General features: G+C 68.6%; 208 protein-coding genes, 2 tRNA genes, 5 pseudogenes and 1 riboswitch (2 of these 216 running past the window's edge). Of the genes and pseudogenes, 96 read left to right on the top strand and 119 right to left on the bottom strand.

Features of this window, described 5'->3' with window-relative positions:
• From A605_RS05900 to A605_RS05870, 6 genes are all read right to left on the bottom strand, one after another.
• Positions 1-1461 carry the beginning of an AAA domain-containing protein gene (locus A605_RS05900; protein ID WP_081602092.1) on the bottom strand. It extends 3795 nt beyond the left edge of the window, so the window shows 1461 of its 5256 coding nt (coding positions 1-1461); its start codon is at positions 1459-1461; its stop codon lies beyond the left edge, outside the window.
• A 724-nt stretch (positions 1462-2185) separates the two neighbouring features.
• A complete protein-coding gene (locus tag A605_RS05890) occupies positions 2186-2971 on the bottom strand; it encodes an ATP-binding cassette domain-containing protein (protein WP_015400591.1) in 786 nt (261 codons plus the stop codon).
• Positions 2968-4041, bottom strand: coding sequence for an ABC transporter permease (locus A605_RS05885; protein WP_015400590.1), 1074 nt, complete (start codon positions 4039-4041; stop codon positions 2968-2970). The genes A605_RS05890 and A605_RS05885 overlap by 4 nt, the downstream gene beginning before the upstream one ends.
• Complete coding sequence (locus tag A605_RS05880; protein WP_482764166.1) at positions 4038-5021, bottom strand: substrate-binding domain-containing protein; 984 nt, start codon at positions 5019-5021, stop codon at positions 4038-4040. Before A605_RS05880 ends, A605_RS05885 begins: the two co-directional genes overlap by 4 nt.
• Positions 5022-5154: 133 nt before the next feature.
• Entirely contained in the window at positions 5155-5442 is a 288-nt protein-coding gene (locus tag A605_RS05875) for a hypothetical protein (RefSeq protein WP_015400588.1), read from the bottom strand.
• Between the two features lie 163 nt (positions 5443-5605).
• Entirely contained in the window at positions 5606-6598 is a 993-nt protein-coding gene (locus tag A605_RS05870) for an AraC family transcriptional regulator (RefSeq protein ID WP_015400587.1), read from the bottom strand.
• Positions 6599-6766: 168 nt separating this feature from the next.
• Here A605_RS05870 and A605_RS05865 point away from each other — a divergent pair, with 168 nt between their 5' ends.
• Positions 6767-7978 carry a cytochrome P450 gene (locus tag A605_RS05865; protein WP_015400586.1) on the top strand — a complete coding sequence of 404 codons (1212 nt, stop codon included), beginning with the start codon at positions 6767-6769 and terminating at the stop codon, positions 7976-7978.
• A gap of 4 nt (positions 7979-7982) precedes the next feature.
• Positions 7983-9023, top strand: coding sequence for a 2Fe-2S iron-sulfur cluster-binding protein (locus tag A605_RS05860; protein ID WP_015400585.1), 1041 nt, complete (start codon positions 7983-7985; stop codon positions 9021-9023).
• Between the two features lie 352 nt (positions 9024-9375).
• On the opposite strand, the gene A605_RS05855 is transcribed toward A605_RS05860, so the two are convergent.
• The 3 genes from A605_RS05855 to sucC all read right to left on the bottom strand — a co-directional run bounded on the left by A605_RS05855 (position 9376) and on the right by sucC (position 15159).
• Positions 9376-12600 carry an immunoglobulin-like domain-containing protein gene (locus A605_RS05855; protein ID WP_015400584.1) on the bottom strand — a complete coding sequence of 1075 codons (3225 nt, stop codon included), beginning with the start codon at positions 12598-12600 and terminating at the stop codon, positions 9376-9378.
• Positions 12601-13050: 450 nt separating this feature from the next.
• Positions 13051-13932: a succinate--CoA ligase subunit alpha gene (gene sucD, locus A605_RS05850; RefSeq protein WP_015400583.1), complete on the bottom strand. Its 882-nt coding sequence runs from the start codon at positions 13930-13932 to the stop codon at positions 13051-13053.
• Between the two features lie 39 nt (positions 13933-13971).
• Positions 13972-15159, bottom strand: a complete 1188-nt coding sequence (gene sucC, locus A605_RS05845) for an ADP-forming succinate--CoA ligase subunit beta (RefSeq protein ID WP_027004358.1) — start codon at positions 15157-15159, stop codon at positions 13972-13974.
• A gap of 290 nt (positions 15160-15449) precedes the next feature.
• On the opposite strand from sucC, the gene A605_RS05840 reads away from it, so the two are divergent.
• The gene (locus tag A605_RS05840; RefSeq protein WP_015400581.1) at positions 15450-16451 is read left to right on the top strand and encodes a DUF418 domain-containing protein; all 1002 of its coding nucleotides are present in this window, start codon (positions 15450-15452) and stop codon (positions 16449-16451) included.
• A gap of 42 nt (positions 16452-16493) precedes the next feature.
• Here the strand turns inward: A605_RS05840 and A605_RS05835 are convergent, their stop codons facing one another.
• Together A605_RS05835 and A605_RS05830 are read right to left on the bottom strand one after the other, a co-directional pair.
• Positions 16494-17918 (bottom strand): DHA2 family efflux MFS transporter permease subunit, encoded by a 1425-nt coding sequence (locus A605_RS05835; protein WP_015400580.1) that lies wholly within the window; start codon positions 17916-17918, stop codon positions 16494-16496.
• Complete coding sequence (locus A605_RS05830; RefSeq protein ID WP_015400579.1) at positions 17915-19165, bottom strand: MFS transporter; 1251 nt, start codon at positions 19163-19165, stop codon at positions 17915-17917. The genes A605_RS05835 and A605_RS05830 overlap by 4 nt, the downstream gene beginning before the upstream one ends.
• 119 nt (positions 19166-19284) lie before the next feature.
• Here A605_RS05830 and A605_RS05825 point away from each other — a divergent pair, with 119 nt between their 5' ends.
• Positions 19285-19803: a hypothetical protein gene (locus A605_RS05825; RefSeq protein WP_244429011.1), complete on the top strand. Its 519-nt coding sequence runs from the start codon at positions 19285-19287 to the stop codon at positions 19801-19803.
• Here A605_RS05825 and A605_RS05820 read toward each other — a convergent pair.
• Positions 19778-20410 carry a DedA family protein gene (locus A605_RS05820; protein ID WP_015400577.1) on the bottom strand — a complete coding sequence of 211 codons (633 nt, stop codon included), beginning with the start codon at positions 20408-20410 and terminating at the stop codon, positions 19778-19780. The two genes, A605_RS05825 and A605_RS05820, sit on opposite strands and share 26 nt — an antisense overlap.
• A 109-nt stretch (positions 20411-20519) precedes the next feature.
• The gene (locus tag A605_RS05815) at positions 20520-21482 is read right to left on the bottom strand and encodes a TIGR03885 family FMN-dependent LLM class oxidoreductase (RefSeq protein WP_015400576.1); all 963 of its coding nucleotides are present in this window, start codon (positions 21480-21482) and stop codon (positions 20520-20522) included.
• 202 nt (positions 21483-21684) lie between these two features.
• Here A605_RS05815 and A605_RS05810 point away from each other — a divergent pair, with 202 nt between their 5' ends.
• Positions 21685-22473: a ZIP family transporter gene (locus A605_RS05810; RefSeq protein WP_015400575.1), complete on the top strand. Its 789-nt coding sequence runs from the start codon at positions 21685-21687 to the stop codon at positions 22471-22473.
• A gap of 193 nt (positions 22474-22666) precedes the next feature.
• Here A605_RS05810 and A605_RS05805 read toward each other — a convergent pair.
• Together A605_RS05805 and A605_RS05800 are read right to left on the bottom strand one after the other, a co-directional pair.
• Positions 22667-23470: pseudogene (locus A605_RS05805) on the bottom strand (DNA primase); the annotation flags it as partial.
• Between the two features lie 123 nt (positions 23471-23593).
• Positions 23594-25186, bottom strand: coding sequence for a carboxylesterase/lipase family protein (locus A605_RS05800; protein ID WP_034990701.1), 1593 nt, complete (start codon positions 25184-25186; stop codon positions 23594-23596).
• Between the two features lie 19 nt (positions 25187-25205).
• Between A605_RS05800 and A605_RS05795 the strand changes: the two genes are divergently transcribed.
• The 5 genes from A605_RS05795 (at position 25206) to A605_RS05775 (ending at position 36039) form a co-directional block, all read left to right on the top strand.
• Entirely contained in the window at positions 25206-26018 is an 813-nt protein-coding gene (locus tag A605_RS05795; protein ID WP_015400572.1) for a shikimate 5-dehydrogenase, read from the top strand.
• An 817-nt stretch (positions 26019-26835) separates the two neighbouring features.
• Positions 26836-27363, top strand: coding sequence for a hypothetical protein (locus A605_RS15810; protein WP_244429010.1), 528 nt, complete (start codon positions 26836-26838; stop codon positions 27361-27363).
• A gap of 242 nt (positions 27364-27605) precedes the next feature.
• Complete coding sequence (locus tag A605_RS05785) at positions 27606-28379, top strand: hypothetical protein (protein WP_015400570.1); 774 nt, start codon at positions 27606-27608, stop codon at positions 28377-28379.
• A gap of 56 nt (positions 28380-28435) precedes the next feature.
• Positions 28436-32149, top strand: coding sequence for an ABC transporter ATP-binding protein (locus A605_RS05780; RefSeq protein WP_015400569.1), 3714 nt, complete (start codon positions 28436-28438; stop codon positions 32147-32149).
• 125 nt (positions 32150-32274) lie between these two features.
• Entirely contained in the window at positions 32275-36039 is a 3765-nt protein-coding gene (locus A605_RS05775) for a multifunctional oxoglutarate decarboxylase/oxoglutarate dehydrogenase thiamine pyrophosphate-binding subunit/dihydrolipoyllysine-residue succinyltransferase subunit (protein ID WP_015400568.1), read from the top strand.
• A 273-nt stretch (positions 36040-36312) separates the two neighbouring features.
• On the opposite strand, the gene A605_RS05770 is transcribed toward A605_RS05775, so the two are convergent.
• Complete coding sequence (locus tag A605_RS05770; RefSeq protein ID WP_149029389.1) at positions 36313-37026, bottom strand: type 2 periplasmic-binding domain-containing protein; 714 nt, start codon at positions 37024-37026, stop codon at positions 36313-36315.
• Between the two features lie 45 nt (positions 37027-37071).
• Positions 37072-37608, bottom strand: coding sequence for a YflT domain-containing protein (locus A605_RS05765; RefSeq protein ID WP_015400566.1), 537 nt, complete (start codon positions 37606-37608; stop codon positions 37072-37074).
• Between the two features lie 93 nt (positions 37609-37701).
• Between A605_RS05765 and A605_RS05760 the strand changes: the two genes are divergently transcribed.
• From A605_RS05760 to A605_RS05750, 3 genes are read left to right on the top strand one after another with little or no spacing between them, the layout of a single operon-like run.
• A complete protein-coding gene (locus A605_RS05760; protein ID WP_015400565.1) occupies positions 37702-39006 on the top strand; it encodes a magnesium transporter MgtE N-terminal domain-containing protein in 1305 nt (434 codons plus the stop codon).
• A complete protein-coding gene (locus tag A605_RS05755) occupies positions 38999-39586 on the top strand; it encodes a DUF1003 domain-containing protein (protein WP_015400564.1) in 588 nt (195 codons plus the stop codon). The genes A605_RS05760 and A605_RS05755 overlap by 8 nt, the downstream gene beginning before the upstream one ends.
• A gap of 21 nt (positions 39587-39607) precedes the next feature.
• Positions 39608-40741 carry an Mrp/NBP35 family ATP-binding protein gene (locus A605_RS05750; protein ID WP_027004354.1) on the top strand — a complete coding sequence of 378 codons (1134 nt, stop codon included), beginning with the start codon at positions 39608-39610 and terminating at the stop codon, positions 40739-40741.
• A gap of 81 nt (positions 40742-40822) precedes the next feature.
• Here A605_RS05750 and tatB read toward each other — a convergent pair whose 3' ends face one another.
• The 3 genes from tatB to sigE form a co-directional block, all read right to left on the bottom strand.
• Positions 40823-41314: a Sec-independent protein translocase subunit TatB gene (gene tatB / locus A605_RS05745; protein WP_015400562.1), complete on the bottom strand. Its 492-nt coding sequence runs from the start codon at positions 41312-41314 to the stop codon at positions 40823-40825.
• Between the two features lie 110 nt (positions 41315-41424).
• Complete coding sequence (locus tag A605_RS05740; RefSeq protein WP_280109782.1) at positions 41425-41934, bottom strand: anti-sigma factor family protein; 510 nt, start codon at positions 41932-41934, stop codon at positions 41425-41427.
• 53 nt (positions 41935-41987) lie between these two features.
• Positions 41988-42614, bottom strand: coding sequence for an RNA polymerase sigma factor SigE (gene sigE / locus A605_RS05735; RefSeq protein ID WP_015400560.1), 627 nt, complete (start codon positions 42612-42614; stop codon positions 41988-41990).
• A 163-nt stretch (positions 42615-42777) separates the two neighbouring features.
• On the opposite strand from sigE, the gene A605_RS05730 reads away from it, so the two are divergent.
• Positions 42778-43422, top strand: coding sequence for an O-methyltransferase (locus A605_RS05730; protein WP_015400559.1), 645 nt, complete (start codon positions 42778-42780; stop codon positions 43420-43422).
• Between the two features lie 99 nt (positions 43423-43521).
• Here the strand turns inward: A605_RS05730 and glgC are convergent, their stop codons facing one another.
• The gene (gene glgC, locus A605_RS05725) at positions 43522-44739 is read right to left on the bottom strand and encodes a glucose-1-phosphate adenylyltransferase (protein WP_015400558.1); all 1218 of its coding nucleotides are present in this window, start codon (positions 44737-44739) and stop codon (positions 43522-43524) included.
• Between the two features lie 126 nt (positions 44740-44865).
• Here glgC and glgA point away from each other — a divergent pair, with 126 nt between their 5' ends.
• Both glgA and A605_RS05715 read left to right on the top strand, forming a co-directional pair.
• The gene (gene glgA / locus A605_RS05720; protein WP_015400557.1) at positions 44866-46047 is read left to right on the top strand and encodes a glycogen synthase; all 1182 of its coding nucleotides are present in this window, start codon (positions 44866-44868) and stop codon (positions 46045-46047) included.
• A 14-nt stretch (positions 46048-46061) separates the two neighbouring features.
• Positions 46062-47513: a GH32 C-terminal domain-containing protein gene (locus A605_RS05715; RefSeq protein WP_015400556.1), complete on the top strand. Its 1452-nt coding sequence runs from the start codon at positions 46062-46064 to the stop codon at positions 47511-47513.
• Positions 47514-47583: 70 nt separating this feature from the next.
• On the opposite strand, the gene A605_RS05710 is transcribed toward A605_RS05715, so the two are convergent.
• The 7 genes from A605_RS05710 to dapE form a co-directional block, all read right to left on the bottom strand.
• The gene (locus A605_RS05710) at positions 47584-48450 is read right to left on the bottom strand and encodes a methyltransferase domain-containing protein (protein WP_015400555.1); all 867 of its coding nucleotides are present in this window, start codon (positions 48448-48450) and stop codon (positions 47584-47586) included.
• A gap of 45 nt (positions 48451-48495) precedes the next feature.
• Positions 48496-48663: a DUF3117 domain-containing protein gene (locus A605_RS14995; RefSeq protein WP_015400554.1), complete on the bottom strand. Its 168-nt coding sequence runs from the start codon at positions 48661-48663 to the stop codon at positions 48496-48498.
• A gap of 176 nt (positions 48664-48839) precedes the next feature.
• The gene (locus tag A605_RS05705) at positions 48840-49136 is read right to left on the bottom strand and encodes a hypothetical protein (protein WP_015400553.1); all 297 of its coding nucleotides are present in this window, start codon (positions 49134-49136) and stop codon (positions 48840-48842) included.
• Between the two features lie 24 nt (positions 49137-49160).
• Positions 49161-49916 (bottom strand): glucosyl-3-phosphoglycerate synthase, encoded by a 756-nt coding sequence (locus tag A605_RS05700; RefSeq protein ID WP_280109781.1) that lies wholly within the window; start codon positions 49914-49916, stop codon positions 49161-49163.
• On the bottom strand, positions 49913-50758 hold the full coding sequence (gene folP / locus A605_RS05695; RefSeq protein WP_015400551.1) for a dihydropteroate synthase: 846 nt from the start codon (positions 50756-50758) through the stop codon (positions 49913-49915). The genes A605_RS05700 and folP overlap by 4 nt, the downstream gene beginning before the upstream one ends.
• A 10-nt stretch (positions 50759-50768) precedes the next feature.
• Positions 50769-51620 carry an LOG family protein gene (locus A605_RS05690; RefSeq protein ID WP_015400550.1) on the bottom strand — a complete coding sequence of 284 codons (852 nt, stop codon included), beginning with the start codon at positions 51618-51620 and terminating at the stop codon, positions 50769-50771.
• Positions 51621-51675: 55 nt separating this feature from the next.
• Positions 51676-52773 (bottom strand): succinyl-diaminopimelate desuccinylase, encoded by a 1098-nt coding sequence (gene dapE / locus A605_RS05685; protein WP_015400549.1) that lies wholly within the window; start codon positions 52771-52773, stop codon positions 51676-51678.
• Positions 52774-52844: 71 nt separating this feature from the next.
• Here dapE and A605_RS05680 point away from each other — a divergent pair, with 71 nt between their 5' ends.
• The 3 genes from A605_RS05680 (at position 52845) to dapD (ending at position 56257) form a co-directional block, all read left to right on the top strand.
• Positions 52845-53771 carry a DapH/DapD/GlmU-related protein gene (locus tag A605_RS05680; RefSeq protein ID WP_027004351.1) on the top strand — a complete coding sequence of 309 codons (927 nt, stop codon included), beginning with the start codon at positions 52845-52847 and terminating at the stop codon, positions 53769-53771.
• Between the two features lie 117 nt (positions 53772-53888).
• On the top strand, positions 53889-55283 hold the full coding sequence (locus tag A605_RS05675) for an amino acid permease (protein WP_015400547.1): 1395 nt from the start codon (positions 53889-53891) through the stop codon (positions 55281-55283).
• Positions 55280-56257, top strand: a complete 978-nt coding sequence (dapD, locus tag A605_RS05670; RefSeq protein WP_015400546.1) for a 2,3,4,5-tetrahydropyridine-2,6-dicarboxylate N-succinyltransferase — start codon at positions 55280-55282, stop codon at positions 56255-56257. The genes A605_RS05675 and dapD overlap by 4 nt, the downstream gene beginning before the upstream one ends.
• 177 nt (positions 56258-56434) lie before the next feature.
• Here dapD and A605_RS05665 read toward each other — a convergent pair whose 3' ends face one another.
• From A605_RS05665 to A605_RS15265, 11 genes are all read right to left on the bottom strand, one after another.
• The gene (locus tag A605_RS05665) at positions 56435-56911 is read right to left on the bottom strand and encodes a PAS domain-containing protein (RefSeq protein WP_169331441.1); all 477 of its coding nucleotides are present in this window, start codon (positions 56909-56911) and stop codon (positions 56435-56437) included.
• Positions 56912-57068: 157 nt separating this feature from the next.
• Positions 57069-57596 (bottom strand): GtrA family protein, encoded by a 528-nt coding sequence (locus A605_RS05660; RefSeq protein ID WP_244429027.1) that lies wholly within the window; start codon positions 57594-57596, stop codon positions 57069-57071.
• A 93-nt stretch (positions 57597-57689) separates the two neighbouring features.
• On the bottom strand, positions 57690-58487 hold the full coding sequence (locus tag A605_RS05655; protein WP_042440313.1) for a pseudouridine synthase: 798 nt from the start codon (positions 58485-58487) through the stop codon (positions 57690-57692).
• Between the two features lie 68 nt (positions 58488-58555).
• Positions 58556-59662, bottom strand: coding sequence for a succinyldiaminopimelate transaminase (gene dapC, locus A605_RS05650; protein WP_015400542.1), 1107 nt, complete (start codon positions 59660-59662; stop codon positions 58556-58558).
• Between the two features lies 1 nt (position 59663).
• On the bottom strand, positions 59664-59987 hold the full coding sequence (gene fdxA, locus A605_RS05645; protein WP_015400541.1) for a ferredoxin: 324 nt from the start codon (positions 59985-59987) through the stop codon (positions 59664-59666).
• Between the two features lie 68 nt (positions 59988-60055).
• Positions 60056-60457, bottom strand: a complete 402-nt coding sequence (locus A605_RS05640; protein WP_015400540.1) for a hypothetical protein — start codon at positions 60455-60457, stop codon at positions 60056-60058.
• A gap of 5 nt (positions 60458-60462) precedes the next feature.
• Positions 60463-61383, bottom strand: a complete 921-nt coding sequence (mshB, locus tag A605_RS05635) for an N-acetyl-1-D-myo-inositol-2-amino-2-deoxy-alpha-D-glucopyranoside deacetylase (protein WP_015400539.1) — start codon at positions 61381-61383, stop codon at positions 60463-60465.
• Positions 61380-63041: an ABC transporter family substrate-binding protein gene (locus A605_RS05630; protein WP_244429009.1), complete on the bottom strand. Its 1662-nt coding sequence runs from the start codon at positions 63039-63041 to the stop codon at positions 61380-61382. Before A605_RS05630 ends, mshB begins: the two co-directional genes overlap by 4 nt.
• Before the next feature lie 70 nt (positions 63042-63111).
• Positions 63112-64353, bottom strand: a complete 1242-nt coding sequence (locus tag A605_RS05625; RefSeq protein ID WP_015400537.1) for an MFS transporter — start codon at positions 64351-64353, stop codon at positions 63112-63114.
• A 22-nt stretch (positions 64354-64375) separates the two neighbouring features.
• A complete protein-coding gene (gene typA, locus A605_RS05620; RefSeq protein ID WP_015400536.1) occupies positions 64376-66286 on the bottom strand; it encodes a translational GTPase TypA in 1911 nt (636 codons plus the stop codon).
• A gap of 139 nt (positions 66287-66425) precedes the next feature.
• Positions 66426-66782 (bottom strand): hypothetical protein, encoded by a 357-nt coding sequence (locus tag A605_RS15265; protein ID WP_149029388.1) that lies wholly within the window; start codon positions 66780-66782, stop codon positions 66426-66428.
• A gap of 27 nt (positions 66783-66809) precedes the next feature.
• On the opposite strand from A605_RS15265, the gene A605_RS05615 reads away from it, so the two are divergent.
• The 4 genes from A605_RS05615 (at position 66810) to arsC (ending at position 68837) form a co-directional block, all read left to right on the top strand.
• Positions 66810-67019 (top strand): hypothetical protein, encoded by a 210-nt coding sequence (locus tag A605_RS05615; RefSeq protein ID WP_015400535.1) that lies wholly within the window; start codon positions 66810-66812, stop codon positions 67017-67019.
• Between the two features lie 255 nt (positions 67020-67274).
• Positions 67275-67949 (top strand): Rv1157c family protein, encoded by a 675-nt coding sequence (locus A605_RS05610; RefSeq protein WP_015400534.1) that lies wholly within the window; start codon positions 67275-67277, stop codon positions 67947-67949.
• 2 nt (positions 67950-67951) lie between these two features.
• Positions 67952-68488: a ribonuclease FAU-1 family protein gene (locus A605_RS05605; RefSeq protein ID WP_015400533.1), complete on the top strand. Its 537-nt coding sequence runs from the start codon at positions 67952-67954 to the stop codon at positions 68486-68488.
• A 4-nt stretch (positions 68489-68492) separates the two neighbouring features.
• Positions 68493-68837, top strand: coding sequence for an arsenate reductase (glutaredoxin) (gene arsC / locus A605_RS05600; RefSeq protein WP_027004349.1), 345 nt, complete (start codon positions 68493-68495; stop codon positions 68835-68837).
• Positions 68838-68924: 87 nt separating this feature from the next.
• Here arsC and A605_RS14990 read toward each other — a convergent pair.
• Together A605_RS14990 and A605_RS15705 are read right to left on the bottom strand one after the other, a co-directional pair.
• Positions 68925-69281, bottom strand: a pseudogene (locus A605_RS14990) (ATP-binding cassette domain-containing protein); the annotation flags it as partial.
• Between the two features lie 544 nt (positions 69282-69825).
• Positions 69826-70788 carry a glycosyltransferase family 9 protein gene (locus tag A605_RS15705; RefSeq protein ID WP_027004361.1) on the bottom strand — a complete coding sequence of 321 codons (963 nt, stop codon included), beginning with the start codon at positions 70786-70788 and terminating at the stop codon, positions 69826-69828.
• A 57-nt stretch (positions 70789-70845) separates the two neighbouring features.
• On the opposite strand from A605_RS15705, the gene A605_RS15700 reads away from it, so the two are divergent.
• From A605_RS15700 to A605_RS05565, 7 genes and pseudogenes are all read left to right on the top strand, one after another.
• Entirely contained in the window at positions 70846-71370 is a 525-nt protein-coding gene (locus A605_RS15700; RefSeq protein WP_015400530.1) for a D-glycero-alpha-D-manno-heptose-1,7-bisphosphate 7-phosphatase, read from the top strand.
• Positions 71370-72446 carry a glycosyltransferase family 9 protein gene (locus A605_RS05585; RefSeq protein ID WP_015400529.1) on the top strand — a complete coding sequence of 359 codons (1077 nt, stop codon included), beginning with the start codon at positions 71370-71372 and terminating at the stop codon, positions 72444-72446. Before A605_RS15700 ends, A605_RS05585 begins: the two co-directional genes overlap by 1 nt.
• 9 nt (positions 72447-72455) lie before the next feature.
• Complete coding sequence (locus A605_RS05580; RefSeq protein WP_015400528.1) at positions 72456-73463, top strand: glycosyltransferase; 1008 nt, start codon at positions 72456-72458, stop codon at positions 73461-73463.
• Between the two features lie 87 nt (positions 73464-73550).
• Positions 73551-74789 (top strand): annotated as a pseudogene (locus A605_RS16035) (glycosyltransferase); the annotation flags it as partial.
• A 120-nt stretch (positions 74790-74909) separates the two neighbouring features.
• Positions 74910-75584, top strand: coding sequence for a D-sedoheptulose-7-phosphate isomerase (locus A605_RS16030; protein WP_425277965.1), 675 nt, complete (start codon positions 74910-74912; stop codon positions 75582-75584).
• Positions 75581-76942 carry a D-glycero-beta-D-manno-heptose 1-phosphate adenylyltransferase gene (gene rfaE2, locus A605_RS05570; RefSeq protein WP_015400526.1) on the top strand — a complete coding sequence of 454 codons (1362 nt, stop codon included), beginning with the start codon at positions 75581-75583 and terminating at the stop codon, positions 76940-76942. The genes A605_RS16030 and rfaE2 (A605_RS05570) overlap by 4 nt, the downstream gene beginning before the upstream one ends.
• Positions 76943-77000: 58 nt before the next feature.
• Entirely contained in the window at positions 77001-77693 is a 693-nt protein-coding gene (locus A605_RS05565) for an SDR family oxidoreductase (protein WP_015400525.1), read from the top strand.
• A 2-nt stretch (positions 77694-77695) separates the two neighbouring features.
• On the opposite strand, the gene A605_RS05560 is transcribed toward A605_RS05565, so the two are convergent.
• Entirely contained in the window at positions 77696-78829 is a 1134-nt protein-coding gene (locus A605_RS05560; protein WP_027004346.1) for a glycosyltransferase family 9 protein, read from the bottom strand.
• 55 nt (positions 78830-78884) lie between these two features.
• Between A605_RS05560 and A605_RS05555 the strand changes: the two genes are divergently transcribed.
• The 9 genes from A605_RS05555 to A605_RS05520 all read left to right on the top strand — a co-directional run bounded on the left by A605_RS05555 (position 78885) and on the right by A605_RS05520 (position 89975).
• Positions 78885-80294, top strand: a complete 1410-nt coding sequence (locus A605_RS05555; RefSeq protein WP_015400523.1) for an aldehyde dehydrogenase family protein — start codon at positions 78885-78887, stop codon at positions 80292-80294.
• Positions 80291-81880: a D-glycero-beta-D-manno-heptose 1-phosphate adenylyltransferase gene (rfaE2, locus tag A605_RS05550; protein ID WP_015400522.1), complete on the top strand. Its 1590-nt coding sequence runs from the start codon at positions 80291-80293 to the stop codon at positions 81878-81880. Before A605_RS05555 ends, rfaE2 (A605_RS05550) begins: the two co-directional genes overlap by 4 nt.
• Positions 81867-82811 carry a glycosyltransferase family 2 protein gene (locus A605_RS05545; RefSeq protein WP_015400521.1) on the top strand — a complete coding sequence of 315 codons (945 nt, stop codon included), beginning with the start codon at positions 81867-81869 and terminating at the stop codon, positions 82809-82811. The genes rfaE2 (A605_RS05550) and A605_RS05545 overlap by 14 nt, the downstream gene beginning before the upstream one ends.
• Before the next feature lie 11 nt (positions 82812-82822).
• Positions 82823-84478, top strand: coding sequence for an NAD-dependent epimerase/dehydratase family protein (locus A605_RS05540; protein WP_015400520.1), 1656 nt, complete (start codon positions 82823-82825; stop codon positions 84476-84478).
• Between the two features lie 52 nt (positions 84479-84530).
• Positions 84531-84701, top strand: a complete 171-nt coding sequence (locus A605_RS15615; RefSeq protein WP_169331440.1) for a hypothetical protein — start codon at positions 84531-84533, stop codon at positions 84699-84701.
• A gap of 108 nt (positions 84702-84809) precedes the next feature.
• Complete coding sequence (locus tag A605_RS05535) at positions 84810-85322, top strand: CinA family protein (protein WP_015400519.1); 513 nt, start codon at positions 84810-84812, stop codon at positions 85320-85322.
• A gap of 87 nt (positions 85323-85409) precedes the next feature.
• On the top strand, positions 85410-86621 hold the full coding sequence (locus A605_RS05530; protein WP_042440072.1) for a zinc-dependent alcohol dehydrogenase: 1212 nt from the start codon (positions 85410-85412) through the stop codon (positions 86619-86621).
• A complete protein-coding gene (locus A605_RS05525) occupies positions 86621-88129 on the top strand; it encodes an FAD-dependent oxidoreductase (RefSeq protein WP_015400517.1) in 1509 nt (502 codons plus the stop codon). Before A605_RS05530 ends, A605_RS05525 begins: the two co-directional genes overlap by 1 nt.
• A gap of 49 nt (positions 88130-88178) precedes the next feature.
• Positions 88179-89975 carry a thiamine pyrophosphate-requiring protein gene (locus tag A605_RS05520; protein WP_015400516.1) on the top strand — a complete coding sequence of 599 codons (1797 nt, stop codon included), beginning with the start codon at positions 88179-88181 and terminating at the stop codon, positions 89973-89975.
• A 124-nt stretch (positions 89976-90099) separates the two neighbouring features.
• Here A605_RS05520 and A605_RS05515 read toward each other — a convergent pair whose 3' ends face one another.
• From A605_RS05515 to A605_RS05475, 9 genes are all read right to left on the bottom strand, one after another.
• A complete protein-coding gene (locus A605_RS05515; RefSeq protein ID WP_015400515.1) occupies positions 90100-90384 on the bottom strand; it encodes a hypothetical protein in 285 nt (94 codons plus the stop codon).
• 42 nt (positions 90385-90426) lie between these two features.
• Entirely contained in the window at positions 90427-90840 is a 414-nt protein-coding gene (locus A605_RS05510; RefSeq protein ID WP_015400514.1) for a CBS domain-containing protein, read from the bottom strand.
• Positions 90841-91042: 202 nt separating this feature from the next.
• The gene (locus tag A605_RS05505; RefSeq protein WP_015400513.1) at positions 91043-91486 is read right to left on the bottom strand and encodes an NUDIX hydrolase; all 444 of its coding nucleotides are present in this window, start codon (positions 91484-91486) and stop codon (positions 91043-91045) included.
• A gap of 3 nt (positions 91487-91489) precedes the next feature.
• A complete protein-coding gene (locus A605_RS05500) occupies positions 91490-91969 on the bottom strand; it encodes an AAA family ATPase (RefSeq protein WP_149029387.1) in 480 nt (159 codons plus the stop codon).
• The gene (locus A605_RS05495) at positions 91966-92724 is read right to left on the bottom strand and encodes an energy-coupling factor transporter transmembrane component T family protein (protein ID WP_015400511.1); all 759 of its coding nucleotides are present in this window, start codon (positions 92722-92724) and stop codon (positions 91966-91968) included. The genes A605_RS05500 and A605_RS05495 overlap by 4 nt, the downstream gene beginning before the upstream one ends.
• Positions 92721-94049, bottom strand: a complete 1329-nt coding sequence (locus A605_RS05490) for an ABC transporter ATP-binding protein (protein WP_027004344.1) — start codon at positions 94047-94049, stop codon at positions 92721-92723. The genes A605_RS05495 and A605_RS05490 overlap by 4 nt, the downstream gene beginning before the upstream one ends.
• Positions 94046-94669 (bottom strand): ECF transporter S component, encoded by a 624-nt coding sequence (locus tag A605_RS05485; protein ID WP_015400509.1) that lies wholly within the window; start codon positions 94667-94669, stop codon positions 94046-94048. Before A605_RS05485 ends, A605_RS05490 begins: the two co-directional genes overlap by 4 nt.
• A riboswitch (TPP riboswitch) is annotated at positions 94659-94767 on the bottom strand. (Overlaps the previous gene by 11 nt.)
• A 13-nt stretch (positions 94768-94780) precedes the next feature.
• Entirely contained in the window at positions 94781-95125 is a 345-nt protein-coding gene (locus tag A605_RS05480) for a DUF2218 domain-containing protein (protein ID WP_015400508.1), read from the bottom strand.
• 11 nt (positions 95126-95136) lie between these two features.
• Positions 95137-96015, bottom strand: coding sequence for a 2-dehydropantoate 2-reductase (locus A605_RS05475; RefSeq protein ID WP_015400507.1), 879 nt, complete (start codon positions 96013-96015; stop codon positions 95137-95139).
• Between the two features lie 99 nt (positions 96016-96114).
• Between A605_RS05475 and A605_RS05470 the strand changes: the two genes are divergently transcribed.
• Positions 96115-97050: a DUF808 domain-containing protein gene (locus A605_RS05470; RefSeq protein ID WP_015400506.1), complete on the top strand. Its 936-nt coding sequence runs from the start codon at positions 96115-96117 to the stop codon at positions 97048-97050.
• A gap of 111 nt (positions 97051-97161) precedes the next feature.
• Here the strand turns inward: A605_RS05470 and zupT are convergent, their stop codons facing one another.
• Together zupT and A605_RS05460 are read right to left on the bottom strand one after the other, a co-directional pair.
• Positions 97162-97968 carry a zinc transporter ZupT gene (gene zupT / locus A605_RS05465; RefSeq protein ID WP_015400505.1) on the bottom strand — a complete coding sequence of 269 codons (807 nt, stop codon included), beginning with the start codon at positions 97966-97968 and terminating at the stop codon, positions 97162-97164.
• A gap of 11 nt (positions 97969-97979) precedes the next feature.
• Positions 97980-99377, bottom strand: a complete 1398-nt coding sequence (locus A605_RS05460) for a hemolysin family protein (protein ID WP_015400504.1) — start codon at positions 99375-99377, stop codon at positions 97980-97982.
• A gap of 248 nt (positions 99378-99625) precedes the next feature.
• Here A605_RS05460 and A605_RS05455 point away from each other — a divergent pair, with 248 nt between their 5' ends.
• The 3 genes from A605_RS05455 to A605_RS05445 all read left to right on the top strand — a co-directional run bounded on the left by A605_RS05455 (position 99626) and on the right by A605_RS05445 (position 104477).
• The gene (locus A605_RS05455; RefSeq protein ID WP_015400503.1) at positions 99626-100705 is read left to right on the top strand and encodes a lipoate--protein ligase family protein; all 1080 of its coding nucleotides are present in this window, start codon (positions 99626-99628) and stop codon (positions 100703-100705) included.
• A gap of 82 nt (positions 100706-100787) precedes the next feature.
• Positions 100788-103157, top strand: coding sequence for an ATP-binding cassette domain-containing protein (locus A605_RS05450; protein WP_015400502.1), 2370 nt, complete (start codon positions 100788-100790; stop codon positions 103155-103157).
• 63 nt (positions 103158-103220) lie between these two features.
• Positions 103221-104477 carry a hypothetical protein gene (locus tag A605_RS05445; protein ID WP_015400501.1) on the top strand — a complete coding sequence of 419 codons (1257 nt, stop codon included), beginning with the start codon at positions 103221-103223 and terminating at the stop codon, positions 104475-104477.
• Between the two features lie 26 nt (positions 104478-104503).
• Here the strand turns inward: A605_RS05445 and A605_RS05440 are convergent, their stop codons facing one another.
• From A605_RS05440 to A605_RS05405, 8 genes are all read right to left on the bottom strand, one after another.
• Entirely contained in the window at positions 104504-105793 is a 1290-nt protein-coding gene (locus tag A605_RS05440) for a cytochrome P450 (RefSeq protein ID WP_015400500.1), read from the bottom strand.
• Between the two features lie 79 nt (positions 105794-105872).
• Positions 105873-106175 (bottom strand): hypothetical protein, encoded by a 303-nt coding sequence (locus tag A605_RS05435; protein WP_015400499.1) that lies wholly within the window; start codon positions 106173-106175, stop codon positions 105873-105875.
• A gap of 140 nt (positions 106176-106315) precedes the next feature.
• On the bottom strand, positions 106316-107038 hold the full coding sequence (locus tag A605_RS05430) for a PIG-L deacetylase family protein (protein WP_015400498.1): 723 nt from the start codon (positions 107036-107038) through the stop codon (positions 106316-106318).
• A gap of 255 nt (positions 107039-107293) precedes the next feature.
• Positions 107294-109138, bottom strand: coding sequence for a BCCT family transporter (locus tag A605_RS05425; RefSeq protein ID WP_015400497.1), 1845 nt, complete (start codon positions 109136-109138; stop codon positions 107294-107296).
• A 185-nt stretch (positions 109139-109323) separates the two neighbouring features.
• Positions 109324-109887, bottom strand: a complete 564-nt coding sequence (locus tag A605_RS05420; protein ID WP_015400496.1) for a mismatch-specific DNA-glycosylase — start codon at positions 109885-109887, stop codon at positions 109324-109326.
• Positions 109887-111671: a selenocysteine-specific translation elongation factor gene (selB, locus tag A605_RS05415; RefSeq protein ID WP_015400495.1), complete on the bottom strand. Its 1785-nt coding sequence runs from the start codon at positions 111669-111671 to the stop codon at positions 109887-109889. Before selB ends, A605_RS05420 begins: the two co-directional genes overlap by 1 nt.
• Positions 111672-111675: 4 nt before the next feature.
• Entirely contained in the window at positions 111676-113007 is a 1332-nt protein-coding gene (gene selA / locus A605_RS05410) for an L-seryl-tRNA(Sec) selenium transferase (protein WP_015400494.1), read from the bottom strand.
• Positions 113008-113052: 45 nt separating this feature from the next.
• Positions 113053-113147, bottom strand: a tRNA-Sec gene (locus tag A605_RS05405).
• Positions 113148-113219: 72 nt separating this feature from the next.
• Between A605_RS05405 and selD the strand changes: the two genes are divergently transcribed.
• Both selD and A605_RS05395 read left to right on the top strand, forming a co-directional pair.
• Positions 113220-114233 carry a selenide, water dikinase SelD gene (gene selD / locus A605_RS05400; protein ID WP_015400493.1) on the top strand — a complete coding sequence of 338 codons (1014 nt, stop codon included), beginning with the start codon at positions 113220-113222 and terminating at the stop codon, positions 114231-114233.
• Positions 114234-114495: 262 nt separating this feature from the next.
• Entirely contained in the window at positions 114496-114732 is a 237-nt protein-coding gene (locus tag A605_RS05395) for a hypothetical protein (RefSeq protein WP_149029386.1), read from the top strand.
• A 90-nt stretch (positions 114733-114822) separates the two neighbouring features.
• On the opposite strand, the gene nrfD is transcribed toward A605_RS05395, so the two are convergent.
• The 4 genes from nrfD to A605_RS05370 form a co-directional block, all read right to left on the bottom strand.
• The gene (nrfD, locus tag A605_RS05390) at positions 114823-115923 is read right to left on the bottom strand and encodes an NrfD/PsrC family molybdoenzyme membrane anchor subunit (protein WP_015400491.1); all 1101 of its coding nucleotides are present in this window, start codon (positions 115921-115923) and stop codon (positions 114823-114825) included.
• Positions 115920-116945, bottom strand: coding sequence for a 4Fe-4S dicluster domain-containing protein (locus tag A605_RS05385; protein WP_015400490.1), 1026 nt, complete (start codon positions 116943-116945; stop codon positions 115920-115922). The genes nrfD and A605_RS05385 overlap by 4 nt, the downstream gene beginning before the upstream one ends.
• On the bottom strand, positions 116946-120257 hold the full coding sequence (gene fdh, locus A605_RS05380) for a formate dehydrogenase (RefSeq protein WP_244429008.1): 3312 nt from the start codon (positions 120255-120257) through the stop codon (positions 116946-116948).
• 106 nt (positions 120258-120363) lie between these two features.
• Positions 120364-121296: a quinone oxidoreductase family protein gene (locus tag A605_RS05370; RefSeq protein WP_015400487.1), complete on the bottom strand. Its 933-nt coding sequence runs from the start codon at positions 121294-121296 to the stop codon at positions 120364-120366.
• Positions 121297-121517: 221 nt separating this feature from the next.
• Here A605_RS05370 and A605_RS05365 point away from each other — a divergent pair, with 221 nt between their 5' ends.
• The 5 genes from A605_RS05365 (at position 121518) to A605_RS05345 (ending at position 129358) form a co-directional block, all read left to right on the top strand.
• On the top strand, positions 121518-122705 hold the full coding sequence (locus A605_RS05365; protein ID WP_015400486.1) for a baeRF2 domain-containing protein: 1188 nt from the start codon (positions 121518-121520) through the stop codon (positions 122703-122705).
• 147 nt (positions 122706-122852) lie between these two features.
• Positions 122853-123308: a GNAT family N-acetyltransferase gene (locus A605_RS05360; protein WP_015400485.1), complete on the top strand. Its 456-nt coding sequence runs from the start codon at positions 122853-122855 to the stop codon at positions 123306-123308.
• Between the two features lie 640 nt (positions 123309-123948).
• The gene (gene betT, locus A605_RS05355; protein WP_081602088.1) at positions 123949-126165 is read left to right on the top strand and encodes a choline BCCT transporter BetT; all 2217 of its coding nucleotides are present in this window, start codon (positions 123949-123951) and stop codon (positions 126163-126165) included.
• A gap of 12 nt (positions 126166-126177) precedes the next feature.
• The gene (locus A605_RS05350) at positions 126178-127671 is read left to right on the top strand and encodes an aldehyde dehydrogenase family protein (protein ID WP_015400483.1); all 1494 of its coding nucleotides are present in this window, start codon (positions 126178-126180) and stop codon (positions 127669-127671) included.
• Positions 127672-127771: 100 nt separating this feature from the next.
• Positions 127772-129358 carry a GMC family oxidoreductase gene (locus A605_RS05345; RefSeq protein ID WP_015400482.1) on the top strand — a complete coding sequence of 529 codons (1587 nt, stop codon included), beginning with the start codon at positions 127772-127774 and terminating at the stop codon, positions 129356-129358.
• 166 nt (positions 129359-129524) lie between these two features.
• Here the strand turns inward: A605_RS05345 and A605_RS05340 are convergent, their stop codons facing one another.
• The gene (locus tag A605_RS05340; RefSeq protein ID WP_015400481.1) at positions 129525-130079 is read right to left on the bottom strand and encodes an O-acetyl-ADP-ribose deacetylase; all 555 of its coding nucleotides are present in this window, start codon (positions 130077-130079) and stop codon (positions 129525-129527) included.
• Positions 130080-130200: 121 nt separating this feature from the next.
• Between A605_RS05340 and A605_RS05335 the strand changes: the two genes are divergently transcribed.
• The gene (locus tag A605_RS05335) at positions 130201-130794 is read left to right on the top strand and encodes a protein-L-isoaspartate O-methyltransferase family protein (RefSeq protein ID WP_015400480.1); all 594 of its coding nucleotides are present in this window, start codon (positions 130201-130203) and stop codon (positions 130792-130794) included.
• Between the two features lie 22 nt (positions 130795-130816).
• On the opposite strand, the gene A605_RS05330 is transcribed toward A605_RS05335, so the two are convergent.
• Complete coding sequence (locus tag A605_RS05330) at positions 130817-131389, bottom strand: thymidine kinase (RefSeq protein WP_015400479.1); 573 nt, start codon at positions 131387-131389, stop codon at positions 130817-130819.
• Between the two features lie 175 nt (positions 131390-131564).
• Here A605_RS05330 and A605_RS15935 point away from each other — a divergent pair, with 175 nt between their 5' ends.
• Positions 131565-132272 carry a superoxide dismutase family protein gene (locus A605_RS15935; RefSeq protein ID WP_015400478.1) on the top strand — a complete coding sequence of 236 codons (708 nt, stop codon included), beginning with the start codon at positions 131565-131567 and terminating at the stop codon, positions 132270-132272.
• A gap of 87 nt (positions 132273-132359) precedes the next feature.
• Here A605_RS15935 and A605_RS05320 read toward each other — a convergent pair whose 3' ends face one another.
• From A605_RS05320 to A605_RS05305, 4 genes are all read right to left on the bottom strand, one after another.
• Entirely contained in the window at positions 132360-132758 is a 399-nt protein-coding gene (locus A605_RS05320) for a sensory rhodopsin transducer (RefSeq protein ID WP_015400477.1), read from the bottom strand.
• A 5-nt stretch (positions 132759-132763) separates the two neighbouring features.
• Entirely contained in the window at positions 132764-133963 is a 1200-nt protein-coding gene (locus A605_RS05315; protein WP_015400476.1) for a D-arabinono-1,4-lactone oxidase, read from the bottom strand.
• Positions 133964-134090: 127 nt separating this feature from the next.
• Positions 134091-135779, bottom strand: a complete 1689-nt coding sequence (locus A605_RS05310; RefSeq protein ID WP_015400475.1) for a catalase — start codon at positions 135777-135779, stop codon at positions 134091-134093.
• A 130-nt stretch (positions 135780-135909) separates the two neighbouring features.
• Positions 135910-136830, bottom strand: coding sequence for a quinone oxidoreductase family protein (locus A605_RS05305; RefSeq protein WP_027004339.1), 921 nt, complete (start codon positions 136828-136830; stop codon positions 135910-135912).
• Between the two features lie 346 nt (positions 136831-137176).
• Between A605_RS05305 and A605_RS05300 the strand changes: the two genes are divergently transcribed.
• Complete coding sequence (locus A605_RS05300; protein WP_027004338.1) at positions 137177-138100, top strand: NADP-dependent oxidoreductase; 924 nt, start codon at positions 137177-137179, stop codon at positions 138098-138100.
• 35 nt (positions 138101-138135) lie between these two features.
• Positions 138136-138954 carry an SDR family NAD(P)-dependent oxidoreductase gene (locus A605_RS05295; protein ID WP_015400472.1) on the top strand — a complete coding sequence of 273 codons (819 nt, stop codon included), beginning with the start codon at positions 138136-138138 and terminating at the stop codon, positions 138952-138954.
• Positions 138955-138963: 9 nt separating this feature from the next.
• Here A605_RS05295 and A605_RS05290 read toward each other — a convergent pair whose 3' ends face one another.
• Together A605_RS05290 and A605_RS05285 are read right to left on the bottom strand one after the other, a co-directional pair.
• Positions 138964-139404, bottom strand: coding sequence for a methyltransferase family protein (locus A605_RS05290; protein WP_034990691.1), 441 nt, complete (start codon positions 139402-139404; stop codon positions 138964-138966).
• Between the two features lie 21 nt (positions 139405-139425).
• Complete coding sequence (locus tag A605_RS05285) at positions 139426-140484, bottom strand: tellurite resistance/C4-dicarboxylate transporter family protein (RefSeq protein ID WP_015400470.1); 1059 nt, start codon at positions 140482-140484, stop codon at positions 139426-139428.
• 258 nt (positions 140485-140742) lie between these two features.
• Here A605_RS05285 and A605_RS05280 point away from each other — a divergent pair, with 258 nt between their 5' ends.
• From A605_RS05280 to A605_RS05250, 7 genes are all read left to right on the top strand, one after another.
• A complete protein-coding gene (locus A605_RS05280) occupies positions 140743-141486 on the top strand; it encodes a GntR family transcriptional regulator (RefSeq protein ID WP_015400469.1) in 744 nt (247 codons plus the stop codon).
• A 544-nt stretch (positions 141487-142030) separates the two neighbouring features.
• Positions 142031-143005 carry a phosphotriesterase family protein gene (locus tag A605_RS05275; RefSeq protein WP_015400468.1) on the top strand — a complete coding sequence of 325 codons (975 nt, stop codon included), beginning with the start codon at positions 142031-142033 and terminating at the stop codon, positions 143003-143005.
• A gap of 47 nt (positions 143006-143052) precedes the next feature.
• Positions 143053-144006 carry a phosphotriesterase family protein gene (locus A605_RS05270; RefSeq protein ID WP_027004337.1) on the top strand — a complete coding sequence of 318 codons (954 nt, stop codon included), beginning with the start codon at positions 143053-143055 and terminating at the stop codon, positions 144004-144006.
• 78 nt (positions 144007-144084) lie between these two features.
• The gene (locus A605_RS05265; protein ID WP_015400466.1) at positions 144085-145212 is read left to right on the top strand and encodes an FAD-dependent oxidoreductase; all 1128 of its coding nucleotides are present in this window, start codon (positions 144085-144087) and stop codon (positions 145210-145212) included.
• A 105-nt stretch (positions 145213-145317) separates the two neighbouring features.
• Positions 145318-146241 (top strand): alpha/beta hydrolase, encoded by a 924-nt coding sequence (locus tag A605_RS05260; protein WP_015400465.1) that lies wholly within the window; start codon positions 145318-145320, stop codon positions 146239-146241.
• A gap of 166 nt (positions 146242-146407) precedes the next feature.
• Positions 146408-147724: an MFS transporter gene (locus tag A605_RS05255; protein ID WP_042440067.1), complete on the top strand. Its 1317-nt coding sequence runs from the start codon at positions 146408-146410 to the stop codon at positions 147722-147724.
• Positions 147725-147899: 175 nt separating this feature from the next.
• On the top strand, positions 147900-148874 hold the full coding sequence (locus tag A605_RS05250) for a hypothetical protein (RefSeq protein WP_015400463.1): 975 nt from the start codon (positions 147900-147902) through the stop codon (positions 148872-148874).
• Between the two features lie 93 nt (positions 148875-148967).
• Here the strand turns inward: A605_RS05250 and A605_RS05245 are convergent, their stop codons facing one another.
• Positions 148968-149906 carry an MBL fold metallo-hydrolase gene (locus tag A605_RS05245; protein WP_015400462.1) on the bottom strand — a complete coding sequence of 313 codons (939 nt, stop codon included), beginning with the start codon at positions 149904-149906 and terminating at the stop codon, positions 148968-148970.
• A gap of 153 nt (positions 149907-150059) precedes the next feature.
• On the opposite strand from A605_RS05245, the gene A605_RS05240 reads away from it, so the two are divergent.
• On the top strand, positions 150060-151778 hold the full coding sequence (locus tag A605_RS05240; RefSeq protein ID WP_015400461.1) for a CocE/NonD family hydrolase: 1719 nt from the start codon (positions 150060-150062) through the stop codon (positions 151776-151778).
• Between the two features lie 131 nt (positions 151779-151909).
• Positions 151910-152539 (top strand): MBL fold metallo-hydrolase, encoded by a 630-nt coding sequence (locus tag A605_RS05235; protein WP_034990740.1) that lies wholly within the window; start codon positions 151910-151912, stop codon positions 152537-152539.
• 48 nt (positions 152540-152587) lie between these two features.
• Here the strand turns inward: A605_RS05235 and A605_RS05230 are convergent, their stop codons facing one another.
• The gene (locus tag A605_RS05230) at positions 152588-153214 is read right to left on the bottom strand and encodes an SRPBCC family protein (protein WP_015400459.1); all 627 of its coding nucleotides are present in this window, start codon (positions 153212-153214) and stop codon (positions 152588-152590) included.
• 171 nt (positions 153215-153385) lie between these two features.
• Positions 153386-154375 (bottom strand): class 1b ribonucleoside-diphosphate reductase subunit beta, encoded by a 990-nt coding sequence (gene nrdF / locus A605_RS05225; RefSeq protein ID WP_027004336.1) that lies wholly within the window; start codon positions 154373-154375, stop codon positions 153386-153388.
• A 593-nt stretch (positions 154376-154968) separates the two neighbouring features.
• Here nrdF and A605_RS05220 point away from each other — a divergent pair.
• Positions 154969-155871, top strand: coding sequence for a macrolide 2'-phosphotransferase (locus tag A605_RS05220; RefSeq protein WP_015400457.1), 903 nt, complete (start codon positions 154969-154971; stop codon positions 155869-155871).
• A gap of 203 nt (positions 155872-156074) precedes the next feature.
• On the opposite strand, the gene A605_RS05215 is transcribed toward A605_RS05220, so the two are convergent.
• Together A605_RS05215 and A605_RS05210 are read right to left on the bottom strand one after the other, a co-directional pair.
• Positions 156075-156791, bottom strand: a complete 717-nt coding sequence (locus tag A605_RS05215; protein ID WP_015400456.1) for a DUF2238 domain-containing protein — start codon at positions 156789-156791, stop codon at positions 156075-156077.
• The gene (locus A605_RS05210; protein ID WP_027004335.1) at positions 156788-157636 is read right to left on the bottom strand and encodes an endonuclease/exonuclease/phosphatase family protein; all 849 of its coding nucleotides are present in this window, start codon (positions 157634-157636) and stop codon (positions 156788-156790) included. The genes A605_RS05215 and A605_RS05210 overlap by 4 nt, the downstream gene beginning before the upstream one ends.
• 337 nt (positions 157637-157973) lie before the next feature.
• On the opposite strand from A605_RS05210, the gene A605_RS05205 reads away from it, so the two are divergent.
• Both A605_RS05205 and A605_RS05200 read left to right on the top strand, forming a co-directional pair.
• Positions 157974-159335 (top strand): DUF4185 domain-containing protein, encoded by a 1362-nt coding sequence (locus A605_RS05205; protein ID WP_015400454.1) that lies wholly within the window; start codon positions 157974-157976, stop codon positions 159333-159335.
• Between the two features lie 306 nt (positions 159336-159641).
• Positions 159642-160532 carry an alpha/beta fold hydrolase gene (locus A605_RS05200; protein ID WP_015400453.1) on the top strand — a complete coding sequence of 297 codons (891 nt, stop codon included), beginning with the start codon at positions 159642-159644 and terminating at the stop codon, positions 160530-160532.
• A 198-nt stretch (positions 160533-160730) separates the two neighbouring features.
• Here the strand turns inward: A605_RS05200 and A605_RS05195 are convergent, their stop codons facing one another.
• Positions 160731-161447 carry an SCO1664 family protein gene (locus tag A605_RS05195; RefSeq protein WP_015400452.1) on the bottom strand — a complete coding sequence of 239 codons (717 nt, stop codon included), beginning with the start codon at positions 161445-161447 and terminating at the stop codon, positions 160731-160733.
• On the bottom strand, positions 161444-162160 hold the full coding sequence (locus A605_RS05190; protein WP_149029385.1) for a histidine phosphatase family protein: 717 nt from the start codon (positions 162158-162160) through the stop codon (positions 161444-161446). The genes A605_RS05195 and A605_RS05190 overlap by 4 nt, the downstream gene beginning before the upstream one ends.
• A 122-nt stretch (positions 162161-162282) precedes the next feature.
• Between A605_RS05190 and A605_RS05185 the strand changes: the two genes are divergently transcribed.
• The 5 genes from A605_RS05185 to A605_RS05165 all read left to right on the top strand — a co-directional run bounded on the left by A605_RS05185 (position 162283) and on the right by A605_RS05165 (position 168246).
• Entirely contained in the window at positions 162283-163671 is a 1389-nt protein-coding gene (locus A605_RS05185) for a MoxR family ATPase (RefSeq protein ID WP_027004332.1), read from the top strand.
• A gap of 10 nt (positions 163672-163681) precedes the next feature.
• A complete protein-coding gene (locus tag A605_RS05180) occupies positions 163682-165685 on the top strand; it encodes a VWA domain-containing protein (RefSeq protein WP_015400449.1) in 2004 nt (667 codons plus the stop codon).
• A gap of 136 nt (positions 165686-165821) precedes the next feature.
• On the top strand, positions 165822-166586 hold the full coding sequence (locus A605_RS05175) for a pyrimidine reductase family protein (RefSeq protein ID WP_034990687.1): 765 nt from the start codon (positions 165822-165824) through the stop codon (positions 166584-166586).
• Entirely contained in the window at positions 166579-167088 is a 510-nt protein-coding gene (locus A605_RS05170; RefSeq protein ID WP_015400447.1) for a flavin reductase family protein, read from the top strand. Before A605_RS05175 ends, A605_RS05170 begins: the two co-directional genes overlap by 8 nt.
• Before the next feature lie 87 nt (positions 167089-167175).
• Positions 167176-168246: a tocopherol cyclase family protein gene (locus A605_RS05165; RefSeq protein WP_027004331.1), complete on the top strand. Its 1071-nt coding sequence runs from the start codon at positions 167176-167178 to the stop codon at positions 168244-168246.
• On the opposite strand, the gene A605_RS05160 is transcribed toward A605_RS05165, so the two are convergent.
• The 6 genes from A605_RS05160 to ychF all read right to left on the bottom strand — a co-directional run bounded on the left by A605_RS05160 (position 168243) and on the right by ychF (position 173119).
• On the bottom strand, positions 168243-169340 hold the full coding sequence (locus A605_RS05160) for an alkene reductase (RefSeq protein ID WP_015400445.1): 1098 nt from the start codon (positions 169338-169340) through the stop codon (positions 168243-168245). The genes A605_RS05165 and A605_RS05160 overlap by 4 nt on opposite strands.
• 717 nt (positions 169341-170057) lie before the next feature.
• The gene (locus A605_RS05155) at positions 170058-170573 is read right to left on the bottom strand and encodes a 2'-5' RNA ligase family protein (protein WP_015400444.1); all 516 of its coding nucleotides are present in this window, start codon (positions 170571-170573) and stop codon (positions 170058-170060) included.
• A 162-nt stretch (positions 170574-170735) separates the two neighbouring features.
• Positions 170736-171422, bottom strand: coding sequence for a hypothetical protein (locus tag A605_RS05150; protein WP_027004330.1), 687 nt, complete (start codon positions 171420-171422; stop codon positions 170736-170738).
• The gene (locus A605_RS05145; protein WP_015400442.1) at positions 171422-171676 is read right to left on the bottom strand and encodes a HigA family addiction module antitoxin; all 255 of its coding nucleotides are present in this window, start codon (positions 171674-171676) and stop codon (positions 171422-171424) included. The genes A605_RS05150 and A605_RS05145 overlap by 1 nt, the downstream gene beginning before the upstream one ends.
• Positions 171677-171710: 34 nt before the next feature.
• Positions 171711-171992 (bottom strand): type II toxin-antitoxin system RelE/ParE family toxin, encoded by a 282-nt coding sequence (locus tag A605_RS14975; protein ID WP_015400441.1) that lies wholly within the window; start codon positions 171990-171992, stop codon positions 171711-171713.
• A 41-nt stretch (positions 171993-172033) separates the two neighbouring features.
• Positions 172034-173119, bottom strand: a complete 1086-nt coding sequence (gene ychF, locus A605_RS05135; RefSeq protein WP_015400440.1) for a redox-regulated ATPase YchF — start codon at positions 173117-173119, stop codon at positions 172034-172036.
• Positions 173120-173210: 91 nt separating this feature from the next.
• On the opposite strand from ychF, the gene A605_RS05130 reads away from it, so the two are divergent.
• Complete coding sequence (locus A605_RS05130) at positions 173211-174731, top strand: AI-2E family transporter (protein WP_015400439.1); 1521 nt, start codon at positions 173211-173213, stop codon at positions 174729-174731.
• Between the two features lie 97 nt (positions 174732-174828).
• Positions 174829-175617 (top strand): DUF6542 domain-containing protein, encoded by a 789-nt coding sequence (locus A605_RS05125; RefSeq protein WP_015400438.1) that lies wholly within the window; start codon positions 174829-174831, stop codon positions 175615-175617.
• Positions 175618-175864: 247 nt separating this feature from the next.
• On the opposite strand, the gene A605_RS05120 is transcribed toward A605_RS05125, so the two are convergent.
• Positions 175865-176818 (bottom strand): 4-hydroxy-3-methylbut-2-enyl diphosphate reductase, encoded by a 954-nt coding sequence (locus A605_RS05120; protein WP_015400437.1) that lies wholly within the window; start codon positions 176816-176818, stop codon positions 175865-175867.
• An 88-nt stretch (positions 176819-176906) separates the two neighbouring features.
• Between A605_RS05120 and xseA the strand changes: the two genes are divergently transcribed.
• Together xseA and A605_RS05110 are read left to right on the top strand one after the other, a co-directional pair.
• Positions 176907-178148 (top strand): exodeoxyribonuclease VII large subunit, encoded by a 1242-nt coding sequence (gene xseA / locus A605_RS05115; RefSeq protein WP_015400436.1) that lies wholly within the window; start codon positions 176907-176909, stop codon positions 178146-178148.
• A gap of 43 nt (positions 178149-178191) precedes the next feature.
• Positions 178192-178458 (top strand): exodeoxyribonuclease VII small subunit, encoded by a 267-nt coding sequence (locus A605_RS05110; RefSeq protein ID WP_015400435.1) that lies wholly within the window; start codon positions 178192-178194, stop codon positions 178456-178458.
• 20 nt (positions 178459-178478) lie between these two features.
• Here A605_RS05110 and A605_RS05105 read toward each other — a convergent pair whose 3' ends face one another.
• The gene (locus tag A605_RS05105) at positions 178479-178916 is read right to left on the bottom strand and encodes a RidA family protein (protein ID WP_015400434.1); all 438 of its coding nucleotides are present in this window, start codon (positions 178914-178916) and stop codon (positions 178479-178481) included.
• Positions 178917-179295: 379 nt separating this feature from the next.
• Here A605_RS05105 and A605_RS15930 point away from each other — a divergent pair, with 379 nt between their 5' ends.
• Positions 179296-179427, top strand: a complete 132-nt coding sequence (locus A605_RS15930; protein ID WP_280109780.1) for a hypothetical protein — start codon at positions 179296-179298, stop codon at positions 179425-179427.
• Positions 179428-179453: 26 nt separating this feature from the next.
• On the opposite strand, the gene A605_RS05095 is transcribed toward A605_RS15930, so the two are convergent.
• Positions 179454-180029 carry a DUF4245 domain-containing protein gene (locus A605_RS05095; RefSeq protein WP_081602087.1) on the bottom strand — a complete coding sequence of 192 codons (576 nt, stop codon included), beginning with the start codon at positions 180027-180029 and terminating at the stop codon, positions 179454-179456.
• Positions 180030-180253: 224 nt separating this feature from the next.
• On the opposite strand from A605_RS05095, the gene glpX reads away from it, so the two are divergent.
• Positions 180254-181270 (top strand): class II fructose-bisphosphatase, encoded by a 1017-nt coding sequence (glpX, locus tag A605_RS05090; RefSeq protein ID WP_015400431.1) that lies wholly within the window; start codon positions 180254-180256, stop codon positions 181268-181270.
• Between the two features lie 266 nt (positions 181271-181536).
• Positions 181537-182940 (top strand): class II fumarate hydratase, encoded by a 1404-nt coding sequence (locus tag A605_RS05085; RefSeq protein ID WP_015400430.1) that lies wholly within the window; start codon positions 181537-181539, stop codon positions 182938-182940.
• A gap of 98 nt (positions 182941-183038) precedes the next feature.
• On the opposite strand, the gene A605_RS05080 is transcribed toward A605_RS05085, so the two are convergent.
• Together A605_RS05080 and A605_RS05075 are read right to left on the bottom strand one after the other, a co-directional pair.
• Positions 183039-183995, bottom strand: a complete 957-nt coding sequence (locus tag A605_RS05080; RefSeq protein WP_015400429.1) for a hypothetical protein — start codon at positions 183993-183995, stop codon at positions 183039-183041.
• Positions 183996-184015: 20 nt separating this feature from the next.
• The gene (locus A605_RS05075; protein ID WP_015400428.1) at positions 184016-184975 is read right to left on the bottom strand and encodes a hypothetical protein; all 960 of its coding nucleotides are present in this window, start codon (positions 184973-184975) and stop codon (positions 184016-184018) included.
• A gap of 251 nt (positions 184976-185226) precedes the next feature.
• Between A605_RS05075 and A605_RS15690 the strand changes: the two genes are divergently transcribed.
• Positions 185227-185910: a TetR family transcriptional regulator gene (locus A605_RS15690; protein ID WP_015400427.1), complete on the top strand. Its 684-nt coding sequence runs from the start codon at positions 185227-185229 to the stop codon at positions 185908-185910.
• Positions 185904-187496, top strand: coding sequence for an MDR family MFS transporter (locus A605_RS05065; RefSeq protein WP_015400426.1), 1593 nt, complete (start codon positions 185904-185906; stop codon positions 187494-187496). Before A605_RS15690 ends, A605_RS05065 begins: the two co-directional genes overlap by 7 nt.
• A gap of 100 nt (positions 187497-187596) precedes the next feature.
• Here A605_RS05065 and A605_RS05060 read toward each other — a convergent pair whose 3' ends face one another.
• The 5 genes from A605_RS05060 to A605_RS05040 form a co-directional block, all read right to left on the bottom strand.
• Positions 187597-188076 (bottom strand): DUF898 family protein, encoded by a 480-nt coding sequence (locus A605_RS05060; protein WP_015400425.1) that lies wholly within the window; start codon positions 188074-188076, stop codon positions 187597-187599.
• A gap of 246 nt (positions 188077-188322) precedes the next feature.
• A complete protein-coding gene (locus tag A605_RS05055; protein ID WP_027004324.1) occupies positions 188323-188856 on the bottom strand; it encodes a GNAT family N-acetyltransferase in 534 nt (177 codons plus the stop codon).
• A 59-nt stretch (positions 188857-188915) separates the two neighbouring features.
• Positions 188916-190304: an RNA 5'-3' helicase PhoH2 gene (gene phoH2 / locus A605_RS05050; RefSeq protein ID WP_015400423.1), complete on the bottom strand. Its 1389-nt coding sequence runs from the start codon at positions 190302-190304 to the stop codon at positions 188916-188918.
• A 251-nt stretch (positions 190305-190555) separates the two neighbouring features.
• A complete protein-coding gene (locus tag A605_RS05045) occupies positions 190556-191221 on the bottom strand; it encodes an LGFP repeat-containing protein (RefSeq protein ID WP_015400422.1) in 666 nt (221 codons plus the stop codon).
• 95 nt (positions 191222-191316) lie between these two features.
• Positions 191317-192012 (bottom strand): LysR family transcriptional regulator substrate-binding protein, encoded by a 696-nt coding sequence (locus tag A605_RS05040; protein ID WP_015400421.1) that lies wholly within the window; start codon positions 192010-192012, stop codon positions 191317-191319.
• A gap of 63 nt (positions 192013-192075) precedes the next feature.
• On the opposite strand from A605_RS05040, the gene A605_RS05035 reads away from it, so the two are divergent.
• Complete coding sequence (locus A605_RS05035) at positions 192076-192420, top strand: DUF5997 family protein (protein WP_015400420.1); 345 nt, start codon at positions 192076-192078, stop codon at positions 192418-192420.
• A 367-nt stretch (positions 192421-192787) separates the two neighbouring features.
• A complete protein-coding gene (locus A605_RS05025) occupies positions 192788-194239 on the top strand; it encodes an MFS transporter (RefSeq protein ID WP_015400419.1) in 1452 nt (483 codons plus the stop codon).
• Between the two features lie 114 nt (positions 194240-194353).
• Here the strand turns inward: A605_RS05025 and A605_RS05020 are convergent, their stop codons facing one another.
• Positions 194354-195571 (bottom strand): alpha-amylase family protein, encoded by a 1218-nt coding sequence (locus A605_RS05020; protein ID WP_015400418.1) that lies wholly within the window; start codon positions 195569-195571, stop codon positions 194354-194356.
• A 71-nt stretch (positions 195572-195642) separates the two neighbouring features.
• On the opposite strand from A605_RS05020, the gene A605_RS05015 reads away from it, so the two are divergent.
• Positions 195643-196251, top strand: coding sequence for a TetR/AcrR family transcriptional regulator (locus tag A605_RS05015; RefSeq protein ID WP_015400417.1), 609 nt, complete (start codon positions 195643-195645; stop codon positions 196249-196251).
• 92 nt (positions 196252-196343) lie between these two features.
• On the opposite strand, the gene glyA is transcribed toward A605_RS05015, so the two are convergent.
• On the bottom strand, positions 196344-197636 hold the full coding sequence (gene glyA, locus A605_RS05010; protein ID WP_027004321.1) for a serine hydroxymethyltransferase: 1293 nt from the start codon (positions 197634-197636) through the stop codon (positions 196344-196346).
• Between the two features lie 160 nt (positions 197637-197796).
• Here glyA and coaA point away from each other — a divergent pair, with 160 nt between their 5' ends.
• On the top strand, positions 197797-198723 hold the full coding sequence (gene coaA, locus A605_RS05005) for a type I pantothenate kinase (protein ID WP_015400415.1): 927 nt from the start codon (positions 197797-197799) through the stop codon (positions 198721-198723).
• A gap of 37 nt (positions 198724-198760) precedes the next feature.
• Positions 198761-199108 carry an ArsR/SmtB family transcription factor gene (locus tag A605_RS05000; RefSeq protein WP_015400414.1) on the top strand — a complete coding sequence of 116 codons (348 nt, stop codon included), beginning with the start codon at positions 198761-198763 and terminating at the stop codon, positions 199106-199108.
• Between the two features lie 8 nt (positions 199109-199116).
• Here A605_RS05000 and A605_RS04995 read toward each other — a convergent pair whose 3' ends face one another.
• The 5 genes from A605_RS04995 to mca all read right to left on the bottom strand — a co-directional run bounded on the left by A605_RS04995 (position 199117) and on the right by mca (position 203096).
• Positions 199117-199635 (bottom strand): flavodoxin domain-containing protein, encoded by a 519-nt coding sequence (locus tag A605_RS04995; protein ID WP_015400413.1) that lies wholly within the window; start codon positions 199633-199635, stop codon positions 199117-199119.
• A 16-nt stretch (positions 199636-199651) separates the two neighbouring features.
• Complete coding sequence (locus tag A605_RS04990; RefSeq protein ID WP_015400412.1) at positions 199652-200422, bottom strand: isoprenyl transferase; 771 nt, start codon at positions 200420-200422, stop codon at positions 199652-199654.
• 54 nt (positions 200423-200476) lie between these two features.
• Positions 200477-201583 carry a 3-deoxy-7-phosphoheptulonate synthase gene (locus A605_RS04985; protein ID WP_015400411.1) on the bottom strand — a complete coding sequence of 369 codons (1107 nt, stop codon included), beginning with the start codon at positions 201581-201583 and terminating at the stop codon, positions 200477-200479.
• A 288-nt stretch (positions 201584-201871) separates the two neighbouring features.
• Positions 201872-202192 carry a hypothetical protein gene (locus tag A605_RS04980; protein ID WP_015400410.1) on the bottom strand — a complete coding sequence of 107 codons (321 nt, stop codon included), beginning with the start codon at positions 202190-202192 and terminating at the stop codon, positions 201872-201874.
• A gap of 37 nt (positions 202193-202229) precedes the next feature.
• Positions 202230-203096 (bottom strand): mycothiol conjugate amidase Mca, encoded by an 867-nt coding sequence (gene mca / locus A605_RS04975; protein ID WP_015400409.1) that lies wholly within the window; start codon positions 203094-203096, stop codon positions 202230-202232.
• A gap of 147 nt (positions 203097-203243) precedes the next feature.
• Between mca and A605_RS04970 the strand changes: the two genes are divergently transcribed.
• The 3 genes from A605_RS04970 (at position 203244) to A605_RS04960 (ending at position 205055) form a co-directional block, all read left to right on the top strand.
• Positions 203244-203708, top strand: a complete 465-nt coding sequence (locus A605_RS04970; RefSeq protein WP_015400408.1) for a DUF4307 domain-containing protein — start codon at positions 203244-203246, stop codon at positions 203706-203708.
• Between the two features lie 243 nt (positions 203709-203951).
• On the top strand, positions 203952-204476 hold the full coding sequence (greA, locus tag A605_RS04965; protein WP_015400407.1) for a transcription elongation factor GreA: 525 nt from the start codon (positions 203952-203954) through the stop codon (positions 204474-204476).
• An 84-nt stretch (positions 204477-204560) separates the two neighbouring features.
• The gene (locus A605_RS04960; protein ID WP_015400406.1) at positions 204561-205055 is read left to right on the top strand and encodes a hypothetical protein; all 495 of its coding nucleotides are present in this window, start codon (positions 204561-204563) and stop codon (positions 205053-205055) included.
• Positions 205056-205243: 188 nt separating this feature from the next.
• Here A605_RS04960 and A605_RS04955 read toward each other — a convergent pair whose 3' ends face one another.
• Positions 205244-206074 carry a Bax inhibitor-1/YccA family protein gene (locus tag A605_RS04955; protein ID WP_015400405.1) on the bottom strand — a complete coding sequence of 277 codons (831 nt, stop codon included), beginning with the start codon at positions 206072-206074 and terminating at the stop codon, positions 205244-205246.
• A gap of 377 nt (positions 206075-206451) precedes the next feature.
• Here A605_RS04955 and A605_RS04950 point away from each other — a divergent pair.
• A pseudogene (locus A605_RS04950) lies at positions 206452-207854 on the top strand (hemolysin family protein).
• 3 nt (positions 207855-207857) lie between these two features.
• Positions 207858-208916 carry a CNNM domain-containing protein gene (locus tag A605_RS04945; RefSeq protein ID WP_015400404.1) on the top strand — a complete coding sequence of 353 codons (1059 nt, stop codon included), beginning with the start codon at positions 207858-207860 and terminating at the stop codon, positions 208914-208916.
• A 4-nt stretch (positions 208917-208920) separates the two neighbouring features.
• Here the strand turns inward: A605_RS04945 and A605_RS04940 are convergent, their stop codons facing one another.
• From A605_RS04940 to A605_RS15795, 4 genes and pseudogenes are all read right to left on the bottom strand, one after another.
• Positions 208921-210000, bottom strand: coding sequence for an intradiol ring-cleavage dioxygenase (locus tag A605_RS04940; RefSeq protein WP_015400403.1), 1080 nt, complete (start codon positions 209998-210000; stop codon positions 208921-208923).
• A 141-nt stretch (positions 210001-210141) separates the two neighbouring features.
• Positions 210142-211053, bottom strand: a complete 912-nt coding sequence (locus A605_RS04935) for an NADP-dependent oxidoreductase (RefSeq protein ID WP_015400402.1) — start codon at positions 211051-211053, stop codon at positions 210142-210144.
• 419 nt (positions 211054-211472) lie between these two features.
• Positions 211473-211817, bottom strand: a complete 345-nt coding sequence (locus A605_RS04930; RefSeq protein ID WP_015400401.1) for a DUF2599 domain-containing protein — start codon at positions 211815-211817, stop codon at positions 211473-211475.
• A gap of 501 nt (positions 211818-212318) precedes the next feature.
• Positions 212319-212426 (bottom strand): annotated as a pseudogene (locus A605_RS15795) (IS5/IS1182 family transposase); the annotation flags it as partial.
• On the opposite strand from A605_RS15795, the gene A605_RS04925 reads away from it, so the two are divergent.
• A complete protein-coding gene (locus A605_RS04925; RefSeq protein ID WP_015400400.1) occupies positions 212386-212736 on the top strand; it encodes a P-loop NTPase family protein in 351 nt (116 codons plus the stop codon). The pseudogene A605_RS15795 and the gene A605_RS04925 overlap by 41 nt on opposite strands.
• A gap of 358 nt (positions 212737-213094) precedes the next feature.
• Here A605_RS04925 and A605_RS04920 read toward each other — a convergent pair.
• The 7 genes from A605_RS04920 to A605_RS04895 all read right to left on the bottom strand — a co-directional run bounded on the left by A605_RS04920 (position 213095) and on the right by A605_RS04895 (position 218574).
• A tRNA-Leu gene (locus tag A605_RS04920) sits at positions 213095-213171 on the bottom strand.
• 48 nt (positions 213172-213219) lie between these two features.
• Positions 213220-214188: a Ppx/GppA phosphatase family protein gene (locus A605_RS04915; protein ID WP_015400399.1), complete on the bottom strand. Its 969-nt coding sequence runs from the start codon at positions 214186-214188 to the stop codon at positions 213220-213222.
• Positions 214189-214743: a DUF501 domain-containing protein gene (locus A605_RS04910; protein WP_015400398.1), complete on the bottom strand. Its 555-nt coding sequence runs from the start codon at positions 214741-214743 to the stop codon at positions 214189-214191.
• 35 nt (positions 214744-214778) lie between these two features.
• Entirely contained in the window at positions 214779-215342 is a 564-nt protein-coding gene (locus tag A605_RS04905) for a septum formation initiator family protein (protein WP_015400397.1), read from the bottom strand.
• A 167-nt stretch (positions 215343-215509) separates the two neighbouring features.
• Positions 215510-216787, bottom strand: coding sequence for a phosphopyruvate hydratase (eno, locus tag A605_RS04900; RefSeq protein ID WP_015400396.1), 1278 nt, complete (start codon positions 216785-216787; stop codon positions 215510-215512).
• Positions 216788-217119: 332 nt separating this feature from the next.
• The gene (locus tag A605_RS15260) at positions 217120-217299 is read right to left on the bottom strand and encodes a hypothetical protein (RefSeq protein WP_149029383.1); all 180 of its coding nucleotides are present in this window, start codon (positions 217297-217299) and stop codon (positions 217120-217122) included.
• A gap of 486 nt (positions 217300-217785) precedes the next feature.
• A complete protein-coding gene (locus tag A605_RS04895; protein ID WP_027004318.1) occupies positions 217786-218574 on the bottom strand; it encodes a lytic transglycosylase domain-containing protein in 789 nt (262 codons plus the stop codon).
• A gap of 218 nt (positions 218575-218792) precedes the next feature.
• On the opposite strand from A605_RS04895, the gene A605_RS04890 reads away from it, so the two are divergent.
• A complete protein-coding gene (locus A605_RS04890) occupies positions 218793-219194 on the top strand; it encodes a hypothetical protein (RefSeq protein ID WP_015400394.1) in 402 nt (133 codons plus the stop codon).
• Positions 219195-219374: 180 nt separating this feature from the next.
• Here A605_RS04890 and A605_RS04885 read toward each other — a convergent pair whose 3' ends face one another.
• Positions 219375-220022, bottom strand: a complete 648-nt coding sequence (locus tag A605_RS04885; protein WP_015400393.1) for a MazG nucleotide pyrophosphohydrolase domain-containing protein — start codon at positions 220020-220022, stop codon at positions 219375-219377.
• An 80-nt stretch (positions 220023-220102) separates the two neighbouring features.
• Between A605_RS04885 and A605_RS04880 the strand changes: the two genes are divergently transcribed.
• Both A605_RS04880 and nadA read left to right on the top strand, forming a co-directional pair.
• Positions 220103-221608, top strand: a complete 1506-nt coding sequence (locus A605_RS04880; protein WP_027004317.1) for an amino acid permease — start codon at positions 220103-220105, stop codon at positions 221606-221608.
• A gap of 58 nt (positions 221609-221666) precedes the next feature.
• Positions 221667-222710, top strand: coding sequence for a quinolinate synthase NadA (gene nadA, locus A605_RS04875; protein WP_015400391.1), 1044 nt, complete (start codon positions 221667-221669; stop codon positions 222708-222710).
• A gap of 172 nt (positions 222711-222882) precedes the next feature.
• Here nadA and A605_RS04870 read toward each other — a convergent pair whose 3' ends face one another.
• The 3 genes from A605_RS04870 to A605_RS04860 form a co-directional block, all read right to left on the bottom strand.
• Entirely contained in the window at positions 222883-223314 is a 432-nt protein-coding gene (locus A605_RS04870; RefSeq protein WP_015400390.1) for an OsmC family protein, read from the bottom strand.
• Positions 223315-223503: 189 nt separating this feature from the next.
• On the bottom strand, positions 223504-227148 hold the full coding sequence (mfd, locus tag A605_RS04865; protein ID WP_027004315.1) for a transcription-repair coupling factor: 3645 nt from the start codon (positions 227146-227148) through the stop codon (positions 223504-223506).
• 48 nt (positions 227149-227196) lie between these two features.
• Positions 227197-227844: a TetR/AcrR family transcriptional regulator gene (locus A605_RS04860; RefSeq protein WP_034990679.1), complete on the bottom strand. Its 648-nt coding sequence runs from the start codon at positions 227842-227844 to the stop codon at positions 227197-227199.
• Between the two features lie 337 nt (positions 227845-228181).
• On the opposite strand from A605_RS04860, the gene A605_RS04850 reads away from it, so the two are divergent.
• Positions 228182-229447, top strand: coding sequence for an MFS transporter (locus tag A605_RS04850; RefSeq protein ID WP_015400387.1), 1266 nt, complete (start codon positions 228182-228184; stop codon positions 229445-229447).
• A gap of 94 nt (positions 229448-229541) precedes the next feature.
• Positions 229542-230686, top strand: the 5' portion of a protein-coding gene (glmU, locus tag A605_RS04845) for a bifunctional UDP-N-acetylglucosamine diphosphorylase/glucosamine-1-phosphate N-acetyltransferase GlmU (RefSeq protein WP_015400386.1). It continues 328 nt past the right edge of the window; 1145 of the gene's 1473 nt are visible here — the first part of the coding sequence; the start codon lies at positions 229542-229544; its stop codon lies beyond the right edge, outside the window.

Raw genomic sequence — 230686 nt, 5'->3', positions numbered from 1 at the left:
GTAGCCCTCGACCTCGATGGGACTACTTTCGCTCTCCATCCGGTCAGCCCATCTCCGGACCGCCCGGACACGTCTTTCCCCGAGTACGTTGAGTCGATCGTTGAGTTCACCAATTTCCTTGTCAGAAAGCTTGGAATCGAACTCGCTCGACTTCCTCGAGATGGTGTCAATAGCCACACGAAGGTCAGCTATATCTGACTCGCTGGAACCGATGACAGATACAGCCAGCTCCTGTATCTCTTTCGGCATCTTTCCCCGGAGCTCATAGAGGGCCCGGTCAGTTTCGGCAGTAACCAGGACCCGCTTTCCCTGGGCAAGCAGGTGGGACAGCAAAGCCGCCGCCATATGGGTCTTACCTGTTCCAGGAGGCCCTTGGACGATGGTCTGGGAGTGGCTATCCACTCTTTCCAGAACCGCCTTCTGGCGGGTGTTCAACGGAAGGGGGCTGAAAATATCATCGTCATTCTCATAGATCGCGCCCAGCCCGGCAGGTTCCTCTACTGAAGCCTGCTGATTGGGATCAATGAGCGCCGCCATACCATCCGGGATTCGTCCGGTCTCGAGAATCTTCTCGGCGATGGCCGCAAAGCTCATAGCAAGACCAGTTCGCTGCCGGCGTCGGAGAATGATGACGGGAGCCCAAGCCAGGGTCGGGCGACCTGATTCAGCCGGTCGAATGAGGCTTTCCGCATAAACTGCATCAGTGCTGAGACTATTCGCAGTCAGTTTTCCCAGCTCATTGAATGTCGAAGGAAGGAGCACATCACCTTCGAGATTCTCCAATTCTGACTTGACATCAGCAATGAACCTGGAATCGGAGAGGTGTTCCGCAGGAATGATGTCCAGCTCAGCAGACACGATTCCATCATCACAGCTCAGAGTCAGTTTACCGGAGTGTTTGTCCATCTCGATGGAAAGTTTTGTACTGAAGATTGGCCGCTTGATGGTGTCTCCGTCAGGCAATGCCCAGTACAGGCTTCCCAGACCGAGGATCAGTTCATACTCATCAGCCTGCTGATTGGCTTTTGTCTGAACCTCAAACATCTCCTGGTAGAGCTTCTTGAAGCGCTCATTGTCCGCCCACTCATCCCAACGGGACAGCCAATTCTTGTACTCCTTCTGAAGCAGCTCAGCACTCTTCTGCTGATCTTCATCATCGGAAGCAGTCTGGGCGTCCAGCTCCGGACGACGTTGGGGATTGGCGCCATCATTCGAAAGACGTTCTTTCAACCCAGCGCTGGGCTGAGGGAAATCAACGACCTCAGGTCGGGGTAATGCAAGGACGACTGAGTCATCCCCCTGCTCTACAGCACTTTCTTCTACCTCGAGAACCCCGGCAAGGGAGGGGCCAAGACGAAGCGATGAGCCGCCCTCTTTGGCGAAGGAAGTCAGTTCAGACAGCCAGAAATACTTTCCGTCTCTGGAAAAGTCCGAAAGCGTCAGAACCTTCTTTTCCTTCATCTTCTGTACCTCAGACAGGTACTGGAAGAGTCGAGCGGCTTTCTCAGTATTGGGTCGCAACGTATCTATCTCCGAATTGGTCTTACCTGAGGGGACTTTCTCTCCCTTAGGCGTTAATCATGCCTGAGCAAGGATGGCGCGTTCGCAAAGCCCAACCGGGAAGATCCGGCTGTCAATGTTATTCGCAGTGGCCTGCAGCCTCACGTGGTAGCAGTTCTATACTCCTGGTGACCTTCCTTCCCCAGCTTCTCGAAATTCTCCTCCCATTGCTTTCCATCCATGGATCAGCTGCTCAGCCGGGAATGAGCTTCTGGTAGCTGAGAAAGAGGTGTTTATTCGATCCATGAAAGATCATTTTTGGATCATAGTCGGTGGTTTCAGCTCAGTCATATCGTTTCAGCTCAGTCATATCTCAGTCTTTATGACTCGGAGAATCGGTTGAAGATCACTATCAAAGAGGGTAGATCCGTTGCCCCCAAACCTCTGACGCCACCATTCAGGTATAGCCCACCTCAATGGATAGCTCCTCAGAGCTACGCAGGGAACCCTGTGAGATCGTCAACCTGCAGGAGCACCAGCGTGACCCCTCTCGGAAAGTTGCCTGCCGTCCTTCGTTTTCGTCGAAGACCTGCAGCTCCTGAGCGGTGTGGAACCTCGGGCTGGCCCAGGGCCGCTGATGTTCTCCTCCGGGGAAGGATCTGCAGCCGCCCATCCGAGGCAGCTCCTAACCCCTCAACTCATGCCCCAACGAGTCCAGCTCTCCCCCACCAGCCATCTGCAGGGTCAGCTCCTCGAGTGTCACATCGTCGCGCGAAGCATCCAGCACCTGTCGGCCCAAGCTCAGCAGCACGAAATGGTCGCCCACCAGGTAGGCGTGATGCGGGTTGTGAGTGATGAAGATGACTCCAATCCCGCGGTCTCGGGCCGCGGCGATAAAACGCAGCACCATGCCAGACTGCTTCACACCCAGCGCCGCGGTCGGTTCGTCGAGAATCAGCACCTTCGCCCCGAAATAGATCGCCCGCGCGATCGCCACCACCTGGCGCTGACCGCCGGACAGCGAGGCAACGGGCACGTCAACGTCACGCAGCTCGATGCCCATCTCGCGCAACTGTTGGTCGGCGATCTTGCGCATCTCTTCTTCACGCAGTCGGCCGAGGAAGCCCGTGAGCTCCTGGCCGAGGAAGAAGTTACGCCACACGCTCATCTGCCCCACCACCGCCAGGTCCTGGTAGACAGTGGCGATGCCTGCAGCCAGGGCGTCGCGCGGGGAGCCAAACGCCACTTCCTCCCCTGCCACATACATCACGCCGGAGGAGGCCGAATGCAGGCCCGCCAGCACCTTGATCAGCGTGGATTTGCCGGCACCGTTGTCGCCGAGCACGCAGGTGACCTGGCCGGCGTGCACGGTCAGGGACACCGAGTCCAGGGCCCGGTAGGCGCCGTAGTCCTTGGAGATCTCCTCGAGGCGGACCAGTTCGGTGCCGGTCGCATCAAAGTTCCCGCTCATGACCTCTCCTTGGTGAACTTCTCGAAGCGGTTATTGGTCAGGACGGCGAACAGCAGCATGGCACCGAGGAAGAACATGAACCAGTCGGGGTTCCAGCCGGCGTAGACGATGCCCTGGTTGACCATGCCGAAGATCAGCGCGCCGATGGCGGTGCCAATCACCGTGCCGCGGCCACCGGTCATGGAGCAGCCGCCGATCACCGCAGCGATGATGTAGAGAAACTCGTTGCCCACGCCCTGGCCCGCCTGGATGGAGTCGAACATGAACAGGTTGTGCATACCGACGAACCAGGCGGCGAAGCCGACGAACATGAACAGGATGATCTTCACGCGCTTGACGGGCACGCCGACGGCGCGGGAGGCGTCCTCGTCGCCGCCGACGGCGAAGATCCAGTTGCCGAACTTTGTCTTGTAGAGCAGCCAGCTGCCCAAGGCCACGAAGAGGATCCACCAGAAGACGGTGACGCGGACGTCGACGCCGAAGATGGTGACGGTGCTGGCGAACACGGCGCGTGCGGAGGGGAAGCCCTCCATGTCGGAGATGATCGGGGTGGCCACCTGTCCGGTCACCAGCTTGGTCACCGCCAGGTTCAGGCCCTGGAGCATGAGGAAGGCGGCCAGGGTGATCAGGAAGGATGCGATCTTGGTCCGGGTGACCAGGTAGCCGTTGAAGAACCCGATGGCCAGGGAGATCAGCAGCGCCAACCCCGCGCCCACCCAGGAGTTCAGCCACAGGTTGTAGTTGAGCATCGTCGCGGCCAGTGCCGCGGTGGTCACGGCGACACCGGCGGAGAGATCGAACTCGTTGCCGATCATCAGCAGGCCGACGGCCACGGCCATGATCCCGATCGTCGAGCTGGCGTAGAGCACCGTGGCGAAGGCGTCGAAGGAGCGGAAGGCCGGGGCGACGATCATGAACAGGGCGAAGATGATGACCGCGCCCAGCAGGCTGGTCAGTTCGGGTCGCCGGATCAGCGCGGCGAGACCACTTGATGAGGCCTCGTTCTCCCCCGGCGCCTTCCTCGTCGCCTTCGCTGCGGTCGTCCCGGTGGTCTCGGTCGTCGCGGTCATCGCAGGCCCTCCTTCGCGGCCTCGGCGATGGTGTCGATATTCGAGGCGTCGACGAAGCTCGGGCCGGTGTAGACGGGACGCCCGCCACCGACGGTGCTGCCGTTGCGGTGGGCCAGCCAGATGGCATCAATGGCCAGGTAGCCCTGCAGGTAGGGCTGCTGGTCGATCGCCCACTGGATGTCACCGTTGCGGACGGCGTCCACCAGCTGCGCGTTGGTGTCGAAGGTGGCGATCTGTGCCTGCGAACCGGCGCCGTTCACGGAATCCACGGCGGTCAAGGCCACCGGGGTCACCAGGCCCATCACCCAGTCGATGGAGGGGTCCTGGGAAAGCTTGGCCTGCAGGGTCGACTGCACGGAGGTCAGGTCCATGCCGTTGACGTAGATGGTCTCCACCTCGCCGGTGCCACCCATTCCGTCCGCGACCCCGGCGCAGCGGTCCTCCTGGGAGGAGTTGCCCTGCTCGTGGATCACGCACAGCACGTGTGCCGCGCCGTCGGCAGCCAGCCGCTCCCCCGCCCGGGTGCCGGCGACCCGCTCCTCCTGACCGAAGAAGCCGCTCAGGCCGAAGTCCTGGTAGCGCTCCATGCCGGCGTTGAGCCCCACGACGGGGATGTCGGCGTCGACCGCGCGCTGCGCGACCGGCCCCAGGGCGTCGGCGTTGGGCATGGTCACGGCCAGGCCGTCCACGTTCGAGTCGATGGCCGACTGGATCAGATTCGCCTGGTTCGGCACCTCCGGGTCGGCGGAGTAGCGCAGCTCGATGTTGTTCTTCTGCGCGGCGTCCTCGGCACCCTTGCGCACCAGGTCCCAGAAGGTGTCCCCCGGCGCGCCGTGGCTGACCATGGAGACCACCAGCCGCGGGGTGTCGACGGTCCCGCCGCCCTCCGCGCCCGCGGTGGGTCGCGGGGCCCCGCCGGTGGCGGAGCATCCGGTCAACACGAGTGCGGCGCCGAGCGCCGCCGCGGCCACTACCCGCAGCCTGAGAGAGCCCTGGAAGATTTTCACCCTAGTGAGTCAACGCAGGTCAAGGGGTTAAGTCAAACGCTTGGCGGGGTTTCCGGATCGATTCAGAGGGGTTTATCTGCGGCGATGTTCTCCCCCGAAAGTGTGCTCACTCCTCCCCCGCCGGTTGCCCGGGCTCATAGTCCTTGAGGTAGACCCCGATGATCTCCACGGCGGTGATGTCGGCGAGTTCGAGCGCCCGACGCGAGCGATCGGCCAAATCCCGCAGCGTGAGGATGCCGCGGTAGCCCTCATGGTCCAGTGCCCGGGCCTGCCCGACGTCGATGAGCCGCTGTTCCCCGCACCGGCGGATCACGCGGACGATCAGCGCCTCATCGAGTGCCTCGCGCAGCACGGCGAGGTTGTGGCGCTGCCATTGCTCGAGCCCGGTGTCCATGCCCCGGGATGCTAGCCGGCGAGCTGAACTCTGCCGTGATTCCCGCAGCAAAACGACGCCGCTAGGACAACCCGGAGCAAAGCATCGGAACCAGCTTGTTTCAAGGACCTGCAGGATGCTCACCTTCACCAAGCGCGTGCCAGCTCCCAGCACTGTTTTAGAGTTACGGCGCGGGAGGGATGGGCGTGGAATCATAAGCATTTTCTCGTGCGCGACGTGTCACCTCTGACGGCACGCATCCGAACCGCGTCCGAAACTCTTTGGCGAACCGGCTCAGATGGTTGAACCCGCACGCGTAGGCCACCTCATGCACCGGTGTCTCTCCGTCGGATGCGGCGAGCAGTCGATATGCGTGGTCCAGGCGAACACGTAGTAACCACGCCGTCGGTGCTATTCCGACGTAATCCCGGAACGCCTGCTGCAGGCGCCGCCGCCCGACACCGGAGATCGCGGCCATATCGTCCAGGCTCCACCGTCGGCCCGGGTCCCGTTCCACAGCGTCGCGAACGCGGCGGACCATATACGGGCCGGGAGGGGCAATCCCAGCCGCTGGAGCGAGGAAATTCGCCATCGGCGCGGCGACGGATGCCACAAGCGAGTCACGGAATGCAGGCAGGGATGTTGCGGCGGGGTCCGAGATGATGTGCTCGCCCGAGGATCGGATGAAGGTCACCCACGAGCGACCCTCGCCAGAGCGCAGGTCCAACACTGCCGGAGCTGTCTCTTCGAGCGGAGCGGAGACTGTTGTGTCGGCGGCGAGGTGACGGTGGAGCACCTCCCGATCGATCTTAATTCCGAGCACTGTCGCGTCCGCGCCCCAGTGGGTGATGGTGCTGCGTTTCCCGGGGAGGAAGACGGCGGCCTCGCCCGGACCGGCGGTCCACTCACTCCCGTCCCGTTCCCAGGACAGTGTCCCCTCGAGCACAACATTCACCTCGTAGGCGTCCTGCGCGTAGTCGCAGTCGAGGGTGATGTCTGTGCCCCATCGGATCCTCCCGAGGGTGAGTGGCCCGAGGTCTAAAGTGCGCACGACACCGGGGGCGGCAGCACGGTTGAGTCGCTGCAGGTCGTGCGGGAAGTATGCACGCGCCACGGCGGCGTGCATTTCTAGCAGGTCGCGGGAGCACAGGTCCTGGACGGTGCTGGGCTCGGACATCGTTCGCCTCCTGGAGGGTGCCCGCCTGGAGAGGGGCAACAGGATGGTGCACTTTCCGGATAAATAATGCGCATCCCGGATAGGGCAACTGTGACTTGAACCATATTATGCGAGTCGTTAGGACTTGCCACACAGATTGACCGAGAGGATGCAGTCATGACGCTGACCATGCAAGAAACTCCCCAGTGGATCGCCGAGGTCTCCATGGAGGAACTGGAACGCAATCCCTATCCGTTCTACAAGCGTCTGCGGAACGAGGCCCCCCTGGCCTTCGTGCCCGTGCTCGGGGCCTACGTTGCCTCGACTCGCCGCATGTGCGAGGAGATCGCCCACCACCCCATGTTCGGCGGCGTCATCACCAAGGCCGGCGGACGTACCTTCGGGCACCCCGCCGTCATTGGCGTTAACGGGGACATCCACGAAGACCTCCGCTCGATGGTCGACCCGGCCCTGCAGCCATCCGAGGTCGACCGGTGGGTTGAGGACATGGTGCGCCCCATCGCGCAGCGGTATGTGACAGAGATCGAGATGAACGGCTCTGCCGATTTGATGGCCGAGTACTGCGAGAAGGTTTCGGTTCGCGCCGTGGGCAACCTACTGGGACTGGCGTCCGTTGACGAGTCCACCCTGCGGGACTGGTTCCACCGGCTCAGCCGTTCCTTCACCAACGCCGCCCTCAACGAAAATGGTGAGTTCGCCAATCCTCGCGGGTTCGACGACGGCGATGCCGCCAAAGCGGAGATTCGCGCCGTAGTCGACCCGTTGATTGATCAGTGGATCGAGCACCCCGACGACTCGGCGATGTCGCACTGGCTCCACGACGGCATGCCGGAAGGCCAGACGCGCGACCGCGAGTACCTGTACCCGACGCTTTTCGTGTTCCTGCTCGGCGCCCTCCAGGAGCCCGGCCACGCCATGGGCTCTACGCTAGCCGGACTCTTCTCCCGGCCCGAGCAGCTCGAAGCCGTCATCGACGAGCCGGCTCTCCTGCCCCGGGCCATCGCTGAGGGGATGCGCTGGACTTCACCGATCTGGTCCGCCACAGCGCGGATATGCGAAGAGGACATCGAGATCGATGGCGTCCTCATCCCCGCCAATACCCCGGTAATGATGTCCTACGGCTCCGCCAACCACGACACGAACGCCTACAACGCCCCGTCGGAGTACGACCTGCGCCGCCCGCCCCTGCCCCACCTGGCCTTCGGTGCCGGCAACCACGCCTGCGCCGGTATCTACTTCGCAAACCATGTCTGCCGCATCGGGCTTGAGGAGTTGCTGGACACGTTTCCGAACCTTGAGCTGAAGCCAGATTATGAGATCGATTTCTGGGGCTGGGGCTTCCGCGGCCCCACCGAACTGCCCGTCGTGTGGGAGGTCTAAGACCATGGACCAGCACACCGTCACCATCGCCACCGGGGACCAGGTTCCCTGCGCAGAAGACCAGCCTCTGCTGGACGCGGCACTGCGCCGGGGCGTGTGGCTCCCAAACTCCTGCAACCAGGGCACCTGCGGCACGTGCACCGTGCGCGTGGTCGACGGTACCGTCGACCACCGCGACAGCCCCCACGTCACGCTCTCACCCACGGACCGTACCCAGGGCTTGGCCCTGGCCTGCCAGGCCACCCCATGTGGAGACGTCGTCATTGAGCCGGAGCATTCTTCCGGAGGCGCCGGCGCCGTCCATCCGCTCCGCGACCTCGTCGGGACAGTCACCGCCATCGAGGACATCGCCGAAGAGACGCGCAGCGTGGTGCTGCGCCTCGACGAACCACTCGGGTTCACCCCTGGCCAGTACATCGAACTTACTGTCCCGGGCACGGCATCCCAGCGCCACTACTCGATCGCGAACGTTCCCGGCCCGGATGGGACAACTCGCAAGATCGAACTGCATATCAAGCGGCAACCCGATGGCCTCGCCTCCGATCGCTGGGTCTTCGACACCATGTCCATTGGGGAGCGAGTGGAGGTTAGTGGCCCGTTAGGAGACTTCCGGTGCGCCGACCTCGACTCCGACGGCGGCATCATCATGGTTGCCGGTGGCACCGGATTGGCTCCTATCCTGCCCATCCTTCAGACCCTTTTGGACGCCCGGCCGGATCGCGAGGTGCATCTCTACCAGTCGGCACGCACGAAGGAGGAACTCTACGCACGGGAGCTGCTGTCCGAGCTGGAGACACGGCACGCGAACCTCGTCGTGAAGCCGTGTCTGACCCGGCAGACGTGGGGCGGGCGGACAGGGTACGCCTCCGACTTCATCGTTGAGGACTTCGGGACCCTTCGCGGCTGGTCCGGCTACCTGTGCGGCCCACCCGCACTCGTCGAGGCAGGACGACGCGCGTTCAAGCGGCGGCGCATGTCGCCGCGACGGATCCACTGGGAGAAGTACACGTCGGCAGTCACCGGGAGCATAACGGTGCCAACATAACCTTCGAGATTGAGCTACTCGCCCTCCCCGGAAGTCGAAGTCCCCAGCCGTGGAACATGGCTGGGGGTTTCCGCTCAATACTCTCTATTGAGTTGCGTGACCATTAGCTTCGTTTGGCGGCTTCCTACAACTTCGAACGGCGTTCCAGAGAAGACCAGCAACGGAGCAATAATCTTCGGAGAACGACGCACCACAGCTGGACGGATCCGCCGTACATCCTCTACAGGCTGGGACAGCACGGACGTCGGCGTCGGCCAGCGCGCGCCTCCCGCGCCGTCGAAAGCGACGTCGATAAGCAGGAAACCTCCCCTGCCGGAGGGCATTCCGGCGGGGAGGTTCGGAGTCGGGCCGACTACAGGCGGAACAGTCCGGCGATGGCGTCGAAGATGCCGCGCAGGGCACCGCCGAACGCGTCGAAGATGCCGAGGAGGCCGTTCGAGGAACCGGAGCTGCCGGAGGAACCCGCAGCGGAGCCCGAGGAGTCCTCGGAGCTACCGGAGTCGTCCTGCTCCCCCGCCTCGACGACAACCACGCGGTTGGCCACGGCCTGGTTGCCGTTGGCGTCGCTGACCGCGTAGGTGATCGCGTAGCGGCCCGGCGTGGTGGTGTCCACGTTGCCGATGACCTCGATGCTGGAGCTTACGTCGCCGTCCACGTCGTCGGTGGCGGTCACGCCGTCGAGCAGGTCCACCTGCTCACCGGCGCGCACGACCAGGTCCTCCGACGGGACGGAGAGCTCGGGTGCGGTGGTGTCGGTGCCGGCGTCGCGGGCGGTGAACACCGCGAACTGACGGGTGGAACCCGGGGTGACGTCCTCGCCGGTGACGGCGTCGCGGCTGGTGGCGTACCAGGCGTAGACCTCGCCGGACTCCAGGCCGTCCCACTCCACAGTGGCCGGCCAGCCGGAGGCCGCCTGGGCCTCGCCGATGGTCTCGCCGGTGTCGCCGACCAGGGTCAGGCCATCGGTGCTGAAGCTGGTCCTGCGGGTCTCGAACTGGATGGGCAGGCGGGTGTCGTCCTCGGTGCCGTTGTAGCGGCCGCGGGTGTCGTACTCGGAGGCGCCGAAGTTGTCGAGGAACGGCGAGTAGGTGTCGACGATCATCTCGCCGGCGTCCAGGTCGAACTGCAGCAGGCGCAGGAAGGAGGCGCCGAACTGCAGGCCGTCGTCCGGGTTGTAGCCGCCGACCTCGGTCAGACCGAGCTCATCCGCGCTGACCTCGTAGAACTGGTAGTCGGCGAGCAGCTCGACGACGTGGTTGCCCTCCGTGCCAGCGTCGTTGCGGGTGACGATGGAGACGCCGTGCTCGTGGCCGGAGAGAACGAGTGCGACGTTCGGGTTCTTCTCGACGACCTCCTGCAGAACGAGCACGCCGTCGTGGGAGGGGCCGGCACCGCGGCCGTCGGGGCTGTTGCTGGGATCGTTGTAGGCGTGGGTGAGCACGATCGCGTTGCGGTCGGAGTACTGCTTGAGGACGCCGTCGGCCCAGGCGGCCTCCTCCTCGGTGACGTCGTAGCCGAGGCTGACGGCGACGAAGTCCAGGCCGGCGGCGCTGAACAGGTCGTAGTGGTTGTCGTTGTCGCCCGGCTTCCACGGGTGGTGGGAGGCGTTCTGCTCCTGCCAGGCCGCGGTCTCCTCGAGATCCTCGTAGCGCTCGGGGCCGAAGTACTCGTTGTAGAGGTTGTCCGCGCCGTTGTCCTGGCCGGTGACGTTGTCGTGGTTGCCGGGCAGCACGCCGTTGACCACGCCCGCCTCGTCCAGGATCTCCTGGGCCTGGTCCGCGACCTCGAACTCCTCGCGGGCGCGGTCCTCGTGCTCCCAGTCATCATCCTGGTGCCAGTTCTCGATGATGTCGCCGGTGTGCGCGTGGTAGGCGATCTTGCGTTCGTCGGCGTTCTCGGCCACCCACTGGGTGGCGTCCTCGTAGGCCTGGCGCCAGACGGCACGCTCCTCCTCGGTCTCCTGCTCCACGGCACCCTCGGAGATGTACTGGGTGTCGGTGTGGTGGGAGATGGCGAAGTCGTACTCGTCCGGGTCGGCGAAGCCGTCGCGGACCGGCTCGTCCAGGTTGTCGGCGAAGGGGTCGTAGCCGACGACCATGGCGTGGACGACGTCGCCGTCGACGTACTCGCCGCCGACCTCGGCGGCGATGCTGACCTGGCCGTCGGCCACGCCGTTGGTGGAGCCGAGCTCATCCCAGGTGCCCTGGGCGGTGTTCCAGGCGAACAGGCGAGCCGTGCGGGTCGGATCGACGGCGCCGTTCCACACCAGCTGGTGGCCGTTCTCCGCGTTCTCCGGCATCGCGACGTCGAAACGCTGGAAGGGCAGCCGGCCGGTGGAGACGGACTCCACGGAATTTCCGTCGCCCGGCTTGACCTGGTCGGTGATCTCCGCGCCCTCGGAGTGCTCGAAGTCCAGGGTGGTGGGCAGACCATCGAGCACGCCCTGGAAGCCCTCCTGGGCGGTGCTGGTCGCGCCCTCGGTGAAGGTGGTGACCACATCTCCGCCGGAGGGGTTCTCCGCGATGGCGGACAGGGAGACGGTCCCCTCACCCTGCGCGGTGTCGGTGCCGCCGTCGACGGGGATGTCACCGCTGGTGAAGGTGATCTCCTCGGTGAAGTCGTTGCCGAAGACATCCACGGCCTCGAGGGCGATCACGTGCTCGCCCTCGGTCAGCCCGGGGCCGATCAGGTCGCCGGGGGCGATCTCCTCGCCGTCCAGGGTGTAGCGGACCTGCGGGCTGAGCAGGGCCGGGTCGACGAACTCGACCTGGAACTCGGCGGCCTCGGTCAGGCGCGCGCCGGCGGCCGGGGTGGTGGAGGCGATCTCCAGGCGCTGCTCGGACTCGCGGTCGGACTGCTCGTAGAGCGCCGCCGCCTCGGCCGCGTTGATCGGCTCCGAGAAGATCTTGGTGCTCTTGACCGTCGCCTCGGCCATGAACTGCGGGGAGTTGTTGGATCCGCTGTCGGCGCCGAGGGTCAGCGCGGTGGAGTTGGAACCCGGGCGCTGCATCTCACCGGCGGCGGCGGTGGTGTCCACCAGCTCGCCGTTGACGTAGAGCTGGGTCTGCTCCCCGTCCCAGACGCCGACGGCGTGGTACCAGCGGCCCTCCTCGATCTGGGTCCGGGCCTGCTTGTAGCCTCCGCCGACGTGCGTGGTGAAGGTCAGGTCATCGCCGTAGACGACCATGGCGAAGCCGCCGGCCTCCTTGTTCGCGCACAGGGACTTCTCACTGCCGTCGAAGGTGCCGTCGTAGCGGAAGACACACTCCACGGCCAGGCCGTCGGCCAGCTGTGCGTAGTCATCGCCGATCTCGTACATCAGCGCGTCGTCGAAGCCGTCGAACCGCGCGACCCCGCTGTCGATGGCCCCGTCCTCCTCGAGCACGGGGTCGCCGGCGATCTCCGCCGGGATATTCTGCGCGGTGTCGGCGGTGTTGCCGCCGTCGAACCGGACGTCGAGGATGTCCGCCGCCGGTGCCTCCTGGGCGTGCGCCATGCCCACGTTCGCCAGCTGCGCGGTGCCGAGGGCGCCGGCCACCGCGAGGGCGGTCGCCGACCGGGTTACCTTGGATGTCATTGAGTTCTTGTTCCGTTCCATGTTTGATTGTCAACTCCGACCGGATGGGGTCCTACCACCCCATCCGGCACGAGCGCCGGTTTCCCGGGCCCTCGAATAAGGTATGGCTATCCATTTAATTCGGAATCAAGCATGGGAGAACAGTGGGAGAAAGCTGTGTGACATCCGGATGAATTGTGAATATAAGCTGTTTTTTCTTGGTATAGCCTGAAACAACGCTTACATCGGGATGTCCGGCGAGACATCGACCAGTAACGTTCCGCCGCCTCCCGCACCGCCCGTCGGGGCGATGGTCAGTGGAATTGGAGGGCGCGGCGAGCTGCGGTGCCCGCCGTGGCCGCGCCGGGCACCGCTGCCCCGATCATTGCCGGACCCCCGCACCCGGCCACCACGTGTTCATCGCGAATGTTTTCTGCGCATCCGAAACCGGAGGCAGGTGACGCGTGCGATCTACAGGCCCGCGACGACCTCCTTGATGAGGTTCGCCGTCTCGCTCGGGGTGGTGCCGACGCGCACACCGGCGGATTCGAGGGCCTCCTTCTTGGCCTGGGCGGTGCCGACGGAGCCGGTGACGATCGCGCCCGCGTGGCCCATCGTCTTCCCCTCGGGGGCCGTGAAGCCCGCGACGTAACCGACGACCGGCTTCGTGAGGTGCGCCTTGATGAACTCGGCCGCACGTTCCTCGGCGTCGCCGCCGATCTCCCCGATCATGACGATCGCCTCCGTGTCCGGGTCGGCCTCGAACGCTTCGAGCGCGTCGATGTAGGTCGTGCCGATGACGGGGTCGCCGCCGATGCCGATGGCGGTGGAGATACCGACCTCGGACAGCTCGTACATCATCTGGTAGGTCAGCGTCCCCGACTTCGAGATGAGCCCGATGGGACCCGAGCCCGTGATGTTCGCGGGCGTGATGCCCGCCAGCGAGACCTCGGGGGTGATGATGCCGGGGCAGTTCGGGCCGATGATGCGCGTGCCGCCGACCTTCCGGGCGTGCGCCCACGCCTCCGAGGTGTCCTTGACGGGGATGCCCTCGGTGATGACGACGGCGAGCGGAATCCGCGCGTCGACGGCCTCGATGATCGCGGCCTTCGCGAAGGCCGGGGGGACGAAGATGACCGAGACATTGGCGCCCGTCTCCATGGCTTCCGCCACGGTGCCGAAGACGGGTAGCTCGGTGCCGTTCAGCGTGACCGTCTGTCCGGCCTTGCGGGGGTTGGTGCCGCCGACGACATTCGCGCCCGAGGCGAGCATGCGGGTCGCGTGCTCCGAACCCTCTGAGCCCGTGATGCCCTGGACGATGATCCGGGAGTTCTCGTCGAGGAAGATCGACATGGTTTTTCTCCTGTGCTTTCCCTTGTCGTGCGGCGCCGGCTAATGGGCGGCGGCGAGGTCGGTGGTCGCGGCGAGCTCGGTGGCCTTGTCGGCGGCCTCGTCCATGCTGGAGACGACCGTCACGAGCGGGTGGTCATACTCGGCGAGGATGCGGCGCCCCTCGTCGACGTTGTTGCCGTCGATGCGCACGACGAGTGGCTTCGTGGCCGCCTCGTCGAGCGACGTGAGCGCGCCGACGATCCCCTCGGCGACGGCGTCGCACGTCGTGATGCCGCCGAAGACGTTGACGAAGACGCTCCTGACCTGCTCGTCGCCGAGAATGACCTCGAGTCCGGCCGCCATGACCTCGGCCGAGGCACCACCCCCGATGTCCAGGAAGTTGGCGGGCTTCTGTCCGCCGTGACGCTCGCCCGCGTTCGCGACCACGTCGAGCGTCGACATGACCAGCCCCGCCCCGTTGCCGATGATCCCGACCGACCCGTCGAGCTTCACGTAGTTGAGGTCGTTCTTCCTGGCCTTGCGCTCGAGCGGGTCGAGACCACCCGCGGTTTCGGCGAGCTCCTCGCGGTTGTCGTGGCGGAAGTCCGCGTTGTCGTCGAGCGTGATCTTCGCGTCGAGCGCGATGATCTCTCCCTCCCGGGTGAGCACGAGCGGATTCACCTCGACGAGCGTGGCGTCCTCGTCGCGGTAGACCCCATGGATCTTCTGCAGCACCGGGACGATCTTCTCGCCGATCTCGGCCGGGAAGCCCGCGGCGTCGACGATCTCGCGGGCCTTCGCCTCGTCGATGCCCGTGAGCGGGTCGACCTCGACGCGGGCGAGTGCCTCGGGCTTCTCGGCGGCGAGCTGCTCGATCTCCATCCCGCCCTCGACCGAGCACATGGCGAGATACGAGCGGTTCGCGCGGTCGAGCAGCACCGAGAAGTAGTACTCCTGCTCGATGTCCGCGCCCTGCGCGACCATGACCTTCTCGACCGTGTGCCCCTTGATGTCCATGCCGAGAATCGCGTCGGCGGCCTCAGCCGCCTCGTCCGGGGTCCGGGCGATCCTGATGCCGCCGGCCTTGCCGCGGCCACCGGTCTTCACCTGCGCCTTGACGACCGTCACGCCACCGATCCGGTCGGCGGCAGCGCGCGCCTCCTCGGGTGTCGCGGCCACGAGGCCCTGCAGCACCGGAACATCGTGGGCGTCGAACAGGTCGCGCGCCTGGTACTCAAAGAGATCCACGTTGCATCCCATCCGCGGCCCGCTCGGCCGCGTTCGTTTGCTCGATCGAACATGACCTTGTCGCTCACTGCTGTTGTGCAGGCGTTGCGCGTCCCCGGGCGGGGCGTGTGCCTGCGCCGGGGACGCGCGACACCTCCAGAAGTGATGACCATCACTATAACGTGTTCCGGATTGGCCCGCCGGTTTCTGAATGCATCCGGAGGGCACGCGCACATCGAGCGGGTGCCGGGGCGGCGGAACGGCGATCACCGGCCCTACAGATTGATGCCCGGGCGTGGTTGAATCGGCCCATGACGGCTCGCCGGATCGGGGAACTCGACGTCGTGCGGGGATTCGCCCTGTGCGGGATCCACGCCGTGAACGTCTACCAGCTGGTGGTCCTGCCCGAGCTGTATCCGGAGGGCATCGGTTACGGCACGGACGAGCTGCCCGCGCTCATCCGCCACGGATTTCACCAGCGCTTCCTGCCGATCTTCACCCTGTTGTTCGGCGTCTCCTTCGGCATCTTCCTCCTGCGCGCGGGTGACCGGACCCGGCGGCCGCGCCTGGTGCTCGCCCGGCGGCTGGTGACGCTGGCGGCGCTGGGTGCGCTGCACCAGCTCGTCCACCCGGGAGAGGTGCTGCTGGTCTACGCGGTCATGGGGCTGCTCATGCTGCTGCCGGGTTCATTCCTCGGCGGCTCGTGGGCGGTGGCCGTCGGCGCGGTGCTGCTGCTGATCGGCGGTCAGTTCATCCCCGCCTACGGCGTCATGCCCGGCCTGCTGCTGATCGGCTTCGGCCTGGCCGCACTCCGGGTGCCGGAGGGCATGTCCCGGCGTCCCGGACGGGTGGCGCTCGCGTTCATCGTCTCCGCGGTAGCGGCTGGCGGATACCTCCTCGCCGTCGGCAACGGGATACCTGTTCCCTCCCTGTCACTGGGCTGGATCAGCCTCACCGGGCAGCTGGCGGCGCTGTGCAGCGGCCTCGCCTACACCACCGGCCTGGTTCTGCTGCTGCGCACTCCCCTGGCCCCGGTCCTGCACCGTGTTCTCGCGCCGATGGGGCGGATGTCGCTGAGCAACTACCTCGCCGCCACCGCGCTGATTCTGCTGGGCGCCCCTCCGCTGGGAATCGACGGTTTCGACGACGCACCTGCGATCGCCGTCCTCGTGGTCGGCATCATCGCCCTCGAGGCGGTCTGGAGTACGCTCTGGCTGCGCCGGTTCCGCTACGGGCCGGCCGAGTGGGCGTGGCGGTGCGTCACCTGGTGGCAGGTGGTGGACATCCGCCGCGACACGCCCCGCACCGCGTAGGATGCGGGCCCGGCGCGGCGTCGACAAGCGGAGGTGGACCGCCTACCTCCCCGCAGACTCGCCACCGTCGCCACCGTCGCCACGGAACCGCGACACCGCGACCAGCCCGGCCAGCAGGAGCACCACAGGCAGGAGCAGGGCGTTGCCCATCGCGGCGCCGAAGCTGAGCGTGCCTTCGCCCATCTGCATCACCGCGCCGAGCGCCGCGGCGCCGACCACCGCGCCGACCTGGCGGGAGGTGTTGTACACGCCCGAGCCGGCGCCCACGAGCGCGCCCGGCAGATCGCGCATGGAGATCGTCGAGTTCGGCGCCCAGCACATGGAGTTGGCGAAGCCGAGCGCCACCACCGGTAGGAGGATCCACCAGGCGCTGAGTTCCAGGTGCATGAAGACGCCGAACAGCGTCATCGCGGCGATCATGGCGGTGAAGCCGATCCTCGAGATCCGCCCCGGCGGCACGCGGTCGGTGATGCGCCCGACCACGGGAGCCATGAACACCGAGATCACCCCCATGGGCACGAGCATCAGGCCCGCCACCTCGGAGGGCAGGCCCTGACCCACCTGGAGGTAGAGCATGATCGGCAGGTTCACCGAGTACACGGTGAAGCCCAGGGTGAACACCGCGAACGCACCGAGGGCGAAGTTGCGGTGCCCGAACAGCCCGAGCGGGACCAGGGCCTCCGTGCCGCGCCGGCCGGCGGTCCTCTGCAGGCGGATGAACAGCAGGAAGGCCAGCACGCCGACGCCGAGGACGACCCACAGCCACCAGCTCCAGCCGACCTCGGGGCCCTGCTGGAGGGAGAAGACCACCCCGAGCACCGCGATCAGGGAGACCAGGCCACTGAGCAGGTCGATGCGGCTGGTGCCGGTGGGCAGCCGCGGCACATTGCGGGCCACCATCACCAGGGAGAGCACACCGAGCGGGACATAGACGAAAAAGACCCAGCGCCAGCCGACGGTGCCCACGAGCACACCGCCGAGGACGGGGCCGAACAGCCCGGCGGAGCTGGCCACCGCGCTCCACACACCGGTGGCCGCACCACGTCGGTCATGGGCGAAGATGCGGTGGATGATGCTCAGCGGCTGCGGGTTGATCAACGAGCCACCGAGGCCCTGCACGGCGCGCAGGAGAATCAGCCACTCGATCGTCGGCGCGAGTGAACAGGCCAGGGCACCGAGGGTGAAGACCGCCATGCCCACCAGATAGACGTTGCGCTGGCCGAAGCGGTCACCGAGACGCCCGGTGATCAGCAGGGGCACGGCGAAGGTCAGCAGGTAGACGGCGGAGACCCAGACGACCTGGTTGATGCTGGCGTCCAGCTCCTCCGCGATGCGCGGCAGGGACACGGCCACCAGGGACTGGTCGAGCAGGGTGACGAACAGGCCGATGCACAGGGCGGCGAGCGCGCGCCAGGCCTGTTTCTCCGGGATCGGGGCGGCGGTGCGGGAGAAGGTGGTGCCGGTCACTGCCCCACCCGCTCCAGGTCCGTATCGTCCTTCTCCAGGGTCTCCCGGCCGAAGGTCCAGATCGCGGCGGCGGCCAGGCCGATGACGCCGCAGATGAGGAAGCCTGCGCGGAAGCCCATGAGCTCGGCGACGGCGCCGACGATGATGGGGCCGGTGATGGCGCCGAAGTCCTGGGCCATCTGGTAGTTGGCGAGCACCTTGCCGCCGGAGCGGTTGTTGCCGATCACGTCGGCGAGCACCGCCTGCTGGGCGGGGTTGAGCATGCCCGCGCCGGCGCCGGCGATCGCGGAGACGATCAGCAGCGGCCAGAAGCCATCGGCGAAGCCCATGCCGCCGGTGAACACGGCGTTGACGATCAGCCCGGAGATGATCAACGGTTTACGCCCGATCCGGTCGGCCAGCCGACCGGAGAACTGCAGGGCGACGGCGTTGCCGGCGGCGAAGGTGGCCATCGCCAGGCCCGCGGCCGCGCCCCCGTGCTGGAAGACGGCCGCGGCGAACAGCGGCAGGGTGGCCACGCGCACGCCGAAATTGGACCAGCCGTTGGCGAACGCGCCGAACAGGGCGCTGCGGTAGGCCGAGTCCCGGAAGGCCTCCCGGAAGTTCAGGGGCGGCTGGGTGTGGGCGCCGGAGCGGGCGCTGTCGTCCATCTTCGGCATGCGCCACCACACGACGAACGCGGCCAGGGCGACCGCGCCACCGTAGATGACGAAGGGGATGCGCATGCCCAGCATCGACAGGGCCGCGCCGACGACGGGGCCGATGATGTTGCCGATGAGGAAGGCGCTGGCGTAGACGGAGGAGGCCTTGCCCCGGATGCTCGGCGGGGCCATCTTCACGATCAGGCCCATCGCGGAGACGGTGAACATCGTGGAGCCGACGCCGCCGATGCCGCGCAGCAGCAGGATGTGCCAGTACTCCTGGGCGAAGGCGACGAGCGCGGTGGTCACCGCGACGGTGATCAGGCCCGTCAGGTAGACCTTGCGGGAGCCGAGGGCGTCGATGAGCCGGCCGGAGACCGGGGCGAACAGCAGCCGGCTCATGGCGAAGATGGAGACGACCGCGCCGGCGGCGGCCATGGAGACGTCGAAGCTGACGGCGAACTGCGGGATGATGGGGGCGATCAGCCCGTAACCCAGGGCGATGATGAAGGCCGCGGAGACGAGCACCCAGATCTCGACCGGGATCTTCGGTGCCCCGGGACCGGTCCCGGAGGCCGTGTCCTGCGACGTTGCGTTACTGGTCATATCGTTATCAGGTTATCCCTTTTTATTCATATCGGCTATTTTTCAACTGTGCGCGGGTTTGGAACATGTGTTCTACAATTTCGAACATACGTGTCCGCCCCGTTCCTAGTCTTCGGAGCATGAAGATGAACAGAGCCTTTTCCATCCTGCCCGTCCGCCACACCCCGCGCGTCTCCCTCTCCGCGGCTGAGGTGGCCACACATATCCGCGAGCACGAGGCGGAGACCCTCCGGGCAGTGGACTCGGTGATCCACCACCCGCGCTCACTCGCCCGGCCGATGGCCGACTGGCGTCCACCATCAAAGCAGACACCGGCGTTATTCGGCGCCGCCCCTCTCATGCTCACCGTCACCCGCCACCGCGTGGGGCCCCGCACCCGGGCCCGTGTCCGCGGCTTCGGCGAGACCCGCGACCCCGCCTATCTCATCAGCGTGCGGGTCACGGATCCGAGGGGCCGCCGGGTCGAACCCGTCATCGCCGAGGGCTGGATCCGCGCGCTGGTGGACGAGAGCATGGTCGACACCATCCACGAGATCAGCGACGGCCGCACACCGACCTACCTGTGGCTGGTGGACGGGCACTACCGCCCCGTCCACTCCCCCGCCTCACTGTTCAGTGGTTTCGCGCAGGCCGCCTGACCCGGCCCCTGACCTTCTTCACCACCAGCACGGCCACCACGCCGACGATCCAGACCGCCACGATGACGGGCAGGACCGGACCCAAGACATCGAGGATGATGCGCCCGAACAGCGCGCCACCTCCCGTCCACAACAGTGCCCAGATCGAGGCACCGACAACGCTCGCGGTGGCGAACCGCCGGTACGGCACCCGCGCCGCACCGCAGGCCGCCGAGACCAACGTGCGCACCCCCGGCAGCTGACGGGAGAGGACCAGCGGCAGCAGACCCTGGCGCTGAACGGCGTCCATCGCCCGGTCCCACTTGTCGACGCCCACCGGGCGCACGATCCGGGAAGTGCGCAACGACGGTCCGGCGCTACGGCCGATCCACCAGCCGATGTGGTCGCCGACGGACGCCGCGACCGCCACCGCCAGGCAGCCGATGAGCACCCAGCCGAGACCGGCGTCGCTGAGGACCACGGCACCGAGCACGACGAAAGTCTCCCCGGGGATGATGACCCCGAGTCCGAGGGCCGCCTCGGCCAGGGCCGCCAGCGCGATCACCGCGACGACGACGGGCGCGTAGCCGGAGATCGCCTCCACCATGGCCGGGATGTCCAGGTTCATCTCCGCATCCTCCGCCGTTCCCCTCCCGGGATATTTTTCTGACCGTCCGTCAGGTGACCTGTCCAGGGTAGTGGCCGCGGCTTCCCCGCCCAAAAATCCCCGGACGTCGTCAGGCCAGCTGCGGCAGCACCCGCTCACCGAAGACCTCGATGAAACGCCCCTGCTCCTGACCCACGTGGTGCAGGTAGATCTCCTCGAAACCCAGGTCGAGGTACTCCCGCAGCCACTGGGCATGCTGATCCGGATCCGCGGAGATATTCACCGAGCCAGCCAGCTGCTCCCGGTCGACGCCGTCCTCCTCCGCCTTGCGTTCATAGTCCTCCGGTAGGGCGAAGGCTGACAGGGTCAGCGAATCGAAGACATTCGTCCGCCACTGGTCGTGCGCCAGCGCGTAGGCCTCGTCCTCGGTCTCGGCCCAGCTCAGGTGCACCTGCAGCACCGCCTTGCCCGTGCCGCCACCCGCGCGGTAGGCCTCGAGCATCCCGCGCAGATCCTCCAGGGGCTGATTCACCGTGATCAGCCCGTCCACCTGACCGGCGAAACGCCGCGCGGTCTGCGGGGACAGGGCCGGCAGAATCATCTCCGGCCGCCGGGTGGGAACCTCCCAGACCCTGGCCCGGTCGACGGTGATCTCGCCGTGGTGGGTCACCCGCTCGCCGGCATGGAGCCGGCGGATCACGTCCAGGCACTCCCCCAGCCGCCGCTGCCGGCCCTCCTTATCCGGCCAGGGCTCGCCGGTGACGTGCTCGTTGAGCAACTCACCGCTACCCGGCGCGAACCAGAAACGACCGGGAAACATCTCCGCCAGGGTCGCCGAGGCCTGGGCGAGCACCGTCGGGTCGTAGCGGTAACCGGGCACGGTGACCACCCCGAGCGGTAGCGAGGTGCTCGCGAGCGCGGCGCCCAGCCACGACCACGCGTGCCCCGAGTGCCCCTGCCGGTGCGACCACGGTTCGAGGTGGTCCGAGCACATCGCCGCGGTGAAGCCGGCGGCCTCGGCCTGCTGCACGTGGCGCAGCAGGTCCGCGGGTCCTATCTGTTCGTGCGAGGCGTGGAATCCGATTGTCGCCATCAGGCCGCTCCTTCAGTCAATGGTCCGTGTCCCCAGGATGCCTGTATCGGACCCGTCCTACCAGTGCTGCGGTTCGGTACCGTCGCACGTACGGTGATGTGCGTCTCTTTTCCGCGGACGGCGGTCGATCAGAATCTGTCCCCGGCCCCGGCCCGGCAGGAGCAACGCAGCTCGGTGATGACAACTGAAGGAGTTGATCGAAATGACCGTGACGGCGAGCGTGTGGATCGCTCTCGGCCTGGTGGCGGTGCTGGCCGTGCTTCACCTGGCGGCGCCGAGCATCCGCAAACTGCCTCTGGTACCGGAACGCTTCACCGGCTCCTTCGCCGGTGGTCTGGCCGTGAGCTACGTGTTCCTGCACCTGCTGCCCGAGGTCGCGGCCGGCAACGAGGCCGTGGGCGAGGCCCTGTCGGACGTAGTGGAACCGACCCCGCTACTGGAGCTGGGGATCTTCCTGGTCGCGCTGACCGGCTTCACCGTCTTCTACGGCCTGGAACGTCTGGCCACCTACCGCGGCTCCCGGGAGCAGCCCCGGACGACCGCCCCGGGTGACGACGGGAAGCGGGAGGCGGCATGGGTGTACTGGCTGCACCTGGGGTCGTTCCTGATCTACAACATGCTGATCACGTACACCATGTCCCTGCGGGTGCGCACCGGGTTACTGTTCGCGCTGCTGTTCACGGTGGCCATGGGGCTGCACTTCGTGCTCACCGACCGTGGTCTGGCCGAACACTACCCACGCCGGTTTCGTGCACATGGTCGGCTTCTGCTGGCCGGGGCCCTGGTGGTCGGCTGGGCGCTCGGAGCGCTCGCAGCCCCCACCAGCACGCTGCTGGTGGCTCTGCTCACGGCCTTCCTGGGTGGTTCCGTGCTGCTGAACGTGTTCAAGGAAGAGGTTCCCTCGAACCGCTCCTCCAGCTTCGGCTGGTTCCTGACCGGCCTGGTGCTCTACGCACTGTTGCTGGCGGCGGTCACCCACCTCCAGGGGTAGGTGCATCACGCCCCTAGCTGCGGGCGTCGCCCTCGTCGTCGCCGAAGTCGAAGTCGGCGCCGCCGTCATCGCTGGCGTCCTCCTCCTCGTAATTGACCTCCGAGCCGGGCTCGGGACGGTCGTCGAGGACCTCGTCGACCACCTCGAAGACCTCGCGGACGTCATCGTCCCCGTCGTCCCCGTCGCCGAAGTCGTCGTCCTCCTCGTCCTCCTCGTCCTCCTCATCGTCCTCATCGTCGTCGAAGTCGTCCCCGTCATCCTCGCCGTAGAGGTCGTAGACGTCGGGCTCGTCGAACTCCTCGTCGTCGAAGGGGACGAGCTGCTCCTCCCAGTCCTCGGCGTGGTCGGCGGCCAGCGACAGAACGTCGAAGAGCCGGTCGAAGTCGGTGAAAGTGCCCAGGTCGAGGACCTCGTCGGTGGCCAGCTCGGCCTCATTGTGCAGGTCAGAGAACAGCCGCTGGCGGTCCTCGTCGGAGAGCACGGCGTCGGCGTCCGACTCCCACAGCTCGTCGATGGCCTGGTCCACCAGATCCTCGAAGGAGTCGCCGATGGCCACGAACTGGACGACGGCGCTCGGCACGCCGTCCATAACCTCGACGAGGACCTGCAGCTCGGAGCTCTGGCCGACCTCGGCGCGCACCAGGTTCGCGTTGACCGCGTCCTGGTAGAACTCCATGTCGCCGATGCGCTCGTCGGTGCCCTCGAGCAGGTCGCGCAGCACGGTGATCACCTGGTCGGTGGCCACGTGTCCGGCGACGGTGCGCACGGCGTCGTCGACGGAGAACACCACCGACACGAGCACCGCCTCGAAGTTCTCGTCGTCCTCGTCGACGTCCGCGGCGGCGATGTAGACATTGGCGGCGGGCAGCAGCGCGTCGATCTCCACGAACTGGATCTCCAGGTCAGCGGTGATCGGGACGAACATGATGTCGTCGTTCACGCGGGATTCGATCCCGTCGGCGTCAAGTGCAGCGGCAATGTCCTCGAAGAAGCTCATGTCCGTGTTGTCCTTCCAGTCGGAGCTGAAGCGGTGACCGCCAACGGCAATCGCGCCCCAGCCTAGCCCTCCGCGGCCCGGAACGCCGACGCAAACCGGCGGCTCCCCGTCCCCGGTCGACGATCACGGCCCCGCCAGCCGCCCGGTCAGTTCCTGGGAGACCATCAGCCCCAGTTCCTCGAGCAGTTCCGGGCGGCCCGTGCCCCACTCCAGCATGCGGTAGTCCTCCCAGGCCCGGCGCTTGGTCGCCTTCGGGTCGTACTCCACGCGCGACTCGGCGTCGAAGACCATCGTCGCCCGCGGCGGGACGGTGTCACTCGCCGGCTGATAGGCCGGCCACTCCTCACCCGGGTGCCCGTGGCGGATGAAATGGCCCCAGTGGTACTGCATGTACTCGGTCAGCTCCTCCAGGCCCTCCATGCCGCCCCAGCGCGACAGCCCGCGGGTCCGCGAGGAACCGGGATCGCCGAACACCGCCGACAACTCCAGCGAGTGCATCGCCCCGAGCCCCAGCCAGCGCAGGGCCGCCGGGGCGTAGTCGAAGCGGTACATCCAGGTCGGGGCCATGCGCGCGTGGTTGGTCGCCGTACGGCCCGACGGCGCCCAGAAGATGGCGTCGGCCAGCAGCTCGGCGAACTCCGTGCGCTCCGTGGCCCCGCCGTAGGCCTCCAGCACCCGGGGCGCGTGCTCCGGGTCGAAGGCCGACAGCAGCCGCAACGCGGCCCGCGAACGGGCGGAGTTGCGCAGGTAGAAGAACTTCCCGAAGCTCGTCTCATCGGAGTTCGTGCCGATCAGCAACGGCACCTGCGCCTGCTCCCCCTCGGCGAACACCACCAGGGGGTGGTCGGGGATGAGTCCGCCGTCGACGGTCGGGCTGTAGCTCGCGTTCAGGTGGATCAGTTCCCCGCCCCGCCAGATCATCGACTGCCCGGCGCGCACCAGATCCCCGACCGGCGCCTCACGCAGATCCGCCAGGGTGGTCTGCCGCGGCAGGGCCATGCCGTAGACGAGCTCACGGGCCCAGAGGGTGGCCTGGGCGCGGGAGTGGATCATCGAGATCGGCGGCGACTGGGCGATCGCCCGGTGGAACAGACCCTTCGCGGCGGGCACGCTCATCAGCGTGGTCACCGCCGCCCCACCGGCGGACTCGCCCATCAGCGTGACATTGTCCGGATCCCCGCCGAAGCCCGCGATATTGGCCTGCACCCACTGCAGGGCGAGCAGCTGGTCGCGCACCGCCGGGTTGGCCACGCAGTCCTCCCCCAGGCTGCGCAGGTCGAGGTAGCCGAGCACCCCGAGCCGGAAGTTCACGGAGACGTACACCACGTCCATCGAGGTGGCCAGGAAGTAGCCCCGCAGCATCTGCTCGTGCGAGGAACCCATGATGAACGAGCCGCCGTGGAGGTAGACCACGACCGGCAGCTCGTCGTCGGTGTCCGGGCGGACGACGTCCAGGTGCAGGCAGTCCTCGTCGCCGATGATTCGGTCGGTCCAGGAGTACGTGGGCTGCGGGGCGGGCGGGCCGAAGCGGGTGGCGTCGCGCACCCCGCTCCACTTGCGCGCCGGGCGCGGGGCCCGGAAACGTGCGGCCCCGGAGGTGTCCGCGCCGAAGGGCACACCTCTCCATGTCCTGACGCCGAGCTCCTCGTCGACCAGCCCCCGGACAACACCGGAGGCGGTGCGGACCTCCGGTCCCGAGGTGGTTCCCACACTCATATCCTCTACGGTAGTGAGCATGGTTAACCACGTCGACCGCGAAACCACGCTGTGCATCTCGCTGGCCGCCCGGCCCTCGAATCACGGCGTGCGCTTCCATAACTGGCTGTATGCGGAGCTCGGTCTCAACTACATCTACAAGGCAGTCGCCCCCACCGACATCACCGCCGCCGTCGCCGGCATCCGCGGTCTCGACATCCGTGGGGCGGGTGTGTCCATGCCCTACAAGCAGGACGTCATCCCGCTCATCGACAGCCTCGACCCCTCCGCCGAGCGTATCGACGCCGTCAACACGATCGTCAACACCGACGGCGAGCTGACCGGCTACAACACCGACTATGTGGCAGTGGCCTCCCTGCTGCGCACCCACGGTGTGGACCCGTCGTTGCCGGTGGCGCTGCGCGGTTCCGGCGGCATGGCCAACGCGGTCGTCGCGGCGCTGGCCGACCACGGGATGACCGGCACCGTCGTCGCCCGCAACCACCAGACGGGCCCGGCGCTCGCGCAGCGCTACGGCTGGGACTACTCCACCGAGGTGCCCGAGGGCGCGGGCCTGCTCGTCAATGTCACCCCGCTGGGCATGCGCGGTGAGGACGAGGACGTGCAGGTGTTCAGCGACGGGGAGATCGCCGAGGCCGCGATGGTCTTCGATGTCGTGGCCTACCCGGTGCGCACCCCGCTGATCGAGGCCGCCGAGCGGCTGGGCCGGCCGACCATCAACGGCGGCGAGGTGGTGGCCCTGCAGGCCGCCGAGCAGTTCGCCCTCTACACCGGCGTGCGGCCGACCGATGAGCAGGTCATCGCCGCCGAGGAGTTCGCCAACCGGGACTAGGGACGGGTTCACCGGGGGCGAGGTGTATTTTTCTTGGAGCCCTGACCTCCCGAACAGGGAAAATGCACAATAGTCTCCGTCGGGATGTGCGAAAATGCACTTCCGGTGAACCATTCCGGCTCTCCTGGAGTCCAACGTTGTCAGAAAGAGGTCCGACCGGGCCTCCCTGCTGGCGCGACGTACCCAGGAGTGGCCGATGCCGTACCACGGCACTGACAGTGACAATCTGATCCCCCAGCTGTCCGGGCCCATCAACGTCAGGGACGGAACACCGATTCCGCCCAGTGACTTTCCGGCCCCCCAGCGCCTTTCCGCGGTGCTCGACCGCAGTGCCGCGCACCTGCAGATTCCCCGGTCCGATCCGCGGGCGCGCCATCAGCTGAAGGTCTGGTACGAACAGGTCTCGCCCCACCACGTCGTAGCCCGGAAGTTTCTGCGCCCGGAAGGTCTCGCGGTCACCGACTCCCGCCACCACCCCCGCAGGCTGCGGTACCGGGTCAATGCCCGGACGAGAATCGTGGCGCACCTGCGTGAGCATCCGTGGTGGATAGCAGATTCCTGGAGTGCCGCAGCACTGCTCGGAATCGGGGAGTTCTCCGATGGGGCGGACACCTGCATTCTCAGTTCCGGCAACCGTCGGTTGACCACGGATCCGCTTCGACCGACGAGGCACCGCAATGTGACGGACGTTCAGCCGTGGACGCTGTACCTGAATGACGTTCCCCTGCGTGTCACCCCGCCGATGTTCACTCTCGTCCGGTGTCTCCGTTCCACCCTGGATGAAGAGCATGCCTGGCAGGTCCCGACAATCGCGGGAATGGCGGAACCGCTAATCCGTGCGGTGCAGGTCACCGACCGGTTCCGTCGGCTTCTGGGAGTTGAGGAGCTGCATATCCTGCAGGCCGGTCGAGGACTGATCGGGGCACGCAAACTGGCGAGGATCACTTCGCTGTCCAGTCCGGGAATGGATTCCTCCCAGGAGACCCTGTTGAAGTTGATCGCGCAGCAGGCCGCGGCCCGCCACCATGTTGAATTCCTCCCGCAGGTCCCTGTCTACCGCGATGGACTGGTCGGGGAACCCGGCACGAAGGAGAACGGGGCACCTCTGCTGACCGTGCTGGATCTCGCACTGCCCGACTGGAAGATCGCGTTGATGTTCGACGGCGCCCACCACTGGGACAAGCAGCAGCGGGAACGGGACGCGCGGATCAACTTCGAGCTCACTATGGCGGGGTGGCTGGTTCTGCGAATGTCGCACGGGATGCTCGACGACGCCGCCGGGCTCGCCACCAGGATTGCGGACGCCATTCGAGGGCGGTTCAACGGACAGATGGGGGTTGCCTGAGGAAAGGTGCGTTTTCCCACGATTCCCTCAGACGTGAGCAGGGAAGATGCACCTCGGACCGTGAGAAAATACACCTCGCCAAAAACCGGGGACCTTGGGTCCAACAAGACCCTGGGCCCACCCAGAAAATGTCCGCGCGACACGGCTCATCCTCCCCAACCCATGCACTCCTCCTTATGACACGACCTCCCACGCGTCGCTAGGCTGGCGGCCAACCGTCACCGCCCGCCCAAGGAGGAGCCATGGCCGCACGCACCACCCCTCAGCAACCGATCATCGACGGCATCGGTTCGGACCCGAAGGCGGTCGAGGCGAACGCCGGGCGCGCCGGCCGCGCGCTGATGAAGGCCCTCGACCGGGCGGTGTCCATCCAGTCCTCCTCCATTGAGCGGTACGTCAACCGGCTGCGGAGGAAGAACCCGGGTGCCTCCCCGCAGGAGATCCAGCGTCTGCTGGACAAGCGCTTCCTCACCGTGGCCGGCGGGTCCGGTGCCGGCGCGGGTGCCGCGGCCGCCGTCCCGGGCATCGGGTTCTTCACCGGCGCCGCGGCCATCGGCGCGGAGTCCCTGGTCTTCCTGGACGTCGTCGCCGTCTACACCGTGGCCAGCGCCTATCTGCGCGGAGTCGACATCCAGGACCCCGAGCGGCGCCGGGCGCTGATCCTGCTGGTGCTGCTGGGGTCGAAGGGCTCCGCGATCGTCGACACGGTCGTCGGTGACCTGGGTAAGTCGAAGGGTCTGCCGTCGGTGACGACGATGTCGCGGTTCTCCGCCCCGACCCTGGGTACCCTCAACAACCGGCTCCTGCGCACCGCCCTGAAACAGGTGACCAAACGCTTCAGGTGGGCGTGGCTGGGCAAGATCATGCCGCTGGGCATCGGGGCCGTCGCGGGCACGATCGCCAACCGCCGACTGGCCAAGCGCGCCATCACCAACGCCCGCGAATCCCTCGGCGCCCCGCCGGCCACCTTCCCCACGCCGGAGAAGCCGGAGAAGCCGGAGGACGTCAGTGATTAAACTTGCCCTGGTATGACCAGGGCACAACAGAACAGACAGGGTGAGGTGATCAACACGTGAACGCCGGATCCCGGGAACTGTTCGCAGCGCTGAGATCACGGCCGGGCATCACCGCCGCGGCCGTCGTGGCCACCATCGGGGCGGTGTTGTTCGAGGTCGCTATCCCGTTGCTGACGGGATCCGCCCTCGACGTCGCCACCGGCGCGATCGACTCCTCGCCCGCCACCAACCTGGTGCCGTGGGTGGAACCGCTGACCGCCATCATCGTGGTGCTCATCGGCGTGGCGGTCGCCCGCTACGGCTGCCAGTTCGCCCGCCGCTACGCCTCGGGCCGGTTGTCCATCGACACCCAGCACGTGCTGCGCACCCGGATCCTGGACACCCTGCAGCGGCTCGACGGCCCCGGCCAGGACCGCATCGTCACCGGTCAGGTGGTCTCCCGCTCGATCTCGGATCTCAATGCCACACAGGGCCTGGTGGCGATGGGACCGTGGGCGCTGGGCATGGTCATCCAGCTGATCATCACCGTCGGCATCATGCTGAGTGTCTCTCCCCTGCTCACGGTCATCGCGCTGGCGTTTCTGCCGGTGATCGTCACGGTGGCGTTCCTCTCCCGCCGCTCGCTGTATGCGGCGACCTGGGTGGCCCAGCAGTCGACGGCCGACCTGGCCACCCATGTCGAGCAGACCGTCACCGGCGTGCGCGTGGTCAAGGCCTTCGCACAGGAGAACCGGGTGGTCGACCAGCTCGAGTCCCTCGGGCGCACGCTGTACGCGGCGAAGATGCGGGCGGCGCGGATCATGGCGCGCTTCCAGCCGCTGCTGCAGAACCTGCCGCGGCTGGCCCTGGTGATCAACATCCTGCTCGGCGGCTGGCTGGTGCTGCGCGGTGAGATCACCGTCGGCGTGTTCTTCGCCTTCTCCGTCTACCTGACCTCGCTGACACAGATCGTGGGCATGCTCTCCGGGCTGGTGGTCACCCTGCAGATGGGCCTGGCCTCCCTCGACCGCATCGCCGACATCCTCCGCCTGGAACCCGGCCACCACGACCCGGCCGACCCGGAGGACCTGCCCGACGGCCCCCTGGGTCTGCGGCTGGACGACGTCCACTTCGACAACGACGGGCACCGGGTGCTCGACGGCCTGAGCCTGGACGTGGCCCCCGGCGAGATAGTCGCGCTCATCGGCCCGCCCGGTTCGGGCAAGTCCATGGCCGTGCAGCTGGCCGGCGGGTTCTACGTGCCGGATTCGGGACGCTTCCTGCTCACCACCGCCGACGGCCGCGGGGTGGACTACCGCCGGCTGACCGACGCCGCGATCCGCTCCGCGGTGACCTGCGTGTTCGACGAGGCCTTCCTCTACTCCTCGTCCATCCGCGACAACATCACCATGGGCGCGCCCGGCAGTGACGACGACGTCCGCCGTGCCGCCCGGATCGCCCAGGCCGACGGGTTCATCTCCGAGCTGTCCGAGGGCTACGACACGGTCGTCGGTGAGCGCGGCCTGACCCTGTCGGGCGGCCAGCGCCAGCGCATCGCCCTGGCCCGCGCGCTGTTCGCCCGACCGCGCGTGCTCATCCTCGACGACGCGACCTCCGCCATCGACGCCACCACGGAGGCGAGGATTCTCGGTGGCTTGCGCGAGGAACTGACGGACGTCACCGTCATCGCCATCGCCCACCGCCAGTCCACCCTGGATCTGGCGCAGCGCGTGGCCATTCTCGACGCCGGACGGATCACCGTCACCGGCCCCGTGCACGAGGTGCGCGAGGATCCGCGGTTCCAGCGGCTGATGAACCCCGAGCTGAGCCCGGCACCGGTGGCCCGCCGGGAGGTCGCCGAGCCCGACCACGCCACCCTGTGGCCCGCACCGGGCGACGTCGACACCGGCCCGACCGAGCACGTCACCGACCAGTCCGGGGCCGTCGGCGGCCGCGGTGGCGGCGGCATCCGCGGCGCGATCACCGCCACCCCGGAGCTGCTGGAACGGGTGAAAAAGCTCCCGCCCGCCACGGAACAGCCGCGCATCGACACCGACCGGCTGCGCGCCGACCGCGCCGACTTCCGCGTGCGTGACCTGTTCCGGGCCGTGCGCTGGCTGCTGGTGGCCGTCGTCGTGCTGCTGATCGTCGGTGTGGTCACCGACCTGGCCTTTCCCACACTGATGCGCTGGGCGATCGACCTGGGCGTCGCCGAGAACTCCACCGGCACGCTCTGGCGCATCGCCGGACTGGGCGTGCTCGTCGTCGCCGTGTCCTGGGTCGCGGCCGCCTGGCTGGTGGTGCTGACCTCGCGCACGGGTGAGCGCCTGCTGTTCGGCCTGCGGCTGCGCAGTTTCGCGCACCTGCAGCGACTGAGCATGAACTACTACGAGACGAACCTCTCCGGGCGCATCATGACGCGCATGACCACGGACATCGACACCCTGAGCTCCTTCCTGCAGACCGGCCTGGCCCAGGCGATCGTGGCGGTGGGCACGCTGGTGGGCATCCTCGGCATGCTCGTCTACACCGACGCCGGCCTGTCGCTGGTGGCCGTGGCGGCCATTCCGTTGATCGTGGTGGTCACGCTAGTTTTCCGGCGCATCTCCTCCCGGCTGTACACCCAGGCCCGCGAGCAGATCTCCGCGGTCAACGCCGCCTTCCAGGAAAACGTCAACGGCCTGCGCACCGCCCAGATGCACGGGCGCACCCCGCTCGCCCTGCGCGAGTTCGCGGCAGAGTCCGAGCACTACCGCCGCCTGCGGGTCAGGTCCCAGACCGCCGTGGCCGCCTACTTCCCCGGTGTCAACGCCATCTCCCAGGTCACCACCGCGGTGGTCCTCGGCGTCGGCGCGACCCGGGTCGCCGGCGGCGAACTCTCCGCCGGTGTGCTGGTGGCCTTCGTGATGTACCTGGCCCAGCTCTACGGCCCCATCCAGCAGCTCGGGCAGATCTTCGACTCCTGGCAGCAGGCCACCGTGGGCCTGCGCCGCATCACCGACCTGCTGGCCGAGCGCCCCACGGTGGTGGACTCCGGCACGCGCGATGACGCCGCCCGCGCCGCCCGCGGCGAACTCGCCCTCGACGACGTCTCCTTCGCCTACAGCGAAGGCGGGACGGTCGTCGCCAGGCAGCTGGATCTGGACATCGAACCGGGCAGCACGGTCGCGCTCGTCGGACCGACGGGCGCGGGCAAGTCCACGGTGATCAAACTGCTGGCCCGGTTCTACGACCCGGTCGCCGGCACCGTCACCGCCGCCGGGACCGACATCCGCGACTTCCCGCTGCCCGCCTGGCGCCGCGCGGTGGCCCAGGTCCCGCAGGAGGCGCACCTGTTCATCGGCACCGTCGCCGAGAACATCGCCTACGGCCTACCGGAGGCCGACGAACGCGACCTCACCGACGCCGTGCGGCGTATCGGCGCGCTCGACGTCATCGCCGCCATCCCCGGCGGCTTCCGCCAACCGGTCGGCGAACGCGGCCGCGGACTGTCCTCCGGCCAGCGGCAACTCATCGCCCTCGCCCGGGCGGAGCTGCTGCGTCCCGACGTCATGCTCCTCGACGAGGCCACCGCCACCCTCGACCCGGCGACCGAGGCCGCCGTGCTCGACGCCACGGACCGGGTGACCGTGGGGCGCACGTCCGTGATCGTCGCGCACCGCCTGGCGACCGCTGCACGGGCCGACCGCATCGTCGTGGTAGACAAGGGACGTATCATCGAGGACGGATCCCATTCCGATCTGCTGGCCCGCGACGGGGTCTACGCCGCCATGTGGCGGGTGCACCGCTGACGGGGGTGACTACAGGATCACCTGCAGTGAAGGAAGCAGGGCGATGACACGCTACCCTGTACAGGGACGACTAAAGTCGAATAGACGACCCTAAAATGAGCAAGGAAATGAGGCGAGTACCTGCCGTGAGCAGCGCTAGTACTTTCGGCCAGAATCAGTGGCTGGTAGACGAGATGTTCCAGCAGTTCCAGAAGGACCCCCAGTCGGTGGACCGGGAGTGGCGGGACCTCTTCGAGAAGAACGGGGCCCCGGACGTCACGGCTGCTCAACCGACTGCTGCTCCGAGCGGGTCCGCCGCGGGCAAGGGCTCCGAGCCCAAGTCGGTGCCGGACCACGGCCCGATCGGTTCCGCCACCCCGGCGAAGCGCGAGACCGAGGTCACCGTGTCCGCCCAGAAGGCGAAGGCGGAGACCTCCAAGGCCGCCCCCACCCGACCGGGCGGCAGGAAGAAGCAGCAGGTCTCCCCGCTCGACCGCGCCCAGGACAACGAGCAGCCCGAGGCCGGCACCAAGGCGCTCAAGGGCATGTTCAAGGCCATCGCCAAGAACATGGACGCCTCCCTCGAGATCCCGACCGCCACCTCCGTGCGCGACATGCCGGTCAAGCTCATGTTCGAGAACCGCGCGATGATCAACGATCAGCTCAAGCGCACCCGCGGCGGCAAGATCTCCTTCACCCACATCATCGGCTACGCGCTGGTCAAGGCCACCATGGCCCACCCGGACATGAACGTCGCCTACGACGTCGTGGACGGCAAGCCCTCCGTGATCACCCCGGAGCACATCAACCTCGGCCTGGCCATCGACCTGCCGCAGAAGGACGGCTCCCGCGCGCTCGTCGTCGCCGCCATCAAGGAGACCGAGAAGAAGAACTTCAAGGAGTTCGTCGAGGCCTACGAGGACATCGTCGAGCGCTCGCGCGTCGGCAAGCTGACGATGGACGACTACTCCGGTGTCACCATCTCCCTGACCAACCCGGGCGGCATCGGCACCCGCCACTCCATCGCGCGTCTGACCAAGGGCCAGGGCACCATCATCGGTGTCGGCTCCATGGACTACCCGGCCGAGTTCGCCGGCGCCTCCGAGGACCGCCTCGCCGAGCTGGGCGTGGGCAAGCTCGTCACGCTGACCTCCACCTACGACCACCGCGTCATCCAGGGTGCCGAGTCCGGCGAGTTCCTGCGCACCATGTCCCAGCTGCTCGTCGACGACAAGTTCTGGGACCACATCTTCGAGTGCATGGGCGTGCCCTACACCCCGATGCGCTGGGCCCAGGACCTGCCGAACCGCGGCATCGACAAGAACACCCGCGTCATGCAGCTGATCGAGGCCTACCGCTCCCGCGGGCACCTCGTCGCCGACACCAACCCGCTGCGCTGGCACCAGCCCGGCATGCCGGTCCCGGACCACCGCGACCTGGACATCGAGACCCACGGCCTGACCCTGTGGGACCTCGACCGCACCTTCCACGTCGGCGGTTTCGGCGGCAAGGAGACCATGACGCTGCGCGAGGTGCTCTCCCGCCTGCGCGCCGCCTACACCCTCAAGGTCGGCTCCGAGTACACCCACATCCTCGACCGCGACGAGCGCGAGTGGCTGCAGGACCGTCTCGAGGCCGGCATGCCCAAGCCGACCAACGCCGAGCAGAAGTACATCCTGCAGAAGCTCAACGCCGCCGAGGCCTTCGAGACCTTCCTGCAGACCAAGTACGTCGGCCAGAAGCGCTTCTCCCTCGAGGGCGCCGAGGCCCTCATCCCGCTCATGGACGCGGCGATCGACACCGCCGCCGGCCAGGGCCTGGACGAGGTCGTCATCGGCATGCCGCACCGCGGCCGCCTCAACGTGCTCTTCAACATCGTGGGCAAGCCGCTGGCCACGATCTTCAACGAGTTCGAGGGCAACATGGAGCAGGGCCAGATCGGTGGCTCCGGCGACGTGAAGTACCACCTCGGCTCCGAGGGCAACCACATCCAGATGTTCGGCGACGGCGAGATCAAGGTCTCCCTGACCGCCAACCCCTCCCACCTGGAGGCCGTCGACCCGGTCATGGTCGGCATCGCACGCGCGAAGCAGGACATCCTGGACAAGGGCGAGGAAGGCTACACCGTCATGCCGCTCATGCTCCACGGCGACGCCTCCTTCGCCGGCCTCGGCGTGGTCCAGGAGACCATCAACCTGGCCGGCCTGCGCGGCTACACCGTCGGCGGCACCGTCCACATCGTGGTCAACAACCAGATCGGCTTCACCACCACCCCGGACTCCGGCCGCTCCACCCACTACTCCACCGACCTGGCCAAGGGCTTCAACTGCCCGGTCTTCCACGTCAACGGTGACGACCCGGAGGCCGTCGTCTGGGTCGGCCAGCTGGCCACCGAGTACCGCCGCCGCTTCGGCAAGGACGTCTTCATCGACCTCATCTGCTACCGCCGCCGCGGTCACAACGAGGCCGACGACCCGTCGATGACCCAGCCGAAGATGTACGAGCTGATCAACGACCGCCCGACGGTCCGTGCGCAGTACACCGAGGACCTCGTCGGCCGTGGCGACCTCACCCAGGACGACGCCGAGAAGGCCGCCCGCGACTTCCACGACCAGATGGAGTCCGTCTTCAACGAGGTCAAGGAGGCCGAGAAGTCCGGCCCGGAGCAGCAGACCGGCATCACCTCCTCCCAGGCCCTGACCCGCGGCCTCGACACCTCCATCACCCGGGAGGACGTCGTCGAGATCGGACAGGCCTACGCCAACCCGCCGGAGGGCTTCGAGTTCCACCAGCGCGTCAAGCCGGTGGCCAAGAAGCGCGCCCAGGCCGCCCAGGAGGGTGGCATCGACTGGGGCTTCGGTGAGCTCATCGCCTTCGCCTCCCTGGCCAACGAGGGCAAGCTCGTCCGCCTGGCGGGCGAGGATTCCCGCCGCGGCACCTTCACCCAGCGCCACGCCGTGGTCCACGACCCGAACACCGCCGAGGAGTACAACCCGGTCAACGAGCTGGCCCAGGAGAAGGGCAACGGCGGCAAGTTCCTCGTGTACAACTCCGCCCTGACCGAGTTCGCCGGCATGGGCTTCGAGTACGGCTACTCCGTGGGCAACCAGGACGCCGTCGTCGCGTGGGAGGCGCAGTTCGGCGACTTCGCCAACGGCGCGCAGACCATCATCGACGAGTACGTCTCCTCCGGTGAGGCCAAGTGGGGCCAGATGTCCTCGGTCATCCTCCTGCTGCCGCACGGCTACGAGGGCCAGGGCCCGGACCACTCCTCCGCCCGCATCGAGCGCTTCCTGGCGCTGTGCGCCGAGGGCTCCATGACCGTGGCCCAGCCGACCACCCCGGCCAACCACTTCCACCTCCTGCGCCGCCACGCACTGGGCACCATGAAGCGCCCGCTGGTCGTCTTCACCCCGAAGTCGATGCTGCGCCTGAAGGCCGCGGCCTCCCCGGTCGAGGACTTCACCGAGGTCACCTCCTTCCAGTCCGTGATCAACGACCCGCGTCTGGTCGACCGCGACAACAACGCGATCGGCGACACCGACAAGGTCAAGACCATCATGCTGGTCTCCGGCAAGCTCTACTACGAGCTGGAGAAGCGCCGCGAGAAGGACGGCCGCGAGGACGTCGCCATCATCCGCATCGAGATGCTGCACCCGATCCCGTTCAACCGGCTGCGCGAGGCGTTCGAGCACTACCCGAATGCCGAGGAGATCCGCTTCGTCCAGGACGAGCCGGCCAACCAGGGTCCGTGGCCGTTCTACAACGAGCACCTGCGCACCCTCATCCCGGAGATGCCGGAGATGCGCCGCATCTCCCGCCGCGCCCAGTCCTCCACTGCGACGGGTGTGTCGAAGGTCCACCAGCTCGAGCAGGCGCAGCTGCTCGACGAGGCCTTCGCCCAGGACTAGTCGGCCCACGGCTGACCGGCTGACCGGTCACCGGGGTTCGTCCCCTGGCGCCGCCTCGCCCCCGCTCCCGGATTTCCGGGGGCGGGGGCGAGGTGTTTTCTTCCGGTGCTCCCCACGCCAGCCGTTCTACGCAAGGAGTCCGCCGCATTCATCCCCTGCGAGCGGTGTGGACCCCGCGATCACCCACCCCTGCGGGCTACTGATCGCGGGGAACACCGGCCGACGGATCCAGCGGGGACGGCCACGCTCATGATGGCCCAGTCCCGCCCGGCATCAGATCGGCTGGGAGGCCACCCACTCGGCCACGACCTCGGGCACCGAACCACGGCGCTCGGCCTCTTCCGCCATCTCCTGGAGATCGGCGGTGGTGAGCAGACGCCCGGCCTCGGTGATCGCCTTGAGCTCCTCCCGGTCGAAGAGTTCCTTGTGGTAGATCGGGATGATGTTCTGCGGCAGCTCGGGAGTACCGTCGGCCTGGGAGCAGCCCTGCGCCGAGGAGGGATCCGGCACGGCGAGATAGCCGGGCAGCGCGCCGACGAATTCGTCGTAGGTCAGCTGCGAGAAGTCCCCGGCGTTCGGATCGTCCCTGCGGGCGACGTACTCCTCCGAGATCTCCCTCGCCTTCTCGGGGTAGAGCTGGTAGAGCATGTGCCCGGTGCAGCCGACCATGAGGTCCGCCTTGTTCTCGTTCAGCCGGGCCAGTCGGTCGCCGGCCGCCGCGGCGTTCTCCAGGCTCAGGAAGGTCTGTCGTCCCTCGCCGGCGAGCACCTGCTGGTACATCTCACCGAGCACCATCTGCCCGATCGAGCTGGAGTTGACGGAGATGGTCACCGGCTGCTCGCGCAGGGGGCTGTTGTCCCGCTCAGGTTCCAGCCCCGAGCAGGCCGTCAGAGTTCCCAGGGCTGTGAGCGCGGCGCAGCCGACGGCGGCGAGCCGGGGCCCCCGCCGGGGAAAACGCCGGGGCCTGGACAACCGACTACGCGACATGCTGCTCCTCAGGTCAGTGGGGGCGGGGTGCGGACCCCTGGGATTCTACCTCCCCTGCCCCGGTCCCTGGGCCTGCCGCCCGCCGCGGCCGAGACCCATCCGGGCGATGGCGTCCCGGGCCTCCACCGCGTGCTCGGGCTCGCACAGCACGTCGTAGCGGCCGGCGACGATCTCGGTCGAGGAGACGAAGTCCCGCCGCCCCCGGCTGAACGCGTAGGGCACGACGGCGAGCACGATGCCGAAGACCGCGCCCATGAGGATACCCAGCAGCATCGGCGTCCAGAAGCCGAATCCGAGGATGCCCAGCAGCAGGCCGAAGAACACACCCATCCAGGCGCCCGACAGCGCCCCGCCGCCGAGGACCCGCCCCCAGGTCAGTCGGCCGGTCACGCGCTCGACCTCCATCAGATCCACGCCGACGATGGTCAGCTGGCTGACGGGAAACTCCTGATCCGACAACTTGTCGACGACCGCCTGGGCGTCGGCGTAGGAGTTGAAGCTGCCGACGGGCCAGCCGGAGGGACGCTCCCGCAGACTGCGGGACGTGCGGTTGTCCGGGTTCCGGTTCTGTGGGTTGCTCACGGGAAAACTTCCTTTCGGTAATAAACTGCGCTCGTCGGGAGAACGTCCGAGCTGGGGCGAAGGTTCCTCCCACCGCGTCTAGACTGGAACACCATGAGTGGAATAACGCGCGTCTACGCTGGCCGCCTGGCCGGCCTGCAGGTTCGTGGCCCGGACACCGAGCCGATCGGGCGTGTGCGCGACGTCGTCGTGAACATCCGTCCGGAGGGCCAGGCGTCGCGTGCGCTCGGGCTGGTCGTCGAGCTGGTGAACAAACGCCGCATCTTCCTGCCGATGTTGCGCATCGCAGCCATCGAACCCGGTGACATCACGCTGGTCTCCGGGTCGGTGTCCATCCGCGCGTTCCAGGCCCGCACCGGTGAGCTGACCGTCATGGGCGATCTGATCGGCTCGAAGGTCCACACCGACGACCCGGAGCTGGAGCACCTGCACGGCCGGGCCGTCGAGATCGCCGACGTCGAACTCGAGCGCACCCGCACCCGCGACTGGGTGATCGCGCGGGTCGCCGTCTTCGGCGCCCGCCCGAAATTCGGCCGCTCCCCACGGCTGTCCACCGTGCCCTGGAACCACATCCACGGCGTCACCGCGGCGGGCGTCGGCCAGACCGACACCCTGGCCGAGACGATCGCGGCCTTCGACCGGATGCGCCCGGCGGACGTGGCGAACTACCTCCACGACCTGCCGGCCTCGCAGCGTCACCGGCTGGCCAACGAGCTCAACGACGAGCGGCTGGCCGACATCCTCCAGGAGCTGCCGGAGGATCACCAGACGGAGCTGCTGGCGGCCCTCGACATCGAGCGCGCCGCCGTCGTCCTCGAGGAGATGGATCCCGACGACGCCGCCGACATCCTCCAGGAGCTGCCCGACACGACGGCGGAGGTGCTGCTGGAGCTGATGGACCCGGAGGACTCCGCCCCGGTGCGCCGCCTGATGGGCTTCTCCCCCGACACCGTCGGCGCGCTGATGACCCCGGAGCCGCTCATCCTCTCCCCGCAGACGACCGTCGCCGAGGCGCTGGCCCTCGCCCGCGATCCGGACCTGCCGACGTCACTGGCCTCGCTGGTCTTCGTCGTCCGCCCGCCGACGGCCACCCCGACGGGCAAGTACCTCGGCTGCGTGCACCTGCAGAAGCTGCTGCGGGAGCCGCCGTCGACCCTGGTCTCTGGCATCCTCGATCCGGATCTGCCGCCGCTGTACGCCGATGACGACCAGGAGACCGCCGCCCGCTACTTCGCCACCTACAACCTGGTGTGCGGTCCCGTCCTCGACGAGGACAACCACCTGCTGGGCGCGGTGGCCGTCGACGACCTGCTCGACCACATGCTGCCCGAGGACTGGCGCGCCGCCGGACTGCGGCCCGGCAGCCCGCACGCCCGAAAGGAGATGCCGCGTGGCTGAGTACATCCGCTCCGAGCTGGACACGCCCCTGGGCGCACGCCGGAAGAAACTGCTGCGCTTCGACGACGACGCCGTCGGTGCCGCCGCCGAGAAGGTCGCCCGCTTCTTCGGCACCGGCCAGTACCTGATGTGGCAGACGGTCATCGTGATCATCTGGATCTCGCTCAACATCGGCGGTTTCTGGTGGAACTGGGACCCCTACCCCTTCATCCTGCTCAACCTGGCGTTCTCCACGCAGGCCGCCTACGCCGCCCCGCTGATCCTGCTCGCACAGAACCGGCAGGAGGACCGGGACAAGGTGACCATCACCGCCGACCGGCGCCGCTCCGAGCAGACGAAGGCCGACACCGAGTTCCTCGCCCGGGAGCTGGCCGGTGTGCGCCTGGCCGTGGGCGACATGGTCTCCCGCGACTACCTGCGCCACGAACTCGAGGATCTGCGCTCGCTGATGGAGCGCATCGAGGCCAAGCTCGACGACGTCTCGGCGGACGCCATTGACTCGGCGGGGGATCTGTCCGAGCCGATCCAGGGCGACATCGTCGACAACCCGGATGACCCGGGCGAGAATCTTGGACGATAGGTCTCGTACTACTATCGGGAGATGATGTCTGCAATCACCGAATCCGCTGTCCGCAGCGCGCTCTCCCGCGTAGAGGATCCAGAAATCGGCAAGCCCATCACCGAGCTGGGCATGGTCAAATCGGTGGCCATCAACGGCTCGGATGTCGCGGTGGAGGTCTACCTCACCATCGCGGGCTGCCCGATGAAGTCCACCATCCAGAACAACACCCAGGCCGCCCTCGAGGACATCGAGGGCGTCGGCAACGTCACCGTCTCCCTGGACGTGATGAGCGACGAGCAACGCAGGGAGATGCGCAACTCCCTGCGCGGCAACGCCGCCGAGCCGGTGATCCCCTTCGCCCAGCCCGACTCCACCACCCGCGTCTACGCGGTGGCCTCGGGCAAGGGCGGCGTCGGCAAGTCCTCCATGACCGTCAACCTCGCCGTCGAGCTGGCCCGGCAGGGGCTGCGCGTCGGTGTGCTCGACGCCGACATCTACGGCCACTCCGTGCCCGGCCTGCTCGGCTCGGACCAGGCCCCGACGGCCGTCGACGACATGATCATGCCGCCGATCGCCCACGGCGTGAAGCTGATCTCCATCGGCCACTTCGTCGAGGGCAACGCGCCCGTCGTGTGGCGCGGGCCCATGCTCCACCGCGCCATCCAGCAGTTCCTCGCCGACGTCTTCTGGGGCGACCTCGACGTCCTGTTCATGGATCTGCCGCCCGGAACCGGCGACGTGGCCATCTCCGTGGCCCAGCTGGTGCCCAACGCCGAGCTGCTCATCGTGACCACCCCGCAGGCCGCGGCCGCGGAGGTCGCCGAGCGCGCCGGCTCCATCTCCCAGCAGACCCGCCAGCGCGTCGGTGGCGTCATCGAGAACATGTCCGCCATGGTCATGCCCGACGGCACCACCATGGACGTCTTCGGCTCCGGCGGCGGCCAGCACGTCGCCGACCGTCTCACCTCCCTGACGGGCGGCCAGGTCAACCTGCTCGGCCAGGTGCCGCTCGACCCGCAGGTGCGCGTCCACGGCGATGACGGCAACCCCGTCGCGATCTCCGACCCGGACTCCCCGGCCGGCCAGGCCATCCGGGAGATCGCCGACCAGTTGGTCGTGCGCCGCGACTCCCTCGCCGGTAGGCCGCTCGGCCTGGGCGTCACCCGCCGGTAGTCACGGCGGTCCGACACGGAGAAAGGCTCCGATTCCCCCGTGGAATCGGAGCCTTTCCCCATGTCCGGGCGGGCCGGGCGGTCAGGTGATGTCCGCCCAGGAGAAGCCGCCGCCCTCGGCGTAGTTCCCCCTGGGGGTGCCTGGCCCATCGTGCCCTGATCCAGACGGGCCGGAGGGGCCGGGCTGTGCGGGCGGCGCCGGGGTCGGCGGCTGCTGCGCCGGTTGTCCCTGTCGTGGCGGGCGGGAGGCGGCCTGCGGGTCCTCCTCCATCATCTTCTTCGGGTCAAAGGTGTCGAGGTACTCCTCGTCGCCGTCGAACAGGGTCCTCGTCAACGCCGCCCGCGGGCCCATCCGCTGCCACTCGGCGACCTGCTGGAGCGGCCTGCGGAACTCGTCGAACTCCGGGCCCAGTTCACCGTTGAGCTCGGCCTTCGCGTTATTGATCGCGCGGCGGGCGGCGAAGATCGCGGCGCGCACATCCTCAATGAATCCAGGGAGACGCTCTGGGCCGATGATGATCAGGCCGACGACCACCAGGGTGATGATTTCACCCCAACCGATACTCGAAAACACACATCCACCTTAGTCCGCCGCGGCGGCGAGCGCTCAACCAGGCTTCCGTGGGTGAGACGTGGGGCCCCCGAACGCCGCCACCCCGGGCCCCGCGGGCGCGGCCCGCCGGGTCAGTCGCTGCGCTGGGTCTGGTTGCGCTTGACGGCGCGCATCAGCACCTCGAACTTGTCCAGCAGCCCCTCCGGCCGCTGGTAGGGCATGGATTCGGCGTCGGGGCCGGGGTGTATCGGGGTGGTCGCGATACCGGTCAGGCGCGCCAGCAGATCGCTGGGGGCGCGCACCTCGTCGGTGGTGTTGGAGCCGCGCAGCCACTCCGAGGCGCCACGCTGGTGGTGGATCTCCGCGCGGCACTCGGGGCAGTGCACGAGATGTACACGGGCCCGGTGGCACGCGCAGTCGCTGAGCTCACCGTCCACGAACGCCGCCACCGCCTCCGGGGACAGGTGCTCCACGGAGGCGAAATTCTTCTTGCGCGACCGGGGCCGGACCTTCGCCTTGGATCGACCGCTTGCCCGGCTCCCCGCCGGGACAACCTTGGCGGCTGATCGCGCGGCACTGCCGGCCTTGGCCGTCGCCTTCTTCAGTGAGCCGGATCGCTGCCGCGCTCTCGGTTCCATCATCGGGACTTCGGACCTCCTCACCTATTCCCCAGACAGGCTACTCCTTTTCAGGATCAGCGGGTCGGGAGCAGCAGCTTGGCGTCCTCGCTCTCCCGGGCCGCGGCCTCGATGCTGGCGCGCAACTGGGAGCGTCCGCGGTGGATGCGGGAACGGACGGTACCCATCTTCACGCCGAGGGTGTCGGCGATCTCGTCGTAGGTCATGCCGATCACGTCACAGAGGACGACCGCGACGCGGAAATCAGGGCCGAGGGTGTCGAGCGCGTCCTGCAGCGCCGGATCCAGGTTGGCCACGTTGTAGGCCTGTTCCGGGGTCATCTCGGTGCCGGGCACGCGTTCGTAGTCCTCCGGAAGGGCCTCCATGCGGATCTTGTTCCGGTGGCGGACCATGTCCAGGAACAGATTCGTCGTGATGCGGTGCAGCCAACCCTCGAAAGTGCCGGGCTGGTACTTCTTGAGCGAACGGAACACACGCATGAAGGTCTCCTGGGTGAGATCCTCGGCGTCGTGCTGGTTGCCGGAGAGACGGAAAGCGAGACGGTAGACGCTGTCGGCGTGCTCGGCGACGAGCTCCCCCCAGCCCGGCATATCGCCCTGCCCGGCGTCGAACGCGGCGGTGCCGGACAGCTCCTCGTTGTCTTGGGGACCCGGTACGTCGGACGTGCTCTCATCTCTCGTCATGACATGTATTGTGCCGGACCGGACTGAATAACACTACACAGCGATCTGGAAAAACACTGTGAGGACACGGCACTCTGTCCCCACTTCTCCCACCCGTCACAACTTCGCTGGTGGGAGGGAGTGTCCGGCCCCCTCAGCGTTCCGGGGATCTAGACTTGACCGCGTGACTGACACGGCTTTTGATGCACTGCGCTCCTACATCGAGTCCACGACGGAGACGCCCGAGGCCCTCGCCGAGGCGCGTCACGACGCCGCGGAGTTCGGCCTGACCGTCCCCGACGAGGTGACCGGGCAGCTGCTGACGACCCTCGCCGCCTCCACCGCCACGGAGAAATCCGCCGGCGCCGTCGCCGTCACCCCGGCCGCCAGTGTGGTGGGCCTGTACATCCTGCGCGGCCTCGGCGGGCGCGGCGCACTGACATGCATCGACCCGGAGGCCGAGCATCAGAAGCAGGCGCGCAGCATCTTCCGCGCCGCCGGCTACTCCCCCTCCCGCGTGCGGTTCCTGCCCTCACGCCCGCTGGACGTGATGGGACGCCTGGCCACCAACGCCTACCAGCTGGTCTACGCCGAGGTTCCTCCCATGGAGCTGTCGGCCACGATCACCGCCGCCTGGCCCCTGCTGGCCAAGGGCGGGACGCTCGTCCTGGCCGACGCCCTCCTCGACGGCACGCTCGCCGACGAGTCCCGTCGTGACCGCGACACCGCCGCCGCGCGCGAGGCCGACCAGCAGGTCCACGAACTCGAGGACGCGGTCGTCACGCGCCTGCCGCTGGGCGCGGGCCTGACCCTGGTGACCAAGATCTGATTGCCCCCTGCCCCACTGCCCACACACAAGAGGCCGGTCCCGCGACCTCGGTGTCGCGGGACCGGCCTCGGGTGAGCCGGGTGGGCGTCGGTAAGCGCCCTAGACCACCTGGTTCTTGCCGACGACCACGACGCCGCCGGGGCTGATCTTGAAGCGCGCCTCGTCGCGGGCCCGGTCCACGCCGATGATCTCGCCCTCACGGACGTAGGCGTTCTTGTCGAGGATGGCGTGGCGGACGACCGCGCCCTTGCCGATACGCACGCCCGGCATGAGGACGGAGCCCTCGACGGTTGCCCCCTCCGCGACGTGCACATCGCCCGAGAGCACGGAGTTGCGGACGGTACCACCGGAGATGATGGAGCCCGGGGCAACCATGGAGGACTGGGCGATGCCGCCCTGGGTGAACTTCGCCGGCGGGAGGTTCTTGTTGTCGGTGGAGTGGATCGGCCACATCCCGTTGTAGAGGTTGAACACCGGGTGCACCGAGATCAGGTCCATGTGCGCCTCATAGAAGGCGTCGATGGTGCCGACGTCGCGCCAGTAGCCCTTGTCACGCTCGGTGGCGCCCGGAACCTCGTTGGTGGAGAAGTCGTAGACGTGGGCGTCGCCGCGATCCACGAAGTACGGGATGATGTCGCCGCCCATGTCGTGGTCGGAGTCCGGGTTGTTCTCGTCCTCCAGCAGCGCCTGGACGAGTGCCTCGGTGGTGAAGACGTAGTTGCCCATGGACGCGTACGCCACGTCCGGATCGTCCGGGGTGCTCGGCGGGTCGGCCGGCTTCTCCAGGAACTGGGTGATCGTGCCGTCGTCGTCGGACTGGATGCAGCCGAAGGCGGTGGCCTCCTGGCGCGGGACGCGGATGCCCGCGACGGAGCAGGACCTGCCGGAGGCGATGTGCTCCTGGACCATCTGGAACGGGTCCATGCGGTAGACGTGGTCCGCACCGAAGACGATGACGTAGGCCGGCTTCTCGTCGTAGATCAGGTTCAGCGACTGCAGGAGCGCGTCCGCGGAACCGGTGAACCAGCGCTTGCCGCGGCGCTGCTGGGCAGGCACCGAGGCGATGTACTGGCTCGTAGGCCCGGACAGCGACCAGGCCTCGGAGATGTGCCGGTCGAGCGAGTGCGACTTGTACTGCGTCAGCACGGCGATCTTCAGGTAGCCGGCGTTGACCAGGTTCGACAGCACGAAATCGATCAGTCGGTACGCGCCGCCGAAGGGGACGGCGGGCTTCGCCCGGTCCTCGGTCAACGGGAACAGTCGTTTCCCTTCACCGCCGGCGAGAACAATAGCTAAGACATTCGGTTGGGTCCTCACACGCCCCAACATATTGCTTTTGAACGGTTTTCGCTCGAAAAGTGCCCGCTTTGCCCGGGACCCGTCCCGCCCCACTACCCCCGCGGGCCCCTGCACGCGCCGGTCGGCGTCAGTACGCTCAAGGACATGAGAGTCGGAATGATGTCCAGAGAATATCCACCGGAGGTCTACGGCGGCGCCGGTGTCCATGTCACTGAACTGACGCGGTTCATGCGGCAGATCGTCGAGGTCGACGTCCACTGCATGGGCGCCCCGCGCGACATGGAAGGGGTGTTCGTCCACGGGGTCGACCCGGAGCTGGCCGACGCCAACCCCGCGATCAAGACGCTGTCCACCGGTCTGCGGATGGCCTCGGCCGCCACGGATGTCGACGTCGTCCACTCCCACACCTGGTACGCCGGACTCGGCGGGCACCTGGCCGCCCGGCTGCACGGCATCCCGCACGTGGCCACCGCCCATTCCCTGGAGCCGCACCGGCCCTGGAAGCGCGAGCAGCTCGGCGGCGGCTACGACGTCTCCTCCTGGTCGGAGAAGAACACGATGGAGTACGCCGACGCCGTCATCGCGGTCTCCGCCCGGATGAAGGAAGCCATTCTCGACGCCTACCCGCGCATCGAACCGGACCGCGTCCACGTCGTGCTCAACGGCATCGACACCGAACTGTGGCAGCCGCGCCCCACCTTCGACGAGGCCGAGGACGCCGGCGGGTCCGTCCTCAAGGAGCTCGGCGTCGACCCGGCGCGCCCCATCGTCGCCTTCGTCGGCCGCATCACCCACCAGAAGGGCGTGGAACACCTGATCAAGGCGGCCGCGCACTTCGACTCCGACGTCCAGCTCGTGCTGTGCGCCGGTGCCCCGGACACCCCGGAGATCGCCGCGCGGACCACCGCGCTCGTCGAGGAGCTGCAGGCCGGCCGCGACGGCGTCTTCTGGGTGCAGGACATGCTCGACAAGTCGAGGATCCAGGAGATCCTCACGGCCGCGGACGCCTTCGTGTGCCCGTCGATCTACGAGCCGCTCGGCATCGTCAATCTCGAGGCCATGGCCTGCGGCACCGCGGTCGTCGCCTCGGACGTCGGCGGCATCCCGGAGGTCGTCGTCGACGGCACCACCGGCACACTGGTCCACTACGACGAGAACGATCCGGAGAGCTTCGAACGCGGCCTCGCCGAGGGCGTCAATGCCGTGGTCGGGGATTCCGCGAAGGCGAAGGCCTTCGGTGAGGCCGGGCGTGATCGCGCGGTCAGGGAGTTCTCCTGGGCGACGATCGCCCAGCAGACCGTGGACGTCTACCGCTCGTTGATTTAAGAAAGGGTCAGTTAGTGAGCACCAGCTCCCACCGACCAGAACTCCACGTCACCGCCGAGACCGGCGTGCTCGATGCACCTGCCGGCGCACTGCTCGACGGTGACACGTGGCACCTGTTCCATCAGTTCCGCCCCAAGCCCGGCGCCCCCGCGCGCTGGGCGCACACCGTGTCAGAGGAGGGCCCCTTCGACTGGGAGATCTGCGACGACGTGATCTCCCCTGTCGGCGGGGAGACCACCGTCCGCGCGGGCTCGGTCGTGGCGACCGAGGACAGCGTGCACCTGTACTTCACCTCCGTCACCGCGGTCGGCACCTCCATCCAGCTCGCCCGGATGACGGATTTCTCCAGCGGCTGCGAGGTCTCGGACGAGGCCTCGACCCTGGACAGCCGGGTCCTCCGCGTCGGCGACGTCGTCAGTGACCGGGACGGCCTCAGTCGCTTCCGCTCCCCCAGCGTGGTGCCCGACTGGGCCTCGGAGGCCGACCGTGCCGCCGGGCACGACGGCTGGCTGATGCTGGCGGTCTCGGGCCCCGGGGAGTCCCCCGTGCCGGTGATCCTGACCAGTGGTGACGGTATCCAGTGGCATCTCGTCGGCGCGCTCGAGTTCGCGGGCGACCCCGGCCTGGAGTCCGTCTCCGTGATCGTCAGCCCGCGCATCATGCGTCTGCGCGACGAGGTCGACGGCCGCATCTACGACGTCCTGCTGATCACCGTCGAAGACGGCAACGTCGACATCTCCGGCTACCTGGTGGGTACCCTGACCGGTGCCACCTTCGAGGTCAAGACCGGGTTCACCCGCATCGACCACGGACACGACTTCACCCGCCCCCGCAACACCAACTTCACGCCGGGCACGGTCGCGGAGGAGAACCGCTACTCCCAGGCCGTGCTCTTCGGTCTGCTCAACGGGGTGGGCCGGCGGGACGATCCGGCCCACCACCCCTCGTTGACCGAGGAGGGCTGGGCGAACGCGGTGTCGCTGCCGCGCGTGGTCACCCTCCAGGGCGGCCACCTGTTCCAGACCCCGCCGCCGGGGCTCCCGGACGCGGTCACCCACACCTCGGCCGCCCGCTCGTGGACCGGCCTGTGCGAGATCCCCACCGGTTCCTCGCTGACGCTGGAGCTGTTCGACGGCGGCGGGGAGGTCGCGGGCGTCGTCACGCACTCGGGTGAGCACCTGCGGGTGGACCGGTCGATGAACCGCCACCACTCGGGCGACCCGGTCGCCGAGGCCCCCCTGGCCGAGGGCGACTCGGACTCGCTGTCGATCTTCATCGACGGTTCCACCGTCGAGGTCTTCGCCGACGGCGGTGCGGTGGCCATGTCCAGCCGCGTCTACTTCGACGACGGTTGCTCGGGTCTGCGTGTCACGACCGAGGGCGACGCGGAGATCATCCGCTCCTGGGACCGTGGTCCCGTCACCTCCGGCGATCTTCCGGACTACGGGGAGCCGCCGCAGGAGTAGCCGGCACCCGGGACGGCGACGGCCGGCCACCTCCCACGGGGGAAGGTGGCCGGCCGTTGTGCCGCGTGGCTCAGGCGTGCTGCAGGCGGGTGATGCCGGCACGGGCGGTGACGGTCATCGTCTCCGGCAGTGAGGCGATCCGCTCGGCGAGCTCGGGGGCCGGGATATGGCGGGCCGAGGGGCTCATGCCGATCTGCGCGGCGATGGAGTCCCGGTCCAGGTTCATGGCGAACTCGATGTACTCGGACCCGCCCACGGGGCGCAGGTGGCCGGCGGCCTGCTCGATCAGACGGTCGACCTTGCCCTCCTCGACGTCGATGATGCCGAGCGGGTCGCGCAGCTCGGCGAGGTGCCCGCGGTCGGCGGCGAGCACGATGACCTGCCCGCCGGGTTTGAGGACGCGGGCGAACTCGGCCGCGTTGCGCGGGGCGAAGACGACGGTGATGACGTCGACGGAGGCGTCGCGCAGCGGCAGGCGTGCCCAGACGTCGGCGGCGACCGCGCCCACCCGCGGGTGGCACTTGGCCAGGTGCCTGGCGGCATGGACGGACACATCGAGTCCGACTCCGCGGGAGCCGATGACATCATCGAGCGTGTGCGCCAGGTAGTAACCGGTGCCGGCGCCGACCTCCAGGATGACGGGGTGGGCGTCGTCGGGGACCTCGGCGTCGTCGAGCGAGTCGTGCACGCTGCTGGTCACCGCCTCCACGAAGGGGGCGAAATGACCGCGGGACAGGAAGGTCTCGCGGTCATTGATCATGGACATGTCATCGCCCTCGTGGCGCAGGCCTGCGCCACCCGCGAGGGTGACGTAGCCCTGGCGGGCCACGTCATAGCTGTGCCCGGACTCGGAGACCAGGCGTGAAAAATCGTCCGCACCGGACAGCGGGGTGCCGTCGACCGGGTCGGCGAGCACATCGATGATGTCGGAAAGCATGCGCTCCAGCCTACCCGGCGGTTCGGACGATATCTCGGGTGAGGTCTACTCTGCAGCCTCAGTCAACAGCGCACCGAGTTCTGCGGCCTCTTCCTTGCTGAGCTCGACGACGAGACGTCCACCGCCGTCGGAGGGGATCCGCATGACGATCTTCCGGCTCTCCTCGACCGCCTCCATCGGACCATTTCCGGTACGCGGCTTCATAGCTGCCATGAGACTTGGCTCCTTCTCTTCAGTTGGGATACCCGATCGAGTTTACCCTTGATCCGCGGATGTGTGGCGGAACCCATTATCTTCCTGAACCGGGAAACATCTCGCTGAACTGGGGAAACTGGATGTCATCCGGATCGCGGCGACACCTGGGCCGGGGAGGTTCCGACGGGGCGGGCTCAGTCGCGCTGTCCACGGCTGAGCTCGGTGATCCTCCGGTTGGCCTCGTTGACCTGCCAGGCCAGATGCTCGATCACGTCGTCGACCTGCTCGGGGCGGTAGCCGCGGGGGACGAGTTCAAAGCGGATCCCGTCGACCTGCCCGGCGCCGACGCGACGCCGGTTGTCCTCGATGACCGTCTCCGGCTCATCCATCGGCGGCAGCACCTCGCCACGGCCGAAGATCTTCCCCCAGAAGAACGTCCCCAGCACGACCAGGGCCGCGAGCAGGACGATGAGCAGGATCCACGTGAGCAATTCTCGGCCTTTCTGGCTTGACGGTTATGCCGCGATGATAGTGGACAGGGACGGGCGCTGATCCACGGAGCAGCCGGGCACCCCGGCCCGCTGGAGCAGGGTGGCGGCGATGACGTCGGCCATTGACCCCAGCTCGGACAGCGGCCGGTTGCGGTGGTGGCGCTCGCCGAGGTCGACCTGCGCGATCGCCGACGCGCCGTGGGCGGCGGCGACGTCGACGAGCAGCCCCGACTCCACCCCGTAGCCGTGGACGAAGGGGAGCTCGAGCGCCGTGGACCGGCGGATGGCGTATTCCCCGCCCAGTGGCTGGCGGATGTGCGACAGCTCCGGGAAGAGCAGTCGGAGCAGCGGTCTGGCGGTCAGCTCGGTGACCCGCCCGCCGCCGGTGGGCTCGCCCCGGAAGGTGCGCCGGTAGTCGGCCTTGACCAGGTGGACGCTCCGGTCGGCGAAGGGCGCGGCCAGCGCGGCGACCATGCCCGGGTGGGTGACGGCCAGGTCGGCGTCGAGGAAGACCACCACCTCTCCCCTGGCGGCGGCGACCCCGCGCCACAGCGCCTCCCCCTTGCCGTCGACGGGCTCGACGCCGGGTAACACCTCCCGCCAGTTGAGCACGCGGGCGCCGGCGCGGGCGGCGACGTCCGCGGTGGCGTCGGTCGAATCCGAATCGATGACGACCACCTCGAGGGGGCCGTCGGCGAGCGCCGCGGCGACGACGTCGGCGACCGTGTCCGCCTCGTTGAGGGCCGGGATGACCACGGAGACCTTCCCCGGCGCGCTCACGCCAGCCCCCGGACGGTGTTGAGCGGGGCGACCCGGCCGGTGATGGCGGCGGTCATGCGCAGGACGTCGAGGGTCTCGGGGACCTCGTGGACACGGAAGGCGGCCACTCCGCGGGCGGCGGCCCAGGCGGTGGCTGCGAGCGTGCCGACGACGCGTTCGCCGACGGGGCGGTCGAGGGTCTCACCGATGAAGTCCTTGTTGCTCAGGGCCATGAGCACCGGCCAGCCGGTGTCCACCAGTTCGTCGACCCGGCGCAGCAGCTCCAGCCCGTGGAAGGTGTTCTTGCCGAAGTCGTGGGTGGGGTCGATGAGCACGCGCTCGGCCGGTACACCGCAGGCCACGGCCCGTTCGGCCAGGCGGGTGGTCTCGGCGATGACGTCGGCGACGACGTCGTCGAAGTGGACGCGGTGCGGGCGGGTGCGGGGTGCCGCTCCCCCGGTGTGCGAGCAGACGTAGCCCACCCGGTGGGCGCCCGCGACCTCGACGAGTTCCGGATCGTGACCGGCCCAGGTGTCGTTGACCAGGCCGGCCCCGGCGCGGATGGCGGCGTCGGCGACCTCCGCCCGCCAGGTGTCCACGGAGATGGTCACGCCCGGGTGGCGCTCGGCGAGTGCGGCGATGGTGGGCACGACGCGGTCAATCTCCTCCGCCGCGGAGACGTGGGTCCCGGGTCCCGCCTTGACCCCGCCGATGTCGACGATCGTGGCGCCCTGGGCGATGACCTCGTCGCAGCGCTGTATCGCCGCCTCGTCGGCGAAGGTCGCGCCCCGGTCGTAGAAGGAGTCCGGGGTGCGGTTGACGATCGCCATGATCTCGGGGAGCGTCTCGTCCTGGTGGTCCATGCCAGCGAGTCTAGCCGGGCCACCGATCCTGCTCCGCCGCCTCCACTGCCTCGGCGCGCGCCTCGGTGGCGGCGGCCTCCTTGCGTCGGCGGCGCAGGCGTCCGTCCGTCATCTCGTGGTGCGCGGCCACGATGTGCTCGACGGCCTCGTCGACGGAGTCGGTGAGCAGGAACAGATCCATGTCCTCCGGGGAGATCATGCCCTCTTCGACGAGCCGGTCACCGAGCCAGTCGATCAGACCGGACCAGAAGCCGGTGCCGATGAGCACGATCGGGAAGTTGCGGACCTTGCCGGTCTGGACCATGACCAGGACCTCGAAGAGCTCGTCGAGGGTGCCGAAGCCGCCCGGCAGGCAGACGAAGGCCTGCGAGTACTTCAGGAACATGGTCTTGCGGACGAAGAAGTAGCGGAAGTTCAGGCCGAGGTCGACCCACTCGTTGAGCCCCTGCTCGTGCGGTAGCTCGATACCCAGGCCCACCGACAGGCCCTCGGCCTCGTGGGCGCCCTGGTTGGGGGCCTCCATCAGGCCGGGGCCGCCGCCGGTGATCACGGCGTAGTCGGCCTCGACGAGTTTGCGTCCCAGTTCGACGCCGGCCGCGTGGTAGGGGTGGCCCTCCCGGATGCGGGCCGAGCCGAAGACGGTGACGGCCTTGGGCAGGTTGGCCAGGGCGTCGAAACCCGAGACGAACTCCCCCTGAATGCGCAGGATGCGCCACGGGTCGGCGTGCAGCCAGTCGTGGTCCGAGCCCAGCTCGAAGAGTCGCTGATCGTAGGTCGACTCCTGGTCGCCCTGCGGGCGCAGCAGCATCGGGCCGCGCAGCATGCGGCGTTTGTCCGGATCGGGGGTGATATTCGGTGCCATGGTGCAAAACCTATCTGTCGGGTGTCGGCGGCGCTCGGTGTTCTGCCCGGCGGGGTCATCCGGCGGTGAGGTAGGCGCGCAGTTGGTCGGCCACGTCGGTGATCTGGTGCACGGGGCACTGCTCGTCGCGCTTGTGGGCGAAACCCGGGTCGCCGGGGCCGAAGTTGAGGGCCGGAGTTCCCATGGCTGCGAAGCGGGCGACGTCCGTCCACCCGAACTTCGCGCGCGCCTCCCCGCCGACGGTGTCGACGAGTTCGGCGGCCGCGGACCGGGACAGTCCCGGCGGGGCCGCCGGAATCGCGTCATCCACCTCGTGGGTGATGTGCTCCTCCCCGTCGAGGTCCAGCACCTCAAGCAGGTGGTCCATCGCCTCGTCGATGCTGCGATCGGGGGCGAAACGGAAATTGACGAACAGCCACGCCTCGTCCGGGATGGTGTTGGTGGCCACCCCGGCCTCCAGCCGCACGATGTTGAGCCCCTCACGGTAGAGGCAGCCGTCGATGTCCACCTCGCGGGGCCGGTAGTCGGCGATGCGTGAGATCACCGGTGCCAACAGGTGGGCGGCGTTGACGCCGAGCCAGGAGCGGGCCGAGTGCGCCCGGGTGCCGTGGGCGGCCACCCGCAGCCGGATGGAACCCTGGCAGCCGGCCTCGATGACGGCCCCCGACGGCTCGGCGAGAATCGCGAGGTCGCCGGCCAGCCACTCCGGGTAGCCGGTCTCGACGTGGCCGAGACCGTTGAACTCGGAGGAGACCTCCTCCCCCTCGTAGGCGATCACGGTCAGATCCCGGGCTAGCTCGGGCGAGTCGTGCAGCGTGGCGAAGGCGTGGAGAATCACGGCCAGCCCCGACTTCATGTCCACGGTCCCGCAGCCGAAGAGGGTGTCCCGCCCCTCGGCGTCGGTCCCGCGGGTGTGCGGGACGTTGTCGGCGATCGGCACGGTGTCGAGGTGCCCGGCCAGGATGACCCGGGTGTGCAGGCCCCGGTTGGTGCGCGCCAGGACGGTGTTGCCGTGGCGGAGCACCTCGACGTCGCCCAGGCCCCGCAACGCCTCCTCGACGGCGTCGGCGATGGGACCCTCCGCGTGGGAGGGGCTCGGGATGTCGACGAGCGCGGTCGTCAGGTCAACGGGGTCGGAGAAAATATCCAGCATGCTCACTTTTCCCAGCCTACCGACCACGCCTCAGGGTGTGGGCCGGAATGACGGGCCGTAAGCTCGAGGCCATGAAGACTCAGGGAGCACAGGGTGTCGGAATCGCGAACATCTCCATGGACGGGACCGTGTTGGACACCTGGTTCCCCACCCCCGAGCTCGTGGACGGCGATGACCTGGTCCCCGGCACCGAACGCCTCGGCGCGCACGACCTGCCCGACCGCCTGCTCCAGCTGATCAGGCTCGATGAGGACCGGATGGTCGAGCAGGTCGCCGTGCGCACCACGATCGCCGACCTGCAGGCCGCCCCGGTCGACGCCCACGACGTCTACCTGCGCCTGCACCTGCTCTCCCACCGCATCGTCACCCCCCTGTCCCTGAACATGGACGACACGCTGCGCCGCCTGTCCACCGTGGTATGGACCAACAAAGGCCCGTGCACGCCCCACAACTTCGAGTACGTGCGCACCGCCCTGCGCTCGCGCGGGCTCATCCACGTCTACGGCATCGAGAGACTGCCCCGCATGGTCGACTACGTCGTCCCCACCGGCATCAGCATCGCCGAGGCCGAGCGCGTGCGCCTGGGCGCCTACCTCGCGCCGGGCACCTCGGTGCTGCGTGAGGGCTTCGTCTCCTTCAACGCCGGCACCCTGGGCCCCGCCCGGATTGAGGGGCGCCTGGCCTCGTCCACCGTGGTCGGTTCCGGCACCGACGTGGGCCTGTCCGCCACCGTCATGGGCGAGCGCGCCTCCGAGTACAGGCGCCACCCTGTCACCGTCGGGGAGAACTGCGACTTCGGGGTCTCCTCCGGCGCCATCGGGCTGACCATCGGCGACAACTGCTCCATCGGCGCCAACATCGTCCTGCTGCCCGACACCCAGATCTACGACGCCGACACGGGCCGACACATCATGGCCGGCGCACTCTCTGGCCGGTCGAACTGGTCGGTACGTACCGAGATCGGCCACCCCGAACCGGTGCTGCGCCGCCGGGGCTGAGCACCCCACCCCGCGTTTCCCGAGGTCGGTGCCCCAGGCCCGGCCACGGTCCCCGGGGACACGACTCGACCGGGGTCGAGGTGGGAGGGCCGGTGGGTCGGCACTAATGTGAGGCCCATGACAAGACAGGAGATCCGCACGCCCGACGGCACCAAACTGGGCAGCGGACTGAAAACGCGGCATCTGACCATGATGGGCCTCGGCTCCGCCATCGGCGCGGGCCTGTTCCTGGGCACGGGCGTGGGTATCCGAGCCGCGGGCCCCGCCGTCCTGCTCGCCTACCTCGCCGCCGGCGTGATCGTGGTGCTGGTCATGCAGATGCTCGGCGAGATGGCCTCCGCGCGCCCCTCCTCGGGCTCCTTCGCGGCCTACGGCCGGCAGGCCTTCGGGCACTGGGCCGGCTTCACCCTCGGCTGGCTGTACTGGTTCATGCTCGTGATGGTCATGGGTGCGGAGATGACCGGCGCGGCCGCGATCATGGGCTCGTGGTTCGGAATCGAGCCCTGGATCCCGGCGCTGGTGGCCGTGGTGTTCTTCGCCGTCGTCAACTTCGCACGCGTCCGCGGCTTCGGTGAGTTCGAGTTCTGGTTCGCCTTCATCAAGGTCGCCGTGATCATCGGCTTCCTCATCGTCGGCGTGGCGCTGATCTTCGGCCTTCTGCCGGGCAGCAGCTTCGTAGGCACCTCCAACTTCCTCGGCGACGGTTTCATGCCCAACGGCATCGCCGGTGTCGCCGCGGGCCTGCTCGCCGTGGCGTTCGCCTTCGGCGGCATCGAGATTGTCACCATCGCCGCCGCCGAGTCCGAGAACCCGTCCTCGGCGATCGCCACCGCCGTGCGCTCGGTCATCTGGCGCATCCTGCTCTTCTATGTGGGTTCGGTGCTGATCATCACCTTCCTGCTGCCCTACGGGCAGATCGACAACGCCGAGACCGCCGCCGAGTCGCCGTTCACGCTCGTCCTGGCCATGGCGAACGTCCCGGGCGTGGTCGGCTTCATGGAGGTCATCATCGTCCTGGCCCTGCTCTCGGCGTTCAACGCCCAGATCTACGCCACCTCCCGTCTGTGCTTCTCCCTGGCCGGACAGGGCGACGCCCCGAAGATCTTCCGCCGACTCAACAAGGAGAACGTGCCGGTCAACGCGGTCATCCTCTCCATGGTCTTCGCCTTCGTCTCCGTCGGCCTGCAGTACTGGAACCCGGAGGGGCTGCTCGACTTCCTGCTCAACGCCGTCGGTGGCTGCCTCATCGTCATCTGGATCATGACCGTGGCCAGTTATCTCAGGCTCCACCCCCGGCTCGTGGCCAACGGGGAGATCTCCACCGTGCGCATGTGGGGCTGGCCGTGGCTGCCGTGGGTGACCATGGCCGCCCTGTGGGGCCTGGTCGTGCTCATGCTCTTCGACACGGGAGCACGCGGCCAGATCCTCTCGGTGGTGGTCGTCGTCGCGGTCCTGGTGATCCTGTCCTTCTTCACGAAAGCCAACCACCTTCGGGTAACCTCGCGGTCATGACTTCAGCCACAGCCCGCGGTCTCGCCACCGTCACACACGACGGAACCGTTCTCGACGTCTGGTTTCCCTCCCCCTCCCTGAACGAGGGCCCCGCCGAAACCGGCACCACCCGCTTCGAGGGTTCTGATATCCCCCAGCAGTTCCGTTCCCTCGTCGGCCCCGACGAGGACCGCGGGGTGGCACGCGTGGCGGTGCGCACGACGATCGGCTCACTGGACGACGCCCCCGTCGACGCCTACGACGTCTACCTGCGCCTGCACCTGCTCTCCCATCGGCTGGTCAAGCCGCACGGCCTCAACCTCGACGGCATCTTCGGCCTGCTGGCCAACGTCGTGTGGACCAACTACGGCCCGTGCGCCGTCGCCGACTTCCAGATGGTCCGGGGTCGCCTGGCCGGCCACGGCCCGGTGACCGTGGCCTCCGTGGACAAGTTCCCCCGCATGGTCGACTACGTCGTCCCGGCGGGCGTGCGGATCGGCGACGCCGACCGTGTGCGCCTGGGCGCCTACCTCGCCGAGGGCACGACCGTCATGCACGAGGGTTTCGTCAACTTCAACGCCGGCACGTTCGGTTCCTCCATGGTCGAGGGTCGCATCTCCGCGGGTGTGACCGTCGGCGACGGCACCGACATCGGTGGCGGCGCCTCCGTCATGGGCACCCTCTCCGGCGGCGGCAGGGAGGTCATCTCCGTCGGTGAACGCTGCCTGCTCGGCGCGAACTCCGGTGTGGGCATCTCCCTGGGCGACGACTGCGTCGTCGAGGCCGGCCTCTATGTCACCGCCGGCACCAAGGTCACCGTCTTCGACACCGTGGCCGAAGCCGCGGGCGTCCCTTCCGGGGTCTCCGTGAAGGCCTCCGTCCTCTCCGGCGGCAACGGCATCCTCTTCCGCCGCAACTCCGTCTCCGGCGCGGTGGAGGCCACCCCGTGGAGGAACAGTTCCGTGGAGCTCAACGCGCAGCTGCACAGCAACTGAGCCTGACCACCGGGTCCGCCGGGGCGGGTGCCGCCCCCGCTGACGCCCGGCTCACCACCACAGAGTCGAAAACACCACGTCGAAAGGGGATCTGCTTTCGACCTGATTGGTTGAGAGCAGATCCCCTTTCGACGACGTGATCTCGACGGAGCGCCGTGGCCGCGGGCGGCTCCGGGCCTACGACCCGCTCAGCTGAGCCTCGAGTTCGCGCACCCGCTTACGCAGGTCGCGGGTTTCCTCCCACCGCTTGCTGACGTCCCGCATCACCGCGGCGATACCCTCGATCCGGCCCTCGTCGTCCTTGAGCATCGTGATGGAGAATTCCAGCGAGACCCGCGTGCCGTCGGCCCTGATTCCGGGCACGGACAGGGGATCGGCGCCGTACCTGGTTTCACCGCTGTCCATCACCCGCTCCCACCCGGTCCAGTGCGCCCTGCGGTGCTTCTCGGGGATGATCAGGTCCAGCGACTCACCGAGGGCGTCCTCGGGCGAGTGCCCGAAGATGCTCTCCGCCCCCGCGTTCCACAGCCGGATGGTGCCGGTCCGGTCGGCGTAGATCACCGCGTCGAGGGTGTCGGAGACGATTCTCGCCGCCGTCGTGTCGGAGAGCGCCCGGCCGCTCATCGCGTCTGTGCTGTCCTGTCCAGCCGTCATAATCCCGCCTTCGGTCGAAAAGTGTTTCCCCCGTTCATTCATACCCCACCCCCTGCGGGCGGGAGACCGATAAAGCGGATCCGTTCAGGTCCACACGCTCAACACCCCGGAACCGGGTGGTTCCGGGGTGTCGTGCTGTTTCAGTTGGGCGGTACAGCTAGCGGGACGGCTCCCCCAGGGCCACGGGCTCCTTCTCATCGACCACCACGACCTTCGGGCCGCGGAAGACCCAGAGCTTGTTGACCACGAAGTTCACGGGCATGGCCACCAGGATGGAGATCGCCGTGGCCCAGTAGAACTTGGTGCGCAGACCGGTGGAGTCGTCGAAGATCTCGGTCGGCAGCGCGATCGGGGAGGTCGGGTTCATCAGCAGGGTCGCCACGATCTGACTGACGATGAACGCCCCGATGCCGGTGCACAGGAAGGGCACGTAGCCGCGCCACCAGCTGCGCTGCGTGTACCCGCGGAAGGTCCACATCCGGTTGAGCTGGTAGTTCCAGGTGTTGGCCACGAGGAAGGCGATGGCGAGGAAGACGTTGAACCAGCGCAGGTTGTATTCGGTGCCGAGGAGGTTGAGGAAGACGTCGTGCTCGGAGATCCCGGCTGTCCAGCCGGCGATCTTCTTCGACAGGAAACTGACGAACAGGTTGACGATCGTTCCGGAGCCGCCGACGATCCCGAACATCAGGAACTGGCGGAGGAACCCGGCCAGCTGGACCGATCCACCGCTGCGTTCAGAACTCACACGCTCTTCTTTCACTGTGACCATGATGATTAACTACCCCACCCTAGCCGGAAGGTCCCGCCCGCTCCTAAACACCCGGTGTTCCCCGGTGAGGGGATCCGTGAAGGAGACACCCGTCGCGAGCAGGTGCAGAGGGGACGAGAAGTCATACAGCGGCAGACCCCGGTCGACCGGGTAGGTGTCGTCGCCCACGATCGGCGTGCCCAGGTGGTTGAGCACCACCCGCAGCTGGTGGGTGTGCCCCGTCAGCGGAGCGAGCTCGAGCACGTCGTCGCCCACCCGCCGCGCCGCGGTCTCGGTGCGGGTGCCGTGGTCGTCGACAAGCACCTGGCGCCGCCCCGCCTCCTTGCGCATGCGCAGACGCACGAACTCGAAGGAGCGCCCCACCGTCGGCTCCCCCACCACCCGCGCACGGTAGGTCTTGCGCACCGCCCGGTCCTGGAAGAGTTGCTGGTAGGCACCGCGGGTCCCGCGGCGCCGTGAGCAGATCAATACCCCGGCGGTCAACCGGTCGAGTCGGTGCAGCGGGACGATGTCGTCCTCGTCGAACTGCACGCGCAGGCGGGTCTGGACGGTCTCGCGGATGATGCGGCCGTTGGTCGTCGAGGGTAGGAAATGGGGCTTGTCCACGACGATGAGGTCGGCGTCCTCGTGGAGCACCTCGTGGGTGTACGGGATGACAGGTTCCGGCGGCACCACGGGATGGAACCAGGCGGGCACCGGTTTGGCCAGCACCGTGCCGGGAGCGAGCCGCTCCCCGACCGTGAACGGCGAGTCCCCGGCCTCGCCGGCGACGTACCCGGGGAAATCAGGTACCCGCCCGGACAGCATCACCTTCTGCGGGGAGATGCCGTCGCGGGCGGGCAACGGCGGCCGTGACGCGGAAGCCACGCCGCGGCTCAGGCGGACAGCCGTGCCACGGCGGCGTCGACACGTTCGTCGGTGCCGGTCAACGACATGCGGATGTGCTCCTTCCCGCGTGGGCCGTAGAAATCGCCGGGGGCGACGAGGATGCCGCGCTCGGCGAACCAGTCGACGGTCGCACGCCCGTCCTCGCCACGGGTGGCCCACAGGTAGAGGCCGGCCTCGGAGTCGTCGACGGTGAAACCCGCACCGATGAGTGCGGCGAGGAGCTTCGCGCGGCGGACGGCGTAGCGCAGCTTCTGGGCGGTCTCCTGGTCATCGTCCTCGAGGGCGGCGACCATGGCGGCCTGGATCGGCCCCGGCACCATGAGCCCGGCGTGCTTGCGCACCGCCAGCAGCTCGGCGATCAGGGCGTTGTCGCCCGCGAGATAACCGGCCCGGTAGCTGGCCAGGTTGGAGGACTTGGACAGCGAGTGGATGGCGATCAGGCCGGTGTGGTCGCCGTCGCACACCCGCGGATCGAGGATGGAGACCGGCTCCTTGTCGTCCTCCCAGCCCAGGCCGAGGTAGCACTCGTCGGAGACCAGGATGACGCCGCGGTCGCGCGCCCAGCCCACGACCTTGCGCAGGTGCTCGACGCCGAGGACCTTCCCCGTCGGATTCGACGGGGAGTTGATGAACATCAGGTCCGGGGTGGCCGGACCGATCTTCAGCAGCGAGTCGGCGCGCAGCGGCGTGCAGCCGGCGAGCAGCGCGCCCACCTCGTAGGTGGGGTAGGCGACCTCCGGGATGACGACCGTGCCGCCGCGGATGCCCAGCAGAGTGGGCAACCAGGCGATGGCCTCCTTCGTACCGATGACCGGCAGGACGGCCCCGGGTGTCAGTCCGGTCATGCCGTGGCGGCGGCCCAGGGCGTCGGCGATGGCCTCGCGCAGGCGGGGCGTGCCCGTGGTCTGCGGGTAGCCCGGTGCCGCAGCGGCCTCGGCCAGCGCGAGCTGGATGCCCGGGGCCACCGGGTCGACGGGGGTGCCGACGGACAGATCCACGATGCCGTCAGGATGTGCCGCGGCCTTCGCCTTCGCCTCCGAGAGCGTGTCCCAGGGGAAGTCGGGCAGAGCGGCACCGAGGGGCGTACGGGTCATGCTAATCCTGGTTCTGGGGCGGGAGAGCGGAAACGAACGGGTGGTCGAAGTCCTGGGGGCCGAGTTTCGCGGCACCGCCCGGGGAGCCGAGGTCGTCGAAGAAACCGACGTTGGCGTCGTAGTATTCCTGCCACTCGTCCGGGGTGTCGTCCTCGTAGAAGATCGCCTCGACCGGGCAGGCCGGCTCGCAGGCGCCGCAGTCGACGCACTCGTCGGGGTGGATGTAGAGCATGCGCTTGCCCTCGTAGATGCAGTCGACCGGGCACTCCTCCACGCAGGAACGGTCGAGCACGTCAACGCAGGGCTGGGCGATTACATAGGTCATCAGATATCGAATACTCCTGTTTGCACGGAAAACACAGGTGGGCGGCCTGGTCGTGAGTCTCCAGTATGTCACTTCCCGTTGCCCAGAGGCCACACGCCTCCGGTTATCCCGGCCACGAACAACAGCACGGCGCGGATGTTCGAGCCGACGAGCTGGTCACCCGTGACCCCGACGGCGAACGCCAGAATCAGGTAGCCTGCCACCCACACGTAAACGGGGATCGCGGCCACCCACGGGTTCGGGGTCCACAACTTCGCGGTCCTGGTCAGGACCATCGTGAAGAAGAAGGCGAGGACAATCGTGTACGGGAAGGCGATCCGGGTCCCGCCGGGCAGGGTCAGCCAGGTGCCGAGGTAGACGATCTCCAGCAGCACCGACAGCAGTGCACCGAGCGAGAGCCACACCAGACCCGCCACGGCCTCGCCGCGGCTGAAGTCGGTGCGAATAAAACTCCGGGTCTTCTCCCCCACGTCACCTACCCCCGCACGATTCCGTCGAGGACGCCGGTGGCGGTCGGTGGCAGCGGGACCCCGGCCGCGAACTGGAAGTGCTCGCGGCGCAGCAGCGGCTGCGCGATGAGGTTGGACAGCGCCCACACGGCGGGCACGAGATCGGGATCGGACACCGACGCCCGCGCGGCCTCCGGGTTGGTGTCGGTCACGGTGCCGTCGGCGAACCAGATCTGCGTCGCGTGGGCCCGCATCGCCTCCCGCTTGGCGGCGAAGGCGTGGTCGTCCAGGTCGAGAGCGAGATCGGCCCGGTCGACGGAGGCGAGCTCGCCGTCCCCGGCGGGGCGCCAACCGGCGGGAATCGTCCCGATCGCCGCCAGGCCGGCCTCGAGTTCGTCGCGCGGGGTCACCGTCCACAGGATGCGCGGGATGCGGTGTTCCGCGTCGATGCGCTGGGCGGCGGCGTGGGTGATCTCGTGCGCGCGGATGTGGTCGGGGTGGCCGTAGCCGCCGTGGGGATCGTAGGTGATCACCAGGTGCGGGCGCAGCCGGCCGAAGATCCCGGCCAGCTCGTCGACCGCCCGCTCACCCGAGTTGACGAAGGCGCGCGGGTTGGCGTGCGCCGGGGAACCGGCCATGCCGGAGTCGCGGTACCGGCCGGCCCCGCCGAGGTGGATGCCGCGCACGCCGAGGTGGTCGAGCGCGGCGCGCAGCTCGAGGACACGGAAACCGCCGAGCTGGTCGGCCCCGCCGTCAGCGGCGAGACCGGCGTAGGTCTCACCGATGACCTCCCCCTCCTCCCCGAGGGTGCAGGTGATCACGGTGACGTCGGCGCCGCGGGCGGCCAGGTCCGCCAGGACCCCGCCGGTGGTGATCGACTCGTCGTCGGGGTGGGCGTGAACAGCGGCGACGCGGTAGCCGATGAGGTCACGGTCACGGGTGCTCATAGTGTCCTCCAGGTCGCGACCGTCGGGATGCCGGCGGTCCAGTTGTCCAGGTCAGGGTCGGGCCCCACGATACCCTCCCCCAGCACGAGGACCCGCCGGTCCCCCAGCAGCGGGATCACCAGGTGCTCGGCGGCGTTGAGTTCCTCGACGACACCCGCCGCGGTCGCGGGGTCGATGGTCCCGGCGACGATGGCGCGCACCAGTTCGTCGGTCTCCGGGGTGCAGTAGCCGGAGAGGTTGCCCGCCCGCGGCGCCCCGGGGACGGGCGGACACAGGTAGCTGCTGGCCAGGTCAAGGCCCGAGCCATCGGTGTGGTCCCACGCGATCACGGCGTCGACCTCGCCGGCGGGCAGCAGTTCCCCGGTGATCTCCCCCAGGTCCGTGGAGACGATCTCGGCGGCCACGCCCCACTGGGAGAGCAGGTCGACGAGGGAACGGACGGCCGCCGAGGCGGTGACGTCGGTGGGATCCGCCGCCAGGCGCAGCGGCCGGTCGGCGGTCAGTTGCTGCAGCAGCTCGGGCGGCGGAGCGTTCTCCCCGCGCGCGGGCTGGTGCTCGGGTACGGGCAGCTGGGAGCTGCGGCCGGCGGCCAACCGGGCGATCAGCGGGACGTCGATGAGCGAGTGCAGCTCGGCGCGCGCCGCGACGTCGCCGAGCAGCGGGGAGGTCGCCGACAGGGTCAGCTGCAGCTCGCGTGGCTGGTCGACGGTGCGCACCTGCGTGTCGGTCATCAGCGAGTATGCGGCGACGGAGGTCTCCGTCGGGGTGGCGGCGAGGAAATCGATCTGTCCGCTGCGCATCTGGTCGGTGCCCTGCATGTCGTCGCGGATCGCGCGGAAGATCACGCGGTCGGTCTCCGCGGGGTCCTCGCCCCAGAACCGGTCGTTGCGGTTGAGTGCGATGACGCCGCGGGCGCGGTCCACCGTGTGCACCATGTAGCGCCCGCCGGAGGCGGGGATGTCATTGAGCAGGGCTTCGGCGAAGTCCTCGGCGCCCGGCTGGAACAGGTGGCTGGGCAGCAGGTGGGTGAACAGGCTGCGCCACTCGGCCACGGGGCGGGCGAAGTCGACGTCGACGGTGCGTCCCGCGGAGGACACGCGCACGTCGGCGATGGCCTGGTAGCCGGCCGGATCAACGACGCCGGGGGTGTTGACCATGCCCTGCCACAGGTACCGGAAGTCCGAGCCGGTGATCGGGGTGCCGTCCGACCACTGGGCGGACGGGGAGATGACGTAGCGGACGGTCTGGGCGATCTCCGGGCTCGGCGGCTCGACCTCACCGGCGGACTCGAGGACGTCGGTGTCCATCTCCCCGTCCCGGAACGCGCTCGGCAGGACCAGGGAGGCCAGCGCCCGGACGAAGGCGGAGTCGTCGGCGATCAGGTGCGGGTTCATCCCGTTGCGCAGCGGATCGACGCCGATGTTGATCACGGCCTCCGCCCGCGACGGCGGGGTCGTCGTGGTCGGGGTGGTCGCGGTCGTCTCCGCCGGGGGCTGCGTGGCGGTCTCCGTGGTGGGGGTCGCCTCCTCGACCGGCGGGGGCCCGGGATTCGCCGAGCAGGCGGCCAGCGCCGCGCACAGTGCGGTGGCCAGCAGCCCCACGGTGGCGGGCCGGGCGACGGCGGGGTTCTGACGGCTGCGGCGTCCTCGGGTTCTCACACTGTGCAGTTCTACCAGTCCGGTGGCCCGACACTGAGCGCCACTCGCCCGACGGGGCCCGTGGTGGTCCTCACTGCGGATCCTCACCGGGGTCCGGGTGCCGGTCGGGGTCACGCCGTTCCACCACCCGGGCGGGCTCCCGCAGCGCACGTGCGGTGACGACCACCAGCAGACCGACGACGATGAGCAGGCCGAGAGCCCAGCGCAGATTCGTCACCGAGGACACCGCGCCGATGACCGGGCTGGTGGCCAGGAAACCCAGGCGCATCAGCCAGCTGACCACGGTCACCCCGGCACCCTCGCTGAGGCCCGGCAACCGGGCGGCGGCGACGAAGGCACTCGGGACCAGGGTGGCGCAGCCGAAACCGACCAGCGCCAGACCGACGTAGAGCGGGGCCGCCGCGGTCGCGGTGACCACCACGACGCCGCCGAGGGCGATGAACACACCCCCGGAGCGGGCCGCGGCCACCCTCCCGAAGCGCTGGATGAGCCAGTCGCCGCTGAACCGGCCCACCGTCTGGGCGGCGAGCACCACCGTGAAGGCCACCCCGGCGGTGCCCAGGGCCGTGCCCGCCAGCTCCACCGAGGCGATGCCGGCCCAGTTGCTGGCCACGTCCTCGACCACGGTGCCGGAGGTGGCCACCACCGCCACCGGCAGTGCGAGCACCAGCAGCCGACCCGGACCCGGCCCGCGGCGCCGGGTCCCACTGCCGCTGCCGTCACCGTCTGCGCCGGGGTCGGCGTCGGTGCCCTCCCCCACCGGGCCGGTCAACCAGGCCGCGAACACGACGAGTGCGGCGACGGCCAGCGCCACGGCGGACAGGTGGACGCGCACGTCCACCCCGCCGGCCGCGGCCGCGGTGCCCAGTGCTCCGCTGAGCACGGCCCCCAGGCTCCAGAAGGCGTGCATCGAGGACATCACGGAGATGCCCAGGCGGTCCTGGACGCGCACGGCGGCGACGTTCTGCGAGACGTCGATGACCGCGTCCAGCACGCCGACGGCCAGCAGGAGGACCGCCAGCATGAGGCCGGAAACCGACCAGCCGACGACGGCCACGAGGGCGGCGAGGACGGCCGTGCCGGTGACGACGACCATACGGGGGCCGAAACGGTTGACCGCCAGGCTGGGCAGCACCGTGGAGGCCAGCGACCCGGCGGCGAAGCAGGCGACGATGAGACCGAAGACGGCGTCCGACAACCCCCACTGCGCCTTGAAGGTGGGGTACCAGGGCAGGATCGACGAAAACGCAGCCCCGTTGGTCGCGAACATGAGCGCGACGCCAACGGGGCTGCGGAGTCGGGAGACAGCCATGCGGCCAGGCTACCCGCCGGAATTACTGGTTGCGCGCCTTCTCACGGGAACGGGCGCGGCCGCGCTCGGTGGCGTTGAGGACCAGCTTGCGCACGCGCAGCGTCTCCGGGGTGACCTCGACGCACTCGTCCTGGCCACAGAACTCCATGGCCTCGTCCAGGGACAGATTGCGGGCCTTGGCGAGGGTGACGGTGGCGTCCGCGCTGGCGGCACGCATGTTCGTCAGCTTCTTTTCCTTGGTGATGTTGATGTCCATGTCCTCGTCGCGGTTGTTCGCGCCGACGACCATGCCCTCGTAGGCCTCGGTGCCGGGCTCGACGAAGAAGTTGCCGCGGTCGGCGAGCTGGGTGAGGGCGTAGGCGGTGATCTGACCGGAGCGGTCGGCGACGAGCGAACCGGTGGGGCGGCCCTTGATCTCACCGGCCCACGGGCGGTGCTCGATGGCGAAGCTGTTGGCGATGCCGGTGCCGCGGGTCTCCGTCATGAAGGTGGTGCGGAAACCGATCAGACCGCGGGACGGCACGTCGAACTCCATGCGCACCCAGTCGCCGGCACCGGTGTCCATGGCGGTCATCTGGCCCTTGCGGGCGGCCATGAGCTGGGTGACGGCGCCCTGGTACTCGGAGGGGACGTCGATGATCATGTGGTCGTAGGGCTCATGGAGCTTGCCGTCGATGGTCTGGGTGACCACCTGCGGCTTGCCGACGGTCAGCTCGAAGCCCTCGCGGCGCATGGTCTCCACCAGCACGGACAGGGCCATCTCGCCGCGGCCCTGGACCTCCCAGGCATCGGGGCGCTCGGTGGGCAGCACGCGCAGGGAGACGTTGCCGATCAGCTCCTGGTCCAGGCGGGCCTTAACCATACGGGCGGTGAGCTTGTCGCCGCCGCCGCGGCCTGCCAGCGGCGAGGTGTTGACGCCGATGGTCATGGAGATGGCGGGCTCGTCCACGGTGATGCGCGGCAGGGCCACCGGGTTCTCCGGGTCGGCCAGGGTGTCGCCGATCATGATCTCGTCGATGCCGGAGATCGCGGCGATGTCGCCGGCGATGACCTCCTCGGCGGGCTGGCGCGACACACCGACGGTGCGCAGCAGCTCGCCGATCTTGACGGTCTTGGTGTGCTGGTTGCCCTCGTCGTCGTAGTGGATCCAGGCGACCTGCTGGCCCTTCTTCAGGGAACCGGCATGGATGCGGACCAGGCCGATGCGGCCGAGGAAGGACGAGGAGTCCAGGTTGGTCACGTGCGCCTGCAGCGGGGCGTCGATGGTGGCGGACGGCTCCGGCAGGACGTCGTAGAGCACGTCGAACAGCGGCTGGAGATCGTCGTTGGCCGGGACGTTGCCGTTGCCCGGGTTCTCGGTGGAGGCCTTGCCCTCACGGCCGGAGGTGTAGAGCACCGGCAGGTCGAGCAGGGTCTCGGCGGCCTCGGCGGCCTCCGGGTCGTCGAGGGAGGCGGCGAGCTCGAGGAGCAGGTCCTGGGACTCCTCGACGACCTCGTCGATGCGGGCGTCCGCACGGTCGGTCTTGTTGACGCAGATGATCACCGGCATCTTGGCGGCGAGCGCCTTGCTGAGGACGAAGCGGGTCTGCGGCAGCGGGCCCTCGGAGGCGTCGACGAGCAGGACGACGCCGTCGACCATGGACAGGGCACGCTCGACCTCACCACCGAAGTCGGCGTGGCCGGGGGTGTCGATGACGTTGATGATCAGGTCATTGCCGTCCTTGCCGAGGCCCTTGCGCCGGATGGCCGTGTTCTTGGCCAGGATGGTGATGCCCTTCTCCTTCTCCAGGTCACCGGAGTCCATCACCCGGTCGGCGACCTCGCCGTGGTCACCGAAGACGCCGGACTGCTCCAGCATGGCGTTGACGAGGGTGGTCTTGCCGTGGTCGACGTGGGCGACGATGGCAACGTTGCGGAACTCAGGATGGGTCACTAGCGGAGTACTCCTACTGGAAGAAAGGTGCGGCCTTGCCCTGCGGCAACCTGCCGCATCAAGGGCTCTGGCACCGGTGTCGGTGGCCGCGAGGATGAACGGCATACCATGCTACTCCCCACAGGCCTCCGATGCACCTTCAAACTCCACCGCCCGGGGCCCGGGCGCCGGAGCCGGTCACATCCGGCCGAGGGCGGCCCCGGCCCCCACGGGGATGACGCCCTATGAGTACGAGCCCCTCGTCCGGTGCGGCGTCGACGCCGCACTCGTTGGCGGGCGCCCCGGCCGCAGCCGCCGCAGGTCTCCCAGGGGCGTCGCAGATGGCGAAGAACTGCGCGGTGCCGTTGCCCCAGGCGACGGCACCGTCGGGACGCGGATCCATGAGGAAGATCCGGTCCGCGCCCCCACGTAGGCACAGCGGTTCCCAGGCCCGCCACGGATCGGTCGAATTCTGCAGGCCGACCTCGATTCCTCCCGACTGCGGCGGAGCCGCCACCAGAGTCCCGGGCGAAGGACTGGTCCCGTGGGCCCCGAGTCCCTCGCCGTCCGCAACCACATCCATCCGCCCGACCCGGTGGTGGCAGGTGTCGATGAAGGCAACGACGTCGCCGCTGTCGCCGCTGTCGCCGAGTGCCGGGGCGCCGCCGCCCCGGTGTGGACGTTGACGTGGTTGCGGTATCCCGCCAGCCCGGTCACCGTCACGGCCCGCACCACCCCTCCGCGCCCTGCCTGAATGTGATTCAACTCATGACCCGATCCCACGTCCACCGCCGACCGGCCCGTTGATCAGACACCTCGCCCGAGAGCGTTCGGATATTTTCCTGCCGCAATGTAACGTTTCGATTTCGTTCCACGACGAAGGGAATGACGACGTCCACGGGTTGACTGTCGTTTCCAAGTGAATATTGTGGTTCAAGAAACTAGTGTGAATTGTGTTACTGATGTGGCTCCGGAAATCCCTCCGGACCCCGACGTGGGAAGGCCTTCCGTGGTGATCACCCTCCGCCGTGCCGCTGTCGCACTCTGCGCAGCGCTGCTCACCTGCTCCGGGACCACTGCGGTGGCGAACGCGCAGGCCCTGCCGCTGCCGTCCTCCTCCCCGCTCGACGAGCTGGGCAGGCCGACGCAGCAGACCGCTGACCAGGTCCGGGCGTTCGCCGAGCAGCCCTGGCTGCCCGACGAGGTCTCCGGCGCCATCCTGTCGGCACTCGCGTTCTTCGCCGGGGACAACGGAGATGGCGGCCCCCCGCTGCCGGCCGACGCCCCGACCTTCACGCAGTTCTACTGGCCCACCGTCTCCGGCGACTGCATGGGAGAGGGTCTCAACTCCGTTGGATCCGCCCTCGCGGTACCCGGTCCGGCCGAGATCCCCGCCCCCGGCGCGGAGGCCGGTCAGACCACCTTCCTGTTCACCGCCCTGGGCACCTCACCTGCGGTGCAGCAGCAGGGTGGAATGCAGGTCCAGTGGTTCAACTTGAACACTCTGCGATCCGGAACCACGGAGCTGGCCAACCACGGGATCAACCCCGATGGCCCGGCCACGCTCTCCGGCACCGCGGACACGGGTGTCGGCACCGTCATCGCCGTCGTCTCGGGTGACGTCCACACCGAGGACAACACCTGTTCCTTCATTCCCACCGCCGCCATCATCGATGCGAGGTAACAGTGACTGCTGATCTGCACCCGGTCAAGGAGGAGACCTTCAACACCTCCGACCGCATCAACATCGACCCGAAGGGCTTCCTCCGCGAGGTCGACACCTACCAACTCACCGACTTCGGCCTCTACATGGCCCGCGGCGCCAATCACCCGCGCTTCGGCTACCTGGAGTCCTGGCTCCTGCCGGAGCTGGGCCTGCGCGCCAACATCTTCCACTTCCGCAACAGCGTGGACGAGCGGCAGGACTTCTACTTCGACATCGCCGACATCAACGTCGACGGCTGCGTGTGGTCCACCCGTGATCTCTACGTCGATCTGGTCTCCGTCACCGGTGAGCCGATCGACGTCCTCGACATCGACGAGCTCGCCGCCGCCACCTCCGCCGGCCTGATCACCGCCGAGGACGCCGAGCGCGCCATCGACGCCACCCTGGCCGCCGTGGAGGGCATCACCCGCCACGACGACGATCCGATGGAGTGGTTGCGCGCCCTCGGCATCGAACTGACCTGGGCCGACAACGTGGAGCTGGTTCCGGCAGAATAGTGCCATGACCGCAACCATCTACCACAACCCCCGCTGCTCGACCTCCCGCCGGACCCTCGACCGCCTGCGCGCGGCAGGGGTGGAGCCGGAGATCGTGAAGTACCTGGACACTCCCCCGGATGCCGAACAGCTCCGCAGGCTCATCACCGCCGCCGGCCTGTCCGTCCACGACGCCGTGCGCACCAAGGAGCCCGAGTACCGGGAGCTGGGCCTGTCCCCCGACATCCCCGATGAGGAGCTGCTGGCCGCGATGGTCGCCCACCCGCGCCTGATCCAGCGCCCCTTCGTGGTTACCGACAAGGGAGTGCGGATGGCCCGCCCCATCGAGGCCGTCGACGAGATTCTCTGACCGCGCGCCCGTCGACGCCTCAGTGGCCCCGGGCGTCGGCGGGCGGCGTCGCTTTCCCGCCCCCACACCGGGCTTACCCGAGGTCCGCCCCGTGCCGAGCTCGATGCCCAGACCGGGCACCGAGTCAATGAGATTGCGGGTGTACTCCTCGCGCGGGTTGGCGAAGATCTCGTCCGCCGTGCCCTGCTCGACCGCCCGGCCCTGCCGCATCACCACGACGTCATCGGCGGTCTGACGGACCACCGCGAGGTCGTGGGTGATGAACGGATAGGACAGCCCCAGTTCGTCCTGCAGTTCGGCCAGCAGCTCGATGATCTGGTTCTGGACCAGCACATCGAGGGCGGAGACCGCCTCGTCGAGGACGATCACGTCGGGTTCGAGCGCCAGGGCGCGGGCGATCGCGATGCGCTGGCGCTGGCCGCCGGACAGCTCGTTCGGATACCGGCATTCGGAGAAATTCAGGGAGAACAAAGGAGGATTGTTCTCCATTATCCGCCTCGAATTTGCCATGGGAATTGGCGGGAACAAACAGTCGGCCTTAAGGAAAGACGGCCCCCTATATCACATTCCGAGGAGCCCTGCCGAGCTTCCGCGGCAACTGGTCGTCTAGAACTTTAGGGTCATCTACCTCGCCAAATCTGAATCCGGTCTCCGTTCCACTCCACCACGGCCCCGGCAAGGGGTGATCCCCGAGCGGTGAAAAACGACAGGGAACAATGCCACCCCGAGAATCCATAAGAATTCTTTACTGCTTTGTACTGCGCGAATGAAGAAGGTGCTTGAAACCTCCCGGATTTTGGAGTTCCCTCATAGTAACAGGAAGCCGCCATAGCACAGCGGTCCCACTTCCTTTTCATGACCTTCATTTCGAACCACGCAGGTTCCGATGTCAGAGAGCAGGGAGTAGATGCCTACGGAGAACACCGCGACCGCCAAGGGTCCGCAGCAGGGCGCCACGGACGACCGCGCGCCTGCCCGGGAGTCGGGTTCAGCTACCCGGGAGCAGCTGGTCGACCTCGCGGAGCACGTCGTCGACGCCCACGGCCAGCAGGGCCGGATCAGGGTCAGCGGCGAAGGGGTCGCCGCGGCGGACGGCACTGTCGGTGAGCACGCGGTGCGGTCCGGGCGGCGGACCCCAGTTCTCCGGGGCGGCGGGGCCGAAGATGACCACGGAGGGCCGGGCGAAGGCGCTCGCCAGGTGGGCCGCCCCCGTGTCCGCCGAGACCACGAGGTCGGCGCCGGCGATCACCGCGAAGAACTCGGTCAGGCTGAGTTCCCCCGCGAGCACGGCCAGCCGCGCCCCGGACCGCCCGACGGAGGTGTCGACCTGCGTGGCCACCTCTACTGCGCGTTCACGCTCGCGCTGGTCACCGGTGAGCAGGACCCGCAGTCCCCGGCGCAGGAGGTCCTCGACGACGCGGGCGAAGCGCCCGACGGGCCAGTGTCGGCTGGCGTGGGCGGCACCGACGTGGACGACCGCCGAGCCGGCCCCGCCGCCGACGCCCACGACGTCGGTGTCCGGGGGCGGGAGCAGGTAGTCCAGCGGGTCCCCGGGCAGACCGTGGGCGTTGAGCAGGCGACTCCACCGCTCCCGCTCGTGGAGACCGTCGATCCATTCGGGTCCGTCCCAGCCGGGCGCCGCGTGGCCGATCCGGCGGCGGGCTTCCAGCGCCTCCAGTCGGCCGCGGCTCTGGACGCCGTTGCCGTGGAGGTTGACCGCGACGTCGACGGTGCCGGGCGCCAGGGCGAGCGGCTCGTCGAGGCCGCGGGGCGTGGGCAGGATTTCGTCGACCGCGCCGGTGAGTTCGACCAGCGGGCGCAGCCATCCGGCGCAGGCGAGGACGATGCGGTGGTCGGGGAAACCCGCGCGCAGGCCCCGCAGGGCCGGGACCGCGACGAGCAGGTCCCCGATCTTGAGCGCGCGCAATGCCAGTACTGTGGGTCGGTCCACCGCTTCCCTCTGCCTTCCGCCGTTCTGTTCGACCGTGACAATACTCTGGTCGTTGACGTGCCCTACAACGGGGATCCGGAACTCGTCGAGCCGATGCCCGGGGCCGCGGCCGCCCTCGACCTGATCCGCGCCCACGGCATCCCGGTCGGTGTGATCAGCAACCAGTCGGGCGTGGGCCGTGGCCTGATCACCCGGGAGCAGGTCGATGCCGTCAATGCCCGCGTCGCCGAGCTGCTGGGGCCTTTCGACGTCTGGGAGATCTGCCCGCACGTCGCCGCGGACGGCTGCAGCTGCCGCAAGCCGGAGCCGGGCATGCTGCGTTCGGCGGCCCGCCGGCTCGGGCTCGACCCCGGGCAGATGGTGTTCGTCGGCGACATCGGCGCGGACATGGGGGCCGCCCGGGCCGCCGGATGCCGGGGCATCCTGGTGCCCACGGCCATCACCCTCCGCGAGGAGGTCGCCGCCGCCGGGACCGTCGCCGCCGATCTGACCGGGGCCGTGCGCCTCGCACTCGGCCTGGCCGACTCGGACTCCGCCCCGGAACCGGCGCGGGCCACCACCGCGGCGGGAGGTGAGCGGTGATGAAGAAGGTTCTCGTGGCTCGTCTGGACAGTGTCGGTGACGTGCTGGTCACCGGCCCCGCCATCCGTGCGGTGGCCGCCCATCCGGAGGTCGGCGAGGTCACCCTGTTGTGCGGCCCCCAGGGGCGCGCGGCCGCCGAGCTGCTGCCCGGCCCGAGCGAGATCTTCACCTGGGCCAGTCCCTGGACCATCGTGCCCGCCCCGTCGGCGGACGCCGCCCACATCGAGACGTTGCGCGCCTTCGTCGCCGAGCGTGGCTTCGACGAGGCGGTCATCTTCACCTCCTTCCACCAGTCCCCGCTGCCGCTGGCGCTCGTGCTGCGCATGGCCGGGGTGCCGCGGATTTCCGGCGCCTCCGTGGATTTTCCCGGCTCGCTGCTCGACGTGCGGCTCAAACCGGGCGAGGACTTCCCCGAGGACCAACCCGAGGTCGAGCGCGCGCTCGGCATCGCCGAGGCGGCGGGGTACCCACTGCCCGCCGGTGACGACGGCCGCATGCGGGTCGCCGACCCCGCCGGTTCCTTCTTCGGATCCGCCGGGCACACCTTCGCAGAACAGACGGCGCCCTATGTGGTCGTCCATCCCGGCGCGGCCGTGCCCGCCCGGATGTGGCCGGCCGAACGCAGTGCCGCGGCCGTCGAACTGCTCGCCGAGCGCGGCCACACGGTCGTCGTCACGGGTGGCGCGGGCGAAAAGGAGTTGACCGCCTGGGTCGCCGGTGAGTCGGGCATCGACCTGGGCGGGGTGACCGATCTGCGCCAGACCGCCGAGGTGCTCTCCCGGGCGTCAGTCGTCGTCTCCGGCAACACCGGCCCGGCGCACCTGGCCGCGGCCGTCGGCACGCCGGTGGTCAGCCTGTTCTCCCCCGTCGTCCCGCCGATCCGCTGGGCGCCCTACGGAGTGCCGGTGGAGCTGCTCGGCGACCAGACGGCGGCGTGCCGGGGCACCCGGGCACGGGACTGCCCGGTGCCCGGCCACCCCTGCCTGTCCTCGGTCACGGCCGGGGAGGTCGCCGACGCCGTCGAGCGGCTGTGGCCCGATGACCGCCCCCGCCCCCGTCCCACCAACGAGAATTGAGGTTCACCAGTGAAGATTCTGCTCTGGCACGTGCACGGCTCCTGGACCGACGCCTTCGTCCACGGCTCCCACGAGTACCTGCTGCCCGCCCTGCCCGAGGGCGGGGCCTGGGGTCTGGGCCGGGCCGACCGCGACTGGCCGACCTCCGTGCGTGACATCCATCCGGACGCCCTGGCGGACGAGGACATCGACGTCGTGGTGCTCCAGCGCCCCGAGGAGCTCGCGGAGGCCGAGCGGCTGCTCGGCCGCCGCCCCGGCAGGGACATCCCGGCCGTCTACGTCGAGCACAACACCCCGCGCGGCGATGTGCCGAACACGGTCCACCCGCTGGCGGATCAGACGGAGATCCCGATCGCGCACGTCACCCACTTCAACGAGCTGCTGTGGGACAACGGCACCGCCCCGACGGTCGTCGTCGAGCACGGCATCCGCGATCCCGGCCACCGCTACACCGGGGAGCTGGGGAACCTGGCGGTGGTCACCAATGAGCCGGTCCGCCGCTGGCGGGTCACCGGCACCGACCTGCTGCCCGGCTTCGCCCAGGCCGGTCCGGTCGACGTGTTCGGCATGGGCACCGACGGACTGCACGACGCCACCGGGCTGACGCCGGATCAGCTGCGCGTCCACGGCGATCTCAAGCGCGATGAGCTGCACCGCGAGATGGCCCGGCGGCGCGTCTACCTCCACCCCATCCGGTGGACCTCGCTGGGCCTGGCCCTGCTGGAGGCCATGCACCTGGGCATGCCGGTCGTCGCGCTGGCCACCACCGAGGCCATCCGCGCGATTCCGCCGGAGACCGGCGTGATCTCCACACAGGTCACCGAACTCCACGAGGCCGCGGCCCGCCTGCTGGCCGACCCGGCGGAGGCCCGGGCCAAGGGCACCGCCGCCCGCGAGCACGTGCTCGCCCACTACGGGCTCGACCGGTTCCTGCGGGACTGGGACGCACTGCTCGACCAGGTGGCCGACGCTCCCGCCACCACCCCCGTGTCCGTGCCCGCAGGCAGGCGCCTCTGACCTGACACACCCCCTGCCGCCCCAACAGCCCGCGGCGCCGGCCATCCCCACCACCGAGGCCGGCGCCGCCGAAGAAAGAAGGAAACGATGAAGATCTCAATGGTTTCCGAGCACGCCAGCCCGCTGGCGGCGCTCGGTGGTGTGGACGCCGGCGGTCAGAACGTGCACGTCGCCGCCCTGTCCGAGGCGCTGGCCGACCGGGGCCACGACGTCACCGTCTTCACGAGGCGGGACTCGGAGGAGCTCCCCGAGGCCGTCGTCGCCGGCCGCGGGGTCACGGTGGTCAACATCTCCGCCGGGCCCCACGCCCACCTGCCGAAGGATGAGTTCCTGCCCCACATGCCGGAGCTCGGGAGCGGCATCGCCGACTACTGGCGGCGCCATCCGGACGCGATCCCCGACATCGTCCACTCACACTTCTGGATGTCCGGGCTCGCGGCCCGCACCGCCCTCGACACCGCCGGGCTCACCGACACCCCGCTGGTGCACACCTTCCACGCCCTCGGCACGGTCAAGCGCCGCCACCAGGGCGCGGCCGACACCAGCCCCGCCGAGCGCGTCACGCTCGAGCCCCGGGTCGGGCAGACGGCCACCCACGTCATCGCCACCTGCAGCGACGAGGTCCGCGAGCTCGAGGCCATGCAGGTCAACCCCCGCCAGGTCTCCGTCATCCCCTGCGGCGTGGACCTCGACCTCTTCGGCCCGCAGGGCGAGGTGGAGGACACCGGCGGGAAGCGCCGTATCCTCTGCGTCGGCCGGCTGGTCCCCCGCAAGGGCATGGACCTGCTCATCCGGGCGCTGCCGTTGCTGGCCGAGCGCGGCTTCGACGACGTCGAGCTGCACATCATCGGCGGCGGTGGCGAGGTCACCGACCTCGACCACGACCCGGAGGCCCGGCGCCTGCGCGCCATCGCCCGGGAACTGGGGGTGGCGGACCGCGTGGTGCTGCGCGGCCAGGTCCCGCGCCCGGACATGCCCGCCGTGCTGCGCAGCGCCGACCTGGTGGCCTGCACCCCCTGGTACGAACCCTTCGGTATCGTGCCGCTGGAGGCCATGGCCTGCGGCGTGCCGGTGCTCGCCGCGAAGGTCGGCGGGCTGTCCGACACGGTCGTCGACGGGGTGACCGGACTGCACGTCCCCCCGCGCGATCCGGCGGCCGTGGCCGAGGCCGCCGCCGGCCTGCTGGCCGACCCGGCCGCCGCCGCGGAGATGGGCGCGCACGGCCTCCGGCGTGCCCGGGAACGCTACGCCTGGCCCGTCGTCGCCGAGGCCACCGAGGACACCTACCGCCGGCTGCTCGCCCGGCAGGACGCCCCGGCCCCGGCCCCGGGCCTGACGCAGACGACCACCTCCGGGGTCCTCCGGCTGCCGGTCCCCGACCGCACCGCCGACACCTGGGACGGCATCGACGGGAGCGGCTCAGACCGCAATGGCGAGCCCGCCGCGGTGACCACCCTGAGCGACGACGGGATCGGCGCGCACCTCGACGGCGTCGAGACGGCCGTTGCCTCGCTGCGCGCCCAGTCCTGCACGCTCGCGCGCTGGGGACGGGAGCTGGCGACGAAACTCTCCGCCGGGAACCGGCTGCTGACGGCCGGCAACGGTGGCTCGGCCGCGGAGGCCCAGCACCTCAGTTCCGAGCTGGTGGGCCGTTTCCAGGGCGACCGGCCGGCCTTCTCCGCCATCGCGTTGACCACCGACGCCTCGGCGGTCACCGCCATCAGCAACGACTACGGCTACGAGGAGGTCTTCTCCCGCCAGATCGAGGGCCACGCCCGCGCCGGGGACGTCCTGCTCCTGCTGACCACCAGCGGCACCAGCCGCAACCTGCTGCGCGCCGCCGAGACCGCCCGGAAGATGGGCGTGCGCGTGTGGGCGCTGACCGGTCCCGAGCCGAATCCACTGACCGTGCTGTGCGATGACGTCGTCGCCATCGACGCCGACTCGCCGAACGTGCAGGAGGCCCACCTGATGGCCATCCACGGCGTGTGCCGGGCCTTCGACGCCGAGGTCGCGCGTCTGACCACCCGCCGCACCGCGACCACCGCGGTCCCCGCCGCCACCGCGGTCGGTGCCCGCGGCTCCCGTTCCCGTACCCGCGACCGCTACCAGGAGGCATGACCGTGAACATCATTGTCGTCGGTGACGTCCTGCTCGACGTCGACACCGCGGGCGCCGCCCGGAAACTCTCGCCGGACGGGCCGGTGCCGGTCGTCGACGTCGGGGGCGAGTCCCACCGCCCCGGCGGGGCCGGCCTGGCGGCCCTCCTGCTCGCGGACGCCGGACACACCCCCACCCTGGTCACCGTCCTCGGCGAGGACGACCACGCCGCCCGCCTGCGCGAGGGCCTGGCCGGCATCGATCTCGTCGCCGGCCCCTCCGGTCAGCCGACCCCGGTGAAAAAGCGCCTGATCGCCGACGGTCACGTCGTCGCCCGGATGGACCTGAACTGCGCCGTGGAGACCACCCCGCGGTCCACCCCGGACATGCTGGCGGCCATCCGTTCGGCCGACGCCGTGCTGGTCTCCGACTACGGCCGCGGCCTGACCGACGACCCCGCGCTGCGGGAGGCGCTGCACGACGCCGCCACGCGGGTGCCGGTGGTGTGGGACCCGCACCCCAAGGGCGGCGCGCCCGTGGCCGGGGTCGCCGCGGTGACCCCGAACCTCGGGGAGGCGCGCGCCACCGCGGGGATCAGCGGCGAGGACACCCGCGAGGTCTCCCGGGCCGCCCAGCGGATGCTGGAGCTGTGGCCGGTGCGCGCGGCCGTCGTCACGCTCGGGGGCGACGGGGCGGCCGTGTTCGAACGCGGCAATGCCCTGCCCCAGTTCATCCCCGTGGCCGCGGCCACCGGCGGCGACACCTGCGGCGCCGGCGACCGCTTCGCCGGGGCGCTGACCGCACAGCTCGCCCGTTCGACGCCGCTGGCCCGGGCGGTCGAAGCCGCCGTCGACGACGCCGCCGGCTACATCGCCCGTGGCGGGGTCGCCACCCTGGGCCGCCCCGCCGAACGGGAACAGCCCGCCGACGAGCTGGCCGCCCGGCTGGCCGAGGTACGCGCCCGGGGTGGTGTCGTGGTGGCCACCGGCGGCTGCTTCGACCTGCTGCACGCCGGCCACGCCCGCACCCTGGCCGCCGCCCGCGGCCTCGGGGACTTTCTGGTCGTCTGCCTGAACTCCGATGACTCCGTGCGCCGTCTGAAGGGCGAGCACCGGCCGATCATGCAGGAGGGCGACCGGGTCGAGCTGCTCGAGGCACTCGAGTGCGTCGACGCGGTCGTCGTCTTCGACGAGGACACCCCCGAGACCGTACTCTCCGAACTCCGCCCCGACCTGTGGGTGAAGGGAGGTGACTATGACATCGACTCGCTGCCCGAGGCCAGGTTGATCCGGGGCTGGGGTGGACAGGCCGTCACCGTGCCCTACCACCCCGCCCGCTCCACGACCCGGCTCGCCGAGGCACTGCAGGCCGTGGGCTGACTCATCCGACGCCCGCGACCGCACCGAAGAAATCATCCACCGAAAGGACAACACTGACATGCAGCTGAACTCCCGCAAGGTCCTCATCACCGGCGGCGGCTCCGGACTGGGCCTGGCCTGTGCCGACGCCGTCTCCCGCGCCGGCGGCACCCCGATCGTCCTCGACCGGGACATCTCCGACGCCGGTGACCACCGCGCCCACGAGGTCGACGTCACCGACCGGGCCGCGCTCGAGAAGGTGATCACCGAGGTCGCCGAGGACCTGGGCGGCCTGGACGCGATCGTCGCCGCCGCCGGCCTGGACACCCCGGGTGAGCTCGACGAGATCTCCGCGGAGCAGTGGGAGCACGTGCTGGCGGTCAACCTCCTGGGCACGGTCTCCGCGGTGCGCGCGGCCCTGCCGTACCTGAAGCGGTCCCACGGCCGGGTGATCACCGTCTCCTCCACGCTCGCGCTCAAGGGCGCGGGCGGCGCGACGGCCTACAGCGCCTCCAAGTTCGGCGTCCGCGGCTTCAGCCAGGCACTGGCCGCGGAGCTCAAGGGCGAGGTCGGGGTGACCAACCTGATCCCGGGCGGCATGAAGACGAAGTTCTTCGACGGCCGCACCGAGCAGTACATGCCCCAGGACGACTCGCGGCTCAACGAGCCGGCCCGGGTGGCGGAGTCGATCGTCTACGCCCTGACCCAGCCGGAGAACGTGGAGATCCGCGAACTGCTCATCGCCAACGAGCTCGAGGACTCCTGGCCGTGATCCTATTCACCATCCATTAGCGCACGGACATCGGCGTACACCGCGGCGGGCTCAATGCCCGCCAGGAAGGAGGGATCGTGTTCACAGCGTTCCGCCGTCCAGCCCACCTGGGTGACATCGGCCCCGCACTCGGGGCAGTGCGTCACCCAGGACATGTGGGTGCGGTGCAGACCCCGGCCCAGGGGGCCGGCGTTGATCAGGTTGCCCAGCCAGAACAGTCCCACCGTGCGGGTGCCGACCGCCATGGCCAGGTGCCGCGGGCCGGAATCGTTGCCGAGCATCACGTCGCTGAGGGCGAGCACGCCCAGCAGCTCGGGCAGCGAGAGCTTCCCGGTCACGGAGGTGACCGTCGGGGCGGCCTCCGCCCCCTGCTCCCGCAGCCGGCGCCGCGCGACGTCGATGATCTCTTCCGCGGCGTCGGCGTCGCCGTCGTCGCCGACGATGAGCACCTGCCAGCCGTCGGCGGCGGCACCGGCGGCCACCTCACCGAAGTTCTCCGCCGGCCAACGGCGGCGCGGGTCGGTGGCGCCGGGGTGGATCGTCAGCAGTCCACGGGCGCCCGCGTCCCGGTGCCGCTCGGCCGCCTCCCGCTCCCCGTCGGTGACCTCGAGGCGGGCCTCGAGATTCCGGGCGGGCGCGCCGGCCAGGCCCGCGACCTCGAGGCCGCGCATCGCCTCGTTCTGGTAGTAGATGTACGGCAGATTGCGCTCCAGGGCCTCCGCGTCCGGCGTGCGGGTGCCCACCGTGTGACGCGCCCCCAGCTTCAGCAGGAACGGGTTGGAGTAGCGGCCACCACCGTGGATCTGGACCGCCAGGTCGAACTTCCGCTCCCGCATCCGCGCGAAGAAGTCCTCGAGGGCCGCCGGATCCTCAGGGCCGGGGCGCACGCCCTCCGCGAACGGCAGCACCACCACCTCGTCGACGGGACCGGGACGGCCCTCCAGCAGCGCCTTCGCGGCCGGGGTGCCCAGCACCGTCACCGTCGCCTCCGGGTAGGCGGCCGCCAGCGCGGCGATCCCCGGCATCGCGAACATCAGGTCGCCCAGGCCCCCGCCACGGAGCACCGCGATGCTCCTGACCCGGGAGAACCTGGTTCCCGCCTCCCCCACGAACGTTTCGACACTCGTCTCAGCCATTGCACCTTTCCCAGTTCTTCATCGTTTTCCAGTGAGTTTCAATGAGGAGGAAACCATGACCACAGTTGACCAGGCCACAGTCCGCAGGACCGAGCTCAGTGTAGTTGATCCGACCACCGGTGAGCCCGTGGGCACGCTACCCACGGCCGGGGAGAACGAGGTCGTCGACGCCGTGAGCAGGGCACATGCGGCACAGGCGGGCTGGGCGGCCACCCCGGCCGAACAGCGCGGCGCCTACCTCCACGCCATGGCCGACGCCCTCGCCGGGGCGGCCGAGGAACTGGCCGAGCTCAACCGCCGCGAGACCGGCAAGCTGCCGGCGGACTGCCGCGGCGGCATCGAGGCGGGCATCGGCACCCTGCGCCAGTACGCCGAGCTCGGGCCCGTCCACCGCGGGCACAGCCTGCGCGGGAACGACCTCGCCGCCGACTACACCGTCACCCGCCCCCGCGGCGTCGTGGCGGCCCTGACCCCCTGGAACGACCCCGTCGCCGTGGCCATGGGCCTGATCGGCGCGGCACTGGTCACCGGCAACACGGTCGTCCACAAGCCGAGTGAACGCAATCCGCACCTGGGGCTCCGGCTCGGCGAGGTCCTCTCCTCCGCCCTACCCGAGAACGTCCTGGTCACCGTGACCGGGGCCGGCGACGTCGGACGCATGCTCACCGCCGACGAACGTGTCAACGTCTACGCCCACGTCGGCTCCACCGCCACCGGCCGCGACATCGCCCGCGCCGCCACCGGGACCGGGGCCCACGTCATCCGCGAGAACGGCGGCAACGACGCCCTGGTCATCGACGAGACGGTCGACCCGGCGTGGGCCGCCTCCCAGGCCGCGATCGGCTGCTTCGTCAACGCCGGGCAGATCTGCACCTCCGTGGAGCGCGTCTACGTCCACCGCGCCATCGCCGACGAGTTCCTCACCGCGCTCGAGGCCGAGGCCGACGCCTGGACCAACGCCGAAACCCCCCAGCCGGTGGTCGACCGCCCCCACCGCGATCTGGTCCACGGCCAGGTCACCGCCGCCGTCGAGGCCGGTGCGCAGCTGGTCACCGGCGGACAGCTCCCCGACGGCCCCGGCGCGCACTACCCCGCGACCGTGCTGACCTCCTGCACCCCCGACATGGAGATCATGCGTGAGGAGACCTTCGGGCCGGTCGCCCCGGTCCAGGTCGTCGACAGCTTCGACGAGGGACTGGAACGGGCCGCCGATGACCGCTACGGGCTGGCCGCCACGGTGCTCACCACCCGCCTCGACCGGGCGCTGCGCGCGGTGAACGGACTGAAGGTGGGCACCGTCAAGGTCAACAACGTCTTCGGCGGGGCGCCGGGCGGGGCCGCGCAGCCGCACGGGGACTCCGGCGAGGGTTTCGGCTACGGCCCGGAGCTGCTGGACGAGATGACCACCACCTCGGTGGTGCACCTGGAGTTCCCCCAGTCCCCGGACAACGGGGAGCAGCGATGACCATCTCCACGAAGCACACGTCGACGGCGGGCGGCCAGCCGGGCAGCCGGGCGGATGCCCGCCCCGCCGCGGTGCGGGCCACCACCGAACTGAACCCGGACATGCCGCTGCAGCTGGCCGCCCTGGCGCCGACCGTCACCGTCATCGGCGACGTCATCCTGGACACCTGGATCTACGGCACCAGCGAGCGGCTGGCCCGCGAGGCCCCGGCCCCGGTGGTCGACCGCACCCACGAGGTCTTCGCCCCCGGCGGGGCCGCCAACACCGCCATGAATCTCGCCGCCCTCGGCGCGCGCGTACGCATGGTCGGTCTGACCGGCGACGACGACTCCGGGGCCCGGCTGCGCGAACTGCTCACCGAGGCAGGCGTGGACACCGAACTGCTCCTGGCCGATCCGGCGGTGAAGACGACCACGAAATCACGCGTCGTCGTCGACGGGCAGGTTCTGTTCCGGCTGGACACCGCCTGCGGTGAGGCCCCCGACGGCGCCCTGGCCCGCCTGGCCGACGCCGGGTGCGCCGCCGCCACCGACACCGACGCCGTGGTGGTCTGCGACTACGACGGCGCGGTGCACCGCACGGAACTGGCCACCCGGTTGGGCAGCTTGGCCGAGCGGCCGCTGGTGGTCGTCGACGCCCACGATCCACGCCACTGGGCGCCGGCCCGACCCGACCTGGTCACCCCGAACTGCGGGGAGGCCGAGGCGGTGCTGGAGGACCGGCTGGGGGCCGGGAAGGACCGTGTCGACGCCGTGGTCCGCCACCACGTCGATCTGCTGGAGCGCACCGGTGCCGGGCAGGTGGTCGTCACGCTCGACAAGGACGGCACGGCCCTGGTGGATGCCTCGGGCCTGGTGCACCGTACCTGGGCGAATCCGGCGACCGAGAAACAGGCCTCAGGCGCGGGTGACACCTTCGTGGCGGCGTTGACGCTGGCCCGGGCCGCGGACCTGCCGGTGCCCGCGGCGGTGGACCTGGCGCAGGCGGCGGCCGACGTCGTGGTCCACCGGCTCGGCACCTCGCTGTGTTCCACCGGGGATCTGGTACGCCACCTCAGCGACGTCCACGACGCGCTGGTGCCCACCGACGAACTGCTGGCCCGGGTACGCGAGCACCGCGCGGCGGGGCAGCGGATCATCCTGACCAACGGCTGCTTCGACGTGCTCCACCGCGGCCACACCGCCTATCTCAACAAGGCCAAGCAGCTCGGCGACGTGCTCATCGTCGCGGTCAATGACGATGACTCGGTGCGCCGGCTCAAGGGCCCGGACCGCCCGGTCAACCCGCTGTCCGACCGAGCCGGGGTATTGGCCTCGCTGAGCAGCGTGGATTACGTGACCTCCTTTTCCACCGACACCCCGATCCCGCTGATCTCCGAACTCGAGCCGGACATCTACGTCAAGGGCGGGGACTACACCCCGGAGATGCTCGCCGAGACCGCCGTCGTGGAGGCACACGGGGGCCAGGTCCGCATCATGGACTACGTCTCCGACCACTCGACGACCGCGGTGGTCGAGCGGATGCGCCGCCGGACGGCGCTCAACGGGGCGCTCAACGGGGAAGGAGGTGGCGATGCCCGCGCGTAGTTCCGCCCGGTGGGCCGCCCCGGACGGGGGGCACGACACTGAGGTGCCGCTGGAGGTGCTCATCCCCTGCTACGGGCGCACCCCGGAGCTGGCGGTCACCCTCGCCGGACTCGCCGGACAGACCGACGTCGACTTCGGCGTCATCCTGGCCGACCAGTCCGATGAACCGGTCTGGGAGACGCACTCGGTGGCCGCGATGCTCCGGGTGCTGCGGGCCCAGGGACGCCCCGTGCGCTGCGAGCGCAACCTGCCCCGCCGCGGCCTGGCCCAGCAGCGCCACTTCCTGCTCGAGCGCAGCCACGCCCCGCTCGTGCTCTTCCTCGACAGTGACGTCTGGCTCGAGCCGGGCACGCTGACCCGGATGCGCGAGGCGTTGTCCCGCTACGGGGGTGGTTTCATCGGCTCGGCCGTGCAGGGCCTGTCCTACCTGGACGATGAACGCCCGGCGCAGTGGCGCCCCTTCGAACTCTGGGAGGGGCGGATCGAACCGGAGCCCATCCCCGACTCCGGCCCGGCGCACGAGCGGTGGCAGCTGCACAATGCCGCCAACCTCTGCCACATCGCCGACCGGCAGGACTTCGGCGGGGAGGATTTCCTCGTCTACAAGGTCGCCTGGGTGGGCGGCTGCGTGCTCTTCGACCGCGCCCGGCTCATCGAGTGCGGGGGCTTCGACTTCTGGTCTGAGCTGCCCCCGGAGCACGCCGGCGAGGACGTGCTCGCCCAGTGGCGGGTGCTGGAACGCCACGGCGGCGGCGCGGTGCTGCCCTCGGGGGCCGTCCATCTGGAGGCCCCGACCACGGTGACCGACCGGAGCACCGAAGCCACCGAGCTACTTGACGGTAGTTTCGGGGGTGAGACCATCCCCGACCCCGGGTCCCACCCCGGCCGACAGTCCGATCCCCGATCATCCACCCCGACCCACCACCGCTGAAGGAGACCCTCATGCGAGTCGTAGTCATCGGCGCCACCGGAAACGCGGGTACCGCGGTCCTCCGGGCGCTCAAGGACACCCCCGAAGTCACCGAGATCATCGGAGTCGCCCGGCGTCTGCCCGACACCACCGTCGAGCCCTACTCCGGCTGCCGCTGGCGGACAGTCGACATCGCCGCCGCCAGCACCGCCGAGGACGTCGCCACCGAACTGGGTGAGATCTTCCGCGGCGTCGACGCCGTGATCCACCTGGCCTGGCTCATCCAGCCCAACGATGACCGCGAGCTGCTGCGCCGGGTCAACGTCGACGGCACCGAGCGCGTCGCCGCCGCGGTGGCCGCCGCCGGTGTGCCGCATCTCGTCGCCGCCTCGTCGGTCGGTGTCTACTCCCCCGACGAAGCCCGCGGCACCGGCGGCACCCCTCCCCTGCGCGATGAGGACTGGCCCGCCGGGGGCATCGCACCCTCCCACTACAGCATCGACAAGGCGGACCAGGAACGGGTGCTCGACCGGCTGGTCGCCGAGCACCCCGAGATCACGGTCACCCGACTCCGTCCGGCACTGACGTTCCAGGCCGATGCCGCCTCCGCGATCCAGCGCTACTTCCTGGGCACCCAGCTGCCCGTCCAGGCGCTGCGTGCGGGCAAACTGCCGGTCATGCCCGTGCCCAAGGGGCTGGTGGTGCAGGCGGTCCACTCGGACGACGTCGGTCGTGCGTACGCGGCGGCCGTCGTCAAGCAGGCGCCGGGCGCCTTCAACATCTGCGCCGATGACCTGCTCGGCCCGAAGGAACTGGCCGAGGTCGTGGACCACGGCCGGGTCATCGAACTGCCCCCGGCCGTGGTGCGCGCCGGTTTGGTCGCCGCCCACAAGTCCGGAATGGTCCCCGCCGACGAGGGCTGGCTCGACATGGGCATGCAGGTGCCGATGATGGACAACTCCCGGGCGAAACGGGAACTCGACTGGCAGCCCCGGCACACCGCCGCCGAGGCGCTGTCCGAGCTACTCGAGGGACTGATCGAGGGCCGTGGCCGGGCCACGCAGGTGCTGCGGCCCCGGGACCCGCAGGACGCCCCGGTGCCCGGCACCGGTGAGCCCGCCGGCCGCGGCGCCGACACAGGCGGCAGGCGGTCCCCGGACGACGGCCCCGAGGACCTGCCGGAAGAGTTCACCAAGGACCTGCTCAACCTCTACCTCTCGGACCACCTGACCGGCGCGACCGCCGGGGCGAACCGCATCGCCCGGATGGCCAATGATTTCATCGACACCCCGGTCTACGCCGAGCTGTCGACCGTGGCGGCCGAGGTCAGGACGGAACAGGCGTTCCTGAAGCAGCTGATCCACGATCTGGGGATGAAGCAGATGCCCTACCGGCAGGCGGTCGCCTGGGCCGGCGAACGGGTCGGCCGTCTCAAGGGCAACGGCCGGGCGCTCAGCCGCTCGCCGATGACGATGCTGCTGGAGACCGAGCTGATGCGCGGCGCTGTGCAGGGCAAGCTGGGCGGTTGGCAGACCCTCCGCGAGCACGCGGAGGATCTGAATCTGGACCCCGAGGTCTTCGATGGGCTGATCGAGGCCTCGCGGCGACAGATCGCGGCATTCGACGAGATTCATGCGTATGCTCGTATACGAGCGTTCCGTGATGACCGACACATCTTCTGGGATTAGATCACACGGCCCCGTTCACGCAGATAGTTACCGCGATAGAAAGGACAACACCATGGCTGACCAGGACAAGAACGCCGATCCGGAGCGGACCGACGAGGACGCCGCCACCCACTCCGGCAAGGACGCCGAGAAGCACCAGCAGGGCCCGAAGGACAAGCAGGAACTGGCCGACGAGTGGGGCGAGGAGTCCTTCCCGGGCAGCGATGCCCCGGCCAACTACTAGCCCCACCGGCACCGCACCGAAACCGACGCCCTGACCATCCCGGCAATCCGGCGGCGCGGCAGCGCCCGCCGGATCGCCGGGCGACGACCAGAAACGGACGAGACCGACATGCCCCACTCCGACGCCGCCGAGGCGGCCGCAGCCGCCACCGCCGCCGAGATTTCAACGCTGGCGGGCGAACACGGCTTCACGGTGGCGGTCGCGGAGTCACTGACCGGCGGCAAGATCGCCAGCCAGCTGTCCGCGGCACCGGACTCCTCCGAATGGTTCGCCGGGGGCGTCGTCAGTTACGAGACCCGGATCAAGTACGAGGTCCTCGGGGTCCCGGAGGGCCAGCCGGTGATCACCGAGTCGGCGGTGAAGGCGATGGCCGAGGGCGTCGCCGAGCTGATGACCGCCGACGCGGTGATCGCCGCATCCGGCTGCGGCGGTCCCGGTGAACAGGAGGGCAACCCGCCCGGCACGACGTGGCTCGCGGTCCTCGTCCGCGGCGAGATGCGCACTCAGCTGCACCACTTCCCCGGCGACCCGCCCGAGATCCTCGCCCAGACCGAGGACCGAGCCCTGGCGCTCCTGCACACCGGGATGCAGGCCACGGCTGACCCGTCCACCGGGGGCTGAGTTCCCGCCGGCTGTTCCACCACCACAACTTCATAACCGCTGCGCCCCACGCCACCCCGACGACCACCCTGTACAGGAGGGATCGAAGTGAAAGCACTGACCTGGCAAGGAAAGCGAAACGTGAGTGTCGAGACCGTACCTGACCCGGTACTCCGTGAGGACAACGACGCGATCATCGAGGTGACCTCGACGGCGATCTGCGGCTCGGACCTTCACCTCTACGAGGTGCTCGGCCCGTTCATGGACGAAGGTGACATCATCGGCCACGAGCCGATGGGACGCGTCGTCGAGGCCGGTTCGGCCTCCAACCTCTCGGTCGGCGACCGGGTGGTCATCCCGTTCCCCATCGCCTGTGGGTCCTGCTGGATGTGTCGGCGCGGCCTGTACACACAGTGCGAGACCACCCAGGTCAGGGAACACGGCTCCGGAGCCAGCCTGTTCGGCTACTCCCGGCTCTACGGCTCAGTGCCGGGTGGGCAGGCGGAGTACCTGCGGGTCCCGCACGCGAACTTCAACCCGATCAAGGTCGGTGACGAGCTTCCCGACCACCGCTACCTCTTCCTCAGCGACGTGCTGCCCACCGCCTGGCAGGCCGTGAAGTACGCCGACGTCGGCGAAGGCGACACGCTGGCGGTGTTCGGGCTGGGGCCCATCGGCCAGATGTCCGCCCGCATCGGCCGCCACCTGGGTGCGCGGGTGTTCGGCATCGACCCGGTGCCCGAGCGCCGCGCCATGGCCGCCCGCCACGGTGTCGAGGTCTTCGACTTCGGTGAGGACACCAATGACGCCATCCGCGACGCCACCGAGGGCCGCGGTCCCGACGGCGTCGTCGATGCGGTCGGCATGGAGGCCCACGGCTCCCCGGTCGGCAAGGTCGCCCACCAGGCCGTCGGCATGCTTCCCGACGCCGTGGGACGCAAGATGATGAAGACCGCCGGCCTTGACCGCCTGGGCGCCCTGCACTCCTCCATCGACCTGGTCCGCCGCGGCGGCACGCTCTCCCTGTCCGGTGTCTACGGCGGAACGGCCAGCCCGATGCCGATGCTCACACTCTTCGACAAGCAGATTCAGCTGCGTATGGGACAGTGCAACGTCAAGGCCTGGATCGACGACATCCTGCCCCTGGTCGAGGATCCCGCCGACCCCCTCGGCGTCGACGACCTCGTCACCCACCGGGTGCCGCTGAGCGAGGGGCCGGAGGCCTACGAGAAATTCCAGAAGAAGGAGGACGGCTGCATCAAGGTCGTCTTGGACCCGCAGGCGAAGCCGGGAACCCCGGGCGGGGAGAGTGAGAACTGATGAGCACGTCTCTGTGGCATGACCACGCCCCGGACTATCCCACCTCCCCGTTCCCCACCAGCGCACACGTCGACGTCGCGGTCGTCGGCGCCGGGTTCACCGGCCTGATCACCGCGCTGTTGCTCGCCGAGGCCGGCCGCAGCGTCGCCGTGCTTGAGGCCCGCCAGGTGGGTGCGGGCGCCAGCGGGGCCACCACCGCCAAGACCACCCTGCTGCAGGGCACCCGCCTGTCGACGCTGACCAGGACCCACAACAAGGAGCTGGCGGCCGACTACCTGAGTGCCAGCCGGCTCGGCCAGGACTGGCTGCGCGAGTTCTGCCGGGACCATGGTGTGGACACTCACACCACCAGCGCCTTCACCTTCGCCGCCACGGAGAAGGGCGTGCAGCAGGTCGAGGCCGAGCACCGAGCGGCCCACGATCTGGGACTGCCCACCGTTCTCCACGACAACCTGGTCACCCCCTTCCCCGTGCAGGCCGCCGTAGAGTTGCCGGAGCAGCTCCAGCTCAACCCCGCCGACCTGCTTTCCGCGCTGTGCCGGGCGGTCACGGACGCCGGCGCGACCATCACGGAGCAGGCCCGCGTCACCGAGGTCCTGCCCCGCGAGGCCCCGTCCCGGGTGGAGATCAGTACCTCGGCCGGTGATCTGACCGCCGACCGGGTCGTCCTCGCCACGGCCACCCCGATCCTGGACAAACGCACCACCACCATGGAGCTGGTGCCCCAGCGCTCCTACCTGTGCGCCTTCGATCCCGCCCCGAACGCCGCCCTGCCCGACGGGATGTTCATCTCGGTGGAGTCCCCGTCCGTCTCGCTGCGCACCCACACGCTGGGTGAAGAGACGAAGCTCCTGGTCGGTGGGTACGGGCACCGGACGGGTCAATCCCGCAGCACCGTGGAGCGGCTGACGGAGATCGAGAACTGGACCACCGAGCACTTCCCCGGCACGCGCCGCACCCACGGCTGGTCCGCCCAGGACTACCACCCCGTCAGCATGGTGCCCATGGTGGAGACCCTCCACTGGGGCGAGGGACTGGTCCACTTCGCCGGTGGGTACAGCAAGTGGGGCATGACCTCGGCCCCGGCCGCGGCCCACCAGGTGGCCGACCTCGTACTCGAGCGGCCGGGGCGGGTGACCTTCGGGTCCCCCTCCACCCTGGGCACGGCGAAGACCACCGCGCAGATGCAGAGCGGTGCGACAACCTCGCAGGTGAGTAATCTGGTGCAGGCGGTCACGGGGGCAGGCGACGACCGGGGAGACGGCCCGGACGACTCCACCACCGACGACAGCGACGCGAACGTCGGCCGGGAGGGCCTGCGCCCCGTCGGTGAGGCGACCGTCAACGGTCAGGCCTGCCGGGTGAGCCTGACCTGTCCGCACCTGGGTGGAACATTGGCCTGGAACGACGCGGAGGAGTCCTGGGACTGCCCGCTGCACGGCTCCCGATTCACCGCCGACGGCACGCTGCTCGAGGGGCCCGCGGTTGGCGACCTGAAGCGGCTCTGACCCCACCGTGCCCGCTGTGCCCGGCCCCACCCTCATGAAAGGAAGGCACATGTCCGATTCCCCGCAGACCACGACCTCCGATCTGATCGTCGACCGGCTCCGCACCTGGGGAGTGGAGCGGGTCTACGGTTACGCCGGTGACGGCAACAACCCCCTGCTCGGTGCGCTGCGCCGGGCAGGGGGCTCCCCCGAGTTCATCTCCGCGCGCCACGAGGAGGGCGCGGCGTTCATGGCTGTCGGCGAGGCCAAGTACGGCGAGCGCGTCGGCGTGGTCTCATCCACGCAGGGGCCCGGCGCGGTGCACCTGCTCAACGGACTCTACGACGCGAAGCTCGATCATGCGCCGGTCGTGGCCCTGGTGGCCCAGCAGCACCGCTCGGCCCTGGGCTCGGGCCACCAGCAGGAGCTCGATCTGCAGCACCTCTTCGCCGACGTGTCCTCGCCGTTCATCCAGTTCGTGGCCGCCCCGGAGCAGCTGCCCATGGTGCTCGACCGGGCGTTCCGCTCCGCGCTGGCGAACTCGCAGCCGTCTGTGGTCATCCTGCCGCACGATGTGCAGCAGGCCCCGGCGCCCGACCTCGGGCAGAGCCACGGTGAGGTCGTCACCTCCCCGCGTTGGACCACCGGTGAGGTCATCCCGCGCGGGGAGGACCTGGACGCGGCCGCGGAGGTGATCGCCGCGGGCGAGAAGATCGGCATCCTGGCCGGCCGGGGAGTGCGTCACGCGCAGGAGGAGCTCATCGCCCTGGCCGAGCGCCTGGGCGCGGGCGTGACGATGAGTCTGCTGGGCAAGCCCTATGTCGACGAGTCCCACCCGTTGGTGGCGGGCACCATGGGGCACCTGGGCACCACTGCCTCGGCGCACGTGCTCCAGGAGTGCGACACACTGCTGATCATCGGCTCCGACGATCCGTGGACGGAGTTCTACCCCGTCCCGGGCACCGCCCGTGCCATCCAGCTCGACGTCGATCCCGCCATGATCGGCAACCGCTATCCCGTCGAGGTGGGGCTGGTCGGCCATGCGGCCCCGGGTATCCGGGCGCTGCTGGAACGCCTGCCTGAACGCGGGGACACGCCGTGGCGGCGTGAGGTCGAGGAGCAGATCAGGATCTGGCACGAGATCTCCCGCCTGCGCTCGGAGGTTCCGGCGCGGCCGCTCAACCCGGAGCTGGTGGCCCGCGGGCTCTCCGCCCGGGTGCCCGAGGACGCGCAGCTGGCCGTCGACGTCGGCAGCGCCGTCTACCACTACGTGCGCCAGATGTCCCTGCCGACCTCGGTGCCCGCGCATGTGTCGAGCACCCTGGCCTCGATGGGCTGCGCGGTGCCGTACGCCGTGGCCGCCAAGGAGGTGGCGCCCGACCGTCCGATGGTGGTGCTGGCCGGCGACGGCGCCATGGAGATGCTGGGCATCAACGAACTGATCACGGTGGCCGAGCGCTGGCGCGGCTGGGGCAACCCGCGCTTCGTGCTGTTGGTCCTCCACAACCGGGACCTCGCTGAGGTCAGCTGGGAACAGCGCGAGTCCGAGGCAGAGCCGCGTTTCGACGCCTCCCAGGAGGTCCCGCGCTTCGATTTCGCCGCCTACGCCGAACAGCTGGGCCTGCACGGGATGCGGCTGCACGATGCCGCGGCGCTGGACCGGGTGCTCGACGAGGCGTTCACCGTCGAGCGCCCCGTGGTCATCGAGGTGCTCACGGATCCGGATGTGCCGCTGCTGCCGCCGTTCCCGCACGGGAGGCAGATGCTGGAGTCGATGCGCCAGGGCCTGGCCGCCGAGGGTGAGGCCGGGAAGCATGGCCTCCAGCTGCTCAACCACTACGCGGAGATCGAGGAGCAGCGCAGGTAGAGGGGTCCGGGCCGCTCCCTGCTCCTGACCCTGCACGTGGCCGCGGATCAGACCGTCAGACCGAGACCCCGCCCGACCGGTTCCTCCGGTCGGGCGGGGTCTGTGACTGTCACGTGTGGTGTGGTCAGCGCCCGACGATCTTGAAGAACGTGCTCGGCTCGCCGCCGGACTTCTCGTCCTGGTAGAGCAGGGCGAGGCTCTCATTCTCGAATTTCTCGAACCATTCGTCCCAGCTGATGTGGGTGAGTTCGTCCTCCCCGGCCCCACCGGGGAAGTCGAAGCGGAGGATCCCCGCCTCGTCAGCACCGCTTTCGGTACCGGCGACAGTGGCGGGAACGCCGTCGCGCTCCTCCACCCACTTGCGGATGGTGTCGTGGTCGAAAGTCGTCTTGGCCTCGTTCATGTCCATTGTCCCTCTCCTTCTCGTGCGTGTGGTGGCCTGCGGTCGCCGTCAGACGGAGATGATCTCGAGGAGATCACCCACCCGGTCCTCGGGGAGGCTGCGGGCCACGTCGGCCTGGGCGAGCATGCCGACCAGGTCGTGATCGTCGATGACCGGCAGACGGCGGAGCTTGTGTTCCTTCATGGTGCGCAGTGCCTCGTCGACGGAGTCGTCCGCACCGATGGTCACGGGCTTGCCCTCGGCCAGCGAGCCGGCGGTGGCGGTCTTGGGGTCGTGGCCGTCGGCCAGACACTTGACCACGATGTCGCGGTCGGTCAGCATCCCCTTGAGCCGGTTGTCCTCACCGCAGATGGGCAGGGAGCCGACGTCCAGCTCCCGCATCTTCCGGGCGGCGATCTCCAGGGTGTCGTTCTCACCGATGCACTCGGCGCCGGGGGTCATGATCTCGCGTGCGGTCGTCATGTCTGGTCACCTCTCTGCTGTTGCAGGACGCGGCAACCGGCCCGGGGCCGTGGCAGTGGAGTTCTCGTCACGTCCCCGTCCGTCTCGCGTCCGGGAAATCTGTCGATCATCTGCCCACGCACCGCTGTGATCCGGTGCGTGGCCCCAGCCTAGGTACGCCGCCGCAGATAATCGAGGAGAGGTCAATCCCCCACCGGACTCGTTAGACAGTTGTTATATGTCCCGTTGGTCCCCGTCGGTCCCCGTCGTCGCCCCGCTCCAGCGCGGGGAAGACGACGTCCCGGCTCAACGGCGCGAGCACCGGATCCCGGGAATCCGCGGGGAACCAGCGCGCCTCGGCGATCTCCTCCCGCACCGTGGGCAGCGCCTCGAGGGGCTCGGACCAGACGAACACGTCGCACTCGACGCCGAAGCCGGGTTCGTTGGCCGCCGGGGCGGTGAAGCACCCGAGGAAACCCAGCCGCTCCGGGTCCAGTTCCCGGCCGAGCTCCTCGGCGACCTCGCGGACGGCGGCCTGCAGCCCGGTCTCCCCCGGCTCGAGCTTGCCGCCGGGCAGCATGAACGCCTCCGTGCCCGCCTTCCGCACGGACAGCACCCGGCCGGTACGGTCCCGGAGGACGACGGCGGCGATGCGCAGGGTCCCCATCCCTCACCACTCCAGCGCGAAATCGACGGGGAGATGGCCGTGCGCGGCGAAGTGCACGGCCTCCTGCTCGGCCCACATGCCCCACCACGGCGCGTAGCCGGGGTCGCGGGCCAGGGCCCGGGCCCGGCGCTCGTCGGCGGGGGCGTCGAGACGCACGGTGAGCACCTCGCCGAGGGCCCGGGCCGCGGTGACCGACGCCTCCGTGACCGCGCCGACCCCCTCGATCACCACCGATTCCGCGGGGTCGAGCGCCACCCAGTCACCGGGGGCGTCCGCCTCCCAGTCCCAGCGCCGGAAACCCGGGCGCACGGGGTCGAGCACATCCTCGACGACCATCCGGGACGCCGCCGCCAGCCCCGACCAGCCGGGGTAGAAGTCGTCGAGGTGGACCACCGTCAGGCCGACGCGGGCCGCGACCGCCTTGGCGAAGGTCGTCTTGCCGGCCCCGGACGGGCCGTCGACCAGCACCGTCACCCTGTTCACGCGACCCCCAGAAAACGGAAGGAGCCGGTGGCCACGGCGATGGCGATGGCGCTGCCCGACGCCGCCAGGGCGACGGCCATGACGATCCAGTCGATGGCGTGCAGCCGCGACTCCCGCGCCCACGTACGCCGTCCCGCCCGGCCGAATCCGCGGGCCTCCATGGCGGTGGCGAGCTTCGAGCCACGCCGCAGGGCGAGCACCAGCAGCCCGAAGGCCAGCGTGAGCCAGTAGCGGATACGCCCCTGATCGGCGATGCCGCGCGCCCGACGTGCCCGGCGCATGGAGGCCAGGTCGTCGCGGAACAGGGAGACCAGCCGCACGGCGGCGACCGCGCCGATGACGAAGCGCTCGGGCAGCCGGAGCACCTGGGCCAGGCCGTCGCCCAGGTCCGTGGGGTCGATGTCCGCGGTGAGCACCATCACCGGCAGGCCGATGGCGAGCACGCGGACGAAGATGGCAGTGGCCAGGGACAGGGAGTTGTCGGTGACGTGGATGAACAGCAGCTCGAAGTGGGTCTGCCCCTCGGGTCGCCCGTAGAGGGCCATGGGGATCGCCGCCAGGGGTGCGGCGAGCAGCACCGGCCAGCCGCGGCGCAGCAGTCGGGCCCAGCCGACCCCGCACAGGGGCGCGACCAGCAGGGTGAAGGCCAGGGCGACGGTCGCGGAGACCAGGTCGACCGACAGCAGCAGTGGGGTGGTCAGCAGAATCAGCGCCAGGATCCGGGTGACGGGGTTGACGCCGGCGATCAGGTTCACCGGATCTGCACCTCCTGGTCGCCGAGGGCGGCGATGAACGTCTCGTCGTGGGTGATCGAGGCGACCGTGGTGCCGGCGGCGGTCAGCTCGCGCAGCAGGCCGACGAGCTCCGCGAAGGTCTGGTCGTCCTGGCCGAAGGTCGGTTCGTCGAGGATGAGCAGCTGCGGGGCGGAGACCAGCGCGGTGGCCACCGACAGGCGGCGTTTCTCCCCGCCCGAGAGAGTGAAGGGGTTGGCGCCCGCCAGGTGCCGCAGGCGCAGCCGGTCCAGCAGGTGGTCGATGCGGTCCCGATCTCCCCCGCCGACCGCCATCTCCGCGGCGACGGTGCGGGCGACGAACTGGTGCTCGGGGTCCTGGAAGACGAAGCCGATGCGGTCGGCCAGGTCGGCCGAGGACCAGGTGTGGGCGGGACCCGACAGGCCGCGGCACAGGTGCTCGGAGTAACCGAGGACGCCACCCCGGGGCTCGAGCAGACCCGCCAGGGTCAGCGCGAGGGTGGACTTGCCGGAGCCGTTGGGTCCGGTGATCACGGTGGAGGTGCCCTCCGGCAGCGTGAGCGTGCGGGGTGGACCCCACTCGGTGAGCAGCTCGCGGGCGTCGAGAAGCGCGGGAGTGCCGGCCGGAACGCCGACCGCCGGCGGCAGCGCGGGCGGGGTGGGCAGCTCATCGGCGCCGATGTCCGCCAGGCCGTCGGCGGTCAGGTGCAGCAGCCGGTCGACGACCGGCACCCAGTGGTGGGCGCGGTGTTCGGCGATGATCAGCGTCGCTCCGGTCTCGGTGACGGCCTGGTCGACGGCCTCGACGACCTCCCGGCGGCCGGCGGGATCGAGGTTCGCGGTCGGCTCGTCGAGCAGGATGATGTCCGCCCCCATGGCCAGCACCCCGGCCAGGGCCAGGCGCTGCTTCTGCCCGCCGGACAGCTGCCGCGTCGGGTGATCCAGCGGCAGGTCGAGGCCGACCATGGCCAGGGCGGCCGGTACGCGCCGCCAGATCTCCTCGCGCGGGAGGCCGAGGTTCTCGCAGCCGAAGGCGACGTCGTCCCCGATGCCGGAGGCGATGACCTGGGAATCGGGATCCTGGAGGACCATGCCGGCGGTGCCGGTCGCCTCGATCGAACCGCGGGCCTCGCCGTCCTCCTCGTCGCCGAGCAGGCCGGCGACCGCCGCCAGCAGGGTGGACTTGCCCGCCCCGGAGTCGCCGGTGAGCAGGATCCGCTCGCCTGGGGCGACGTCGAGATCCACCCCGGAGAGCGCGAACGTCTTCCGAGAGGCGTGGCGCCAGGAGAAGGCGTGCGCCCGGATCCGGCCGGGCACGGCGCCCGTCATGCCGTGCGGCCGGCGGCGAAACGGTCGAGCGCCCCGGTCCGTGCCAGCGCCTTGACCAGCCAGTGGCCCAGCAGCCCGGCGAGGACGGCTCCGGAGACGAGCAGGCAGGTCAGGTAGATGGAGTTGAAGGTCAGCGACTTGGCGATGTTCGCCGAGGTGAACAGCTCGAGGACGAAGGCGCCGAGGCCGGCGGCGGCACCGGCGGCCATGGCCACGCCCACACCGAAGCGCCGGTAGCCGAAGACGGCGAAGACCAGCTCGGCGCCCACGCCCTGGGCCAGGCCCGAGTAGAGGGTCTCAATCCCCCAGTGGTTGCCCAGGGCGGCGGAGACCAGTGCGGCGATGACCTCGACGAAGACCGCGGCCCCGGGCTTGCGGATGACCAGCCCGCCGATCACGCCACCCAGCAGCCAGACGCCGGCGACCAGGCCGCCGAAGCCCGGGGTCAGGGCGTCGAGGGCGGTGAAGCCGGCGAAGCCGATACCGTTCCACACCCAGAAGATCAGTCCGCAGGCCACGCCGAGGACGGCGGCGATGATGATGTCGATCACCCGCCACGAGGGGCGCTTCCGGCGCCGGTCCGTCGGGCCGGCGGAGGGCAGGGTCGGGCCTGTGCTCATGTTTTCTCCCTAGCGTCGGTACTAACCGAATCAGGTTCGACGGTTCGCCGTGACGGCGTCTCAGCCCGGAATTTCACCGGGCACCCGTGGTGGTGTCGTTGCGCGACTACTCTAGCCCTCGAGATCGGCGGCGGTCCAACGGGTCCCCTCGTCCCCGCCGCGGCGTCGCCAGGCGACCTCGAGCCCGTCGCGGGTGCCGAAGCGCACGAGGTGCACGCCGACGACCCGCTCGAGCCGGTCGAGGGCGTCCTCGTCGCACTCCAGGTGGAGCAGCAGCACCCGGTCCCCGACGACCATGTCCACCTCGCCGATGGCCTCCCCGGCGAAGGTCAGGTGCCCGCGGCCGGACTCGGCGTCCCAACTGGTCTGCAGCTTGGTGGAGAAGTGGGAGGCCAGTTGCTTGCCGTAGCGTCCCGGCCGGTCGGTCTTCACGCGGGCGGTCGAGGAAGCGGTCATGACTGGCTAATCTACCCCAGCGCGCGCAGCAATCCCGAATGCAGGGGCGTATCGACGCCGTGGGCCGCCCCGATCCGGCACACCGCGCCGACCTGCGCGTCCAGCTCGCCGGGATCCCCCGCGGCCAGGTCGCGCTGCATGGAACTGGTGGCCTCGGCGGGCATCCGGTCGGCGAAGGCCATGGTGCGGGCGACCGCGTGGTCGGCCAGCGGCACACCGTCGGCCCGGGCGACGGCGTGGACCTCCCGCATCAGGGCCTCCAGACGGGTGCGTTCGACGGTGCGCAGGTGGCCCAGCGGCCGGCCCGTCCACGCTCCGAGGCCCCCGAAGCAGGTGACGAACATGGCTTTCTCCCAGACCTCGGCCCAGATGTCGGGGTGCACCGTGGCCTCGATGCCGGCCTCGTTGAGGGCGGCGGCCAGCTCGTCGACGGTGGCGTCCGCGCGCCCGTCGAAGGTGCCGAAGGTGTAGGAGATCGGCCCGCCGTGGAACTCGACCCGGCCGGGCCCGGTGTGGTGGAAGAACCCGCGGACCACGCCCGGCAGGGTGCGCCCGCGGCCGACGACCTCGGCGACCCGGGTGGGCACCTCCACCGCGTTCTGGGTGACGGCCACCAGGGCGTGCCCGGGCGCCCCGGACAGCAGCTCCCCCACGTTCGTCCCGCCGGTGGCCTTGACCGTGAGGAAGACGACGTCGCAGTCCCCCACCTCCGCGAGCGAGCCCACCGCGGTGACTTTCAGCGGTGGCTCGTCGTTGAGCCGGAGCCCCTCGGTGATCAGGGCGTCCAGGGTGGCGCCGCGGGCGACGAAGACGACGTCGTGCCCCGCGGCGGCCAGTCGGCCGCCGAACCAGCCGCCGACGGCGCCGGCACCGATGAATGCGATCCTCATGGCGTCCAGTTTAGAACCGGTGCTCCGGCACGCGGGCCATGATCTGGCTAATCTGGCGGTCACCGATGCACGTTCAACCGAATCCGAAAGGTGGCCCCGATGGCCGGTGGACTGGTAGCACTGCTCGATGATGTGGCGTTGATTGCGCGAACCGCGGCCTCCAGCGTGGACGATGTGGCTGCCGCCGCGGGCCGCACCAGTATGAAGGCCGCGGGCGTGGTGGTCGACGACGCCGCCGTCACCCCGCGGTTCGTCTCGGGGGTGACCCCGGCGCGCGAGCTGCCGATGATCTGGCGGATCACCAAGGGATCGCTGATCAACAAGCTCGTCATCATCCTCCCCATCGCCCTGCTGCTGTCGTGGATCGCGCCCTGGGCGCTGACCCCGATCCTCATGGTGGGCGGCACCTACCTGTGCTTCGAGGGCGCGGAGAAGGTCCTCGGCCGGGTGCTCGGCCACGAGAAGAAGGAGAAACCGGCGAAGGACAAGGGCCCCGACGCCGAGGACAACCTGGTCAAGGGGGCGATCACCACGGATCTCATCCTCTCCGCGGAGATCATGGTCATCTCGCTCAACGAGGTCGCCGACGAAACGTTCCTCCTCCGTACCGTCGTGCTCGTCCTCGTGGCTCTCGGCATCACCGCCCTGGTGTACGGCGCGGTGGCGCTGCTGGTGAAGATGGACGACATCGGCCTGGCCCTGGTCGGGCGCGGCGGAGCGGCCGCCGGCTTCGGTCGTGGTCTGGTCGCCGCCATGCCCAAGGTGCTCGCGGCGATCTCGATCGTCGGCACCTTCGCGATGCTCTGGGTCGGCGGCCACATCATCGTCCTCGGGCTCGAGGAGTTCGGTCTCACCTGGCCCTACGACTTCATCCACGGGCTGGAGGTCGGTGCCGGGGGCGGTTTCCTGGGCTGGCTGGTCAACACCTTCTTCTCCCTGATCGTCGGTCTGATCTGGGGTGTGGTCGTCGTCCTCCTCATCGAGGGCATCAAGAAGCTCACCGGCGCCGGCCGCGAAGCGCACTCAGGGCACTGAATCCGATCCGGTGGCGGTGCCGCCGACCGGCACCGCCCCGTGCGGGATACACCGGTGCCGAGGCGTCGAACTCACCGCCGGAGCGGGGCCCACCCCACCCCCGCCACAGCCCTAGATGAACAGCAGCAGGGAGACCGCCATGATCGCCATACCGGCGACGAGCCCGTAGATGGCGGTGTGGTGGCGGCCGGTGGCCACGGCGGTGGGCAGCAGCTCATCCAGGCAGATGAACACCATGATGCCGGCGACCGCGGCGAACGACAGCCCGAGTGTGACCGGCCCCAGGAAGGGCATGAGCAGGGCGAAGCCGACGAGCGCGCCGGCCGGTTCCGCCAGGCCGGAGACCGTGGACCAGGCCAGCGCCTTACGCCGGGAGCCGGTGGCCTGGCGGATGGGCACGGCCACCGCCACCCCCTCGGGGACGTTGTGGATGGCGATCGCGAGCGCGACGGGGATCGCGATGGACGCGTCCTCCAGGCCGGCGATGAAGGTGGCGAAGCCCTCCGGAAAGTTGTGGATGGCGATCGCCCCGGCGGTGAACACGCCCATCTTCATCATGCGCCGGCGTTGCGCGGACAGCTGGGGGTCCGCGCTGATACCCCGCTCGTGCGGGTTGATCGGTTCCGGCACGAGCCGGTCGATGACCGCGATCAGCGCGATACCGGCGAAGAAGGCCCCCACCGCCGCCCACGCGCCGGTGCGCTCCCCCCATGCCGTGCCGAGCTCGTCGAAGGCCTTGGGCAGAATCTCCAGGAAGGACACGTAGAGCATCACACCCGCGGACAGGCCGAGGGCGCCGGCCAGGAACCGGGGTCCCTGGTCCTTCCTGAGCACCGCGATCAAACCGCCGATGCCCGTCGCGAGGCCTGCGAAGAGTGTCAGCCCGAAAGCGAAGAGCACCGTCGACACGTCATACATGACAGCTCAGTCTAGCTACCGGCCGGTTCGCCCCCGGAGCCGGACTCGGGGCCCGTGGTCTCGCCCGGTTCCACCGTCTCCACCTGGGCCTTGCGCAGCTCCACCCGGATGATGCGGTTACCGGAGATCTCGGCGACCTCGAGCTGGTAGCGGATGAGCCCGGGGTTCTCGTCATCCTCGGCGTCGGCGGTGAACGACGCCGGGACGGGCACGGTGTCGCCCTCCCGTCCGAGGCGGCCCAGTTGGGTGATCATCCAACCGGCGACCGTCTCGTAGGGGCCCTCGGGCAGGGTGATGCCGGTGGCGTCGGCGAAGTCCTCCAGGTTCGTCCCGGCGTCGAGCAGCCGCGACTCGTGCAGGGCCATGACGGCGCGGCGTTCCTCGCGGTCGTACTCGTCCCAGATCTCGCCGACGAGCTCCTCGAGCAGGTCCTCGAGGGTGACCATGCCGTCGGTGCCGCCGTACTCGTCGACGACGATCGCGATGTGGTGGCCGGAGGCGCGCATCTGCGACATCGCCTTCGGCAGCTTGGCGGTCCCGGGCAGCTGGAGGATCGGGCGGATGAGCTGGCGGATGCGTATCCCACTGCGGCCGGTCGCCGCGTGTTCGAGGAGGTCGCGGACATGGATGAAGCCGATGACCATGTCGATGGAGTCCTCGTAGACCGGGTAGCGCGAATAGGGCCGGCCGGTGATGTCGGCGGCGACCTCGTCGACGGTCTGCTCTCCGTCGTAGGCGATCATGTCCGAGCGGTGGCGCATGACCTCGCCGACGAGCCGGTCACCGGCCTCGAAGACGTCGGTGACCAGCTCCCGCTCGGAGGGGTCGAAGCCGCCGTGGCTGGTGACGATGTCGCGGACCTCCTCGTTGCTCATCTCCTCGGTCCGGGCGTTCGGGTCGAAGCCGAGCGCGCGCAGAAGCAGGTTCGACGAGGAGTTGACGATCCAGATCACCGGGCGCATCAGGGTGGCGAACACGCCCAACGGCGGGGCGACGATCAGGCTGAAGCTCTCGGCCTTCTGCATCGCCATGCGTTTGGGGACCAGCTCGCCGAGGACCAGTGAGAGGTAGGAGACGATCAGCGTCATGACCACCAGGGCCGTGATCGAGGCGGCGCCCTCGCTGAAGCCCCAGCCCTCCAGGATCGGGGCGATCTGCGGGGCGATGGTGGAGGCGCCGAACGCCGAGGAGAAGAAGCCGGCGAAGGTCACTCCGATCTGCACCGCGGAGAGGAAGAGCCCGGAGTCCCGGGCCAGCGTCGCGACCTTGCGGCCCGCCCCGGTACCACGCTCCATCTTCCGGATCTGCGACTCGCGCAGACTGACCAGGGCCATCTCCGTCGCGGCGAAGACCCCGCCGATGATGACGAAGATGACGACGAGAAGCGCGTTCAACGCGATGCCGCCCATGGTTTAGCCGACCCCGCTTCCGGGTTCCGTGCCGGGCAGGCACCCCTCCGGGCCGCACACGAGCGCCCCGTCGGTGTTGTCCTGCCCCGGCAGACTCACCAGCCCAGTGAAGCTGAAGCCGGGACTCGGGGGTTGGTCGGGATCTCTCTGGTCCATATCACTATTCATACCGATTGACACAACGCCACGGGAACGGTTTTAGTTCCCGGTTCACCTCTCCGCCTCACCCGGCGCGTAGTTTGGGGTCCATGCACCACCACTTCGAGTTCAAGGTCCCCGGCGGCAAGTTGGTCGTCGTGGACGTGACCACCGATCCCGCCGAATCCGCCGCCCCCGCCACCATCTCCTCCGCCCAGGTCTCCGGCGACTTCTTCCTCGAACCCGAGGAGGCCTTCGAGTCCCTCGGCCCGGCCCTGGTGGGCGCGGAGGTCACCGAGAACACGGACTCGCTGCAGCGGCGTCTCGACGCCGCGCTGGCCGGCTTCGGCGGGGAGCTGGCCCTGCACGGTTTCAGCACCCGCGACATCGCGGTGGCCGTCCGCCGCGCGGTGGTCGGCGGCACCGATTTCACGGATCACTCCTGGGAGGTCCTCCACCCCGGTCCCCTGCCCACGCAGGTCAACGTGGCCCTCGACGAGCTGCTGCTCGACCAGGTGGCCGCGGGGCAGCGGGGCCCGACGATGCGGATCTGGGAGTGGGATGACCGGGCCACGGTGATCGGCTCCTATCAGTCGTACGTCAACGAGGTGGAGCCCGCGGGCGTCGAGAAGCACGGGATCACCGTCGTGCGCCGCATCTCCGGCGGCGGGGCGATGTTCATGGAGGGCGGCAACTGCATCACCTACTCCCTCTACGCGCCCGCCTCCCTGGTGGCCGGCTACAGCTACGAGGACTCCTACGCCTACCTGGATCAGTGGGTGCTCGCCGCGCTGGCACGGCACGGCGTCGACGCGTGGTACCAGCCGATCAACGACATCACCTCCACCGGAGGCAAGATCGGCGGGGCCGCGCAGAAGCGACGCAAGGGGGCGGTCCTGCACCACGTCACGATGTCCTACGACATCGACGCCGACAAGATGGCCGAGGTGCTGCGCGTGGGCAAGGTCAAACTCGCCAGCAAGGGGCTGCGCAGCGCGAAGAGGCGCGTGGATCCGCTGCGCCGGCAGACGGGCGCGGAACGTGCGGAGATCATCGACACCCTCGTCGACGAGTTCAGCAACCGTTACGGCGCCCGGCCGGCCGAGCTCCCGCAGGCGGATCTCGACGCCGCGGCCCAGCTCGTGGAGGAGAAGTTCGGCACGGAGGCCTGGACGCACCGGGTGCCGTGACCCTCGGCGCGGGGCCGGAGCGGGCCGGGTCGTCCTAGACTGGTTCTCCCCTACCCTGACAGCCGCATCCTCGGAGACATCCATGGCCGGAACCCCCGTCACCGCTCCCGCCGACACCCACGACGTCATCCGCGTCCTCGGTGCCCGGGAGAACAACCTGCGCGGGATCGACGTCGAGATCCCCAAGCGCCGTCTGACGGTGTTCACCGGTGTCTCCGGCTCCGGCAAGTCGTCGCTGGTCTTCGCCACCATCGCTGCCGAGTCCCAACGGCTGATCAACGAGACCTACCCGTCCTTCGTCCAGGGCTTCATGCCCACGCTGGCCCGTCCGGACGTCGACCGGCTCGAGGGAATCACCACCGCGATCATCGTCGACCAGGAGCCGATGGGAGCGAATTCCCGCTCCACGGTGGGCACCGCCACCGACGCGACCGCCATGCTGCGCATCCTCTTCTCGCGTATCGCCGAGCCGAACGCCGGCGGGCCGGGCGCCTACTCCTTCAACGTCCCCTCGGTCAGCGCGGCCGGGGCCATCACCGTGGAGAAGGGCCGGCAGAAGAAGGTCCGCGCCGACTTCAGGCGCACCGGCGGCATGTGTCCGCGGTGCGACGGCATGGGGCGGGTCTCCGACATCGACCTGGACGAGATCGTCGACGAATCGCTCTCGCTGAACGACGGCGCCATCAGGGCACCCGGCTTCAAGCCCGGCCAGTGGGCCCACCGCATGTACGCCGAGTCCGGCCTCTACCCCGCCGACCAGCCGGTGCAGGACTTCACGGCAAAGCAGCGCGAGGCGTTTCTCTACGCGGAACCGGAGAAACGGAAGATCGCCGAGATGAACATGACCTACGAGGGGCTCATCCCGCGGATCAGAAAGTCCATGCTCACCAAGGACCGGGAGTCGATGCAGCGGCACATCGGCGAATTCGTCGACCGGGCCGTGACCTTCATCGAATGTCCCGGGTGCGGCGGCGCCCGGCTGGCGCAGCACGCGCTGGAGTCGCGGATCCGGGGCAGGAACATCGCCGAGCTGTGCGCCATGGAGATCCGCGACCTGGCCGAGTGGTTCCGCGAGGCCGGTGACCTGGGTGCGCCGTCGGTGGGTCCGCTGCTCCAGGGCATCCGGGAGACCCTCGACAACTTCGTGTCCATCGGGCTGGGGTACCTGACCCTGGACCGCCCGGCCGGCACCCTGTCGGGGGGCGAGGCCCAGCGCACCAGGATGATCCGCCACCTGGGTTCCGCCCTGACGGACGTGACCTACATCTTCGATGAACCCACCGCGGGCCTGCACCCGCACGACATCCGGCGGATGAACACCCTCCTGCTCGAGCTGCGCGACAAGGGCAACACCGTGCTGGTCGTCGAGCACAAGCCCGAGACCATCGCCATCGCCGACCACGTCATCGACCTCGGCCCCGGCGCGGGCACCGACGGCGGCGGGATCTGTTTCACCGGCGACGTCGGGCAGCTGCGGGCCTCGGACACGCTGACCGGCCGCCACCTCGACGACCGCGCCCGTCTCAGGGACGGGACACGCACCCCCACCGGCGCCCTGGAGATCCGCGGGGCGGGCCGCAACAACCTCCGCGACGTCGACGTGGACGTCCCGCTCGGTGTGCTCACCGCCATCACCGGGGTGGCCGGCTCCGGCAAGTCCTCGCTGATCGCCGAGCTACCGTGCTCGGAGACGACCGTGCTGGTCGACCAGTCCCCCATCCGCGGCTCAAGACGCTCCAACCCGGCCACCTACACCGGTGCCCTGGACTCCATCCGCAAGGCCTTCGCGAAGGCCAACGGGGTCAAACCCGCCCTGTTCAGCCCCAACTCCGAGGGCGCGTGCCCGAACTGCAAGGGTGCCGGGGTGGTCTACGTGGACCTGGGCATCATGGCCGGGGTCGACATGCCCTGCGAGGTCTGCGAGGGCAGGCGCTTCGAGGAGAGCGTGCTCGACCACCACTTCGGCGGCCGCAACATCGCGCAGGTGCTGGCCATGCCCGTCGAGGAGGCGGCGGAATTCTTCGCCGGCCCGGACTCCCGGGTGCCGGCCGCGGCGAAGATCTGCACCCGGCTGGCCGACGTCGGCCTGGGCTACCTCGCCCTGGGGCAGCCGCTGACCACCCTGTCCGGCGGTGAGCGCCAGCGGCTCAAGCTCGCCGCCCACCTGGCGGAGAAGGCGGAGATCCTCATTCTCGACGAGCCGACCACCGGCCTGCACCTCGCGGACGTCGAGAAGCTGCTGGGGCTGCTCGACCGGCTCGTCGACGACGGGCGCACCGTGATCACCATCGAACACCATCTGGCCGTGGTCGCCCACGCCGACCACGTCATCGACCTCGGCCCGGGCGCGGGCTCCGAGGGCGGCGAGGTCACCTTCACCGGCACGCCCGTGGAGATGGTCGCCGACGGCACCACCGTGACTGGGCGCTACCTGGCTGAATACGTCTCCTGATCCCCGGCCCGGGTCCCGCCGCGCCGCACGGGGCCGCGCCCGCGGAGTTGTTAGACTTCCGGCATGCCGTTCACTCCCTACGCCCTGCCCGCCCGGGCGGTCGGGACCAGCAACCGGATCGCCGTCGCGGACCCCAACCAGGCCATCCTCTTCTCCCACTTCCACGACCGCGCCATCCACGACGCCGTCGAGGTACCCGTGACCCTGCTGCCCGACCCCCGCGGCGGCGGCTTCAAGGTCAAGTGGGACTTCGGCGTGATCGGCACGCTGCCCGCGGATTTTCGGGAACAGTTCCCGCAGCTGGAGCGCGTGACCGGTTCCCAGCTCACCCCACAGGTCACCGCCGAGGTGCGGGTCGTGCCCAACGCAGGCCTCGGGGTGTCCGTGCTGCTGGTGGACCCGCAGTGGTGCGTCCCGGTCAACGATCCGTTGGACGAACCGTGGACGCTGCTGCCCCCGGGGCGCGCGCTCGAGCTGGATCCGGCGGTCGACGGCGACGTCGGAACGGACGAGCTCGCGGCGCTGGGTACTGTGCAGCTCCTGGTGGAGCTCGTCGAGGTCGACGGCCGCGTCACGGTCCTCCACGACGGCCGCGTGCTCGGCGTGGCCACCCGGTGGGACTCGCTCAAGCTCAGCGACGCGCTCGCGCACTTCGCCGCCCTCGGCCTGCGGGTGATGGCCCGCGCCTTCGTCCGCGACGGCGCCGTGAGCGTCGAATGCGCCCGCACCTCCGACCTGGACGATCGGGATCTGGAACCGGAGATCTCACCCTTGCCGACGCTCGCGGTGCCCGCCGCCGTGGCCGGACCGGAGGGCGCCGGCGTGCCGGACCTCTCGGAGGCCGGGGTGTCCGTCGGCGCCGACGGGAGCTGGTCGGTGCACATGCCCTCGAACTCCTTCGAGGCCGTCACCCCTGCGCGGGCCGAGAGCCACCGGAGGCGCAGCATTGTCTCCCCCACGCAGCGCAGGGATGAGACGGCGGGCAAGGAGCCGGTGACCCCGGAGCAGGCACCGGCCGATGAGGCACCCGCCGACAAGGCCCCGGTGGCCCCGGCCCCCGCCGAGCGGGCCCATGCCACCGAGGTGATCCGCGTGGTGGAGGATGACGACCTGCCGGACGCGGCCGGCCCCGCGAAGGCCGCGGAACCCGTGCAGGGCATCCCCCGCTCGGTGGCGGAGGCGCGCAGGGTCCGCGGCGGCGGCGCGCACCGGGCCGACCGTCAGCGCAGCGACCGGATCCGCTGGTCCGGGCCGTGGTGGATCGTGGTGCTCGCGGTCGTGGTGCTCATCACCCTCGCGCTGATCGTGCTGCTGGGCTGACCCGGCGCCGGGACCGGTGGCTGCGTCTACGAGACGTTGACCCGCACGCCCGTCGAGGGGCGGGTGAGCATCTTCGTCCACGGGAAGGCCACGTCCTCGATCTCCCCCGAGATCGACACCTGCGGCCGGCACAGCGCCACCACTGCAGCGGAGAGCGCCGTCATCGCGATCTTCTCCCCCGGGCAGCGGTGGCCCTCCAGGACATCGCCGCCGCCCTGCGGGATGAACGAGGTGATCTCCTCGGCGTCCTCGACGCCGAGGAAACGCTCCGGCTCGAAGGCGCCGGCGTCCTTCCACTCGGTCGGGGCGGTGTTGGTACCGAGAATGTCGAGGAGCACCCGCTGCCCCTTCTTGATCGGGCATCCCTTGATCTCGGTGTCGGTGGTGGCCAGCGCCGGCAGCATGGGGACGAAGGGGTAGGTGCGGCGGACCTCATGGGCGAAGGCCACCGCCTCCGGAATATCGATGAGGCCGCCCCCGGCCGCCACCGAGGCCGCGCGGATGCGCTCGACCCACTCGGGGTGCTCCACCAGGGCGGCGGCGGCGAAGGCCGCGAAGCGGCCCACGGCCACGGTGGGCCGGGTCAGGTTCTGCAGGTCCACCCCCGCGGTACGGTCGTCGACCAGTTCGCCGTTCTCATCGTGCAGATTCGCCATGCGGGCGAGCACGGAATCCGCGGGAGCCTGAGTCCTGCCGGAGCGGACGTCGCGAATGAGCCGGGTGGCCCAGCGGTCGAGCCGGAAACGGTCCACCCAGGCGATCGCGTTGCGGCTCGGCTGCCCGAAGGCGTCGACCAGCCGGCTCATCCGGCGGGCCTGGGCCTCCATCTCGCGGTCCGACAGCGGCAGCTCCGCCCACCGGAACGCGGCCCGTCCGTAGGCGACGGCGGTGTCGTCGAAGACGTTGCCGGAGCCGGTGGCCCACTTCCCCAGCATCGTCTCGAGCTCCTCTGCCACCAGCTCCTTGAACCGTTCGACGTGCTCGTCGTTGTAGGCCAGGTCGACCAGGACGGTCTTCCGGGTCTCGTGCGCCTTACCGTCGAGGTTGTGGACCGCGCCCGGACCGAAGAGCGGGTTACGGATGAAGATGGGCATCGCGCCGTTGCGTTTCATCCGGTCCCCGTCATAGAACAGGCGCACCCCCTCCTCACCCCGGACCAGGACAGCCGGTCTGCCGAGCATGCGCAACTTCACGGGAGTGTCGGAATCCGGGGCGACTCCCGCCTTGTCGCGGATGCGGGAGGCGAAGAGATAACCGGAGCGCAGGAAGTTGAGTCCCTGCTCGAAACGGACACGGGCGGGGGCGTTCGAGGTCATGAGCGGTACCTTCCACGGGGTCGGTGCGGTCTTGTGCCCCACGGTACGTGAGAATCCGGCGCCCCCGTCGTGGGTCCGGTCAGAAGGTGCAGCGGGGCGAGTACCGCTCCTCCAGGCCGAGCTCCAGCGCGATCGGGCAGTAGATCAGGTACTGCAGCGACATCGCCGACAGCGACGTGCCCAGTGCGCTCGGGGCGGTGACCGGGTTGTCGAAGAGGGAGAAGTAGAAGTCCCACCAGGCGAGTGCCACGGGTTCCGCGGACTGGCGGAACGCGTCGGCGGAGGTGTCCGCCTTCTGGGCGGTGGCGGCCGGGGCGGTGACGAGGGCGATGGCGAGGGCCGCCGCGGCCGCCGGGGAGGCGAACGTCTTCCGGAATGTCATGGCGGGATCCTCTCGGCACGATGACGATATGGCTGTCAGGGTACCGGGGGCGACCATCCCGCGGGCGGTTTCCGGCCCACCGGCTGCATCGCGCACCGCTTCGTGGGGCCCGCGCTCCCCCGATCTCCGGGCAGCCTCCGTCAGTTGGCGTAGACACGGAAGGTGACACCGAAGTCCGCGCCGAGGAGGGCGCCGTCCGCGGCGAGGATCTCCGGGAGGAAGTCCGCCGGGGCCGGGTGGTCCGGCAGATCCGCGAGGTACTCGGTGTGGCACTCGAGGGAGGCGACGGCGGCATCGCGGTCGGCCTGCCCGACGGCGGTGCCGTGGGTGGGTGCGCCGTGGCCGGCCACCAGGATGTGGCCGACGTGCCAGGTCTCCAGTCCCTCCTGCTCGATCTGCTCGCGGAACACCCAGCGGTTGCCGGCGTCACGCACCGCGTCGACGGCGGCGAGACCGGCGGCGCGGTGGTCGGCCTGGTTGAGCCCCCACGGCGCCTCAAGATCGAAATTGGTGGTGATGACGGCGTCGGGACGCAGCCGCCGGATCCGGCGGGCGATGTCGCGCCGCAGGTCGAGACCGTAGACCAGGTGGCCGTCCGGGTGGTTGAGCAGCATCAGGTCGCTGACGCCGACGGCCTCACAGGCGTGGCGCTGTTCTTCGGCTCGCACACGGCCGGCCTCCTCGGGCGGGCGCTGCATACCGGCCTGGCCGTTGGTGAGCAGAAGGTAAGAGACCTCCACTCCGGCATTCGTCCAGTGGTGGACGGCGGCGGACAACCCGTATTCGGCGTCGTCGGGGTGCGCGACCACGACCAGGACGCGTTTCCAGTTGCTCCAGTCCAGCTTCTCTACGCTCGATTCCATGTCCGGGGCCACCTTCCAGTGCGTTGGGGCTGTGTGCCCCCACCCTAGCCAGATCACTCACGGGCGGCGGTCAGACCCAGGCCTCCCGGTCCAGGTCAGTATCCAGCCCATCATCCGATCAGCCTTTCCGGTGGCAACGCGGCGGTCACGCCCCCCTTACCGCCCCACAGAAGAACAACGGCGCGGGCGGCCGACTGCCGGGAAAATCCCCGCAGCCGGCCGCCCGCGCCGTTGCCTTATCAGAGGGCCGCCGGGCTATTCGCCGGTCCTGCCACGAGAGGCGGTGCTGCCCGTGTCCCGGTCATCGTCCCGCTCACCGTCGGGGCGGGCAGCATACGAGCCGCCGGTTCCCTCCGGGTCCTCCGGGTCATCGTGATTCCTCGAGTACTCCTCGAGGACGGCACCGACCACCGCCGGGTTGATCACCGTCTCGTCCCCGTTGTCGTCGGGAATGTGGTGGATCGGGCCGATCGGCTCCGGGGAGGGAGATTCCTCGTTACGTTCCCATTCCTCCGCGGTCTGGGCGGAGTCCCACTGTCGGGTGACGGTGGGCATCGGATCACCGGTATCGTTCTTCAGCGCCACGCCGAGACTGAACATCATGATGAAGCCCATGATGAAGAAGGGCAGCCCGACCACGATGATCGTCTGCTGGAGTGCCGACAGTCCACCCTCACCGGTGGCGGCGAGCAGGACGGCCGCGACCGCACCCATGAGCACCGTCCAGATGAGCTTCTGGTGGGTCGGAGCGAAGGCCGGTTCCCTGCCGGAGGCGATCATGTCCGTGACCATGGCCGCGGAGTCCACGGAGGTGGTGAAGAAGATGATCACGATGACGATCGCCAGTCCCGAGACGAAGGTGGCGGCCGGGTAGTTCGACAGGAACTCGAACAGCGCACCCGGGATGTCGCCCTCGACAGCCACCGCGTTGACGAGCCCGCCATCGCCGTTGCGCTCGATGTTGAAGGCGGAGGTGCCGAAGGAACCGAACCAGATCAGGGAGAAGGTCACCGGCAGGCCCAGCACGCCGACGACGAACTGACGGATGGTGCGACCCCGGCTGATCCGGGCGATGAAGATGCCCACGAAGGGCGACCAGGTGATCGTCCAGGCCCAGTAGAAGACCGTCCAGGTGTTCTGCCAGGTGGCGTTGTCCGGGGAGTTCGGGACCGTGTTGTTCCAGAACGCCAGCTCGGGCAGCCAGCTGAGGTAGGTGCCCACGGACTCGATGGTGCCCTTGAGCACCAGCACGGTCGGGCCCGCCAGAATGACGAAGATCATCAGGCCGATGGCCATCCAGATGTTGATGTTCGACAGGATCTTGATGCCCCGGTCCAGGCCGAGCGCCACCGAGACCGACGCGATGGCGGTGACGACCACGATCACCACCACCTGGACGAGCGGCGAGAACTCGATGCCGAACAGTTCCGCCAACCCGGCGTTGATCTGCAGGGTGCCGAGTCCCACGGATGTCGCGACGCCGAAGACGGTGCCGATCAGGGCGGCGACGTCGATGGTCTTGCCGATGGGTCCGTAGACCTTCGCCCCCAGCAGCGGGGAAAAGATGGAGCTCACGCGCGGCGGCATCTTGCGCTTGTAGATGAAGTAGGCGAAGCACAGCGCGGGCAGCGTGAAGATGGTCCAGGTGTGCAGCCCGAAGTGGTAGTGGGTGATCGCGATGGCCTGCTCCGCGGCCTCGACCGATCCCGGGACGGTATCGCCGATCGGCGGGTTCGCGAAGTGGGAGATCGGCTCCGCCACGCCCCAGAACATCAGGATCGTGCCGATACCGGCGGCAAACAGCATCGCGAACCAGGCCAGCGTGGAGTACTCCGGCCGCTCGTCGTCGGCGCCCAGCCGGACGTGGCCGTACCGGCTCAGGGCGACAAAGACCAGGAAGATCAGGAAGACCGTGACGCCGAGGACGTAGAACCAACCGAGATTGGACAGCACCCAGTCCGAGGCGGTGCCGAAGACGTCGCTGACCCAGTCGCCGAACAGGATGGTGACAGCCACGAAGACCACGACAATGCCGACCGCCGCAAAGTACACCGGAGGGTCGGTTTTCAATCTGAGGGACCTCGCCAAGCGTTCGAGCATGGGGTTCTCCTTCACAAATGAACGAAAAAAGGGTATCCCATTCAACGTAACGCGCCTTCGCCCCGCTGGGGTGACATCGGCTGAACCGTGGGCGGCCGGAGGGGGCGGAAATCCCCGGTGACCTGCCCCTGTCCCGAAGATCACAATTCCCTAACAGGGGAAACCATTTGTCTTGCGCGGGCGTTCTACAGGATCCCGGCAATCCGGGCGATGTCCCTGTAGGCGGCGGCCAGGTCGGGTACCTGCGCGTGCGCGTTCAATCCGCTCGGATTCGGCGCGACGAACAGTTCCACGCCGGGCCACGGCGACTCCTGCCGCCCCACCTTCGCCCTGGGCCGGGAGAACGCCGTGCGGTAGGCGGTGATGCCGAGGATCGCCACCACCTTCGGGGCACGCTCGGCCACGAGCCGGTCCAGTCGCCGCAGACCGGCACGCAGTTCGTCGTCGTCGAGTTCATCGGCCCGGGCGGTCGCCCGCGGGGCGATGTTGGTGATGCCGATGCCGCGGGAGGTCAGCTGCGCCAGATCGGTCTCGGTGAAGCCCTCGGAGGCGTCGATGAGCGTGTCCGTGATGCCCGCGCGGTGCAGCGCCGGATAGAAGCGGTTGCCGCGCTTGGCGAAGTGCGCCCCGGCCGCCGCGCTGGTCAGTCCCGGGTTGATGCCCACGAACAGCAGGTTGAGCGGCTCGGGCAGCAGGTCGGGGACGGTGCACCCACGGAAGGTCTCCAGCTCCTGCCTGGTGTAGCCCACTACTTCCCCACCACGATCCGGTTGCCGGCGTCCACGCGGCGGGTCAGGCCGAGCTCGTCCATGTGCTCGAGCAGCGGGATGGCGATGCGCCGGGAGGTGTCGAGCGCCTTGCGGGCCTGGCTAGTGGTGAAGGGCTGATCCAGCTGACGCAACGTTGCCACCGCCTTGCGCGGGGCGTCGGGAAGCAGCACGACCCCGTCGGCCAGGCGGAGGATGCGACCGGCGCGCTCGGCGGCGGCCAGCTGCTTCGCCCCCAGCTTGAGGTCGGTGAGTTCATTGGCGTCGGGGGCGGCGAAGGGTTCATCGCGCAGCCATCCCTCGATGGTGGCCACGGACTTCTCGGCGGGGCCGAGGTCCACCTTCCGGCCAGGCTGGCGGATGTGGCCGCCCTCCTGCTCGAGCCCGGCGGCGGCGACGACGGCGTCGAGCAGCACGTCGTCGGGCGAGGAGATCAGATCCCGGGCGGCGCCCCGCGACAGGCCCGGCGACAGCGGGTCGAGCTGCTCGACGGCCTCGCGCAGGCGTCCGCGCCAGGTGTCGACGAGTACGGAGTCCACCCACCAGGGGCCGAAGGCGGTGATGCGCGCGGGCGCTTCGGCGGGCAGCTCCAAGCCCATGCGGGTGAGTTCGTCGACGCGGACGAATCCGCGGCGGGTGACCTCGAGAACGGCGTCACCGGCCGGGTTCATGCCCGCGAGCGCCTCGCCGCGTCGGCGGCCGTCGCCACGGCGGGTCAGTTCCGGCGGGTCGACGTCGAGGACCTGCACGCCGGCCAGCACCGAGCGGCTGCCGGAACCGCGCAGGACGAAGCGGTCGCCGAGCTCGAGCGGCAGGCGGCGGTCGAGCGTCAGGCGGGCGTGGTCGTCACTGAAGGGGCGCAGCTGCGCTTCCACCGCGACGGTGCCGGTATGCACGACGATGGTCTGCGGCCCGTCCGACAGCGGCGTACCGGTGGTGCGGCGCACGTCGACGGTGTCGACGACCGACCAGGCACCGGGGCTGACCAGTACGTCGCCGCGGTGGATGTCGTCGGCGGATTCGCCGCGCAGGTTGACGGCCACGCGGTTGACCGGTCCGATCTCCGGGTGGGAGCGGTTCTGGCTGTGCAGCGCGCGGATGGTGACCGGGCGGACGGCCTCGCGGCCGATCAGCTCGAGGCGTCCGCCCTCAACCAGGGTGCCTGCCGCGAGCGTGCCGGTGACGACGGTGCCCGCCCCCTTGATGGTGAAGGAACGGTCGATCCACATCCGCACGCGCTCGTCCGGATCCGGGGCGGGGGCGGAGGCCAGCACGTCGTCGAGGGCGGCACGCAGGTCGTCGATCCCCTCCCCCGTCACGGCGGAGACGGTCACCGCGGGGGCATCGGCCAGCGGGGTGCCGGCCAGCTCGGTGCGGACCTGGGCGAGCACCTCATCGCGGCGAGGCTGGTCCGCCCGGTCGGCGCGGGTGAGCACGACCAGGCCGTGTTCGATGCCGAGGGCGGCGACGGCGTCGCGGTGGTCGGTGGACTGGGCCTGCCAGCCCTCGTCGGCGGCGACGATGAAGCAGACCACCGGGGCCGGGCCGAGGCCGGCGAGCATGTTGCCGAGGAAGCGCTCATGCCCGGGCACGTCGACGAAGGCGACGTGGCGGCCGGAGGGCAACCCCGTCCAGACGAAGCCGAGGTCGATGGTCAGGCCGCGGTCGCGTTCCTCGGCCCAGCGGTCGGGTTCCATACCGGTCAGGGCGCGGACCAGGGTGGATTTTCCGTGGTCGACGTGTCCGGCGGTGGCTACGACGAACAATGCTTCAGTTCCCCTCTTCCAGCGTGGTGAGCTTGGTGAGCGCGGTGGTGACCGCGGCCGTCAGCCGGTCGTCCTCGTGCGGCGGCACGCACCGCAGGTCGATCAGGCACGCGCCCTGGTGGACCCGGGCGAGGACGACGGGCCCGCCGGCGCGCAGCAGCGGGGCCAGGGCCTCGGGCAGTTCGACGGCCAGGCCGGGCAGCGGGTGGCCGGGCGCTCCCCCGCCGCCGACGCGGCCGTCGTGTTCGACGACGCGCCCGCCGGTGGCCTCGGCCAGGGCCCCGGTGCGTCGCCGGATCTGTTCCGTATCGGGATGGAGCGCCTGCTGCACCGGGGTGGGCCCCCCGGCCACGGTGGCCTCGAGGGCGGCCAGGGTGAGCTTGTCGACGCGCAGCGCGCGCGCCAGCGGGTGGCGTTTGAGGCGGGCGATGACCTCCGCGCGGCCGAGCAGGATGCCGGCCTGGGGGCCGCCGAGCAGCTTGTCGCCGCTGGCGATGACCACGTCCGCCCCCGCCCGCAGCGCGGCGTCGATGTCGGGCTCGTCGGGCAGCACGGGGTCCGGGGTGAGCAGGCCGCTGCCGAGGTCGGCGATCAGTGCCAGGTCGTGCTCGTCGGCGATGCGCCGCAGCTCGGGGACGTCGACGGAGGAGGTGAAGCCCTCGACGCGGAAGTTGCTGGGGTGGACCTTGAGCAGGGCGCGGGTGCGGTCGGTGACGGCGTCCACGTAGTCGGCCGGGTGCGTGCGGTTGGTCGCGCCGATCTCGCGGAGGCGGGAACCGGTGGTCTCGATGAGTTCGGGCAGGCGGAAGCCGGCGCCGATCTCGATGAGCTCACCGCGGCTGATGATGATCTCTCCCCCGTCGGCCAGCGCCGTGGTGGCCAGCAGCAGGGCGGCCGCGCCGTTGTTGACCACCAGCGCGTCCTCCGCCGCCGGGCACGCGGCCAGCAGCGCCGCGCGCGCCCCGGCCCCGCGGGTGCGCGAGCGCAGTCCCGTGGCCAGGTCGAGTTCGACGTCGACGTAGCCGGCGGCGGCGGTGAGCGCCTCCCGCGCCGGGGCCGACAGCGGGGCACGACCGAGGTTGGTGTGGACGATGACGCCGGTGGCGTTGAGCACCGGGGTCAGGGTGCTGGTGGCGGTGGCGGCGAGCGTGCCGACGACCGTGTCCGTGACCTCTTCGGGGGAGATCCCACCGCGGCGGGCGTCGTCCTGCGCGCCCCGGATGATCGCCCGGATGCGGGTCTCGCTCAGGCGCGCGCGGGCTGCGGCCACCTCGGGCAGGGCCAGCAACTGATCCGTTCGCGGAATGCGGCGGCGGGGATCGTCACCATTGCCCACTGCACCCTCCTGGCCTGGTATTTCAGCTGCCGTGCGACAGAAGTCTGGCGGAGACGGACGGGAATCGAACCCGCCAGACCGAGCTACTCGGCCTCACCGGTTTTGAAGACCGGGGCGCCCACCAGGACACGTACGCCTCCAAGGGGAAACCCTAGCACCGCATATCCCTGGCGCGTCAGCCGGTTCCGCCCTGAGGGGTTAGGCTCACAGGTATGACTGGTACCGAGCCCTCCCTGACAGCAATCGACGCCATCCAACTAACCGGCTACGCGCACGGCGGCGGCTGCGCGTGCAAGATCCCGCCCGGAGAGCTCGAGGACGCCGTTCGCGGCCTGACGGGGGTCGCCCACCCGGATGTCCTCGTCGGCCTGGATGACGGCGACGATGCCGCGGCGGTGCGCATCGCCGACGGCCTCGCGGTCATCTCCACCGCCGACTTCTTCACGCCCATGGTCAACACCCCCTACGACTGGGGCCGTATTGCCGCCGCCAACGCGCTCTCCGACGTCTACGCGATGGGTGGGCGTCCCGTCACCGCCCTCAACCTCGTCGGCTGGCCGCGGGAGGTGCTGCCGATGGAGATCCTCACCGAGGTGCTGCGCGGTGGCATGGACGTGGCCAACGAGGCCGGTGCCCCGGTGACCGGCGGGCACTCCATCGACTCCCCCGAGCCGACGTACGGCATGGCCGTCACCGGCATCGCCGACCCGGACAAGCTGATGCGCAACGACGCCGCCGAGGCCGGCCTGCCGATCACGCTGACGAAGCCGATCGGTGTGGGCCTGCTCAACAACCGGCACAAGGCCACCGGCGAGATCTTCCAGGCGGCGATCGACAGCATGACCGCCCTCAACCGGGACGCCGCACAGGCCGCGCTGGCGGCGGGTGCGCGGGCCGCCACCGACGTCACCGGCTTCGGCCTGCTCGGCCACCTGTACAAGATGTGCCGGGCCTCCGGCATCGGGGCGGTGGTCGATTCCTCGGCGGTCCCCCACATCGACGGTGCGGACGAGGCCCTGCGCGACGGCTTCATCCCCGGCGGCAGCCGGCGCAACCTGGACTGGGTCCGTCCGAACCTCAGTGTCGGTGAGGGGGTGACCGAGGACGACCTGCTGGTGCTGGCCGACGCCCAGACCTCCGGCGGGCTGCTGGTCATCGGCGAGGTCCCCGGCTACCCCGTCATCGGCGAGACCGTCGCCGGGCAGGGCACCGTGACCGTGAAGTAGGCGCGGCACAGCGGATTCTCCGTGCGACCCCTTCAGACCCGCACAGCACCGGACCCCACCGCCCAATAAGCTCCGGGGCACAACAACTCCCCCACGCTTTGAGTAGATTCCCACTCGTTTGAATCGGGATGACATCACCCGAAGCGTGGGGTGTCCCGCTGCGCCCCTCCCGCCCGGCACGGTCAGTGGAACGGCGGCAGAATCTGGTGTCCCACGAGGTCGTCGAAGAGCTGCAGCAGACGGGTCTCGTGTCCAGGGAGTCGTGGAAACCGGCCTGGCGGATCTTCACGGTGAAGGTGGTGTTGTCCGCCTTGTAGTGGAAGAGGAAGTCACCGACCGGCCAGCCGACGCGCTCATCAAAGGGGGCGCCCACCACACCGTGACGTTCCACGAGGCGCTTCCACATGTCGCGGCGGGTGGTGCGGGCGGGCAGAGCAAGCCCATGGGCGCCAGCCATGACGCCGGCCCCACCTCCCATTATTCTGATTTTTTGCGGTGACCCCTCCCGGTCCCGGACATGACGAAAGGGCGCGTCCCCGGAAGTGGAAGCGCGCTCCGTCGGCAGCCGTTCCCGCGGGAACGGCCCGTCTTACCGGACGGTGGTGATGGAGTCGGCGACCTTGCCCTGCGCCTGCCGCTCCGCCAGGCGGCGCTTCTGCGGCTCGACGGTGTAGCGCGGGTCCTTCGCCGAGTTCAGGCCGGCGTGCAGGACGCCGAATCGCGTCAGCGCGGAACCGGCCAACAGGGCGGCACCGGAGGCGGCGGCGACGATGCGGTTGCGGCCCCCCAGTAGCGCGCCCAGTCCGCCGCCGATGACCAGCTTCTCGCTCAGGCGGAGGAACTTCCCGGGCCTGCCCTGGTGCATCGGCTCATTGGCGACGGGGTCCATCTGCGCGTCCATGGTGCGGGTGGCGACGACATCGCCGACCGCCCCCGCCACCGCGAGGGCGCGGGCCGGACCCGCCTCCTCCACCGGGGTGGTGATCATGGCCAGACCGCCGGAGGCCAGGCTGGCGGAGCTGACGAACACGAACGGCAGGTGGTCCTTCGCCGCGTTCCACGTCGGCACCGCGGTGTCCGACAGCAGTACCGAGGTGTAGACCGCCAGCGGCGCACCGAGGGCACCGGAGGCGAGCCCGGCCGGACCGGACAGCTTGTGCAGGATGTTCCGGGCGAACTTCGGCAGCGGTACCTTCCGGCCGGTCATGTCGTCAAGCTCAGCGACCGCGGCCACCCCCGCGGGCGTGGCGAAGCTGACCAGGATCCAGGAACCCACGCTCATCGGGGAGCTGAGCTTGAAGGTGCGCAGCATGTTGAGGAACCGCTCGGGACGGCCGAGATCCGCGACCAGGGCCAGCGAGCCGAGCGCGGCTCCACCGAGCGCGGCCAGTCGGCCGTTGCGGCGCAGTTTCGTGCGCCCGGTCAGCTGTCCACCCACGCTGAGCAGCGCGGAACCGCCGGCCACGCCCCCCAGGAACAGGTAGATCGCGATGGGGTTCTCCCACGGCGGAGCCTTGACCACCTGGCGGCCGTAGTAGGAGGAGAACTCCGCCTCCGGCACCATCGGCATCGGACGGGAACCGTCTCCGCCCGAGCCGAGCCATGCGTTGCGTTTCTTCTTCTTTCCGCCGTCCCGGCGCTTGCGGGACTTCTCCGGTGGCCGGAGGCTGTCGAAACGGGAGGTCGTCACTTGCGGCCTCCCATCAGGAACGCACCGGCCACGGCCCCCAGCATGCCCAGTGCCGCGACACCGGCCTTCTTCGCCATCTGCGGCAGGTCAGCGGTGGGCACGCGCGGATCCGGCGGAAGACCGTAGACCTCGGGTTCATCGAGCAGCAGGAAGATGGAGCCGGTGCCACCGACGCCGTCCTCGGGGTTCGCGCCGTAGAGGCGCGCCTCGGTCATGCCCTGCGCGTGCAGCTCGGCCACCCGCGCCTGGGCGATCTCGAGCAGCTCGTCGTGCTCGCCGTACTTGATGGAGGTGGTCGGGCAGGCCTGGGCGCACGCCGGGGTCTGGCCGTCCTTGATGCGGTCGTAGCACAGGGTGCACTTCTGGGCGACGCCGACGTTGTGCTTCGTGTCGTCCGCGCCCGGGATGAAGTCCTCCTCCTGCGGGGCCTGGCTGCGGTCCTCCTTCACGCTCACCCCGCCATCGGAGCGGCGCTCGATCACGCCGAAGGGGCAGCCGGCGACACAGGTGCCGCAACCGTTGCAGACGTCGTCCTGGACGACGACGGTGCCGTGCTCGGTGCGGAAGAGCGCACCGGTCGGACAGACGTCCAGGCAACCGGCGTGAGTGCAGTGTTTGCACACGTCCGAGGACATCAGCCAGCGGAAGTCCGGGGTGTCCGGCGGAGTCGTGTCGACGTCGCTGAGATCCTGCTTCTGCTCGGCCGGCGAGCCGATGGACGGCATGCCCAGACCGACCAGCTTGCGGCCGGACTCGCGGGCCTCCTCGAGGCGGTCCTTCCCCTGCTCGACGAAGGCCACGTGCCGCCAGGTGTCGGCACCGAGAGACTCGGTGTTGTCGTAGGACGACTCCGACAGCTTGAAGTCCGAGTCCACCGGGTTCTGGTTCCACTCCTTGCAGGCGACCTCACAGGCCTTGCAGCCGATGCAGATCGAGGTGTCCGTGAAGAAACCCTTGCGCGGCTGTGCCTCGTCCCCGTATTGGATGTGCGTGGGCGTCTCGATCAACGGGTTGATCGTCATCTATTTCTCCTTCCCGTCGTCGTTCCCGGATTCCAATTCGGCCTCCGGATCGGTCACCTTCTCGTTGCTGGTTTCGGTCGTCAGTCCTGCCCGCTCGTGGTACTCGTCAATGAGCTTGAGCAGGTCCTTGCCCCGCGGACGGCGACCCGGCCGGATATCGCAGGCACCGATCTTGGACTCCTGAATCTGGACATTCGGATCCAGCGTCACGCCCAGTAGATCGTTGGCGGAGTCGCCGCTGACCACGGCATTGTCGCCGTTCGCCCAGTGATACGGCAGGCCGATCTGGTGGAAGGTCTTCCCGCCGACCTTCAACGCCTTGACACGTTCAGTGACCAGCACCTTCGCCTCGATGGCGGTACGCGGCGAGATGATCGTGGCCCAGCCGTAGTTCTCCAGACCGCGTTCCTCCGCCAGCTCCGGGGAGATCTCGCAGAACATCTCCGGCTGCAGCTCCGACAGGTACGGCAGCCAGCGGCTCATTCCACCGGCCGTGTGGTGTTCGGTCAGCCGGTAGGTGGTGAAGATGAACGGGTAGACGTCCGTGCCGGCGGCCCCGGCGCTCTGCGCACTGAGATTGTCCTCGCGCGGGAAGATCAGCCGGGCCGGGTTCGCCTGCTGCGCGTACAGCGGGTTGTCGACCGGCGACTCCTGTGGCTCGTAGTGCGTCGGCAACGGACCGTCGATCGTGCCCTTGGGGGCATACAGCCAGCCCTTGCCGTCGGCCTGCATGATGAACGGGTCAATGCCCGAGAGTGCGGCGACACCGGTGGCGTCCCGGTCCGGACGGGAGTCCGGAGCGAGACCGACCGGGAAGTCCGGCACGTCGTCGCCTACCCACTTGCCCTGCTCGGCGTCCCACCAGATGTACTTCTTGCGCTCACTCCACGGCTTGCCCTCAGGATCAGCGGAGGCGCGGTTGTAGAGGATGCGCCGGTTGGCGGGCCAGGCCCAGCCCCACTCGAGTGCGGTCTCGTTCTGCTCGCGCCCCGGCTTGCGCCGGGCGGCCTGGTTGACGCCGTCGGCGTAGACCCCGGTGTAGATCCAGCAGCCGCCCGAGGTTGAGCCGTCGGCCTTCATCTCGGTGAAGGCGGACAGCGGCTGCCCAGCCTTCTCGCCGGTGAGGTGGTGGCCGTTGATCTCGGCCAGCACCGCCTCGGCGTCGGGATCGCCGTGCTCGTCGGTCGGGTAGTCCCAGGTGACCGACTGCAGCGGCAGATCACGCGGATCCGTGGAGTCCGCCACCTTGGCGCGGATACGTTGGCCGAGCTTGTAGAAGAACTCCAGCTCACTCTTGGCGTCTCCCGGCGGATTGACCGCCTTGTGGCGCCACTGCAGCATACGCTGCGTCTGGGTGAAGGTACCCGCCTTCTCCACGTGGGTGGCGGCTGGCATGAAGAACACCTCGGTGTCGATGTCCTCGGTGCGCAGCTCGCCCGTCTCGATCTCGGGACTGTCCTTCCAGAAGGTGGCCGTCTCGATCAGCTGGAAGTCGCGGACGACCAGCCACTTCAGGTGGGACAGACCTTCGCGCTGCATCCGGCCGTGGGCGGAGCCCACCGCCGGGTTCTGGCCGAAGACGAAGTAGCCGTCGACCTTGTCCTCGATCATGGCCATCGTGGTGTGGTACGTGTCGTGGGCGCCGTTGATCTTCGGCAGGAACTTGTAGCCCCAGTCGTTGTCCTCGGTGGCCGCGTCGCCGAACCACGACTTGAGCAGGCTGACGGTGTAGGCGTCCGCATTCGACCAGAAGCCCTTCTGCTCCGGTGAGGCGATGTCGCGGACGTACTCCTCCAGCGTCTGTTCCTCCACGCTCGGCATCGGAAGATAGCCGGGCAGCAGGTTGAACAGCGTCGGGATGTCGGTCGAGCCCTGGATACTGGCGTGTCCGCGCAGCGCCATGATGCCGCTGCCCGGACGGCCGACATTACCCAGCAGAAGCTGGAGAATTGTCGAGGTGCGGATGAACTGCGCGCCCAGGGTGTGCTGGGTCCAGCCGACGGCGTAGGCGAAGCAGGTGGTTCGCTCGCGTCCGGAGTTCTCGGTGATCGTGCGGGCGAGGTACTCGAAGTCCTCCCGCGGGACACCGCAGGCCTCCTCCACCATCTCCGGCGTGTAGCGGGAGTAGTGGCGCTTGAGGATCTGGAAGACGGTGTTCGGATCCTCCAGCGTCTCGTCTGTCTCGAAGCGCCAGGATTCGACCTTGGGGCCACCTGCACCATAGGCGTGGGGCCGGGCCTCCTCCGCCATCTCCGCGCCGTCGTCGTTGCACTCGCCGACGGCCTCCGCCTGATCCCCCCGGGCCTTGTAGGCCCAGGACTCCAGGTCGTACTCCCCGGTCTCCGGGTCATAGCCGGAGAACAGTCCCTCGAGGTCCTCGGTGTCCCGGAATTCATCACGGATGATCGTGGCCGCATTGGTGTACGCGAGCACGTACTCCTTGAACCACAGATCGTTGCTGAGCACGTAGTTGATCAGCGCACCGAGCAGCACGATGTCCGAACCGGCACGCAGGGCGATGTGCCGGTTCGACACGGCCGAGGTACGGGTGTACCGCGGGTCAACGTGGATGACCTTGGCGCCCCGTGCCTTGGCCTCCGTCACCCACTGGAAGCCCACCGGGTGGTTTTCGGCCATGTTGGATCCCTGAATGACGATGCAGTCAGCATTCGCCATATCCTGCAGCGACTGGGTGGCGCCGCCGCGTCCGAACGAGGTTCCCAGACCGGGAACCGTGGCGGAGTGTCATATGCGGGCCTGGTTTTCCAGCTGAATCGCGCCGGCGGCGGTGAACAGCTTCTTGATGAGGTAGTTCTCCTCATTGTCGAGGGTCGCTCCACCGAGGCCTGCGATGCCCATGGTGCGGTTGATCGGACGGCCCTGATCATCGGTGTCCTGCCAGCCGTTGCGACGGGCCTCCATGAACCGGTCGGCGATCATGTCGATGGCGGTGTCGACGTCGAGTCGCTGCCATTCCTTCGCCTTGGGCGCACGGTAGAGCACCTCGGTCTGACGGCTCGAGGAGTTCACGAGCTGCTCACTGGCGGAGCCCTTCGGGCACAGGCGGCCGCGGGAGACCGGTGAATCCGGATCCCCCTCGATCTGGATGACCTTCTCATCCTTGACGAAGACCCGCTGGCCGCAGCCGACGGCGCAGTACGGGCAGACACTTTGGACGACCCGGTCGGCGGTGGTGGTGCGCGCGGTGAGGTCCTTGGACTTTTGGGACTGGACGTTTTCGCCGCGGCCGAATGCATCGCCCGACCGCAGCTGCCGGATTACCGGCCACTCCAGGAGACTTTTTCGCGACATGCCACAACCCTAGCCCTTCTCCCTCTGGGCTGCCATGCATCGCCCTCGAGATGACAAGGTTTCGGTGTCGTTTCGGTGTCCGCCCGGGCAACGGGCGTCAGAAGGCTCAGAAAGTCAGTACAAGACGACCGCGTACCCCGCCCGCCTCCAGGCGCCGGTGCGCCTCCGGAGCCTGTTCCTTCGGCAGCACATCCGCCACGCGGAGGGAGACAATCCCCTGTTCAGCCTGCTCGCGCAGTATGTCCAGCTTCTCCCGCTCGCGGGCGTAGTCCACCACGAGGATGGGGCGGAAGGTGATGCCCCGTTCACCGGGTTCATCGTAGCCGCGGATGGTGATGATCGTCCCGCCGTCGCGGACCGCGGGGGCGAACCGCTCGAGCAGCAGAGCCCCGTCGACGCCCCCGTCGACGCCGTCGGGGTACCGCTCGCGCACCAGATCCGCGAAGCCGTCGCCGCGCCGCAGCACGACGTCGGCCCCGAGCGAGCGCCCGAGCTCTTCGTCCTTCTCGGCCGCATCCGCCACCACGGTCAGACCGTCCGCCTTGGCCAGCTGCACGACGTAACCGCCCATCGCCCCGGCAGCGCCTGTCACGGCGATCACGTCTCCGGCGGACAGCCCGAGGGTGTCGAGCGCGAGCCGGGCGGTGAGCCCGTTCATCGGTAGGGTCGCGGCCTCCACGTGATCCGCTCCGCGCGGGGCGGAGACGACCGAGTCCGCCGGAACCGCGAGCAGCTCGGAGTAGGCGCCGTGAGAACCACTCGGCACGACGACCGCCATCACCGCGTCGCCGACCTCGAGGTCGGTGCGCGTCCCCGAACCGATCTCCCGGACCACCCCGGCGGCGTCCATGCCCGGCACGAAGGGCGGCCGGTGGTTGCCGGCCGCTCGCTGCCCGGCGCGGCCGACGGTGTCGGTCGGGTTCACCGCGGCGGCGTGGGCGCGGATCAGGATCTCTCCCTCGCGCGGCGCGGGGTCCTCCAGATCGACGACCTCGAGGACCTCCGGTCCGCCTGTCCCATGAAATCCAATTGCCTTCATACCCGGCCAACGGGCCAGACCCCGGCGAAAGTTCCCCCGGACTGTGTCAGGGACCACCTTTTCGAGAGGGGCTACCGTCAATGCCAACATCGATCCAGGTCAGAGACCAAAACCTTGTCAGTGCCCACCGATGTGTGCAACATGGGGGTTACAAAAGCGGCGGTCGGGCGACCGTAGCAGAGGCGTTTCGACCCCGCTGAACAACAATCGAGGAGGTCAACGTGAAGCTCCCTTGGCTCAAGTCCGCACTCGAGAACAATGACGGTCCTTTCCTGTCCGTCTATCTCGACACCACCCGAACAGACCCCACCGCCGCTTCAGAGCTTGAAACCCGGTGGCAGCAGTTCCGTTCACAGGTCGCTGAGGAGGGCGCGCCACGGGCAATCCTCGATGAGATCGAGGAGAGCATTCTCCGCCAGCCGTCGATCGGCGGTCGCCACGGTCGGGCGATCCTGGCCACCGACTCCGAGATCGTGCTCGATCGTGTGCTGCCCGTCCCACCGCATCAGGAGCTGGCCCACTGGGGCGACCGGCCGAAGCTGCTGCCCCTGCTGCAGCTGACCCCGTACGCCGTCAGTCAGCTGCTCATCGAGGTCGACCGGGCGGGTGCGGATCTGCACCTGCGCGCCCCCGAGGACCCGAACCTGTCCAAGAGCGCCAATGGTCGGGGTGATGAGCTCACCGTCGACGGCGGTCACGATGAACTGCACAAGACCCGCTCCTCCGGTGCCGACTCCGGCCATTCGGGGCACGGCTGGCGCTCCGACAACTTCGAGGCCCGCGTCGAGGACTCCTGGGAGCGCAACGCCGAGGCCGTGGCCGAGGCCGTGAACAAGTTGGTGGCGGAGCGCAAGCCGCACATGGTGCTGCTCACCGGCGATGTCCGGGCCCAGGGTCTGCTCAAGGCCGAGCTCAAGCGCGAGGTGCTCGACCGGCTGGTCACCCTCTCCGGTGGCACCCGCGGGGTCAGTCTTGAGCGGGACTCCTTCCGCGAGGAACTGGCGAAGGCGACCCAGGAATACATCGACAACAGCCAGCGGGAGCTGGATGAGCGTTTCCAGGAGACCCAGGGCCGCGACATCGGTTCCGTCTCGGGTGGTGCCCGGGTGGCCGAGGTGCTGCAGCGCGGCCAGGTCGACGAGCTGATCTTCATCCCGGGCCAGGAGCCCGAGAACATCGAGGAGCTGCTCTACCAGGCGATCCAGACCGATGCGGGCGTGTACGCGGTGGACGACGAGTTCACCGAGCTGCCCGGCGGGGTCGCCGCGTTCCTGCGTTGGGACGATGACGCCACCCCGTCCAGCCAGGTGCCCAGCATGTCCAATGATCCGCGCCGCGAGCGCGCCGTGGACCCGGATCGCGACGAGGTCTCGCCCCGGCAGGCGGAGGAGGAGAAGCTGAGGAGCTGACACAGCTGATGGACCACTCCCCCAGGGAGTGAATTCCGGAAACGACCCCGGTGGCATCCCGCCGGGGTCGTTTCCCTTTCCACCCGCGGCGGACCGGACAAGTGACGACATCCTGCCGCGGTCACGGTCCTCCGGTAAAATGTGGCCATGATCCGTCAGGCCACGGCGGCCGACGCGAGGACCGTCGGCACGCTGCTCCACCGGTTCAACGCCGAGTTCGGGGTACCCGAACCCGCGGCGGTCGAGTTCGCGCGGCGCTTCGAGACGCTCCTAGCCCGCGACGATGTCATCGTTCTCCTGGCCGGCGGGGAGGAAGCGGTCGGCTTCGCATTCGCGACGCTGCGCCCGACCCCCTACCACGACGGCCCCCTCGCACAGCTCGAGGAGCTCTACGTCGAACCTGCACGCCGCAGTGAGGGCATCGGCGGCCGGATTCTGGACGAGCTGCTCCGGCTCGTGCGGGCCCACGGCTGCGAGGAGATGCACATCGGCGTCGACGCCCCCGACACTGAGGCCCGGCGCTTCTACGAACGGCACGGTTTCACCAACATCGAGCCCGACGGCGGCGGCGCGATGCTGCTGTATCTGCGCGAGTTCGGGTAGGCCCCTTCAGCCCGGCATCGCCAGGCAAAACACGTTGCTCCCGCCATCGTCTGCCGGGACCTCCCTGCATCCCGCCCGTTCACATTGCCTGGCCACCTCTCCTCAGGGGCGCCTGGCACACGCATGCACACCTACCTGCGCAAGCACGGAATCTGGCAGGAGCGCGGGACACGCTCGCGCGCGGTCGCGTTACTGCACCGAAGCCACCCGCTCGTGGAAGTGGCGATGCGCCTGCGCCATCCACAACTTGCCACGTCTCATCGCGCCGGGACACGGAGAAACAGGCGTCGATTGCAGTTCATGAACCACCGCCATCTCATAAAGGTGCGCAGCCACCCCGAGGGCCGGCAATCCCCCTTATCGCGCCGAGGCATTTTCCTCCAGAAAATCATCTGCCACCCGCCCCCTTTAGGGGGTAATTACGGAAATCCCAAGCAAACTACGCCCTTATAAGTCAAATTCCCACGCAGAGCCACATTTTGGGGTGAGAGTCAGAACAGATCGGCCATTGCTCAACGCAATAGCAAATAGTTCTATTTATCCGCCTTACCTACAGTTGTTCGGGTCTGACAATCTTCTGAAAGTCTTCTCACCGCAGGTACATGGGGCGGTGAGCGTGGTATTTCAAGAGGAGGAACTCATGACCACGGTTGATCCCCACCCGCCGAACGACGTCCTCGAAGGTGCTGACGACGGGGTGTCCAATCAAAAACCTTCAATAGAGAGATCACGCTCTCCGGTCAACTGGCCGGTGTTCGTGACCTCAGCGACCCTCATCATCGCCTTCGTCCTGTGGGCGTGGCTCGCCCCCGGGCAGGCTGAGGTAGTGATCTTTGGCGCCATGGACTGGGTCGCCACACATCTTGGCTGGTACTACATTCTCACCGCCGGACTCGTTGTAGTCTTCGTGCTGGTCGTGGCTTTCTCAAGGGTCGGAAACACCAAGATGGGCCCGGACCACTCCACCCCGAAGTTCAATCCCTTCACCTGGGCGGCGATGCTCTTCGCCGCTGGCATCGGCGTTGACCTGATGTTCTTCGGCATCTCCGGTCCGGCCACCAACTACCTCACCCCGCCAGAGGGTGCGCCACTGTCCGAAGATGCCGCACGTATGGCCCCGTTGTGGACGATGTTTCACTACGGCATCCCAGGTTGGGCAATGTATGCGCTGATGGGCATGGCCTTCGGACTGTTCGCCTACCGCTATCACCTGCCGCTGAGCATCCGCTCGGCGCTGGCTCCGGTCTTCGGCCGCCGGATCCACGGTGCGGCGGGGCACGGTGTCGAGATCTTCGCCACCATCGGCACCATCTTCGGCATCGCTGTCTCGTTGGGTATCGGCGTGGTGTTCCTGAACTTCGGTTTGTCCTATCTCTTCGACATCCCCACCACCACTGCCGTCCAGATTGGCTTGATCGCCCTGTCCGTCATCGTCACCATTGTGTCCACTGTGTCCGGTGTGGACCGCGGAATCCGGCGCCTGTCGGAGCTCAACGTCGTTCTGGCCGTTGCGCTGATGCTGTGGGTGCTGTTCACCGGGAAAACCACCGATCTACTCAACGCGCTGGTCCAGAATATCGGTGATTTCTTCAGCCGTTTCCCGTCGATGATGCTGAACACCTTCGCTTATACCGACGGTGCCCCGGGTTACGCGGCGGACCAGTGGTTGGCTGATTGGACCCTGTTCTTCTGGGCGTGGTGGATCGCCTGGGCTCCCTTCGTCGGCCTGTTTCTGGCGCGTATCTCCCGCGGCCGCACTCTGCGGCAGTTCGTCCTCGGTGTGCTTCTGATCCCCTTCGGCTTCATCCTGCTGTGGACCTCCATCTTCGGCAACGCTGCCCTCGGGTTCTTCCGGGACGGGGACCGGGCCTTCCTCGAGATGGCCGTCAATACCCCGGAATCCGGCTTCTTCAACCTGTTGGCACAACACCCGGGCACCACCTTCACGGTCGCCCTGGCAGTGATCACCGGCATGCTCTTCTATGTCACCTCCGCGGACTCCGGGTCCCTCGTGATGGCCAACATGACGTCGAAGCCCTCGGCCACCGACTCTGACGGGGCGCCGTGGCTGCGTATCGTCTGGGCGGTGCTGACCGGTGCGCTGACGCTGGTGATGCTGTTGATCGATGGTGTCTACACGCTGCAGGCGGCCACTGTGCTGATCGGTCTGCCGTTCTCGGTGGTCATCTACCTCCTGATGATCAGTGTTTGGCGGGTGCTGCAGTCCGAGCGGTACGCCCTCGATTCACGACAGGCCTCGCTGGCTGGTGCGCTCTCGGGTCGCATGCGCGACGCCGGTGGCCGCAGCAACTGGCGTCAGCGGCTCCTCCGCCGAATGTCTTTCCCCTCAGCCGGGCAGGTGACCAAATACGTGGAAAACGTGGCCGCCCCAGCGGTCGAGGAAGTCGCCGCAGAACTGGAGACACTCGGCGTCGACGTCTCCTGTCACCGGGGCGAACACCCCGACTATCCGATCCCCTACGTGGATCTGGTGGTCAAGTTCCCGGATCAGGACAACTTCAAGTACCAGGCCTACCCGGTCGCCTGTTCCGTCCCGAGCTTCGCGGTCAACCTCTCTGCGGTCGAAGACGTGTACTTCAAGCTCGAGGTCTTCTCCCTCACGGGTTCCCAGGGCCGCGACATCATGGGCTACTCCAAGGAACAAGTCATCTCCGACATCCTCGACGCCTACGACGCCCACCTGACCTACATGTCCCTGACCGGAGTCCGCGGCACTCCCACCCGGGAGGTTCACGCCGGTGCACCGGAGGAGTGGGTCGACACCGATCAGATCGATCCCGACGCCCCTCCCATGGACTTCGGCACCGCCCCATACCCCAACCCACAGAACCCATAACGGAGGCACAACATGACTGAACAACGCCACGACACCGCCACCCTCTACATTGACGGGAAGTGGGAGTCCTCATCCTCCGGAGAAACCCGCACCGTGATCTGCCCTGCCGACGGTTCCACCGTCGGGGTCGTCTCCGAGGCGGCGACGGCAGACACCGAGGCCGCCATCGCCGCCGCCCGGCGCGCTTTCGATTCCCGCGTGTGGGCTGACCGCCCGGCAGCCGAACGCGGTGATTTCCTGTTCCGGGTCGCGGACGCCCTGACCGAACGCAAAGACGAATTCGCGCGCGCCGAAGCGCTCGACACCGGCAAGCGCCTGGTCGAGGCCGAGGGCGACATGGATGACATCATCTCCTGCTTCCGCTACTTCGGGAAGATCGCCGACCAGCACCCCGGCCGTCTCGTCGACGCAGGGGACGACTCCGTGATCTCCCGCGTCGTCTACGAGCCGATCGGTGTCTGCGGCATGATCACCCCGTGGAACTTCCCGCTGCTTCAGGCAGCATGGAAGATCGCCCCAGCACTGGCCGCCGGAAATTCCTTCGTGATCAAGCCCGCCGAACTCACTCCGCACACGACGATCCTCATCATCGACGTGCTCGACCAGCTAGGTCTGCCAGCGGGCGTCGCCAACCTCGTGCTTGGCGACGGTGGCACCGTGGGCGCCCCCCTGTCCTCCCACCCGGACGTCGACCTGGTCTCCTTCACCGGTGGTCTGGTGACCGGCCGGAAGATCGCCGAATCCGCCTCACGCACCATCAAGAAGGTCGCCCTCGAGCTCGGCGGAAAGAACCCGAACATCGTCTTCGCGGACGCCGATTTCGACGCCGCGCTGGACAACGCTCTGAACGCCGGTTTCCTGGATTCCGGCCTGGTCTGCTCCGCCGGTGCCCGGTTGATCGTCCAGGACACCATCGCGGAGAAGTTCGTCGACGAACTGGTTCGCCGCGCCGAGGGGATCGTCATGGGCGGCCCCTTCGACGAGAAGGCGGAGACCGGACCATTGGTTTCCGCGGAGCACCGGGACAAGGTCACCGACTATGTCAATCGCGGCATCGCGGCCGGGGCCCGGCTGCGCACGGGCGGCCACTGGGGCGGCCCGGAGCACGAGAAGGGCTTCTTCTACGCGCCGACGGTGCTCGACCGGTGCGCCTCAGGAATGGCGGTTGTCGTGGAGGAGGGATTTGGCCCGGTCATCACCGTCGAGACCTTCTCCACCGAGGAGGAGGCTGTCGCGCTCGGCAATGACACGGAATACGGTCTCGCCGGCGCGGTGTGGACCTCGGACGCGGGCATCGCCAACCGGGTCTCGCGCCGCCTGCGCCACGGCACCATCTGGATCAACGACTTCCACCCCTACCTACCGCAGGCCGAGTGGGGCGGTTTCAAGATGTCCGGCGTGGGGCGTGAACTGGGACCGACCGGCCTCGAGGAGTACCGCGAGGCCAAGCATATCTACCAGAACACGGAACCCGCGGTGTCCGGCTGGTTCCCGGAGAAGCACTAGGGGATTCCATCCGCCGTAACAGGGGCAACAACCCCAAGCAAAACCAACGTGCTGTTCCTTACCCGCGGAACGGCACCCACAACTGAAAGGGAAAGACATCTTGACGGTAAAGAACACCGAGCAGAACCCGGAGCAGAGCTACGACTACATCGTCGTCGGCGGCGGATCCTCGGGAGCCGTGGTCGCGGCACGCCTCAGTGAGGACCCGAACGTTTCCGTCGCGCTGGTCGAGGCCGGCCCGACGGACACCGACAAGGACGAGGTGCTGCAGCTCAAGCGTTGGCCGGAACTACTGGAATCGGGATTGGACTGGGATTACCCGATCGAGCCGCAGGAGAACGGAAACTCCTTCATGCGCCACTCCCGGGCCAAAGTGCTCGGAGGTTGTTCCTCGCACAACTCCTGCATCGCCTTCCACCCGCCGGCGGAGGACATGAATCTCTGGGAGGAGCTCGGGGCGGAGGGCTGGAACGCTGAAATCATCCTGCCGCTGATCAAGCGCCTGGAGACCAATGACCGGGCAGGTGAGCACCATGGCCACGACGGTCCGGTCCACCTGATGAGTGTTCCACCGAAGGACCAGCTGGGTGTGGCTCTCCTGGACGCCTGCGAACAGCAGGGTATTCCGCGCACCCCGTTCAACGAGGGGGAGACGGTCGTCAAGGGCGCCGATTTCTTCCAGATCAACTCGAAGGCGGACGGCACCCGGTCGTCCTCCTCAGTGTCCTATCTGCACCCGATTCTGGAGCGGGAGAACCTCGACATCCTCACGGACCGTCAGGTCGCCCGGATCCTGTTCGACGAGGACAAGCGTGCCACCGGCATCGAGTACCTCGACAATCCCTTCGGCCGCACCTCCATGATCAAGGCGAACCGGGAGGTCATCGTCTCCGCGGGGGCGATCGACACCCCGAAGCTGCTAATGCTGTCCGGTATCGGTCCGGCCGAGCACCTCGCGGAGGTCGGTGTCGAAGCCCTCGTCGACTCCCCCGGCGTGGGCTCCCACCTGCAGGACCACCCGGAGGCCGTGATCTCCTGGGAGTCCAAGGTCCCGATGACCCGGGAGGCCACCCAGTGGTGGGAGATCGGCATCTTCTCTCAGGTCGATGAGGACATCGATCTCCCGGATCTGATGATGCACTACGGATCGGTGCCCTTCGACATGCACACCCGTCGTCACGGCTACCCCACCGCCGACGAGAGCTTCGCGCTGACTCCGAACATCACGCATGCGAAGTCCCGCGGCACCGTGCGTCTCCGCTCCTGCGATTTCCGGGACAAGCCGAAGGTCGATCCGCGCTACTTCACCGATTCGGAGGGCTACGACATGCGCATCGCGGTCGAGGGGATAAAGCTCGCCCGTGAGATCGTTGCCCAGCCCGCCATGTCGGAGTACGCCGGGCGGGAGCTCTTCCCCGGCGAGGATGTGCAGTCCGACGCCGACATCGCGGAGTACGTGTCCAAGACCCACAACACCGTCTACCACCCGGCCGGTTCCTGCCGCATGGGCGCCGTGGACGACGAGATGTCTCCGTTGGATCCGCAGCTGCGGGTCAAGGGCGTGCGCGGCCTGCGCGTGGTGGACGCCTCCGCCATGCCGCAGCTGGTGGCGGTCAACCCGAACATCACCTGCATGCTCATGGGTGAGCGCGCCTCCGATCTGATCAAGGCCGATCAGGCGAAGTAGCGTCCGCCGGCCCGTCGGCTCCGAGTGCCTGGTTACCCTGCCCTGGAGCGCGTTATCGATGCGGCCACTGCGAAAGCGGGGCAACGGTAGCCAAGTGCAGCCGCCATCTGAAAGGCGTATGGTCGATGCCCGTGCACCTTTCCCCGTATCTCCTGGTGTCCTCCGCTCACCCGAAGTGGTCCACGGCGGTGCGGAAGGCCGCCTCGGCCTCGTCGCCGAACGGAACGAAAATGACCTGGCGCACCACCCCGCCGACCTCGTCGGTCATGGCCGCGGCGGTGTTCACGGCGATGCGTGCGGCGTCGACCATGGGCCAGCCGTACACACCGGCCGAGATCGCCGGGAACGCGACGGTTGCCACCCCCAGCTCCGCGGCCACCCGCAGCGATTCGCGGTAGCAGGAGGCCAGGATATCCGAACGGTCTTCGCCCTTGGCGTATACGGGACCAACAGTGTGGATCACCCAGCGTGCGGGCAGCTCGCCTGCGGTGGTGGCCACCGCCTGTCCCGCCGGCAGGCCGTCCGGTAGCTTCCCGGCCCGCAAGCGCCGACACTCCGCCAGGATCGCGCGGCCTCCGCGCCGGTGGATCGCCCCGTCGACTCCTCCGCCGCCGAGCAGGTTGGAGTTTGCCGCATTGACGACGGCGTCGACCTCGATGGTCGTGATGTCCCCGGGTTGAATGCGCAGTTCCACGCCCTCAGAGTAGCCACGTCCCCGCATCCCCGGCAACGGGTTTCCGCGGTCGACGGAGCCTTGGAATCGGATGACCGCAGTTGTAGCATGGGTCACATATCAGCTCCTCCTGCCGGCCCAGCTCCGACGAGGCCGGGGAAGGGACGACATGACGCACGGACAACCGGCGGATCGCCTGCGGCTCCGGGCGACGATGCGCGACATCGACCGTACCGGGTTCCTGCCGCCCCGGCAGCGCCCGCACGCGGGACAGGACGTCCCGCTGCCCATCGGCCACGGCCAGACCAACTCCCAGCCGACCACCGTGGCCACCATGCTCGAACTCCTTGAGGTGCGCGCGGGTGACCGCGTCCTCGACATCGGCTGCGGCTCCGGTTGGACCACCGCCCTGCTGTCCCGTCTGGTGGGAGAATCGGGCCAGGTCACCGGCGTGGAACGTATTCCCCAGCTGACCGAGTTCGGCCGGGACAACCTGGCCCGGCTGGAGCTGTCCAACGCGGAGATCCGGCAGGCCGTCCCGGAGGTGTTCGGTCTCCCCGACGACGGCCCCTTCGACCGCATTCTCGTCTCCGCCGAGGCCGATGAGCTCCCCGACGAACTGGTCGACCAGCTCGGTGCGGGCGGCATCCTGGTCATCCCGGTGGCCGGCCTGATGATCAAGGTCCGCCTGAACCACCCCGGAGCGCCGCGGGTGACCTACCACGGCGGTTTCCGCTTCGTCCCGCTGCTGCGCGAACGCTGATGTTCCATGGCCCGGGAAACCGTCAGCCGGTGAAGTGACGGCGGCACCGCGCCTCGTACATCTCCGCCCCACCGACGCGCGCGACGGACGATTCGCGGGCGTCGGCGTGCGCCTCGGGGTGCCGGAGCTGGTGGAAGGCCGCGTCCCGCCCACAGATCTCGCACGCGGCCGTGAGTTTCGTGATCTCCTCCGCGTGCGCCATCAATGTGGCGATCGGCTCGTAGGGTCCACCGTCGAAGGTCATGCACAGCCCCGCGATGTCGACCGGGATCCCCGCGTCCAGGATCCGGTTGAGCACCGGGACGAGTCCGATACCGAAGAACTGGGCCTCGTCGACGGCGACGAGATCCACCGGCCGGGCCAGGGCCAGTCCGGCGACGGCCTCGGCGTCAGTGACCGCGTGGGCGGGAGTGCTCAACCCGGTGTGGGAGGCCACGATCCGTCGTCCGTAACGGTCGTCGAGGGCGTGGGTGACCACGACGACGTCGTCCCCCTGCTGTCTCGCACCCCGGATGCGGTGCAGCAGATCCTCGGTCTTGCCCGCGAACATCGGCCCGGTGATCACCCGCAGCCGACCGGCCTGCCTGTCGTGCATACCCGCACCGTACTACGTCCGGCCGGGTGAAACCGCTGACGCGGCGGTGAATGCTCTGTAGCGTGGAGGGCACACGAGAGCCGAGCAGGTCCGGAAAGATTCCGCCGAGGCACGTCGCTGCACCGCATGGTGGGCTTTCCCGCATTTGCCCGGGTCATCCACGAGAGGAGCCATCATGCGAATCACGCCCCGATCGACCACCACCAGAACCCTGCCCCGTGTCCTCACCGCCGCCGTGGGAGCCGTCGGACTGCTCGCCGTCAGCGCCTGCGCCACCAACGGCGAGGCGCAGGACACCATGGACAACTCCCCCGCCGACCAGACCACCCAGCCCGTCAACACCGCCACGGAGACCGACGGGACCACGACCAGCGCCGCCGCCGCCGACGACGCGGAGCTCACCGCGACCATGAACAACGCCGACGGCTCGGAGCTGGGCACCGCCGAGTTCAACGAGACCGACGGCGCCGTGGAGATCGGCGTCGAGCTCTCCGGGATGGAGCCGGGGTTCTACGGCCTCCACATCCACCAGATCGGCACCTGCGAGCCGGACAGCGCCGCCCCGGACGATCCGGCCGACACCGGTGACTTTATGTCCGCCGGCAGCCACATCGGCTCCGACGAGTCCGAACACCCCAATCACACCGGTGACCTGCCGCAGCTGCTGGTGAAGGAGTCCGGGGACGCGATGATCACCTTCGAGACCGACCGGCTGAGCCTGTCGGACCTGGAGGATGAGGACGGCTCGGCGCTGATGATCCACTCCAACCCCGACAACTACGCGAATATCCCGGAGCGCTACGCCACCGACGGCATCGATGATGAGACGTTGAGCACCGGTGACGCGGGCAGCCGCCTCGCCTGTGGCGTCATCGGCGGTTAATCCCCCCTCCCTCCCCGCACACGCCGAAGACCTCCCGGACGGAACCGGGAGGTCTTCTCGCGTCCCTGGGTGTATCCCCGTGTCCTGTCAATCGAGCGGGGCGGGATTCAGGTGCGAGACCGTCAGCTCCCCGTTGCGGGAGTCCAGATAGTACAGCTGTGCCACCACGGGGACGTCGGGTTCCAGCACCAGCCCCAAGGGGACGTCCAGCGGCACCGCCTCCGGTTCAATCAGGCCGTTGATCCGCTGGTGTTTCACGCGCCGCGGCTCCACCCGGATCTCGTAGGCCCCCACCGGATCGGAGTCCTCGTGGTAGACCATCAGGCTCACGCAGGCGGGGGTGTCCCCGGTGTTGAGCAGGCACAGTGTGTTGCGTGAGGTGAACTCCGGCTCGCGGCCGGTGCTCTGACTGGGGGCGAAACCCGCGGAGAACACCCAGGTGGTGCGTCCCAGGCCGGCGGATGTGTTCTTGCCTGACTGTTTCATCGTTCTCATTCCCCTGTCTCCGCGAACAGCTCGCGCAGGTAGTCGTTCATGAACACTCCCCCGGGATCCATCTCGCGGCGGATCCGCTGGAAGGTTCCCCATTCCAGGTAGAGCTCGGCGCCCTTGAGCGAGTGCTTCTTTCCCCAGTGCGGCCGGCCACCGAAGCGGCGGAACAACGGTTCGAGGTCGTCGAAGTACTGCTGGAACGCCAGCGTGTTGTTCTGCAGCAGAGCGATGGTCATCGTGGGCCGCGTCTGGGCGTTGGACAGCATCGCCCGGTCCGGTGCGATGGTGCGCACCAGCACCCGCCATCCCACGGTGGCGCGATGCCGTGTCTTGACGCGTTCACGCACCTGCCGGAACGCCTCCAACTGCGTGTCCAGCGGGAGCATGTACTCCATTTCCTCGAAGTGCAGGTGCCGGTCGTTGGGGATGATCTCGTACGAGGGGCCCGTCCGGTCCTCCTTGAGCCGCCCCTCGGGTACGAGATCGGGTTCCTCGCCGGGTTTGTTGAGCATGCGCACCTGGGCGAGATCGCTGCGCGGATACCAGTAGAAGTCCACGCTGCGGTTCGTCTCGATCAGCTCGGCGAAGTTCTCCAGCACCCAGTCGATGTGGGTGATCCAGTTCTGCCGGTGCAGTTCGTAGGACTCCTCGAGCCGCAGGGTCAGCGAGGTCAGGATCCCCAGGCTGCCCAGTGAGACCTGGGCGGCGCGCAACAGATCATGCTCCCGGTCTTCCCCGGCGTCCACGCCGAAGGCGACCTCCTCCCCCAGGCCGTTGACCAGTCGGCCACCGATCAGGGTGGAGGAGAGATTGCCCAGGGCGATTCCCGTGCCGTGGGTGGCGGTGCCGATCGCCCCAGCGATGGTCTGGTAGTCCACGTCGCCGAGGTTCTCCATGGCCAGACCGTGCTTCGCCAGTTGTCTACCCAACTGGTGCAGCCCGGTGCCCGGCAGCACGCGCGCCCGGTGTTTTTCCGGGTCGGCGTCCGCCACCCCGTTCATGCTGTCCAGAGACACAAGGGTGTCGCCGGTGTTGAAGACGGGTTGGGAGGAGTGGCCGGATCCGACCGGGCGGAGGGTGCGTGAGGCCTTGCGTGCCCCGGTCACCAGCCGGGTGACCTCCCGGGTGTTCTTCGGCTGCGCGCGGTCCGAGGGCGTGAACCTGATGCTGCCCGACCAGTTGACGAATTCCTCCGCCACTTCTGTCCTCCTGTGTCTTCGTCCGGCGCGCCGAAACGGGTGAAGCGGCGGGACCGGGACCGTGTCCCTCTCCCGCCGCTTCAGCTCATCCGCCGGCCGTCAGTTTCCCTGCCCGCGGAAATGACTGTTATCCCTCGTCGCCACCGGTGCGCGGCAGGTTGCCCAGCGAGCCGTTGAGGACGTCCTCGGCGGTGGCCTGGTGGTTGATCACCGAGCTCGTCTGCTGGCCCCACTGCTTCGGGTCGATGACATCACCGTTGTCGCCGAGGTTCTCGAGCCGCTTGTTCTCGTCGTCGGTGAACGTCTGCCTCGGCAGCGGCTTGAGGTGCTTGACGTCGTCGGCGGTGAGACCGATGATCTCGCCGACGCGCTTGCCGTAGTCGTCGTGGACCATGAAGAAGTGCCAGAGCATGCGCTCCTGGACGTCGCGCTCACAGTCGGAGAGCATGCCACCCAGGACCTTGACCAGCTCGTCGCGCTCCCAGTCCATCATGGTGTTGTAGCGGCCGCGCGCGTGCAGGTAGTCGTTGGTGCGGTCCAGCTCCGCGCGCATCAGCTGCCCGGTGACCTCCGGCGGGTAGTTCGGGGTCTTCTCCGACTCCTGCAGCCCGTTGTGGATACTGGGCTCGTAGTTGACGTGCGGGTTCTGGTCCGGGTGCAGATCCACCCCGTAGGACATCTCGCCGCCGCGCTGGTTGGTGTGCACCCGGCCCTTGACGCCCTTGGGCTGGTTCACCGGCAGCTGCAGGTAGTTGCCGCCGACGCGGTAGCGCTGGGTGTCGGAGTAGCTGAAGGTGCGCCCGACCAGCATCTTGTCGTCGGAGAAGTCCAGGCCGTCGACCAGCACGCCGGTGCCCATGGCGATCTGCTCGTTCTCGTTGTGGAAGTCCTCGACGTTACGGTTGAGCGTCATCACGCCCACGTGGCGCAGCGGGAACTGATCCTCGGGCCAGGTCTTGGTGTCGTCCAGCGGATCCCAGTCCAGCTCCTCGTGGTAGCCGTCCTCCATGATCTGCACGTAGAGGTCCCACTTCGGGTGGTCCCCGCGCTCGATGGCCTCGAAGAGGTCCTTCGATGCCGTACCCAGGTCCTGTCCCTGGACCTTGGCGGCCTCCTCCTCGGTGAGGGAGGCGACGCCCTGGTGCGGGTGGAAGTGGTACTTGACCAGAACGGTCTCACCGTCGGCGTTGACCATCTTGTAGGTGTTGACGCCGAAGCCCTCCATGTGGCGGTAGGTGGCGGGGATACCGCGCGGGGAGAACAGGTGGGTGAGCATGTGCATCGACTCCGGGGACTGGCTCATGAAGTCGAAGATGCGGTTGGGCTCCTGGCGGAAGGTGACCGGATCCGGCTTCAGGGCGTGGATGACGTCCGGGAACTTGATCGCGTCCCGGATGAAGAAGATGGCCAGGTTGTTGCCCACCAGATCCCAGTTGCCGTCCTCGGTGTAGAACTTCACCGCGAAGCCGCGGGGGTCGCGGGCCACTTCCGAGGAGTCGCGGCCGCCGATGACCGTGGAGAAACGGATGGCCAGCTCGGTTTTCTTGCCGGCCTCCTGGAACAGCTTGGCGCGGGTGTACTTCGAGGCCGGCTCGTCGCCGATCTTGCCGGTGGCCTCGAACTCGCCATAGGCCACGAAGCCGCGGGCGTGGACCACACGCTCGGGAATCCGCTCGCGGTCGAAGTGGGAGATCTTCTCCAGGAAGTGGTAGTTCTCCAGGGTCGCCGGTCCGCGGTTGCCGACCGTGCGGGTGTTCTGGTTGTCGGGGACGGGGTGTCCCTGTCGGGTGGTCAGGATCTGGTCATTGTCAGTCATGTCGCTCCTCCGGTTGCGTCATGTCCGCCCTGACGCCAAGTGCCTCGGCCATCAGGCGCAGCTCGTGATTCAGGTCACGGGTTCAGCATAGCTACGTCGGTCTTTTCCTGCAGTGACACGGATGTTCCACTCACAGGTGCGGATTGTCCGAGAGGTCGAGCACCAGCGCACCCCGCACCTCGTCGGCGTCGAGACGACGGTGGGCCTCCGCGACGTCGGCGAGGGGCACCGTTTCCACCGGCAGCTTCAGCCGCCCGGCGGACACCGCGTCGAGCAGCTCCAGCATCTGGGCGGAGCCGAGCTTCACCAGGGGCATGGCGATGCCGTGCGAGTCGCGGGTCTCGGGGACCAGGGTGATGGCCGCCCCGCCGGCGCCCTCCAGGGAGTCGGCGTACTCACCGGTCTCGGGGGTGCCGCGCAGATCGATTGAGGCCGCGACCGGGTCACCCTCGGTCGCGGCCTCGATGCGCCCGGACAAATCGTCGCCCTCGGTGACCGGCACCGCCCCGAGCTCCCTCAGGTACTCCCGGTTCTCCTCGGCGGCGGTGGCGATGACGCGCAGCCCGCGGGTCACGGCCAGCTGGATGAGTGCTGTACCCACTCCCCCGGCAGCACCATGGATCACGATGACATCGTTGGGCTCGAGATCGAAGTCCTGGAGGGCGGACAGCGCCGCCTGCCCCACGGCCGGCAGTCCGGCGGCCAGTTCCCACTCCATGTCCCCGGGCCGGGCGGCGAGCCGGTCGGCGGTGACGTCGACCAGGTCCGCTGCGGCGGCCTCGGCGCCCCAGCCGATGACCTCCTCGCCGACCTCCCAGCCGGCGTCGTTGGATTCCACGACCACCCCGGCGAACGCTCCGCCGAGGGGGACGGGCGCCTCGCCGCCGAGGCTGCCGGTCCGGCGGCGGGCGTCGAGCTGGTTCACGCCGGCCGCCCGCACCGCGACGCGCACGCCGCCCGGCGCGAGATCGGGCATGTCCCGCTCGTCGATCGTGATCACGTCGGGTCCGCCGAACTTCTCGGCCACCACAACTCGGCTTCGCGTTGGCATGTGGGTCCCTCCTCTGGGAAACGGGTGCTCTCGTGCTGAGGGCGGGTGCCGCCGGAGCCGGCCGGAGCACGGGAGTTCCCTCGCCGTCCTCCGGTGGACGGCCACCTGCCCCCGACGTTACCGGGACTTCCGTCCGTCGGCCCGGAAAAATCACTACCCCGCCGCCTGCCGACGCCCGCGTCGCCCGCCCGGGCGGCGGCGGAAGACCTGCCGGGGCCGGTGGCGTACGCCCCATTTCTACCGGTGCCCGCCGGAGGGATGCTCTCCCGCCGCATCATTGCAGCTCAGCCACCTGCTGCAGTGGTCGTCGTGGAAGAAACGCCGAGCCACCCCTACCCTGGCGGACATGCGAGCAATGACCTATTACGAGTACGGCGACAATGACGTTCTGCAGCTGCGGGACATCCCCGACCCGAAGGTGGGCCCGGGCCAGATTCTGGTGCGCGTGACCCGCGCCTCGGTCAATCCGGTGGATTGGAAGGTCATGTCCGGGGCCCTCGATTCCATGCTGGAGGCGCACTTCCCCGTGGTGCCGGGCTGGGACGTCGCCGGTGTCGTCGAGGGGCTCGGCCCGGACACCCCCGAATTCGCCGTGGGCGACCGGGTGGCCGCCTACGCCCGCAAGATGGTCGTCTCCGGCGGCACCTTCGCCGAGTACATCGCCATGCCCGCGGAGTTCGCCGCCCCCATCCCCGAGGGTGTCAGCGATGAACAGGCCGCGGCGCTGCCCCTGACCGGGCTGACTGCCAAGCGGTCGATCGAGGCCCTCCAGGTCACGGACTCCGACATCGTCCTGCTCCACGCGGCATCGGGCGGCGTCGGGTATCTCGCGGCCCAGCAGGCGGTACTCCGCGGCGCCAGGGTGATCGGCACCTGTTCGCCGGACAACTTCGACAAGCTGCGCGCCGTCGGCGCCACGCCGGTCGAGTACGGCGACGGGCTGACCGAACGCCTCCGGGAGGCGGCCCCGGAAGGCATCGACGCCGTGGCCGATTTCGTCGGCGGGGTCCTCGGGACCACGCTCGAGGTGCTGGGCGACGGCGACCGCCACGTCTCGATCGCCGACCCGGAGGTCACCGAACACGGCGGTCGGTGGTTGTGGGTCCGCCCCGACGGTGCCGGGCTCGCCGAGTTGCTGCAGCTGGTGGCGGCGGGCGACCTCACGGTCGACATCGACCGCATCCTGCCGTTGGGCGAGGTGGCCGAGGGCTTCCGCCTCAGCCGGAACGGCGAGGCGAACGGCAAGATCGTCATCGACGTAGAGCGCTGATCCCGACCCCTCCCCGCACCGAGAAGGAGGCCCACATGTCCGGCCCCGACCGCACTGTCCTCATCACCGGCGCCACCGGCGGCCTGGGCCACGGCCTCGCCCGCGCACTGAGCGGGGAACCCGGACGGCTCATCCTGCACGGTCGCAACCCGGACCGGCTCGCCGATCTGCGCTCCGAGCTGGCTGGCGCCACCGCCACCGTCGAAACCGTGACTGCCGACCTGTCGGAGCAGGCGCAGGTCCACGCTCTCGCCACGCAGGTCGCCGACCTCACGGACCACCTGCACGTGCTGGTCAACAATGCGGGTGTCGGCCCCGGCCGCGGCGACCGGCGGGAGCTGTCCCCCGACGGCGTCGAGCTGCGCCTGGCGGTCAACCACCTGGCACCGTTCGCCCTGAGCCTGCTGCTGCTTCCACTGCTGCGGCGCGGCGCCCCGGCGCGCATCGTCAACGTCGCCTCCGCCGCCCAGCAGGAGGTGGAGCTCGAGGATCTCCATCTCCGGCACGGCTACTCCGGCTCGCGGGCCTACGCCCAGAGCAAACTGGCGATGGTCGCCGCCGGCTTTGAGCTCGCCGAACACCTGGACCCGGCGGAGGTCACGGTCAACAGCCTGCACCCGGCCACGCTGATGCCGACGGCGATGGTGCACGAGGGCTGGGGCCACACCATCGACGAGTTGTCCACCGGCATCGCGGCCACCCGCCGCCTGATCGACGCGCCCGAGCTGGCCGGGGTCAGTGGCCGGTACTTCTCCGGGACGCGGGAAGCCCGCGCACTCCCCCAGGCGCAGGATCCGCGGTTCCGGCGCAGGCTGTGGGAGATCAGCTCAGAACTGACCGGCACGCGGCTGTAGCCGCAGGTGCTAGCGCAGCACCCAGCGCGGGATGGCGCGTCGATAAGCGTCGTACTCGCCGCCGAAGGCCCGCTCCAGCGCCGCCTCCTCCGCGGGGATCTGCCAACGGTCGATGGCCAGCACGAACCCCAGCACAGGCAGCAGGCCGGCCGGCGAGCGCCGGTGCACCGCGTGCGCCGCCAGCATCCCGGCCAGCCCGACGTACATCGGATTGCGCGTCCACGCGTTCACGCCGTCAGTGACCAGGGCCTGCGCCCTGTCGACGTCCATCGGGTCGACCGTGGTACCCCGCGAGCGGAAACGCAGCACGGCACCGACGGCCAGACCTGCGGAGGCCACGCCGAGCACCGTGGCCGCGCTCGTCGTCGCCCGCGCAGCGCGGGCACCACGCGTCATCGCCAACTGGGTGAGACCGGCACCGGCGGCCCACACTGCGGGAGGGATCCTCATGGCACCACAGGATACCGGCTCCTACCCCGCCGAGGGCAGCGCCGACACTCCCGCGGGGCGGCGCCGGGCGAAGACGGCGACCAGCATCGCCACGAAGGTCAGCAACCAGGCGCCCACCGCCACCCAGATCCAGCCCCGGCCGATCGCCGCCACCATCGGCAGGTCATCGGCGCGCCCGAGCTGCATGCCGGCCACCGCGTACATCCCGAGCGGGAAGACGATGCTCCACTGCGCGGCCTTGTAGTGCAGCGGAATCCCGTGCACGATGTGGCGCCAGAATCCGACGGCGACCAGCAGGGGAATCAGCGCGGTGGCGAAGCACCACATGATCACGCTGACACCGGAGATCAGCTGCTGGGAGGCCGTCACCATCGGCGAGCTCCCCGGATCGAGCCCCACGATGAGGGATCCGCCGACGATCGTGACGGCCATCGCCCCCATGGTGATCCAGTAGGACTGGTTCATGTCCGCCGGCCCCACGGGCTGACCGGTCAGGCGCACGAGGACCAGCGCCGCGACCGCCAGGTACAGCACGGCCCCGGCCGACCACCCCATGACCGACACAGTGGCCAGTTCATATGTCCACCCGGGGAACACGGGTGAGAGCATGGCCGCCAGGACGGCCACGGACTGGGCGGCCACCACCCACACGAACCACGTGCCGTCGACCACCCGCAGCGGCGGTGGTCCCCCGCCGAGCGCCGCCAGCCACGGCACGACGTACCCGAGGATGACGCCCGCCACGAGACCGATGAGCAGGAGAACCAGCGCCGCACGGTAGGCCCCGTGCTCGGCCAGGGCCACGCCAAGCACGTCGGTCCCGGCCACAAACGTGAAGAACCCGAAGGAACGCGCCGGGTCGCGGAGGTCCCCCACCAGCAGATGACGCCAGCGGAGCAGCCGCACCACGGTCATGACGACGAGCGCGAGGTAGCCGACGCCGGCGACACCGATCAGGACCCAGGATGCGGCGGCCAGGCCGACCAGATCCAGTCCCACCGCCACGATGCCGGCCGCCATGACGAAGGCGAAGGCCGCCGGCGGCAACGTCATGATCAGCTCACGCACGCGGGTGCCCATGAAAGTCCTCCTCGTCTGCTCGGCCGGTGTGCTCCGCGACCGTCACCGGTGGTGAGCACGACACTCCCACGCTACACAGCCCACCCGCCCTCACCCGACGTCCACACACCGGGTCGTCGCGTGGCAGCCCCGTGCGATAATCCGGCCCTACGATCATCCGTCCGACGCGGGCGTTCCGCACCGGACTCCCCGCGGGGTGTGGTTGACTTGCTGAAAACTCACCTCGGGGGACCAACGACGTGGAGGGACCAAACCCAGATGGCAACCAGCGAGCTCGATTCCTCGTCCGGCATCCCCATGTACAAGCAGATCAAGGAGATCCTGCGCACGGAGATCCTGGAGGGGGTGGCGGATCCCGGCACGCCGATGACCGAGGCGCAGCTGCTCGAACGGTTCGGGGTCAGCCGCGCCCCCATCCGGCAGGCTCTGCGGGAACTGACCAACGAGGGCTACGTCTTCCGCAAGCAGGGCAAGGGGACATTCCCCGTGAGCGGGGCGCGGGTGGACCGGCCCGCCGACCTGCGGGTGGGTGGCCTGCACCGCTACCTGTCCGACCGGGGACTGCACCCGACGTCGGCCGTCTCAGCCGTCAGCCGCGTGACACCGCCCGCCCATGTCCAGCGCCACCTGCAGGTGGAGCAGGACGAACAGCTCCTGCACTTCAGCCGGGTGATCTCGGTGGATGATTCCCCGCTGCTCACCGCGGACGTCTATGTCCGCCCGCCGGCCGACTTCCACCCGACGGCCGCGGATCTCGAGGCCTCCGGTTCCGCCTTCGAGCTGATGGAGCAGCAGTACGGCATCCTGCTCGACCGCGCCGAACACGTCACCTGGGCGACGTCGGCCTCGGCCGAGCACGCCGCCATTCTCGGGGTGGCCGAGAACAGCCCCCTGTTGGCGATAGAGACCACCTTCTTCACCACGGGTGGGGTCCCCGCGGGCTGGCGCATCGCCCTGCACCTGGCCGAGGAGTTCAAGTACCGCTTCGTGGAGAACCGCTAGGAACCCCTGTCCGGGCGCCATCCGGGCTCGGCCCCTGCGTCGCGGGCCCTCCCCGACGTACCGGCCGACCGCGCATGTGCGCGACGTCCGTCCTCCGGTAGATTCGACCCCGGATCCCGGATCCATGACCCATCCCACCAGAGGATGCGGCCAGAGCAGGGACAACATTCCCACCGGTGGACGGCTCAGGCCGCGGAACGGGGGACCGGGGATGCGGCGGAAAGCACCTCCCCGGGGCCCCGGAAAATTCGGAACACCCCCGTTCACCGCCCCTTTCAGGGGAAAGATTTCACCCGTTCACCCCGTTCTTGACTTTGGCATGTCAATATGTCAATCTATTCCTAAGAACGTAAGGAAGGTCACATTAAAGGGACAGTGTGCTGCGGCTCGCCTGGCGGACACCGAGCTTTCCGGCCCATTGCTTCTCCTGCGTTTGCTGCCGCCTGCACCGCTTCATCACCGAACCGATCCCGGCCGATGCGGTGCCTGAATATTCACGGCGCGTGATGCCCGGGCGGCATCACGCCAACGAAAGGTAGTGCCAATGACAGACGGAAAGACGGTCAACACGGTCCTCGGCCCCGTCCCCGCGGAAGAACTGGGGGTCGTGGCTGTCCATGAGGCCCTGCTCTCGGTGTTCCCGGGGGCGCAGTACGCACCGGACATCGACTTCGACCGCGCCGAGATCTTCGACATCCTCAAGCGCAAGCTCACCGACTTCAAGGAGCACGGCGGCGGAACCATCGTGGACTCCACCGGCATGTTCCACGGCCGCGACCTGAAACTGTACGAGACCCTCTCCCGCTCCACGGGTGTCAACATCATCGCCTCCACCGGCCAGGGCCCGGAGGAGATGCTCGGCGGTTATTTCCTGACGCCACAGACCAACCCCCCGACGCCGTGGCCGGCCGAGAAGTTCGCCGACCTCTTCGCCAAGGAGGTCACCGAGGGCATGGTCGTTCCCCGCGTCGAGCGCCGCGCCGGCGCCGGCATCGTGACCACCACCGCCACCCGTGAGGGCATGACCGCCACCGACGAGAGCCTCTTCCGGGGCGCGGCCCGCGCCGCCCTCAGCACCGGCGTGCCGGCCTCCATCCGCTTCGGCGCCGACGCCGTGGCCGAACTCGGCATCGTCCTCGACGAGGGACTGCCGGCCGAGCGTGTCCTCGTCAACGGCCTCGACCGTCGCGACGCCGTCGAGGCCGGCGCTCCCCTCGAGATCGCCCGCCGGGGCGCCTACGTCGGGCTCGACCACGTCGGCCTGGACGACGACGCCGACCACCTCACCGACCGCGAGCGCGTTGACCTCGTGCTCGAGCTGGTCAAGGAAGGCTTCGCCGACCGTGTCATCCTCTCCGGCAACGCCATCGGCGTCGCCAAGGGACTGCCGGCCTACGAGCTGCCCTACAGCTACGTCGCCGCGACCTTCATCCCCTTCGCCAAGGAGCAGGGCCTGACCGACGAGGACGCGAAGCGCATCCTCGAGGACAACCCCCGCGACCTGCTGACCGTGCGCTGACACCGCCGCGTTATCCCACAGACCACAGAAAACAAGAGGTGAACAAGTTGTCCAAGGTCAACACCGTGCTGGGCACCATCCCGGTCGAGGAACTCGGCTTCGTCGCCATCCACGAGCACATCGGTTACGGCATGCCCGGCTCCGAGCTGGACACCAAGTGGTGGAAGGCCCCGGAAGTCCGCTACGAGGAGACCGTCCCGAAACTGCGTAAGTTCCACGAGTACGGCGGCGGCACGTTTGTCGACGCCACCGGCATCTGCAACGGCCGGGACATCCCCTACTACCAGTCCCTGTCCGAGAAGACCGGCGTGAACATCATCGCCTGCACCGGCTTCGTCGGCGGTGACACGGCCCTGCCGCACTTCGCGCAGGCCTCCGTCGACTACCTGACCAAGGTCTTCATCCACGAGATCACCGTGGGCATCACCGGCTCAGGCGCCAAGGCCGGCATCATCAAGGTCGGCGTCTCCCGCGGGGGCCGCATGACCGAGCTGGACAAGCGCATCTACCGCGCCGCGGCCCGGGCCGCCGTCGCCACCGGCGTGCCGGTCATGACCCACCTGGCGATCGACGCCGAGCCCGCCATCGCCATCTTCCAGGAGGAGGGACTGGATCTCGACCGCGTGCTCTTCGGCCACGTCGATGACGGCGTCAACCACGCGCAGACCCCGACCGAGCGGATCCTCGAGGTGGGCGGCCGCCTGGGCTTCGACACCTTCGGCTACGAGACCGAACTGCCGGACCCACCGTTCTGGGCCCGCCCCCGCAAGGACCGCATGGACCACTTCCTGCGCACCCTGGCTGCCGGCCACGTCGATAAGGTGCTCGCCTCGGCCGACGCCAACTGCTCCCCGCTCGGCTGGCCCGGAGTCAAGGGCCACACCATCAACTACATTTTCGAGGTCCTCATCCCCGACCTGCAGCGCAACGACATCGACGAGGAGACGATCAACCAGATCTTCGTCGACAACGCCCACGACTTTCTGGCCATGCAGGCCTGATCCTCCCCCGCTCCACCAGCAACTTCCCACCCCACACCCGGCGCGCAGAAGGCGCCGCATCCCGGAAAGAGAAGAACCATGCAGGCTTCCGACATCAAGAACCTGAACATCGCCGTCATCGGCGGCGGCTACGCCGGCGCCACCGCGGGCCTGGCGCTCAGCCAGATCGGCGCCAACGTCAAGGTCTACGAGCAGGCTCCCGCCTCCGGGGAGGTCGGCGCGGGCATCGGCCTGCGCCCGGCGTCGGTCAAGCTCTTCAAGAAGCTCGGTATCTTCGACGCCATCGAGAAGGTCACCTCCCCGTCCGACTACTTCGAGATCCTCGACGCCAAGGGCAACGTGATCACCCGCGAGGAGTGGCCGCACCTGTCCGAGGGCGGCGAGAAGCACAACACCCGCATGATCCACCGTCGCGACTTCATCGACGCACTGGTCAGTCAGCTGCCCGAGGGTGTTCTCCAGCTCGGCCACCGGGCCGAGGAGATCACCGACAACGGTGACTCGGCCACCGTCAGGTTCTCCAACGGCGTCGAGGAGACCTTCGACATCGTCGTCGGCGCCGACGGCATCAAGTCCAAGGTTCGCGGCCTGTGGTCCGATTCCCAGCCGGTCATGCAGCGCGCCCACGCCTACCGCGCCGTCATCGACGGCTCCCTGGGCGAGGGACTGCTCGTCGACGACAACCTGCGCCTCTACCTCGAGGCCGAGACCGGCCGCATGATCTACTTCCTGCCGCTGCGCCACCGCGGTGAGAACGGCCAGATCTCCTTCGACATCACCGTTCCGCACGACGACACCACCTGGAACCCGAACGTGTCGAAGGAGGAGGTGCTCGAGATGCTGAAGAACTTCGACGAGCGTCTGCTCAGGATCGTCGAGAAGCTCGACTGGGACGAGGTCAACCAGCGCGCCGCCGCGGATCTGGACCCGCAGGACAAGTGGAACTCAGACGCGGTCGTCCTGATCGGCGACGCCGCCCACGCCATGCTGCACCACCAGGGCCAGGGTGCGAACTCCGCGGTCATCGACGCCGGTGTGCTGGCCGACTGCCTCGTCGAGGCCGACACCGTGCCCGAGGCGCTGGCCCTCTACACCTCCCAGCGCAAGGAGCCGGTCCAGGAGCTGCAGCGTATCTCCCGCGAGTCCTGGAACGCGGAGTCCGCCGGCAAGACCGCTTTCCCGGAGAAGGAGAAGATCAACTACTGATCCCCGCCCACGACCGCACCACCTGACGGCGCCGGTGCGACAACCATACTGGGGCCAGGTTGCCGCGCCGGCGCCGTCGCCGTACACGAAAGGAATGCATCACCCATGACCCTGCACCCCGAGATCGCCAGGATCGTCGAGCAGATCCCGCCCGCCTCCACCACCCCGCCGAACCCGCAGGCCATGCGCGAGGCCGAGGCCGGCCAGGTCCCGCCGCCCGAGGATCGCCTGCCGCTTCACGACGTCGCGGACACCACGGCGTCGACGCCCGCCGGTGATGTGCCGGTCCGCATCTACACCCCGGTCGAGGCCGATTCCTTCGGCCTGATCGTCTACTTCCACGGCGGCGCGTTCTTCTCCGGCAGCCTGGACACCCACGACCACGTGGCACGTTCACTGGCGAAGGAGACCGGCCACAAGGTCATCTCCGTCGGCTACAGTCTCGCCCCGGAGGCGGCGTTCCCGACCGCGCTCAACGAGTGTCTCGGCGTCGTGAAGTGGGCCGCCGACAGCGGTGACCGGCTGGACTGGGACGGAAGGAACCTGGCCCTGGCCGGCGACAGCTCCGGCGGCAACTTCGTCGCGGCCGTGACCGCCATGGCCCACGACGAGGGCTTCGACCGCATCACCCACCAGGTGCTCTACTACCCGTCCGTGGACCTGGACTTCGACCGGTCGCGTTGGCCGTCGCTGCAGGAGAACGCCGAGGGCTACGGCCTGGAGTACAACGGCCTGGCCCCCTTCAACTCCTTCTACCTGGACAACGGCGCCGATCCGGCCGACCCGCTGGTCTCCCCCATCAAGCGCGAGGACCTCTCCGGCCTGCCGAAGGCCTTGATCGTCACCGCCGGCTACGACCCGCTGCGCGACGAGGGCGAGGCCTACGGTCAGCGTCTGGAGGACGCCGGCGTCGAGGTCACCACCAAGCGTTACGACGCCGCCAACCACGGCTTCGTGGCCAACTTCTCGTGGATACCCGAGTTCTACGAGGTGTTCCACGACACCGCCCGCTTCCTCAACGAGGGCTGACCGCCCCCGCACCACGAGCCGCGCCCGCCCCACGGCGGCCCGGCAGTGAGCACTCCTCCACAGGGGCCCCGCTTCCCCTTTCCCCACCCAGACGACCCCGCAGCATGACCGGGTCGTCCGGAAGCCATCCCATTTCACGGAAGTTCGTGAGCCTTCCCCCTCCCCCATCTACTGCACTGAGTGCCCCACGGAGGACACCACGTCACGTAAGACCCCCTTCTGGACCTACGAGAACAAGCTCGTCACCGTCTTCTTCTTCGCCGTCGGACTCGTCTTCTTCGACCGGCTGGTCATCAACTTCCTCATGCCCTTCATCCAGGCCGATCTCGGTCTGAACAACGCCCAGGTCGGTCAGCTGGCCGCCGCGGCCGCCCTGACCTGGGCCTTGGCGTCGATCGTCGGCGGGCGCATCTCCGACAAGGTCGCCAGCAAGCGGACGTACCTGGTCACCCTGCTGGTCATCTTCTCGGTGGCCTCGTTCATGCAGGGATTCGCCGCTACCTTCGTCCACCTGATCATCCTGCGTCTGATGATGGGGCTGTTCGAGGGCCCGACCATCCCCGTCACCCAGTCGGTGCTGGCCATGGAATCCTCGCCGCACCGCCGCGGCTTCAACCTGGGCTTCACCATGAACACGGCCAACGGCCTGTTCGGCAGCATCCTCGCCCCGCTCGTCATCGTGGCGCTGGCCAATATCTTCGACTGGCGCACGGCGTTCTTCTTCACCATCCTGCCGGGCCTGATCATGGCGTTCGTCATCTGGAAGGTCATGCGGGAGCCGGAGGCCACCTCCGCCGAGGCCGCCCAGTACGGCGGGCCCGCCGAGAAGGGCCAGCTCAAGGAGGTGCTGCGGAACCGGAACGTGCTCCTCTCGGTGATCATGTTCTCCGGCTTCATGGTCTACCTCATCGCCCTCCAGGTCTTCGCCCCGCTGTTCCTCACCAATATCCGCGGCACGTCGGCCAGCTCCATGAGCCTGATCATGTCCGCCTTCGGCCTGGGCACCGCCCTGTGGGGATTTATCGTGCCCCTGATCTCCGACCGGATGGGCCGCAAGCCCACCGCCGTGGTCTTCGGGCTGCTCTCCGCTCTGGCACCGTTGTCCTTCCTCGTGATCGAGAACCCGGTCCTGCTGGGTCTGGCGGTCTTCGTCCTCGCCGCCGGCATGGGCGTGGGCGGCATGGCCATGTCCGTCATCCCCGCCGAGTCGGTGCGCCCGGCCGTCGCCGGCCTGGCCGTCGGACTGCCGGTCGGCCTCGGCGAACTCTTCGGCGGCTTCCTCAACCCGATCGTCACGGGCGCGGTCGCCGACGTCTACGGCCTGTCCAGCGCGCTGCTCATCTCCAGCGGGGGTGCACTGGTGGCCACCTTCTTCGCGCTGTTCCTGAAGGAGACCGCGCCGCGCATCGTCCGTCGTCGCGCGGGGGAGGTCGTGCAGCAGACCCCGGCCCGGGACGGGGAGCCGGACGCCGTGAAGGCCTGAGCCTGCTCCCGGTGAAGCCCCACTCCCGGTTCTCCGGATGGGCGGGGCTTCGCGTTCTGTTATGAATGGGCGGTTTGAGGCTGAAATGGCTCGAAAATGCCCGGTTCCAGCTTCAAACCGCCCCGTTATAACGTCCCCGGATGCAGTGCAGGATCCTGTGTGTGAGAATCCGGGCATGAACCGGGTAGGGGGACCGCTGATTCACACGGCCGGAAAGCCGGCGGCGGAGCAGATGCGGATTATTCGGCGGTATCACCGGGGGCAGCTGTCCAGGCTCGCTCCCGGCGTCTACATCGACGCGGCGGAGCACCGCCGGCTGGACCGCAGTAACGCCCACGTCGCATGGATCACCGCCCAGGCGGTGTCCACCCCCGGCGCGGTCGTCGTCGGCAGGAGCGCCGCACTGCTGTGGGGCCTGCCTCTCGACGTCACGACCACGGATCTCCCGGTGGAACTCGCTGGTCCGCACCGCAGGCGGGGACAGGTCGGCAGGTGGATGGTGCTGCGCACGGTGTCCGGGGAGGGCGGGATCACGGTGCTGCGGACGAGATACGGGCAGGTCCGGGTGACGGAACGGGTGCGCACCTGCCTCGACCTGGCGCGCTGGCACACTCTGGAGGACGCCACTGTGGCGCTGGATCATTGCCTGCACCACGGTTTGTGCGGCCGCGGTGAGCTGGAGGACGGCGTCGGCAAGCTGGTGGGGAGCACGAACGTGTCCGCCGCGCGCCAGGCGGTCCGCTTGGCGACGGCGGCCTCGGAAAGCCCGCGGGAGTCCTCGCTCAAGGTCCGGATGTGGCGGCAGGGGCTGCCGGCGCCGGTGCAGCAGGCGGAGCTGTACAACGAGGCCGGCGATTTCCTGGGCCGGGTGGACTTCTTCTTCCCCGATACCGGCCTGGCCGTCGAGTACGACGGCCAGGGAAAGTTCGAGGGCGAGTTCGGGCTGGACCCGCTGACGGCGATCCGGGATTCGATGCTGCGGCAAGATGAGCTGCTCAACGCCGGTGTGGTGCTGGTTCGGATCGACCGGGACTCCTACCGGGACGGCAGTGGCATGGCGGCGGTGCTGCGACGGCACCACCAGTTGTTGAGGAGCGGCTACCGCCTGCCGCGGAGTCAGTGGACGTCCGCGGGTCCCGCCTGGCGGTGAGACCGGGATGTTGTGGAGGGGCGGTTTCCGGCAGGAGCAGAGCGATAACGGCTCATTTCGGCCTCAAACCGCCCCGCCACAACGGACAGTCCCCTACTTTCCCCCGAACAGCCGCCGGTAGCCGTCCAGGGTGGTGAAGAACGGCGAGGGCTCGAGTGTGGGGTCGCCGGTGTAGCCGAGCTCCTCGGCCACGGCCCGGAACGGCGAGTAGGTGGAATCATCCGTCGCCAGACCGTGCTCGATCGCACGGCGGGCGGCCTCACGCACGCGGGCCTCGATCTCGAGGGATTCGGTGATCGCGCACATGGCGTCCTCGGCGCCCAGCTCCACGGGGTAGGCGACGCCCTCGGAGGTGCGGTACGGGTGGCCCATGTACATGCGGGCCGGCCTGACCTCGTCGCGCAGGTGCTCCAGCGACGCCCGGTAGGCGTCGGGGTCCTCGTAGCCGGGGAAGCCGTTGGCGGCACCGTGGACCTGGACGGCGTCGCCGACGAAGGCGTCGTTCTGCCCGTCGACGACGTAGGCCACCGAGCCCAGGGAGTGGCCCGGCACGTGGTGGACGGTCACCGTCACGCCCCCGCCGAGGTCGAGCTTCTCCCCTCCCCTGACCACGACATCGGCGGACATCTCCCCGGAGATCGCCTTCGACGCCATCTGCGTCTGCTGGGCCTCGGCGTCGGGGTTGTCGATGTAGTTGGCGCGCAGACCCAGGTAGTTGTCCACGTGCGCGCGGCGGGACTGCAGGTACCTCAGATCCTCCTCGTGGATGACCACCTTGGCCCTGCGGCCGGTCAGCTCCCACAGGGCGTGGGCCCCGCCGAGGTGGTCGATGTGGCCGTGGCTGAGGAGGATCCACCTGACGTCCTCGACGCGGCGGCCGAGCTTCTCCAGCTCAGGGATCATCCCCTCGGTGGGGGTGGTGGAGATGCCGGTGTCGACGACCGCGGGTTCCGGGGCGTCGATGAAGAAGGTGTAGAGGCTGAACCGGCCCCAGGGGGCGATCAGCGGGCTGATGGTGGTGGGCTGGGTCATGGGTGCTCTCCTGGGGTCGGAACCTGCGTTAACCGGATCATAGGGCCTTGCGGCTCCCACTTTATTATAATAATATTTCAACTATCACGCTGTGTCGCAACCCACACGCTGACTCCGACGCCCGTTTACCTCATTCCTAGGAGCTGGACACCCATGAGCGACTTCACCACCATCGACGCCGGCGGGCAGCCGATCGCCGTCCGCAAGGACCTGCGGGTCCCCATGCGCGACGGCGTCCACCTGGCCGCCGACGTCTACCACAAGCCGGATGAGATCCCCCGCCCCGCGCTCATCGCCCTGAGCCCCTACGGCAAGGAGCTCCAGGCCTTCTCCCTGAAGATGCCGGGCCAGTACCGCCCCTCGGTCCTGTGGGACGGCTGCATCGAGGCCGGCGACATCGCCCGGGTCGTCTCCGAGGACTACGTCCACGTCATCGGTGACATCCGCGGCTCCGGCCACTCCGAGGGCGAGCACATCGGCAACTACAACGCCGGCGGGGTCTCCCTCGGCGAGGACGCCTACGACTTCATCCAGTGGGTCGCCGAGCAGCCCTGGTGCGACGGCAACGTCGGCATGATCGGCACCTCCTACTTCGGCTCCATGTCCGTGCTCGCGGCCGCGGAGAACCCGCCCGCCCTGAAGGCCATCTTCGTCAACGGCGGCCACTACGACTTCTACGAGACCACCTACCACGGCGGCGTCATGTGGCTGATGCCGCGCGCCGCCCGCGAGGGCCGCGGCGGCGACTCCGGTTGGGCGTTCACCGACCGCGTCAAGTCCCGCATGCTGGAGGAGTTCTCCGCCGAGGAGATCAAGCAGAAGGTGGCCGAGCGCCTGCAGGATCCGGACGTGGCCAACTGGCCGAACATGTTCCACACCCTGCTCTACCCGAAGCACCACGAGGCCTGGTTCGACATCGTCATGAACGACCTCGACGGCGAGTGGTACGAGGAGCGCAACCCGATCACCCTGGCCGAGAACATCACCATCCCGACCTACCTGCAGATCGCCCAGGGCCGCGGCTGGACGATGGACGGCACCATCGAGCTGTTCAACACGGTCCAGGGCCCGAAGAAGCTGGACATCCTGCCCTACCCGCCGATGAACTCGCGGCCCTTCGTAGACGCCCACGACGAGATGTTCCGCTGGTACGACCAGTGGCTCAAGGGCAACGACAACGGCGTGCTGGACGAGCCGGTCCTCAACGTCCACGTCGAGGGCTCCCACGAGCAGGTCACCGGCACCCAGTTCCCGCCGAAGGAGGTCGAGTACCGGCCGCTGTACCTGCGCCCGCGCCACGTCCTCTCGGAGCGTCCGGAGGCCCTCGGCGTCGAGTGGGCCGCCCCGGAGTCCTTCACCCAGCTGCCGATGACGCTGACCAACGACACGGCGATGATCTCCTGGTCCACCGCCCCCTTCACGGAGCCGACCGAGATGATGGGCACCGGTGCCGCCCACATCTTCGCCGCCCTCGACGTCGACGACACCAACTTCATCCTGCGCCTGTGGGACGTCGCCCCGAACGGCAGGCGCCAGCTGATCACCACCGGCTACCTCAAGGCCTCCCAGAACGAGCTGGATGAGGAACTGTCCTCCGAGGGCAACCCGGTCCACCCGCACACCCGCAAGCAGCCGGTCACCCCGGGCGAGATCAACGAGTACATCATCCGCATCTACCCGTTCGCCAACTCCTTCCAGCCGGGCCACAAGCTGGTCGCGGAGCTGTCGAACAACGAACCGATGTCGGACGAGCACAACTCCCTGCTGCCGCCGGACGCCTTCCACCTGCCGGTCGGCCGCAAGACCACGACCACCGTCTACCGCGACGCGCAGCACCGGTCGCGCCTCGTGCTGCCGTACACGGTGAAGTAGAACCCGTCCTGCGCCTCACCCCCGGACCGCCCCGGTGCGGCCGGGGGTTTGGCGTCCGCTTATCGACGCCCCCATGTCCCCCGTGTCCCCAACCCCGTCACGGCGGGCGGAACTTCCCCACAATGGGAGGCATGAAGATCACCCGACACATCCACGCCTGCGTGCGCATCGAACACGAGGGCACCCGCGTCCTCGTGGACCCCGGCTCCTTCGGCGTGCCCGACGACCTCGCGGCTGTCGACGCCGTGCTGGTCACCCACGTCCACCCCGACCACGTCGATCCGGAGGCGCTCGGCGCCGCCCGCCACGACAACCCCGATCTGCGGATCTTCGCCCCCGCGTCCGTCGCCGCGCACCTGGCCGACGACGTCACCGTGGTCACCCACGGCGACACCTTCCGGGTGGGCGCCCTCGACGTCCGGGTCGTCGGCGCCGACCACGCCGTGGTCACCCGCGCCACGCCTGTCGCGGAGAACACCGGCTACCTGTTCAACGGGCAGGTGCTGCACGCGGGCGACGCCTTCCACCCGATCCGGGACGTGGACTGCGTCCTGCTCCCGGTCAACGGACCCTGGGTGAAGATGCTCGACATCGAGGAGTTCCTGTCGCAGTACCCGCCGAAGCGCTTCATCGCCATCCACGACGGGATCGTCAACGACCACGGCCTGGCGATCAACCGCAAGCAGCTGAGCAAGCTCGCCGGGGAGCACGGCAGCGAGTACCTGCCGCTGGCGCCCGGGGAATCCGTGGAGATCGGCTGAAGGTCCCCTCGGCCCCGACAGCGCTCATCGACGCCCGCCCGGACCCCGCTACGCCCCGACCGGAAGCTCCTCCGGTTGCCCGGCCGCGGCGCGTTCGCGGCGGGCCCGCAGGAGACGGCCGCCGATGAGCCCCCCGGAGACCAGGACGAGAACACCTCCGAGCACCTTCGACGACACCGCGGCCCCGGACGCCGGCAGACGGCTGCGGTTGCTTGACCGTTCGCACGCCCTGCGCAGCCCCCGCTGTCCGGCCGCCATCACCGCGTCGTGGGCCCAGGTGGCGACGGGACGCACCGCCCCGATCAGGCGGCGGCGGGTGACCACGCACCACGTGATCGTCAGCCGGGTTCCGTCCGCGTCCTGGTGCGCGGTGAAACTCCCCTCGCCGCGCAGGTCGCCGTCCACCGTGAGCTCGGCCGAGGTGGGCGGTTCGGAGGACAGCAGAGCAATGGCGAAGCGCAGGCGGTACCCCAGCGGGCTCTGCACCATCAGCGACGCCCGGTCCCCGCTCCCGCGCATCCGCGCGGTGCGCATCCCCGGCCACCAGTCCGGCCAGGAGGAGACGTCGGAGAGCACCCGCCAGACCTGTTCCGCCTCCGCGGGCACCCGCCAGGTGGTCTCAAAGTGGAAGGGTGCGGATTCCCCCTGCCGCGCGAGGGTGTGCCGGTGTGCCATGTCGGTTCCTTAGCTTGTCGCCGGGCTCCTGCCGGGTGGGAGGAGACCATGCCGCCAGGATAGGGACGCAGGCACCGGCGCGTGGCACGCCAAACCCCCGCGACCCGGGTCGCGGGGGCTGACCCCCGCCGGAGATCTCCGGGTCAGGGGCGCGAAGGAGGGGCCCGGGGATTAGAAGTCCCAGTCGTCGTCGGTGGTGTCCTCCGCCTTGCCGATCACGTAGGAGGAACCGGAACCCGAGAAGAAGTCGTGGTTCTCATTGGAGGACGGATCCAGCGAGGTGCGCACGCCGGTGTTGAACCGGCAGTCGTCGGCCGGGAAGAGGCCCTCGTAGCCGAGGTTGTTGAGTGCCTTGTTGGCGTTGTAGCGCAGGAAGCCCTTGACGTCCTCGGTCCAGCCGATCGCGTCGTAGACCTCCTCGGTGTACTTGGCCTCGTTCTCGTACAGATCCAGGAGCAGTTCCATGGTGTCCTCCTGGAGCTGCTCGCGCTCGGCCGCGGACAGGGACTCGAGCTGGCGCTGGTACTTGTAGCCGATGTAGTAGCCGTGGATGGCCTCGTCGCGGATGATCAGGCGGATGATGTCCGCGGTGTTGGTCAGCTTGGAGTGCGAGGCCCAGCGCAGCGGGAGGTAGAAGCCGGAGTAGAACAGGAAGGACTCGAGCATCACGGAGGCGATCTTCTTCCGCAGCGGATCCTCACCGTTGTAGAAGTCCAGGATGCGGCGGGCCTTGTACTGCAGGTGGTCGTTCTCGCGCGACCAGCGGAAGGCCTGCTCGATCTCGGGGGTGGACGCCAGGGTCATGAAGATATTCGAGTAGCTCTTGGCGTGGACGGCCTCCATGAACACGATGTTGGAGAGCACCGCCTCCTCGTGCATGGTGGTCGCGTCGGGGATCAGCGAGACCGCGCCGACGGTGCCCTGGAGGGTGTCCAGCATGGTCAGGCCGGTGAACACCCGCATGGTGGCCAGCTTCTCGTCCTCGGACATCGTGTCCCAGGACTTGAGGTCGTTGGACACCGGGATCTTCTCCGGGAGCCAGAAGTTGGACACCAGGCGGTTCCAGATGTCGTGGTCCATCTGGTCGGGGATCTCGTTCCAGTTGATCGAGTCGACCACCTCACCTGAGGTGTACTTGGCGGGGGAAACAACAGGTTGCAACGTGCTCTCCTAGATCAGTCTTCTTCGTGCGTGGCGTCGAATTGGGTTTCGCTCCACGCTTGTTCGACAGCTTTCCGACGCCGCGGTGCTCGCCCGCGCGCCGTCGGCCCGGACCCGGGCCCGGGTCCGTGGTGGTCGTGTCCGGAAGTGCCGCCCGTGTGCGATCCACCATCTGGGGCAGACCACCTCCGCGACGGTCGCGGCGGGGACGGATAGGCACAGTTTACCGATCCCCGGACGGAAGCGGTGGGCGGGTGGCGGACCGGGGCGCCACCGGACTCAGACGCAGGTGGGATGGTCTTTTTGATGCGGAAGTGACCGGGCGGTGACCTCCCCCACAGGCTTCCCACGTCCATGGGGATGCGCCCCGCAACGAAGACCCCCCGACGCCCCCGGCCATCACGCATTCATCACCCGAGGCAGCCCACGTCCGCTCCGGGGAGTTCTCGACGCTGATGACCAGTGTCCACCGGGCTCGTCGAGGGCCGTCCGCGGCTCGCGCTGCACCAGCAGACGTCCCGCCCCCGGGCTTGACCGAGCATTCCCGAATCCGGCATGACGCAGAGGGACCCGCAATCTGCCAGGCTGAGAGCATGACTGACCACGACACGATCACCGCTGACATCCTCGACCTGGCCGCCGGGCACGGCCTGTCCCTCCAGCCTGAATCACTGCGCATCAACGAGATGGGACTCGATTTCCGGGTCGCACTCGCCCGCACGGACACCGGTGAGGACTGGGTGCTGCGCATCCCCCGCCGCCCGGAGGTGATGGACCGCGCCGCGCCGGAGGGAAAGGTCCTGCAGCTGGTCGCGCCTCGTCTCAGCGCCGCCGTGCCGGGCTGGCGGATCCACTCCGCGTCATTGATCGCCTATCCCCTGCTGCCCGGCGAACCCGGACTGGAGCTCGACGAGAATGGCACACCGGTCTGGCAGGTTGACGTGTCCTCCCCGGCGTTCGCGGAGTCACTCGGCGATCTGCTGGCCGAACTGCACGGGACCCCGCTTGACGACGCCGCGGCCACCGGCGTCGAGGTCCACAGCCCCGCGGGGCTCCGTCAGGCCTGGCGGGACGACATCGAACGGGTCGCCCGGGAATTCACCGTGGCCGGACACCTGCTGGACCGGTGGGAGGCCTGGCTGGACGAGGACGGCTACTGGCCGGAGCACACCGTGCTCACCCACGGCGAGATCTACCCCGGCCACACGCTGATCCGGGGCGGCCGCATCAGCGCCGTCCTGGACTGGACCACCGCCTCCGTCGGCGATCCGGCCCGGGATCTCTCCTTCCACCAGGCCACCGCCGCACCCGAGGCGTTCCAGGTGACGGTGGACCGGTACGTGCGGGGTGGTGGCCGGATCTGGCCCCGCCTGGCGGAGCACTGCGCCGAGATGTTCTCGGCCAACGCGGTCGGCTACGGCATCTATGTCCTGGACACGGGCGATGAGACACACCGGGAGGCGGCCGCGGCGCAGCTGAATCCGCCGGAGGAGTGAATGCGAGGGAACAGACGCCTACGCGTTAACTCGACCACGTTTCGTCCTCAGCCAACCCCCTACGGCAACCATCGCCACTGGCCCCGCACACCGCGTGCGGACACTGGCTCGATGGTGATGCGTCAGGTTCACCGTGAATGGACAGCGGTGTTGCCGGGGCCGTCTGGTGTGGCCGCGGTTGAGCGAAACCGCTCCACCCGGCATCAGTCCAGCAGGTCTTTTTCCGGGGACACCCTGCAAACCATGCTTGAGGAGGATCCCGGATCACTGTCACGGTCCGTACTTCGCTGGCGGTTGAGGCGGCTCTTGCCTTCCGACATTGGTGGCGCACTGGCCGAGGTTGGGTGCGCGGTGTGGAGCAGTGGAAGATAGGCGACAGCGAAACCCATGCCCAGTGCCCCCAGTCCGCCCGTTGCCATATCGCTGATCGTGTCCTCATAGGTGACATAGATGTCGGAGGTGATGTAGGCGTAGCCCAACCATTCCACCATTTCCCACAGGGAGCCCAGGGCCAGCCCGAATGTGGTGGTGAGGATGACACCGCCCGGCGATGTGAACCCACTCGTGAACGGGGTGGGCACAATCCGCAGGCGTGCGAGAAACAGGTAACATCCCACCGCCAGAACTCCGACACAGAAGAAATGCACGACCAGATCCCACCAGGTGATTCTCGTGTACAGATCGAGGACGCTACTCCAGGCAGCGACGAGCAGCGTGACCGAGAGCATGATGTCCGGCCATGGCTTGATTCCGATGAAGCGCGGTGCGACAAGTCCGGGCAGGGTGAACGCGATGACTCCGGCGTCCGTCAATTCGAAGAAAACGGCGGCGAGAATAACACTGAGCGCGCCAAGCCCACGGAGGGTGTCGGCCACTACCTCGCTCAGGCCCCGCGGCGGGCGTAGAAAATTATCGATCATTGAGCACCACTGTTCTCGGGCGGAAGCATCACGGCTTGCACCGGCAGGTGATCCGACGCCCATCCTCCGTCGTGACGCTGCGGATTGGTCGCGGCACGGAGCACCCGAAAGGTCGGCGAGGCCAAGATCCAGTCGAGGCGGCGCCCGCCACGGCGGGGCGCCCGGTAATTCGGGAAGGTGCCCCAGGCCTCACTGTCGTGGGCTTCCGCCGTCTCCCACGTGTCCACGAGCTCTCCCTCCGTAAGCAACTCGCGCAGCGGCGCACTGCCCGCACCGTCATTCAGATCACCGGTGACCACGGCAGACAAGCCACTGTCGGACACGACCCGGAGAACCGCCTGCGCGGATCGCACCCGCGAACGCCGGGAGAGGTGATCCAGGTGGGTGTTCACGGTGAGAAAGCGCCGCGAGGTCACACGGTCCCGGAAAATCGCTGACACCATGATGCGGGGGATGATGTTTCCCCAGGAGACCGACCCCGGCCGCTCCGGGGTGTCGGAAAGTGCACTCTGCTTCCAGTCCAGCAGCTCCAGTCTCCGGCTGTCATAGAGGATCGGAGAGGCTTCTCCCCCACCGTTGGCGCTTCGCCCCTGGCCGATGACACGGTAGCCCTGCCCGAGCGAGTCCTGCAGGAAGCTGACCTGATCCGGGAGCGCTTCCTGCGCGCCGAGCACCGTCGGCTGCTCCACCTGCAGCAGTGCCCGCATCCGGGGAGCGCGGCGGTCCCAACGGTCCGCGGGGCGTGGGGTGACGGGCGACAGACGTCGGCGGATATTCCAGCCCATCACCTGGAAAGCGGGCGCCGCCACCGGCCCGATGAGCGGGAGCCGTGGATCAGGATCCACGGGCGACTCGTGCGTGTTGATGCGTCTTACCTCGCTGCAACCATCGGACTACGAGGTCCGAGACGAAAATCGGATACTTTTCAGCGTAGTGAAAACCGCGGTGGGCGGGCGGGGCCGGCGTCTCACGGGTACGGCAACCGGGGTCGGCGACGCATCAGATGGGGCCCACTGAGAGCTCGGCCGTAGTGACGGGAAAACACCGGGTGACCGCTGCCCTTCCGGCACAGAAATATCTCGTATCACAGCGCGCACCACGTTCTGTTGATAATGTTTCCGCTCGGTCCACTGCGGCGAACCCGATACGCCGGTCTCTCCGAAACCCCGAAAAGAACATACTGTGAAGAAGTCCCTTCCCACCATCGCGCTGACCTTGGCCAGCGCCCTCGCCTACGGCCTCATCACGCCTGCGGCAACCGGTGCCGTCGCCTCGGCACAATCCTCCCTGTCATCAGGTTCTTCGCTGTCATCCAGCTCATCCAGCCCCTCCGGTCCCACCACTCCGTGGGCCCCTGACGTTTCCGATGGGCTGGTCGTCAATCTGATCGGCGATCTGCTCGGCCCGGGCATCTCCGACCACGTCGGCGTCATGACCGGAGACCTCGGCACGATGACATCGCTGGGAGACGGCGGGGAATTCGCCATCATCTTCGGGGACTCGTTCCGCGGGGCGAACTTCGGGCAGGGCGAGTGGATGAGTCCGGTCGGTGTCGTCGCCGAACTGGACCAGGATGGACGCATCGTGATCAAACGCCCGCTCAATGAGGGCGAGCGGGTTGAGCAGCTGGTGGACTACACCCACAACAACCGCGGGCTGACTCTCCTGCCCTCGGACATCATCAACCTCGACGGCACCCTGTACATGCAGGCCATGTGGAACGAGGGCGTCGGCAATGTCCTGCGCACGCAGATCTGGGCATCCACTGACCAGGGGGCGACGTGGCAGAGCGTGAGCACCACCCCGGCCAATTATCTGGAAGGCAAGGCCCAACTCATCACCTGGGAACAGGGACCGGACGGCTACGTCTACATGATGTCCTCGTCCTTTCAGCGCCGGGATGATGTCTACCTGGCCCGATTCCTCCCCGGGGACATCGGCGACCGCACAGCATGGCAGCACTACCGCCTGAACGATGACGGCACCGGCACCTGGGGGAAAACCGCCAGCCCGATCCTCGGCGACCAGGTCCGGGCCGGGGAGATGTCCCTGCGTTATATCCAGGGTCATTGGGTGCTCGCCATGTTCAATGCGGAGACCATGGCGATCGAGGTGCGGATCTCCGAGGAGATCGCCCGGGACTGGAATGAGATCACGCCGGCCAATGTCGTCGTCGCCGGCTTCGGCGGCTGGGGCGCCGAACAGAACCCCGGGAACTTCACCCAGCTCTACGGCGGCTACATAACGCCGGGGTCGACCCTCGACAACCTGGATCTGGTCGTCTCCCAGTGGAACACCGGCAACAACAGCCGGTACATGTCCACCCAGTTCAACGTGAAGGGCCTGGACACCTTCTTCGGCATCGACACCGGCTCCCCCAAGGCACGCACCATGGCGCCGCAGGTCGACTCCACTGGCGACCAGCAGGTCATCCAGGTTGAGCAGAAGCCCGTCGACGCCACCGCCCAGGAGCAACTGGCCGCGGAGAAGCTGATGGAGGACGCCACCGAACTGATCATCGTTCCACTCGGCGACGACAGCTAGGGAAAGCACCTGGTGATCGACTGGATCGCCGGGAGCAGTCCGCCCCGTACCACGCCGGTGCCCCAGCGCTGGCGTAGTACGTCGAGGGGATCTGTCAACCGCTGCGGCGCCCGCCGGATCCTCCTCGCATATCCCGGCACCCCACGGCGTGCTTCGTGGTCGGGGTTCCGTGCGGCGTCGTCTTCTTCTCCCTTCCCGACACTCGCGCGCTTCTCGACGTAGACTCGGGCTTCAGCTGATCACAAGGCTCACCCGCGGTGGGCCCGGGGCGAGAGAGTCTTTCCGAACCTTCTGCGAAGGAAAAACATGGCCGATTCAGCATTGCTTGAACCCGGTTGGCGCGAGACCATGCTCACCGCCAACGGCGTGAGACTGCATGTGGTCGAGGCAGGCGAGCCTGACGCTCCTCTCGTCCTCCTGCTGCACGGTTTCCCTGAGTTCTGGTGGGGATGGCGCCGCCAGATCAACGCCTTGGCTGAGGTTGGTTACCACGTCGTGGTGCCGGACCTGCGCGGTTACAACGACAGCGAGGTCCCGCAGGGGGTCGCCGCATACCAGCTCGATATCCTCGCCGACGACGTCGTCGCGCTCGCGGATGCCTACGACGCCGACCGCTTCCACCTTGTCGGTCATGACTGGGGTGGCGTCATCTCCTGGTGGGTCGCGGCGCGCCACCCCGAGCGGCTCAGGCACCTGGTGGTGATGGACGCGCCTCACCCCGGTGTCTGGCTCCGGCAGGTACTCAGGCATCCGTCGCAGGCCCTGCGCAGCACCTATGCCGCCTTCTTCCAGCTGCCGCTGGTACCGGAGGCGGTGCTCGGTTCATTCAACTTCACCGCCCTCCGAGCGATGATGCGAAGGACCGCCCGGGAGGGCACCTTCGACCCCGGGGACCTCGACCGGTACGCCGCGGCATGGTCGCACCCGGGTTCCCTGACGGGCATGCTCAACTATTACCGGGCCCTGGTTCGTCGGGAAGAAGCTCCGCCGGCCCGCATAACGCCCCCCACGCTCATCCTCTGGGGTGAAAACGACGCCGCCCTTGAGCTCCACATCGCCGAACGGGCCCTTGAGTTGTGCGACGACGGTCGTTTAGTGGTCGTCGAGAATGCGTCTCATTGGCTCCACCTCGAACAGCCTCACCGGATCAACGCAGAGTTGGTGGACTTCCTGGGAAAGCCCGGCTTGAGCCGGTGATGTTCCCGGCGAGGGGCCTCGGGCGTCGACGACCCCCGGACGTATCGGGTGGGCGAAGGAAGCTCACCAGGCGAACGTCGCTCCGGCAGTGGTATTCCGTGAGGCCTCGACCCGGCTGAACGATGCCGGCGGTGTGACTCAATGACGGAAACCAGCCGGATAACGACACCGGATGCCTCGTCCGGTGATCCCGCATCCTCAGATCAGCGGCCAGGGATAGTGGTAGTGCGACCTGGGGTGCGGGAAATAGGGCAGGCGCACCAGGCGGGAGGCGCGCCGGCGCAAGGCCTCCACCTCCTCGGCGTCGAGTAGCGCGGCAACGTCGTCAGGCACCTCCCGCATCAGCGGCTCGACCGCGGCAAGCAGCGACCCGTCGATCTCCTCCCCCGCGAAGTCCCAGATGACCGTGCGCAACTTGGGCCCGGCGCTGAAGCACAGTCCGTGGTCGATACCCCAGACATGGTCATCGGCGTCGAGCAGCACGTGTCCTGACTTACGGTCAGTGTTGTTGGTGAGGATGTCGAACACCGCCATGCGCCGGAACTGCTCGTGCAGGTCGGGGCGGGTCTCCAGCAGTGGGAAGTAGTGCATCCCGTCGTTCTCGACGTACCACTGCAATGAGCCGACGCCGAAGGGCCCGTCATACCGGGTCACGGTCGGCGGCACGATGCGCCATCCGAGATATCCGCTCAGGAGGAACGCTGCTTCTTCGCGGGCATGCAATCCCGGCGGGAAGTCGTGGAGCGGCCGTTCCCCCGTCTCCGGCTTGTAGACCGCCCAGCCGTACTCCTCGCCGCAGGTGGCGTCCAGCACGAAGCCGATATTGCTCGACTCCACGAGTTGGGCGACGATGCCCAGCTCCCCGTTCGCCAGCAGGTCGAGCTCCCGGCTGAAAGGCGGCGTCGGGGCTGTCACGGTTGCGCCACTTCCCGGAGGTACTGCAGCGAGCCCGTCCGTGAGTTGGTCAACACCATCCTGGACGAGCCGTCGGGGGCGAACTCCGCAACCGAGATCGAGGCGGGATCGGTACTGATGCGCTGAAACGAGTCGAGTGGTGTGCCGGAAAGGTGCGCGATCACGGTCTTGATCGGGTCAGCGTGGCTGAAGCACGCGACCACCTCCCCCTTGTGCCGGGCGGCGATGTCCCCGAGAGACCCGACCATGCGATCCTGCATCTCGGTGAAGCTCTCACCACCGGGAAAGCGAAACGACGACGGAGTTTTCTGGACGTTCTGCCACTCGGGCAGCTTGCTGAGTTCCGCGAGCTGTGCGCCCGTCCACTCACCGAAGTCACATTCCACGATGCCCTCACAGGTGACCGGGGACAGCCCGAAACGCTCCGCCGTGGGCCGGGAGGTCTCCACGGCACGCTCCATCGGTGACGAATAGATCGCGGCCAGCGGCAGCCCGTCGAGGCGCTCCGCCACCCCGCGCGCCTGCTCCTCCCCGGCCTCGCTCAGGTGAAGGCCGGGAGTGCGGCCGGGCAGCACCTGGCCGGTGGTGGGGGTGACGCCGTGGCGCACCAGGATGATCAGGGTCGAGCGTGCGGGCAGGTCACCCGCCGCGGGAGCTGCCACATTGCCGATTGCGTTTTCGGTGCCGTTCTCAGTGACGTTGTCTGTGCCCATCGTCCGGAGCATACCCACAGCAACCACCTGTTGCCTGGCTCATAGTGTGTTTTCACTCCCGGGCGTTTCCGGGCATGACAAACATGGTCGACCAGTGCGCTTTCAGGGGCTAGCCTGAGGTTGTGAATCCTTCGCCCAATGTGTCCACGATCGGTGAGCTGCGGGCCGCCGGTTACACCCACCGTCCCCTGCGGGCCGAGATCCGCGAGAATCTGCTCGCCATGCTGTCCGCCGGAGAGGACCCCTGGCCGGGTCTCCACGGTCTCCAGCACACCGTGATCCCCCAGGTCGAGCGCGCGCTGATCGCCGGGCACGACATCGTGCTGCTCGGTGAGCGCGGACAGGGAAAGACCCGCCTGCTGCGGGCGATGACCGGTCTGCTCGACGAGTGGATGCCGACCGTCGCGGACTCGGACCTGCGCGAGCACCCCTTCGACCCCATCACCGAGGCGACGCGCCGACGGATCGAGGAGGAGGGCGACGCCCTGCCGGTCACCTGGGTCCACCGTGAGGACCGCTACGCCGAGAAGCTCGCCACGCCGGACACGTCGGTGGCCGACCTCATCGGCGACGTCGATCCCATGAAGGTGGCCGAGGGACGCCGACTGGGCGATCCCGAGACCATCCACTACGGCCTCGTCCCGCGCTCCAACCGCGGCATCGTGGCGATCAACGAGCTGCCCGACCTCGCCGAACGGATCCAGGTCTCCATGCTCAACGTCATGGAGGAGCGCGACGTGCAGATCCGTGGCTACATGCTGCGCCTGCCGCTCGACCTGCTCGTCGTCGCCTCGGCGAACCCCGAGGACTACACGAACCGCGGCCGCATCATCACCCCGCTCAAGGACCGCTTCGGCGCGGAGATCCGCACCCACTACCCCATCGCGCTGGACGACGAGATCGCGGTCATTGAGCAGGAGGCCGACCTGGTCGCCCACGTGCCGCCGGTGCTCATGGAGATCCTGGCCCGCTACACCCGCGCCCTGCGCGAATCCCCGGCGGTCAACCAGCGCGCCGGTGTCTCGGCGCGCTTCGCCATCGCGGGCGCGGAGACCGTCGCGGCCGCGGCCCGGCACCGCGCCACCATCCGGGGCGAGGAGCAGGCGGTCGCGCGGCTGGTCGACCTCGAGGCGGCCGTCGACGTGCTCGGCGGCAAGATCGAGTTCGAGTCCGGTGAGGAGGGCCGCGAGTGGGAGGTGCTGGGATACCTGCTGCGCACCGCCACCGCGGAGGCGGTACGCGCGCACCTGCGCGGCACCGACTTCTCGCCGCTGGTCGAGGCCCTGGACGGCACCACCACCGTCTCCACCGGCGAGCAGGTCACCGCGGCCGAGTTCCTCGCCGGCCTGCCCGATCTCGGTGAGTCCGACCTGTACGACCGGATCGCCGACACGTTCGGCGCCACCGACGAGGGAACGCGCGCCAGCGCGATCGAGCTCGCATTCGAGGCGCTCTACCTCGCCCGGAAGATCGCGAAGGATTCCGGCGAGGGCGAGACCATCTACGGCTGAGGAGGCCGACATGCCACACAGTCCCGGACACCGCCGCTCCCGTTACGGCCGCTACACCGGCGGCCCGGATCCGCTGGCTCCCCCGGTCGACCTGGCGGAGGCACTCGACGCCATCGCCGAGGAGGTCATGGCCGGCTACTCCCCCGAGCAGGCCCTGCGGGAGTACCTGCGCCGCGGCGGACGCGGCCGGGAGGGCTACGACGACCTCGCCCGGCGGGTCGCCGAGCGGCGCCGGGAACTGCTGCAGCGGCACAACCTGGGCGGCACACTGCGCGACATCAAGAAGCTTCTCGACGACGCCGTGCTCGACGAACGCAAGCAGCTCGCGCGCGACGTCACCATGGACGACACCGACCGCGCCTTCCGTGAGATGCAGATGGACAACCTGCCGACCTCCACCGCCGCTGCGGTCAACGAGCTGTCCGGGTATGACTGGCAGTCCACGGACGCGCGGGAGAAATTCGAGCAGATCAAGGACCTGCTGGGGCGCGAGATGCTGGACCAGCAGTTCTCCGGCATGAAGCAGGCCCTCGAGGGCGCCACCGACGAAGACCGCGCGGCGATCAGGGAGATGCTCACCGACCTCAACGAACTGCTCGAGAAGCACCGCCGCGGCGAGGACACCGACGAGGATTTCGCCGAGTTCATGGCCCGGCATGGCGACCAGTTCCCGGAGAACCCCCGGAACATCGATGAGTTGATCGATGCACTGGCGCAGCGTTCCGCCGCCGCGCAGCGGATGTTGAACTCGATGACCGAGGAACAGCGGCGCGAGCTCATGGAACTGTCGGCGCAGGCGTTCGGCTCCCCGGAGCTGATGGATCAGCTGGGCGCGCTCGCCGGCAACCTGCAGGCGATGCGTCCCGACCTCGACTGGTCGGGCTCCGAGGACTTCTCCGGCGAGCAGGGCCTGGGACTCGGCGACGGCACCGGCGCGGTGCAGGACATCGCCGAACTCGACGCGCTGAGTGAGCAGCTCAGCCAGGCCTATTCCGGCGCGCGCCCGTCCGACATCGACCTCGAGGCGATCAACCGCCAGCTCGGCGACGAGGCGTCGGTGTCGGCGGAGACGCTCGCGCAGCTCGAACGCGCCATGCGCGAGAGCGGACTGCTGCGCAACGGCGCGGACGGGTCGCTGCGACTGTCCCCGCAGGCGATGCGACGCCTGGGCAAGACCCTGCTCAACGACGCCGCGAAGAACCTCACCGCCCGCAGCGGGGCCCGTGACGCGCAGCTCGCCGGCGCCTCCGGTGAGCAGACCGGGGCAACGCGTCCGTGGGAGTTCGGTGACACCCAGCCGTGGGACGTGACGAGGACGGTGACGAACGCGCTGCAGCGCACCGCCGCCGAAGGTTCGGACGCCTCCAACCGGCTGCGCATCGAGGTGCGCGACGTCGAGGTCGTCGAGACCGAGGCGCGCACGCAGTCGGCGGTCGCACTGCTCGTCGACACGTCCTTCTCCATGGCCGCCGAGGGGCGCTGGGTGCCGATGAAACGCACCGCGCTGGCCCTCCACCATCTCGTCTCGACACGGTTTAGGGGCGACGAACTCGCGCTGATCAGCTTCGGGCGACTGGCCATGAACATGGGCATCGACGAACTCACGGCGCTGCCGCCGGTGCACGAGCAGGGCACCAACCTCCACCACGGTCTGCTGCTCGCGGAGCGGTTCTTCGCCCGGCACCCGAGCATGGATCCGACACTGCTGATCGTCACCGACGGCGAGCCGACGGCACACCTGGAGGAACAGGGCCACTCCTGGTTCGACTGGCCGACGCACCCCGAGACCCTGCGCCGCACCGTGACCCAGCTGGACCGGGTCACCCGGCGCGGCGCCCGCACGACGTTCTTCCGACTGGGCGACGACCCGGGCCTGAAGAACTTCCTCGATCAGCTCGCGGACCGCGTGGGCGGACGTGTCACCGCCCCGGATCTCGACGACCTGGGGGCCGCCGTCGTCGGCGAGTACCTGCGGTTCCGGGAGTCCGGTTACGGCGAGGTCGACTGGGGATAGTGGTGGCGGATTCAGCGCCGGGTGCCCGAAAAGCCTGTGAAGTGCTCAACGGGTCAAGGTTGGTTGGGTGAGCGCCGTCAACATCAGGTGCCGCTGCTTCCCGGCCGACGCCGCGGCATTTCCGTAGCCTTGGGGCATGAACATCCTCGAGTTCGGTGCAGAGATTTCTGATCCGCTCGCCCCGTACCTGGAAGTCGACCGTTCCCGACCGCGGCATGAGTGCTGGGTGACCGGGCACATGGTCGCCGGGCTCGACGGCACGGCGGCGATAGGTGGCCGGGTCGGTGCCCTGTCCACCCGGCCCGACCAGGCGCTGTTCCGCGCAATGCGCCAGATCGCCGACATCGTGCTGGTGGGTGCGGAAACGGTGCGCCGCGAGGGGTACGGGCGGGTGAGGCTGTCCGAGCAGGCGCAGGCACAGCGACGACGCCTCGGACAGCCACCGAATCCGCCGGTCGCCGTGATCAGCCGGAGCCTGGAACTCGACTGGACGGCGAGCCTGTTCGCTGACGCTCCCGAGGACGCTCCCACCCACGTGATCACCTGCGCGGCGGCGGACCCGGAGCGACTGGCCGAAGCTGAACGATTCGCCACTGTCGTGGTAGCCGGTGACGAGCGCGTTGAGCCGGCGGCGGCACTGCGGGCCCTGGCGGAACTGGGCCACCACGTGGTGCTTTGTGAGGGCGGTCCCACCTGGCTCGGGGAACTCGTCGCAGCAGACCGCCTCGATGAGCTGTGTCTGTCCATGTCACCGCTGATGGGCGGCGACCGGCTACCGGTTGCAGTGACCCCGGAGGGAGCGGGGATCAACCGGTTCGAGTTGAAGGGGATCATGGCCGAGGATGACACCCTCTTTCTCCGCTACGAGGCGGAGGCACGAGGAGGACAGGGAGATGAGTGACGGTGCCTTCAACAGCTTGATGGCCTCTGTCGACTCCCCTCTGGTCGTGGTGACCACCACCGCCGAGGATGAACAGGCCGGGTGTCTGGTCGGTTTTCACTCGCAGTCGGGCATCTCCCCTGAGCACTATTGCCTCTGGCTGTCGAAGGCCAACCACACCTATCGCGTGGGTCTGCGTGCCACGCACTTCGCGGTCCACTTCCTCGCCAGGGAAGACCTCGCGATGGCGGAGCGGTTCGGCACGCTTTCCGGTGAAGACACGGATAAGTTCGCGGGGCTTGACGTCGAGACCGACGAGACCGGCGTGCCGCTGATCAGGGCATGCCCGAATCGGATGGTGCTGGAGCGCATCGCCGTGCTTGACGACGGCAGCGACCACGTCTGCGTCACGACCCGGGTGCTCTCGGCCCAGGCCAGGGGAACTTTCGAGCCCCTGTTGCTCTCCGACGCCGCCCACCTCGACGCCGGCCACGCCAGCGAGGAGCGGGCGATCCAGCCCTGAGGAATTGACCTGCCGTTCTTTTCTGCCTCCAGTCCTGAAGTTCTCGGAACGGAGCCAAGGCGCGACAAACTGTGCTGTACTGGCCCCATGACGTTCCTGAAGCGATACCGATCCACCGGGGCTGACCTCCCGTTCGGCGACCTCCTTCGAGCGCACGACGGAGTCACGATGGAAGGCTACTTCTGGCGTATCACCGACCCTGCGACCGGTCGCGTCATCATCGCGCTCTGCGGCGTCAACGAAGGACCTGACGGATCGTGGGCGACGGTCGGCTACGCGGTCTGGCCCAATGGCTTCATCCGCACGGAAGCCCTCGACGGATCGTGGTCCGACCCGGACGCCCTGGGGGTCGAGGGCGGAACCGAAGGCCGGGCGGGATCGCAGGCCGCGTTCGAGGGAAACAAGCGCCGGCTGCGCGTGGATCTCGGCGTGGATGCCAAGCTCGACGTCCAGTTCCACGATCTGACCCCGTGGCCGCGCCGCTCGCTGGGCGGGTCGAGCATCTTCCAGTCGGTGCCCGCCCTCAACCAGTACTGGCACCCGTGGCTGCTCGGTGGGAAAGCCTCAGGAACCGCGATCGTGGGCGACGAGACCTGGGAGTTCAAGGACGCTCAGGTGTACGCGGAGAAGAACTGGGGCCGCGAGGGCTTCCCCGAAGCATGGTGGTGGGGCCAGGCGCAGGGCTTCGACGAATCCGGGGCCTGCGTCGCGTTTGCTGGCGGGATCGTGACGAATGGCCGGATGCAGGTGGAGGTCACGGGCCTCGTCGTCAAACTTCCCGACGGCCGAGTCATCCGCCTCGGTGATCCGGTCATCAGCCCAGTGCACACCCGCACGAGCGATGAACACTGGCATGTGATGGGCCGCGGTTTCGGGTGGCGGATCGAGATCACGGCCACCGCCCCGCTCGACCAGGCGTTTGTGCTCCCAGTGCCGTTGCCGAGCGAACACCGCAACGTGGCGGGTGACCTGGAACATCTTGCCGGCGGTCTGACTGTGCGTGCGCACCGTTTTGGTCGGCATGTGTGGACGGGCCGCACGTCGCTCGCCGCCCTCGAGAACGGGAGCCTCGACCGGGCCGCCGAAGAGCTGCGCCGACGAGGTCTCGATCCGACGCTGACCTCGGCGCCGCCCGTGCGTACGGAGGAAACGTCCTAGCTGCGCTGGAGCGCGGGGTAGTCCGTGTACCCCTTTTCCTCGCCGACGTAGAAAGTCGCCTGGTTGGGCTCGTTCAACGGGGCGTCCTCACGCCAGCGCTTCACCAGATCCGGGTTGGCCAGCGCCAGGCGGCCAACGGAGACGACGTCCGCGCCGGCCTTGTCCACCAGCTCCTCGGCGGCCTCGCGGTCGACGAAACGGCTGAAGCCGGTGTTCAGAATCACCGGGGCGCCGAGTTCCTCCCGCAGGCGCTGGACCAACTCGCCCTCGGGCTCGTGATGGACGATTTCGACGTGTGCCAGGCCCAGGCCCGCCAGGCCCTGTGCCAACGCCAGGTAGGTGGCGAGGACATCCTCGCGGTCTTCCTCCACAGCGCCCTGGATATTGTGTTCCGGGGACAGACGCAGTCCTGTGTTTTCCGCCCCGATGGCCTCGGCGACCGCGGTGACGACCTCGATGGCGAAGCGGGCGCGGTTCTCCGGGCTGCCGCCGTAGGCGTCGGTACGGGTGTTCGTGGTCGGTGCCAGGAACTCGTGGATCAGGTAGCCGTTGGCGCCGTGGACCTGCACCCCGTCCATGCCCGCGGCCATAGCGTTGCGCGCGCCGGCCACGAACTGCTCGATGACCTCCTGGATTTCCTCCGCGGTCAGGGCATGGGGCACCGGCGCAGCCACCTTGCCGGTGGAAATGCGGATCGGATTCGGGCTGGCGATGGCGCTGGGAGCGACGATGCGTCCCGTGCCGGAGAGTTCCGGGTGGGAGATGCGGCCGCCGTGCATGATCTGCATGACGATACGCCCGCCACGATCATGCACCTCGTCAGTGATTTCCCGCCAGGCGTCGACGTGCTCCTCGGTCTCGATGCCGGGCTGGCGGCCCCAGGTACGGCCCTCCTGAATCGGCCAGGTGCCTTCGGTGATGATCAGCCCGAAGGAGGAACGCTGAGCGTAGTACTCCTTCATCAGATCGTTCGGCGTGCCGTTGGTCTGCGCCCGGATTCGGGTCAGCGGGGCCATGGCCAGACGGTTGCTCAGCCGGAGCTCGCCGAGCTCAGCCGGGGAGAACAACGGGTGTGCGGCATCGTGAGCATTCATGAATTCTGCTTGGGCTCTCTCGTGTTTCTCGGGGATGTTGCAGTCCACTCCCCTGCAACAGTTGCCGGGGGAGATTTCTTCCCATCTGCTCAGATACGTTTCCATCCCACTCGGTCACCAGGCAGCCGATCGTCACGGCAACCGAAAGCACGAGATCATGCATCGTCCGTCCGGGAAGCGACACTAACGTTGTCGATGCTCCAACGAGACAACGTGCGGATTCCTCCGCCGAAATGATGCCCGCGTTGGCGGCGAGCCTTGCAAAGAACCCCGGCCACCAGCGCTTCTCGTCACCCACCAGATGATGGGCGTGGTTGGCTCGTGGAACAAGAGCATTGCTGAAGAACCGGTCCTGGCACTACCGCCAGATGTGAAACTATTGAAGAACCGTCAGAAGGGCCCGGCAAGGCTACACGTTGAACTTGAACTCCACCATGGTGCGTAGCTAACTAACCTCAGCCCCGTCGAGCTAGCTCCCCCGCAAGCAAATGAACTAAAAGTAGCGATCTATCTGAGGATTTTCCAGGACCGGGAGGTGGACGGCCTCACCATTGACCGGCAGCGCGAGGAGCGCCTGAAACGTGGGTCCAGGACGACCATGACGAAAGGGCCATGGAGGGACTCGAGCTCAAGCGCCCCCGCGAGCGCTGCGACATCAACGGAGCAGAAGGCCCGCCGTTCAAGGTCGACAGCCAGGTCCCTCCTTCGGCCTGAGATCTAATCAGCCAAGCCCGCCTCGGCAAGGACATTGAGTTCCCGGGTCCTCGGTCTCCAGAGCGCCGCCCGAACAGTCGTGAGCTCCTTGAGGTGCGGAGAGACCACCTCATCCAGTGCACGGACGTAGTCGGGGACGATCTCACGTGGCAGCCGCAACCCCATCGTTAAGTGAGGAGTCCAGCGGGAGCCACGCCCATCGGGGTTGAGCGCGCTGATCTGACGAGCTGCGATCTCCAGTTCGTCAGAGGTTTCGAGTAACCAGGCGACGGTCTGTTTGCGTTTCGTACCGAAGACGACGGTGCCCACCCTCTGAAAACGGGCAGGGATCACCGGAGGGAGCAATTGGGCGGCACGCTCAATGACGTCCACTGCCATGCTGGGGGAAAACGTGACGGTGATGTGAGGCGTCTGCTGCTGTGCAGGAAATCCCCGTTCCTCGAGGAGCGCGAATATCTCGCACACCTGCTGCTCCTCGTCCTCCGCAAGGTGGAGCAGAATGTTGTCGGGTGATGTCACCGTCTATAACTCCTCATTCTGAGTCAAGCGCGATACCCGCAGGCATAACTCGCCACTTCCGTGACGCTAAACGTTAAACTTGAACTCCACCGCGTTACGTAGTTAGGCAACGTGTGAAAACATCGGCTACAGATACGGATTGTGCGCACTTCTTGACCACACCTAAACAGCGGGAAAATGGTGGGAGCTTATCCACGCAGAAGGCCCTAAATCCATCGAACGCAGCTCTTCCGTGTTCACAGGCAGAGGTTTATCGGGGACCGGGTACTGCCACAGAATCTCTTCTTCCGCTGCCCCCTCAATCTTGAGCACCAGGTTCTCACCGTAAAACCACTGGTCGCTAAGCACATTGACCTCCTGCGCCTCGACATCAGTAACGCGCCACGACCACCGAGAAGGGCCGTCTTCATAACAGTAGCCCAGGAATCCCTCCTGGGCTCCGGCTAGAACGTGAATAACGAAGTGAATGAACGAGCCATCATCCCAGGCAGCCACAACCCGCAACCTCGGGAGCTTTCGGGTTCCGTCTTCGATATAACAGCTCTCATCGCGACGCCAGCCCAGTGCCCGGTCCAGTGCACGCACGAGTTTGCCCATATCCATTCGGGGACCATCCGGAGCAGCCTCCGCCCGCGCCTGTTGGAGTTCCTCCTCAAGCTGCCGCACCGTGATCGCTCCAGCCCGCTCCGAGATCATCTTCGCGCGAGTTCGGGCCCGATCGATTTCATAATCTATATTTGGCAGATCCCCAGCAGAGACCGATCGGCGGCGCACCAGGAGTTCCTGCAACAAGCGGTCGACGTTCGTCGCCTGGGACGTGAGCTTCGCGAGTTCATCAGAGTCACTCATCACGCTGTCTTCAGTGGCTCAATTTCATCAAGCTGGTCGGCAACTTTGTCTTCCGCAACTTCAAGCTCGTATTGCGCTTGGAGATTCAACCAGAACCGGCTGTCCATGCCAAAGTAGCGTCCGAGACGCAGCGCCGTGTCCGCAGTGATGGCACGTTTTCCATGGACGATCTCGTTGATACGACGCGGAGGCACTCCGATCGCGACAGCGAGGCGGTTCTGCGTTATCCCGAAGCCCTTGATGAAGTCCTCCATCAGGATCTCACCGGGGTGGACTGGTGGCCATTTGTCAGTGGTAGTCGACGAGTTCGACATCTTCTACACCTCCGTGATTCCAGATGAAGCAGAGCCGCCACTGATCATTGACGCGGATGCTGAATTGACCTTCGCGATCCCCGTTGAGCGCTTCAAGCCGGTTACCTGGCGGCACACGGAGTGTGTCGAGTGTCGGAGCGGCATCGAGCATCTTCAGCTTCCAGATTGCAGCCTTCTGCACCTTCGGGTCAATCGATGCGACCCGCTCACGACGCCAGAGGCGTTCGGTGTCGCGGTCCGCAAATGATCTGATCACGAACCCAATCTTCGCGCCTATAACGCGTGGCGTCGATAACGTTATACGTTAAACTTGAACTCCACCACGTCGCCGTCGGCCATGACGTAGTCCTTGCCCTCCTGGCGGACCTGGCCCTTGGCGCGGGCTTCGGCCATGGATCCCGCGGCGTCGAGATCGTCGAAGGAGACGATCTCGGCCTTGATGAAGCCGCGCTCGAAGTCGGTGTGGATGACGCCGGCGGCCTGCGGGGCGGTCGCGCCCTGCGGGATGGTCCAGGCACGGGACTCCTTGGGGCCGGCGGTCAGGTAGGTCTGCAGGCCGAGGGTGGCGAAGCCGGCCTTGGCCAGGGAGTGCAGTCCCGGCTCGTTCTGGCCGACGGACTCGAGCAGTTCGGCGGCCTCGTCGTCGTCGAGCTCGAGCAGCTCGGTCTCTGTCTGTGCGTCGAGGAACACGCAGTCGGCCGGGGCCACCAACGCGCGCAGCTCGTCCTTCTTCGCCTCGTCGGTGAGCACCTCCTCGTCGGAGTTGAAGACGTAGAGGAAGGGCTTGGCGGTCATCAGGTGCAGCTCGCGGACCAGGGCGAGGTCGAACTCGCCGTTCTTGGCGGCGGAGAACAGGGTGCGGCCGTCCTCGAGAATCTCCTTGGCCTTCTTGGTTCCCTCGACGGTCTCGGCCAGGGACTTGTCCTTGCGGGCGTCCTTCTCCAGGCGCGGCAGGGCCTTCTCGACGGTCTGCAGGTCGGCGAGGATGAGCTCGAGGTTGATCACCGAGATGTCGGTGCTCGGGTCGACCTTGCCGTCGACGTGGATGACGTTGTCGTCGGAGAATGCGCGTACCACCTGGCAGATGGCGTCGGCCTCGCGGATATTGGAGAGGAAGGCGTTGCCCATTCCCTCGCCCTCGGAGGCGCCCTTGACGATGCCGGCGATGTCGACGAAGGAGACCGTGGCGGGCAGGATCCGCTCGGAGCCGAAGATCTCGGCGAGACGGTTCAGGCGGGCGTCGGGAAGTTCGACGAGACCGACGTTCGGCTCGATGGTCGCGAAGGGGTAGTTCGCGGCCAGTACCTCGTTGCGGGTCAGTGCATTGAACAGGGTGGACTTGCCGACGTTGGGCAGACCGACGATTCCAAGAGTAAGGCTCACGGGCACTCATCCTAGCAACGTGCCGTTTCCTCCGGGCGGGGCGGTCCCCACGGCTACGTCGCTGCTCACGATTCCCGGAAAATCAGGCACTATGGAGGGCGTGAGTGCCACCCCAGAAAACCCGTCCGACGGCGACGGGACCACCCAGACCCCGACGGCCACGGACCCCGATCCGGAGACCATCGAGGCGGCGCGCACCTTCGACGAGCTGAATCCGGAGCCCCGCACCGACCAGGTCGACCGTTCCGTGGTCATCTCGGAGTGGCTGAAGTCCGTGGCGATGTGGTCCCTGCGCCTGTTGATCATCGCCGCCGCCGCGTACGTCGGCTGGTACCTGCTCAGGCAGTTCTCGCAGGGTGTCCTGCCCGTCATCCTCGCCATCATCGTGTGCACGGTGCTGGCCCCGCCGACCACGTGGCTGCGTCGCCGCGGGGTGCCGGGCGCATTGTCGGCGATCATCTCGCTGCTCGGGGCGCTGGCCATCTTCGGCGCACTGCTGTCCTTCATCGCCCCGAGCGTCGCCCAGCAGTCGCAGACCCTGGCGCTGCAGGCCGTCACGGGCGTGCAGCAGCTGCAGCTGTGGCTGGAGGGGCCGCCGCTGAACCTCAACGGCGAGGATCTCGACGAGCTGATCAACGAGGCGGCCGCCTGGCTGCAGGAGCAGGCCGGGGCGATCGCCGGCGGCATCTTCTCCGGCATCGGCACGGCCACCTCGATCATCGTCACGCTCGGTGTCGTGCTGGTGCTGACCTTCTTCTTCCTGAAGGACGGCCACCGCTTCCTGCCGTGGCTGCGGGGAGCCTCGGGGCGGCGCGTCGGCTCCCACATGACCGAGCTGCTGACCCGCGCGTGGAAGACCCTGGGCGGTTTCGTGCGGGCCCAGGCCCTGGTCTCCCTCATCGACGCCGTGTTCATCGGCATCGGCCTCGCCCTGATCGGCGTGCCGATGGCGCTGGCGCTGGCCGTGATCACCTTCATCGCCGGATTCATCCCCTACATCGGCGCGATCGTCGCCGGCGCCCTGTCCGTGCTGGTCGCCCTGGTCTCGCTCGGCTTCACCGAGGCGGTTCTGGTCCTTGTTCTCGTGCTCGCCGTCCAGCAGCTCGAGGGCAACATCCTCTCCCCCTTCCTGCAGTCGCGGGCCCTGAACCTGCACCCGGTCATCGTCCTGGTCTCCGTGACCATCGGCGGTGGCCTCTTCGGCATCATCGGCGCGTTCCTCGCCGTGCCGGTCGCCGCGATGATCGCGGTCGTGTTCCGCTACCTGCAGGACATGACGGCCCTGGAGTCCGGGGAGAAGGTCGTCGATGACATCGCCTTCTCCACCCCCCATGGAACGGTGACGGGACGCTACACCGAGGAGAAGGGCCGGCGGATGCGCGAGCGCATGCGCAACTCCATCATCTTCGTCGACGAGGCGGAGATCGCACCGGAGGACGAGGACGAAGGGGAATCCACCCGCCGCGGAACGACCCCCGGGACCGGCACCGCCGAAGCCGACACGGAGGCGCGCACCCAGCGTCGCCGCCGGTCGGCGTTCTCCCCGCAGGAACTCCGGGGACTGACCAACTCCGCCATCGAGAAGATGTTCATCTTCCTGCGGCGCCGCTGACCGACCGCGCATTCGGAGCATCTCTGGAGCCGCCTCGTCAGTCATGCCTTTACCGGAGGCGGCACCCGCGCGTCTAAGATGGCTCGTTGTGTCACACATGTCCCCGAAGAGCAGGAGTCGGCAGGCGACGGTATTCACCGGCCTGCCGACCTGGTCAGGTATCGCCATCGTCCTGGCGGCCCTGGTCACCGGTCTACTGATCAGCCTGAGCGTGCAGCAGATCGGCCTGCCCTTCCTGGTGTGCTTCATCCTCTCCGGCCTGTTCGTCGCGCTGCTGACCGAACCCAGGGGACTGTTCCTCACGGTGGCGTCGATGCCGGTGCTCTTCGCCGCGATGACGGTGCTCACCGCGTGGTCGGTGGCGCGCTCCACGGCACCGGAGGGCAGCGCGGCCTTCTCGACGACCTCGATCGTCACCGGTGTCTATCCGCTGCTGGAGTTCTTCCCCGTGCTGTTCTCCGTGAGCGCGGGTGCGGGCGCCATCGCCATCCTGCGGCTGTGGCTGCTACGGCGCTCCGGGCGGGCGCGGGACCTGGCGGCCCAGCGGACGCGGCGTCGTGACGCGGAGAACGAGCAGCGCAACCGCGCCACCGTCTCCCGCGCCCGGCGACGGACGAACCAGGTCACCGTCGAGGAGCTGCTGGAGCGCAACCGCCGACGGATGGAGGAACGAGCCGACGGCGCGGCAGACATCCGGGACGATCGTCCCACCCGGCAGATGCGACCGGTCACCGGGCCGTCGGCCTCCCCCGCCCGCCCGCGGCCGGAGACCGAGAGGTCCCCGAAGCCCGCGAAGCGCGAGAAGCCGGCGAAATCGCAGTCCCGAACCCGGCAACAGCGCCCCCGCCGCCGTTCGCTGGATGACGACCTCTACTCCGGCAACTGACTGAACGCGCCCCTGGGTTTTCTCGGGGCGCGTACTGCTGCGTTTGGGGCAGGTTCCCTCCGGCAGAGTCGAAGGGACACAGTCGAAAGGACACAGTCGAAGGGACACAGTCGAAAGGACACAGTCGAAAGGACACAGTCGAAAGGGGATCTGGTTTCGACCTCAAAGGTCGAGACCAGATCCCCTTTCGACGACGTGAATTCGGGGTTCAGCCCCAGAGTTGAGCCCCGGTGTTCAGCACACCGCTCTAGGCGCGTGCCGGGCGCAGGTCGCGCGGCAGGGAGAAGACGATCTTCTCGCTGGCGGTGGTGATCTCGTCGACAGAGCCGAAGCCACGCTCGGCGAGGAACTCCAGCACGTCGCGCACCAGGATCTCCGGGACGGAGGCGCCTGAGGTCACGCCGACGGTGTCCACCCCCTCGAGCCAGGCCTCGTCGATCTGGGAGGCGTAGTCCACCAGGTAGGAGTTGTCGGTGCCGGCCTCCAGCGCCACCTCGACCAGCCGCTTGGAGTTCGAGGAGTTCTGGGAGCCGACCACGATCATCAGCTGGCAACGCTCGGCGATCGCCTTGACGGCGACCTGGCGGTTCTGTGTGGCGTAGCAGATGTCGTCGGACGGCGGATCCTGCAGGTGCGGGAAACGCTGCTTGAGTTTGGTGACGATCTCCATCGTCTCGTCGACGGACAGCGTGGTCTGCGACAGCCAGACCAGCTTCTCGTCGGCCAGGGACTCCGGCAGCTTGTCGACGCCCTCGACGCCGTCGACGAGATGGGTGGCGTTAGGCGCCTCACCCATGGTGCCCTCGACCTCCTCGTGTCCCTCGTGGCCGATGAAGAGGATCTGGAAGCCGTCGCGGTCGAAGCGCAGGGCCTCCTTGTGGACCTTGGTGACCAGCGGGCAGGTGGCGTCCAGGGTCTGCAGGTTCAGCGCCTTCGCCGAGGCGTGCACGGCCGGGGAGACGCCGTGGGCGGAGAACACGACGTGCGCGCCCTCCGGGACCTCGTCGGTCTCCTCGACGAAGACCGCGCCGCGCTCGGCGAGGGTGTCCACCACGTAACGGTTGTGGACGATCTCCTTGCGCACGTACACCGGGGCCCCGTACTTCTCCAGGGCCTTCTCCACGGTCTCCACGGCGCGGTCGACGCCGGCGCAGTAGCCGCGCGGAGCCGCCAGGAGAACCTTCTTCTCAGCAACAGTCATGGAACCCAGCGTATCCAAGGCGGGTCTAAAAGCATAGACTTGGTGCGTCACATTGTCCTCGATAACCAGCGGAGAGGTAGGTCACTCAGTGGCACAACCGGCGAGCACTCCCGAGGCCCCGTGGCCCGTCCGGGAGCTCAACGCGAAAGTCAAGGGGTGGATCCAACGCCTCGGCTGGCTGTGGGTGGAGGGCCAGCTCACCCAGATCAACGCCAAACCCTCCTGGAAGCTGAGCTACCTCACCCTGCGGGACACGGAGACGGAGAAGTCGGTGCAGCTGACCTGCCCCACCAACCTGCTGCAGTCCTCCCCCAGCCCGCTGCGCGACGGCGACCGCGTCGTCGTCCACGGCAAGCCCGCCTTCTACGAGGGCCGCGGCTCCTTCTCCCTGTGGGTCACCGAGATCCGCCATGTGGGTGTCGGTGAGCTGCTCGCCCGCATCGAGATGCTGCGCCAGCAGCTGGCCGCCGAGGGGCTGTTCGCCCCGGCCCGCAAGAAGCCCCTGCCGTACCTGCCCAACCGCGTCGGGCTGATCACCGGCCGCGGCTCCGCGGCCGAGCGCGACGTGCTGTCGGTGGCCCGCGACCGCTGGCCCGCCGTCGACTTCCGGGTGATCAACACCGCTGTGCAGGGCGCGAACGCCGTGCCCGAGGTCGTCGAGGCGCTGCAGACGCTTGACGACGACCCGACGGTCGACGTCATCATCATCGCCCGCGGCGGCGGCTCGGTGGAGGACCTGCTGCCGTTCTCCGAGGAGACGCTGCAGCGCGCCGTGGCCGCGGCACGCACCCCGGTGGTCTCCGCGATCGGGCACGAACCGGACAACCCGGTCCTCGACAACGTCGCCGACCTGCGGGCCGCCACCCCGACCGACGCCGCCAAGCGTGTCGTGCCGGACGTCGCGGAGGAGCGGGCCTTCCTCGGCGAGGCGCGGGGCCGCATGGCCGCCGCCCTGCGTGGCTGGGTGGCCCGCGAGCGGCAGGGACTGGCGTCGATACGCTCGCGTCCGGTGCTCGCTGATCCGATGACGCCCATCACCCGCCGGCGCGAGGAACTCGACCGCGGGCTGGCGCGCATCCGGCGGGACATCCAGTACCTGCTCCAGCAGGAGACCGCCCGGGTGAGTGCGCTGCGCGCCCAGGTCTCCGCACTGGGCCCGTCCGCCACCCTGGCGCGCGGGTACTCGGTGGTGCAGGTCGTCCCGCGCGACGGCTCGGAACCGTCGGTGGTCACCAGCATCGACCACGCCCCGCCCGGCAGCCAGCTGCGCATCCGCGTCGCCGACGGTTCAATCACCGCCGCCGGCATGTCCACGACCCCGGCCGACTAGCGCCGATCCAGAAGCCGATCCAGAACAGGAACTCAGGAGCAACATGAACGACAATGTGGTGGGTGCCGGCCAGGCCGGCGACAACGCTTTCCCGGCGGTGGAGACCCTGTCCTATGAACGGGCCCGCGACGAGCTCGTCGAGATCGTCAAGATCCTCGAGCTCGGGCAGATGAGCCTGGACGAATCGCTGAAGTACTGGGAGCGCGGCGAGGCCCTGGCCCGCCGCTGCGAGGAACACCTGGCCGGCGCGGCGAAGCGCGTCGAGGAGGCACTCGGCAACGGAAACGGCGCCGACGCCGGCGGGGAGTAGTTCTCCGGAGCGGTGACGCCTCAGCGGCCGCCCAGGTAGGCCACGGCCGAGACCTCGACCAGGAACTGCGGCCGCGCCAGGGCGGCGACCCCGACCACGGTGTGGGTCGGCAGGACCGCACCCGTGAAATGCCGGGCGCGTGCCTCGTTGACCACGGGGGCGTCCGTGACGTCGGTGAGGTAGGTCGTGGTGGAGACGATGTCGGCCATGCCTCCCCCGGCCTCCTCCACCACGGCCCTCAGGTTCCGGAAGACCTGCTCGGCCTGGGCCGCGACATCGCCCTCGCCGACGATGCGCGCCTCCGCGTCGAAGGCCACCATTCCGGAGATGTGCAGGCTGTCCCCGGCCCGCACCCCGTAGGAGTAGACGGTGCGGCGGGCAGGTTCGGTCGGCAGCTGTTCCGGCATGACCGCCTTGAGGTGGTGGCCGGTGTTCTCCGCGGAGTTCGTCTGTGACATCGCCGTGGCGCCCTTCCCGTTTCCCGTTGAGCGTGGATTCCCGCTCAGGTTACCGGGCGGACGGTTGTACCGGGGTGGTTTCGGGCGGATTTCCGGCCGGCGTTGCGGCGGGGCGGCCGCAATATTTGACCGCAAAATTCTTGTGGAGGTGCATTGTCCCTGTTCGTTCGTGAAGGACGCGCCAGATTCTGCGGTTTGAAGCCTCCTGCCCCGCCTACAGCCCCACACCCCCGAGCAGTATGCCTCGGCCAAGCAGGTGTTCTGGATCGTGGACAACGGGTGTTCCCACAATGGAACACGGCTGGTGAAACGCAGGGAGCAGTCCTGGCCGACCGCGGCAATGGTCCACATGCCGGTATGTTCCTCACGGTTGGACCAAGTGGAGATCCACCAGTCCATCCTGCTGCACAAGGCGCTCAGCGGCGGTACCTGTCACCATCTCAGCGAGCTCGCCGAAGGCGTGCCCGATTTCCAGGACGCTGCGGCACGACCGCAGAGCCCTTCGGCCTGACCCCGACGAACTAACGCAAATAACCGCTACCCCTCGCTGGGCAGGGGTTCGGTGTTCACGGCGGCGTCGATGATGGTGTGGAACTCCTCGTCGGTGCCGGCACCGCTGAACAGGATCCTCACGTCGCCGAGGTCGGTGATCCACAGATCCCGGACGTCGTTCTCCTCGGAGGAGTAGACCTCCACCTGGTGACCGTCGACGTTCTCGGTGCGCTCCAGCTCGCGGTAGTCGGCGTCGTAGCCACGCACGGCGTCGTCCATCGACTCGCCGGTCTGGGTCATCTGGATATAACCGGTGTCGGCGGTCACCCACCCCACGACCGGGGCCGGGGTGTCATCGATGTGGGTGCGGCGCGCGGAGTTGGGGATCCAGCCCTCGGGGTTCTCCGGCAGGCGGACGGGGAAGTTCATCGCCCGGGCCTCCATGCTCATGAAGGGCACGGGATCGACCTCCTGGACGGGTCCGTTCTCGGGGCGGCCGGGGTTGTAGGTGCACAACCCGGTGAAGGCCACGGACACCAGCATCACCACGACGATGAGGGCCAGGGACCACGTCATGTCCCGGCCATTCTGGAAGATCCTGGGTTTTTCCTCTGCTGCCACGGGCCCAAGTATGGCATGGGTGCCCCCGTTCGACCTACACCGGGGTGAAACGCGATGGATGTGACCTAATCCCCTCTTTCGGGTGAGTTAGCACCGAATATTCACGCCCGAAAGTGCGACAATGAGCGGGTGGCCGGTGGACCACCCCTCCACCGTGCGCGTTGTCGCGGCACGCCACGCACCAAGCCCTGAAGCATCGATCGCCCGCAGGAGGCCGAGAACACATGAATGACATCCACGCCGAGACCCCGGACCGCAACCTCGCGATGGAGCTCGTCCGCGTGACAGAGGCGGCGGCACTCGCCTCGGGCCGCTGGGTCGGCCGCGGCATGAAGAACGAGGGCGACGGGGCCGCTGTGGACGCGATGCGCAAACTCATCAACTCGGTGAACATGAACGGCGTCGTGGTCATCGGCGAGGGTGAGAAGGACGAGGCCCCGATGCTCTACAACGGCGAGGCCGTGGGCACCGGCGACGGCGCCGAGGTCGACATCGCCGTGGACCCGGTCGACGGCACCACCCTGATGGCCGAGGGCCGACCGAACGCCATCTCCGTCATCGCCGCCGCCGAGCGCGGCTCGATGTACGACCCGTCGGCGGTGTTCTACATGAACAAGCTCGTCGTCGGCCCCGAGGCCGCGGGCACCGTGGACATCCAGGCCCCGGTCTCCCACAACATCAACGCCGTGGCCAAGGCCAAGGGCATCGCCCCCGCCGACGTCACGGTCATGGTCCTCGACCGCCCCCGCCACATCGACCTGATCTCCGACATCCGCCGCGCCGGCGCCAAGGTGCGCCTGATCTCCGACGGCGACGTCGCCGGCGCCGTGGCCGCCGCGCAGGACTCCACCATGAACTCCGTGGACATCATGATGGGCATCGGCGGCACCCCAGAGGGCATCATCGCAGCCTGCGCCCTCAAGTGCATGGGCGGCGAGATCCAGGGCATGCTGGCCCCGACCACCGAGGAGGAGGCGGCCCAGGCCGTCGCCGCCGGCCACGACCTCAAGCAGGTGCTGACCACCAGCGACCTGGTCGCCTCCGACAACTGCTACTTCGCAGCCACCGGGGTGACCAACGGTGACATGCTCCGCGGCGTGAGCTACCGCGCCAACGGCGCGACCACCCGCTCCCTGGTCATGCGCTCGAAGTCCGGCACCGTCCGCTACATCGAGTCCCGACACAAGCTGGCCAAGCTGCGCGAGTACTCGGTCATCGACTACTCGGACCTGAAGGGCTAGATCCCCTACTTCCGTGTCCGGTCACGGTGCCCTCCTCCCCACCCTGGGGAGGAGGGCACCGTCGTCTCCCCACCGGTGACCGTCACCACCCGCCGATCCGTGTCGACTCGGAGGGGTTCACGCACATTCGCACGGCGCTTTGGGCCATACTTGAAGGCACAGACTCCACCGTGACGAGGTCGGCACCGCAGCCCGAATCGGGATGTCATCACCCGGTCTCCCACCACGCCGGAGTCGCACAATCCCGAAGCAACGGAAGGTATTTCATGACCGAGCAGGAATTCCGCATCGAACACGACACCATGGGCGAGGTCAAGGTCCCGGCCAAGGCCCTGTGGCGTGCCCAGACCCAGCGTGCCGTGGAGAACTTCCCGATCTCCGGCCGCGGTCTCGAGGAAGCACAGATCCGCGCCATGGGCCTGCTGAAGGCCGCCTGCGCGCAGGTCAACAAGGATTCTGGCGCCCTCGATGCGGAGCAGGCGGACGCCATCATCGCCGCCGCCAAGGAGATCGCGGACGGCAAGCACTACGGGGAATTCCCCATCGACGTGTTCCAGACCGGTTCCGGTACCTCGTCGAACATGAACACCAACGAGGTCATCGCCTCCATCGCTAAGGCCAACGGTGTCGAGGTCCACCCGAACGACCACGTCAACATGGGGCAGTCCTCCAACGACACCTTCCCGACCGCCACCCACGTGGCCACCACCGAGGCCGCGGTGAAGGTGCTGCTTCCGGCCCTGAAGCAGCTGCACACCTCCCTGGACAACAAGGCCAAGGAGTGGAAGTCCGTGGTCAAGTCCGGCCGCACCCACCTGATGGACGCCGTCCCGGTCACCCTCGGCCAGGAATTCTCCGGTTACGCCCGTCAGATCGAGCTCGGCATCGAGCGCGTCGAGGCCACGCTGCCGCGCGTCGGTGAGCTGCCGATCGGCGGCACCGCCGTCGGCACCGGCCTGAACACCCCGGCGGAGTTCGGTGCCAAGGTCACCGAGGAGCTCAAGAAGCTCACCGGTCTTGAGCAGCTGAGCGAGGCGGAGAACCACTTCGAGGCCCAGGCCAACCGCGACGCCCTCGTCGAGGTCTCCGGCGCCCTGCGCACCATCGCCGTCTCCTTCTACAAGGTCGCCAATGACATCCGTCTGATGGGCTCCGGCCCGCTGACCGGCCTCGGCGAGCTGCGCCTGCCCGACCTGCAGCCGGGTTCGTCCATCATGCCGGGCAAGGTCAACCCGGTGTTGTGCGAGACCGCCACCCAGGTCTCCGCCCAGGTCATCGGCAATGACGCCGCGGTGGCCTTCGGCGGCTCCCAGGGCCAGTTCGAGCTCAACGTGTTCATCCCGATGATGGCCCGCAACGTGCTCGAGTCCATCACCCTGCTGGCCAACACCTCCCGGGTCTTCGCCGAGCGTCTGGTCGACGGCCTGGAGCCCAACGCCGAGCACATGAAGCTGCAGGCCGAGTCCTCGCCGTCCATCGTGACCCCGCTGAACTCCGCCATCGGTTACGAGAACGCCGCCAAGGTCGCCAAGACCGCGCTGGCCGAGGGCAAGACCATCCGTCAGACCGTCATCGACATGGGCTTCGTCGACGGCGAGAAGCTGACCGAGGAGGAGCTGGACCGTCGTCTGGATGTCCTCGCAATGGCCAACACCGACCGCGACAAGTAGGCCGCGGCGGTGGGTCGCCGACCCACCCCGCTGTCTCCCACGGCCCCGCCGGAGCACATCCTTGAAAGGAGGTGCCCCGGCGGGGCCGTCGGCGTTGCTCACCCGCCCCGTGCCCGCCGCATCAGCCACTGCCCCGGTGTGATGCGGATGCGTTCATCCTCCCCCAGCCCACTGACCGTCTCCACCGCCCCATCACGCCACAGGTGCAGCAGCGGCGACAACGGCAGCTGTCCGGTCAGCCACCCCTCGTGGGCGGACAGCGCCGCCAGTTCCACCCCGGCGACGAGGTCCTCGCCGGCGGTCACGGGGCGCAGCAGCAGAAGGGTGGCCGTCGGCATCGCGAAGAGCACGCCCTCGGCGTCCGCGGCCTCCGGTAGCCAACGCGCGAGGCACTCTCCGAGCACGAGCGGTGCCGAACCGAGCCAGGGGTTGGGGGAGGCCACCGTCCACAGGTACTCGCCGGGGCGCCGGTGGCCCAGATCGTGGAGATCGACGCGCACCTGGGCGCGGGCCAGCTCGGCGCGCAGATTGCGCGTGCCGACGACCGCGAGGGTATCGACGTCGTCGTGTCCGGCCAGCTCGGCCGGGCCGACGGGCCGGCTGCCGCGTCCGGCCGCCAGCGCCAGGCAGGCGGCGGTGTCGGCGGTGAAGTCGAAGATCCTCGTGCGGGTGAGCAGTTCGCGTCGCCCGGCATCCAGCCCCAGCGTCGGGAGCAGGCGGACCCGCAGGCAGGCGTAGACGTCACCGGTGTCCATCCGTGCGGGGTCGGACCGGGTCATCACGGCTTTGACCAGGGACTCGACGCGGGCGGGCACGGCGTGCGGGGAGTCGTCGGCGGCCAGCGCGGTGATCAGCGGGGCCAGGTCGACGGTGACGGGCCCGGCGTCGGCACGCAGGATGCGCGCGGTGGTGCCCGCGATCTCCAGTCTCCCGCCGCGGGCGGTGACGGTGTCGGCCAGTTCCCGGCGCAGCTGGTCGGCCCGGCGCGCGGACAGCGGCGGGAACCGGCGGTCGGGCCTGCCGCGCGGGTCCGGGGGCCGGTTGAGGAAGCTCATGGCGGAGGCGGACCTTGTGGTCAGCGCTGGCTCATCAGCTCGAGCAGGTAGGGGGTGGGCGAGATCTGCAGCTGGCGGGCCTCCTGGTCGAAGGTCGACAGGGTGCTCACCTCGCCGTCGTGGAACAGGTGCAGCAGCGGGGAGACCGTGTGCGGGCGGCTGATCGCCAGTTGGGCGGCCACCGGCGCCATGCGGCCGAGCCCCTCGAGCAGGTCATCGCCGAGGGTGACCTCGCGGGCGAGCAGGACGTGCCGGGTGGGCATGGCGAACAGGACCCCGAGCGAGCGGTCGAGCCCCGGCGCCCAGGAGGTGAGGACGTCCTCGATGAGAATCGGGGCGGAGGCGATGTAGTAGCTGCCGGACTCGAACGACCAGAAGCGCGCGCCCGGGTGCTCCTCGGAGCCGGGGTGGCGCTGGGCGACCACAGGTGCGCCCAGCAGTTCCTCCCGCAGGTTGGTGCGCGCGGCGCGCACCAGGGTGTCCAGGTCGTCGACGGGCCGCAGCCGCTCGAGCGGCATCGTACGGATGGAGTGCTCCGTGTCCAGGACCAGGGTGACCGCGGTGTCGGCGGTGAAGGCGTGCAGCGACGCCGCGGTGACGATCTCCGACTCCTCCGGTACCAGCCCGGTGGTGGGGGCCACCCGCAGCCGCAGGCCGGCGTACAGCTCGGCGGTGTCGAGGATGTCCGCGCCCCGGTCGTCGAGCATGGCCGCCACGAAGGACCGGGCCATGGTCGCCGCGGCGCGCGGGTGCTGGGAGCGGGCGACGTCGTCGACGAGGTTCTCCAGGTTGAGCGTCACCCTGCCCCGACGCGGGTGCTCGATGATGCCGTGCATCCCGTCGAAGCGGGCCGTCGCCCCCGAGTCGGCGACCGCCTTCCGCAGGGCGGTGCGCAGCTCGTCGGCGCGTCCCCGCGTCATGCCCGGGAAGCTCGGGTCGGGCTCGCCGAGACGCTTTCTGGCTCGCCGACGGAAGAACATGTCCGGCCTCCTCCGTCCTGCTCGGGGTCGTGCGCGTGCCGTGGGGAGAGCTATTCCACAGCAGCGCCTCTGCCTGCGACGGTATCACTGTTGGAAATCACCCGCACCCACCGTCCTCCCAGCTCGGCGGGGTCTTCTCCGGCCGCGCGCCCGTGCCGGCGCGGCGTCCCGGGGGCGGGTACCGCCGAGCGGGGAAGCTTGCACCCGGGGCAAAAGTGCACTCTGTGCAAAATTGTGTAGGATTGCCGGTCATGAACGACTCGACAACTGAATACCCCGAACACCCGGGAGGGTGGCGCGAGATCAAACGGTTGCGCACCCACCGCGACATCGAGGACGCCGCCACGGCGCTCGTCGACGAACGCGGCTTCGACGCCGTGACCGTCGACGACATCTGCGCCCGCGCCGGTATCAGCCGGCGGACCTTCTTCAACTACATGGACTCCAAGGACGAGGCCGTCCTCGGCACCCCTCCTCTGATCCTCGGCGAGCGGGGGCGCGAGACCTTCCTCACGACCCCCTCCGACAACCTGGTGGCCCTGGCCATCGACCTGCTGGTCACCGGCGATGACTCCGACGACGAGGACCCCGAACGCGGCGGCGAGGAATTCGCCGACCGTCTGCGGGAGCGTCGCCGCCGCATCGTCAACGCGGAGCCCGCCCTGGCGGCGCTCTCGCTCAACCGCTTCCGGGAGCAGGCCCGGCAGCTGCACGGTCTCATCGTCGCGCACCTTGAGGCACTGCCCGGGGACCGCAAGCTGCCCGACCGTCCCGTTGAGCTGGAGGCCCGCATCATCAACGGGCTGATCCGCGAGACGGTGTGGGTGCATCTGGCCCACCCCGAACTCTCCCCCACCTCCGAGTCCGACCGCGGCACCCTGCTGCGCGAGGCCGCGGAGACCATCACGAACCTGGCGAAGGAGCTGACATGGTAAGCAACGTCTCCCACAGTCAACAACCGCAGACCCCCACCGACACCGTCAAGGCCAACGAGGGCCGGGTCGGCCTGATCTTCGCCGCGCTGATCATCAGCATGCTGATGAGCTCGCTGGGCCAGATGATCTTCTCCACCGCGCTGCCGACCATCGTCGGTGAGCTCGGCGGCGTCGATCACATGAGCTGGGTGATCTCCGCCTTCCTGGTCACGATGACCATCGCCATGCCGATCTTCGGCAAGGTGGGCGACACCCTCGGACGCAAGTGGCTCTACCTGTTCGCCATCGTGGTGTTCGTCGTGGGCTCCACCCTCGGTGGCGCGGCCCAGTCCATGGAGATGCTCATCCTCGCCCGCGCCATCCAGGGCTTCGGCGGTGGCGGCCTGATGGTCACCAGCCAGGCGATCATCGCCGAGGTCGTGCCGGCCCGCCAGCGCGGCAAGTTCATGGGCATCATGGGCGGCGTCTTCGGCGTCAGCTCCGTTCTCGGCCCCGTCCTGGGCGGCTGGTTCACCGACGGCCCGGGCTGGCGCTGGGGCCTGTGGGTCAACCTCCCGCTCGGTGTCATCGCCTTCCTGGTCTCCCTGTTCGTGCTCAAGCTCGGCACCGGCACCGGCCGGACCGGGGGCAGGCGCTTCGACTGGCTGGGCACCCTGCTCATGGCCGTGACCACCTCCAGTCTCATCCTGCTGACCACCTGGGGCGGCACCCAGTACGCCTGGGGGGATCCGGTCATCCTCTCCCTGGCCGCCGTCGTGGTCGTGGGTGCGGTCGCGTTCGTCCTCGTCGAGCTGCGGACGTCTGATCCGCTCATCCCGATGACGCTGTTCCGCAACCGGAACATGGTTCTGACCACCGCCGCCGGCACCGTCCTGGGCCTGGCGATGGTCGGCGCCCTCGGCTACCTGCCGACCTACCTGCAGATGGTGCACACCCTGACCCCGACCAACGCCGGCCTGATGATGATCCCGATGATGGTGGGCATGATCGGCACCTCCACGATCGTGGGATTCCTCATCTCCAAGTGGGGGCGGTACAAGTACTATCCGCTCGTGGGCATGGCCGTCGTCGCCGTCGCGCTCTTCCTGCTGTCGCGGCTGACCGTGGACACCTCCCTGGTCGTGCTCGGCGCGATACTGTTCATCTTCGGCTTCGGCCTCGGGCTGGTCATGCAGGTGCTCGTCCTCATCGTCCAGAACAGCTTCCCGGTCACCATGGTGGGCACCGCCACCGCCACCAACAACTTCTTCCGCCAGATCGGTTCCTCGCTGGGTGCCTCCCTGGTCGGCTCGCTGTTCATCCACAACATGCAGACCAACCTGGCCGAGCACCTGCCCGGCGCGTTCCGTGCCCTGGGCCCCGAGGGCGCCGGGTGGGCGGAGCAGTTCGGGCAGGCCGGCGAAGCCGCGAACTCCCTGACTCCGGCGGCGGTCGTCCAGCTGCCCGAACCGATCCAGGATGCGGTGCTCCTCAGCTACAACGACGGCCTGACCCCGGTGTTCCTGATGATGGTGCCGCTGGCCGTCCTCGCGTTCCTCCTGCTGCTGCCCGTGCGCGAGGAGAAGCTCAAGGAGACGGTCGAGTAGTCCGGGACTCCTGCCGGAAAACGGGAACCGTCCCTCCCCCGGTCGGCGCTGCGGCGTCGGCGGGGAGGGACGGTTCTGTCGTGTCCGGGGTGGGACGTGGCTACTGGAGGGCCAGCTCGGGCTCGGCGAAGCACTGGTGCTCCACGATCCAGCGGGTCATGCGGGGATACACCCAGAAGTTGTAGATGCCGAGAGTGATGACCGTGAGCAGCCACCACTTGATCCACTGTCCGAACAGGCCCCAGGCGGAGCCGGTGAACCGCAGCCGGTGGCCGAACAGCAGCGTGTGCTTCGTCTGCCAGCGGTAGACCATGACGACGGCCCACGGGAAACAGATGCCGAGGGTGCAGACGGTGACCAGGAGCGCGAGCAGCTGCACGCCGAACCAGCTGGCGGCGCCCCCGTCGAAACGGTACATGGCGGCACCCGGCACGGGGCGCACGACCGGCAGCGCCTGTCCGGGGTGTGCCTGTCCGGGGTGCACCTGCGCGACCGGCGGGACGGGCGTCGCGAAGGGGACCCCGGCCGCGGCGAACGGGGCCGGGTCGGGGTGCGGGGGCTGGTTGACGGGAGTGGACATGACGGTCTCCTGGGGGATACGAAAGGAAGATGGCAACGGGCACCGCCGCGGGATCCGCTGATTCGGACCCCGGCCGGGTGCGGCACCCCAGAAGCTATCGGGGTGGCGCGACACCACCGCCGTCCCTGTCGAACGCGTGTGCTCGCTGCGGCGCGGAACCACCCCTTTCCACCGTCCCGGGAAAGAAAGGAACCCGCCCTCCCCGGAATGCGGGGGTGACGGGTTCAGATGATGGGTGCATGTGTCTCAGTCGTCCCCGTCCGGTTTGGGGAGGAGCTTTTCGTAGATGTCGGTGTCACGCCAGTGGCCGGCCATCTCGCCGTAGGTCATCTTGGCCAGGTGACGCAGGGTGCCCACCTTCTCGAAGCCGCGGGAGATGTGCAGCTTCGCCGAACCTTTGTTCTCGGGGAAGATCCAGGAGTGGATGCCCCACTTGTTCAGGTCCTGGCACACCTCGATGAGCTTGTCGAGCAGCGCTCCGGCCACTCCCCTGCCCTGCGCGGCCGGGTGAATGTAGATCGAGTCCTCGACCACGCCGTGAAAGACCGAGCGGGTGGAAATCGGCGCCGCCGAGACCCACCCGAGCAGTTGCTCCGGATTCTCCTTGTCGACGGCGACGAACACCGTCTCCAGAATCTTCTGGTGGGCGAACTGTTCCCAGGTGGGGGCCTCAGTCTCATAGGTCGCATGTCCGGACTCGAGGCCCATCTCATAGATCGCCCGCACCTGGGGATAATCCTCAGGCCTGATCGGGCGCAGCGTGAAGGTCGCTTCTGCCATATTTCCGATTGTGTCCGCTCCGGAACTGCGCCGCAAACGAGGGGTGGTCGGCGCCGCCGTCACCGGTGGTCCTCCAGCAGATCGGTCACCAGCTCCGCGATCGCGGAACGCTCGGAGCGCTGCAGTGTGATGTGGGCGAACAGCTCGTGGTCCTTGAGCTTCTCGATGACCGCCTGCACGCCGTCGTGGCGTCCGACCCGCAGGTTGTCGCGCTGGGCGATGTCGTGGGTGAGCACGACGCGGGAGCCGCGGCCCAGGCGCGAGAGGACGGTCAGCAGCACGTTGCGTTCCAGGGACTGGGCCTCGTCGACGATGACGAAGGAGTCGTGGAGGCTGCGGCCGCGGATGTGGGTCAGGGGCAGGACCTCGATCAGGTCACGGGCCTGGATCTCCTCCATGACGTTGTCGGAGACCAGCCCGTCGAGGGTGTCGAACACCGCCTGCGCCCAGGGATTCATCTTCTCCGTCTCGGAGCCGGGCAGGTAGCCGAGGTTCTGCCCGCCCACGGCATACAGGGGACGGAAGACGACGATGCGGCGGTGCTCCCGGCGCTCGAGAACTGCCTCCAGTCCCGCGCACAGCGCCAGCGCCGACTTGCCGGTGCCGGCCCGTCCACCGATGGAGACGATGCCCACGCCCGGATCGAGCAGCAGGTCGAGTGCGATGCGCTGCTCGGCGGAGCGGCCCTGCAGCCCGAAGGCCTGCTGGTCACCGCGTACGAGCCGGATCGCGCCGTCGGCCGTGACGCGCCCGAGTGCCGACTGGCTGGCGGTGCTCAGGGTGACGCCGCAGTGCACGGGCAGGTCGGCGGCCTCGACCCCGGTGTCCGTGGCCGCGTCGGCGGGGAGTTCGGTCTCACCGTCGCGGAAGAGGGCGTCGATGACGGAGCTGTCGGTGCGGACGGTGGCCATGCCGGTGTAGCCGGTGAGCACCACATCCTGGGCGTGGTACTCGTCTGCCGCCAGACCGATGGCGCCGGCCTTAACCCGCAACGGCACGTCCTTGGTGACCAGGACTGTGTCGCTGCCCTCGTTGTGCAGGTTGAGGGCGCAGGCCAGGATGCGGTGGTCACCGCCGGTCCCGCGGAAGGCCACCGGCAGCTGGGTCTGGTCCTGGTGGTTGAGTTCGACGCGGAGAGTGCCGCCGTCCACGTTGACCGGCACCGGCTGGTCGAGGCGTTCATAGGTCTGGCGCAGCTCCTCGAGCATCCGCAGGGCCTGGCGGGCGAACCAGCCCAGTTCAGGATGGTGACGCTTGTCCTCGAGCTCGGTGATCACGACGATCGGGAGAACCACTTCGTGTTCCGCGAACTTACGCAGGGCCCACGGGTCCGACAGGAGCACGGAGGTGTCGATGACGTAGGTGCGGGTGGTCACGGCGCTGGGTGTGCGCAGGTCGCGGACGGGAAGGTGGTTGAGTTCGGCGGTGCCGGTGGTCGGGTCGAACATGACGATGACTCCCCTTGCAGAGCCCGCCGGGTACCCGGCGGGCCACTGCGAACGATCAGCGGGTCGGTGTCACGGCCGCCGCGCCGGTACCTGCTGACGACGGTCGTGGCCGGGCGACTGGTCCGGTCCCGAACCGCGGTGCCGCCCGGTTGAACGCAGGCTATCCCCGCCACATGGAAATCTCGTGGTTGCGAGATGAACAGTGCGTTAAGTGCCCTCGACCGGGGTGTCATCGCGGGTTCAGCTTCCGGCTAGTTCTGCTCGATTTCGGAGGTGTACTCGTCTCCCAGTGGCGCGGGGACCCAGGAAATGGTGCCGTTGGTGAACTCCTGGGTCCATCCCTCACCGTCGGGGATGGCCTCCTCGGGTCCGGTCGGCAGGCCGAGGTCGGAGTCCAGGCCGCCCTCGTTCATCCAGGTCTGCGCGATCATGCCGATCAGCGGCTGGGCCCCGGTGTCCGCGGAGTAGGCGAGGTAGCTGTCCTCCTCATAGGAGACCAGGTACCGCCCGTCCGAGCCTTCCTCGACGCCGGTCGGGGTGCCGAAGTCCGCGGAGTGGGTGTTGATCGCCTCTGCCAGGGGCACGGGGACCGCGACGCTCGAACCGTCCACGAGGTCGATCTCCTGGGTGTCCCCCTCCGCTCCCTCCTCGGTTGCCTGGGGGTCCCCGGTGTCCTGGGAACCGCCGGCGCCTTCGTCCTGCACGCCGGCGGTGGTGTCGGTGACGGTGGTGATGTCCCCCGGGTTCGCGGTGTCGGCGCCTTCCGGGGTGGTGTGTGCCGCGCCGGTCTGTTCCGGGGAGTCGTCGCCGAGTCGCGTGTCGTCCTCGACGGAGGCGCAGGCCGCCAGCCCCAGGGTCAGGGACGCGGCGGCGAATCCGGTGAGGAGTCGGCGGGTCATGGTGGTGGTGCGAGGCATGAGCGGTCACCCTTTCAGGCATCGAGGTCTATGTCTCGCCACCATTGTGTGTTGTCTATGTCACGCCGTGCAATCATCGTGGTGGAAACGTGAGCTCATCGTGACTTCTTCCGCCGGGGACCGGACCCGCTGGCCCCGCCCGAACGTCGCTGTCCCGAGCGCTGCCCCTTGTCCACCCGGCGCGCCTGCTTCGCCAGCGCCTTCTCCCGTGCGGTGCGTTTCGGTGCGGCCTGACGGGAGGAGTTGACCGTGCGTCCCTTGGCGATGCCGACGAAGTCCTGGATCGCCTCCGAGTCGCCGTCCCGGTGCCAGACCAGGGCGATCTCGGTGTGGGGCACCCCCGGATCATCCAGTCCGAGGGGTACGGCCTGCTTCTTCGCCAGGACCTTGAGTAGCGGGCGCGGGGCGATCACCACCCCGACGTTGGCGCCGACGACCTGCAGGCCCACGCGGACTTCGGCGACGTCGACGGTGCCGTCGGCGGCGATCCGGTAGTTGACGTGCTCGTCGGCGAGATCCGCCGCGGCGACGTCCTCCCCCAGCTCTGCGAACACGGATTCTCTGGGCACGGCCACCCCGGGGGACTCCCCGTAGAGGCGCACCACGTGGTGGTCGTCGGTGACGCGCGCGTCCGGCAGCCTGGTCAGGGCGAGGTCGGCGCGGCCGTCGAGAAGCTCGGCGAGTGCGTCGTCGGAGTCGATCGTGACCAGCCCGCCGTGGTCGGTGCGTTCACGGAAGCGGTGGAACCACTTTCCCGGCTCAGTGCCGGTGACGAAGCTTAAGGTCAGCATGGGGGTAATGCTACCGTTGAGGGCGTGAATGATGACTCTGTCCGCGTCCCGTCCGGAACCGCCATGAAGCCGCAGACCGCGGCGAAGAAGCTGGGGATCTACCTGCCCGCCACCCCAGAGGATTTCCAGGCCAACGCGGTCACCCATGCGGAGCTGAAGGAACTGCAGAATAACCCGCCGGAGTGGCTGCAGGAGCTGCGCCGCACGGGGCCGCACCCGCGTCCCGTCGTCGCCCAGAAGCTCGGCATCACCATCGCCGCGCTCAAGCGCAACGACATGGACAAGCCGCTGACCACCGCGGAGATCAAGGAGCTGCTGGAGAACCAGCCGGAATGGCTCAGCACCGCCCGTACCGCACTGGCCGAGGGCCGGGCGGAGCGCACCGGTGAGGACAACGCGGAGGACTGACCCCGCCGGCAGGAAAAGTCACCCTCAAGGGCGGCAGACGAACGAAAAAGTTCGCCTGCCGCCCTTCTGTTCACCCGAAAGGGGGCAGCGGCATCACTCCGACCGGGATGCGGGCGACGGTCGGAAACGGCACCCGCGGACCCCTTTCCCGCTCCCGTCCGGGACGGCGTCTTCGCTGGCCAGCGTACTGTCGGCCGCCCGGCAACGAAGAGCCGCGGCGCTTAACAATTTCCCGGACCCCGGACAAGTCCCCCTGGGTACTATTGAGGGTTTCCCCTAGTGCCATGTGGCGCGGAACACTTTTAAATTGCTCTCAACCCTCCGTCACGGAGAGAAACTCTCACAGGACTCGCAAAGGAGCAGACCAGTGAACGCACCACTCACCACCGGGACCCGCAGCGCGGGAGACACCTGGGAATCCCCCAGGCACCGCCTGACCGTCTACCTCATTCTCGCGGTCGTCGGCGTCTCCATCCTCTTCGACGGCTACGACCTCGTCATCTACGGCGCGGTCCTGTCGACCCTCCTCGAGGATCCGAGCCACATCGGCCAACTCTCCCCCGCCGTCGCCGGCACCCTCGGCTCCTACGCCATGATCGGCGTGATGATCGGCGCCCTGACCGCCGGCGCCATCGGTGACCGCCTCGGTCGCCGCAAGCTGATGCTCACCGCCATCATCTGGTTCTCCCTCGGTATGGCCTTGACCGCGATGTCCACCTCGATCGTGATGTTCGGCGCGCTGCGCTTCCTCACCGGTCTGGGTGTCGGAATGATCGTCGCCACCGGCGGTGCCATCATCGCGGAGTTCGCCCCGAAGAACCGCCGCAATCTCTTCAACGCCATCGTCTACTCCGGCGTCCCCGCCGGCGGCGTCATGGCCTCCCTGCTCGCCATCGGGCTCGAGGACCTGATCGGCTGGCGCGGCCTGTTCCTGATCGGCGCCTCCCCGCTGGTCTTCCTGCTGCCGCTCGCCTTCTTCGCCCTGCCGGAGTCCCCGCGCTGGCTCGTCGCCCGCGGCCGTAAGGCCGACGCCCGTGCCCTCTGCGTCAAGCACGGCCTGCCGGAGGATCAGTTCATCGTCGCCGACGTCCCCGCCCCGGCCGCAGCCGATAACGCCGCCAAGGCCGAAAAGGCCGTCGAGAAGACCGGTTTCGCCGGCATCTTCTCCCGCGCCTACCTGCCGGGCACCGTCCTGATCGGTGCCATGTCCTTCATCGGTCTGCTGTCCACCTACGGCCTGAACACCTGGCTGCCGGAGATCATGCAGGCCGCCGGGACCAGTGCCGACAACTCCCTGTACTCCCTGTTCGCCCTGAACGGCGGCGCTGTCATCGGCGGTCTGATCGCCTCCTGGTTCGCCGACAAGATCGGCCCCAAGACCATCATCACCTCCACCTTCGCGCTGGCCGCCGTCTGCCTGTTCGGCCTCCCCTTCATCACCTTCGCGCCGCTGCTGTACATCGCCATCGCCTTCGCCGGCGTCGGCGTCCTGGGCACCCAGGTGCTCACCTACGGCCTGGCCTCCAACTACTACGGCACCTCCTCCCGTGCCGCCGGGGTGTCCTGGGTCGCCGGCTTCGGCCGACTGGGCGGCATCGTCGGCCCGGCCATCGGTGGCCTCATCATCGCCGCCGGCTTCGGAGCCTCCAGCGCCTTCTACCTCTTCGCCGGTGTCGCCGTCATCGGCGCCATCTGCACCGCCCTCATCCCGCGCTCCCCGGCCGACGCCGAGATCGTCGCCGACGCGGAGCCCGCCGGCCGGGAGGTTCCCGGCGACTCCCCTCATGAGCCGGCCCTGAACGCCCCCGCCCCGCGGTAGGAGCCGACAGGCCAGGACAGCCGGCCTCCCCCACCCCTCTCTCGACGGAAGTTGTCCCCCACCCCCGGTCACCCTTCAGGTGGCCGGGGGTTCGTCACGTCCACCAGGTGGGATTCACCAGCTGCGCCGGAAGGTCTCGCCGTCGTCGAAGCGCAGCTCGGCGGTGACCTCCGGCTCCAGGGTCAGCCGCACGTCGAGCCGGTGACCGTCACCGGTGACCGCGTAGGTGAGCTCCGGGTTGGACGTGTCGGTGATCTCCACGCGCGCCCGGGCCAGCCACGGGTGGCGCCGCCGCAGGCCGATGAGCTCCCGGTGCAGGTTGTACATCCACTGCCCGACGGTGGACAGCTGGTCGGGGGTGTCGGGCAGCGCGGGGCGCAGCGGGTCGTCGGCGGCCGCACCCTGCCCCTTGGTGCCGCGGAAGGCCTGCTCGTCGCCGGAGTAGATGCTCGGCAGTCCAGGCAGGGTGAACAGGATCGTGGCGGCCAGGGCCGCGCCGGCGTCGCCGACCCTGCTGGCGATGCGGTCGACGTCGTGGTTGCCCACGAAGGTCTGCATGAGCGCCCGGGCGGAGAACTCGTCGTGGCGCTGCAGGGCGTGCGCCAGCTCCCAGAAGTTGACGTCCCGGATGGAGCTCCAGATCGCCTTCCACAGCTCGTACTGGGTGACGGTGTCCAGCCCACCTTCCTCGATCAGCGCCAGGTAGTCGCCGTGGATGATCTCGCCGAGGAATACCGCGTCCGGGAAGTTCCGGCGCACCCGGCCGGTGACCTCGGCCCAGAACTCCACCGGCACCGCGTAGGCGACGTCGAGCCGCCAACCGGCGATGCCGCGGCCCAGCCAGTGCTCCATCACCTCCACGACGAGGTCGGCCACCGCCGGATCGGAGTGGTCGAGCTCGGCGAGGTCGCCGTGGCCCTCCCAGGGCCGGGGGCGGCCGTCGCCGTCGAGCCGGACCGGGCCCGCGCCCGCTTCCCGCGTCCGCTCCACCAGCGGGTGCCCGACGCCGAGGTGGTTGAACACGCCGTCGAGGATGACCGACAGCCCGCGGGAGTGCGCCTCGGCGATCAGCCGGTCGAAGTCGGCGTCATCGCCCAGCCGCGGGTCGATGCGGAAGTGGTCGAGGGTGTCGTAGCCGTGGGTGGCGGAGTCGAAGATGGGGCCGAGCAGCAGGCCGTCGCAGCCGAGCTCAACCACGTAGTCGAGCCAGGGCGTCAGTCTCCCCAGGCGGTGGCCGTGGGCGTCGGGACGGTCCCGCCAGTCGCGGACGGGTGCGCCGGCGGCTCCGAGCGGGTAGACATGCCACCAGATGGCGTGATCGAGCAGAGGCACAGCTCCTCCTATTGAGCCTAGTTCAATAACTGGTTACTGACTCTAGCTCAATAGCAGGTACCATCGCCACCGTGACCGCCACCCCGCAGCCCCGGCCCCGCCCGCGACGCCAGCGCCTCGGCGTGGAGGAACGCCGCGCCGTCATCCTCGCCGCAGCCCGGGAGCACTTCGCCGACACCCCCTACCCCAAGGCGTCCACGGCGGCGATCGCGGAGGCCTCGGGCAGCTCCACGGCGCTGGTCTTCCACTACTTCGGCAGCAAGGCCGGACTCTACGCCGCCGTCGTCGCCGACGCGCTCGACCGACTGGCGGCCGCGCAACAGGCCGCCGGGGACGCCCTGCCCGCCGGTGTGCCCGTGCGTGATCGGGTGCGCGCACTGCTGCTGGTCCACCTCGACCACCTGGCCGCCGGCAGGACGGTCACCGCCACCCGCGCGGAACCGGCGGAGGCACTGGCGGTGCGCCGGAAGGCCCGCGGTGAGTTCATCGGCCGGCTGCGCGCACTGCTGCGCGTCAGCGGGTGGACCCGCCACGAGTACGCCCTGTGGGGCTATGTCGGCTTTCTCGACCAGGCCTGCGGGCACTGGGTCGAGGCCGGCTGCCCGGAGGATGGACGTCACCCGCTTGTCGACGCCGCGCTCGGTGCGCTCGAGGGCGCGCTCGGCGACTGGCGCGGGTGAGAGCCACCGCGCGCAGACCCCCGAACACACAACGCCCGCGCCTTCCGCAGATCGCGGGAGGCACGGGCGTACAGCAGCCGAAGGAAAAGCTCTTAGCGCAGCTTCCAGTCCTCGAGGCCCTCGTAGAGCGGGTACTGCTCGGTCAGCCTGGTGACACGGGCGCGCAGGGCCTCGACGTCGACGCCCCTGCCCTGGGCCAGGGCGGTGCCGATGATGTCGGCGACCTCGGTGAAGGCCTCGGCGTCGAGACCGCGGGTGGCCAGCGCCGGGGTGCCGATGCGCAGGCCGGAGGAGACTGCCGGCGGACGCGGATCGAACGGCACGGCGTTGCGGTTGACGGTGATACCCACCTCGTGGAGGAGATCCTCCGCCTGCTGGCCGTCCATCTCGGAGTTGCGCAGGTCGGCGAGCACCAGGTGCACGTCGGTGCCGCCGGTGAGCACGTCGACACCCGCGGCCCTGCAGTCCTCACCGGTCAGTCGCTCGGCCAGGATGCGCGCGCCCTCGAGGGTGCGGGCCTGGCGGTCGCGGAACTCCTCGGTGGCGGCGATCTTCAGCGCGACGGCCTTGGCGGCGATGACGTGCATGAGCGGGCCGCCCTGCTGCCCCGGGAACACGGCGGAGTTGAGCTTCTTGGCGTAGTCCTGGCGGGACAGGATCATGCCGGAGCGCGGGCCACCGAGGGTCTTGTGGATGGTGGTGGACACGACGTCGGAGTGCGGCACCGGCGACGGGTGCAGGTCCGCGGCGACCAGGCCGGCGAAGTGCGCCATGTCGGTCCACAGGTAGGCGCCGACCTCGTCGGCGATGGAGCGGAAGGCCTCGAAGTCGATGGTGCGCGGATAGGCGGACCAGCCGGCGATGAGCACCTTCGGGCGCTCGGCCAGGGCCTGCTCGCGGACGCGGTCCATGTCGATGCGCATGGTCTCCGGATCGACCTCGTAGGCGATGACCTCGTAGAGCTTGCCGGAGAAGTTGATCTTCATGCCGTGGGTCAGGTGGCCGCCGTGGGCCAGGGACAGCCCCATGATCTTGTCGCCGGGGCTGGCCAGGGCGTGCAGCACGGCCGCGTTCGCCTGGGCACCGGAGTGCGGCTGGACGTTGGCGAAGTCGGCGCCGAAGAGCTCCTTGGCGCGGTCGCGGGCCAGATCCTCGACGACGTCGGCGTGCTCGCAACCACCGTAGTAACGGCGGCCCGGGTAGCCCTCGGCGTACTTGTTGGTGAAGACCGAGCCCTGCGCCTGCAGCACGGCACGCGGCACGAAGTTCTCGGAGGCGATCATCTCGAGGGTCTCTCGCTGGCGCGCCAGCTCACCGTCGATGGCGCGCGCCACCTCCGGGTCGAGCTGGGCGAGCTCCTGGTATCGGACATCAGCTGCGGTCATGGGCGTTTCGTCCAGCCTTTCGTTGATCGACGCGCCGCCACCCGCCTCATCCTGCGGGTGCGGCATACGGTGCTTGAGCTTACCTTCCCGCCGGTCCCGGTACCCCCTGTTTCCCCACCGCCACCACGGGTGGCCTGCGGGCAGGTGAGACAATGGGTGCATGGCCCGCCCCAAGGACACCAGCCCCTACCTGGATTTCGACCGCGCCTCCTGGCGTGGTCTGCGTAAATCCATGCCCCAGGTCCTCACCGAGAGTGAGCTGGCGCAACTGCGTGGTATCGGCGAGAACATCGACCTTGACGAGGTCGCCGAGGTCTACCTGCCGCTGAGCCGGCTCATCCATCTCCAGGTGAGCGCGCGGCAGAAACTGACCACCGCTACCGAGACCTTCCTGGGCAACAACCCGGGGCACGTGCCGTTCATCATCGGGGTGGCCGGCTCGGTGGCCGTCGGCAAGTCCACCACCGCCCGTCTGCTCCAGGTGCTGCTGCAGCGGTGGGAGTCCCACCCCCGAGTGGGACTGGTGACCACCGATGGTTTCCTCCACCCGGCGGCCGAGCTCAACCGGCGCGGCCTGATGAAGCGCAAGGGGTTCCCGGAGTCCTACGACCAGCGCGCCCTGCTGCGCTTCGTCACCGACGTGAAGTCGGGTCGCCCCGAGGTGGACGCGCCGGTGTACTCCCACACCCGCTACGACCGGGTGCCGGGTCAGGTGCAGACGATCACGCAGCCGGACATCCTCATCCTCGAGGGGCTGAACGTGCTGCAGACCGGGCCGACCCTGATGGTCTCGGACCTGTTCGACTTCTCCGTCTACGTCGACGCCCGCACGGAGGACATCGAGCGGTGGTACATCGACCGTTTCCTGCAACTGCGCTCCACCGCCTTCCGGGAGCCCGGCGCGCACTTCTCGCACTTCGCCGACATGGGTGACACGAAGGCCACCGCCGAGGCCCGGGAGATCTGGCAGTCGATCAACCTGCCGAACCTGGTGGAGAACATCCTGCCGACCCGGGTGCGGGCCTCCCTGGTGCTGACCAAGGGCGCCGACCACCTGGTCGAGCGGGTGCGCATGCGCAAGATCTGACGCCCGGTCCGCACGGGCGTGTGGGAGAATGTCCGCTATGCGTGAACTCGAGCACCCGGCCGTCAGAGAGCTGACCCTGGACGGGGTGCTCTCCGCGTTGGCGGATCCGGTGCGGAGGAGGATCGTCCACAAGCTGGCCCGGCGTTCCGCGTGGGACGGCTGGCGGGAGCTGCCGTGCCTGGCGCTGGATCTGCCCGTGAGCAAGTCCACGGCCACCCACCACTTCCGGGTGCTGCGGGAGGCCGGGCTGATTCAGCAGCGCCGGGAGGGCACCGCGATCCTCAATTCACTGCGCCACCGGGATCTGGAGGACCGGTTCCCGGGTCTGCTGCCCGCGATCATCCGGGCGCATGACCAGGATCCGGACAGTCCGGCCGACGAGTAGGAACCGCGTCAGACCTGCGCCCACTCCACGACGGCGTCGAGCTCCGCCAGGTCCACCCGGTCGGTGTCGCGGTCGAAGGAGTCGATCATGGCCCGGTCGTTGGCGCTGCGGGCGGATTCCGGCTTGGCCTTGAGCGCCTTGATGATGCCCCACATGATCATCCGGTGTCTGCGGTTCATCGTGGAGTACGCGAGGCGCCCCGGCAGGTAGAAGCGGGCCACCTCCGGCCTGTCGGAGAGCATCCCGGCCATCTGGTCCTTCCGGCGGGCCTCATCGATCAGTGTCATTCCCACCGCGCACACGGCCACCGGGCGCGGTCCCAGATCGTGTTTCGCCACGAAGGCGGCGGCCGGGATCGAGGGGCCGTGCACCGGGGAGAGCACGATGAGCGGGCCGGTGCCGGCCGTGAGCTCGGCGGGCGCGGCCTCGGCCAGCTGTTGTGCGGTGGTGCCCAGGCGGCGGGCGAGTTCCTCCGCGTACTGACGGGTGGATCCGTAGGAGGTGTCGTAGAGGACGGTGGCGCTCACGGTTGCGGGGCTCCTTTCATTTTCCGAAGCGGCGGGAGCGCATCGAGTAGTCGCGCAGCGCGCGCAGGAAGTCGATGCGGCGGAAGGCCGGCCAGTAGGTCTCGGTGAACCAGATCTCCGAGTAGGCGGCCTGCCACAGCAGGAAGCCGGACAGGCGCTGCTCGCCGGAGGTGCGGATGACCAGGTCCGGATCCGGCTGGCCGGAGGTGTACAGGTGGGTGGCCAACGAGTCGACGGTGACCTTGTCGGCCAGTTCCCCGGCCGGGGTGCCGGCGGCCACCTCCTCGGCGATCAGTCCCTGCACGGCGTCGACGATCTCCTGGCGCCCGCCGTAGCCGACGGCGATGTTCACGCACACCCCAGTGCGTTCCTCGGTGCCCTCGGCCGCCTCCCGCAGCCGCCGGGAGACGTCGGTCGGCAGCAGGTCCAGGTGCCCTACCAGGCGCACCCGGCAGTCGTGGTCGCCGTGGGCGAGCTCGGCGACGACGTCGACGATGATGTCGAACAGCAGCTGCAGCTCCTCGGGTTCACGGCGCAGGTTCTCCGTCGACAGCAGGTAGACGGTGACGACCTCGACCTCGGTCTCCTCGCACCAGCGGACCATCTCACCGATCTTCTTCGCGCCCGCCCGGTGTCCGTGGCTAATGTCGGTGAAACCGGCCTCCCGCGCCCACCGTCGGTTGCCGTCCGCCATGATGGCGATGTGCTTCGGCTGCCGCGCGCCCTTCAGCTCGCGGAGCAGGCGGGCCTCGTAGAGCGGGTACAGCAGGCGGGGCAGGATGTTCACACGGCTGATTCTAGCGTGCCTGCCCGCCCGCTCGTTCGGTGAGCCGTGGGCGGGTTACTCCCCCACCGCCGCGGCGCGGCGGGCGCGCACCGCGGCGGCCAGCTCGCCGAGCAGGTCGACGGTGGTGTCGATGTCCATGCACTTGTCGGTGATGGACTGGCCGTAGACCAGCCCCTCGCCGCCGTTGCACTCCAGCTTCGCGGAATCCAGGGACTGGGCGCCGCCCACCAGGAAGGACTCCAGCATCACGCCGGCGATCGCGGCGTTGCCGTCGGCGACCTGGGCGGCGACGTCCGCCACGACCCGGGCCTGACGGACGTGGTCCTTGCCGGAGTTGGCGTGCGAGGCGTCGATCATCAGGCGGGCGTCCGCCCCGATCTTGCCGACGGCCGCGGCGACCGACTCCGCGTCGAAGTTGGGGCCGGTGGTGCCGCCGCGCAGGATGACGTGGCAGTTGCTGTTGCCGGCGGTCTCCACAACGGCGGGTCGACCGCCGTCAGAGGTGCCGAAGAAGAAGTGCGGCTCCGCCGCTGCCGCCACCGCATCGACGGCGACCTGGACGTTGCCGTCGGTGCCGTTCTTGAAGCCGATGGGCATGGACATCCCGGAGGCCAGCTGGCGGTGGACCTGGGACTCGGTGGTCCGCGCCCCGATCGCCCCCCAGGCCACGGCGTCGGCGTAGTACTGCGGGGAGTTCGGCTCGAGGAACTCGCACGCGGTCGGCAGGTCCAGGTTGACCACGTCGATGAGCACCTTGCGGGCCAGCTGCAGGCCGTGGTTGATGTCGAAGGTCTCGTTCAGGTGCGGGTCGTTGATCAGGCCCTTCCAGCCCACGGTGGTGCGCGGCTTCTCGAAGTACACGCGCATGACCACCTTCAGGTCCCGGTCGAGGCGGGCCGCCAGCGGGGCCAGGCGGTTGGCGTAGTCGAGGGCGGCGTCCGGGTCGTGGATGGAGCAGGGTCCCACGACGACGACGAGGCGGTCGTCGTCACCGGCGAAGATGTCGGCGATCTCCTGGCGGTCGGCCTCGACCTTCGCGGCCTGGGACTCCGACAGGGGCAGCATGCCCTGGATCTCTTCCGGAGCGGGCAGGTCGTGGAAGGCGCGGACGCGCTTATTCGAGGTGGAGGCGGCGTTCTTCAGGGAAACCGGGGAACTCATGGTGCAGGGGGCCTTTCTCGGGTGCTGTCTGGTGTTGTCGGGGCGGGAGATGTGGTGCCCGCCTGCTGGTGGGGGCGAGCAAAAAAGTATCGGGTACGAAAAAAGCAGCCCCTCCACCCGATCTCTCGGGGAGGTGCTGCTCGGCTCCGGTGTGTTCGTCTGCTCGCTAGCTCGTGACTGTCAGGGCACGCGACCTGGCGAGGCGGGGAACAGGTCCCGGAGCCTCACCAAAATAAAATCGCTGAACGAACATGGATAAGAGTGTAGCACGGAATGTGGGAAGCGGGATCAGAACCAGGTTTTCTTCCGGCGGTCGAGGAGCCCCGCCTGCTCCATCGCGCGGTCGACGGCCTCCTCGTCGAAGACGTCGAGGCCGTGCTCCTCGGCGAACCGGCGGCGGCGGTTGAACCGGGAGTAGCGGCGGTGGAACGCCCAGCCGGCCATCAGGATGGCGACGCCGAGCGCGGCGAGGATGAGAATCCCGATCGGCGAGGCCTTGCCGAACTCGGGTCCGAGCGGACCGCCCTGCTGCTGCTGCGCCAGCACGGAGGCGGTGTCGAACGCGCTCTGTGCAGCGAGGTTGAGGTGGGCAATGACGGGGGCAGACACGTTGTTTCTTCCTTCGCGCCGAGGTGGGCTTCAGGGGTTAAGGGTTGACGCCTGCGAACAGGTCGTCCTCCGGGATGGAGGTGGTCACGCGGGTGGCGGCGAGCTCGAATTCCTCGGTGGGCCACAGCTCCTGCTGGACCTCCGTGGGGGTGGCCAGGAACGCGCCGGCCGGGTCGATCTGGGTGGCGTGGGCCCGCAGCGCCGCATCCCGGTTCGGGAAGTACTCCGCGCAGTCCACCTGGGTGGTCACCCGGGCCATGATGTCGGCGCGGTTGCGCTCCCAGCGTTCGAGCATCGGGCCGTAGGGGCTGGTCTTGCCCTCCCGGATGAGCAGGTCGTGGAACAGCTGCATGCGCTGGCGGACGAAACCGTGGGTGTAGTACAGCTTCAGCGGCGTCCACGGCTCGCCGGTGCCGGGGGCGAACTCCGGGTCACCGGCGCGCTCCCAGGCGATCATGGAGGCCTCGTGGACCTTGAGGTGATCCGGGTGGGGGTAGCCGCCGTTTTCGTCGTAGGTGATGATCACGTGCGGACGAACCTCGCGGATGACGCCGACGAGCTCCCTGGCCACCTCGGCGCCCTCCTCCAGGGCGAAGCACCCCTCCGGCAGCGGCGGCAGCGGGTCACCCTGCGGCAGGCCGGAGTCGATGTGCCCGAGCCAGACGTGCTCGATGCCGAGCGCCTCGGCGGCCTGGCGCATCTCCTCGCGGCGGATCTCGATCATGTTCTCCAGCACGCCGGGCTTGTCCATGGCCGGGTTGAGGATCGAGCCGCGTTCGCCACCGGTGCAGGTCACCACCACGACGCGGTTGCCCTCTGCGGCGTACTTCGCCGTGGTCGCCGCACCCTTCGACGCCTCGTCATCCGGGTGCGCATGGATCGCCAGCAGTCGGAGTCCGCTCACGTGTCCCCATCCTTCCGTCGGTACCTGCCTTGAGTCTTCATCCGCCCATCCTAGTAGGTCGCGGCCACAGGTCATACATGTCGGTGCGTCCGATAGGATTAGGCGCGACACTCCCCCCCCCCACCCCATCACGTATGCCCGAGGTAGATGATGACGACTCCCGCCGCGAACCGCCCCGAATCCCGTTACGGCGTGGACCGGACCCCCCGCAAGCCGCGCGGCATCGGTGGCAAGGTCGTCGCGATTCTGGGCGTCGTCCTCCTGGTGGGCATCGTCTTCGCGGTGGGCAACTTCATGACGAACCGCGGCTCGGCCGAGGTGTCCGTGTCCATGGCCTCCTACGAGCGGATCGACGACGACACGATGCGGCTGTGGGTGGACGTCAGCCGCGACGACACCTCCGTGCCCTCCTACTGCATCGTCACGGCGATCAACTACGCCATGGCCGAGGTCGGCCGCCGCGAGATCATCATGCCTCCGGGCGGGGAGGGCATCGAACGCGTCCAGGTGGACGTGCCGACCCGCGACTACCCCGTCTCCGGTGGCACGTACGGCTGCTCCACGAACATGCCCAGGCATCTCGACGTCGCCGCCGCTGCCGCCGCCCGGTAACCACCGGGGCCACGGGGCGGCACCGTGTCACGACCGCCGGGTATCACTGTGCTAGAATCCGGGACCACAACGGAAACGTCGGCTGACCTGCGCCTTAACGCCAACTGAGACGGGTTCCCATCCGGAGAATCCCCACCTCAGCTGGCGTTCGCGTGTTCGGTCGGCGTCATTGACGAATCCGGCGGGTGTCATCGGGGGGCCACCTCCCTGCTGCCCCGCCGATCCCCCAGGGAAGGTTGCAACATGGCAGAGCCGAAGAAGCAGTACATCACCCCCGAGACCAAGGCCAAGCTCGAGGAGGAGCTCCAGGCGCTCATCGACCACCGCCCCGTCGTCGCCGCCGAGATCAACGAGCGCCGCGAGGAGGGCGACCTCAAGGAGAACGCCGGCTACGACGCCGCCCGCGAGATGCAGGATCAGGAGGAGGCCCGCATCAAGCAGATCTCCGAGATTCTGGCGAACGCCACCACCGAGCGTGAGGGCGTCGTCGAGGGCGTCGCCCTCGTCGGTTCGGTCGTGCACGTCTACTACAACGGCGACAAGGACGAGAAGGAGACCTTCCTGATCGGCACCCGCGCCGCCGCCACCGACAACCCGGATCTCGAGACCTACTCCGAGCAGTCCCCGCTCGGCGCCGCCGTCGTCGGCGCCCAGGAGGGTGAGACCCGCGAGTACACCGCCCCGAACGGCAACACCATCTCGGTGACCATCGTCTCGGCTGCACCCTACGATTCCCAGTTGGCCGCCACCCCGCGGTCGAACGACTAATCTTCCTCCATGAACCTCTGGTCGGCGCGGTAGCCCCACTACCGCGCCAACCGTGCAGCATCGACAGTAAGGACGAGTAACCCGATGACCACCTTCAGCATCCGTCAGATCGCCGCGGCAGGTGCCGCCGCCGTCACCGCTCTGGCACTGGCAGCGTGCGTGCCGCCGAACGAGAACCCGTCCGACGAGAAGGTCAACACCGCCACCGAGTACAACGGTCCGTACAGCCCCGGTGACGATTCCCCCGAGGCGATCACCACCGGTGCCGGCGCCCCGACGACCGTCAGTCCGGTGGACGGCGCCGCGACGGATGCAGAGGTCCCGGGCTTCATCAACTGTGTCGCCACTCCCGTCCAGGAGCCGGGCACCATCACCCTGGACTGCGCTGACGCCTCCGACCAGCTCATTGAGATCGACTGGGAGGACTGGGGCCAGCAGCAGGCCACCGGCACCGGCACCCGCCAGACCCCGGAGGGTGAGCAGGAGAACGTCGATGTCGTTCTGTCCACCCCGATCGTCAGCCCGCAGGGTCTGGTGTTCAGCGAAATCACCGTCGACGGCGTGCCCGTCACCCCGTAGTAACGGCACGACGGCGGGCGGACCTGACCCGCCCACCCGGCGCAAAACCCGCGCCTCCCCTCTCCGGGGAGGCGCGGGTTTTGCCGTGCCCGGCCGGTTGCCCGCCTCCGGGCGTACCGACGGGAAAACCCGCCTCCCCCGGTATCGGGGGGCGGGTTCTTCGGTCGCGCTGGGTGTGTCCGGGGAGGTTAGTCGCCGCGGAAGTACGACAGCAGGCGCAGGATCTCGGTGTAGAGCCAGACCAGGGTGACGGCCAGGCCCAGTGCCACGCCCCAGGCCATCTTGGAGGGGGCGCCGGCGCGGATCATCTTGTCCGCGGCATCGAAGTCGGTGAGGAAGCTCAGGGCCGCCAAGCCGATGCACACCAGGGAGAAGATGATGGCGAGCATGCCGCCGTCACGCAGCGGGTTTGCCCCGGTGAACAGGGCCAGCAGCAGGTTGCCCAGAGCCAGCACCAGCACGCCGACCAGCGCGCCGGTCAGGATGCGGTTGAACTTCGGGGTGACCTTCACGGCACCGGTCTTGTAGACGAAGAGCATGCCGAGGAAGACACCGACGGTACCGAGGATGGCCTGTCCGATCAGGGCGCCGGCGTCGGATTCGCCGACCACGGCACCGGAGAAGATGACGGAGATGCCGCCCACGAACAGCCCCTCGAAGGCGGCGTAGATCAGCGTCACGGCGGCGGAGCCGTACTTCTTGCCGAAGGTGCCGACCAGGACGGTGATCAGACCACCGATGGCGCCGACCACGGTCAGCAGCATGGCCAGGCCCGGGTTGAACAGGGAGATGCCGAAGTTGACCAGTGCCAGGAGGATGATGACGCCGAGGGTCATGCCCGTCTTGGACACGACGTCATCGACGGTCATGGGGCGGTCGTCGGTCGGCGCGACAGGGCGGCCGTACCCCGCATACGGGTCCTGGTAACCCTGCTGCGGGTAGCCGGCCTGGTAGGCGCCGCGCTGCGCGCCGCCCTTGGCACCGGACAGCGAGTTCATTACAGGGTTGCTACTACGCACGTGAAACCCCGGTCCTTTCAGTTTTATCAGTCACTTACACTCCCACAACGTATCAAGCTCCGGTTGTGTTCCCGGATAGGATACCTGTGTTGTCGCGTCCGCAACCTCCCCCGGAAAGGGGCCGGGCCGACCAGCCGGCTCCCCGCATCCCGGGGCCCTCCCGGCTCACTCCACCGTCGCGCCCGCAGGGGGCGGAAAACCCCGGAACCGTGGAGCACCGACGGATTCTGCGGGTAGGCTGAAGGCGTTTCCCGAACCCCGGCCTGCGACCGTGACTCCCGAAACCTGCGAAGAGGTGCATTCTCACCCGTGGAACCCCCTGAACGATCTATCCGCCCCATCCCTCACCCCCTTCGGCCGAGCAGGTGGGTGACGGCATGACCGCGGCAGTGTTCACGCTGATACTCGGCCTGGTCGTCATCGGGGTGATCATCGCCGCCAACGGCTACTTCGTGGCGCAGGAATTCGGCTACATGTCAGTCGACCGCAACGAGCTGCGCGCCCGGGCGGAGGGCGGTGACCGGCGGGCGGAGCGGGCGTTGACCATCACCAACCGCACCTCCTTCATGCTCTCCGGAGCACAGCTGGGTATCACCGTCACCGGTCTGCTTATCGGTTATGTCGCGGAACCGCTCGTCGGCAACTCGCTCGGCACCCTCCTCGGCGGAGTCGGCGTGCCCGCCGCCGTGTCAATCTCCGTCGGCACCGTGCTCGCGCTGGCGGTGTCCACGATCATCCAGATGATCTTCGGCGAGCTCTTCCCGAAGAACTACACGCTCGCCGCACCGATGAAGTCCGCCCTGGCGCTGGCCCGGTCCACGGCGATCTACCTGGCGACCTTCGGATGGCTGATCAGGTTCTTCGACATCGCCTCCAACGCCCTGCTGCGGCTGCTGCGCATCGAGCCGGTCGAGGACATCGACTCCTCCGCCACCGCCGAGGACCTCGGGCGCATCGTCACCACGTCCCGGGAGTCCGGGCGCTCGCCGACGACACCTTCCTCGTCCTGGACCGTCTGCTGGATTTTCCCACCCATGACGTCGAGCACGCCATGATCCCCCGTTCCCGCACCGACGTCGTCGCCCCGGGCACCTCCGTGGGGGAGATCCGTGAACTGATGGCCGCCGCGCACACCCGCTACCCCGTCATCGACGGCCGGCACGTACCGGTCGGTGTCGTGCACCTGATCGACGTGCTCGGCACCGACCTGCCCGACGAGGCGCCCGTCAGCGAGCTGATGCGCGAGCCCCTCGTCGTGCCCGAGCTCATGGCGCTTCCCGACGCCGTGGGCGAGCTGCAGGCGCGCTCCGAGAAACTCGCCTGCGTCATCGACGAGTACGGCGGCTTCATCGGCGTGATCACCATAGAGGACCTCGCCGAGGAGATCCTCGGCGACGTCACCGACGAGCACGATCTGCCCGAACCGGAGGAGATCACGCACACCCGCGAGGACGAGTGGCTCGTCGACGGCGACACCCCGCTCGACGAGGTTTCCCGCGCCATCGGCCACGATTTGCCCGAGGGCGACTTCGAGACCCTCTCCGGCCTCCTGCTCTCGCACGCCGGCGGGCTGCTCGCCGAGGGCGAGGTCCACGAGCTGCGGCTCGGGGCCGAGCCGGAGGACTACCTCGACGACGGGGAGGCCCCGCTGCGTATCCTGCGCATGCACATCGAGTCGGTCGAACGCCGCGTGCCCGCCCTCGTCCGTCTCGAACTCGTCGAGGAGCCCGCGGCGGACACGGCGGACACTGTACCCGGGGAAGACCGGGAGGAGGAGTAGATCATGACCGAGTGGTACATCGCACTGCCCGCCACCCTCCTGATCATCGGGTTGTCGGCGTTCTTCGTCATCCTCGAGTTCTCCCTGCTGGCGGCCCGCCGCCACCGGCTCGAGGAGACCGCCGAAACCTCCGCGTCCTCCCGGGCCGGACTGCGCAGTCTCAATGAACTGACCCTCATGCTCGCCGGCGCCCAGCTGGGCATCACCGTCTGCACCTTCGCCCTCGGCGCGATCACCAAGCCGTGGGTGCACGACGCCCTCATGCCCGTCTTCGAACTGCTGCCGGTCCCGCTCAGCGTCGCCGACGTCATCTCATTCCTCCTCGCCCTGTTCGTGGTCACCTTCCTGCACCTGGTCATCGGGGAGATGGCGCCGAAGTCCTGGGCGATCGCCCATCCCGAGACGGCGCTGCACATCGTCGCCCTGCCCGCCCGGTGGTTCATCACCCTGTTCCGGCCACTGCTGGCCTGGATCAACCGGATGGCCAACCGCCTGGTCAAGGCCGTCGGGGAAGAACCGGTCGACCGCGCCGCGGCCCAGGGTTACGACGCCGAGACCCTGCAGATTCTGGTCAATCACTCCCGCGAGGCTGGTGCCCTGGATGAGGCCGCCGCCTCCCAGATCGCCGGGGTCATCGAGCTGGAGCGCGCCACGGTCGACGACGTCGTCGGGGCCCCGGAGAACACCCCGGTCACCCTGCCGGCCACCGCCACGGTCGCCGATGTGCAGACCGTCGCGCGCGACTCCGGGAAGCTGCGGGTCCTGCTCGACGACGCGGCGTGGGATGAGCCCCGCCTGGTGCACGTGCGCGACACGCTGCTCGTCCCGACGGACACCCCGGCCATGGAGTTGTCGCGCTCGGTGCTGACGCTGCCGGCCGGGACCACCCTGCAGGAGGCGCTGGGCCGGATGCGCGCGGAGAACGAACAGCTCGCCATCGTCCTGCCCGACGAGGCGGGCAGGGACGAACTCTGCATGGTCACCTGGGACTACATGCTCGACCAGCTGTGGCCGAGCATCGAGCGCGAGATGGGCCGGGTCCAGTCGCGGCGGGAGGGGTGAGCGGTCACGGACGGGCCGGCGGCATCCCGCCCGGGCCCGCCGGACCGCCCGGACCCCCTTCCCCGCCCGGACCACCCGGGCCCGCCGGACCACCCGCACCGCCGCCCGGCGGGAGCGCCGACATCTCCTGCTCCGTGGTGGTGTCGATCGCGACGTCGATGCTGAGCCGGTAGCCGGAGGCGGCGTCCCCCGTGACGGAGGGCAGCTGCCCCTCCCAACCGTCGGAGAACACGTTGTCGGTGGCCAACGTGATCCGGGCGAGGTTTTCTGCGGAGCCCTCGTAGCCCTCGGTCGCGTACACCACCTGGCTCATCTCCTCCGGAATGGCGATCTGGGAGGTCAGGACGTTGTTGGTGGCATCGGCGATCGAGTCCACGTCCGGAAAGACCTCGAAGTGGATGTGCGGCCACCGGCCCGCGTAGCAACCGGGCACGATGGTGGTGAAGGTGACCTGTCCGTTCGCGTCAGCGATCTGCACCCCGCGCAACCAGGTCTGCTCCGTCACCCCGTCCGAGTACATCGAGTACCGGCCCTGCCCGTCGCAGTGCCAGACATAGACGGCGGCACCGGCGTACGGGGCGTTGCCATTGGCCATGTCGATGACGTTCATCGTCAGTGTCAGGGGTACCCCCACCACCGCGTCCCCACCGTCGATGCTGGTCGTCAGGTCGGAACGCTCGACCCCGCTGAGGTCGAGGACATCCGGTCCATTGGATCCGTCACCCGGGTACGGGCCCGCGGTCTCGGTGTGCATCTCCCCGGGCACCACCGCGGATGCCGTCACGGGTGTGCCGGTCGTCGTGGCGCCCGCCCCGGCGGTGGTCGTCGAGGACGATCCCGTGGGAGCGCAGGCCGCCAGCGCCAGGGAGCCGGCGCCGAGGCCGAGGGCGCCGAGGAAGCGGCGGCGGGTGAGCACCGTGCCGAGGTCGAAGGCCAGACCCTGATCCTCGATGTCATCTCCCTGCCGGTCGAGCACGCGCCCCTCAAAGGTGCGGACATGGGCACCCGGGCCCGTATCCTCCGGCGTGTCGGCGAGAGCGGGAAGAGGTCGGCGGATGCGTGAACGCAGGAAACGGGAAGTCATGACGACGGAGGTCCTTCCGAAAAACGGGGCCCGGGAGCCTTCTCCCGGGCCGGTGTCCTCGACTTTAAGCCTCCGAGCTGGACGTTTACCTGATGTTCATCTTGAGAATTCTGGGGAACCCATGAGCTTCCACTGAAGAGTTCACTCCCGCGCGGTGACGGCCACCTTTCCCTCCGCGTGCCCGTCCTCGACCGCCGCGACGGCCTCCGCCGCGTCGGCGAGCGGCAGGATGCGGCTGATCGTCACCTCGGCCTTCCCCTCCGCGAGGAGTGCGGCGACCTGCGCGTAGATCTCCCGGGTGCGGCGGCGCTCGACACCGGAGCCGCCGAGTTCCCCGGCCTGCTGCGGGTCGGCGACGCTGATGATGTTCACCGGGTCCCCGACCAGCCCCGCGCCCTCGGCGAGGACGTCGCCGCCGACGAGGTCGAAGAGTGCGGTGGGCTCATCGACGACCGCCCGCACGCGGTCGACCCACCCCTCGCCGGACTCGACGTGGGTCCCGCCCAGACGCGTGACGACGTCGCGTTTGCCCGCCGAGGCCACGCCCACGACCTCCACGCCGCGGGCGCGGGCCAGCGAGGTGACCGCGGTCCCCACTCCCCCGCCGGCACCGATGACCACCAGGGTCTGCCCCCGGCCCAGGTTCAGGTGATCGAGCACGTCGTAGGCGGTGGCGTAGGCGACCGGGATGCAGGCCGCATCCACCACGTCGAGCCCGTCCGGTACCGGGGTGGTGGACGCGGCGTCGAGAAGCACCTGTTCGCCGAAGGCGCCGTGCCCGGAGGCCGCCGAGCCGAAGACCTCGTCGCCGGGGGCCACGTGGTCGACGCCCTCGCCGACGGCGAGCACGCGGCCGGCGGCCTCCCGCCCCATGGCCATCGGGAAGTTCACCTCGAAGGTGTTGGCGCCCTCACGGGTGTTGAGGTCGCCCGGGTTGACGGAGGTGGCGAGCATCTCGATGAGCACCTGGCCGGGGCCGGCGACGGGCTCGGGGACGTCGATGATTGAGGCGACCCCGGGGCCGCCGTGTTCAGTGAAGCCGAAGATTTTCATGGCTCCGATGGTAGGTGGAATCCCGTGCCCGCCGGTCGGCTTCGCGCCCACCCCGGCGGGCACGGGCATCACCGACCGTGACCGACAGTGGCTGGGTCGGAGCCTCGAATTCGCCTCAGCCGCGGAGAGCCCGGCCCGGATCCCGGTCGGCCCGGTTCGAGGCGCCGCGGATCAGTCCGACGAACCGTAATCCCGAAGGTTGAACAACAAGCTCAAGCCTCCCCGCCGACCTGGGCACCTGGATGGATGGACGAGCGACAGCTGCGGCGTTCGCCTTCACCAACCCATTTTTATCTCGGCAACGAGAAGAAAGATCCCGCAGACTGCGGGCTGGAGCGCTCCTCGTCAAGGCCCGAAATGTCCACTTTCACTTCCATCCCGGTCCAAAGGTGCCCCATTCCGGTCGGGAACTGGTGTGGCTAGGGATTGCACCCGTGGAGGATCAGGGAGAACACGCTCACTTCGGGGCGCCAGCTCTCGATGTTCCAGACCGGTTTATTTCCGGCAAAAGCCATGTGACAGTTGAGCTGCTGGACGAGGGAGGCGGTGGGTTGGATGCCCTTCGACTCCAACTCCGGTCCGGGGTTGGCGGTGAGCGCGGATGAACCCGTCGTGCGGGCCTGGTCCGTCGGATGGATATGGTAGACCCTACCCTTGGTGTTATCGGCCGTGGTGTAGGAGTCGATCACCTCAGCCTGGGCGATCAGGGGGGCGGTGGTGACTGCGGCGGCGACGGCTGCTGCAGCGAACGTGGTGTAGCGCATAGGGCCTCCTCTCGAAGTGGGCTGGGTCGGTGCTCCCAGCCCTCTGCAAACTCGGGTGAATGGGTTAACGCCGTGGGTGAACAAGCGGATGAGCCCGGCGGTGGAGGTAGCGGTGTCGGGGTTGATCTTCTTCTCGGATGTCTCCTGTTGGTCGTGGGGACACAGACCCCGGGGGCGGAAAGATGCCCTGTTCCTGTGCGGAGAGCAGGGTGGGGACCGGTGACCGGTCGACCACCTCCGACCCCTCTCGATCCGGCTGCAACCTCAAGCCTCGGCCCCTGTCGGGATTCCGTGACCGCGGCCACCCCGGAACGCCGGAGTCGTGTGCGTCACGGCTGCCGCATGGAAATCTTATCTTACTTTAAGGTTCACGGTGATTTTTTTAGGATTTATTAATCTGAAGATTTCGCGGGAAGTGGCCCGACACAGACTGAAGGCACCAGAAAAGCGGCCCTCAACCAGGTATTTGGTGAGGCGCCTGAGAGATCACGGGGATGGAGGTCATGGTCGTCGGTGTGGTCGGGTGATACACCGGTGGGTGGTCCAGACCTGTCGGACGAGACGTCGGATGACGATGGTCGCGTTGGTCAGGGCCAGAAATTCCTCGATCCGAGGCGGCCTGGGCAAATCCAGCATCGGCAGGTTCTACCTGACCCAGGCACTGGTCACCGCCGCCTGCCGACCCGACTACACCGCCCGCTTCTACCGGCTCGACGACCTGACCCACCAGCTGGCCGTCCTGGGCCGCACCGATCCGCGGCGTATCGAACTGCTCGCCGACATCCGACACCTGCGGCCTGCTGTCCTGGACGGCTTCCTGACCACCCCGACCAGCCTGACCAGCGCCGGCACCCTGCTACCGGATGCCCACCCGAGTGCCACCGGCTCCCTTGACCGGGAAGAGCCAGCCGCTCGTTGAGCTTGCCTTGCGGTGCAGTACCCCCGATGAAAAGACGCGATCTACGTCGATTGGCACAAGGTCAATGTTCTCTTTGCCCCGGAGGGCACCGAGAGCGCTCATGCGGGAAGAGTCGAAGAGCCAGGGACCTCAACACTGGAGAACAGTGGAACGAGCTTGGTTTCTTCTCCCGCCGGACAGTCAACACTTACCGGGCCGAATATGGTTCATTGCCCGGGATGTCCGTCAGTGACCGGCTCGAAGAGCCATGGAACTCACTGGGCGGGCGCCACCGGCCCTGGCATCAGTGGCTATGGTCTGGAGAGTTTCGGGGAGTTTCGCCGGAAACCCCCTCCCCTTCCAGCGTTCCTGCTGGTAGTGGTACCCCCAGTCGGGCTCGAACCGACACTGTGCCGATTTTAAGTCGGCTGCCTCTGCCAATTGGGCTATGGGGGCTTCGGGCCTGTGCCCACGGAAAGAGTGTAGGCGACTCCTCCCGCTGTCTTATACTCGGCCTTTCTCCAACTCGTCGGCGAGCCCCGCGACGATGCCGTCGAGGATGTCCTTCTCCGAGATCACGAAGGTGTCCGCGGAGGTGTTGCGCTCGATCATCTCCATGATGCCGTCGACGATCACGCTGCCGCCGCCGATGACGTCGGCGCGTCCCGGGTGGATGACGGGGTTGAGCGCGCGGGTGTCCGCGGAGGTCTCGATGAGGTGCCGGGTCATCAGCCGCAGGGCGTCGAAACGCAGCTCGGAGCCGTGGATCTCGTTCGGGTCGTAGCTCTCCAGCCCCTGCGCCAGCGCCGAGAGCGTGGTGAAGGTGCCGGCGCAGCCGACGAAGGTGGCGGCCTTGCCCACCGGCACGATCTTCTCGACGTCCGCGACACGCTCGGCGACGTACTCGCGCGCGATCTCCACCTCGGTCTCCGTCGGCGGGTCAGAGCGCATGATGCGCTCGGTCAGACGCACGCAGCCCATCTGGGCGGAGTGGGTGCCCAGCAGCTCACCGTCGGCGTTGCCGACGACGAACTCGGTGGAGCCACCGCCGAGATCGATGACGCAGAAGGGGCCGCGGTCCGGGTCTATGTCGGTGATCGCGCCGCGGAAGGACAGCAGCGCCTCCTCCTCGCCGGTGATGACCTCGGCGCGGGCGCCGGGGCTGATGCGGCCGAGCAGCTCGCCGGTCATGGCGAAGAAGTCCTCGCGGTTGGATGCGTCGCGGGTGGCGGAGGTGGCCACCATCCGCACGGCCTTGACCTGTTCGAACTCCATGATCCCGACGAAGCGCTCGAGTGCGACGCGGGTGCGCTCGATGGCCGCGGGGTCGAGTTCCCCGGTGGCGTCGACGCCCTTGCCCAGGCGGACGATCTCCATGGTGCGGTGGATCTCGGTCATCCGCGGGCCCTCGACGTCACAGACGAGCAGGCGGATGGAGTTGGTGCCGCAGTCGACGGCTGCTACCCGGGTCACCTAGTTCACCCCCGCGTTGCTGAAGTCGAACTGCCCCGGGTCGATGCCGAGTTCCTCGACGGTCGGCCAGTCCTCCGGGATGGCGGTTCCGCGCAGCTTGCCGTGCTCGGCGGCCAGGGCGACGGACTCCGTGCCGAGCCGGAAGCGCTCCGGCCCCTCAGACAGGGCGTAGGCGATGAGCACGTGCAGGCACTTCACCCGGTCGGGCATGCCGCCGCCGGAGAAGTCGGTGCCCAGATCCTCGATGGCGTTGCGCTCGGCCAGGTAGTGCTCGTGGGCGGCGCGGTAGTCGGCGGCCAGCTCGGCGTCCTCGGCCAGCCGGGCCTCCATCCACTTCATGACGTGCGCGACCTCGAGGCGGGAGGCCTCGGCGGTCAGGCGCGGGTCGGTGAGGTAGTAGAGGGTGGGAAACGGGGTGCCGTCCGGCAGCTTCGGGGCTGTCTTGACCACACCCGGCACGCCGTCCGGCGAGTAGTAGGAGATCTCGAGAACTCCGCGTGGCTCCCGGCCCAACTGCTCGGCGACGACGGCCAGCTCTGTTTCAGTGACACTCATGGGCGTCATTGTCTCATGAGCGTGGGCATGACGCGCTACTGCACTGCGTCTTCCGGCGCGGCCGGGGCTTCCGCCGGCGGCTCGATCGGCATGTGGGTGTCGATGTCCTCGGGTTCCGGTTTCGGCGGTTCGGCGATCGACCCCCACAGGATCTCGTACCAGGGCTTCGGCTCATCCCCCTCATCCTCGGAGGTGGTGGTGGCCGGGTCCTGCTCCATGGCGGGGTCGATGATGCGGAAGGCGGTCTCGCCCGGTTCGATCAGTCCCAGGCGGCGGCGCGCCTCCTCGCGGATGAAGGCCTCGTCGTTGTAGCGCTCGATCTCCTCGAGGAGGAGTTCCTTCTCGAGCTCCTTCGCCGCGATCGACTCGTTGAGGCGGGCGATCTCGGAACGGCCCTGGAAGTAGTTGCGCAGCGGCACCGCGATGGCCGCGAGGATGAGGATGGTCACGACCACGAGCACGCCGATCTCGGCGGTGCCCAGACGGACCTTGGGACGGCGGGGCTTCCTGCGCGCCGCACCCTCGGCGTCCCGACTGGACACCGGAACCGTGCGGCGCCGGCGCGGCCGCTCCCGGGGCTTCTCATCCTGCTGTGCCATAGGATCCCGATCTTAGCGGGCAGTCGCACCCGCCCCGGCTACGACCCGAGCCCCGCGGCACACTTGTCGACGACCGCCTGACACCGCGCGACAAAGCCCCGCCTTCCCCGCCCCTGACGCGTGGGGAGGCGGGGACGACGGGGCCTCGGCAGGCGCCGGGCGGGAACTTAGCCCCGGAAGCGCGGGAAGGCGGAGCGGCCGGCGTAGACGGCGGCGTCGCCCAGCTCCTGCTCGATGCGCAGCAGCTGGTTGTACTTGGCCACGCGCTCGGAGCGGGCCGGGGCGCCGGTCTTGATCTGGCCGCAGCTCAGTGCGACGGCGAGGTCGGCGATGGTGGTGTCCTCGGTCTCGCCGGAGCGGTGGGACATCATGGTGCGGTAGCCGTTGCGGTGGGCCAGCTCGACGGCGTCGAAGGTCTCGGTCAGGGTACCGATCTGGTTGACCTTGACCAGCAGGGCGTTGGCGGCCTTCTTGTCGATGCCCTCCTGCAGGCGGGCCGGGTTGGTGACGAAGAAGTCGTCGCCGACCAGCTGGACCTTGTCACCGATGGCGGCGGTCAGGGCGACGTAGCCGTCCCAGTCGTCCTCCTGCAGCGGGTCCTCGATGGAGACGATCGGGTACTCGTTGACCAGCTCCTCGTAGACCTTGGACATCTCCTCGGCGGTGTGCTCGCCGCCCTCGAAGTGGTACTTGCCGTCACGGAAGAACTCGGAGGAGGCGACGTCTAGGGCCAGGGCGATGTCCGAGCCGGCCTGGTAGCCGGCCTTCCCGATGGCCTCGACGATCAGGTCGAGGGCGGCGCGGGTGGACTCGACGGAGGGGGCGAAGCCGCCCTCGTCACCCAGGCCGGTGGACAGGCCCTTGTCCTTGATGACCGCCTTCAGCGCGTGGTAGACCTCCGCACCCTGGCGCAGGGCCTCGGAGAAGGACTCCGCGCCGATCGGGGCGATCATGAACTCCTGGACGTCGACGCCGGAGTCGGCGTGCGCGCCGCCGTTGAGGATGTTCATCATCGGCACCGGCAGGGTGTGGGCGTTCGGGCCACCGATGTAGCGGTAGAGCGGCAGACCGGCGGCGTCGGCGGCGGCGCGGGCCACGGCCATGGACACACCGAGGATGGCGTTGGCGCCCAGGCGGGATTTGTTGTCGGTGCCGTCCAGGGTGAGCATGGCCTGGTCGATCAGGCGCTGATCGTCGGCCTCGAAGCCGGCCAGTTCGTCGGCGATCTCCTCGTTGACGTTCTCGACGGCCTTCAGCACGCCCTTGCCCAGGTAGCGGTCGCCACCGTCACGCAGCTCGTGAGCCTCGTGGACGCCGGTGGAGGCACCGGAGGGGACCCCGGCGGAACCGTGGGAACCGTCGTCGAGGAAGACCTCGGCTTCGACGGTCGGGTTGCCCCGGGAATCCATGATCTCTCGGGCGAAAACGTGAATGATGTCAGCCACTTGTGGCCTCCTATTGCCATCGTGATGTGAATTCGTGATGTGTCAGTTGCGCCCCACCCGTCGGCCGGGCCGTGGTCCGGGAAGGCGCCGGGGCGTACCCGCGGGTAATTCTTCCAGAAAAACAACCGCCGTGAATGACCCTTGTCGTGCGGGCACGGGCAATGTGACCTAAACGGCACCGGTCAGGGGGATGAAAGGCACATGTGGTGCAGTGCCGGCTGCTTTTGGGGTCGGTCGGTGGCCGGCAGCAGTGGACTCGGGCGGATTCTCCCGCGTTGTGCGGGCATTCCTTCACCACTACGGGCGCCCACTGACAGACATGGCTTCCCTGATCAACCACGTGGAGGATTTCTGCGATCGATGAGGTATCCCCCCAGGCCGAAGACCGCTAGAGAAGCAATTGTCACGAACGAAGTGGTTTGTGTGGAGTTTTCCACCGCATCAGCCAGGAGATAGGGCGTCACGAAAGCTATGACAACGGAAACGAGGATGCCGATCACCGTGAATTTCATTCCGCTCCTTCCTTGGTGCCCACCAGTTGCACCGCATTACTATTGCGCCTTCCAGAGAAACCTCTCAAGCTCCCGGGTGTCTATTTACTGTGGCCGGGGGCCGTCCATCCAGCACGGCATTGCATCCTATTCTGGAGGAACGCTCCGAATTCGCCTGAAGAAGGCAAAGACGTGACTCAGCACCTGCTCAGTGATGGCGCTTGTCGCGGCGGGCGTTGCGCCAGTTGAGCATCAAACAATCAGCTGAATGCAGGGAGAAAAAGCCGAAATTCAGCAGGACTTTGGCCAGTTTGAGGCTGAGAACGAACCGATCGAATTCCAGGACAACGGCACTGCCCACAAAGCAGGCTCTCGAACCGGCATGAATCCACCGGAACCAGGGGGAACTGGCTGCGCGGTCTCTCCGGCACCGAAGGAAGCCGCCGCCGGACCACGGTTCAGCACAAGCTACCCCTACCCCATCGGTGGCAGCGGTTGCCGGGCGGACTACCGGGCGGGCTGGCGCAGTGCGTAGGAGGCGGCGGCGTCGCGGACGTTGATCAGGTACTCCCGCGACTGGTTATAGGAGAGGATCGCCTCAGACCAGCCCTCCGGGGTCGCCAGGTTGCGTCCCCCGGCGCACAGCAGATGCGCGGAGCCGAGGGCGGCGTCGTCGATCTGGTGGGGATCGGCCGTCCCGTCGCCATTGGCGTCGCGGCCGTAGCGTTCCCAGGACTCCGGGATGAACTGCATCGGCCCCACGGCGCGGTCGAACTGGGTGTCGCCGTCGAGCACGCCGCCGTCGGTGTCGCGAACCTCCGCCACACCCGGCCCGCCGTCGAGCGGGATACCGGTGATCCGCGGGGTGGCGTAGCCCTCGGCGTTGATCTCGCTGCGGTTGAACAGGTTGCCCGAGTAGGTGCCGTGGCGGGTCTCCACCCAGCCGAGGCCGGCGAGGGTGTTCCACTGCAGATTGCACTCCGGCCAGGCGTCCGCGGCGATGAGTTCGGCATTGCCGTAGGCACGCAGGGCCGGGGCCGGGATGCCGGTCTGCTCCGCCAGCGGCTCGGCCCAGAAGCTCAGTTTATCGCTGGTGCGTCCGGCGGCGTGGACGTCGATGGACGGGACCTCGGCCCCGGCTGCCGGGGGCACGTTGTCCGGCACCGGCTGCAGCTGGCGGACGGGGCTGGAGACGTCGAGGAAGGACAGCAGCCACCCGACGGCCGCGATGACCATGATCACCGCGAGCACCACCCCGCAACCACAGCCGGCTGCCCGTCGAACGCCATTACCCATGGCGGTCGATACTACCGGCCGGAGTCTGCGGGACCGATTCGGCTGGCAGACCGGTTCGCGTAGCGTTCTCCGGCAATTTGCTGTGAGCTCGCCCCTCCAATTGGTTACCCCCGGAAACTAACCCTAGTCGTTCACAACAGGCACTCCCGTTACTTGAGTCACTATGGTGAGGTTGGTTTCCGTTTCTGACACCCCATCACTGACCCGAGAGGTACTTCATGAAGCTCCGTAACCTGCTGGCCACCGCCGGCGCCACCGTCATCGCCGCCACCGCCCTCGCCCCGGCCGCCTCCGCGCAGAATCTCGGCGAAGAGTTCATCGCCGATCTCAACTGCGACCACTTGGAGACCGCACTGACGACCCTCGACTTCGTCGACGAGGACACCACCCGCAACGAGCTGGCCGCTGAGATCCGTGAATTCGGCGACATCGAGATCGACCTCGGCCCGCTGCCCAGCGTGGTCGTCCAGGCCTACTACGCGGGCCAGATCGCCGACCGTGCCCTCGAGTGCGGCATTGTCGACGAGGACCCGGCGTCCCCGTTCGCCGCCAGCTCCGAGTTCCTCGAGAACCTCGGCCTGCCGGGCGTGCCGGAGCTGCAGGCCCTGTCCAGCTTCTGAGCGTCCGCCCCGAATCAGAAGGTCGATCCCGCTCAGTCGATCCCACGCACTGGATCGACCTGGCGGGTCGAATTCAGCCCCAGGATCGACCTGGCGGGATCGGGTTAAGGGAAGCCCCGCACCCGCCCAGCAGAACCACGAAGGCGCGGTTCCTCCCCGGAACCGCGCCTTTCGCATACTTCAGGGAGCCGCGTGCCGGCCGCCGGCCTCCTCGATCCGCCGCTCCCGTGCCTTGCCCTCGCGCCACAGGCGTTCCTGCTCCTGTTCGGAGACCATGCCGGTGCTGCCGTCGAACAGATACGGCGCCCGCGAACGCAGCTTCGCGACGAAGCTGCCCGCCACGTCGCTGAAGTCGAAGGCCCCGCGCCGGGAGGCGAGTTCGGCGTGGAAGAACACCTGCAGCAGCACATCGCCGAGCTCCCGGCACAGCTGCGCCTCATCCCCGGTCTCACCCCACTCCCCGACAGCCTGGGCGAACTCGCCGGTCTCCTCCGTCAGGTAGGGCAGCAGCGATTCGTGCGTCTGGGAGGCCTCCCACTCCCCCATCGACCGCGCGCGCGTCATCGCGTGCAACGCATCACGGACCGGGTCCTTCCGGCTGGGGGCGGCAATGACGTCGTCCCCGGCGTCGACACGCTCCACCACCCGCGGGTCGCGCTCATTCGTGCTCACCAGCACCCCGGGCCCGTCGGGGCGCACGAGGTCACCGAAGTTCCAGCGCACGTTCACCGGCACCTCGTCGGTGTAGGCCACCGGGCCGGCGAGCCGGCCGTACGCCTCCAGCGGGATCATCGATGGCCAGCGGTCGTCGAGCAACAGCACAGTCATGGCAAACATCCTAGGCCCACTTGCGTTTCCTCCGGGGAAGGCACGGAAGGTAGGTTGAGCTGGTGTCCGACCCCACTGAGATCTCGTCGACCGCCGGGACCACCTCCCCCTCCGCGGATTCGCCCCGTTCCCACAGCGTCCACATCAGGACGCTGATCGCCCTGATCATCGGCTCCACCGTCGGTGCCGGAATCTTCTCCCTGCCGCAGAACGTCGCGTCCGTCGCCGGACCGGGCGCGCTGCTGATCGGCTGGGTGATCGCGGGCGTCGGCATGCTGTCCGTCGCCTTCGTCTTCCAGGTGCTGGCCGTGCGCAGGCCCCACCTCGATTCGGGCGTGTACTCCTATGTCCGTGCCGGTCTGGGCGACTACATCGGTTTCACCTCCGCGTGGGGGTACTGGCTCGGCTCCGTCATCGCGCAGGTAGGTTACGCCACGCTGTTCTTCTCCACGATCGGCCACTACGTGCCGTTCTTCTCCGCGGAGAACCGGTGGATCTCCGCGCTCTCCGTCTCCCTGCTGACCTGGGTGATCTTCCTCGCGCTGACCCGCGGGATCAGGCAGGCGGCGTTCATGACGACGGCCACGACCGTCGCCAAGCTGCTGCCGATCGCCGCCTTCATCCTGCTGGTGGCCTTCCTCGGCTTCTCCTGGGACCGGTTCACCCTCGACTTCTGGGGACAGGACGGCTCACTCGGCTCCGTCTTCGACCAGGTGCAGGGCATCATGCTGTTCACCGTGTGGGTGTTCATCGGCGTCGAGGGCGCGTCGGTGTACTCCAAGCAGGCCCGTTCGCGTAACGACGTCGGCCGGGCCACCGTCGTCGGCTTTCTCGCCGTGCTCGTGCTGTTGGTCTCGGTGTCCACGCTGTCCTACGGCGTGCTCACCCAGGAGGAGCTGGCCATACTGCCGGATAACTCGATGGCCTCGGTGCTCGAGGCCGTCGTCGGCCCGTGGGGCGCCGCGTTGATCTCGCTGGGCCTGTGTTTGTCCGTGCTGGGCGCGTACGTGTCCTGGCAGATGCTGTGCGCCGAGCCGATCGCGCTGATGGCCTGGGACGGCCTGCTGCCGCGTCGCCTGGGTGCCGTGAACCGGGCCGGTGCCCCGTGGGCGGCTCAGCTGGTCTCCACCGCGGTGATCCAGCTGACGGTGGTCATCTTCTTCCTCAACGAGACCGCCTACGTGTCCATGGTGCAGCTGGCCACCGTTCTGTACCTGGTGCCCTACCTGTTCTCCGCGTTGTACCTCGTACTGCTGGCCACCCGTGGGCGCGGGGTGACCCACCCGCATGCGGGCACCCGGTTCAACGACTCGGGGCCGTCCGTGGGACGGGCGGACAACCGGCGCCACCTGTTCGTCGGGCTGCTGGCGCTGGTCTACTCCCTGTGGCTGTTCTACGCCGCGGACCTGACCTACGTGCTCTTCGGTGCCCTGGCCGTCGCCCCTGGTCTGATTCCGTATGTGTGGACGCGTCGGCGGGCGCGGGAACGGGCGTTCAACTCCTTCGAGTGGTGCGTGGTCGCGGTGGTGCTCGCGGCCGCGGCCTACGCCGTATGGGGGTTGGCCACCGGGGCACTGACTCTGTGATTTTGCTTTGGTCTGCGATACTGGGTCCAATCTGATGAATGACTGAGGAGAATCCCCTGTGCCCCAGACCCTGACGCCGCTTTCGTCCCCGCTGCTCGACCAGGTGACCGACAGCCCCGGTGGCTGGACCGGTCTCGCCGCCACCGGGGAGTGGGCCGCCGAGGTCCGCCGCCTGGCGGCCGAGCGCAACGCCGTCATCCTCGCGCACAATTACGAGATCCCCGAGATCCAGGACATCGCCGACTACACCGGCGACTCCCTCGGGCTCTCCCGCATCGCCGCGGAAACCGACGCCGAGGTGATCGTCTTCTGCGGCGTGCACTTCATGGCCGAGTCGGCGAAGATCCTCTCCCCGGAGAAGACCGTGCTCATCCCCGACGAGCGTGCCGGCTGCTCGCTGGCCGATTCCCTGACCGCGGAGCAGCTGCGCGAGTGGAAGGCCGAACACCCCGACGCCCTGGTGGTCTCCTACGTCAACACCACCGCCGACGTGAAGGCCCTGACGGACGTGTGCTGCACCTCCTCCAATGCCGTCGACGTCGTCGCCTCCCTGCCCGCCGACCGGGAGGTGCTCTTCGGCCCCGACCAGTTCCTCGGCGCGCACGTCAGGCGCGAGACCAGCCGGGAGAACATGCGCATCTGGGCCGGTGAGTGCCATGTCCACGCCGGTATCTCCGGCCCAGAGCTCGCCCGCCGGGCCGAGGCGAACCCGGACGCCGACCTCTACATCCACCCCGAGTGCGGCTGCGCCAACTCCGCGCTCTACCTCGCCGGTGAGGGCATCGTCGCCCCGGAGCGGGTGCACATGCTCTCCACCGGCCAGATGCTCGACGCCGCCGGGAGCACCGGATCCGGCTCCGTGCTGGTGGCCACCGAGGTGGGCATGCTCCACCAGCTGCGCAAGGCCGCCCCGGAGATCGACTTCCAGCCCGTCAACGACCGGGCGTCCTGCGCCTACATGAAGATGATCACCCCGGCCGCGCTGCTGCGTGCCCTGGCACTGGGCACCGACGAGGTCGACGTGCCCGCGGACACCGCCGACGCCGCGCGCGCCTCGCTGGAGCGCATGATCGCGATCGGCAATCCGGGTAGCGGGGAGTAGCGGCCCAGCCTGCGTGCCACCCGGGCCGGGGCGTGGACCCCCACCCCGGCCCGTACCGGGAAGGCGCAGGTAGCGGTGGTTTCAGCAGGGCCCACCGAGCGTCGGTGAGACCGTGGCGGATCCCGGGACGACTAGCCGGGCGACTTCCTGCCCGTGCTCCACAGGCGCCTCCTCAGCTGTGCCCGTCCCGCACGGACGTTTCAGTCTCGACACCGTGCTGCAAGGTCCTTTTGACCGTGCACAGTTTCTCGATGAACTTCTCGGACCGGGAGATGAGCTTGTCCCGCTTTTCAGGGTCCAGCCCTGCCATATCCGTGCTGATCGTGGTGATGAGCTTGTCCAGGCGGTTATCTTCCGGGTCCTGGACGGCTTCCACAGTCGTGGTGGCTGCAAAGTCCTTGCCGAGCTGACTAGTCAGCTGCGGCTCGGCGGACATGGCGGCACAACCGGCGATCGCGGCCTGCAGCAGTTCCACCGGAGAGAAAACCCCTTCCTCACCCGGTGAGCCGATACGTAGTTCAGCGTCGCCGGCGCTGCGGACGGTATAGGTGTTGATGCCACTGCGCTTGGCGGTCACGTTCGGGATCGGCTTGTCCTCTGCCACGGAAACCACGTCCTTTCTGGATTGACGGCGTCGACGGCACTGACGCCGCCAAAAGTATCCCAGGGGCCAGGTGGGCACGCCCATGCTGATGGCACCGGGGACACCGTTCGCAACCACGGGGGCGAAGGCATGCGCACCCGACGGCGAGGGGGCGAGTTCGCCGCCGGGGCAGCTCCTGGACTGAAAGGTCTACTCGCTGACCGAGAAGACCTTCCTTTTCTTCTCCACCGGCTTCCTGCCGCCGGTGACGTCGATCTCGTCCAGGTCGAACATCTTCGACAGGAAATCGGCCATCCACTGCAGCAGCTCGACGTCGCGCAGCTTCGGGTCGGTGACGTTGCGCCCCGCCTTCGGGAAGGACAGCTGGATCGCCTTGGCCGCCGCGCGGTAGTTCGAGCCCGGGAACAGCCGCTTGAGCCGCACCTGCCTCGAATCCGACAGGTCGACGGGGTGGACCTTGATGCGGGTGCCCTGGACGATGATGTCGGAGACCCCGGCGCGACGGGCCTGGTGTCGCAGGCGGGCCACGGCCAGCAGCCGGGAGACCTCCTCCGGCACGGGGCCGTAGCGGTCCTCCATCTCCTCGATGACCAGCTGCAGGTCCCGGTTGTCCGCACTGGCCGCCAGCTTGCGGTAGACCTCCAGGCGCAGGCGCTCGGAGTTGATGTAGGACTCGGGGATGTGCGCGTCGACGGGCAGGTCGATGCGGATCTCCTTCGGGCCGGTGTCCTCCGTGGCGTCGATCGGCTTGCCCTGGGCCAGCGCCCGGAAGGTCTCCACGGCCTCTCCGACCAGGCGGACGTAGAGGTCGAAGCCGACGCCCGCGATGTGGCCGGACTGCTCGGCGCCGAGGACGTTGCCGGCGCCGCGCATCTCCAGATCCTTCATCGCCACGGCCATGCCGGCGCCCAGGTCGTTGTTCTGCGCGATCGTCGCCAGGCGGTCGTAGGAGGTCTCCGTCAGGGTCGCGCCCTTCGGGTAGAGGAAGTACGCGTAGCCGCGCTCGCGGGAGCGCCCCACGCGCCCGCGCAGCTGGTGCAGCTGGGACAGACCCATGTGGTGGGCGTTCTCCACGATCAGGGTGTTGGCGTTGGCGATGTCCAGGCCCGTCTCGACGATCGTCGTGCACACCAGTACGTCGTACTCCCGGTCCCAGAAGCCCTGGACGGTCTGTTCCAGCAGCTCCTCGCTCATCTGCCCGTGGGCGATGACGATGCGTGCCTCCGGCACCAGCTCCCGCAGTTCGCGGGCCTTCTTCTCGATGTCGGAGACCTTGTTGTGGATGTAGAAGACCTGGCCGTCGCGCAGCAGCTCGCGGCGGATCGCCGCGGCGACCTGCTTGTCCTCCTGTGCGCCGACGTAGGTCAGGACCGGGTGACGGTCCTCAGGCGGGGTGAGGATCGTCGACATCTCGCGGATGCCGGCCATGGACATCTCGAGGGTGCGCGGGATCGGCGTGGCGGACATCGTCAGCACGTCGACGTGGGTGCGCAGGGCCTTGATGTGCTCCTTGTGTTCCACACCGAAGCGCTGCTCCTCGTCCACGATGATCAGGCCGAGGTTCTTCCAGTGCACACCGGTCTGCAGCAGGCGGTGGGTGCCGATGACGACGTCGATGTCGCCGTCGGCCAGGCCCTTGAGGATCTCCTTGGACTCCTTCGCGGAGGTGAAGCGCGACAGCCCGCGGATGGTCACCGGGAAACCGGCCATGCGCTCCTCGAAGGTGTTTTGGTGCTGCTGGGCCAGCAGCGTGGTGGGCACGAGCACCGCGACCTGGCGGCCGTCCTGCACGGCCTTGAAGGCGGCGCGCACCGCCACCTCGGTCTTGCCGTAGCCGACGTCGCCGACGATGACGCGGTCCATGGGGATGTCCTTCTCCATGTCCTCCTTGACCGCGTCGATGGCCATCATCTGGTCCTCGGTCTCGACGAAGGGGAAGTTGTCCTCCATCTCCGTCTGCCAGGGCGAATCGGGGGCGAAGGCGTGCCCCGGCGCGGACTGACGCTTGGCGTAGAGCTGGACCAGCTCGCCGGCGATCTCCCGGACCGCGGCCCGGGCCTTCTTCTTCGTGTTCTTCCAGTCGGAACCGCCCATCTTGGACAGGCTCGGCTGCTCGCCACCGGAGTACTTGCTCAGCAGGTCGAGCGACTCCATGGGCACCCACAGCTGGTCGGCGGGCTGCCCGCGCTTGGACGGCGCGTACTCGAGGACGATGTACTCGCGGCGCGAGGTCTCGTCGCCGGAGTTGATGGTGCGCTCGGCCATCTTGAGGAAGCGGCCGATGCCGTGGGTCTCGTGGACGACGAAGTCGCCGGTCTTCAGCGCCAGCGGGTCGACGCGGTTGCGGCGCTTGGCGGGGCGGCGCTTGGCGCCGGCGATGTCACCGACCCGGTTGCCGGTCAGATCCGTCTCGGTGACCACGACCAGCGGCAGTGCATCCGCGTCGCGGGGCTTGCGTACCTTCGGGAACACCAGGCCGGCGTGGCTGAGCGCCCGGTAGAGGGTGACCTCGCCGGGGCTCGGTTCCCAACCGGGCGTCGCCACGCGCGCGGGGATGCCCTTCTCCTTGAAGCGGTCGACCATGCGCTTGATCGCGCCCTCGGCCGGGGCGATGAACGCGGCGCGTCCGCCGGCCATGGTGTGGGCCAGCAGCTGCGCCATCATCTCGTTGATGGCCTCGAGGTCGCCGCGCGGGCGGGGGCCGGGCTCGAGCTCCAGCGGCAGGGTGTCGGCCTCGTCGGCGAGGTACATGCCCGGCGGGGCGAAGGTCCACCAGGGCAGACCTGTGTTGCGGACGGTGACCTCGAGGGAATCGTAGGAGCGGTAGGACGACGCGGTGAGATCCAGCCCCTCGGCGGCCAGGGGGCCGTCGGCGCCCATCGCGGCGGCCTCCCAGCCGGCGGCGAGGAATTCGGCGTCGGTGGTCTCCAGATCGTTGATGCGGGTGCGGATCTTCTCCGGTGCCATGAGCACCACGTGCGTGCCATCGGGCATGAACTCGGGCAGGGTGACCATGGGCGTGTCGACGAGCGCGGGGATCAGCGCCTCCATGCCGTCGGCGGGGATGCGGTCGCTGAGCTTGCTCAGCAGCTCCACCAGGGTCGGGTTGCCCGGGTGCCGGACCGCCAGCTCGGAGGCGCGCTGGGCGATGGCGTCGGTGACCGGCAGTTCGCGGGCCGGGTAGATCTCCACCTCGCCGACCTCGATCTCGGGGATGGTGCGCTGGTCGGCGACGGAGAACTGGCGGATCTCGGAGATCTCGTCGCCCCAGAACTCGATGCGCACGGGGTAGTCCAGGGTCGTCGGGAAGACGTCCAGGATACCGCCGCGGGTAGCGAACTCGCCGCGCTTGGCCACCATGTCCACGTGGTTGTAGGCGCGGAAGACCAGCTGTTCGGTCAGCGCCGAGAAGTCGTGTTCGGTCTCCTCGGCCAACCTGATCGGCTCGCGGCCCTCCACGGTCTCGAGCAGCGGCTGACAGAATCCGCGGGCGGCGGTGACCACGACGCGCAGGTCAGCCAGGTGGTCGAGGACCCGCGCCCGGTGGCCGATGATGTCCACGCCCGGGGACAGACGCTCGTGCGGGAGGGTCTCCCAGGACGGGAAGAGGGCGACCCTGTCCCCCATCATCGCCCTGAGCTCGGCGGTCAGATCCTCGGCCTCGCGCCCGGTGGCGGTGACCACCAGCACCGGGGCGTGGTGCGCGAGCGCGCCGACCGCCCAGGGACGCGCCTGGTCGATGCCGGTCAGGTGCAGGTTCCGCTCCCCGACGTGGGAGATGAGTCCCTTGATCTTCGGGTCCGTCGCGGCGACCTTGAGCAGGCCCGCGAGCATCGCCGGCTCCTTCTTCGGGGCGTTCCGGTTCTTCTGTGCGGTGGCCATCTACTCCTCCCCCACTGCGGTCGTCGGGGTGGGGGCCACGGTGACTTCCGGTGACAGCGACGGATCCGCCTCCATCCCGGCCAGCCCGTTCCAGCACAGGTTGACGATGTGCGCGGCGACGATCTCCTTCGCCGGGGTGCGTTCGTCGAGCCACCACTGCGCGGTCATGGACACCATGCCGACGAGTGCCTGGCCGTAGAGGATGGCGGCGTCCGGGTTGAGCCCGTGGCGGGTGAAGGAGTTGGCCAGGATGTGGGAGACCTGCCCGACGGCCGTGTTGAGCAACGTGGAGTAGCTGCGGTCCTGGCCGGGCACGGAATCGCGGACGAGGATGAGGAAGCCGTCGGTCTCCTCCTCCACGTAGGTCAGCAGGGCGATCACGGCCTGTTCGATGCGGACCCGCGAACGTCCCTTCTCCAGCGACTCGGTGATCACCCGCTCCAGGTGGAGCATCTCGCGGTCGACAACGACGGCGTAGAGCCCCTCCTTGCCCCCGAAGTGCTCGTAGACCACCGGCTTGGAGACTCCCGCCCGCTGGGCGATCTCCTCCACGCTGGTGCCCTCAAAGCCCCGCTCGGCGAAAACCGCTCGCCCGATCGAAATGAGCTGTTCCCGGCGTTCCTTGCCGGTCATCCGCTGTCGAACCATGGATACCACCCTATCCCGGCGCGGGTTATTGCTCCCACCCGACGGTCAGGTACTCTATTGCTGCGCACACGGCGCGGTTCCCCATGGTGTAATGGCAACACTACGGTTTTTGGTACCGTCATTCCAGGTTCGAGTCCTGGTGGGGAAGCACCACGGCACCGCCCGCGGAGATGGATGTCTCTGCGGGCTTTTCGGTGCCCCGGAAGGGGCGATCCCGGGCGCTTATCGACGCCACCTCGCGTCGACCATGAGTGTCGCGGGGCGGTACTACGATCACCACCGATCGCCGTCGTCCACTCTGGCCGACGGATCCCGACAGGAAGGCCGAGACACTCCAATGAGCAACCAGGACCCCACCGCCGGGAAGAACGGGGACACCGAGGAACACGAGGAATACAACGCCCGGAGATTCATCTGGTCGAACGGCCTGCAGGGCGTGGGCGACCAGATCGTGGCCGCCAAGACGGTGCTGCCGTGGATCCTGCACGCGGCCGGCGCGCCCGGATTCTTCGTCGCGCTGCTTGTCCCCGTCCGCGAATCGGGCTCCATGCTCCCCCAGGCGGCCTTCACGCCGTGGGTGACCACGCAGCGCAGCCGGAAACGGATCTGGGTCCTCGGGTCGGTCGGTCAGGCGGTCGCCGCCGCCCTGATCGCCCTGTCCGCCCTGCTGCTGGAGGGCGCCGCGCTGGGCGCCGCGGTCGTCGTGTTCCTCGCGGCACTCGCCCTGTTCCGCTCGCTGTGCTCGATCGCGTCGAAGGACGTGCAGGGCCGGACCATCTCCAAGGGCAGGCGCGGGCGCATCACCGGCCGGGCCACGGCCCTCGGCGGCGCGGTGGCGATCATCGTCGGTGGAGCCCTGGGTCTGGCGGGGCCGGAGATCCCGCGCTGGGTCCTCGCCGCCCTCATCTTCGCCGGCGCGGCCGCCTGGGCCGTCGCCGCGCTGGTGTTCCACACCATCGACGAGCCCGTCTCGGAGGAGGAGCCGCAGGGGCTCCACCGGGGCTGGTGGGCCGACACCTGGGAGCTGTTCACCGGGGACCGCGACTTCCGGCGCTTCGTCATCGTGCGTTCACTGCTGCTGGTCACGGCCCTGTCGACGGCGTTCATCGTCACCCTCAGTCAACAGATCGGCCACGACCTGACCGGCCTGGGGGCCTTCCTCATCGCCTCCGGTCTGGCCGCCTTCGTGGGCGGGCGCATCTCGGGCATCTGGTCGGACACGTCGTCGAAGAACGTCATGTCCCACGGCGCCCTGGTCGGCTCGCTGATTCTCCTCGTCCTGGTCGCGTGCGCGCAGTGGGCCCCGCAGGCGGTCAACGCCTGGGTCTTCCCGCTCGGTTTCTTCGTGGTCAACCTGGCGCACACGGCCGTGCGTGTCGCCCGCAAGACCTATGTGGTCGACATGGCCGAGGGTGATCAGCGCACCCGCTACGTCGGCGCGGCGAACACCCTGATGGGCGTGATTCTGCTGCTCGTCGGCGCCGTCTCCGGCGTGGTGGCCATGGCCGGCCCGCAGGCCGCCCTGCTGTTCCTGGCGGCGATCGGTCTCGTCGGTGTGGTCACCGCCCGTCGGCTGCGCGACGTCTCCGGCGGGGACGAATGAGCGCGTGCGCGGGGTCCCGGCGATATGCTGGTCCGGTACGCGAGCCTGTGCGATCCACGGGCCTGAACCCGAGCTGACCGGAGGAACCGCCACCGTGTCCATCCCCACCGACTGCGCCGTCGTCGTGCTGGCCGCCGGAGCCGGCACCCGCATGAAGTCCGACAGGCAGAAGACCCTCCATGAGATCGGCGGGCGCAGCCTGCTCTCCCATGCCCTGCACGCCGCCGCCGGCCTGAAGCCCGCGCACATCGTCGCGGTCGTCGGCCACCAGCGCGACCAGGTCTCCCCCGCCGTCGACGCCGTCGCCGCCGAGCTCGACCGCGAGGTCCTCCAGGCCGTGCAGGCCGAGCAGAACGGCACCGGTCACGCCGTGCAGTGCGGCCTGGAGCCCGTCCCGGACTTCTCCGGCACCGTCATCGTCACCAACGGCGATGTCCCGCTGCTGACCGCCGAGACGCTGACCTCCCTCTACCAGGCGCACACCGCCGCCCCGACCGCCGTGACCGTGCTGACCATGCGTCTTCCCGACCCGACCGGTTACGGCCGCATCGTCCGCGACGACGACGGTGAGGTCACCGCGATCGTCGAGCAGAAGGACGCCACCGACCAGCAGAAAGCCATCGACGAGGTCAACTCCGGTGTCTTCGCCTTCGACGCCGCGGTGCTGCGCGACGCGCTCGGCCAGCTGAAGTCCGACAACGCGCAGGGTGAGCTGTACCTGACCGATGTGCTCGGCATCGCCCGCGAGGCCGGCCACCCGGTCCGCGCGCACGTGGCCACCGACCCGCGCGAACTCGCCGGCGTCAACGACCGCGTCCAGCTCGCCGCCGCCGGTCGTGAACTCAACCGGCGCACCGTCGAGGCCGCCATGCGCGCCGGCGCCACGGTCATCGACCCCGAGTCCACCTGGATCGGCGTCAACGTCCGCGTCGGCCGCGACGTCACCATCCACCCCGGCACCCAGCTGTGGGGTGCCACGGCCATCGGCGACGACGCCGTCATCGGCCCGGACACCACCCTGACCGACATGACCGTCGGCCGCGGCGCCTCCGTGGTCCGCACCCACGGCGAGCGCTCCGTCATCGGCGCGAACGCGACCGTCGGCCCGTTCACCTACATCCGCCCGAACACCGTCCTGGGCGAGGACGGCAAGCTCGGCGGCTTCGTCGAGGCGAAGAACGCGACCATCGGCCGCGGCTCTAAGGTCCCCCACCTGACCTACATCGGCGACGCCACCGT

The sequence above is a fragment of the Corynebacterium halotolerans YIM 70093 = DSM 44683 genome (genome assembly GCF_000341345.1).
In the GTDB taxonomy this organism is placed as follows: Bacteria; Actinomycetota; Actinomycetes; order Mycobacteriales; family Mycobacteriaceae; genus Corynebacterium; species Corynebacterium halotolerans.
Note: the sequence above shows the minus strand (reverse complement) of the source record. Positions and strands in the feature narration are given on the sequence as shown.

What these genes read in the sequence shown, in the direction of transcription:
- A605_RS05890 (WP_015400591.1), bottom strand. Translation starts at nt 2,971, where the DNA reads ATGAGCGGGAACTTTGATGCGACCGGCACCGAACTGGTCCGCCTCGAG.
- A605_RS05885 (WP_015400590.1), bottom strand. Translation starts at nt 4,041, where the DNA reads ATGACCGCGACGACCGAGACCACCGGGACGACCGCAGCGAAGGCGACG.
- A605_RS05875 (WP_015400588.1), bottom strand. Translation starts at nt 5,442, where the DNA reads ATGGACACCGGGCTCGAGCAATGGCAGCGCCACAACCTCGCCGTGCTG.
- A605_RS05870 (WP_015400587.1), bottom strand. Translation starts at nt 6,598, where the DNA reads ATGTCCGAGCCCAGCACCGTCCAGGACCTGTGCTCCCGCGACCTGCTA.
- A605_RS05865 (WP_015400586.1), top strand. Translation starts at nt 6,767, where the DNA reads ATGCAAGAAACTCCCCAGTGGATCGCCGAGGTCTCCATGGAGGAACTG.
- A605_RS05860 (WP_015400585.1), top strand. Translation starts at nt 7,983, where the DNA reads ATGGACCAGCACACCGTCACCATCGCCACCGGGGACCAGGTTCCCTGC.
- A605_RS05855 (WP_015400584.1), bottom strand. Translation starts at nt 12,600, where the DNA reads ATGACATCCAAGGTAACCCGGTCGGCGACCGCCCTCGCGGTGGCCGGC.
- sucD (WP_015400583.1), bottom strand. Translation starts at nt 13,932, where the DNA reads ATGTCGATCTTCCTCGACGAGAACTCCCGGATCATCGTCCAGGGCATC.
- A605_RS05840 (WP_015400581.1), top strand. Translation starts at nt 15,450, where the DNA reads ATGACGGCTCGCCGGATCGGGGAACTCGACGTCGTGCGGGGATTCGCC.
- A605_RS05830 (WP_015400579.1), bottom strand. Translation starts at nt 19,165, where the DNA reads ATGACCAGTAACGCAACGTCGCAGGACACGGCCTCCGGGACCGGTCCC.
- A605_RS05825 (WP_244429011.1), top strand. Translation starts at nt 19,285, where the DNA reads ATGAAGATGAACAGAGCCTTTTCCATCCTGCCCGTCCGCCACACCCCG.
- A605_RS05820 (WP_015400577.1), bottom strand. Translation starts at nt 20,410, where the DNA reads ATGAACCTGGACATCCCGGCCATGGTGGAGGCGATCTCCGGCTACGCG.
- A605_RS05815 (WP_015400576.1), bottom strand. Translation starts at nt 21,482, where the DNA reads ATGGCGACAATCGGATTCCACGCCTCGCACGAACAGATAGGACCCGCG.
- A605_RS05810 (WP_015400575.1), top strand. Translation starts at nt 21,685, where the DNA reads ATGACCGTGACGGCGAGCGTGTGGATCGCTCTCGGCCTGGTGGCGGTG.
- A605_RS05800 (WP_034990701.1), bottom strand. Translation starts at nt 25,186, where the DNA reads ATGAGTGTGGGAACCACCTCGGGACCGGAGGTCCGCACCGCCTCCGGT.
- A605_RS05795 (WP_015400572.1), top strand. Translation starts at nt 25,206, where the DNA reads ATGGTTAACCACGTCGACCGCGAAACCACGCTGTGCATCTCGCTGGCC.
- A605_RS15810 (WP_244429010.1), top strand. Translation starts at nt 26,836, where the DNA reads ATGGCGGAACCGCTAATCCGTGCGGTGCAGGTCACCGACCGGTTCCGT.
- A605_RS05785 (WP_015400570.1), top strand. Translation starts at nt 27,606, where the DNA reads ATGGCCGCACGCACCACCCCTCAGCAACCGATCATCGACGGCATCGGT.
- A605_RS05770 (WP_149029389.1), bottom strand. Translation starts at nt 37,026, where the DNA reads ATGTCGCGTAGTCGGTTGTCCAGGCCCCGGCGTTTTCCCCGGCGGGGG.
- A605_RS05760 (WP_015400565.1), top strand. Translation starts at nt 37,702, where the DNA reads ATGAGTGGAATAACGCGCGTCTACGCTGGCCGCCTGGCCGGCCTGCAG.
- A605_RS05750 (WP_027004354.1), top strand. Translation starts at nt 39,608, where the DNA reads ATGATGTCTGCAATCACCGAATCCGCTGTCCGCAGCGCGCTCTCCCGC.
- A605_RS05740 (WP_280109782.1), bottom strand. Translation starts at nt 41,934, where the DNA reads ATGATGGAACCGAGAGCGCGGCAGCGATCCGGCTCACTGAAGAAGGCG.
- sigE (WP_015400560.1), bottom strand. Translation starts at nt 42,614, where the DNA reads ATGACGAGAGATGAGAGCACGTCCGACGTACCGGGTCCCCAAGACAAC.
- glgA (WP_015400557.1), top strand. Translation starts at nt 44,866, where the DNA reads ATGAGAGTCGGAATGATGTCCAGAGAATATCCACCGGAGGTCTACGGC.
- A605_RS05710 (WP_015400555.1), bottom strand. Translation starts at nt 48,450, where the DNA reads ATGCTTTCCGACATCATCGATGTGCTCGCCGACCCGGTCGACGGCACC.
- A605_RS14995 (WP_015400554.1), bottom strand. Translation starts at nt 48,663, where the DNA reads ATGGCAGCTATGAAGCCGCGTACCGGAAATGGTCCGATGGAGGCGGTC.
- folP (WP_015400551.1), bottom strand. Translation starts at nt 50,758, where the DNA reads ATGGACCACCAGGACGAGACGCTCCCCGAGATCATGGCGATCGTCAAC.
- A605_RS05690 (WP_015400550.1), bottom strand. Translation starts at nt 51,620, where the DNA reads ATGGCACCGAATATCACCCCCGATCCGGACAAACGCCGCATGCTGCGC.
- dapE (WP_015400549.1), bottom strand. Translation starts at nt 52,773, where the DNA reads ATGCTGGATATTTTCTCCGACCCCGTTGACCTGACGACCGCGCTCGTC.
- A605_RS05680 (WP_027004351.1), top strand. Translation starts at nt 52,845, where the DNA reads ATGAAGACTCAGGGAGCACAGGGTGTCGGAATCGCGAACATCTCCATG.
- A605_RS05675 (WP_015400547.1), top strand. Translation starts at nt 53,889, where the DNA reads ATGACAAGACAGGAGATCCGCACGCCCGACGGCACCAAACTGGGCAGC.
- dapD (WP_015400546.1), top strand. Translation starts at nt 55,280, where the DNA reads ATGACTTCAGCCACAGCCCGCGGTCTCGCCACCGTCACACACGACGGA.
- A605_RS05665 (WP_169331441.1), bottom strand. Translation starts at nt 56,911, where the DNA reads ATGACGGCTGGACAGGACAGCACAGACGCGATGAGCGGCCGGGCGCTC.
- A605_RS05660 (WP_244429027.1), bottom strand. Translation starts at nt 57,596, where the DNA reads ATGTTCGGGATCGTCGGCGGCTCCGGAACGATCGTCAACCTGTTCGTC.
- A605_RS05655 (WP_042440313.1), bottom strand. Translation starts at nt 58,487, where the DNA reads ATGCTGTCCGGGCGGGTACCTGATTTCCCCGGGTACGTCGCCGGCGAG.
- dapC (WP_015400542.1), bottom strand. Translation starts at nt 59,662, where the DNA reads ATGACCCGTACGCCCCTCGGTGCCGCTCTGCCCGACTTCCCCTGGGAC.
- fdxA (WP_015400541.1), bottom strand. Translation starts at nt 59,987, where the DNA reads ATGACCTATGTAATCGCCCAGCCCTGCGTTGACGTGCTCGACCGTTCC.
- mshB (WP_015400539.1), bottom strand. Translation starts at nt 61,383, where the DNA reads ATGAGCACCCGTGACCGTGACCTCATCGGCTACCGCGTCGCCGCTGTT.
- A605_RS05625 (WP_015400537.1), bottom strand. Translation starts at nt 64,353, where the DNA reads ATGGCTGTCTCCCGACTCCGCAGCCCCGTTGGCGTCGCGCTCATGTTC.
- arsC (WP_027004349.1), top strand. Translation starts at nt 68,493, where the DNA reads ATGACCGCAACCATCTACCACAACCCCCGCTGCTCGACCTCCCGCCGG.
- A605_RS05585 (WP_015400529.1), top strand. Translation starts at nt 71,370, where the DNA reads ATGAAGAAGGTTCTCGTGGCTCGTCTGGACAGTGTCGGTGACGTGCTG.
- rfaE2 (WP_015400526.1), top strand. Translation starts at nt 75,581, where the DNA reads ATGACCGTGAACATCATTGTCGTCGGTGACGTCCTGCTCGACGTCGAC.
- A605_RS05565 (WP_015400525.1), top strand. Translation starts at nt 77,001, where the DNA reads ATGCAGCTGAACTCCCGCAAGGTCCTCATCACCGGCGGCGGCTCCGGA.
- A605_RS05560 (WP_027004346.1), bottom strand. Translation starts at nt 78,829, where the DNA reads ATGGCTGAGACGAGTGTCGAAACGTTCGTGGGGGAGGCGGGAACCAGG.
- A605_RS05555 (WP_015400523.1), top strand. Translation starts at nt 78,885, where the DNA reads ATGACCACAGTTGACCAGGCCACAGTCCGCAGGACCGAGCTCAGTGTA.
- rfaE2 (WP_015400522.1), top strand. Translation starts at nt 80,291, where the DNA reads ATGACCATCTCCACGAAGCACACGTCGACGGCGGGCGGCCAGCCGGGC.
- A605_RS05545 (WP_015400521.1), top strand. Translation starts at nt 81,867, where the DNA reads ATGCCCGCGCGTAGTTCCGCCCGGTGGGCCGCCCCGGACGGGGGGCAC.
- A605_RS05540 (WP_015400520.1), top strand. Translation starts at nt 82,823, where the DNA reads ATGCGAGTCGTAGTCATCGGCGCCACCGGAAACGCGGGTACCGCGGTC.
- A605_RS15615 (WP_169331440.1), top strand. Translation starts at nt 84,531, where the DNA reads ATGGCTGACCAGGACAAGAACGCCGATCCGGAGCGGACCGACGAGGAC.
- A605_RS05535 (WP_015400519.1), top strand. Translation starts at nt 84,810, where the DNA reads ATGCCCCACTCCGACGCCGCCGAGGCGGCCGCAGCCGCCACCGCCGCC.
- A605_RS05525 (WP_015400517.1), top strand. Translation starts at nt 86,621, where the DNA reads ATGAGCACGTCTCTGTGGCATGACCACGCCCCGGACTATCCCACCTCC.
- A605_RS05520 (WP_015400516.1), top strand. Translation starts at nt 88,179, where the DNA reads ATGTCCGATTCCCCGCAGACCACGACCTCCGATCTGATCGTCGACCGG.
- A605_RS05515 (WP_015400515.1), bottom strand. Translation starts at nt 90,384, where the DNA reads ATGGACATGAACGAGGCCAAGACGACTTTCGACCACGACACCATCCGC.
- A605_RS05510 (WP_015400514.1), bottom strand. Translation starts at nt 90,840, where the DNA reads ATGACGACCGCACGCGAGATCATGACCCCCGGCGCCGAGTGCATCGGT.
- A605_RS05505 (WP_015400513.1), bottom strand. Translation starts at nt 91,486, where the DNA reads ATGGGGACCCTGCGCATCGCCGCCGTCGTCCTCCGGGACCGTACCGGC.
- A605_RS05490 (WP_027004344.1), bottom strand. Translation starts at nt 94,049, where the DNA reads ATGACGGGCGCCGTGCCCGGCCGGATCCGGGCGCACGCCTTCTCCTGG.
- A605_RS05485 (WP_015400509.1), bottom strand. Translation starts at nt 94,669, where the DNA reads ATGAGCACAGGCCCGACCCTGCCCTCCGCCGGCCCGACGGACCGGCGC.
- A605_RS05480 (WP_015400508.1), bottom strand. Translation starts at nt 95,125, where the DNA reads ATGACCGCTTCCTCGACCGCCCGCGTGAAGACCGACCGGCCGGGACGC.
- A605_RS05475 (WP_015400507.1), bottom strand. Translation starts at nt 96,015, where the DNA reads ATGAGGATCGCATTCATCGGTGCCGGCGCCGTCGGCGGCTGGTTCGGC.
- A605_RS05470 (WP_015400506.1), top strand. Translation starts at nt 96,115, where the DNA reads ATGGCCGGTGGACTGGTAGCACTGCTCGATGATGTGGCGTTGATTGCG.
- zupT (WP_015400505.1), bottom strand. Translation starts at nt 97,968, where the DNA reads ATGTATGACGTGTCGACGGTGCTCTTCGCTTTCGGGCTGACACTCTTC.
- A605_RS05460 (WP_015400504.1), bottom strand. Translation starts at nt 99,377, where the DNA reads ATGGGCGGCATCGCGTTGAACGCGCTTCTCGTCGTCATCTTCGTCATC.
- A605_RS05455 (WP_015400503.1), top strand. Translation starts at nt 99,626, where the DNA reads ATGCACCACCACTTCGAGTTCAAGGTCCCCGGCGGCAAGTTGGTCGTC.
- A605_RS05450 (WP_015400502.1), top strand. Translation starts at nt 100,788, where the DNA reads ATGGCCGGAACCCCCGTCACCGCTCCCGCCGACACCCACGACGTCATC.
- A605_RS05445 (WP_015400501.1), top strand. Translation starts at nt 103,221, where the DNA reads ATGCCGTTCACTCCCTACGCCCTGCCCGCCCGGGCGGTCGGGACCAGC.
- A605_RS05440 (WP_015400500.1), bottom strand. Translation starts at nt 105,793, where the DNA reads ATGACCTCGAACGCCCCCGCCCGTGTCCGTTTCGAGCAGGGACTCAAC.
- A605_RS05435 (WP_015400499.1), bottom strand. Translation starts at nt 106,175, where the DNA reads ATGACATTCCGGAAGACGTTCGCCTCCCCGGCGGCCGCGGCGGCCCTC.
- A605_RS05430 (WP_015400498.1), bottom strand. Translation starts at nt 107,038, where the DNA reads ATGGAATCGAGCGTAGAGAAGCTGGACTGGAGCAACTGGAAACGCGTC.
- A605_RS05425 (WP_015400497.1), bottom strand. Translation starts at nt 109,138, where the DNA reads ATGCTCGAACGCTTGGCGAGGTCCCTCAGATTGAAAACCGACCCTCCG.
- selD (WP_015400493.1), top strand. Translation starts at nt 113,220, where the DNA reads ATGACTGGTACCGAGCCCTCCCTGACAGCAATCGACGCCATCCAACTA.
- A605_RS05385 (WP_015400490.1), bottom strand. Translation starts at nt 116,945, where the DNA reads ATGACGATCAACCCGTTGATCGAGACGCCCACGCACATCCAATACGGG.
- A605_RS05370 (WP_015400487.1), bottom strand. Translation starts at nt 121,296, where the DNA reads ATGAAGGCAATTGGATTTCATGGGACAGGCGGACCGGAGGTCCTCGAG.
- A605_RS05360 (WP_015400485.1), top strand. Translation starts at nt 122,853, where the DNA reads ATGATCCGTCAGGCCACGGCGGCCGACGCGAGGACCGTCGGCACGCTG.
- betT (WP_081602088.1), top strand. Translation starts at nt 123,949, where the DNA reads ATGACCACGGTTGATCCCCACCCGCCGAACGACGTCCTCGAAGGTGCT.
- A605_RS05350 (WP_015400483.1), top strand. Translation starts at nt 126,178, where the DNA reads ATGACTGAACAACGCCACGACACCGCCACCCTCTACATTGACGGGAAG.
- A605_RS05340 (WP_015400481.1), bottom strand. Translation starts at nt 130,079, where the DNA reads ATGCGGGGACGTGGCTACTCTGAGGGCGTGGAACTGCGCATTCAACCC.
- A605_RS05335 (WP_015400480.1), top strand. Translation starts at nt 130,201, where the DNA reads ATGACGCACGGACAACCGGCGGATCGCCTGCGGCTCCGGGCGACGATG.
- A605_RS05330 (WP_015400479.1), bottom strand. Translation starts at nt 131,389, where the DNA reads ATGCACGACAGGCAGGCCGGTCGGCTGCGGGTGATCACCGGGCCGATG.
- A605_RS15935 (WP_015400478.1), top strand. Translation starts at nt 131,565, where the DNA reads ATGCGAATCACGCCCCGATCGACCACCACCAGAACCCTGCCCCGTGTC.
- A605_RS05320 (WP_015400477.1), bottom strand. Translation starts at nt 132,758, where the DNA reads ATGAAACAGTCAGGCAAGAACACATCCGCCGGCCTGGGACGCACCACC.
- A605_RS05310 (WP_015400475.1), bottom strand. Translation starts at nt 135,779, where the DNA reads ATGACTGACAATGACCAGATCCTGACCACCCGACAGGGACACCCCGTC.
- A605_RS05305 (WP_027004339.1), bottom strand. Translation starts at nt 136,830, where the DNA reads ATGCCAACGCGAAGCCGAGTTGTGGTGGCCGAGAAGTTCGGCGGACCC.
- A605_RS05300 (WP_027004338.1), top strand. Translation starts at nt 137,177, where the DNA reads ATGCGAGCAATGACCTATTACGAGTACGGCGACAATGACGTTCTGCAG.
- A605_RS05295 (WP_015400472.1), top strand. Translation starts at nt 138,136, where the DNA reads ATGTCCGGCCCCGACCGCACTGTCCTCATCACCGGCGCCACCGGCGGC.
- A605_RS05290 (WP_034990691.1), bottom strand. Translation starts at nt 139,404, where the DNA reads ATGAGGATCCCTCCCGCAGTGTGGGCCGCCGGTGCCGGTCTCACCCAG.
- A605_RS05285 (WP_015400470.1), bottom strand. Translation starts at nt 140,484, where the DNA reads ATGGGCACCCGCGTGCGTGAGCTGATCATGACGTTGCCGCCGGCGGCC.
- A605_RS05280 (WP_015400469.1), top strand. Translation starts at nt 140,743, where the DNA reads ATGGCAACCAGCGAGCTCGATTCCTCGTCCGGCATCCCCATGTACAAG.
- A605_RS05275 (WP_015400468.1), top strand. Translation starts at nt 142,031, where the DNA reads ATGACAGACGGAAAGACGGTCAACACGGTCCTCGGCCCCGTCCCCGCG.
- A605_RS05265 (WP_015400466.1), top strand. Translation starts at nt 144,085, where the DNA reads ATGCAGGCTTCCGACATCAAGAACCTGAACATCGCCGTCATCGGCGGC.
- A605_RS05260 (WP_015400465.1), top strand. Translation starts at nt 145,318, where the DNA reads ATGACCCTGCACCCCGAGATCGCCAGGATCGTCGAGCAGATCCCGCCC.
- A605_RS05250 (WP_015400463.1), top strand. Translation starts at nt 147,900, where the DNA reads ATGAACCGGGTAGGGGGACCGCTGATTCACACGGCCGGAAAGCCGGCG.
- A605_RS05245 (WP_015400462.1), bottom strand. Translation starts at nt 149,906, where the DNA reads ATGACCCAGCCCACCACCATCAGCCCGCTGATCGCCCCCTGGGGCCGG.
- A605_RS05240 (WP_015400461.1), top strand. Translation starts at nt 150,060, where the DNA reads ATGAGCGACTTCACCACCATCGACGCCGGCGGGCAGCCGATCGCCGTC.
- A605_RS05235 (WP_034990740.1), top strand. Translation starts at nt 151,910, where the DNA reads ATGAAGATCACCCGACACATCCACGCCTGCGTGCGCATCGAACACGAG.
- A605_RS05230 (WP_015400459.1), bottom strand. Translation starts at nt 153,214, where the DNA reads ATGGCACACCGGCACACCCTCGCGCGGCAGGGGGAATCCGCACCCTTC.
- A605_RS05220 (WP_015400457.1), top strand. Translation starts at nt 154,969, where the DNA reads ATGACTGACCACGACACGATCACCGCTGACATCCTCGACCTGGCCGCC.
- A605_RS05215 (WP_015400456.1), bottom strand. Translation starts at nt 156,791, where the DNA reads ATGATCGATAATTTTCTACGCCCGCCGCGGGGCCTGAGCGAGGTAGTG.
- A605_RS05200 (WP_015400453.1), top strand. Translation starts at nt 159,642, where the DNA reads ATGGCCGATTCAGCATTGCTTGAACCCGGTTGGCGCGAGACCATGCTC.
- A605_RS05190 (WP_149029385.1), bottom strand. Translation starts at nt 162,160, where the DNA reads ATGGGCACAGACAACGTCACTGAGAACGGCACCGAAAACGCAATCGGC.
- A605_RS05180 (WP_015400449.1), top strand. Translation starts at nt 163,682, where the DNA reads ATGCCACACAGTCCCGGACACCGCCGCTCCCGTTACGGCCGCTACACC.
- A605_RS05175 (WP_034990687.1), top strand. Translation starts at nt 165,822, where the DNA reads ATGAACATCCTCGAGTTCGGTGCAGAGATTTCTGATCCGCTCGCCCCG.
- A605_RS05170 (WP_015400447.1), top strand. Translation starts at nt 166,579, where the DNA reads ATGAGTGACGGTGCCTTCAACAGCTTGATGGCCTCTGTCGACTCCCCT.
- A605_RS05165 (WP_027004331.1), top strand. Translation starts at nt 167,176, where the DNA reads ATGACGTTCCTGAAGCGATACCGATCCACCGGGGCTGACCTCCCGTTC.
- A605_RS05160 (WP_015400445.1), bottom strand. Translation starts at nt 169,340, where the DNA reads ATGAATGCTCACGATGCCGCACACCCGTTGTTCTCCCCGGCTGAGCTC.
- A605_RS05150 (WP_027004330.1), bottom strand. Translation starts at nt 171,422, where the DNA reads ATGAGTGACTCTGATGAACTCGCGAAGCTCACGTCCCAGGCGACGAAC.
- A605_RS05145 (WP_015400442.1), bottom strand. Translation starts at nt 171,676, where the DNA reads ATGGAGGACTTCATCAAGGGCTTCGGGATAACGCAGAACCGCCTCGCT.
- A605_RS05130 (WP_015400439.1), top strand. Translation starts at nt 173,211, where the DNA reads ATGGAGGGCGTGAGTGCCACCCCAGAAAACCCGTCCGACGGCGACGGG.
- A605_RS05125 (WP_015400438.1), top strand. Translation starts at nt 174,829, where the DNA reads ATGTCCCCGAAGAGCAGGAGTCGGCAGGCGACGGTATTCACCGGCCTG.
- A605_RS05120 (WP_015400437.1), bottom strand. Translation starts at nt 176,818, where the DNA reads ATGACTGTTGCTGAGAAGAAGGTTCTCCTGGCGGCTCCGCGCGGCTAC.
- A605_RS05110 (WP_015400435.1), top strand. Translation starts at nt 178,192, where the DNA reads ATGAACGACAATGTGGTGGGTGCCGGCCAGGCCGGCGACAACGCTTTC.
- A605_RS05105 (WP_015400434.1), bottom strand. Translation starts at nt 178,916, where the DNA reads ATGTCACAGACGAACTCCGCGGAGAACACCGGCCACCACCTCAAGGCG.
- glpX (WP_015400431.1), top strand. Translation starts at nt 180,254, where the DNA reads ATGAATGACATCCACGCCGAGACCCCGGACCGCAACCTCGCGATGGAG.
- A605_RS05085 (WP_015400430.1), top strand. Translation starts at nt 181,537, where the DNA reads ATGACCGAGCAGGAATTCCGCATCGAACACGACACCATGGGCGAGGTC.
- A605_RS05080 (WP_015400429.1), bottom strand. Translation starts at nt 183,995, where the DNA reads ATGAGCTTCCTCAACCGGCCCCCGGACCCGCGCGGCAGGCCCGACCGC.
- A605_RS05075 (WP_015400428.1), bottom strand. Translation starts at nt 184,975, where the DNA reads ATGTTCTTCCGTCGGCGAGCCAGAAAGCGTCTCGGCGAGCCCGACCCG.
- A605_RS15690 (WP_015400427.1), top strand. Translation starts at nt 185,227, where the DNA reads ATGAACGACTCGACAACTGAATACCCCGAACACCCGGGAGGGTGGCGC.
- A605_RS05065 (WP_015400426.1), top strand. Translation starts at nt 185,904, where the DNA reads ATGGTAAGCAACGTCTCCCACAGTCAACAACCGCAGACCCCCACCGAC.
- A605_RS05060 (WP_015400425.1), bottom strand. Translation starts at nt 188,076, where the DNA reads ATGTCCACTCCCGTCAACCAGCCCCCGCACCCCGACCCGGCCCCGTTC.
- A605_RS05055 (WP_027004324.1), bottom strand. Translation starts at nt 188,856, where the DNA reads ATGGCAGAAGCGACCTTCACGCTGCGCCCGATCAGGCCTGAGGATTAT.
- phoH2 (WP_015400423.1), bottom strand. Translation starts at nt 190,304, where the DNA reads ATGTTCGACCCGACCACCGGCACCGCCGAACTCAACCACCTTCCCGTC.
- A605_RS05045 (WP_015400422.1), bottom strand. Translation starts at nt 191,221, where the DNA reads ATGCCTCGCACCACCACCATGACCCGCCGACTCCTCACCGGATTCGCC.
- A605_RS05040 (WP_015400421.1), bottom strand. Translation starts at nt 192,012, where the DNA reads ATGCTGACCTTAAGCTTCGTCACCGGCACTGAGCCGGGAAAGTGGTTC.
- A605_RS05035 (WP_015400420.1), top strand. Translation starts at nt 192,076, where the DNA reads ATGAAGCCGCAGACCGCGGCGAAGAAGCTGGGGATCTACCTGCCCGCC.
- glyA (WP_027004321.1), bottom strand. Translation starts at nt 197,636, where the DNA reads ATGACCGCAGCTGATGTCCGATACCAGGAGCTCGCCCAGCTCGACCCG.
- coaA (WP_015400415.1), top strand. Translation starts at nt 197,797, where the DNA reads ATGGCCCGCCCCAAGGACACCAGCCCCTACCTGGATTTCGACCGCGCC.
- A605_RS05000 (WP_015400414.1), top strand. Translation starts at nt 198,761, where the DNA reads ATGCGTGAACTCGAGCACCCGGCCGTCAGAGAGCTGACCCTGGACGGG.
- A605_RS04985 (WP_015400411.1), bottom strand. Translation starts at nt 201,583, where the DNA reads ATGAGTTCCCCGGTTTCCCTGAAGAACGCCGCCTCCACCTCGAATAAG.
- A605_RS04970 (WP_015400408.1), top strand. Translation starts at nt 203,244, where the DNA reads ATGATGACGACTCCCGCCGCGAACCGCCCCGAATCCCGTTACGGCGTG.
- greA (WP_015400407.1), top strand. Translation starts at nt 203,952, where the DNA reads ATGGCAGAGCCGAAGAAGCAGTACATCACCCCCGAGACCAAGGCCAAG.
- A605_RS04960 (WP_015400406.1), top strand. Translation starts at nt 204,561, where the DNA reads ATGACCACCTTCAGCATCCGTCAGATCGCCGCGGCAGGTGCCGCCGCC.
- A605_RS04945 (WP_015400404.1), top strand. Translation starts at nt 207,858, where the DNA reads ATGACCGAGTGGTACATCGCACTGCCCGCCACCCTCCTGATCATCGGG.
- A605_RS04940 (WP_015400403.1), bottom strand. Translation starts at nt 210,000, where the DNA reads ATGACTTCCCGTTTCCTGCGTTCACGCATCCGCCGACCTCTTCCCGCT.
- A605_RS04935 (WP_015400402.1), bottom strand. Translation starts at nt 211,053, where the DNA reads ATGAAAATCTTCGGCTTCACTGAACACGGCGGCCCCGGGGTCGCCTCA.
- A605_RS04930 (WP_015400401.1), bottom strand. Translation starts at nt 211,817, where the DNA reads ATGCGCTACACCACGTTCGCTGCAGCAGCCGTCGCCGCCGCAGTCACC.
- A605_RS04925 (WP_015400400.1), top strand. Translation starts at nt 212,386, where the DNA reads ATGACGATGGTCGCGTTGGTCAGGGCCAGAAATTCCTCGATCCGAGGC.
- A605_RS04910 (WP_015400398.1), bottom strand. Translation starts at nt 214,743, where the DNA reads ATGAGTGTCACTGAAACAGAGCTGGCCGTCGTCGCCGAGCAGTTGGGC.
- A605_RS04905 (WP_015400397.1), bottom strand. Translation starts at nt 215,342, where the DNA reads ATGGCACAGCAGGATGAGAAGCCCCGGGAGCGGCCGCGCCGGCGCCGC.
- A605_RS15260 (WP_149029383.1), bottom strand. Translation starts at nt 217,299, where the DNA reads ATGAAATTCACGGTGATCGGCATCCTCGTTTCCGTTGTCATAGCTTTC.
- A605_RS04895 (WP_027004318.1), bottom strand. Translation starts at nt 218,574, where the DNA reads ATGGGTAATGGCGTTCGACGGGCAGCCGGCTGTGGTTGCGGGGTGGTG.
- A605_RS04890 (WP_015400394.1), top strand. Translation starts at nt 218,793, where the DNA reads ATGAAGCTCCGTAACCTGCTGGCCACCGCCGGCGCCACCGTCATCGCC.
- A605_RS04885 (WP_015400393.1), bottom strand. Translation starts at nt 220,022, where the DNA reads ATGACTGTGCTGTTGCTCGACGACCGCTGGCCATCGATGATCCCGCTG.
- mfd (WP_027004315.1), bottom strand. Translation starts at nt 227,148, where the DNA reads ATGCTCGCGGGCCTGCTCAAGGTCGCCGCGACGGACCCGAAGATCAAG.
- A605_RS04860 (WP_034990679.1), bottom strand. Translation starts at nt 227,844, where the DNA reads ATGGTTCGACAGCGGATGACCGGCAAGGAACGCCGGGAACAGCTCATT.
- A605_RS04850 (WP_015400387.1), top strand. Translation starts at nt 228,182, where the DNA reads ATGAGCAACCAGGACCCCACCGCCGGGAAGAACGGGGACACCGAGGAA.